This window comes from Paenibacillus sp. IHBB 10380 (genome assembly GCF_000949425.1).
GTDB lineage: Bacteria > Bacillota > Bacilli > Paenibacillales > Paenibacillaceae > Paenibacillus_AQ.
Map to the genome: position 1 here is coordinate 4,900,274 of NZ_CP010976.1, position 230,686 is coordinate 5,130,959.

202 protein-coding genes, 12 tRNA genes, 6 rRNA genes, 2 other RNA genes, 6 pseudogenes and 4 riboswitches (2 of these 232 cut by a window edge) are annotated in these 230,686 nt (G+C 42.7%); of the genes and pseudogenes, 190 read left to right on the forward strand and 38 right to left on the reverse strand.

The window, feature by feature from the left end; all coding sequences use genetic code 11:
• The 4 genes from UB51_RS22210 to rsmI form a co-directional block, all read left to right on the forward strand.
• A protein-coding gene (locus UB51_RS22210) for a PSP1 domain-containing protein (protein ID WP_044879176.1) crosses the window boundary here: on the forward strand, positions 1–407 show its 3' portion. 394 nt of this gene lie to the left of the window's left edge; 407 of the gene's 801 nt are visible here — the last part of the coding sequence; its start codon lies beyond the left edge, outside the window; the stop codon is at positions 405–407.
• A gap of 29 nt (positions 408–436) precedes the next feature.
• Complete coding sequence (locus tag UB51_RS22215; protein ID WP_044879177.1) at positions 437–805, forward strand: initiation-control protein YabA; 369 nt, start codon at positions 437–439, stop codon at positions 803–805.
• A gap of 146 nt (positions 806–951) precedes the next feature.
• Positions 952–1,713, forward strand: coding sequence for a tRNA1(Val) (adenine(37)-N6)-methyltransferase (locus tag UB51_RS22220; RefSeq protein WP_044879178.1), 762 nt, complete (start codon positions 952–954; stop codon positions 1,711–1,713).
• Positions 1,710–2,597 carry a 16S rRNA (cytidine(1402)-2'-O)-methyltransferase gene (gene rsmI / locus UB51_RS22225; RefSeq protein ID WP_044879179.1) on the forward strand — a complete coding sequence of 296 codons (888 nt, stop codon included), beginning with the start codon at positions 1,710–1,712 and terminating at the stop codon, positions 2,595–2,597. Before UB51_RS22220 ends, rsmI begins: the two co-directional genes overlap by 4 nt.
• Positions 2,598–2,831: 234 nt before the next feature.
• Here the strand turns inward: rsmI and UB51_RS22230 are convergent, their stop codons facing one another.
• Positions 2,832–3,086, reverse strand: a complete 255-nt coding sequence (locus UB51_RS22230) for an AbrB/MazE/SpoVT family DNA-binding domain-containing protein (RefSeq protein WP_044879180.1) — start codon at positions 3,084–3,086, stop codon at positions 2,832–2,834.
• 294 nt (positions 3,087–3,380) lie between these two features.
• Between UB51_RS22230 and UB51_RS22235 the strand changes: the two genes are divergently transcribed.
• The 13 genes from UB51_RS22235 to UB51_RS22295 all read left to right on the forward strand — a co-directional run bounded on the left by UB51_RS22235 (position 3,381) and on the right by UB51_RS22295 (position 15,789).
• A complete protein-coding gene (locus tag UB51_RS22235; protein ID WP_044879181.1) occupies positions 3,381–4,664 on the forward strand; it encodes an HD domain-containing protein in 1,284 nt (427 codons plus the stop codon).
• 50 nt (positions 4,665–4,714) lie between these two features.
• Complete coding sequence (locus tag UB51_RS22240) at positions 4,715–5,485, forward strand: TatD family hydrolase (RefSeq protein ID WP_199924960.1); 771 nt, start codon at positions 4,715–4,717, stop codon at positions 5,483–5,485.
• Between the two features lie 199 nt (positions 5,486–5,684).
• Positions 5,685–5,897, forward strand: a riboswitch (cyclic di-AMP (ydaO/yuaA leader).
• 271 nt (positions 5,898–6,168) lie between these two features.
• Entirely contained in the window at positions 6,169–7,320 is a 1,152-nt protein-coding gene (locus UB51_RS22245; RefSeq protein ID WP_044879182.1) for a resuscitation-promoting factor, read from the forward strand.
• 122 nt (positions 7,321–7,442) lie between these two features.
• Positions 7,443–7,985 carry a ribonuclease M5 gene (rnmV, locus tag UB51_RS22250; protein WP_044879183.1) on the forward strand — a complete coding sequence of 181 codons (543 nt, stop codon included), beginning with the start codon at positions 7,443–7,445 and terminating at the stop codon, positions 7,983–7,985.
• Positions 7,986–7,990: 5 nt separating this feature from the next.
• Positions 7,991–8,875, forward strand: coding sequence for a 16S rRNA (adenine(1518)-N(6)/adenine(1519)-N(6))-dimethyltransferase RsmA (rsmA, locus tag UB51_RS22255; RefSeq protein WP_044879184.1), 885 nt, complete (start codon positions 7,991–7,993; stop codon positions 8,873–8,875).
• 66 nt (positions 8,876–8,941) lie between these two features.
• Positions 8,942–9,838, forward strand: a complete 897-nt coding sequence (gene yabG / locus UB51_RS22260) for a sporulation peptidase YabG (protein ID WP_044879185.1) — start codon at positions 8,942–8,944, stop codon at positions 9,836–9,838.
• Positions 9,839–10,097: 259 nt separating this feature from the next.
• Positions 10,098–10,373 (forward strand): biofilm formation stimulator Veg, encoded by a 276-nt coding sequence (veg, locus tag UB51_RS22265; RefSeq protein WP_044879186.1) that lies wholly within the window; start codon positions 10,098–10,100, stop codon positions 10,371–10,373.
• Between the two features lie 150 nt (positions 10,374–10,523).
• A complete protein-coding gene (locus UB51_RS22270; protein ID WP_044879187.1) occupies positions 10,524–10,706 on the forward strand; it encodes a small, acid-soluble spore protein, alpha/beta type in 183 nt (60 codons plus the stop codon).
• 272 nt (positions 10,707–10,978) lie between these two features.
• Entirely contained in the window at positions 10,979–11,833 is an 855-nt protein-coding gene (ispE, locus tag UB51_RS22275) for a 4-(cytidine 5'-diphospho)-2-C-methyl-D-erythritol kinase (protein WP_044879188.1), read from the forward strand.
• Between the two features lie 78 nt (positions 11,834–11,911).
• Entirely contained in the window at positions 11,912–12,739 is an 828-nt protein-coding gene (gene purR / locus UB51_RS22280; RefSeq protein ID WP_044879189.1) for a pur operon repressor, read from the forward strand.
• Between the two features lie 207 nt (positions 12,740–12,946).
• A complete protein-coding gene (gene spoVG, locus UB51_RS22285) occupies positions 12,947–13,231 on the forward strand; it encodes a septation regulator SpoVG (protein ID WP_044879190.1) in 285 nt (94 codons plus the stop codon).
• 121 nt (positions 13,232–13,352) lie between these two features.
• A complete protein-coding gene (glmU, locus tag UB51_RS22290) occupies positions 13,353–14,738 on the forward strand; it encodes a bifunctional UDP-N-acetylglucosamine diphosphorylase/glucosamine-1-phosphate N-acetyltransferase GlmU (RefSeq protein WP_199925051.1) in 1,386 nt (461 codons plus the stop codon).
• Between the two features lie 97 nt (positions 14,739–14,835).
• Entirely contained in the window at positions 14,836–15,789 is a 954-nt protein-coding gene (locus UB51_RS22295; protein ID WP_044879192.1) for a ribose-phosphate diphosphokinase, read from the forward strand.
• 71 nt (positions 15,790–15,860) lie between these two features.
• Here the strand turns inward: UB51_RS22295 and UB51_RS22300 are convergent, their stop codons facing one another.
• Positions 15,861–16,061 carry a hypothetical protein gene (locus UB51_RS22300; protein WP_044879193.1) on the reverse strand — a complete coding sequence of 67 codons (201 nt, stop codon included), beginning with the start codon at positions 16,059–16,061 and terminating at the stop codon, positions 15,861–15,863.
• 93 nt (positions 16,062–16,154) lie between these two features.
• On the opposite strand from UB51_RS22300, the gene pth reads away from it, so the two are divergent.
• From pth to UB51_RS22535, 48 genes are all read left to right on the forward strand, one after another.
• Positions 16,155–16,715: an aminoacyl-tRNA hydrolase gene (gene pth / locus UB51_RS22305; RefSeq protein ID WP_044879194.1), complete on the forward strand. Its 561-nt coding sequence runs from the start codon at positions 16,155–16,157 to the stop codon at positions 16,713–16,715.
• 83 nt (positions 16,716–16,798) lie between these two features.
• Positions 16,799–17,029, forward strand: a complete 231-nt coding sequence (locus tag UB51_RS22310) for an anti-sigma-F factor Fin family protein (protein WP_044879195.1) — start codon at positions 16,799–16,801, stop codon at positions 17,027–17,029.
• Positions 17,030–17,212: 183 nt separating this feature from the next.
• Positions 17,213–20,737 carry a transcription-repair coupling factor gene (mfd, locus tag UB51_RS22315; RefSeq protein ID WP_044879196.1) on the forward strand — a complete coding sequence of 1,175 codons (3,525 nt, stop codon included), beginning with the start codon at positions 17,213–17,215 and terminating at the stop codon, positions 20,735–20,737.
• A complete protein-coding gene (locus UB51_RS22320) occupies positions 20,724–21,797 on the forward strand; it encodes a peptidylprolyl isomerase (RefSeq protein WP_044879197.1) in 1,074 nt (357 codons plus the stop codon). The genes mfd and UB51_RS22320 overlap by 14 nt, the downstream gene beginning before the upstream one ends.
• Before the next feature lie 217 nt (positions 21,798–22,014).
• Positions 22,015–22,557 carry a stage V sporulation protein T gene (gene spoVT, locus UB51_RS22325; protein WP_044880366.1) on the forward strand — a complete coding sequence of 181 codons (543 nt, stop codon included), beginning with the start codon at positions 22,015–22,017 and terminating at the stop codon, positions 22,555–22,557.
• A 148-nt stretch (positions 22,558–22,705) separates the two neighbouring features.
• Complete coding sequence (locus UB51_RS22330; RefSeq protein ID WP_044879198.1) at positions 22,706–24,346, forward strand: putative polysaccharide biosynthesis protein; 1,641 nt, start codon at positions 22,706–22,708, stop codon at positions 24,344–24,346.
• Positions 24,347–24,510: 164 nt separating this feature from the next.
• Positions 24,511–26,028, forward strand: coding sequence for a bifunctional methyltransferase/pyrophosphohydrolase YabN (gene mazG / locus UB51_RS22335; RefSeq protein ID WP_044879199.1), 1,518 nt, complete (start codon positions 24,511–24,513; stop codon positions 26,026–26,028).
• Positions 26,029–26,179: 151 nt separating this feature from the next.
• Positions 26,180–26,452 (forward strand): HU family DNA-binding protein, encoded by a 273-nt coding sequence (locus tag UB51_RS22340; RefSeq protein WP_044879200.1) that lies wholly within the window; start codon positions 26,180–26,182, stop codon positions 26,450–26,452.
• Position 26,453: 1 nt separating this feature from the next.
• Entirely contained in the window at positions 26,454–26,732 is a 279-nt protein-coding gene (locus tag UB51_RS22345) for an RNA-binding S4 domain-containing protein (RefSeq protein ID WP_044879201.1), read from the forward strand.
• 310 nt (positions 26,733–27,042) lie between these two features.
• The gene (gene yabP / locus UB51_RS22350) at positions 27,043–27,324 is read left to right on the forward strand and encodes a sporulation protein YabP (protein WP_044879202.1); all 282 of its coding nucleotides are present in this window, start codon (positions 27,043–27,045) and stop codon (positions 27,322–27,324) included.
• A complete protein-coding gene (yabQ, locus tag UB51_RS22355; RefSeq protein WP_044879203.1) occupies positions 27,321–27,890 on the forward strand; it encodes a spore cortex biosynthesis protein YabQ in 570 nt (189 codons plus the stop codon). Before yabP ends, yabQ begins: the two co-directional genes overlap by 4 nt.
• Positions 27,891–27,902: 12 nt before the next feature.
• On the forward strand, positions 27,903–28,238 hold the full coding sequence (locus UB51_RS22360; protein WP_044879204.1) for an FtsB family cell division protein: 336 nt from the start codon (positions 27,903–27,905) through the stop codon (positions 28,236–28,238).
• Positions 28,239–28,361: 123 nt separating this feature from the next.
• On the forward strand, positions 28,362–28,880 hold the full coding sequence (locus UB51_RS22365) for a S1 domain-containing RNA-binding protein (RefSeq protein ID WP_044879205.1): 519 nt from the start codon (positions 28,362–28,364) through the stop codon (positions 28,878–28,880).
• Between the two features lie 336 nt (positions 28,881–29,216).
• Positions 29,217–31,727: a stage II sporulation protein E gene (gene spoIIE, locus UB51_RS22370; protein ID WP_445322387.1), complete on the forward strand. Its 2,511-nt coding sequence runs from the start codon at positions 29,217–29,219 to the stop codon at positions 31,725–31,727.
• A 157-nt stretch (positions 31,728–31,884) separates the two neighbouring features.
• A complete protein-coding gene (locus UB51_RS22375; RefSeq protein ID WP_044879206.1) occupies positions 31,885–32,625 on the forward strand; it encodes a vWA domain-containing protein in 741 nt (246 codons plus the stop codon).
• A complete protein-coding gene (locus UB51_RS22380) occupies positions 32,609–33,556 on the forward strand; it encodes a serine/threonine protein kinase (RefSeq protein WP_044880368.1) in 948 nt (315 codons plus the stop codon). Before UB51_RS22375 ends, UB51_RS22380 begins: the two co-directional genes overlap by 17 nt.
• 11 nt (positions 33,557–33,567) lie before the next feature.
• Positions 33,568–35,007 carry a tRNA lysidine(34) synthetase TilS gene (gene tilS, locus UB51_RS22385; RefSeq protein ID WP_044879207.1) on the forward strand — a complete coding sequence of 480 codons (1,440 nt, stop codon included), beginning with the start codon at positions 33,568–33,570 and terminating at the stop codon, positions 35,005–35,007.
• A gap of 44 nt (positions 35,008–35,051) precedes the next feature.
• Entirely contained in the window at positions 35,052–35,591 is a 540-nt protein-coding gene (hpt, locus tag UB51_RS22390) for a hypoxanthine phosphoribosyltransferase (protein ID WP_044879208.1), read from the forward strand.
• 110 nt (positions 35,592–35,701) lie between these two features.
• Positions 35,702–37,756 (forward strand): ATP-dependent zinc metalloprotease FtsH, encoded by a 2,055-nt coding sequence (ftsH, locus tag UB51_RS22395; protein WP_044879209.1) that lies wholly within the window; start codon positions 35,702–35,704, stop codon positions 37,754–37,756.
• A gap of 446 nt (positions 37,757–38,202) precedes the next feature.
• Positions 38,203–39,141 (forward strand): quinolinate synthase NadA, encoded by a 939-nt coding sequence (gene nadA, locus UB51_RS22400; RefSeq protein WP_044880369.1) that lies wholly within the window; start codon positions 38,203–38,205, stop codon positions 39,139–39,141.
• A gap of 40 nt (positions 39,142–39,181) precedes the next feature.
• Positions 39,182–40,798 carry an L-aspartate oxidase gene (gene nadB, locus UB51_RS22405; RefSeq protein ID WP_044879210.1) on the forward strand — a complete coding sequence of 539 codons (1,617 nt, stop codon included), beginning with the start codon at positions 39,182–39,184 and terminating at the stop codon, positions 40,796–40,798.
• The gene (gene nadC / locus UB51_RS22410) at positions 40,788–41,663 is read left to right on the forward strand and encodes a carboxylating nicotinate-nucleotide diphosphorylase (RefSeq protein WP_044879211.1); all 876 of its coding nucleotides are present in this window, start codon (positions 40,788–40,790) and stop codon (positions 41,661–41,663) included. The genes nadB and nadC overlap by 11 nt, the downstream gene beginning before the upstream one ends.
• Positions 41,660–42,430, forward strand: a complete 771-nt coding sequence (locus UB51_RS22415) for a type III pantothenate kinase (RefSeq protein WP_044879212.1) — start codon at positions 41,660–41,662, stop codon at positions 42,428–42,430. Before nadC ends, UB51_RS22415 begins: the two co-directional genes overlap by 4 nt.
• Positions 42,431–42,464: 34 nt before the next feature.
• Positions 42,465–43,349, forward strand: coding sequence for an Hsp33 family molecular chaperone HslO (gene hslO / locus UB51_RS22420; RefSeq protein WP_044879213.1), 885 nt, complete (start codon positions 42,465–42,467; stop codon positions 43,347–43,349).
• 10 nt (positions 43,350–43,359) lie between these two features.
• Positions 43,360–44,304, forward strand: coding sequence for a peptidylprolyl isomerase (locus tag UB51_RS22425; RefSeq protein ID WP_082063228.1), 945 nt, complete (start codon positions 43,360–43,362; stop codon positions 44,302–44,304).
• Positions 44,305–44,599: 295 nt separating this feature from the next.
• Complete coding sequence (gene cysK, locus UB51_RS22430; RefSeq protein WP_044879215.1) at positions 44,600–45,538, forward strand: cysteine synthase A; 939 nt, start codon at positions 44,600–44,602, stop codon at positions 45,536–45,538.
• Positions 45,539–45,700: 162 nt separating this feature from the next.
• The gene (locus tag UB51_RS22435) at positions 45,701–47,269 is read left to right on the forward strand and encodes an anthranilate synthase component I family protein (RefSeq protein ID WP_044879216.1); all 1,569 of its coding nucleotides are present in this window, start codon (positions 45,701–45,703) and stop codon (positions 47,267–47,269) included.
• Positions 47,266–47,847 (forward strand): aminodeoxychorismate/anthranilate synthase component II, encoded by a 582-nt coding sequence (gene pabA, locus UB51_RS22440; protein WP_044879217.1) that lies wholly within the window; start codon positions 47,266–47,268, stop codon positions 47,845–47,847. The genes UB51_RS22435 and pabA overlap by 4 nt, the downstream gene beginning before the upstream one ends.
• Complete coding sequence (locus tag UB51_RS22445; RefSeq protein WP_044879218.1) at positions 47,844–48,731, forward strand: aminotransferase class IV; 888 nt, start codon at positions 47,844–47,846, stop codon at positions 48,729–48,731. The genes pabA and UB51_RS22445 overlap by 4 nt, the downstream gene beginning before the upstream one ends.
• Entirely contained in the window at positions 48,728–49,579 is an 852-nt protein-coding gene (gene folP, locus UB51_RS22450) for a dihydropteroate synthase (protein ID WP_044879219.1), read from the forward strand. The genes UB51_RS22445 and folP overlap by 4 nt, the downstream gene beginning before the upstream one ends.
• 32 nt (positions 49,580–49,611) lie before the next feature.
• Entirely contained in the window at positions 49,612–49,974 is a 363-nt protein-coding gene (folB, locus tag UB51_RS22455; protein WP_044879220.1) for a dihydroneopterin aldolase, read from the forward strand.
• A 9-nt stretch (positions 49,975–49,983) separates the two neighbouring features.
• Entirely contained in the window at positions 49,984–50,532 is a 549-nt protein-coding gene (gene folK, locus UB51_RS22460; protein WP_044879221.1) for a 2-amino-4-hydroxy-6-hydroxymethyldihydropteridine diphosphokinase, read from the forward strand.
• The gene (locus UB51_RS27405) at positions 50,484–50,684 is read left to right on the forward strand and encodes a helix-turn-helix domain-containing protein (protein WP_082063229.1); all 201 of its coding nucleotides are present in this window, start codon (positions 50,484–50,486) and stop codon (positions 50,682–50,684) included. The genes folK and UB51_RS27405 overlap by 49 nt, the downstream gene beginning before the upstream one ends.
• Positions 50,685–50,694: 10 nt before the next feature.
• Positions 50,695–51,717 carry a tRNA dihydrouridine synthase DusB gene (gene dusB / locus UB51_RS22465; protein WP_044879222.1) on the forward strand — a complete coding sequence of 341 codons (1,023 nt, stop codon included), beginning with the start codon at positions 50,695–50,697 and terminating at the stop codon, positions 51,715–51,717.
• A gap of 204 nt (positions 51,718–51,921) precedes the next feature.
• A complete protein-coding gene (gene greA, locus UB51_RS22470; RefSeq protein ID WP_044879223.1) occupies positions 51,922–52,401 on the forward strand; it encodes a transcription elongation factor GreA in 480 nt (159 codons plus the stop codon).
• Positions 52,402–52,536: 135 nt separating this feature from the next.
• On the forward strand, positions 52,537–54,051 hold the full coding sequence (lysS, locus tag UB51_RS22475; RefSeq protein ID WP_044879224.1) for a lysine--tRNA ligase: 1,515 nt from the start codon (positions 52,537–52,539) through the stop codon (positions 54,049–54,051).
• Between the two features lie 604 nt (positions 54,052–54,655).
• Positions 54,656–56,211 (forward strand): 16S ribosomal RNA (locus UB51_RS22480).
• A 358-nt stretch (positions 56,212–56,569) separates the two neighbouring features.
• Positions 56,570–59,499 (forward strand): 23S ribosomal RNA (locus UB51_RS22485).
• A 100-nt stretch (positions 59,500–59,599) separates the two neighbouring features.
• Positions 59,600–59,716, forward strand: a 5S ribosomal RNA gene (rrf, locus tag UB51_RS22490).
• Together the 16S, 23S and 5S rRNA genes form the textbook arrangement of a ribosomal RNA operon.
• 259 nt (positions 59,717–59,975) lie before the next feature.
• On the forward strand, positions 59,976–61,433 hold the full coding sequence (guaB, locus tag UB51_RS22495; RefSeq protein WP_044879225.1) for an IMP dehydrogenase: 1,458 nt from the start codon (positions 59,976–59,978) through the stop codon (positions 61,431–61,433).
• 233 nt (positions 61,434–61,666) lie between these two features.
• On the forward strand, positions 61,667–63,055 hold the full coding sequence (locus UB51_RS22500; protein WP_445322343.1) for a D-alanyl-D-alanine carboxypeptidase family protein: 1,389 nt from the start codon (positions 61,667–61,669) through the stop codon (positions 63,053–63,055).
• A 105-nt stretch (positions 63,056–63,160) separates the two neighbouring features.
• Entirely contained in the window at positions 63,161–64,039 is an 879-nt protein-coding gene (pdxS, locus tag UB51_RS22505; RefSeq protein WP_044879226.1) for a pyridoxal 5'-phosphate synthase lyase subunit PdxS, read from the forward strand.
• A 22-nt stretch (positions 64,040–64,061) separates the two neighbouring features.
• Entirely contained in the window at positions 64,062–64,637 is a 576-nt protein-coding gene (gene pdxT, locus UB51_RS22510; RefSeq protein ID WP_044879227.1) for a pyridoxal 5'-phosphate synthase glutaminase subunit PdxT, read from the forward strand.
• A 188-nt stretch (positions 64,638–64,825) separates the two neighbouring features.
• The gene (gene serS / locus UB51_RS22515) at positions 64,826–66,109 is read left to right on the forward strand and encodes a serine--tRNA ligase (RefSeq protein ID WP_044879228.1); all 1,284 of its coding nucleotides are present in this window, start codon (positions 64,826–64,828) and stop codon (positions 66,107–66,109) included.
• A gap of 87 nt (positions 66,110–66,196) precedes the next feature.
• Positions 66,197–66,285, forward strand: a tRNA-Ser gene (locus UB51_RS22520).
• 217 nt (positions 66,286–66,502) lie between these two features.
• Complete coding sequence (locus tag UB51_RS22525; RefSeq protein WP_044879229.1) at positions 66,503–66,847, forward strand: hypothetical protein; 345 nt, start codon at positions 66,503–66,505, stop codon at positions 66,845–66,847.
• A 63-nt stretch (positions 66,848–66,910) separates the two neighbouring features.
• A complete protein-coding gene (locus UB51_RS22530; protein ID WP_044880371.1) occupies positions 66,911–67,066 on the forward strand; it encodes a small acid-soluble spore protein P in 156 nt (51 codons plus the stop codon).
• 237 nt (positions 67,067–67,303) lie between these two features.
• Positions 67,304–68,386 carry a hypothetical protein gene (locus tag UB51_RS22535; protein WP_044880372.1) on the forward strand — a complete coding sequence of 361 codons (1,083 nt, stop codon included), beginning with the start codon at positions 67,304–67,306 and terminating at the stop codon, positions 68,384–68,386.
• Positions 68,387–68,419: 33 nt separating this feature from the next.
• Here the strand turns inward: UB51_RS22535 and UB51_RS22540 are convergent, their stop codons facing one another.
• Together UB51_RS22540 and tadA are read right to left on the reverse strand one after the other, a co-directional pair.
• Entirely contained in the window at positions 68,420–69,010 is a 591-nt protein-coding gene (locus UB51_RS22540; protein WP_044879230.1) for a GNAT family N-acetyltransferase, read from the reverse strand.
• A gap of 33 nt (positions 69,011–69,043) precedes the next feature.
• A complete protein-coding gene (gene tadA / locus UB51_RS22545; RefSeq protein WP_044879231.1) occupies positions 69,044–69,529 on the reverse strand; it encodes a tRNA adenosine(34) deaminase TadA in 486 nt (161 codons plus the stop codon).
• A 327-nt stretch (positions 69,530–69,856) separates the two neighbouring features.
• Between tadA and UB51_RS22550 the strand changes: the two genes are divergently transcribed.
• Complete coding sequence (locus UB51_RS22550) at positions 69,857–72,148, forward strand: ATP-binding protein (RefSeq protein ID WP_044879232.1); 2,292 nt, start codon at positions 69,857–69,859, stop codon at positions 72,146–72,148.
• A gap of 26 nt (positions 72,149–72,174) precedes the next feature.
• The gene (locus tag UB51_RS22555) at positions 72,175–72,876 is read left to right on the forward strand and encodes a pseudouridine synthase (RefSeq protein WP_044879233.1); all 702 of its coding nucleotides are present in this window, start codon (positions 72,175–72,177) and stop codon (positions 72,874–72,876) included.
• Positions 72,877–72,981: 105 nt separating this feature from the next.
• Here UB51_RS22555 and UB51_RS22560 read toward each other — a convergent pair whose 3' ends face one another.
• Together UB51_RS22560 and motA are read right to left on the reverse strand one after the other, a co-directional pair.
• Positions 72,982–73,809, reverse strand: a complete 828-nt coding sequence (locus UB51_RS22560) for a flagellar motor protein MotB (protein ID WP_234405489.1) — start codon at positions 73,807–73,809, stop codon at positions 72,982–72,984.
• Positions 73,799–74,599 carry a flagellar motor stator protein MotA gene (motA, locus tag UB51_RS22565; RefSeq protein WP_044879235.1) on the reverse strand — a complete coding sequence of 267 codons (801 nt, stop codon included), beginning with the start codon at positions 74,597–74,599 and terminating at the stop codon, positions 73,799–73,801. Before motA ends, UB51_RS22560 begins: the two co-directional genes overlap by 11 nt.
• Before the next feature lie 193 nt (positions 74,600–74,792).
• Here motA and UB51_RS22570 point away from each other — a divergent pair, with 193 nt between their 5' ends.
• Together UB51_RS22570 and UB51_RS22575 are read left to right on the forward strand one after the other, a co-directional pair.
• On the forward strand, positions 74,793–75,086 hold the full coding sequence (locus UB51_RS22570; RefSeq protein WP_044879236.1) for a hypothetical protein: 294 nt from the start codon (positions 74,793–74,795) through the stop codon (positions 75,084–75,086).
• A 147-nt stretch (positions 75,087–75,233) separates the two neighbouring features.
• Positions 75,234–75,566: a 4a-hydroxytetrahydrobiopterin dehydratase gene (locus tag UB51_RS22575; RefSeq protein WP_044879237.1), complete on the forward strand. Its 333-nt coding sequence runs from the start codon at positions 75,234–75,236 to the stop codon at positions 75,564–75,566.
• Between the two features lie 66 nt (positions 75,567–75,632).
• Here the strand turns inward: UB51_RS22575 and UB51_RS22580 are convergent, their stop codons facing one another.
• From UB51_RS22580 to UB51_RS22610, 6 genes are all read right to left on the reverse strand, one after another.
• A complete protein-coding gene (locus tag UB51_RS22580; protein ID WP_044879238.1) occupies positions 75,633–75,989 on the reverse strand; it encodes a c-type cytochrome in 357 nt (118 codons plus the stop codon).
• A 143-nt stretch (positions 75,990–76,132) separates the two neighbouring features.
• The gene (locus UB51_RS22585) at positions 76,133–76,627 is read right to left on the reverse strand and encodes a GNAT family N-acetyltransferase (RefSeq protein ID WP_044879239.1); all 495 of its coding nucleotides are present in this window, start codon (positions 76,625–76,627) and stop codon (positions 76,133–76,135) included.
• 235 nt (positions 76,628–76,862) lie between these two features.
• Positions 76,863–77,330, reverse strand: coding sequence for a C40 family peptidase (locus UB51_RS22590; protein WP_044880373.1), 468 nt, complete (start codon positions 77,328–77,330; stop codon positions 76,863–76,865).
• A 3-nt stretch (positions 77,331–77,333) separates the two neighbouring features.
• A riboswitch (cyclic di-AMP (ydaO/yuaA leader) is annotated at positions 77,334–77,472 on the reverse strand.
• 275 nt (positions 77,473–77,747) lie between these two features.
• Positions 77,748–78,215: a C40 family peptidase gene (locus UB51_RS22595; RefSeq protein ID WP_044879240.1), complete on the reverse strand. Its 468-nt coding sequence runs from the start codon at positions 78,213–78,215 to the stop codon at positions 77,748–77,750.
• 3 nt (positions 78,216–78,218) lie between these two features.
• Positions 78,219–78,357: riboswitch (cyclic di-AMP (ydaO/yuaA leader) on the reverse strand.
• A 213-nt stretch (positions 78,358–78,570) separates the two neighbouring features.
• Entirely contained in the window at positions 78,571–79,398 is an 828-nt protein-coding gene (locus UB51_RS22605) for a hypothetical protein (RefSeq protein ID WP_044879242.1), read from the reverse strand.
• Positions 79,399–79,409: 11 nt separating this feature from the next.
• A complete protein-coding gene (locus UB51_RS22610; RefSeq protein ID WP_044879243.1) occupies positions 79,410–81,395 on the reverse strand; it encodes a M1 family metallopeptidase in 1,986 nt (661 codons plus the stop codon).
• A 148-nt stretch (positions 81,396–81,543) separates the two neighbouring features.
• On the opposite strand from UB51_RS22610, the gene UB51_RS22615 reads away from it, so the two are divergent.
• Complete coding sequence (locus UB51_RS22615; RefSeq protein WP_044879244.1) at positions 81,544–82,050, forward strand: YwhD family protein; 507 nt, start codon at positions 81,544–81,546, stop codon at positions 82,048–82,050.
• A 98-nt stretch (positions 82,051–82,148) separates the two neighbouring features.
• Here UB51_RS22615 and UB51_RS22620 read toward each other — a convergent pair whose 3' ends face one another.
• From UB51_RS22620 to UB51_RS22630, 3 genes are all read right to left on the reverse strand, one after another.
• Positions 82,149–84,362, reverse strand: a complete 2,214-nt coding sequence (locus UB51_RS22620) for a heavy metal translocating P-type ATPase (protein ID WP_044879245.1) — start codon at positions 84,360–84,362, stop codon at positions 82,149–82,151.
• Positions 84,349–84,753, reverse strand: coding sequence for an ArsR/SmtB family transcription factor (locus UB51_RS22625; protein ID WP_044879246.1), 405 nt, complete (start codon positions 84,751–84,753; stop codon positions 84,349–84,351). Before UB51_RS22625 ends, UB51_RS22620 begins: the two co-directional genes overlap by 14 nt.
• 210 nt (positions 84,754–84,963) lie before the next feature.
• Positions 84,964–87,012, reverse strand: a complete 2,049-nt coding sequence (locus tag UB51_RS22630) for a transglycosylase domain-containing protein (protein WP_044879247.1) — start codon at positions 87,010–87,012, stop codon at positions 84,964–84,966.
• Between the two features lie 214 nt (positions 87,013–87,226).
• Between UB51_RS22630 and speE the strand changes: the two genes are divergently transcribed.
• From speE to argS, 5 genes are all read left to right on the forward strand, one after another.
• Positions 87,227–88,054 (forward strand): polyamine aminopropyltransferase, encoded by an 828-nt coding sequence (gene speE, locus UB51_RS22635; RefSeq protein WP_044879248.1) that lies wholly within the window; start codon positions 87,227–87,229, stop codon positions 88,052–88,054.
• Positions 88,055–88,071: 17 nt separating this feature from the next.
• The gene (gene speB, locus UB51_RS22640) at positions 88,072–88,941 is read left to right on the forward strand and encodes an agmatinase (RefSeq protein WP_044879249.1); all 870 of its coding nucleotides are present in this window, start codon (positions 88,072–88,074) and stop codon (positions 88,939–88,941) included.
• A gap of 159 nt (positions 88,942–89,100) precedes the next feature.
• Positions 89,101–90,273: a WD40/YVTN/BNR-like repeat-containing protein gene (locus UB51_RS22645; RefSeq protein WP_052676037.1), complete on the forward strand. Its 1,173-nt coding sequence runs from the start codon at positions 89,101–89,103 to the stop codon at positions 90,271–90,273.
• Positions 90,274–90,485: 212 nt separating this feature from the next.
• A complete protein-coding gene (locus UB51_RS22650) occupies positions 90,486–90,911 on the forward strand; it encodes a YwiB family protein (RefSeq protein ID WP_044879250.1) in 426 nt (141 codons plus the stop codon).
• Complete coding sequence (gene argS, locus UB51_RS22655) at positions 90,908–92,587, forward strand: arginine--tRNA ligase (RefSeq protein ID WP_044879251.1); 1,680 nt, start codon at positions 90,908–90,910, stop codon at positions 92,585–92,587. The genes UB51_RS22650 and argS overlap by 4 nt, the downstream gene beginning before the upstream one ends.
• A gap of 50 nt (positions 92,588–92,637) precedes the next feature.
• Here argS and UB51_RS22660 read toward each other — a convergent pair whose 3' ends face one another.
• Positions 92,638–93,843: a S8 family peptidase gene (locus UB51_RS22660; RefSeq protein ID WP_082063230.1), complete on the reverse strand. Its 1,206-nt coding sequence runs from the start codon at positions 93,841–93,843 to the stop codon at positions 92,638–92,640.
• A gap of 464 nt (positions 93,844–94,307) precedes the next feature.
• Here UB51_RS22660 and rpoE point away from each other — a divergent pair, with 464 nt between their 5' ends.
• From rpoE to trxB, 45 genes are all read left to right on the forward strand, one after another.
• Positions 94,308–94,862, forward strand: coding sequence for a DNA-directed RNA polymerase subunit delta (gene rpoE, locus UB51_RS22665; protein WP_044879252.1), 555 nt, complete (start codon positions 94,308–94,310; stop codon positions 94,860–94,862).
• Positions 94,863–95,175: 313 nt separating this feature from the next.
• Positions 95,176–96,783, forward strand: coding sequence for a CTP synthase (locus tag UB51_RS22670; protein ID WP_044879253.1), 1,608 nt, complete (start codon positions 95,176–95,178; stop codon positions 96,781–96,783).
• A gap of 173 nt (positions 96,784–96,956) precedes the next feature.
• Positions 96,957–97,331 carry a response regulator gene (locus tag UB51_RS22675; RefSeq protein WP_044879254.1) on the forward strand — a complete coding sequence of 125 codons (375 nt, stop codon included), beginning with the start codon at positions 96,957–96,959 and terminating at the stop codon, positions 97,329–97,331.
• A gap of 286 nt (positions 97,332–97,617) precedes the next feature.
• On the forward strand, positions 97,618–98,472 hold the full coding sequence (gene fba, locus UB51_RS22680; protein WP_044879255.1) for a class II fructose-1,6-bisphosphate aldolase: 855 nt from the start codon (positions 97,618–97,620) through the stop codon (positions 98,470–98,472).
• A 202-nt stretch (positions 98,473–98,674) separates the two neighbouring features.
• Entirely contained in the window at positions 98,675–99,928 is a 1,254-nt protein-coding gene (locus UB51_RS22685; protein WP_044879256.1) for a UDP-N-acetylglucosamine 1-carboxyvinyltransferase, read from the forward strand.
• A gap of 161 nt (positions 99,929–100,089) precedes the next feature.
• On the forward strand, positions 100,090–101,427 hold the full coding sequence (rho, locus tag UB51_RS22690; RefSeq protein ID WP_044879257.1) for a transcription termination factor Rho: 1,338 nt from the start codon (positions 100,090–100,092) through the stop codon (positions 101,425–101,427).
• A 62-nt stretch (positions 101,428–101,489) separates the two neighbouring features.
• Positions 101,490–102,764, forward strand: a complete 1,275-nt coding sequence (locus tag UB51_RS22695; RefSeq protein ID WP_044879258.1) for a radical SAM family protein — start codon at positions 101,490–101,492, stop codon at positions 102,762–102,764.
• A gap of 108 nt (positions 102,765–102,872) precedes the next feature.
• Entirely contained in the window at positions 102,873–103,070 is a 198-nt protein-coding gene (rpmE, locus tag UB51_RS22700) for a 50S ribosomal protein L31 (RefSeq protein WP_044879259.1), read from the forward strand.
• Between the two features lie 239 nt (positions 103,071–103,309).
• Positions 103,310–103,577: signal recognition particle sRNA large type (gene ffs / locus UB51_RS27410), an RNA gene on the forward strand.
• Between the two features lie 229 nt (positions 103,578–103,806).
• A complete protein-coding gene (gene dnaX / locus UB51_RS22705; protein WP_044879260.1) occupies positions 103,807–105,579 on the forward strand; it encodes a DNA polymerase III subunit gamma/tau in 1,773 nt (590 codons plus the stop codon).
• 38 nt (positions 105,580–105,617) lie between these two features.
• The gene (locus tag UB51_RS22710) at positions 105,618–105,929 is read left to right on the forward strand and encodes a YbaB/EbfC family nucleoid-associated protein (protein WP_044879261.1); all 312 of its coding nucleotides are present in this window, start codon (positions 105,618–105,620) and stop codon (positions 105,927–105,929) included.
• 27 nt (positions 105,930–105,956) lie between these two features.
• Positions 105,957–106,556 (forward strand): recombination mediator RecR, encoded by a 600-nt coding sequence (recR, locus tag UB51_RS22715; RefSeq protein WP_044879262.1) that lies wholly within the window; start codon positions 105,957–105,959, stop codon positions 106,554–106,556.
• Positions 106,557–106,884: 328 nt separating this feature from the next.
• Positions 106,885–107,163 carry a DUF2508 family protein gene (locus tag UB51_RS22720; protein ID WP_052676038.1) on the forward strand — a complete coding sequence of 93 codons (279 nt, stop codon included), beginning with the start codon at positions 106,885–106,887 and terminating at the stop codon, positions 107,161–107,163.
• Between the two features lie 14 nt (positions 107,164–107,177).
• Complete coding sequence (locus UB51_RS22725; RefSeq protein WP_044879263.1) at positions 107,178–107,438, forward strand: pro-sigmaK processing inhibitor BofA family protein; 261 nt, start codon at positions 107,178–107,180, stop codon at positions 107,436–107,438.
• Between the two features lie 344 nt (positions 107,439–107,782).
• Positions 107,783–109,338, forward strand: a 16S ribosomal RNA gene (locus UB51_RS22730).
• A 129-nt stretch (positions 109,339–109,467) separates the two neighbouring features.
• Positions 109,468–109,584: ribosomal RNA gene (gene rrf / locus UB51_RS22735) — 5S ribosomal RNA — on the forward strand.
• 43 nt (positions 109,585–109,627) lie between these two features.
• Positions 109,628–109,704: transfer RNA gene (locus tag UB51_RS22740), tRNA-Ile, on the forward strand.
• A gap of 21 nt (positions 109,705–109,725) precedes the next feature.
• Positions 109,726–109,801: transfer RNA gene (locus UB51_RS22745), tRNA-Ala, on the forward strand.
• A gap of 233 nt (positions 109,802–110,034) precedes the next feature.
• Positions 110,035–112,964 (forward strand): 23S ribosomal RNA (locus UB51_RS22750).
• Between the two features lie 105 nt (positions 112,965–113,069).
• Positions 113,070–113,161, forward strand: a tRNA-Ser gene (locus tag UB51_RS22755).
• A gap of 35 nt (positions 113,162–113,196) precedes the next feature.
• A tRNA-Met gene (locus tag UB51_RS22760) sits at positions 113,197–113,273 on the forward strand.
• 10 nt (positions 113,274–113,283) lie between these two features.
• Positions 113,284–113,359 (forward strand) — tRNA-Val (locus UB51_RS22765).
• Between the two features lie 6 nt (positions 113,360–113,365).
• Positions 113,366–113,441, forward strand: a tRNA-Thr gene (locus tag UB51_RS22770).
• A 17-nt stretch (positions 113,442–113,458) separates the two neighbouring features.
• Positions 113,459–113,535 (forward strand) — tRNA-Asp (locus UB51_RS22775).
• A 60-nt stretch (positions 113,536–113,595) separates the two neighbouring features.
• Positions 113,596–113,668, forward strand: a tRNA-Phe gene (locus tag UB51_RS22780).
• 12 nt (positions 113,669–113,680) lie between these two features.
• Positions 113,681–113,765, forward strand: a tRNA-Tyr gene (locus UB51_RS22785).
• A gap of 7 nt (positions 113,766–113,772) precedes the next feature.
• Positions 113,773–113,845: transfer RNA gene (locus UB51_RS22790), tRNA-Lys, on the forward strand.
• A gap of 120 nt (positions 113,846–113,965) precedes the next feature.
• Positions 113,966–115,072, forward strand: a complete 1,107-nt coding sequence (locus UB51_RS22795) for a PucR family transcriptional regulator (protein ID WP_044879264.1) — start codon at positions 113,966–113,968, stop codon at positions 115,070–115,072.
• A gap of 102 nt (positions 115,073–115,174) precedes the next feature.
• The gene (locus UB51_RS22800) at positions 115,175–116,299 is read left to right on the forward strand and encodes an ABC transporter ATP-binding protein (RefSeq protein ID WP_044879265.1); all 1,125 of its coding nucleotides are present in this window, start codon (positions 115,175–115,177) and stop codon (positions 116,297–116,299) included.
• Positions 116,300–116,497: 198 nt separating this feature from the next.
• Entirely contained in the window at positions 116,498–117,436 is a 939-nt protein-coding gene (hprK, locus tag UB51_RS22805; RefSeq protein WP_044879266.1) for an HPr(Ser) kinase/phosphatase, read from the forward strand.
• Positions 117,437–117,451: 15 nt separating this feature from the next.
• Positions 117,452–118,489 carry a prolipoprotein diacylglyceryl transferase gene (gene lgt / locus UB51_RS22810; protein ID WP_044879267.1) on the forward strand — a complete coding sequence of 346 codons (1,038 nt, stop codon included), beginning with the start codon at positions 117,452–117,454 and terminating at the stop codon, positions 118,487–118,489.
• A 4-nt stretch (positions 118,490–118,493) separates the two neighbouring features.
• Entirely contained in the window at positions 118,494–119,147 is a 654-nt protein-coding gene (ppaX, locus tag UB51_RS22815; RefSeq protein ID WP_044879268.1) for a pyrophosphatase PpaX, read from the forward strand.
• A complete protein-coding gene (locus tag UB51_RS22820; RefSeq protein WP_044879269.1) occupies positions 119,144–119,647 on the forward strand; it encodes an acyltransferase in 504 nt (167 codons plus the stop codon). The genes ppaX and UB51_RS22820 overlap by 4 nt, the downstream gene beginning before the upstream one ends.
• A 251-nt stretch (positions 119,648–119,898) precedes the next feature.
• Positions 119,899–121,167 (forward strand): ATP phosphoribosyltransferase regulatory subunit, encoded by a 1,269-nt coding sequence (locus UB51_RS22825; RefSeq protein WP_082063231.1) that lies wholly within the window; start codon positions 119,899–119,901, stop codon positions 121,165–121,167.
• A gap of 55 nt (positions 121,168–121,222) precedes the next feature.
• The gene (hisG, locus tag UB51_RS22830) at positions 121,223–121,867 is read left to right on the forward strand and encodes an ATP phosphoribosyltransferase (protein WP_044879270.1); all 645 of its coding nucleotides are present in this window, start codon (positions 121,223–121,225) and stop codon (positions 121,865–121,867) included.
• 61 nt (positions 121,868–121,928) lie between these two features.
• On the forward strand, positions 121,929–123,236 hold the full coding sequence (gene hisD / locus UB51_RS22835; RefSeq protein ID WP_044880378.1) for a histidinol dehydrogenase: 1,308 nt from the start codon (positions 121,929–121,931) through the stop codon (positions 123,234–123,236).
• Entirely contained in the window at positions 123,226–123,834 is a 609-nt protein-coding gene (gene hisB, locus UB51_RS22840) for an imidazoleglycerol-phosphate dehydratase HisB (RefSeq protein WP_044879271.1), read from the forward strand. The genes hisD and hisB overlap by 11 nt, the downstream gene beginning before the upstream one ends.
• A 2-nt stretch (positions 123,835–123,836) precedes the next feature.
• On the forward strand, positions 123,837–124,460 hold the full coding sequence (gene hisH, locus UB51_RS22845) for an imidazole glycerol phosphate synthase subunit HisH (RefSeq protein ID WP_044879272.1): 624 nt from the start codon (positions 123,837–123,839) through the stop codon (positions 124,458–124,460).
• Positions 124,461–124,512: 52 nt separating this feature from the next.
• On the forward strand, positions 124,513–125,256 hold the full coding sequence (gene hisA, locus UB51_RS22850; protein ID WP_044879273.1) for a 1-(5-phosphoribosyl)-5-[(5-phosphoribosylamino)methylideneamino]imidazole-4-carboxamide isomerase: 744 nt from the start codon (positions 124,513–124,515) through the stop codon (positions 125,254–125,256).
• Positions 125,257–125,361: 105 nt separating this feature from the next.
• Positions 125,362–126,120 carry an imidazole glycerol phosphate synthase subunit HisF gene (gene hisF, locus UB51_RS22855; protein WP_044879274.1) on the forward strand — a complete coding sequence of 253 codons (759 nt, stop codon included), beginning with the start codon at positions 125,362–125,364 and terminating at the stop codon, positions 126,118–126,120.
• Complete coding sequence (gene hisIE, locus UB51_RS22860; RefSeq protein ID WP_044879275.1) at positions 126,117–126,842, forward strand: bifunctional phosphoribosyl-AMP cyclohydrolase/phosphoribosyl-ATP diphosphatase HisIE; 726 nt, start codon at positions 126,117–126,119, stop codon at positions 126,840–126,842. Before hisF ends, hisIE begins: the two co-directional genes overlap by 4 nt.
• A 14-nt stretch (positions 126,843–126,856) precedes the next feature.
• Positions 126,857–127,681: a histidinol-phosphatase HisJ gene (gene hisJ, locus UB51_RS22865; RefSeq protein ID WP_044879276.1), complete on the forward strand. Its 825-nt coding sequence runs from the start codon at positions 126,857–126,859 to the stop codon at positions 127,679–127,681.
• Between the two features lie 54 nt (positions 127,682–127,735).
• On the forward strand, positions 127,736–128,683 hold the full coding sequence (locus UB51_RS22870; RefSeq protein WP_044879277.1) for a ribose-phosphate diphosphokinase: 948 nt from the start codon (positions 127,736–127,738) through the stop codon (positions 128,681–128,683).
• A gap of 139 nt (positions 128,684–128,822) precedes the next feature.
• Positions 128,823–130,535 carry a tetratricopeptide repeat protein gene (locus tag UB51_RS22875; RefSeq protein ID WP_044879278.1) on the forward strand — a complete coding sequence of 571 codons (1,713 nt, stop codon included), beginning with the start codon at positions 128,823–128,825 and terminating at the stop codon, positions 130,533–130,535.
• Between the two features lie 69 nt (positions 130,536–130,604).
• Positions 130,605–131,558 (forward strand): thioredoxin-disulfide reductase, encoded by a 954-nt coding sequence (trxB, locus tag UB51_RS22880; RefSeq protein WP_044879279.1) that lies wholly within the window; start codon positions 130,605–130,607, stop codon positions 131,556–131,558.
• A 148-nt stretch (positions 131,559–131,706) separates the two neighbouring features.
• Here trxB and UB51_RS22885 read toward each other — a convergent pair whose 3' ends face one another.
• The 4 genes from UB51_RS22885 to UB51_RS22900 are packed head-to-tail and all read right to left on the reverse strand — an operon-like array spanning position 131,707 to position 135,090.
• Positions 131,707–132,309: a response regulator transcription factor gene (locus UB51_RS22885; protein WP_044879280.1), complete on the reverse strand. Its 603-nt coding sequence runs from the start codon at positions 132,307–132,309 to the stop codon at positions 131,707–131,709.
• Positions 132,306–133,436, reverse strand: coding sequence for a sensor histidine kinase (locus UB51_RS22890; RefSeq protein ID WP_044879281.1), 1,131 nt, complete (start codon positions 133,434–133,436; stop codon positions 132,306–132,308). The genes UB51_RS22885 and UB51_RS22890 overlap by 4 nt, the downstream gene beginning before the upstream one ends.
• Positions 133,437–133,444: 8 nt before the next feature.
• Positions 133,445–134,182, reverse strand: coding sequence for an ABC transporter permease (locus UB51_RS22895; RefSeq protein ID WP_044879282.1), 738 nt, complete (start codon positions 134,180–134,182; stop codon positions 133,445–133,447).
• A 2-nt stretch (positions 134,183–134,184) separates the two neighbouring features.
• A complete protein-coding gene (locus UB51_RS22900; protein WP_044879283.1) occupies positions 134,185–135,090 on the reverse strand; it encodes an ABC transporter ATP-binding protein in 906 nt (301 codons plus the stop codon).
• A 386-nt stretch (positions 135,091–135,476) separates the two neighbouring features.
• Here UB51_RS22900 and UB51_RS22905 point away from each other — a divergent pair, with 386 nt between their 5' ends.
• The 13 genes from UB51_RS22905 to UB51_RS22965 all read left to right on the forward strand — a co-directional run bounded on the left by UB51_RS22905 (position 135,477) and on the right by UB51_RS22965 (position 147,491).
• Positions 135,477–136,427: an ROK family glucokinase gene (locus UB51_RS22905; RefSeq protein ID WP_044879284.1), complete on the forward strand. Its 951-nt coding sequence runs from the start codon at positions 135,477–135,479 to the stop codon at positions 136,425–136,427.
• 67 nt (positions 136,428–136,494) lie between these two features.
• Complete coding sequence (gene rapZ / locus UB51_RS22910) at positions 136,495–137,394, forward strand: RNase adapter RapZ (RefSeq protein ID WP_044879285.1); 900 nt, start codon at positions 136,495–136,497, stop codon at positions 137,392–137,394.
• A 12-nt stretch (positions 137,395–137,406) separates the two neighbouring features.
• On the forward strand, positions 137,407–138,393 hold the full coding sequence (locus tag UB51_RS22915) for a gluconeogenesis factor YvcK family protein (RefSeq protein WP_044879286.1): 987 nt from the start codon (positions 137,407–137,409) through the stop codon (positions 138,391–138,393).
• 5 nt (positions 138,394–138,398) lie between these two features.
• Positions 138,399–139,328: a DNA-binding protein WhiA gene (whiA, locus tag UB51_RS22920; RefSeq protein WP_044879287.1), complete on the forward strand. Its 930-nt coding sequence runs from the start codon at positions 138,399–138,401 to the stop codon at positions 139,326–139,328.
• 98 nt (positions 139,329–139,426) lie between these two features.
• Positions 139,427–139,696, forward strand: a complete 270-nt coding sequence (locus UB51_RS22925) for an HPr family phosphocarrier protein (protein ID WP_044879288.1) — start codon at positions 139,427–139,429, stop codon at positions 139,694–139,696.
• A 377-nt stretch (positions 139,697–140,073) separates the two neighbouring features.
• Positions 140,074–140,832, forward strand: a complete 759-nt coding sequence (locus UB51_RS22930; RefSeq protein WP_044879289.1) for an SIMPL domain-containing protein — start codon at positions 140,074–140,076, stop codon at positions 140,830–140,832.
• 252 nt (positions 140,833–141,084) lie between these two features.
• Positions 141,085–142,074: an ABC transporter ATP-binding protein gene (locus tag UB51_RS22935; protein WP_044879290.1), complete on the forward strand. Its 990-nt coding sequence runs from the start codon at positions 141,085–141,087 to the stop codon at positions 142,072–142,074.
• Positions 142,071–142,922: an ABC transporter permease gene (locus UB51_RS22940; protein ID WP_044879291.1), complete on the forward strand. Its 852-nt coding sequence runs from the start codon at positions 142,071–142,073 to the stop codon at positions 142,920–142,922. Before UB51_RS22935 ends, UB51_RS22940 begins: the two co-directional genes overlap by 4 nt.
• Positions 142,919–143,725, forward strand: a complete 807-nt coding sequence (locus UB51_RS22945) for an ABC transporter permease (protein WP_044879292.1) — start codon at positions 142,919–142,921, stop codon at positions 143,723–143,725. The genes UB51_RS22940 and UB51_RS22945 overlap by 4 nt, the downstream gene beginning before the upstream one ends.
• A gap of 119 nt (positions 143,726–143,844) precedes the next feature.
• Positions 143,845–144,888, forward strand: coding sequence for an ABC transporter substrate-binding protein (locus UB51_RS22950; protein ID WP_044879293.1), 1,044 nt, complete (start codon positions 143,845–143,847; stop codon positions 144,886–144,888).
• 188 nt (positions 144,889–145,076) lie between these two features.
• On the forward strand, positions 145,077–145,841 hold the full coding sequence (locus UB51_RS22955) for a DUF2087 domain-containing protein (RefSeq protein ID WP_044879294.1): 765 nt from the start codon (positions 145,077–145,079) through the stop codon (positions 145,839–145,841).
• The gene (locus tag UB51_RS22960) at positions 145,813–146,301 is read left to right on the forward strand and encodes a GIY-YIG nuclease family protein (protein ID WP_052676039.1); all 489 of its coding nucleotides are present in this window, start codon (positions 145,813–145,815) and stop codon (positions 146,299–146,301) included. The genes UB51_RS22955 and UB51_RS22960 overlap by 29 nt, the downstream gene beginning before the upstream one ends.
• A 98-nt stretch (positions 146,302–146,399) precedes the next feature.
• Positions 146,400–147,491 (forward strand): PdaC/SigV domain-containing protein, encoded by a 1,092-nt coding sequence (locus UB51_RS22965; RefSeq protein WP_044879295.1) that lies wholly within the window; start codon positions 146,400–146,402, stop codon positions 147,489–147,491.
• A 77-nt stretch (positions 147,492–147,568) separates the two neighbouring features.
• On the opposite strand, the gene clpP is transcribed toward UB51_RS22965, so the two are convergent.
• Together clpP and UB51_RS22975 are read right to left on the reverse strand one after the other, a co-directional pair.
• Positions 147,569–148,165: an ATP-dependent Clp endopeptidase proteolytic subunit ClpP gene (gene clpP / locus UB51_RS22970; protein WP_044879296.1), complete on the reverse strand. Its 597-nt coding sequence runs from the start codon at positions 148,163–148,165 to the stop codon at positions 147,569–147,571.
• A 196-nt stretch (positions 148,166–148,361) separates the two neighbouring features.
• Positions 148,362–148,436: transfer RNA gene (locus tag UB51_RS22975), tRNA-Arg, on the reverse strand.
• A gap of 246 nt (positions 148,437–148,682) precedes the next feature.
• On the opposite strand from UB51_RS22975, the gene UB51_RS22980 reads away from it, so the two are divergent.
• The 10 genes from UB51_RS22980 to ssrA all read left to right on the forward strand — a co-directional run bounded on the left by UB51_RS22980 (position 148,683) and on the right by ssrA (position 160,724).
• The gene (locus tag UB51_RS22980; RefSeq protein WP_044879297.1) at positions 148,683–149,741 is read left to right on the forward strand and encodes a sugar-binding transcriptional regulator; all 1,059 of its coding nucleotides are present in this window, start codon (positions 148,683–148,685) and stop codon (positions 149,739–149,741) included.
• Between the two features lie 92 nt (positions 149,742–149,833).
• The gene (gene gap / locus UB51_RS22985; protein ID WP_044879298.1) at positions 149,834–150,844 is read left to right on the forward strand and encodes a type I glyceraldehyde-3-phosphate dehydrogenase; all 1,011 of its coding nucleotides are present in this window, start codon (positions 149,834–149,836) and stop codon (positions 150,842–150,844) included.
• A gap of 125 nt (positions 150,845–150,969) precedes the next feature.
• Positions 150,970–152,151, forward strand: a complete 1,182-nt coding sequence (locus UB51_RS22990; RefSeq protein ID WP_044879299.1) for a phosphoglycerate kinase — start codon at positions 150,970–150,972, stop codon at positions 152,149–152,151.
• A gap of 48 nt (positions 152,152–152,199) precedes the next feature.
• Positions 152,200–152,952 (forward strand): triose-phosphate isomerase, encoded by a 753-nt coding sequence (gene tpiA / locus UB51_RS22995; RefSeq protein WP_044879300.1) that lies wholly within the window; start codon positions 152,200–152,202, stop codon positions 152,950–152,952.
• Between the two features lies 1 nt (position 152,953).
• Positions 152,954–154,498: a 2,3-bisphosphoglycerate-independent phosphoglycerate mutase gene (gene gpmI, locus UB51_RS23000; protein ID WP_044879301.1), complete on the forward strand. Its 1,545-nt coding sequence runs from the start codon at positions 152,954–152,956 to the stop codon at positions 154,496–154,498.
• Between the two features lie 56 nt (positions 154,499–154,554).
• Positions 154,555–155,841, forward strand: a complete 1,287-nt coding sequence (eno, locus tag UB51_RS23005) for a phosphopyruvate hydratase (protein ID WP_044879302.1) — start codon at positions 154,555–154,557, stop codon at positions 155,839–155,841.
• A gap of 202 nt (positions 155,842–156,043) precedes the next feature.
• Positions 156,044–156,277, forward strand: a complete 234-nt coding sequence (gene secG, locus UB51_RS23010; RefSeq protein WP_044879303.1) for a preprotein translocase subunit SecG — start codon at positions 156,044–156,046, stop codon at positions 156,275–156,277.
• A 357-nt stretch (positions 156,278–156,634) separates the two neighbouring features.
• Positions 156,635–159,484: a ribonuclease R gene (gene rnr, locus UB51_RS23015; protein WP_082063232.1), complete on the forward strand. Its 2,850-nt coding sequence runs from the start codon at positions 156,635–156,637 to the stop codon at positions 159,482–159,484.
• Between the two features lie 161 nt (positions 159,485–159,645).
• Entirely contained in the window at positions 159,646–160,122 is a 477-nt protein-coding gene (gene smpB, locus UB51_RS23020) for an SsrA-binding protein SmpB (protein WP_044879304.1), read from the forward strand.
• A 237-nt stretch (positions 160,123–160,359) separates the two neighbouring features.
• Positions 160,360–160,724, forward strand: a transfer-messenger RNA (tmRNA) gene (ssrA, locus tag UB51_RS27415).
• Between the two features lie 363 nt (positions 160,725–161,087).
• Here the strand turns inward: ssrA and UB51_RS28590 are convergent.
• On the reverse strand, positions 161,088–161,264 hold the full coding sequence (locus UB51_RS28590; RefSeq protein WP_199924961.1) for a hypothetical protein: 177 nt from the start codon (positions 161,262–161,264) through the stop codon (positions 161,088–161,090).
• 152 nt (positions 161,265–161,416) lie between these two features.
• On the opposite strand from UB51_RS28590, the gene UB51_RS29160 reads away from it, so the two are divergent.
• Positions 161,417–161,908: an NAD(P)/FAD-dependent oxidoreductase gene (locus UB51_RS29160; RefSeq protein ID WP_267884771.1), complete on the forward strand. Its 492-nt coding sequence runs from the start codon at positions 161,417–161,419 to the stop codon at positions 161,906–161,908.
• A gap of 29 nt (positions 161,909–161,937) precedes the next feature.
• Entirely contained in the window at positions 161,938–162,561 is a 624-nt protein-coding gene (locus UB51_RS29165; RefSeq protein ID WP_052676041.1) for an NAD(P)/FAD-dependent oxidoreductase, read from the forward strand.
• 201 nt (positions 162,562–162,762) lie between these two features.
• Here UB51_RS29165 and UB51_RS27425 read toward each other — a convergent pair.
• Both UB51_RS27425 and UB51_RS23030 read right to left on the reverse strand, forming a co-directional pair.
• Positions 162,763–162,959 (reverse strand): annotated as a pseudogene (locus UB51_RS27425) (IS5/IS1182 family transposase); the annotation flags it as partial.
• A 226-nt stretch (positions 162,960–163,185) separates the two neighbouring features.
• Positions 163,186–164,808 carry an amidase family protein gene (locus tag UB51_RS23030; RefSeq protein ID WP_052676042.1) on the reverse strand — a complete coding sequence of 541 codons (1,623 nt, stop codon included), beginning with the start codon at positions 164,806–164,808 and terminating at the stop codon, positions 163,186–163,188.
• A gap of 220 nt (positions 164,809–165,028) precedes the next feature.
• On the opposite strand from UB51_RS23030, the gene UB51_RS23035 reads away from it, so the two are divergent.
• Entirely contained in the window at positions 165,029–167,113 is a 2,085-nt protein-coding gene (locus UB51_RS23035) for a methyl-accepting chemotaxis protein (RefSeq protein WP_044879305.1), read from the forward strand.
• 62 nt (positions 167,114–167,175) lie between these two features.
• Here the strand turns inward: UB51_RS23035 and UB51_RS29845 are convergent.
• Positions 167,176–167,319 (reverse strand): annotated as a pseudogene (locus UB51_RS29845) (PLP-dependent aminotransferase family protein); the annotation flags it as partial.
• A 40-nt stretch (positions 167,320–167,359) separates the two neighbouring features.
• Between UB51_RS29845 and UB51_RS28040 the strand changes: the two are divergent.
• The 15 genes and pseudogenes from UB51_RS28040 (at position 167,360) to UB51_RS23085 (ending at position 185,177) form a co-directional block, all read left to right on the forward strand.
• A complete protein-coding gene (locus UB51_RS28040) occupies positions 167,360–167,539 on the forward strand; it encodes a hypothetical protein (RefSeq protein ID WP_144407056.1) in 180 nt (59 codons plus the stop codon).
• Between the two features lie 280 nt (positions 167,540–167,819).
• Positions 167,820–168,611, forward strand: a complete 792-nt coding sequence (locus UB51_RS23040; protein ID WP_044879306.1) for a sensor domain-containing protein — start codon at positions 167,820–167,822, stop codon at positions 168,609–168,611.
• Positions 168,612–169,022: 411 nt separating this feature from the next.
• Positions 169,023–170,075, forward strand: a complete 1,053-nt coding sequence (locus UB51_RS26620; RefSeq protein ID WP_052676043.1) for a copper amine oxidase N-terminal domain-containing protein — start codon at positions 169,023–169,025, stop codon at positions 170,073–170,075.
• A 554-nt stretch (positions 170,076–170,629) separates the two neighbouring features.
• Entirely contained in the window at positions 170,630–170,764 is a 135-nt protein-coding gene (locus UB51_RS29345) for a hypothetical protein (protein ID WP_267884717.1), read from the forward strand.
• Between the two features lie 425 nt (positions 170,765–171,189).
• Positions 171,190–173,982, forward strand: a complete 2,793-nt coding sequence (locus UB51_RS26625) for an S-layer homology domain-containing protein (RefSeq protein WP_052676044.1) — start codon at positions 171,190–171,192, stop codon at positions 173,980–173,982.
• Positions 173,983–174,183: 201 nt separating this feature from the next.
• A pseudogene (locus tag UB51_RS29850) lies at positions 174,184–174,258 on the forward strand (IS3 family transposase); the annotation flags it as partial.
• Positions 174,259–174,482: 224 nt separating this feature from the next.
• The gene (locus tag UB51_RS23055; RefSeq protein ID WP_044879307.1) at positions 174,483–175,118 is read left to right on the forward strand and encodes a 2OG-Fe(II) oxygenase; all 636 of its coding nucleotides are present in this window, start codon (positions 174,483–174,485) and stop codon (positions 175,116–175,118) included.
• A 276-nt stretch (positions 175,119–175,394) separates the two neighbouring features.
• A pseudogene (locus tag UB51_RS29170) lies at positions 175,395–175,508 on the forward strand (DNA-binding transcriptional regulator); the annotation flags it as partial.
• Between the two features lie 113 nt (positions 175,509–175,621).
• Positions 175,622–176,248: a type 1 glutamine amidotransferase family protein gene (locus UB51_RS23060; protein ID WP_044879308.1), complete on the forward strand. Its 627-nt coding sequence runs from the start codon at positions 175,622–175,624 to the stop codon at positions 176,246–176,248.
• 42 nt (positions 176,249–176,290) lie between these two features.
• Positions 176,291–176,515, forward strand: a pseudogene (locus UB51_RS29175) (hypothetical protein); the annotation flags it as partial.
• 306 nt (positions 176,516–176,821) lie between these two features.
• On the forward strand, positions 176,822–177,505 hold the full coding sequence (locus tag UB51_RS23065; protein WP_044879309.1) for a response regulator transcription factor: 684 nt from the start codon (positions 176,822–176,824) through the stop codon (positions 177,503–177,505).
• Entirely contained in the window at positions 177,502–178,761 is a 1,260-nt protein-coding gene (locus UB51_RS23070; RefSeq protein WP_044879310.1) for a HAMP domain-containing sensor histidine kinase, read from the forward strand. The genes UB51_RS23065 and UB51_RS23070 overlap by 4 nt, the downstream gene beginning before the upstream one ends.
• Positions 178,762–178,906: 145 nt before the next feature.
• Complete coding sequence (locus tag UB51_RS23075) at positions 178,907–179,668, forward strand: ABC transporter ATP-binding protein (protein ID WP_044879311.1); 762 nt, start codon at positions 178,907–178,909, stop codon at positions 179,666–179,668.
• A gap of 1 nt (position 179,669) precedes the next feature.
• Positions 179,670–182,015: an ABC transporter permease gene (locus UB51_RS23080; RefSeq protein ID WP_044879312.1), complete on the forward strand. Its 2,346-nt coding sequence runs from the start codon at positions 179,670–179,672 to the stop codon at positions 182,013–182,015.
• 375 nt (positions 182,016–182,390) lie between these two features.
• Positions 182,391–185,177, forward strand: a complete 2,787-nt coding sequence (locus UB51_RS23085) for a glycoside hydrolase family 3 C-terminal domain-containing protein (RefSeq protein ID WP_044879313.1) — start codon at positions 182,391–182,393, stop codon at positions 185,175–185,177.
• 381 nt (positions 185,178–185,558) lie between these two features.
• On the opposite strand, the gene UB51_RS23090 is transcribed toward UB51_RS23085, so the two are convergent.
• The 4 genes from UB51_RS23090 to UB51_RS23105 all read right to left on the reverse strand — a co-directional run bounded on the left by UB51_RS23090 (position 185,559) and on the right by UB51_RS23105 (position 189,148).
• Positions 185,559–185,852 (reverse strand): hypothetical protein, encoded by a 294-nt coding sequence (locus UB51_RS23090; protein ID WP_044879314.1) that lies wholly within the window; start codon positions 185,850–185,852, stop codon positions 185,559–185,561.
• A gap of 15 nt (positions 185,853–185,867) precedes the next feature.
• Positions 185,868–187,460 carry an oleate hydratase gene (locus UB51_RS23095; protein ID WP_082063234.1) on the reverse strand — a complete coding sequence of 531 codons (1,593 nt, stop codon included), beginning with the start codon at positions 187,458–187,460 and terminating at the stop codon, positions 185,868–185,870.
• A gap of 154 nt (positions 187,461–187,614) precedes the next feature.
• The gene (locus tag UB51_RS23100) at positions 187,615–188,175 is read right to left on the reverse strand and encodes a TetR/AcrR family transcriptional regulator (protein ID WP_044879316.1); all 561 of its coding nucleotides are present in this window, start codon (positions 188,173–188,175) and stop codon (positions 187,615–187,617) included.
• 223 nt (positions 188,176–188,398) lie between these two features.
• Positions 188,399–189,148: a C40 family peptidase gene (locus UB51_RS23105; RefSeq protein ID WP_044879317.1), complete on the reverse strand. Its 750-nt coding sequence runs from the start codon at positions 189,146–189,148 to the stop codon at positions 188,399–188,401.
• A gap of 184 nt (positions 189,149–189,332) precedes the next feature.
• On the opposite strand from UB51_RS23105, the gene UB51_RS23110 reads away from it, so the two are divergent.
• The 5 genes from UB51_RS23110 (at position 189,333) to UB51_RS23130 (ending at position 193,954) form a co-directional block, all read left to right on the forward strand.
• Entirely contained in the window at positions 189,333–190,370 is a 1,038-nt protein-coding gene (locus tag UB51_RS23110) for an ROK family transcriptional regulator (RefSeq protein WP_199924962.1), read from the forward strand.
• 21 nt (positions 190,371–190,391) lie between these two features.
• Positions 190,392–191,612 carry an MFS transporter gene (locus UB51_RS23115; RefSeq protein WP_044879318.1) on the forward strand — a complete coding sequence of 407 codons (1,221 nt, stop codon included), beginning with the start codon at positions 190,392–190,394 and terminating at the stop codon, positions 191,610–191,612.
• Positions 191,613–192,105: 493 nt separating this feature from the next.
• On the forward strand, positions 192,106–192,591 hold the full coding sequence (locus UB51_RS23120; protein ID WP_044879319.1) for a DUF2975 domain-containing protein: 486 nt from the start codon (positions 192,106–192,108) through the stop codon (positions 192,589–192,591).
• Between the two features lie 10 nt (positions 192,592–192,601).
• Entirely contained in the window at positions 192,602–192,820 is a 219-nt protein-coding gene (locus tag UB51_RS23125) for a helix-turn-helix domain-containing protein (RefSeq protein ID WP_044879320.1), read from the forward strand.
• A gap of 432 nt (positions 192,821–193,252) precedes the next feature.
• Entirely contained in the window at positions 193,253–193,954 is a 702-nt protein-coding gene (locus tag UB51_RS23130) for a beta-lactamase family protein (protein ID WP_144407057.1), read from the forward strand.
• Between the two features lie 245 nt (positions 193,955–194,199).
• Here the strand turns inward: UB51_RS23130 and UB51_RS23135 are convergent, their stop codons facing one another.
• Positions 194,200–195,777: a carbohydrate-binding protein gene (locus UB51_RS23135; protein ID WP_052676045.1), complete on the reverse strand. Its 1,578-nt coding sequence runs from the start codon at positions 195,775–195,777 to the stop codon at positions 194,200–194,202.
• Positions 195,768–196,049: a hypothetical protein gene (locus UB51_RS26630; protein ID WP_052676046.1), complete on the reverse strand. Its 282-nt coding sequence runs from the start codon at positions 196,047–196,049 to the stop codon at positions 195,768–195,770. Before UB51_RS26630 ends, UB51_RS23135 begins: the two co-directional genes overlap by 10 nt.
• Positions 196,050–196,129: 80 nt before the next feature.
• Positions 196,130–196,214: riboswitch (cyclic di-GMP riboswitch) on the reverse strand.
• 378 nt (positions 196,215–196,592) lie between these two features.
• On the opposite strand from UB51_RS26630, the gene UB51_RS23140 reads away from it, so the two are divergent.
• The 3 genes from UB51_RS23140 to UB51_RS23150 all read left to right on the forward strand — a co-directional run bounded on the left by UB51_RS23140 (position 196,593) and on the right by UB51_RS23150 (position 199,174).
• Complete coding sequence (locus UB51_RS23140) at positions 196,593–197,480, forward strand: Cof-type HAD-IIB family hydrolase (RefSeq protein ID WP_044879322.1); 888 nt, start codon at positions 196,593–196,595, stop codon at positions 197,478–197,480.
• Positions 197,477–198,124: a YczE/YyaS/YitT family protein gene (locus UB51_RS23145; RefSeq protein WP_044879323.1), complete on the forward strand. Its 648-nt coding sequence runs from the start codon at positions 197,477–197,479 to the stop codon at positions 198,122–198,124. Before UB51_RS23140 ends, UB51_RS23145 begins: the two co-directional genes overlap by 4 nt.
• Before the next feature lie 75 nt (positions 198,125–198,199).
• Entirely contained in the window at positions 198,200–199,174 is a 975-nt protein-coding gene (locus UB51_RS23150) for a LacI family DNA-binding transcriptional regulator (protein ID WP_044879324.1), read from the forward strand.
• 36 nt (positions 199,175–199,210) lie between these two features.
• Here UB51_RS23150 and UB51_RS23155 read toward each other — a convergent pair whose 3' ends face one another.
• Together UB51_RS23155 and UB51_RS28595 are read right to left on the reverse strand one after the other, a co-directional pair.
• Complete coding sequence (locus UB51_RS23155) at positions 199,211–200,518, reverse strand: amidohydrolase family protein (protein ID WP_044879325.1); 1,308 nt, start codon at positions 200,516–200,518, stop codon at positions 199,211–199,213.
• Positions 200,519–200,622: 104 nt separating this feature from the next.
• On the reverse strand, positions 200,623–200,796 hold the full coding sequence (locus tag UB51_RS28595; RefSeq protein ID WP_199924963.1) for a hypothetical protein: 174 nt from the start codon (positions 200,794–200,796) through the stop codon (positions 200,623–200,625).
• Positions 200,797–201,373: 577 nt separating this feature from the next.
• On the opposite strand from UB51_RS28595, the pseudogene UB51_RS23160 reads away from it, so the two are divergent.
• The 6 genes and pseudogenes from UB51_RS23160 to UB51_RS23185 all read left to right on the forward strand — a co-directional run.
• Positions 201,374–201,658: pseudogene (locus UB51_RS23160) on the forward strand (beta-glucosidase); the annotation flags it as partial.
• 406 nt (positions 201,659–202,064) lie between these two features.
• On the forward strand, positions 202,065–203,123 hold the full coding sequence (locus UB51_RS23165; protein ID WP_044879327.1) for a Fic family protein: 1,059 nt from the start codon (positions 202,065–202,067) through the stop codon (positions 203,121–203,123).
• A gap of 194 nt (positions 203,124–203,317) precedes the next feature.
• Entirely contained in the window at positions 203,318–204,082 is a 765-nt protein-coding gene (locus UB51_RS23170) for a sugar phosphate isomerase/epimerase family protein (protein ID WP_044879328.1), read from the forward strand.
• Between the two features lie 92 nt (positions 204,083–204,174).
• Positions 204,175–205,374, forward strand: coding sequence for a GNAT family N-acetyltransferase (locus UB51_RS23175; RefSeq protein ID WP_044879329.1), 1,200 nt, complete (start codon positions 204,175–204,177; stop codon positions 205,372–205,374).
• Positions 205,375–205,765: 391 nt separating this feature from the next.
• The gene (locus UB51_RS23180; RefSeq protein WP_044879330.1) at positions 205,766–208,114 is read left to right on the forward strand and encodes a transglutaminase domain-containing protein; all 2,349 of its coding nucleotides are present in this window, start codon (positions 205,766–205,768) and stop codon (positions 208,112–208,114) included.
• A 169-nt stretch (positions 208,115–208,283) separates the two neighbouring features.
• A complete protein-coding gene (locus UB51_RS23185) occupies positions 208,284–209,369 on the forward strand; it encodes a polysaccharide deacetylase family protein (RefSeq protein WP_044879331.1) in 1,086 nt (361 codons plus the stop codon).
• A gap of 119 nt (positions 209,370–209,488) precedes the next feature.
• Here UB51_RS23185 and UB51_RS23190 read toward each other — a convergent pair whose 3' ends face one another.
• Both UB51_RS23190 and UB51_RS23195 read right to left on the reverse strand, forming a co-directional pair.
• A complete protein-coding gene (locus UB51_RS23190; protein WP_044879332.1) occupies positions 209,489–210,844 on the reverse strand; it encodes a sensor histidine kinase in 1,356 nt (451 codons plus the stop codon).
• Positions 210,822–211,562, reverse strand: a complete 741-nt coding sequence (locus UB51_RS23195; RefSeq protein ID WP_044879333.1) for a response regulator transcription factor — start codon at positions 211,560–211,562, stop codon at positions 210,822–210,824. The genes UB51_RS23190 and UB51_RS23195 overlap by 23 nt, the downstream gene beginning before the upstream one ends.
• A gap of 160 nt (positions 211,563–211,722) precedes the next feature.
• Between UB51_RS23195 and UB51_RS23200 the strand changes: the two genes are divergently transcribed.
• The gene (locus UB51_RS23200) at positions 211,723–212,328 is read left to right on the forward strand and encodes a hypothetical protein (protein WP_044879334.1); all 606 of its coding nucleotides are present in this window, start codon (positions 211,723–211,725) and stop codon (positions 212,326–212,328) included.
• Between the two features lie 359 nt (positions 212,329–212,687).
• Positions 212,688–213,911 (forward strand): macrolide family glycosyltransferase, encoded by a 1,224-nt coding sequence (locus UB51_RS23205; RefSeq protein ID WP_044879335.1) that lies wholly within the window; start codon positions 212,688–212,690, stop codon positions 213,909–213,911.
• A gap of 385 nt (positions 213,912–214,296) precedes the next feature.
• Here UB51_RS23205 and UB51_RS23210 read toward each other — a convergent pair whose 3' ends face one another.
• A complete protein-coding gene (locus UB51_RS23210; RefSeq protein ID WP_044879336.1) occupies positions 214,297–215,277 on the reverse strand; it encodes a zinc-binding dehydrogenase in 981 nt (326 codons plus the stop codon).
• A gap of 129 nt (positions 215,278–215,406) precedes the next feature.
• On the opposite strand from UB51_RS23210, the gene UB51_RS23215 reads away from it, so the two are divergent.
• The 13 genes from UB51_RS23215 (at position 215,407) to UB51_RS23275 (ending at position 230,156) form a co-directional block, all read left to right on the forward strand.
• Positions 215,407–216,273: a LysR family transcriptional regulator gene (locus UB51_RS23215; RefSeq protein WP_044879337.1), complete on the forward strand. Its 867-nt coding sequence runs from the start codon at positions 215,407–215,409 to the stop codon at positions 216,271–216,273.
• Between the two features lie 241 nt (positions 216,274–216,514).
• On the forward strand, positions 216,515–218,284 hold the full coding sequence (locus UB51_RS23220) for a sensor histidine kinase (RefSeq protein WP_044879338.1): 1,770 nt from the start codon (positions 216,515–216,517) through the stop codon (positions 218,282–218,284).
• Between the two features lie 30 nt (positions 218,285–218,314).
• Complete coding sequence (locus UB51_RS23225) at positions 218,315–219,868, forward strand: response regulator transcription factor (protein ID WP_234405490.1); 1,554 nt, start codon at positions 218,315–218,317, stop codon at positions 219,866–219,868.
• Between the two features lie 137 nt (positions 219,869–220,005).
• Positions 220,006–221,328 (forward strand): extracellular solute-binding protein, encoded by a 1,323-nt coding sequence (locus tag UB51_RS23230; protein ID WP_044879340.1) that lies wholly within the window; start codon positions 220,006–220,008, stop codon positions 221,326–221,328.
• A 39-nt stretch (positions 221,329–221,367) separates the two neighbouring features.
• Positions 221,368–222,243 carry a carbohydrate ABC transporter permease gene (locus UB51_RS23235; RefSeq protein WP_044879341.1) on the forward strand — a complete coding sequence of 292 codons (876 nt, stop codon included), beginning with the start codon at positions 221,368–221,370 and terminating at the stop codon, positions 222,241–222,243.
• 42 nt (positions 222,244–222,285) lie between these two features.
• Positions 222,286–223,143 carry a carbohydrate ABC transporter permease gene (locus UB51_RS23240; RefSeq protein WP_044880385.1) on the forward strand — a complete coding sequence of 286 codons (858 nt, stop codon included), beginning with the start codon at positions 222,286–222,288 and terminating at the stop codon, positions 223,141–223,143.
• A 276-nt stretch (positions 223,144–223,419) separates the two neighbouring features.
• Positions 223,420–224,400: an ABC transporter ATP-binding protein gene (locus UB51_RS23245; protein WP_044879342.1), complete on the forward strand. Its 981-nt coding sequence runs from the start codon at positions 223,420–223,422 to the stop codon at positions 224,398–224,400.
• Entirely contained in the window at positions 224,397–225,203 is an 807-nt protein-coding gene (locus UB51_RS23250; RefSeq protein WP_044879343.1) for an ABC transporter permease, read from the forward strand. The genes UB51_RS23245 and UB51_RS23250 overlap by 4 nt, the downstream gene beginning before the upstream one ends.
• A 3-nt stretch (positions 225,204–225,206) precedes the next feature.
• A complete protein-coding gene (locus UB51_RS23255; RefSeq protein WP_044879344.1) occupies positions 225,207–226,016 on the forward strand; it encodes an ABC transporter permease in 810 nt (269 codons plus the stop codon).
• Between the two features lie 48 nt (positions 226,017–226,064).
• Entirely contained in the window at positions 226,065–227,345 is a 1,281-nt protein-coding gene (locus UB51_RS23260; RefSeq protein ID WP_044879345.1) for an ATP-grasp domain-containing protein, read from the forward strand.
• Positions 227,346–227,498: 153 nt separating this feature from the next.
• Positions 227,499–228,605 (forward strand): hypothetical protein, encoded by a 1,107-nt coding sequence (locus UB51_RS23265; RefSeq protein WP_052676047.1) that lies wholly within the window; start codon positions 227,499–227,501, stop codon positions 228,603–228,605.
• 69 nt (positions 228,606–228,674) lie between these two features.
• Positions 228,675–228,980, forward strand: a complete 306-nt coding sequence (locus UB51_RS23270; protein ID WP_044879347.1) for an acyl carrier protein — start codon at positions 228,675–228,677, stop codon at positions 228,978–228,980.
• A gap of 3 nt (positions 228,981–228,983) precedes the next feature.
• On the forward strand, positions 228,984–230,156 hold the full coding sequence (locus tag UB51_RS23275; protein ID WP_044879348.1) for a radical SAM protein: 1,173 nt from the start codon (positions 228,984–228,986) through the stop codon (positions 230,154–230,156).
• A gap of 151 nt (positions 230,157–230,307) precedes the next feature.
• On the opposite strand, the gene UB51_RS23280 is transcribed toward UB51_RS23275, so the two are convergent.
• Positions 230,308–230,686 carry the 3' end of a hypothetical protein gene (locus UB51_RS23280; protein WP_044879349.1) on the reverse strand. The gene runs 611 nt beyond the window's last position, so the window shows 379 of its 990 coding nt (coding positions 612–990); its start codon lies off the right edge, out of view; the stop codon is at positions 230,308–230,310.

The following is a 230,686-nucleotide window of genomic DNA, read 5'->3' on the forward strand; positions in this document are numbered from 1 at the left end:
ATCTCGCCAGTATTTTCCGAACAAGAATTGAACTGAGACAGATTGGTGTAAGGGATGAAGCCAAAATGTTGGGCGGGATTGGCCCATGTGGACGAATTCTGTGCTGCTCTTCTTGGCTTGGTGATTTCGAACCGGTGTCTATCAAGATGGCAAAGGATCAGCGTTTATCGCTGAACCCAACTAAAATTTCTGGTTTGTGTGGAAGACTCATGTGTTGCCTCAAGTTTGAGCATGATAATTACGAAAGTGTGAGAGAGGAACTGCCAGCAGTTGGAAAGTTTGTTGTTACCTCTTTGGGTGATGGTAAAGTTGTTGGCATTAATGCTGCTAGCCGTATTGTTCATGTGCAGATATTCGAACTTGGCAAAGTCAAAGAACTTCCAATGGATGATGTTGTCATAAAGTAGACCATAGAGGTTACTTTCGAGGTGGAAACTTGGAGAAGAAAAATGTATTTCAACGCATGCAGGAAATGGAAGCGCAAATGGGACAAATGCAAAGTAATCTAGGTGAACTGAAGTTGGTCATCAAGGAGCTATTGGAGGATAATAACCGACTACTTCTTGAGAATGAACAGCTTCGCAAAATTTTAAAAAGGGAGGTACAGCCTGCCGAAAATGGAGTCATTACTTCTTTGCCTCTCCACGCCTCAGAAGATATTATTCTTCCAGAGGATATCGTGGGTGAGGGATATGATAACCTTGCTAGGCTGTATCATGAAGGCTTCCATATTTGTAATGTCTATTATGGACACTTACGAACGGAAGGCGACTGTCTGTTCTGTCTTTCCTTTTTGAATAAATAACAAGCCGTAGGGAAATTTGCCTACGGTTTTTTTCAATATTAGAAGGATTGAACTTTTTAATATTTCATCGGTAACCGAATGTCGTCCTTTGGCGACGACGAAGTCGTTTATCTTTGCTAAATAATCTGAAGGTAAGGATTGAGTGTATGAATATAGAGAATATTAATTTACAAGATTCGGAACGTGTGGATGATTTACTTACACATGATCTCCATATTATCCAAAGTGATGAAGTGTTTAGTTTCTCCATGGATGCTGTTTTGTTAGCCCGATTTGCTAGTGTTCCACCTAAAGGTCGCATCCTTGACTTATGTACGGGGAATGGTGTTATTCCGTTATTACTAACGTCTCGAACAAAAGCAAATATAGAGGGTATTGAAATTCAACCCAGATTAGCTGATATGGCAAGAAGAAGTGTAGAACTAAATGATCTTCAAGAGTCTATCCTTATCCGAGAAGGGGATTTACGGGAGCTCCATTTAGAAATGGGTCATGGCGTATATGATGCGATTACTGTTAACCCTCCTTATATGCCGCTGAATGGAAGTGATATGAAACTTAATTCACATCATGCGCTAGCTCGTCATGAAATTAATTGTACATTAGAAGAAGTATTACAAGCTTGTTCACGTCTTGTTCGTCCGGGTGGAAAAGTCAATATGGTACATAAGCCACAACGCTTAGGTGAGTTAATGACTTTAATGCGAACTTATAGACTTGAGCCGAAGCGAATTCGCTTCGTTCATCCTCGCGCTCACCTAGAGGCCAATATGGTCCTTATTGAAGCGCTTCGTGATGGTAAACCAGAGGTTCGAATTCAACCACCACTTATTGTATATAATGAACAGAATGAATATTGCCAAGAGATGTTAGATATTTACTACGGATCAAAGGAGGGAGAACTATGAGTCTAATTAGGCAAAGCAGCTTTCAGGAAATAGAGGTGGGTAGTGGGTCATTGTATCTTGTAGCCACACCGATTGGTAATTTAGAAGATATGACTTTTCGTGCTGTACGGGTATTACAAGAATGTGACATTATTGCAGCAGAGGATACAAGACAGACGCGTAAACTGTTAACTCATTTTGATATTTCACCTTCTATGTTGTTCAGTTACCATGAGCATAATAAGGCTGCAAGTGGACCTGAATTAATTAGGTATATTATAGAAGGAAAAAATTTAGCATTGGTCAGCGACGCTGGTCTACCGGCGATTTCGGATCCTGGGTCAGATCTTGTTAAATTAGCTCTAGCAGCAGGAATTCGAGTCATTCCCATCCCAGGTGCAAACGCTGCTCTTACGGCACTTATTGCCTCAGGAATCTCAACCGAACGGTTCACCTTTGTGGGGTTCTTACCTCGTGAGCGTAAAGATATTAAGTCTTTGCTATCATCGCTGCAATCTTCACAAGGCACATTGTTGTTCTATGAATCACCACATCGGGTAATAAAGACCTTAGGCTTCTTACTGGAGTCGCTTGGGAATCGACGTGTTGTTCTTGCTCGTGAATTAACGAAGAGGTATGAGGAATGGGTACGCGGTACGGTAGAAGAATGTTTGACATGGCTAGAGGGACATCCGCCGATTGGGGAGTATGTGCTTGTTGTAGATGGCGCGAGTCAAGAAGAGGAACAAAAGCTTAGAGACGCTTGGTGGCAAGAATTACCCTTAGAAGAACACGTCGATCGTTATGAGAAGGATGGTATGACACGAAAAGATGCAATGAAGAAGGTGGCTTCAGATCGTGGGGTAACGAAGCGGGATATCTACAATGCCTTACTACAAGAATAAAAGACATCGTCGTCCTAGAGGGACGGCATTCGTTTACTGGTGAAATATTAGAAAGGTAACTTTCTAATATTTTAAGTGAAACGGTAATATGACGCCACAATGATAAGGATCTACAGTATTTTGACAAAAAAGAATGTCTCCCTCCGGCTCTGAGTTAAGCCGCGGAAGACATTAAGGAGATATTAAAAAGGTTAGAATTAACAATTTGATTATTGCTAGTATACACTATTTTGTTTAGTTTGTCACAGGTACTGGAATTTCGGAGATACATTCGCTGCAAACGATTTTACCTTTGAAGTATATAACGTTTTCAGCATTGCCGCAGAAGATGCAAGCTGGCTCGTATTTTTTCAGCATAATGCGTTCACCATCTACGTAAATTTCAAGAGCATCTTTCTCTCCAATACCTAGTGTACGACGCAATTCGATTGGGATAACAACCCGTCCAAGCTCGTCTACCTTTCTTACAATCCCAGTTGACTTCATCATACTAATCATTGCTCCTCTCGCGATTCTTCACAATGTCATAATTCGACATACTTCTCGCTTTTATGATATTTATAATACCAACGATTCCCAAAACAGTCAACCTATTAAATCAATTTTTTTTATTTATTTTATTGAGTGACGCGTTGCAGGGCTTAGGAGCATGAAAGATAAGGTTGAAAATGTGGATGCGATTCATGTCGATTTGGAAATTTAAGATCCGCCTAAGTTTGACAAGTTTCGACATACGATGTCGAAACTGAGCAGATATTTGTTGAAAAAGGGAGTTGAAGGAGTATGTTAGGTCGTCTAAATGAGGAAAAAGTATTCAAAGATCCAGTCCATAATTATGTCCATGTTCAGGATGCGACAATTTGGCGTTTGATTAACACTTCAGAATTTCAACGATTGCGTAGAATACGTCAATTGGGGACTTCCTATATGACTTTTCATGGAGCAGAACATAGTCGATTCTCACATTCGCTCGGGGTCTATGAAATTACACGTAAAATTATTTCTTTATTTGAACAGAATCACTATACGGATTGGCCGAAGGAAGAGAAGCTGTTGACTCTTTGTGCTGCACTCTTGCATGATTTGGGACATGGGCCTTTCTCTCATTCTATAGAAGAAGCTTTTCATATGAATCATGAGGATTGGACTTGCCGGATTATTATGGGGAATACTGAAGTACATGATATTCTACGTGAGGTAGATCCTGAATTGCCAGCGAAGGTGGCGTCAGTCATTGCCAAAACATATGATAAGCCCATTGTTGTTAATCTGGTATCCAGTCCACTAGATGCGGATCGTATGGACTACTTGCTGCGTGACGCTTATTATACAGGTGTAAATTATGGTACGATCGATGTTGACCGAATTATAAGGCTGTTAAGGCCTTACCAAGATCGGATTGTTGTAAAAGAGTCAGGTATGCATGCAGTGGAGGATTATCTCATGTCACGCTATCAAATGTACTGGCAAGTATACTTTCATCCGGTGACTCGCAGTTCGGAAATTTTACTTCGTCAAATTTTTCGTCGGGCGAAAGAACTATATAGGGGCCAATTCCAATTTAAATTTATGCTAAAACCACTACAAGGGTTGTTTGAGGATAATGTGACTGTGGAGTTATACCTTCAAATGGATGAATCACTCCTTCAGACTGCATTTATGCAGTGGATCGGGGAGGAAGATGACATACTGAGTCAGCTTTGTAGTCGCTTTATAAACCGCAGGCTTTATAAATATGTGGAATTGGAAACTTTGGATAAGGATATGATGAGTGAAATTAAGCTGGAATTTCAAAAAGCAGGTTTAAATCCCGATTATGATCTCGAAAGTGATTTCCCCACGGATCTCCCTTATGATGTTTTTCATCCGGGCGACGAGGCTAGTCAGAAACAAATTTTGCTATTGGATCGACAAGAACGGTTACTGGAAATTTCTGAAGTGTCGGATATTGTACGTTCTATAAGTGGACTGCATCGGGGGAACAAACACCTCTATTATCCAGAAGAGAAGCTTAAAGCGGCATTACCCATGTTCTCACCTGCGGTTGCTCGTATATTCAAGTCATAATATTATATTTATTAATCATCAAGTGATCGACAAGAAGGGAGTTTTTTAGAATGATGTTATTTGATACACACACGCATCTCGATGCACCGCAATTCGACGAAGACCGCGAAGAGGTCATAGCGAGTGCGTTAGAAGCGGGAGTAAGCAAAATGATTAACGTAGGGTTTAATCGAGAAACCATTCCTACGACAATGAAATTGGCTGAGCAATATGATTTCATTTATGCGGCAGTGGGCTGGCATCCTCAAGATGCCATTACCATGAAGGAAGAAGACATGGCGTGGATTGCATCCTTATGCAAACACGATAAAGTGGTGGCCATCGGCGAAATTGGTCTTGATTATTATTGGGATACCTCTCCCAAGGATGTTCAGCACCGTGTATTTCGTCAGCAAATCGGACTAGCTCGGGAGCTTAATATGCCGATTGTCATTCATAATCGGGATGCTCACGAAGATGTCGTCAGAATTTTGCGTGAGGAGAAGGCAAGTGAAGTTGGTGGTGTTATGCATTCTTATTCAGGTAGCTGGGAAACTGCTAAAAGTTGCTTGGATATGGGATTTCATTTATCCTTCGGCGGACCGATTACGTTCAAGAATGCGAAGCAGCCAAAAGAGGTCTTACAACAGGTGCCTATGGATCGATTATTGATCGAAACGGACTCCCCGTATTTGACGCCGCATCCATTTCGTGGAAAGAGAAATGAATCTGCGCATGTAAGATTAGTTGCAGAGGCTGCAGCCCAAATTAAAGGGGTTGACATCGAAGAGTTGGCCCAAATAACTACCCGAAACGCACTGGAACGATTTGGAATTTTGTAAGAAATGGAGAAAAACAGGTGTAAAAACGAGTAAAAGCGAATGATTAAGGTTTTTTAACCATATTAAGCGAGAATATTACATTATTTTAACCATTTATTCAGATTTACGTGGTTGATTACTCCTTTACAACATGCATGTAAACAGGATATCATCTTTTCAGTGGTATGAGCTGCTCTGTATTAGAACAGCAATATTTCCTGAACCAGTCTCGCTGAATCTCTTTGTATAAGAGAACGGGGAAACCAATATGACCAGATACTTCACAAAATTGTGTTGATGGCATATATGATTTCTTTACTAGGGTCTAGGGGTGAATTTGAGGGCGTGCGCCATGAGCGGATGACCTAAGATAGGGCGGCTCTCTTTCGTCCAAACCCGACAGCTAACCTCGTAAGCGTTATGAAGAGAGGCAACCTCGTGCATACATTTCCCATTGTTCTAACAATTGCGGAAGCCACGAAAGAGTTCCTCTAACTCTTTCTTTTGGCTTCTTTTGTTTTAGAATAAAGGTAATGATGTCATCATACTGTTGTTTAACAGGGGGTGACAAACATGTCGGGCAGACGGGTACATGATGCAGGACAGTATTTTATGTTAAGAGTCCTGTAAAAATTTAAATATAGTCACGTCAATTACAATCATGCGTTATCTTAGACGGCGAGGCTATGAAGGAGGATCGGAAAGTGGGCGGTTTTCAACAAGAAGAAACCCATGATTCACCATCATCCAGCATGACTTACGCATTGCGATGGAGGCATGAGTATTTAAGTAAGATCTCACTTGCAGCTATTATTTCAATCGCGATCACTCTTATGATTTTGCTGCTTGTTAGTTTTCAAGCGCGCAAACAAGTGTATCTGGTGGTAGATGGTCAAGTTAAAGCGGTGGAAACAAGTCGGACAATACTTCAGGAAATGCTGGATGAAGAGGCTATAGTACTGAAGCCAGAAGATCAAGTTTCCATGCCTTTGAACGGTTCACTTGTAGACGGGGATAAAATAGTAATTTCCCGTGCAGTTAAGATTCAAGTGACAGCAGATGGTCGAACGAAGACTAGATTTACAACTAAGAGCACAGTGAACGGTGCTATGAATGAATTAGGACTTTCACTAGAGAGCGATGATAAAATATTTCCTTCTCTGACCTCATCGGTCACAGATAATATGAACATTAAGATCGTTCGGATCAACAAACAGACTGTACAACGCACAGAGAAAGTACCTTTTCGGACTATTAAAACAGCAGATGCAACGGTCTTGAAGGGCAATATCAAAGTGGTACAGAAGGGGCAAACCGGAACGATCATTCAAAATATCGAGAAAATATACCAAGACGGCAAACTGGTGTCTATGCGTATGATAGGCAAAGAAGTACAGGCCAAGACACAGCATAAAGTGATTGCGGTAGGAACGAAGGTAGAAGCTCCTAAAGCAGTTGTGGCTCAAGCTAAGGTTAATTCTAAGAGTTCAATAACCAAAGTTAGCTCCAACAATCAGGTAAGTAAGGCTGGTGTAGATTTTACTTACAAGAAAGTACTAAATAATGTATCTATGACTGCCTATTCATCACAGGAGCCTGGGATTGGTACACGTACTGCTTCGGGCACTCGTGTAACGGAAGGACGTACAATTGCTGTTGATCCTAATGTGATTCCATTAGGTTGGTGGGTTTACATTGAAGGTATGGGCTTCCGCCGTGCAGAAGATACGGGCGGTGCCATCAATGGAAATAAGATCGATATGTACTTTGATTCTCTACAGAATGCACGTAACTTCGGTCGTAAATCAGGAAGAACAGTATATGTGATCGGACCTGTAAAGCCAGAGCTTAACTAATCTGCTTTAGGTTTTACAACAGCTTTCTAATGCTATAATATTAAGGTCATTGTTATGTCATGCTAAGAAGAGGTGTATTCCTCTTCTTTTTGTTGTTGTCTTGTCCAGGGAGGAATATTCGAATGATTAAAGAAATTATCGTTGTGGAAGGTCGCGATGATACAACAGCTATTAAAAGAGCGGTAGATGCAGATACTATTGAGACGGGTGGTTCAGCTATAAATGCCCGTATTCTACAACGAATTGCTCTAGCGCAAGAGCGTAGGGGCGTTATTGTATTAACAGATCCGGATCACGCGGGAGAGCGTATTCGCAAAATTATTACGGCGAAGGTGCCTGGATGCAAGCATGCATTCATTCCTGAAGCTGAGGCGACAAAAAAAGGTGATATTGGGGTTGAGAATGCCTCACCTGCAGCCATACAGCATGCATTAGCTCGAGTACATACCTCATATGAGGGCGCAGAGAGCTTAATTGATATGGAGGATCTAGTACAAGCAGGTCTACTTGTTCATCCCGAAGCATCCGCACGCAGGATGGCTATGGGCAACATTCTCGGGATTGGGTATTGTAACGGCAAGCAATTTCTTAAGCGCTTAGCTATGTTTCAGATTACGCGCGATGAATTTGTGTGTGCCCTCGCCCAAATAGAAGAGGGAGGTTAAATCATATGAATGGTATAGATGATATCGCTACACCACGGCGAACAAAAGAGATCATTCGGCGGCATGGGTTTTCTTTTAAGAAAAGCTTGGGTCAGAATTTCCTGATTGATCAAAATATATTAACTAAAATTGTAAATGCGGCAGAACTAGACTCCACTAAAGGGGCTTTAGAGATTGGTCCTGGTATTGGAGCACTTACGGAAAAGCTGGCACAGGTAGCAGGCACGGTTACTGCAGTGGAAATTGATCGCCGTCTTATTCCCATCTTGCAGGAAGTGCTGGAACCCTATCCGCATGTTCAGGTACAGCAGGCCGATGTACTGGAAGTGGACTTACAGGAATTGTTCCAGACTCAATTCAGCGAGGTGTCCAAGGTGAGCGTAGTTGCTAACTTACCTTACTATGTTACTACCCCGATCTTGATGAAACTACTCGAGGGAAAGTTGCCTCTAGAGCATATCGTTGTCATGATTCAGAAGGAAGTTGCTGAGCGAATGGCTGCTTCTCCAGGGAGTAAGGAGTATGGCAGTCTTAGTATTGCGGTTCAATATTACAGTGAGCCTGAGCTCATCTGCATCGTTCCCAACACGGTGTTCATTCCTCAACCTAATGTGGATTCGGCGGTTATCCGTCTTACAGTGCGGGAGCATCCACCTGTAGATGTGAAGGATGAGAGACATTATTTCGATGTGGTGCACTCTTCCTTCGCACAGCGGCGCAAGACCATTTCTAATAATCTAAAGAGTCGCTTTACACCCGAAGAAGGTCGTGAACGGATTGATGCTCTACTGGAGCAGGCCGGAATTACCCCTTCACGACGCGGGGAAACGCTTAGTTTACAAGAGTTTGCTACACTTAGTAATGTCTTGTTAGAAGCAGGTATTCACTAAATACCTCAAATTTAGATGAACCAATAAGAGCATTCGCCCATACCATGGGGTAGGGGTGATGTTCTGATGAATTTAGGAGACTTAGTCGTACGGAAATCGTATGGTGGAGATATTGCATTCCGTATCGAGGATTTACGGCAGAACTTCGCTGTACTTAAGGGGACGGAATTTAGGCTACTTGCGGATTCGCCGCTGGAGGACCTGGTAGCAGTTCCATATCCACCCGCTAATGAGAAAACACAGAGGGCACAAGTGAAGGCTACTGAGTCAATGTCGTTTCTTCAGCTTGATCAGGAGAGACAGACAGTGCGAAACCAAGCTCAAATGAATGGAGAATGGGATAAATCTATAGAGCCGTCTTATTTCGAAGTGCCAGGTAAGGTGTTGCATTTGGATGGTGATCCTAATTATCTCAAAAAAAGTCTGCATGTGTATGAACAGCTTCGTGTGCCAGCAGAGGGTCACTATGTGAGGGAAGCGGGAATGGCTGAGGCTCTATATAGGCTATTGCCTAAGGTACAGCCTAACGTTGTCGTTATTACGGGGCATGACGGTGTGTTAAGGCACCCACAACCAAGGGACCTCTATAGCTTAAACAGTTATAAAAATTCTCAAAATTTCGTTGCAGCTATTCAAATCGCTCGTCAATATGAACGGCACTTAGACGCATTGACGATTATTGCGGGAGCATGTCAATCACATTTCGAAGCCCTACTTCAGGCAGGAGCGAATTTTGCTAGCTCACCTGGACGAATTCTCATTCATGCGCTTGATCCGGTGTATGTGGCAGCTAAGGCGTCCTTCACCTCTGTGAGAGACACCATTAACATGAATGATATCCTTAACAATACAATCAGTGGCAGCCAAGGTGTGGGCGGCATTGAGACAAGGGGAAGCTATCGAATAGGTCAACCACGTCTTCTTGATTTATCTACGCTTAAGGTTACACCAGCGGCCATTTAGAGGGCCGGCGCTTGTGAATATGGAAGTGAATTGAAATTTCGTAAGCTGGGATATATTCTGGAAGAAATATAATAAAACCGCTAAATCAAACCATTGATTTAGCGGTTTTATTGTTGAAATAGGCTGTATTTTCCCCGTAAATATAGGCGCTAAAAAAAATCGTTGACAATTTATTTTTACTGCTGATATAATTAATGTTTTATTTGACAACCTTTGATAAGTTCGTTATAATGGACAAGGAAAGAGGTGGTCGTTAGAAATGGCTAATAATTCGCTGTTAGAAATTAAACACAGTTTAGATGCTCATGTAGGCCAGAAAATTATGCTACGGGCAAACGGCGGTCGCAGAAAGACTGTCGAGAGAACTGGTGTTTTGGAAGAAACGTACCCTTCTGTTTTTATTGTAAAGCTTGATCAGGAACAGCAGACTTTTAAACGTGTATCTTATAGTTATGCAGATATCCTTACCGCTTCGGTGGAAGTGACAATCTGTGGGAATAACGCTGAGATCGTTATTGAGCATATCAAAGTATAATATAACTAAAATAAAGACAGAACGGTCCTCTCTATGAAGAGGGCTGTTTTTTTGTCCTAAATATGGCGAAAACAAGAAAGTATGAGAAGCAGTGTAAGGCATCATAATAAGAGGGATCATCCGTGCAATCATCCCAGAGGAGGACTGCTTATGAGTCGCAAGAGACGTAGTGTCATGTCAGAGGAACTTAAGAATGAGCTTGCGAAGGACCTTGGATTCTATGATACCGTTCAGCAAGAGGGCTGGGGTGGGATTAGGGCTAAGGATGCAGGGAATATGGTGAAGAGAGCTATAGAGCTTGCAGAGAAAGCAGCAGCACGCAATCCTGATTAAGTCAGACCTTGATTCGGAGACCCGCCCATTAGGGAGGGTCTCCGTTTTTTAGAAAAATAAGCAGCAGAGTATAGTGTAAACTTATACTTCGCTGCTTATTTTTCTAAGGAGAACGATTACCGCACTTTAAGAACGGCAATGTTGTTTCTTCTTAAATAAGCAAATAAGAGTGTATTCTGGTGCGGTGTTATATTCGGAATGACTTGACAGACACAGTTTGGTATAATGTTTGAAGTTATCATGAGGGAAAAGTTGAGGGTGGGTGAAACGCCTTGAAAATTTATGAAAAAGCACCGGCCAAAATTAATTTGATGTTAGATGTATTACATAAACGTCCCGATGGTTATCACGAGGTAGAAATGGTGATGACAATGGTCGATTTATCAGATCGTTTAGAAATGGTGGAATTGCCGAGGGATACGATTATTATATCGAGTCAGGCTGGGTATATTCCACTCGATGAGAAGAATTTAGCTTTTCAGGCGGCTAGACTTATTAAAGATCGCTATGATGTCAAGGATGGTGTACATATCCATCTAGATAAAAAAATTCCTGTTGCGGCCGGATTAGCCGGGGGAAGCAGCGATGCTGCCGCAACGTTACGTGGCCTGAATCGACTCTGGGGCCTTGGAATACCGATGCATGAATTACAACTGCTCGGAGCAGAGCTTGGCTCTGATGTGCCTTTCTGTGTCACTGGAGGGACTGCCTTAGCTACAGGAAGGGGAGAGAAACTAACTCCAATTCCTAATCCACCGCAGATGTGGGTGATTCTGGCCAAACCACCTATCAATGTATCTACGGCAGAAATATATACACGGTTCAAGAGCAATCAAATTACGAAGCATCCATCAGCAGCAGCGATGATTGAGGCTATCCATTCAGGAAATTTCTACGATGTGTGCGGACAATTGGGTAATGTTCTGGAGGATGTTACACTTAAGCTACATCCACAGGTGCAACAATTGAAAGAAGCTATGATGAATCTAGGTGCGGAGGGCATATTGATGTCCGGGAGTGGACCAACGGTGTTCGGGCTTGTCTCTAAGGAATCGAAGGTCCCTCGAATTTATAATGGTCTACGTGGTTTCTGCCGTGAAGTTTATGCGGTACGTTCATTGACTTAAAGGTTTCTGCTCTTGTACAAACACGTATGAAAATGATATATTTATTATATAATATTCGGATTTAGCGAGGGGTATTTCGTGAAAAAGATAAAACGAAGCGCACGATTGGTGGAAATGACCCAATATTTGTTGTCCAGACCGCATACATTAATCCCGCTTACAACGTTTGCTGATCGCTATGGCGCAGCTAAATCTTCAATCAGTGAAGATATTGCTATTATCAAAGAAGTATTCGAGGACGAAGGCATGGGCCTGCTTCAGACGTTTGCCGGAGCTGTGGGTGGAGTACGGTTTATACCGAAGATCCCTAAAAAGCAGGCTCTGGCCTTTGCGATGGATTTATGCAGACGATTAGAACAGAAGGATCGTATTTTACCCGGAGGATATTTATATATGTCTGATTTACTGGGCGAGCCGGCACTTATGAATGAAGCGGGTAAAATTTTTGCGACGGCTTTTTCTGGAAAAGAGATTGACGTTGTGATGACGGTCGAAACCAAAGGAATTCCTTTGGCTTATGCTACAGGCGCACAGCTCAACTTGCCCGTTGTATTGGTACGTCGAGATCATCAGGTTACAGAAGGATCTGCTGTAAGTATCAATTATGTCTCGGGTTCACACAAAAGCATTCATACGATGTCACTATCTCGCCGTGCCCTAAAGGAAAAATCCAAAGTGTTAATTGTGGATGATTTCATGAAAGCCGGAGGAACGATTCAAGGTATGGTGGATCTGTTAGCGGAGTTTGATGCAGAAGTGGCAGGTGTGGGTGTATTAGTGGAATCAGGAGCGGTTGAGACTGAGGAACGTTTGTTGCATGATTATGTATCGTTGGCTACATTGACGGCGGTAGATTCTAAAAGCAAAGAAATTTCGATGAGTCCAGGTAATTATTTTAAAGATTAGACCTAATGACTAGAAAAAAATATTTGTCGATTTAGTGGCAATTTATAGGGGAAAAACTTCGAATAAACAAGAAGTCTGTCGAAACTTATTTTTCTAAAAAAAATTCCTGATTTTAGGATATTTTATTGTTAGAAAAAAAAGGATTTGGGTTTGCTGTGTGGAATTATACACCAAGTCTCTGAATGGAAAAAGGTGGTGAACACACACATGCAAATTACGGATGTCAGACTCCGCCGTGTTAATTCTGAGGGGAGAATGAAAGCAATCGCATCCATTACCATTGATAACGAATTTGTTGTTCATGACATTCGGGTTATTGATGGAAACAACGGAATGTTTGTTGCAATGCCTAGTAAGCGTACTCCTGATGGAGAATTCCGCGACATTGCCCACCCAATCTCTTCCGGTACTCGGGAGAAGATTCAATCTGCTGTCTTGGCAGAATACGAAAATGCGGCTAATGAAGAAGAAGTCATCGAAGAAGGCGCTTAAGATTTACTATTGGGGTACAAAGAAAAGGGGGCCATAAACATGGGCTCTCTTTTCTTTTTTCGTAGAATAAGATATATTCAGTAGTGAGTTCGAGACTAGGAGGTCAAGACCCTTGAAAAGAATGGCTATAGTTCTGGCCGCAGGTCAAGGCAAACGGATGAAATCCAAATTATATAAAGTGCTTCATCCTGTCTGCGGGAAACCAATGGTGGGACATGTGCTTAACACTGTCAAACAAGTCAATAGCGAGCGAATTGTCGTGGTCGTTGGACATGGGGCAGAAGCTGTACAATCTTATTTGGGAAATTCCGCTGAATATGTGTTACAGGAGCAACAACTGGGAACAGGACATGCTGTTAAAGAGGTTAAATCTTTATTAGGTGATGAGACTGGATCTACTATTGTAATCTGTGGAGACACACCGCTAGTCACGCCAGAGACGCTTGAAGGGCTCGTGCAGTTGCATGAGACTAACAAGGCGGCAGCAACGGTGCTAGTTGCCCAAATGGACAATCCTAAGGGCTATGGACGTGTTATTCGTGGTCAAGATGGTAGGGTTCTTCGGATTGTGGAACAGAAAGACTGTACCCCTGAAGAAGATGCTATTCTAGAGATCAACACAGGCACTTATTGTTTCGATAATGCTAAATTGTTCGCGGCCCTAGAGAGAGTGAATAACAACAATGTTCAGCAAGAATACTATTTGACGGATGTTATTGGTATTTTGGTGGAGGAATTAGAAACGGTTCTTGGTTACAATACGGATGATTTGGCTGAATCTATCGGCGTTAACGATCGCTTAGCACTCTCTGAGGCCGAGCAATTTATGCGCAAACGAATTGCCAAAAAGCACTTGCTAAATGGGGTAACCCTTATTGATCCAGCATCTACTGTCATCGGCGCAGACGTTATTATTGGCTCAGACACCATCGTATACCCAGGAACAATTCTCAAAGGGAATACCGTAATCGGCGAAGACTGCATTATAGGGCCCAACAGCGATATTGATTCTTCTACCATTGCTAATGGTGCAATTGTGAAGCATTCTGTATTGGATCAAGCTGAAGTAGGCTCCGGTACATCGGTTGGACCTTTTGCATATCTTCGTCCGAAGACAAAGCTCGGAGACGACGTCAAGATTGGTGACTTTGTGGAAATTAAGAATACTACGATTGATAATGGATCTAAAGTGTCTCATTTAAGCTATATCGGAGATGCTTTCGTAGGGAAAAATGTAAATGTCGGTTGTGGGGCAATAACAGTTAACTACGATGGGTATAATAAATATATCACTAAGATTGAAGACGATGCGTTCATCGGAAGTAATGTTAATCTTGTCGCTCCAGTGACTATAGGTAAAGGTGCTTTTATCGTTGCGGGTTCTACGATTACACATTCCGTAGGCGAGAACGATATGGGTATTGCCAGACAACGGCAAGAGAATAAGCCTGGATATGCGGACAAAATTCGTGCTCAGGCGCAGGCTAAGAAGAACAACAAGGGCTAATGCGCTTACAGGTTATCAAAAATTAGTTTAATTCATAGATCAGGTGGTAATAAGTAGGTATGAATTCCAATGAATCGGCACGGAGGGTTCTTATTTTATGACTTATTGTGATTCCAAACTCAAGATATTTACATGCAACTCAAATCCGAAGCTTGCTAATCAAATAGCAGATTATATCGGTATCCCTATGGGTGATTCCCATACGACAAGCTTTAGTGATGGTGAAATTCAGGTTAAGTTGTCCGAGAGTGTAAGAGGTTGCCACGTGTATATTGTGCAGTCTACTTGTGGTCCCGTGAATGACAACTTGATGGAGCTACTCGTTATGGTTGATGCGCTCAAACGCGCTTCTGCGAAGAGCATTAATGTTGTCATTCCATATTACGGATATGCTCGTCAAGATCGTAAGGCTCGTTCGCGTGACCCTATTACTGCTAAGTTAGTAGCCAATCTAATTGAAAAGGCTGGAGCACATCGTGTCATTACGATGGACCTGCATGCGATGCAGATTCAAGGGTTTTTCGATATTCCTGTGGATCATATGTTGGGGGTTCCTATTATTGCCCAATACTTCCGCTCGAAGCAGCTTGAGAATCCTGTTGTGGTCTCCCCAGACCATGGCGGCGTTGTCCGTGCAAGAAAACTGGCTGATTTCCTGAATGCTCCGCTTGCTATTATTGATAAGCGTCGTCCAGAGCCAAATGTAAGTGAGGTCATGAATATTATCGGTCATATCGAAGGAAAGACTGCGATTCTAATCGATGATATTATTGATACAGCGGGTACTATTGTTCTGGGTGCGAATGCATTAATGGAAGGTGGAGCAAAGGAAGTTTACGCTTGCTGTACACATCCAGTGTTATCAGGCCCTGCGATGGAGCGCCTTGAGAACTCACCACTTAAAGAAGTCATCGTGACAGATACAATTCCGATTACACATCCAAATCCAAGTAACAAGATTAAGGTGTTGTCGGTTGCACCTCTTATGGGTGAAGCGATCATTCGTGTCCATGAAGAGCTGTCCATAAGTAAACTATTCGAGATCGAATAAGGTTATGAATAATAAACAAGGGTTATGTCTCCTCGCCGTTTGAGGAAATATAACCCTTATAGTGCATTCTGTTAGTATCCTGCTCTTGAGATGAACGTGTATAACTGTTTGTTGTATAGTGTGCCATCGATTTCAATGAAATTTTCATCTAGAGCGGCAATATGGCCAATGTCTACATGGACACCGCGTTGTAGCACTTGAACAGGGATAAGATGGTCATAATGCTGTTTGAAATGACTTTGAAGACTAAGTGTCTGGCCGAATTCAATCAAGAAAGGGTCACCTGCTTTTGGAATTATGAATGCGAGCGGTACGAGCTTATTGCCATTGTATCAAATATAGTTTGATGGAGGATATTTATACTCATGAAATGGATTGTAGGACTGGGGAATCCAGGTTCTTCTTATGATAAAACACGCCATAACATAGGTTTTATGGCACTTGACACATTCGCGGCACGTCACAATATTTCGTTTGGACCTAGTAAGTGTAAGGCGCTGATAGGTGAAGGTAACATCGGGGGCACGAAGGTTGTATTAATTAAGCCGATGACCTATATGAACCTATCAGGTGAATCCGTTCGTGCTTATATGGACTACTATAAGGTCTCTCTAGAAGATCTGATTGTTGTCTATGACGATCTAGACACACTTGTGGGTAAGATTCGTCTGCGCTATCAAGGGAGTGCCGGGGGACATAACGGAATAAAGTCCATTATTCAGCATACAGGTACGCAAACATTTAACAGAATTCGTATGGGGATCTCTAGACCGGAGCCTGGATTTGCTGTCGTAGACTATGTACTTTCTTCTTTTGCAAAAAAAGAGAAGCAGTATGTACAAGAGATGATAGAGCATAGCTGTGACGCGATAGAGCATAGCTTGGATCATACCTTTGAACAGACGATGGCGAAATTTAACGGATAGAGGTAGGCAAGGGGAACAAAAGGGCTTAAATGGGTCAGGCTTGGGCATACTGAGGGGTATAAATTACTTTCAGGAGGCATAAGATGGCTATAAATTACATTTGTCGGCATTGTCATACCGTATTAGGGAGAATTGAATCTGCTGATGTTACTGAGATGCAGCTTGGTTTCCACTCCTTGACCCCCGCAGAACGTAGAGATATAATAGCGTATGATTTAAGCGGGGAAGTGACGGTTAGAGTGACTTGCGATTACTGTAATGAAGCAATAAAGAGTAATCCGGAGCTCAGCCTACTATCTAGCCCACTTCAATAAATGGAAGTGAAGATGAAGACAAGCGTCTTCTGGGTAGATGATCGCCATTCAGAGCCTTGGCAGTTTGCTGAGGCTTCTTTTGAATTATAAGAAGATTGTTTTTTGTGTTTTTGCTGTGTGTAATCCACGTAGTGATACTGTTATTCTAATAGTTTAAAGTAAGTATAAGAGAGGTGCCAACTTTTGTTACAAGCACTTATAGAAGCTTTTTCGAAGGATCCAGATTTGAAATCGATTGCGTCGGGAATTTCGGTAGGAATGAAGGAACAGCTTGTCTCTGGACTATCTGGTTCAGCTAGGCAGATCATGATGGCCACTTTGTATGAAGAAGTCAAACGTCCGATGTTAATCGTGACCCATAATATGTTCTCTGCTCAAAAAATAGCGGAAGATTTACAGGAAGCGCTATCACCTGAGCAAGTGCTGCTCTATTCTGCGAATGAATTAGTAGCTGCTGAATCAGCGATCTCAAGTCCTGAGACACTTGCACAGCGCATTGATGTGCTAATGAAATGTGCACAAGGATTCACAGGTATTGTTGTGGCTCCCTTCTCGGGGGTACGTAGACTATTACCTGCTCCTGAAGTAATGGCAAATGCACAAATTACAATCCAGTATGGAGGCGCGTTACAACTGGATTCTTTTCTCATGGGTATGATTGAGATGGGTTATGAACGTGTAGAGCGGGTGGAAGGCAAAGGAGAAATGAGTATTCGTGGTGGGATTATCGATTTCTATCCCATGACTTCACTCCTTGCTTATCGGGTGGAATTGTTCGATGACGAGGTCGATTCCATTCGTACATTTGATCCGATAGACCAGCGTTCGATTGATAAAGTTAATAAAGTTGTGATAACACCATGTAAGGAAGTTATTGCTGATCATCGCCGTTTAGAGCAGGCTGCGGATGCAGTTGAAGGTTTGCTTGCACAGCAATTGGATAAAATGACGGATCGTCAGGCCAAGCTGCGATTGAAGGAAGAAATACAACGGGAAATAGAGATGCTACGTGAACATGTATACTTCCCAGAAATTTATAAATACATCTCTTTGCTTTACCCAGAACGATGTCATTTGTTTGATTACCTTCCGGACGATACAATTCTAATTCTTGATGAGCCTACTAGGTTGCTTGAGACAGGTAAGCAACTGGAGCGGGATGAATCTGAATGGAATATGCATTTGCTTCAGAACGGTAAGATGCTTCCGGAAATGCCATTGTCCGTTGATAACGATGACATTATGTATGAACGACGTTTTCAGACGCTACTTATTTCGATTTTTCTGCGTCAGGTTCCTCATACTCAGCCTCAAAATATATTAAATATTACGAGTCGGGGAATGCAAGATTTCCATGGTCAAATGAATGTGCTTAAATCAGAGATGGATCGTTGGCATAAATCGGGCACGAAAGTGATGATGTTAGCTAGTGGCGAAGAACGTATGGAGCGGATGCGCCGTGTTCTTCAAGATTATGGTATTGATGAGCCCATCATGTTACAAGGAAATTTACAGACCGGATTTGAATTACCATCTATTCAACTAGCTGTCATCACAGAGGGTGAGATGTTTTCTCAGAAACAGCGTAAGGTTCGTAAACTAAGCAAAAATATTGATAATGCTGAGCGTATTAAAAGTTATACGGAGCTTAAAGTTGGCGATTATGTCGTTCATCAGAATCACGGAATTGGTAAGTATGTAGGTATTGGCACGCTCGATATTAATGGCATTCACAAGGATTATTTGCATATTCTTTATGCCGGAGGAGACAAACTATCTGTTCCTATTGAGCAGATTGACCTGATCCAGAAATATGTCGGCTCAGAAGATAAAGAGCCGAAAATCTATAAGCTAGGTGGAAATGACTGGATACGTGTTAAGAATAAAGTCCGTTCAACGGTACAAGACATTGCCGATGACCTTATTAAGCTATATGCCGAACGTCAATCAACGACAGGCTTTGGATTTGAGAAGGATACGCCTGAACAGCAAGAATTTGAAGAGATGTTCCCTTATGATGAAACTCGTGATCAGTTGAGAGCGATAGAAGAGATCAAGAAGGACATGGAGCAGAATCGCCCGATGGATCGCTTATTATGTGGAGACGTGGGCTACGGTAAAACGGAAGTTGCGATTCGAGCTGCATTCAAGTCGGCCATGGAGGGTAAACAGGTAGCTGTCTTAGTTCCTACGACGATTTTGGCTCAGCAGCATTATGAGACATTCCGAGAGCGCTTTGCCGGATATCCTATCAACATTCAAGTGTTAAGTAGATTCCGCTCACGTAAAGAGCAGAATGAGGCGATCAAGGGAATCAAGTCGGGTACTGTAGATGTTATTATCGGAACCCATCGGTTGTTATCTCAGGATTTGATCTTTAAGGACCTTGGATTATTAATTGTGGATGAGGAACAACGCTTCGGGGTTACCCATAAGGAAAAGCTTAAGAAGCTGAAGACGAATGTAGACGTACTTACTTTAACGGCAACGCCAATCCCGCGTACATTGCATATGTCGATGTTGGGTGTTCGTGATCTGTCCGTTATTGAGACCCCGCCTGAGAATCGTTTTCCTGTGCAGACTTACGTGGTAGAGCATAATTATAACCTCGTACGTGAAGCTGTGGAACGCGAGATGGCACGAGGTGGGCAAGTATACTATCTATACAATCGAGTTCAGGGGATTCAAGAAATGGCTAGTCAGATTTCAGAACTTGTACCCGATGCAAGAGTGGGTGTAGGACATGGACAAATGAATGAGTCTGAGCTTGAGAAGACAATTCTGGATTTCTTAGATGGTGAATATGACGTGTTAGTAAGTACGAGTATTATTGAGACGGGTGTAGACATTCCTAACGTAAATACACTAATCGTGCATGATGCTGACAAAATGGGTCTTTCCCAGCTTTATCAGCTACGTGGTCGCGTAGGTCGGTCCAATCGGATTGCGTATGCTTATTTCACGTATCAGCGTGATAAGGTGTTGACTGAAGTCGCTGAGAAACGTCTACAGTCTATCAAAGAGTTTACAGAGCTTGGATCAGGATTCAAAATTGCTATGCGCGACCTCTCCATTCGGGGCGCGGGTAATTTACTTGGAGCAGAGCAACATGGATTTATTGCTTCTGTGGGATTCGATCTGTATTCACAAATGCTAGCTGAGGAAATTCAGAAGCGTAAAGTGACGGTGTTAGGAGAATCGGATAAGCCTCAGACCGTATGGAATACGTTGATTGATACGGGTATTGATGCTTATTTGCCTGCTGATTATATCTATGACAGTATTCAAAAGATTGAAATTTATAAAAAAGTAGCTGCGACTTCGTCTTTCGAGGATATTTCGGAACTAGAAGATGAGCTAATGGACCGTTTCGGTGAGTTGCCAGAGGCTGTCTTGAATTTACTTGCTGTAGCTAGGCAGAAGGTTTACGGTAGAATGTATGGTATCGAATCAATTGTAAAGCGTGGAGATGATATTATATTGAAGTTCCACGAAGGTCAGGAAAAGGTCGTGGATAATGCCAAACTTGCCCAGATTGGAAATTCTTTTGAAAGACGTGTACAATTTGAGCAAGAGGCAACAATGACCATACGGATTAAAGGTAAGGGACTTGTTGAAAAGCAGCTAATGGATCTTCTAGAACAATTTCTTGAAGCCATCCGAGAGCCGTTCAAACCGAAGGGAGAACTTCAAGATGTTAGCAAATAAGAAATCATGGAAAGTAATGCTCATCACACTAGTGGCAGTATTGACGATATCTGTCCTATCCGCATGTGGTGATAAGAAGGATGTTGTAGCGACTTACAAGGGGGGAGAAATTACACTAGAGGAATACAATGCAGAGAAGAATATTCTCACATTCCTATCCCCTCAAATGGGACAGCTCGCAGAAATGGAAGAATTCAAAACGTATCTTGTGAATCAACAAATAGCTTTTGCGTATTTGAGTAGCAAAGCATCTGAGGAAGCCAAAACAGCAGGCAAGAAGCTAGCGACAGAACAGTTGGCGGAGATGAAGAAACAGGTTGGCGATGATGCGTTCAAAAAGATGCTTGACGAGAAAAAATTGACTGAAGCTGAAGTCAATGGATTTTTGGATAAAGCCATGATCTCAATGCAAGATATGAATCTTAAGGTAACGGATGCAGATATCAAAGCAGATTATGATGCAAATAAGCAAGATTATACATTAGCTTCACTGCGTCATATCTTAATCTCACTAACCGATGCTGAGGGGAAAGAACGGACGAAGGAAGAGGCTCTAAAGATCGCGAAGGATGTTAAATCCCAGTTAGATAAAGGCGCAGACTTCGCAACCCTGGCTAAGAAGTATTCCGAAGATCCGGGTTCTAAAGAAGCGGGCGGATTGTATAAGGATACACCTGCAGGTACATGGGTAGAAGCCTTCAAAGAAAACGCGTTAACGTTGCCACTGAACAAAGTTAGTGACCCGATTGAGACGGAATTTGGATATCATATTATGAAAGTGGAATCTCGTGTTGAGACAACCTTCGATAAGATTACAGAAAAGCAAAAGGACACCATTAAGAATAAACTGGGTTCGGAAAAAATTGATGAGTTCATGGCTAAAGATTTACCAGGGATTATCACAAAGGTAACCCTTCCAGAAAGTCCTAAGGCGGCAACAGAGGAACCAACCACGCCAAAAGATGGACAAGACTCTACAGGGACAAAAACGGAAGGTAAGGACGCCCCAACAACCGATGGAACGTCCACAGATACGCCTGCTGATAACACAGGAAAGTAAGATGTAATCATATAAATAGCGCGAAATTGCGCTATTTTTTATTTATTGAGGATAAGTTTGGGACTATACCACAACTAATATATAGAAAAGCATGTATAAGGAATTGGGAAAGGTTGAATACTAGGGTCAGACATAACACCTATATTCATGGGAAACTCATCCCCTTTTGGAAACAGTAGTTGAAAAATCTTCTTATGAAAGCGGGGCAACATGTGAAATGAAAGCTACTGGAATTGTTCGACGTATAGATGACTTGGGTAGAGTGGTTATTCCTAAAGAGATTAGACGTACTTTGCGAATTCGTGAAGGAGATCCACTTGAAATTTTTGTTGACCGTGATGGTGAAGTTATATTGAAAAAGTACTCACCCATCGGAGAGCTTGGAGATTTCGCTAAAGAATATGCGGAATCGTTGTACGAAGGGACTGGACATATTACGATTATTTCTGACCGCGACACATTTATTACTGTCGCTGGAGGATCTAAGAAAGAATATCTGGAGAAACAAATCGGAATGATTGTTGAGAATTGTATGGATAATCGTAAAACCGTACAAGAGATCACTAGCGGAAGCTATGAAATCAGCAAAGATCATGCGGAGACCCTTTCATCTTTCGTCATTGCACCGATCATTTCGGGTGGAGATCCTATCGGATCTGTCATTCTGATGAATAAGGATGAATCTGTGAAGATGGGCGTTATGGAATCCAAAATGGCTGAGACAGCCGCCTCTTTTCTAGGTAAGCAAATGGAGCAGTAAAACCGATAATTATAATCAACTCCCGTTGTTCTTATGTTCCTTTACTTGGAACTTAAGTAGCGGGAGTTTTTTTATGCTTATATTCGTGGTTATAATAGATTGAATTTCATTTCATTTGAATATCGCAGGTAAAGTGGGGAAGCTTGTTATGAAGGAAACAAATGCAGCCACCAGAATTTTGCATGGGGCGTTTATTCTAAGCACAGCCGCAATCCTTTCCAAGCTTATTGGAACACTACAGAAGATACCGTTACAAAACATGGGCGGAGATGAGGTATTTGGAATCTATAATACGGTCTATCCTTTCTATTCACTTATCATTACGCTTGCCATTGCTGGTTTTCCTGTGGCTATTTCTAAGTTTGTTGCAGAGGATATGGCTAATGGAAATGAGAGTGGGGGCAGACGGATTATTTCGTTATCCTCATTTGTGCTCAGTATATTGGGTATTATTCTTGGCGTTAGCACATATGTTGGGGCACCCTTAATCGGTCTGTGGATTGACAATTCGCAAGTGGTACCTGCCATTAGGTATGTATCTTGGGCGCTCTTATTCGTCCCCATCATGTCTGCGCTGAGAGGTTATTTTCAAGGGCTTCAGAATATGATTCCTACGGCCGTGTCGCAAATTGTGGAGCAGAGTGTTCGCGTAGCTGTCATGATTCTATTCCTGCTGTATTTAACTTCAAGGCAGGCTAGTTCAGAGCAGATCGCTGCAGGAGCATTATTCGGTTCCGTTGCTGGAGGAGCGGCAGGGTTGCTGGTAATGTTGCTGTACTGGCGAAACCACCGCAGAGACAAGATAGTCGAGGGTATATCTGGAAAGGGAGCTTCCTCCGCAAGCTTAGAAAGTACGTGGAGCCTATTAAAGCGATTATTAGTATACGCCATCCCTGTTTGTCTAGGTTCGCTTGCTGTTCCGCTGATTAGTCTGGTGGATACCTTTACGGTACCACGCTTGCTTAAAGCTAGTGGAGTCGGAGAAGCGGGCGCGATGATCCAGTTCGGGATTTATAACCGCGGCATTCCACTGGTACAGCTTGCATCCATGATGGCCACCTCATTGGCGGTGTTATTCATTCCTGCTCTGGCAGAAGCTCGTATTCGGGGCGACCAGAGATTGGTACAGAGCCAATGCCGATTATCCTTGCGTTGGTTCTGGATGCTCGGCCTAGCTGCATCCGTCGGACTTGCAGTATTGGCCGAGCCGATTAATGTGATGTTGTATCAAGATGCGGCAGGCACAGATACGATGCGATGGATTGCCTTTACTGCAGCTGGCAGCACAGTGAGTCTGATCTCTGCGGCGTTGCTGCAAGGAATCGGAAGCGTCAAGGAGCCAGCGGTACACCTGCTTGCAGCTGCAGTGGCGAAGATGCTACTTAACCTGCTGCTTGTGCCACATTTCGGCATTACGGGCGCAGCGATGGCTGGCGTCGCTGCGCACTTCCTGGCTGCAGCGCTTAATGTAGCACTGCTAGCTCACAGAACTGGCTTACGCCCTAGCGCAGGTACCACCGTATTTAAGCCGGTGGTGATCATTGCTGGCTTAGCTCTTGCCGCAGGCAGCGCTCAGTGGGCCACAGGAGCTGCACTTCTAACGTTAGGGCTTCAAGGTGCGAGGATGGTCGCCACGGTAGGTAGCTTCACTGGTGTAGTGGCAGGTGCAACTGCGTTCCTCATCTTGGCTGTGCTCACCAAGCTACTTAGTGAAGAGGAGCTTCGGATGCTACCTAAGATTGGCAATGCACTAGCTTTACTACTCAAGAAACTGCGTGTGCTTCAGTAGTCCTAAGTTCTGCTTGAGTTATTAGATGGGGTTTGGAAAATGATAATGGTACCGTCCCTTTAGGGACGGCGAAGCCGTTTCTTCTTGAATATTGATGTCCGTGGTATAGTATATACAGGATTCAACTCGCACTACAGAGGCGGATAAAGAGCGGAGGAAAACGTATGGGCTCAGCAATAATAGTCGTTGGTCTGGGATCAGGAAACCCTGACAGACTGACAGTGGGTATAGTTAGAACGTTGCAGCAAGCATCGCAAGTATTCGTAAGAACAAAAGAACATCCCGTGATGTCTGTACTGGAAGAATGGAATCTAGCGTATGAGTCCTTTGACTCTATATATGAATCTCATGATTCTTTTCCCGAAGTTTACGATACGATTGCTAACACCTTGATGGAACATGCAAGAACGGGGGAGAGTCACTCCGAAATCGTATATGCCGTTCCTGGACATCCTATGGTGGCTGAATCTACGGTACAACTGCTAAGAGAGCGTTGTCCAAAGGAAGGCATTACCTTACACGTTATGGGTGGTGAAAGTTTCCTTGATGAAGCATTTACACGGCTTGGTTTTGACCCGATAGAGGGCTTTCAGTTGCTTGACGCTGCGGGGCTCAGTAGTACATTAGTACAGCCACAGCTACATACAGTTATTGGACAAGTGTACGATGTATTCACCGCGTCTGATGTGAAGCTTTGTCTTATGGAGCTATATCCTGATGATTATCCCGTCATTGTAGGTCATGCGCTGGGGGTAGAGGGGTTAGAATCTATTCTACGTGTGCCATTGTATGAACTAGATCGTGTGGAGGGTTATGGCAATCTGTCACTTATCTATGTACCGCGAAGCGATGAGGATCACTTGCGTCAGCGTACATTTGCTCGTCTACACGAAATTGTTAGCATTCTTCGTAGCCCAGATGGATGTCCATGGGATCGTGAGCAAACGCATGATTCACTGCGCAAAAATCTGATCGAAGAAAGCTATGAAGTGCTAGAAACGATCGATGAGGATGACCCAGAGCATATGCAAGAAGAGCTAGGCGACTTGCTGTTACAGGTCATGCTCCACGCTCAGATCGAGGAAGAGATGGGAACCTTTAATGTGATGGATGTTATCCAAGGTCTGAATAACAAGTTGATCTTTCGCCACCCCCATGTATTCGGAGAGAACACGGCTAAGGATTCTGAAGCTGCATTACAGCATTGGGAGCAAATGAAGGCAGAGGAGAAACGGATCAAGGGAATTGATGTGCAGAGCGTATCTGTACTAGATGGCATTCCCCGTGACTTACCTGCGTTAATGAAAGCTTACAAGCTACAGAAGAAAGCGGCTAAAGTGGGATTTGACTGGGACAATATCGAGGGCGTATTTGCCAAGGTTGAGGAGGAACTAGCTGAGTTACGAGAGGCGGTTGAGCAAGGACTTGATCCAGCGGACCAGATTCTTGAGCTGGGAGATTTATTATTTGCAGTCTCCAATGCAGCTCGTTTCATTGGTACGGATCCAGAAGTAGCGCTCTCTAAGACCAACCATAAATTTATGACGCGATTCCACTTTATCGAAGAACAATTACGGAACCAAGGACGGACAGTGTTAGACAGCAATGTAGAAGAAATGGAGCAGATTTGGCAGCTTTCCAAAACAAAATCTGTCGAAAATCTGCATGATTTAAATGAATAATATAAAAGATGACGAGTAATGCAGGAATTTGGGGATGGATCCAGAATATCTCCTTTAGATGCAATAAACGTTATGGGATTAATCTTAAATAAGATGAGTTCTATACCATATTTCATCTACTTTTCTGTAAATATTAGGAGGAAAATAATTTATGAACAAGACAGACTTAGTCAACAATATTTCAAGCAAAAGCGGGTTGACCAAAAAAGATGTTGAGTCCGTATTGAATGGTTTTCTTGGAGAAATTACGGATGCTTTAGTAGCCGGTGATAAAGTACAATTGATCGGTTTTGGTACTTTCGAGACTCGTAAACGTGCGGCACGTGCAGGTCGCAATCCACAAACAGGAAACACCATTGAAATTCCTGAATCCAATGTGCCAGCCTTTAAGGCAGGTAACAAGCTTAAAGAAGCCGTAAAATAACATGCGTATCGATAAATTTCTTAAAGTATCAAGATTAATTAAGCGGCGCACAGTGGCAAAGGATATTTCAGATCAAGGTCGGGTCCTAATCAATGGTCGGGAGTCGAAGCCTAGTAGCGCGGTTAAGGTGGGCGATGAAATAACAGTCCAGTTTGGCCAGAAGCTAGTAACGGTTCGTGTAGAGCGTCTTGCTGAGAGCACACGCAAAGAAGAGGCTACAAGCCTTTATAGCTTAGTTAAAGAAGAACCGATTGCGAAGGAAACGGGTCTTGATTGGTAGTCACAAAGTGTAAGAAAAGGCAGTCATGGAGTCTTATGTAGACTTCAGGCTGTCTTTTTTTGAATTTAAGCAAAGTATAAGTCTTAACTATACTTTTCTTAAATTTCTACGAGAAACGGTTACTGTCCTTTAAGGACGGCGAAGCCGTATCTTCTTGTATAGAATTATAAACGTTCATCCTTATTACATCGGTAACTGTGAGTATCTTTTGGGGAAGGCATTCAATTTCCTTGTAGACAAGAATAGTGTGTTAAAGTTCTAAACCTCCGCACCACCCCATAAGCTATTGGTAGAAGGAGGGGTACATGCTATGATCGAGCAAGGAAAAAGTAAGGTACATGATCTTCATATGCAGAACCGTAGACAACTTCATATGACTGGAGTCCAGAATGTAGAGAGTTTCGACAGCGAGGAGTTTCTACTACAGACAGAGCTAGGCCATTTAACGATTAAAGGTCAGAATTTACATATTAAAAATCTCAGTTTAGAGGAGGGTGTTCTGTCTATTGAGGGACTCGTTCACTCCCTTGTGTATTTAGACCCCGGAACACATGGTAAGAATAAGGGAATGTTCGGCAAGCTATTCAAATGAATCCCTATGTACAGTGGGTAACGCTGTTCTGGATGTTATTCTCGGGGGCAGCAATGGGACTAGCCTATGATAGCTACCGGGTGTTGTCAGGGCAGTTTCATTTTCCTAAATGGTGTCTTCATATCTTAGATTTGCTTTATTGGTGTGGGACCGCGGTATTTGTATTTAGAATGCTCTACATTAGTAATCAGGGTGAATTACGTTTTTATGCATTTGTAGGATTATTTTTAGGTGTATGGTTATATTTTTTAATCTTAAGTGTTACAACTCAACGTTTTGTGGTAATGTTAATAAAGATAGTTCAGTATGTGTTATATTTGCTGAAGCGTTTATTTATGATTTTTATATGGATACCGCTCAGAACGATGTACCGTATACTTATTAGGCTACTGAGTGCTGCAGGAGCATTGTTGATGTTGATTGCGGGTATCATACTACGATGTTTGTTACCTTTCTGGAAGCTATTGAAGTGGATGCTCATGCCAATAACATCAAGGATTAAGATGCCTCAATGGCCACAGAAACTAGTGAACTCATGTATTGAATTATGGAAACGCCGGTTGTAAGGAGGCTTCATCATGGCAAAATACGCAGTACAAGCGCAAACGAAGCAACAATCAACTAAATATGCAGGTGCGCGTAGACGGCTGATTATATGGATGACCTTTATGGTGTTTTTTATGGGCTGGGCGGGTTATACACTGCTGGATCAAAGCTCACAAATCGCTGACAAGAGCGACCAATTAAGTGAGAAACAAGCAAAGAGTGCAGAAGTAGAGAAGTCTCTCGCTGATCTGCAATATGAAGTTAATCGTTTACAGGATCCTGAATATATCGGGCAACTGGCACGTAAGGAGTTTGGTTTATATAAACCGGAAGAAACCCCGATTCGGCCGGATATTTCAAGCCCGTAATATAGGTGCGAAAAACCGGTGGTTACTCAGTTGACCTTGGTTTGCGCATTATGTATAATCAAATCACCACAGCCAAGATTTTAAATTTTGCTGTATATTTTTAAGGGAGGATCATTTTATTCTATGGCAATCGAAGTAGGCACCAAGTTAGAAGGAAAAGTGACAGGCATAACGCATTTTGGAGCATTTGTGGATCTGTCAGGAGGTGTCACGGGTCTCGTTCACATCTCAGAAATCGCTGATAATTACGTCAAGGATGTCAACGATCACCTGAAGATCAATGATGTTGTGACCGTTAAGGTCATCAATGTTGACAAGGACGGTAAGATCGGACTTTCCATCAAACAAACTGTTGATAAACCCGCAACAGAATCCCGGCCTCCAAGAACTTCAAGACCGGAACGTAGTAGCGGTGGCGGAGGAGAACGGTTTAGTGGCGGCGGAGGCAGCAGTAGTAGTGGTGGCGGTGCCGGCGGCAGTTATAATCGTGAACGGGGTGGGCGTTCGTTTAAGCCTGCTGTCAACAAGGCAACATTCGAGGATAAAGTGTCACGTTTCCTAAAAGATAGTGAAGAGCGGATATCATCGATTAAGAAAAATACGGAATCCAAACGCGGAGGCCGTGGCGCAAAGCGCATGTAATTATGAATGTACTAAGATAACCGTAGCAGGCATTTGCCTCTACGGTTTTTTTGTCGCCTGTAAAAAATTACCGACATCTTCCAACTAGTTTCCAGCTATCTCATGTCCAAACGCTAAATGAAAAGGTCGTTATTTAGAAAGACTATAATCAGGGAAGAAGACTTGAGTGTGTTCACAATCGTTATAAGTAGGGGAGTTGAAGCCGTTCCGCAACCTTTCGCAGGAGAGGCTTTTTTGTCGGAAATTTCTTTAACGCTTGTCTGACGTTCTGACAAACTTTCATGAGGGACTGGCTCTATAATGAACCCATAAACTTTAATGATTGGTGGTGCCAAAATCATGGACAAAAAGAATGTAGTGCAATTTCCTGGCGTAAATATGGCAGAAAGACGAGGAGTAGCTACGGACATTAGCTTCATCTCAAGAATGACGCAAGGGCGCGTTATTCAACGAACAATTCATTTTTTTGAAGCTAAGAAATGGATGCTATTGTTAGTCTTCATGGGATTCTTACTTGGAAAAGCGATGATTTTGGACGAGCTATCCCCCTTTGCGTTAGCATTTTTTGCAGTCATTACTTTCATGCGTCGGGATTATCTTCCGGTCGTCTTTGTTGCCATTATTGCGGGTAGTTTATTTGCGCCCTTTCCGGTATCACTCATCGTTGCTGCAGAACTTCTTATTTTCTACTTTATTCATAAAGGGTTAGAGTCCTTCGAACATGCTGAAATTTCGTATGCGCCTCTAATGGTGTTTGTCTCCACATTCTGTGTTAACTTGTTTCATGTCATGATTGGCCCTTCTTTCACTTGGTATGCATTTCTTATGTTGACGCTAGATGCGGTTCTGAGTTTTGTCCTCACACTAGTCTTTATACAAGCCGTTCCTATATTTACATATCGAAAGAAGAATTATCAGCTTAAAAATGAAGAAATCCTATGCTTAATTATTCTACTTGCATCTGTCATGACGGGGTTAGTGGGTTGGAGTATTTACTCTCTATCCATCGAGCATGTACTATCACGTTATCTCATTCTCGTATTCGCCTTGGTGGGAGGTGCATCACTAGGGGCATCGGTCGGTGTAGTTACGGGTCTGATCCTAAGCCTTGCTGACATTTCTGCCATATATCAAATGAGTCTTCTTGCTTTCTCTGGCATGCTGGCAGGTATGCTACGTGAGGGGCGCCGAGCTACGGTAGCTATAGGAATGCTACTGGGGTCGTCTGTCCTCTCCATCTATTTCCTTGGTCCGGGTGATGTCATGACCTCGACATGGGAAACTTGTGCTGCCATTATCCTTTTTATACTAACTCCTAAGACGATTATTGCTATGATTTCTAAATATGTACCTGGTACACAGGATCATACGAAGTCACAACATGAATATGCGAAACGGGTGCGCGATCTAACAGCAGAGCGGGTCACCCAATTCTCACAAGTATTCAAACAGCTATCTCATAGCTTTGGACAAGTATCGGGTACAGCTGAGGTGAGTACACGCACTGAGGAGAAGGATCATTTCATGAATGCTGTCACAGAAGGGGCTTGCTCTAAATGCTTCAAACAGCAACATTGCTGGGATGCAAAGTTCTACCAGACGTATAAATACATGTCTGAGATGATGGGTGCAGTAGAAGATAATCCAGATATCGCGGCTAACAAGCTACCCTCTGAGTGGAATAAGGTATGTCATAAGGCGGGTGATGTATTGGAGGTCATGAAGAAACAATACCATCTCTTTCAACATGATATGCAGTGGAAACGCCAAATATACGATAGTCGGCATTTGGTAGCAGATCAATTATCCGGAGTGTCACAAGTCATGGAGGATCTAGCGCGAGAAATTAAGCGAGAGGGACAAGCGATGTACCAGCAGGAGGAACAGATCAGGGAAGCTTTGGAGAAAATGGGCTTGTCCATCCAGGCGATTGATATTATCAGTCTTGACTCTGGAAAGGTAGAGATCGAGATTGTTCATGCATATACACGAGGATATGACGAATGCCGCAAGATTATTGCGCCACTTCTCTCAGACATTCTAGGTGAGCACATTGCAGTGTCGCAAGAAATACCCGGTAACACACGTGATGGGCTAGTGACAGTAGTATTTGGTTCTGCCAAAACATTCGAGATTACGACCGGTGTTGCAGGCGCAGCCAAAGGAGGGGATATATTCTCAGGGGATAGCTTTAGCACAGTGGAGTTAGGGAATGGAACGTTTGCAGTTGCTTTAAGTGATGGCATGGGCAATGGTGAACGAGCGCGACAGGAGAGTAGTACGGCCTTAGATATATTGGAGCAGTTACTTCAATCGGGTATGGATGAGAAATTAGCGATTAAATCAGTGAATTCTATTCTTTTATTACGTTCACCTGATGAAATTTATGCGACTATAGATGTGGCTTTGATTGATCAGTATACAGCGGAGACCACATTTATGAAGATTGGATCAACACCTAGTTTTATAAAAAGGGGTAATGAGGTTATTGTTGTCTCTGCGAGTAATCTTCCTGTCGGCATTATTCAAGATATAGAAGTTGATCTAGTTACGCTCCAGCTACAAGCTAGCGATATCGTCATCATGATGACGGATGGTTTATATGATGCGCCTGGTTATGCGGTTAATAAGGAATTGTGGATGAAACGAATTATTCAGGAAATTGAGAGTGATGATCCTCAGTTTATTGCAGATTGCTTGCTTGAAAAAGTGATACGGTATCAGCAGAATCAAATACAAGATGATATGACTGTCGTTGTAGGAAAGGTGGAACGATTCCATCCAGCTTGGGCTACGCTGCACGTTCCGGGTCTTGAGCGAATGGAGCGCCCTCGTACAGTTAGCTAGTATTGTAGCTAGGCTATCATTGTAACTTAGGCTCGCATTGCCCGGGAAATGCTAGGTTTAATCAGGTTTATGTGTAATGATCTGCTCTATGTGGTTTGGATTCTCTCATTCTTGGAAATGATAGAGATAGGATGCAACCACAGGGGGATGATCAATTATGAAACAGATATTACTGATTACCGACGGATGTTCTAATATAGGAATGAGTCCTATTCTTGCTGCGGCACATGCACTGCAAGAAGGGATTACTGTGAATGTAGCGGGTGTAGTAGACTATGGAACAATTGGAGAGATTGGTAGTTTGGAAATTGCTGAGATAGCCAAGTCGGGAGGCGGTATTAGCCGCATTGTTGGAACTAGGAAACTAGCACAGACCATGCAAATGATGACTCGCAAAACCGTGGTCCAAACGATACAGCAAGCAGTTAGTAAAGAGTTGAAACATATTTTGGGAGAGGGTTCCTTGGAAGATTTGTCACCTCAGCGCCGTGCTCAGGTCGTCGAAGTGGTAGATGAGCTTACCGAGACAACCCCATTACAAGTAGCACTGCTCATTGATGCAAGTGGTAGTATGAAGCCGAAGTTGTCAGCTGTAGAGGAAGCCATTCGAGATCTGATGCTTAGCCTACAAGCAAGGGAGGGTCAGAGCGAGTTAGCTGTATTTCATTACCCGGGACGTCATGGAAGTGAAGATACGGTGATGAATGTAGGTTGGACTTCAGATATAGGTAGTTTGAAATCTCTGTTCGGGCGAATCCAAATGAAAGGGGCGACACCCACTGGACCCGCGATCATGAAGGTGATTGATTTCTTTCATTATGGTACACTAGAAGCACATCAAGCATGGCGGGGGAATTCCGATGAAGGAGAAGAAAAACTCGGTGAATACGTCGTCTAATCGTGAATGCTTGCCTGGAACGGTGATCACGGGGAAATGGCGGAGTAGCCGCTTTATCATCAAGCGTATATTAGGTAGCGGGGCTAACGGCACCGTCTATTTGGTCCATAAGGTAGGTCATCGAGAACTTTATGCCCTGAAGATGGGGTATGACACACTTGATTTGCAGTCTGAGATTAATGTGCTTACTTCTGTGCAGTCCCAACGTAAACAGCAGGATGAGCAGGAGGGGAGAATTCATCGCCCCTATTTGCTAGAAGTAGACGATTATTCAGTACCGAGTGGCGAAATCCCTTTCTATGTCATGCGTTATGTGAAGGGAAGTCCACTTCATCGATTTATTAAGCATCGGGGAAGAGAATGGCTAGGGCTAGTAGGTCTCAGACTACTAGAGAAGCTTCGTGATCTTCACCGTTCAGGATTTATATTTGGAGATTTGAAGCCAGAGAATGTGATGGTAACGGATTATGGAGAAGTCGAGCTTATTGACTACGGAGGCGTAAGCTCGGTTGGCCGTAGTGTGAAGCAGTTCACAGAGTGGTATGACCGCGGATATTGGAATGCGGGAAGTCGAATCAGTGACGAAGGCTATGATTTGTTTTCCTTTGCGGTACTTTGTATTCATATTCTTCATGCCAATGGTCTGAATGGAGTCAATGCATCCCATCTCCCTCAGACTCGGAACGCTTCCGACCTGCTGGCGTTAGTGAGTCGAAGCAAGGAATTGAAGCCTTATGCAAGTTGGTTAACCAAAGCTATTCGTGGTGAGTTTACAGGATCACACCAAGCATTTAGATTGTGGAAGGAACAGGTCTATAAACCCGTTAATCTTCACAAGAATCATAGTAAGACAACACGCCAGCTTAAGAATGCCTTTGCCATATCTTTTTTGATTTTGTGTGGGGCTATCTTTTTGGCATTTCGATTGTGAGGATATTGAACATGAGAATGAACCTCTTGGTGGAGCATGTGCTCCGCACTGCGCAAGAAAAAGACCTATGGTCTGCTCACGATACGATTATAGTCGCAGTGTCCGGAGGGCCGGATTCTGTGGCTCTTTTGCATGTTATGCATGAAGTGTCTCAACATCATACCCCGTTAAATCTAGTGTGCGCGCATGTTCATCACGGATTTCGAGCTGAATCTGATGAGGAATCAGAACTGGTGCGTGCGGCAGCGAAGGAGCTTAATATTCCTTTTGAAATGGAATCGTTGGATATACCAGCTTATATGAAGCAAAGTGGTAAAGGGCCGGAGGAAGCAGCACGGGACAAACGGTATGAATTTCTATTCAAAAAAGCCGAAGCTTATGGTGCGAAGTCGATCGCTGTGGGACATCATGCAGACGATCAGGCAGAGACAGTGCTGCTTCATTTATTAAGAGGAAGTGGTCCTTCCGGACTTTCAGGTATGAAGTTTAAAAGAAGCTTAAAAAATGTGGAACTTATACGACCGCTATTACGTATATACAAAACGGACTTGGTAGAAGTCTGTAAAAACGGTGGATATGCATATGCTATTGATAACAGTAATTTGCAAACCGAATATAGAAGAAATGCAATTCGTCTGAATGTACTGCCTTATTTGGGGCAATATAATGGACAGATTACACAATCCTTAAATCAATTATCCAGTATAGTGGCTGGGGAAGATGATTATGTAGAGCTTGCTGCTGAGGAAGCATACCGTGAATTGGTTCAGCAGAAAGATGGAAGGTTCACCGTTGCGGTGCCTTCCTTTTTGGGCTTACATGTCGCTTTACAACGGAGGTTGATTAAACTAATATTAAACTACATGTCAGTAAACTCTGAGATTACTGACTTTAGCAAGGTCGAGTCCATTCGCCAAGGGTTTGTTCAGATCCATGCTACAACATGGAGCCGTGATTTAGGGGGGGGCATAACCTGTATACGCGAATATGATGTCGTGACATTTATGCCTCAGCCACTTGAGAAGAGGTTGAGCTATACATATCGCCTTGACACTGTGGTTCAGGAACTAAGAGTGAACGAAATTGGGAAGGTCCTTAGAATGATTTCCCGTCCTAGGGGTGATAGTGCTATCCTTAAGGAAGAAATACAAGGACACGAAGCACTATTCGATGCAGATCAATTGGTATTTCCTTTGACATTGCGTTCAAGACAGGATGGAGATACCATGAAAGTTATGGGTCTCGGTGGAAGTAAGAAGGTAAAAGACCTTCTTATCGATGAGAAGATCCCGCCTTCTATGCGCCAATGTATCCCTATGATTGTGGATGGTTGCAACAACATGCTATGGATTCCGGGAATACGGCGTTCTATTCATGCAGCAATCGGATCACAGACTACTTCCGTTCTTCATATGTCTTTAGAAGAAATAGTTGTAGAGCAGTCACCCTAGTTTTTTCAGAAGATTTCATAGCTTACCTTAGGAGGTTCAATCAGTTGCAGAATGATATTCAAGAAGTACTCATCAGTGAAGAAGAAATTCGTAAGAGAGTCCAAGAACTCGGAGCTATTTTAAGTACTGAGTACGAAGGGCGCAACCCTTTGGTCATTTGTGTTTTGAAGGGCGCGTTTATATTCATGTCAGATTTGGTTAAAAGTATGACAGTACCTATGGAGCTTGATTTCATGGCGGTATCTAGTTATGGTGCATCCACTAAATCTTCAGGTGTTGTCAAAATCATTAAAGATCTGGATGTTTCTGTAGAGGGTCGAGATGTATTAATTGTTGAAGATATTATTGATAGTGGACTTACACTTAGCTACTTAATTGAGCTATTACAGAATCGTAAGGCTAAATCTACATGCGTCGTTACCTTATTCGATAAACCATCAGGTCGCACCGTAGATTTGGAAGCTGATTTCACAGGGTTCGTACTTCCTGATGCTTTCGTTGTTGGTTATGGTCTTGATTATGCAGAGCATTATCGAAATCTACCCTACATTGGGATTTTGAAGCCAGAAATATACAGCAACTAATGTTAGCAATCCTAACCCATAGCTTTTTATATCAACACATTAGGGTCTCTATTGAGATAGCCTAATAGGCTATGGTAAAATAACTTAAGTGTTTCGAGAGGAGGTAGGGGATGAATCGGTTCATCCGGAATTCTGGTTTTTATTTGATACTTTTTTTAGTCGTGGTGGGCATTGTACAATTCATCGGTGGTAGCGGTGAAACTGCTGATACTCCTAGATATGACCAACTACGTCAACAGCTTAAGGCTAATAACATTGAGACATTAGAGGCTCAATTTGACGGGTATGCCTATCTTGTGACTGGTAAATACAGGGCTGAACCAACTGACGCGAAATCGAAGGATTTCTCGACTTATATTCCTGCCACTGATATTGCCTTGGATGAAATTGTACAGTCGAGTGAGGCGAACAAGTTTAATTTAGATATTGTACCGATGAAAGGACAGAGTATTTGGGTAACATTGCTGTCTTCTTTCATTCCCTTGATCCTCATGTTCGTTCTTTTCTTCTTCTTATTTAATCAATCTCAGGGTGGCGGCGGCAAAGTCATGAACTTTGGCAAGAGTCGTGCCCGGGTATATAGCGAAGAGAAGAAGAAGGTTACTTTTGAGGATGTAGCAGGAGCAGATGAAGAGAAACAGGAACTTGTAGAAATTGTTGAGTTCTTGAAAGATCCTCGCAAATTTGCAGCTGTGGGTGCACGTATTCCAAAAGGGGTGCTTCTTGTAGGGCCTCCAGGAACAGGTAAAACGCTATTGGCTAAAGCTGTTGCGGGAGAAGCAGGAGTACCTTTCTTCAGCATTTCCGGTTCTGACTTCGTGGAAATGTTTGTTGGTGTCGGTGCTTCACGTGTACGTGATTTGTTTGAGAATGCTAAGAAGAGTGCACCATGTATCATTTTCATTGATGAAATTGATGCAGTAGGACGTCAACGTGGCGCCGGCCTTGGTGGCGGACATGATGAACGTGAACAAACACTCAATCAGCTACTCGTTGAAATGGATGGATTTGGTGGTAACGAGGGAATTATTATCGTTGCTGCAACCAACCGTGCAGATATTTTGGACCCTGCATTATTACGTCCAGGTCGCTTTGACCGTCAAATTACAGTGGATCGCCCAGATGTTAAGGGCCGCGAAGCCGTATTGAAGGTACATGCGCGTAACAAACCATTAACCAAAGATGTAAGATTGGATGTTATTGCGAAGCGTACGATTGGATTTACAGGTGCAGATCTTGAGAATTTATTGAATGAAGCTGCATTGATCGCTGCACGTCGTAATCGTCGTGATATTTCCATGAGTGAAGTGGATGAAGCGATTGATCGGGTTATTGTAGGTACTGAGAAACGTAGCCGTGTTATTAGTGATCGTGAGAAACGCATTGTGGCTTATCATGAAGCGGGCCATACGATTGCAGGTTACTTCTTGGAACATGCAGATGTCGTTCATAAGGTTACTATTGTTCCTCGTGGTCGTGCCGGTGGCTATGTGATTATGCTTCCGAAGGAAGATCGCATGTTAGTGACTAAGAATGAACTGTTTGATAAAGTAACCGGTCTACTTGGCGGACGTGTAGCTGAGGAAGTATTTATCGGTGAAATTGGTACGGGTGCATATAGTGACTTCCAACAGGCAACAGGGATTGTACGTAGCATGATCATGGAGTATGGTATGAGCGATAAGCTTGGACCTATGCAATTCGGATCTACCCAAGGTCAAGTATTCTTGGGCCGTGATATCGGACATGAACAGAATTACAGTGATTCCATAGCTTATGAGATTGATCAAGAAATGCAAAACTTCACTAACTATTGTTATGAACGTTGTAAAGATTTGCTGATCAAACATTCTAAGGAAATGCATCTTATTGCAAATACTCTCTTAGAGGTAGAGACACTGGAAATGGATCAGATCAAACAGCTGATTGAACAGGGTTATCTTGATGAAACTGGTCAATCAGAGGGTTCAACGGATGGTAATGCTGAGGAGAATGGTACACCGATCATCGATACGATTGGTGATGTGACTGTACGTATTCAATCTCAGAATGATGGAACAGAACCTACTCCAGTAGGTGACATTCCGAATACTATTCCAGGGACATCTGATGATGATAACAGTAACTCAGGCAATGAAGGCGGAAATCCTCCAGAATCTAAATAAGATGATGGGGTAAGTAGCCTAATAAAAAATCCGGAAAGCACAGATTGATGTGCTTTCCGGATTTTTTTATTAGGTCATTTAGAAGATATAAACTTTATTCTTATTTCATCGGCAAACAAAAGCCATCCTTTTGGGACGATCAAATCGCTTATTTTATGATGGAAAAGGTTGATGTTGTATAGTGCTTATCGGTTTAAAGGGTTTATAAGAGGATCCAGCATTATATTCTCATGGTCTATATTTGTAATAACAATGAGGGAGTGTTCTTTTTTGGCTCACTTGTCAGTGGATTGACAGACTGGTGAACGTTGTGTAAATTAATTGATAAACGACATGGAATACTTAGTGCAATTTATTGCATAGTACAGAAAGTATGGATAACTGAATCATGATGGGCCGTGATTATCAAATTTACGGATATAAATAAATAAAGGGGTTGAATGCTAGTGGAAGCTCTCGCACTAGAGCGAAAGGCAGAACAGAATAGGGAACTCCGTGAACGTCTTATGCAATTAAAGAAGGAACGAAACGCTATTATTCTCGCTCATTATTATCAACGTGATGAGATCCAAGAGGTGGCTGATTTCAGAGGAGATTCATTCTTGTTAGCACAGAAAGCAGCGCAGACGGATGCTGAAGTTATTGTATTCTGTGGCGTTCATTTCATGGGCGAGAGTGCTAAGATACTAGCACCTAATAAGACCGTTCTTATACCCGATGAACGTGCAGGCTGTCCCATGGCAGATATGGTCAATGTAGATGGTCTTCGTAAGCTTAAAGCAGAACATCCGAATGCGAAAGTCGTGACTTATATTAACTCATCTGCAGAGATTAAGGCAGAGACGGATATTTGTTGTACCTCAGCGAATGCTGTAAGGGTGATTCAATCTGTTGATTCTGACGAGATTATATGGGTTCCTGATAAGAATCTAGGACATTATGTACAGCAACATACAGACAAGAAGATGATTATTTGGGAAGGGTATTGTAATACTCACGATATGTTGACTGTAAAAGATGTATATGAAATGAAAGCTAAATATCCGAATGCACCATTCGTAGTTCATCCAGAATGCCGTCCAGAAGTGGTTGAATTAGGTGATTTCGTAGGAAGTACAACGGCGATTCTCGAGTATTGTAAGAAATCAGATGCCAAGGAATTTATCGTAGGCACGGAAGATGGTACAGGATTTCAGCTTCGACTAGATAGCCCAGATACGACGTTCCATTTCGCCACTAAGTTTCTAGTGTGTCCTAATATGAAGGTGAATAACCTTAAAAAACTGGTAAAGTGCTTGGAGACGATGAAGCCACAAATCTACGTCCCTCCTGCTGTTGCCGATAAAGCTAGAATTTCCCTAGAGCGCATGTTACAAGTCCAGTAACATGCGCTACTCCTTCTTATAAGACAGGTGAAGAATGGTCATGATTCCACAGTATTTAGTAGATTTTGATCTTGCGTCTCTGCCAAAAGTGAAGACTGATGTGATCGTAGTTGGATCCGGTATCGCAGGATTGTTTACAGCGATCAAGGCAGGTAAAGACAGGAATGTCATTATGATCACGAAGAAATCTCTAACGGAGAGTAATACTCGCTATGCGCAAGGGGGAATTGCCGCTGTCACCTCTGAGGATGATTCACCGGTCTACCATCGGCAGGATACACTGCTGGCGGGGGCCGGTCTTTGTTCTTCTGCCTCAGTTGACGTACTTGTCAATGAAGGGCCTCATGGTGTAAGAGAATTGATTCGATTAGGAACTGCATTTGATGAGGAGAACGGGGAACTCGCGCTTACCCAAGAGGGAGCTCATAGTCATAGACGTATATTGCATGCAAACGGAGATGCAACCGGTTTTGAGATCGTACGGGCATTGTCTGAGAAGGTTATAGCACAAGACAACATCGAGGTCTGGGGTAATCATTTTGTTATAGATGTGATTACAGACCAAGGAGTATGTGTTGGAGTGCTTGTACAGGGACCAGAGGGTCAACGGATTTTCGTGGAAGGAAATGCCACCATTATATGTTCCGGTGGGGCTGGACAATTATATCGTTATACCACGAATCCTGAGGTGGCAACCGCAGATGGCGTGGCTATTGGTTACCGGGCAGGGGCTCATATTCGTGATATGGAGTTTATTCAATTCCATCCAACGGCGTTATGTTACCCCGGTGCTCCACGGTTCCTAATATCCGAAGCTATGCGTGGGGAAGGTGCTATATTACGTAATATTAAAGGTGAGCGATTCATGGAGAAATATCACGAACTATTAGAACTTGCTCCTAGGGATATTGTGGCTCGAGCGATAGTGAGCGAGATGGAAGCAACGAAGTCTACATTCGTATACTTGGATATAACGCATGAACCTACAGATATGATTAAACATCGGTTCCCGAATATCTATGAGACATGTATGATCTATGGTCTGGATATAACGTCGGATTGGATTCCAGTGGCTCCGGCCGCACATTATATGATGGGTGGGATTCAGACCGACCTAAATGGTGAAAGCAGTATATCCCGTTTATTCGCATGTGGAGAGGTATCTTCTACAGGAGTACATGGGGCTAATCGTTTGGCGAGTAATTCTTTATCTGAAGCTATTGTGTTTGGCCGTCGAATAGTGAAAAGAATTCAGGAGTTGCCTCCACTTGATTGGTCAACGAGCGCACTCGTGGTAGACTATAAACGTAGTGATATTCCTACGCAAGCCATCGTTGAGCGGAGATTGAAACTACAGAAGATCATGGTTCGTTATGCTGGACTCCGCCGAGATCATATCCACTTAACAAAAGGATTGGAAGAACTTAATCGACAACTACCTATTTTTCAATCCGCATTGTTCAGAAAAGAAGAGTTCGAATTTGCGAACATGCTGACTTGTTCATTACTTATCACAAGTGCAGCTTTAGCACGTAAGGAAAGCCGTGGTGCACATTACCGAGAAGATTACCCTATGCGTGATGATATCGCTTGGCGCAAGCATCTATTACAGTTGCGCGGGCATGAAATAGTGGAGGAAGTCAGTGATGATGTTTAATGGATACAATGAAAATTTAGTGAAATCAATACAATATTGGCTGAAGGAAGATGTGGGTTCAGGGGATGTAACCACTCTCTCTACCATACCTGAAGGTCATCAATCCAAAGGAATTATTCATGCCAAAGAGGCTGGTATTGTGGCTGGTATACCTGTAGCGAAACGGGTATTTGAAGTGGTTGACCCTTCTCTGACTTTTATTGCTTATGTGGAAGAAGGACAAGTGGTTCAGAAAGGAACAGTGTTAGCTGAGGTAGAAGGCAGCACGCATCAGATTCTGACGGGTGAAAGATTAGCACTTAATTTGCTACAACGTATGTCGGGAATAGCTACGAAGACACGTAGTTTCGTTGATGTTTTGCAGGGTCTTCCAGTTCGTCTTGTAGATACTCGTAAGACAACACCAGGGCACCGTATGCTTGAGAAGTATGCTGTACGCGTAGGTGGTGGCGCCAATCATCGTTTTGGATTATATGATGCGGTCATGATTAAGGATAATCATATTAAGGGTGCTGGCGGTATTTCTCAGGCGGTTAGCCGTGCTCGTGCTCATATCCCACATACGATGACCATTGAAGTGGAGACAGAGAACTTAGAACAGGTGAATGAAGCCTTAAGAGCAGGAGCCGATATTATTATGCTCGATAACATGAGTTATAGCATGATGGCACAGGCGGTAGAACTTATTAAGACCGAAGCGCCACATGTTAAAGTGGAGGCATCTGGTAATGTATCATTAGATACAGTACATGCTATTGCTAAGACGGGCGTGGATATTATTTCGGTAGGTAGGTTAACTTATTCATTTGACAGTCTAGATATTAGCTTAGACCTCAACGCTAAGAAGGAGGCCCATCTTTCATGATTCTTGTAGTTGATATAGGGAATACAAACATTGTGCTAGGTATCTACAGAAATCGCGAACTTATTCATCATTTTAGACTCAGTACTGCACGTCAGTCTACGTTAGATGAGTTCGGGGTGATGTTCTCTAATTTATTTCGGATGTCAGACATTGCCATCAGTGAGATTAAAGGCGTCATTATATCGTCCGTTGTGCCACCTCTCGTGAATGTCTTTGAAGAGATGTGTCATAAATATATTGGCAAGGTGCCACTAGTGGTAGGACCTGGAATCAAGACCGGACTAAATCTGCGCTACGAGAACCCACGTGAGGTTGGCGCGGATCGGATCGTCAATGCGGTAGCTGCGGTAGATCAATATAAAGGCCCACTAGTGGTCGTTGATTTCGGGACGGCGACTACATTTGACTGTATTGATGAGCAAAGTAATTACCTGGGTGGTGCTATCGTACCGGGTATCGGCATTGCAACAGAAGCCCTTTACCAAAGAGCGTCGAAGCTACCTCGGATCGAATTAGAGAAACCTAAGAAGGTCATTGGACGAAATACAGTACATGCCATGCAAGCGGGTATTATTTTTGGATATGCTGGGCAAGTCGAGGGCATCGTAGAGCGCATTAAGGTTGAAATGGAAGCCCCTTTCCTTAAGGTAATTGCTACAGGGGGATTAGCAGAATTGATTGCAAGTGAAACCAAGTGTATTCAGGAAGTGAATCCATTGCTCACCCTTGAAGGGTTGCGCATCATTTATGAACGAAATCAATATTAAGTCACATCAGGAAGAGGAGGCATTAACGTAAGCTATGAACAATAAAAAAGATCGATTAATAAGAGGGACAGCTATGAATGGCCATGTTCGTGCCTTTGTGATACGGACAACAGCCTTGGTAGAAGAGCTTCGTCAGAGACATGATACGTGGCCTACAGCTACAGCAGCTATGGGACGTACCTTGACAGCGGCAGCTATGATGGGTGCGATGCTTAAGGGAAAAGAAAAGATGAACATTCAAGTCAAGGGTGACGGACCCATTGGACAAATCGTAGCGGATGCCAACGCGCTAGGTGAAGTAAGGGGATATGTTACTAATCCGCACGTTCATTTACCAAGTAATAGTTTAGGGAAGCTGGATGTAGCTGGCGCGGTAGGGACAACAGGATTTATCCATGTTGTTAAGGATTTAGGGATGAAAGAACCTTATACGGGAAGCACTCCTATTATTTCAGGTGAATTGGGCGAGGATTTCACATATTATTTTGCGATATCGGAGCAGACTCCATCTGCCGTTGGCGTGGGCGTATTAGTAGGTCCTGATAATACTGTGATGGAAGCTGGAGGATTCATAGTTCAATTAATGCCAGGACTGAGTGATGATGAAATTACAGCCATTGAGAAGTCCGTGGGCTCACTTCCTCCCATCACTTCGTTAATGGATCAGGGAATGGAACTAGAAGAAATGCTCAAATGGTTGCTACCTGATGCAGAGGTACTTGATGAGATGGATATTCGCTTCCAATGTCAGTGTTCACATGAACGTGTTGAGCAGACGCTCATTAGCTTAGGACAAAGTGAGATTGAAGAATTAATTGCAGAAGATGAGAAGGCTGAGGTTATCTGTCATTTCTGTAATGAAGCGTATAACTTTGGTAAGGAAGAGCTGCAGCAAATATTAGAACAAGTCAAGAATTAATAGGTAGGTAATGATGAAGAGTATACGAGAAGGGAAGGCACTGTGGGCGGTCAATGTTGTCTTGGTATTAATTGTCTTGTTTATGGGAAGCCTCATCCTACTCCGTGGTCTTGGACCTGCATATCAGACCTCTTCTAAGGAGAAGGAGAGTAAGCCTGTTGCATCTGTAAATGGAGAGTTTATTACTGAGGAGGAATGGTCTCAGGAGCTCAAGCAGCGCTATGGACAGGATTTGCTGCTCCATATGTTGAACCGTAAGGTTGTGTTTGAGGAAGCTAAACTACGTCATATCAGTATAACAACTGAAGATATTGCACAGGAACTAAATAGGAACATTCAGGGATATGACTCAGAAGAAGCTTATTATCAACAGATGAAGAATGAGCTGGGGCTAACGCGTCAAGACATTGAATTAGAGACAGCCTACAGATTAGTGCTGGAGAAAATAGCGACATTAGGCATTGATATCAGCGATCAAGATATTGATCAATACCTTGAGGAGAATGGTGATCACTATGCAGCTACGAAACAAATGAAGCTTTCTCTAATCAAAGTCAACAATTCACAAGAAGCAGAGAACGTTATGGGTGAACTTGAGAAGGGAGCTGACTTCTCACAGATGGCGAGAGAGCGTTCACTAGATATGAATAGTCGAAGCCAGGGTGGGAAGTTGGGCGTAGTTGAGGAGGGTGATCCATTCTTACCCAAAGAGTTGATGGATACAGCGTCAACGTTAGAAATAGGTGATATTGCAGGGCCTTTTCAATGGGAAGATGGGTATGCCGTGATTCAATTAACAGATATTGTGATGGAAGAGAAAGAGGAACCCCAATACGTACGCGAGTCCATTCGTAAACAGCTTGCTCTTAATGAGGCCGCACCGCTTTCTCAATTAGAAGAGGAACTTCGGCATAAATACCAAGCGCAGATTCTAAACGTTATTCCTTCATCATAATTTTATAATCGATAGATACTTTGCTATATGATGGTACATAAATTTTAGCGAAGTATCTTTTTTAATGGACGGATATTGACAATGAGTGTGAATATTTGTTAATATGAAGGTATTAAAAACCAACTGAATTACTCGGATATAGAGAGAACAAATGGTCAGCGCGGTTTCCTATTAGAAATCAGGTGACCTGTCCATTATCCTTGGGATGTTCTCCTCAACATACAACTAGATTTACTGAAGTATAGCTACACATGGGACACTATCTATAACCAATATCTAAGGGAGGGCCTTACTCATGGCAAAAGTCGTGAACAATATTACCGAATTGATCGGAGGAACACCACTAGTACGTTTAAACCGTCTAGTGTCCGAAGACAGTGCAGAAATTTTTCTTAAATTAGAATATCAGAACCCAGGTTCTAGTGTGAAAGATCGGATCGCGATCAGTATCGTAGAAGAAGCAGAGAAGGATGGTACGCTGAAGCCTGGAGGCACTATTGTTGAAGCCACAAGTGGTAACACAGGAATTGGCCTAGCTATGGTAGCTGCCGCTAAAGGATATAAAGCTATTATCGTAATGCCTGAAACGATGAGTGTGGAGCGTCGTAACTTGCTTCGTGCTTATGGAGCAGAGCTTGTTCTTACGCCAGGGTCCGAAGGTATGAATGGCGCTGTTACTAAAGCAGAAGCTATCGTTAGTGAGAACCCTAGCTATTTCATGGCTGAGCAGTTCAAGAATCAAGCGAACGTAAAAATTCACCGTGAAACAACAGGTCCTGAGATCGTTGAAGCGATTGATTCTATCGGTGGTACTTTGGATGCTTTTATTGTTGGAATTGGTACAGGGGGTACGATCTCCGGAGCGGGTGAAGTGCTTAAGGAGAAATATCCGAATATTAGGATTGTTGCTGTTGAGCCTGCTGCATCGCCAATCTTGGCTGGTGGTAAACCGGGACCTCACAAAATTCAAGGACTAGGGGCTAACTTTATCCCTGAAATTTTAAATCGTGATATCTATGATGAAATCATTCATATCGAGAATGATGAAGCATTTGAAACTGCACGTCGTGTTGCTACAGAAGAAGGAATTCTTTCCGGTATTTCTTCAGGCGCCGCTGTATTTGCCGCACTTAAAGTGGCTAAAGAGTTAGGCAAAGGCAAACGTATTGTGGTTATTATTCCGAGTAATGGTGAGCGTTACCTCAGTACACCACTTTATAATTTCGAAGCTTAAATGGCTATATACTCGTTGAACCCCTATTGCGCGCTTATCGGCAAGAGGGTTTTTTTTGTAGGAAATCAGAAGCGAATAGATCAGATTTAGTAAAAGGACTTTTCAAAAGGGTACCTGCTAAAGTATACTGACAACCAAGTTTATGCTTTAGGAGGAGATAAGGTGACAGATGAAGTGTTAACTTCACTTGATAAGTGGAAAAGCTGGGCTACTGAAGGGTGGAGTGTGCTGCCTTATCTTATAAGGATGAAGGTGAGTGACGGTCTTCCGGCTTCATGGTCAGGGGTATGGGAATCCATCGCTTCGCCTTATGCTGTGGTGCTTGAGAGCGCCAAGGGTGGTCGGTATACCTATCTGGGTGTCGATCCTGTATCTATTCTTTCGGGAAAAGATAACGTTGCTACACTTACCGATCTAAGGTCTGGAAGAACCGAAGCGTTGAAGGGTAAGCCATTAGAAGTATTAGAGAACTGGATGGCTCCTTATCGTTCGCCGAAACTAGGTATTGACGGCATACCCCCTTTCATAGGTGGCTGTGTTGGGTTTATAGGATATGATATTGTTCGCTCTTTAGAGCGGATTCCTTCCATTGCACAAGACGATCCAGGATTTCCTGATTACTTGTGGATGAGGATGGAAGAAATTTGGATATATGATAACGTAGATCAAGCTATGTATTGTGCAATACATTGTCCTTTGTGTGAAGGTGCAGATGAGATAGATAAAGTTTATGCAGAAACAGAGAAACGCGCAATTGAGATGATGGAACTGTGGAATTCGTATACCAAGTCGGGTTCTATTAAGAATGATAATCTACAAGGTGAGCGAACTCGCCGTATGGAGAAGCTCTCACAGGTGAATGAGCTAGAGCTTGCACCGCTGGCAAATGCTAGCACTCAGGATGCTTTTGAGAAGGCTGTACTGCGGATCCAAGAATATATCCGTCAAGGCGATGTATTCCAGGTTAATTTATCACTTCGTCAGGAGCTAGAGCTTCAGTCTTCGCCAGAACAAATCTATGAATGGCTTCGTCTGTTGAATCCATCTCCGTATATGGGATTACTTAGATCCCCTACGTTCTCACTCGTAAGTGGTTCACCTGAACTGTTAGTGAAGTTGGATGGAGACAAGGTTAGTGCACGCCCCATCGCGGGAACGAGACGCAGAGGAACGACAGAGATAGAGGATGGGTTGATGGCGGACGAGCTACTCATGAATGAAAAAGAACGTGCTGAGCACATTATGTTAGTTGATCTTGAACGTAACGATATTGGACGAATCGCTGCGTATGGTTCGGTACGTGTGCCTGAGCTGATGACAATTGAATACTATTCACACGTTATGCATCTCGTCTCTCAAGTGGAAGGACAGCTAGCAGAAGGGAAACGGTCGTATGATGTTATAGCGGCTCTCTTTCCAGGAGGTACGATTACAGGTGCCCCGAAGATTCGTACAATGGAAATCATTGAAGAGCTGGAGCCTGTTCGTCGCGGTCCTTATACCGGTTCTATGGGCTGGATTGACTATAATGGTAATATGGAATTAAATATTATTATACGAACATTGGCTGTTATGAATGGCAAGGGATATATTCAAGCAGGAGCTGGCATTGTTATGGATTCTAATCCGTACAGGGAGTATCGGGAATGTCACAATAAAGCTAAGGCGATGGTAAAAGCCGTTCTATGTAGTGAAGAAGAAAGTAACGAAGCGAGGGAGATGTTTCTATGATTTTAGTAATCGATAACTATGACTCTTTTACGTACAATCTTGTTCAGTATTTAGGCGAATTAGGCGAAGAGGTAAAGGTATATCGTAATGATGAGATTGATATTGCAGGGATAACTGCCCTAGCGCCAGATCATATTCTTATCTCACCAGGTCCTTGTACACCGAACGAAGCAGGTATTAGTCTAGAGACGATTCAACATTTCAAAGGCATGATTCCTATATTTGGTGTCTGTTTAGGTCATCAGGCTATCGGACAAGCTTTTGGAGGGAATGTGATTCGTGCAGAACGTCTAATGCATGGCAAAACTTCTCCAATTCATCATCAAGGCACCTCTGTGTTCGAAGGGCTTCAATCGCCCTTTACAGCGACAAGATATCATTCGTTATTAGTGGAGCGCGCGAGCTTGCCAGACTGTCTTGAGATCACAGCGGAGACAGAGGAAGGCGAAATTATGGGTTTACGCCACAAAGAATATCAAATTGAAGGCGTACAATTCCATCCTGAGTCCATTATTACCGATCACGGGCATAAGATGCTTAGTAACTTTTTGAAGCAGTCTATTGGAAATAAGGCATGACATTTGTAGGGAAGAACCACAGTATCGTAGAGGCTAAAGATGCTGTGGTATCCGTAATGGATCATGGATTTTTATATGGGATGGGTCTATTTGAGACGTTTCGTACCTATCAAGGGAACCCTTTTTTACTGGATAGGCATTTAACAAGACTCTCTGAGGGCTGTAGGTTACTAGGTATCCCGTATAAAGTGGATATAGAACGTACCTTAACATGGATTAGGGCAGTTATGCAGGCTAATGGTCTACAAGAGGCCTATATCCGTTATACGGTTAGCGCAGGCGAAGATGTGCTTGGACTACCTACAGGAGATTATAATAACCCGAATCATTTCCTCACCGTTAAAGAACTGCCAGTTCCGTCTGCTGATCTTTATCGTAGCGGTAAGGGACTACAACAGCTCTCTACGCCCCGTAATACACCAGAGACTTCAGAGCGGCTTAAATCATTACATTATATGAATAATATATTAGCTAAGCGTGAGTTGTCTTCATATCCTGAGGCAACTAAGGTTCAGGCGGAGGGCCTAATGTTGACAGATAAGGGATATGTGGCAGAGGGTATCGTTAGTAATGTTGTGATGGTTCGGGGAGGCACGATATATACGCCAGCGCTTTCTACAGGGATACTTCCAGGGATTACGAGAGCCGTTGTGATGGAGCTTGCAGTAGAGGAAGGTATTCGCTGCGAGGAGGGGTTGTATACATGGGACGATTTGCTCGGCGCTGAGGAAATATGGATGACGAGCTCCATTCAAGAGCTGGTTCCCATTACATCACTTCTAGGGCTGAATGGTTCCTGTCATAGAGTGGGCAATGGTACAGCAGGACCGATTACGATGAAGCTATTGCATTTATATCGACAGAAGGCAGGGATTTACGAATGAAGACGACCCTTTATGAACGAATCTTTTCTTGTGGGGAGACAGAGTTAAAGCTTGGACAAGCTACCCTTATTATGGGGGTATTGAATGTTACGCCAGACTCTTTCTCTGATGGTGGACGCTATATTGATTCGGATCGAGCCGTTCAACATGCATTACAAATGATCGAGGATGGTGCTGATCTAATTGATATTGGTGGTGAATCCACTCGACCTGGGTTTCAGCAGATATCGACAGAGGAGGAGCTTCAACGTGTTCTTCCTGTTATTGAGGCTATTCACCGCGCCGCGCCGCATATTCCTCTTTCTATAGATACGTATAAAGCAGAAGTAGCTCGTCAGTCTATACAGGCAGGAGCACATATTATCAATGATATCTGGCGAGGTATTGGGGATCCGTTAATGCTGTCGACCGCGGCTGAGCTTTCTTGTCCTATTATTCTAATGCATAATCGTCATCAGCAGAGGTATACTCATCTTATTCCTGATATGGTCGATGACTTGAAGGAAAGTATTGAGTTAGCCATACGAGCGGGTGTAGCACAGCATAATATTATTCTTGACCCTGGTGTGGGATTTGCTAAAGATTATGATGATAATATGCACGTCATGATGAACCTTGACGTATTAGTTCAACTTGGTTATCCGGTATTGCTCGCTACATCGCGTAAGAAATTTATCAGAACGGCATTAGATTTACCAGTAGATGATGTAATTGAAGGAACAGCGGCAACGGTGGCTTTTGGAATTGCCCAAGGCTGTCAAATTGTACGTGTACATGATGTCAAGGCAATCAAACGTACGGTTCGTATGTGTGACGCAATGCTATATGCTTCACATGATATGAACTAAATAAGAACTTGAATAGAAAGTTGGTATTTATCTTGGATAAAATGGTTATGAGAAGAATGGAATATTACGGATATCACGGTGTTTTTGCAGAGGAACGGAAGCTAGGTCAACGCTACTACATTGACTTAGAACTCGAAATGGACTTACGAGAAGCTGGAGAAAATGATGATCTAAGTAAAACGGTTAATTATGCTGAAGTTCATGTGCTTGTGAAAGAAATTGTAGAGAATAAATCTTTCCAATTGATAGAAGCCTTAGGAGAATATATTGCATCCTCGGTATTAGACACTTATACTAGTATCAATGCATTAACGGTCAAAGTGACCAAGCCGCATCCCCCGTTCGACATTCATTTCGAAGGTGTTACGGTGGAGCTGTTCAGGACAAGAAAGTGAGAATCCATCATGAAGTTACATTCTACCTCTGAGTTATCAGAGGCTTATATTGCATTAGGGGCAAATTTGGGTGATCGTGAGAAAACCTTAATGGATGCCATTGATCGACTCCATGCACACCCTCAGATTACAGTTCTTCGCTGTTCCAGTTTGTATGAGACAGAGCCCGTAGGCTATGCAGATCAGCCTTTTTTTCTCAACATGGCACTTGCTATTAAGACTGATCTAAGCCCACACGTTTTACTCTCAGTTATGCAAACAATAGAGCAAGTTCTAGGTCGAGTAAGGCATATTCTAAATGGACCACGAACGTTAGATTTAGATCTCCTATGGATGGAAGGTCGGGAGGAGAATACCCCAGATCTCATTCTTCCGCATCCGCGGATGGAAGAACGCGCCTTCGTACTCGTTCCCTTAAATGATATTGTAGGTCAGGGTGAGACTTCTGGCTTGCATCGTGTAGTTAAGACAGCAATTGAGAGACTGGATGGAAAGGAAGGAATACGGCTTTGGACAACATGCAACTGGCAAACCGCATCCGAGCATTCCGAAAGCTAAAAGGATTTACACAACAGGAGCTAGCAACTAAGACAGGAATTTCTCTCTCTGTACTCGGCACTATTGAACGTGGTAATCGTCAAGCTGAAGATCAAATTTTAAATAAGATTGTAGAGGTTCTGGGTATTTCCATCAGCGACCTAAAGGAGTGACAGACACAACATGTTAAAGATTGGCGATATCGAAATGAAGAACCAGGTCGTACTTGCTCCAATGGCAGGCGTGTGCAACCCAGCTTTTCGGCTAATCGCAAAAGAGTTCGGTACGGGGTTGGTATGTGCGGAGATGGTTAGCGGTAAGGCCATCGTACATGGCAACAAAAGAACGCAAGAAATGCTGTTTGTTGACGAGCGTGAGAAGCCACTTAGTTTGCAGATTTTCGGAGGAGACCGTGAATCGCTTGTTGAGGCAGCTAAAATCGTGGATCGGGAAACTAATGCCGATATTATTGATATTAATATGGGTTGTCCGGCACCTAAGGTGACTAAAATCGACGCAGGAGCACGCTGGCTTCTAGATCCAAATAAAATTTATGAGATGGTATCAGCTGTAGTAGATGCCGTAGATAAACCGGTTACTGTCAAAATGCGTATTGGCTGGGATAGCGAACATGTATTTGCTGTACAGAACGCTCAGGCCATTGAGCGCGCCGGTGGTCAAGCCGTTAGTATACATGGTAGAACGCGTGAGCAACAATACACGGGTCATGCGAACTGGGATATTATTAGAGATGTGAAACAAGCTGTATCCATCCCGGTCATCGGTAATGGAGATGTGGTTACACCGGAAGATGCACGCCGTATGTTGGATACGACAGGTTGCGATGGTGTTATGATTGGGCGTGGAGCATTAGGTAATCCTTGGATGCTTTATCGGACGATTCAATATTTACAATCGGGTGAACTTGTAGCCGATCCATCTGCAGAAGAAAAGATTAGAATTGCTATACTTCACATGGATCGCTTGATTGCGATGAGAGGCGAGTCTATCGCTGTACGTGAAATGCGTAAACACTTAGCTTGGTACTTAAAAGGATTACGTGGTTCTGCAAGAATTAAAGATGAGATCATGGAAGAAACCAAGCGCGACGAAATGGTACGAATTCTGGAGGATTTTGTATCCGGTCTAGCTGAACAGGATCAGATAGATGAGGAATCAGCAGCGACAGCGACAGTCTCCCAATAAGATCTTTACCAGTGGCAGATGATGGAACCAAGTAACAGTCATTGACATTTTGAAATGGTTACCATATACTTTTGCAGTATAAATTCGACTCATTGGTTAAACTCCGCAGCAGAGGAAGTTCTGATTCCTCAAGTTTTGCATATAGTGTTGTGCGTAGTAAGGGTAATCTATTTCAAATTATTCACATGACAGGAGAATTGTTGAATGGGCGATAAAGAAGTCATTCTTACACTGGAAGGTCTCAAGAAGTTAGAGAGCGAGCTGGAGCATATCAAGTCTGTGAAACGGCGTGAGATTGCTGAACGGATCAAAGTAGCTATTGGTTATGGCGATATCAGTGAAAACTCGGAATATGAAGATGCAAAGAATGAGCAAGCTTTTATAGAAGGACGCGTTATTACACTTGAAAAATTGCTTCGTAACGCTCGTATCATTAACAATGATGATGTTAATACGGATACAGTAGGCGTGGGCGTTAAGGTAATCGTGGAAGACTTGGAATTCAAAGATACGGTAGAGTACCTCATTGTAGGTACAGCTGAATCCGATCCACTTAACAACAAAATATCTAATGAAAGTCCTGTTGGTAAAGCCATTATTGGTAAGCAAAAGGGTGCTGTTGTTGATGTTGTCGTTCCTGCAGGCGTTATTCAATATAAAATTATTGATATCAAGAAGGCATAGTGTTTGAGGATTGTTTTAAAAGGCTTCCTATGGGAAGCTTTTTTTTCGATATAATGGATAGTAACGTATATGTAAAAGCTACATGACTTGAAAAAACCACATCAAAGTAAGTGATCATGAAGGAGATGAAGTACCATGTCTGAAGAAGAAGTGATTAATCCGGAGAATGAGCTTAGCGAATTGTTACAAATCCGTCGCGGTAAATTGGACGAGCTACGTGAAATGGGGATAGATCCTTTTGGATCAAAATATAACAGAACTCATAATGCAGGGGAGTTACTAGCCAAGTATGATACGTCCACGCATGATGAGTTGGAAGAAAACCCAATTGAAGTTAGTGTTGCTGGTCGAATTATGGCTAAGCGTGGTATGGGAAAAGCTATTTTTGCTCATATTCAAGACTTAAGTGGGAAAATTCAGATTTATATACGTCAGGATTCTGTGCCTGAAGTGAAGTTTAATGCCTTCCGCCTACTTGATCTTGGAGACATTATTGGGGTAACAGGTGTCGTGTTCAGAACAAAAACAGGTGAGACTTCGATTAAAGTAAGTGATGTTGAGGTACTTTCGAAATCACTATATCCATTACCCGATAAATATCACGGTTTGAAGGATGTAGAACTGCGCTATCGTCAGCGTTATGTGGATCTGATCATTAACCCTGAAGTACAGCAGACTTTTATCTATCGTTCGCGGATTATTCAATCCATGCGTCGCTATTTAGACTCATTGGGATATTTAGAGGTCGAAACGCCTACCCTGCACACCATTGCTGGTGGCGCTGCGGCGAAACCGTTTATTACACATCACAACGCTCTAGACATGGAGCTTTTCATGCGGATCGCTATTGAGCTTCACCTCAAACGACTTATTGTCGGCGGCCTAGAGAAAGTGTATGAAATTGGTCGTGTGTATCGTAATGAAGGAATGTCCACTCGTCATAATCCAGAGTTCACAATGATTGAATTGTATGAGGCATACGCTGATTATGAAGATATCATGCGTTTGACAGAAAACCTGGTAGCTCATATTGCCCAAGAAGTGCTGGGTAAGACTGTTATCGACTATCAAGGTCAAGAAGTGGATCTAACGCCAGCATGGCGTCGTGTGTCCATGGTTGATGCAATTAAAGAAATAACGGGCGTGGACTTCAATGTCCATATGACAGATGAAGAAGCTCGTAGCTTGGCAAAAGAACACAAGGTTCCAGTGGAGGCTCACAGCAAATTCGGTCATATTGTGAATGCTTTCTTTGAACAGTTTGTAGAAGAGACTTTAATCCAGCCGACATTCATTACAGGACATCCTGTAGAGATCTCACCACTGGCTAAGCAAAAGGTACAAGACCCACGCTTCACCGATAGATTCGAGTTGTTCATTGTAGGAAGAGAGCATGCAAATGCATTTACCGAGCTGAATGATCCAATCGATCAACGTCAACGGTTTGAGTCTCAGTTGAAGGAACGTGAGCTTGGTAATGATGAAGCACATGAGATGGATGATGATTTCATTCGTGCTCTAGAATATGGTATGCCGCCAACAGGTGGTCTTGGCATTGGTATAGACAGACTAGTCATGCTGCTGACTAATTCGCCATCTATCCGAGATGTGCTGTTATTCCCACATATGCGTACTATTAAAGACAATTAATTTAAGCAGAGGGTTCAAGCATCTTATGCCTAGAGATGTCTGAACTTCTATTTCACTCGGCTTCGCTCTCTGTTATTGGAGGACGGAGTCGTTTGTTTTATGGAGGAGATTGGGTCAAATATAAGAAAGTATAAAGTTTCAACTATACTTTGTTTATATTTATACGAGAAATGGTTATCCACTCTTTTAGGACTGCGAAGTTGTTTCTTCTTGTATATAAGGGATAACTCTCATTTATCATTCATTTCAACAGTGCAGCTGTGGTAAATTAATATAATTAAAAAAAGCTTGCACATCACTAAGAGACGTGATATATTATTTATCCGGCCATTAAACGTCGGTCAAAACGAACCAGAAAGCTTAACAATCACATGAAAATGACATTGAAAATAAAGCTTGCATTACTGAGTCGGACATGATAAGATATAGTAGTTGTCGCCGAGAACAACTGGTGATGACGAAAGAGAAATTGATCTTTGAAAACTGAACAACGAGTGAGTAAAGATTTCACGAAAGTGAAGTCAAAACAAATGAGAAATCATTTGGTAGAGAATGTAAATTCTCGCCAGTTTGTTTCAAAATGAGCATATCGCTCTTTTCAATTCTATTGGAGAGTTTGATCCTGGCTCAGGACGAACGCTGGCGGCGTGCCTAATACATGCAAGTCGAGCGGAGTTGATGGAGTGCTTGCACTCCTAATACTCAGCGGCGGACGGGTGAGTAACACGTAGGTAACCTGCCTGTGAGACTGGGATAACTACCGGAAACGGTAGCTAATACCGGATAATACATTTTCTCTCCTGAGGAGATGTTGAAAGGCGGAGCAATCTGTCACTTACAGATGGACCTGCGGCGCATTAGCTTGTTGGTGAGGTAACGGCTCACCAAGGCGACGATGCGTAGCCGACCTGAGAGGGTGAACGGCCACACTGGGACTGAGACACGGCCCAGACTCCTACGGGAGGCAGCAGTAGGGAATCTTCCGCAATGGACGAAAGTCTGACGGAGCAACGCCGCGTGAGTGATGAAGGTTTTCGGATCGTAAAGCTCTGTTGCCAGGGAAGAAGATTCAGGAGAGTAACTGCTCCTGGAGTGACGGTACCTGAGAAGAAAGCCCCGGCTAACTACGTGCCAGCAGCCGCGGTAATACGTAGGGGGCAAGCGTTGTCCGGAATTATTGGGCGTAAAGCGCGCGCAGGCGGTCATTTAAGTCTGGTGTTTAATCCCGGGGCTCAACCCCGGGTCGCACTGGAAACTGGGTGACTTGAGTACAGAAGAGGAGAGTGGAATTCCACGTGTAGCGGTGAAATGCGTAGATATGTGGAGGAACACCAGTGGCGAAGGCGACTCTCTGGGCTGTAACTGACGCTGAGGCGCGAAAGCGTGGGGAGCAAACAGGATTAGATACCCTGGTAGTCCACGCCGTAAACGATGAGTGCTAGGTGTTAGGGGTTTCGATACCCTTGGTGCCGAAGTTAACACATTAAGCACTCCGCCTGGGGAGTACGGTCGCAAGACTGAAACTCAAAGGAATTGACGGGGACCCGCACAAGCAGTGGAGTATGTGGTTTAATTCGAAGCAACGCGAAGAACCTTACCAGGTCTTGACATCCCTCTGAATCCACTAGAGATAGTGGCGGCCTTCGGGACAGAGGAGACAGGTGGTGCATGGTTGTCGTCAGCTCGTGTCGTGAGATGTTGGGTTAAGTCCCGCAACGAGCGCAACCCTTATGCTTAGTTGCCAGCACATTATGGTGGGCACTCTAAACAGACTGCCGGTGACAAACCGGAGGAAGGTGGGGATGACGTCAAATCATCATGCCCCTTATGACCTGGGCTACACACGTACTACAATGGCCGGTACAACGGGCTGCGAAATCGCGAGATGGAGCCAATCCCACCAAAGCCGGTCTCAGTTCGGATTGCAGGCTGCAACCCGCCTGCATGAAGTCGGAATTGCTAGTAATCGCGGATCAGCATGCCGCGGTGAATACGTTCCCGGGTCTTGTACACACCGCCCGTCACACCACGAGAGTTTACAACACCCGAAGTCGGTGGGGTAACCCGCAAGGGAGCCAGCCGCCGAAGGTGGGGTAGATGATTGGGGTGAAGTCGTAACAAGGTAGCCGTATCGGAAGGTGCGGCTGGATCACCTCCTTTCTATGGAGAATCGTTTCCTGCAACGGAAACATTCATATAAGAGTCAAGATAAGACTTATGGAACAATAGATTCCATGAACATTTCCTCACTCGTTGTCAGTTTTGAAAGAGCAATCTTTCAAACATGTTATTTCTCTTGTAGAAATGACTTTGATCCTTGAAAACTAGATAACGAAACGAATTTGCGATTTAGAACATCTTTATATCGCGCTTGTGTTACAACAAGCGTAGTGTAAAAGTAGCAGCGAATTTGATGTGATGATCGATCCTTTGGGAGTTCATTTCAACCTCTAATGGGTTTACTCAATAGATGAAATGAACGGACAAGAGAGCGGACAGCGCAACAAATGAGCGAAATGGTTAAGCTACTAAGAGCACACGGAGGATGCCTAGGCGCTAGGAGCCGATGAAGGACGTGGCGAACAACGAAACTGCCTCGGGGAGCTGTAAGCAAGCTTTGATCCGGGGGTGTCCGAATGGGGAAACCCAGCTGTGGTAATTCGCAGTTACTCATTCCTGAATACATAGGGAATGTAGAGGCAGACCAGGGGAACTGAAACATCTAAGTACCCTGAGGAAGAGAAAACAATAGTGATTCCGTCAGTAGCGGCGAGCGAACGCGGAACAGCCCAAACCAAGGAGCTTGCTCTTTGGGGTTGTGGGACGTCTCACATGGAGTTACAAAGGATTAGGTTAGGTGAAGAGGTCTGGAAAGGCCCGGCATAGAAGGTAAAAGCCCTGTAACCAAAAGTCTAATCCCTCCGAGACGGATCCCGAGTAGTGCGGGGCACGTGAAACCCCGTATGAATCTAGCAGGACCATCTGCTAAGGCTAAATACTACCTAGCGACCGATAGTGAAACAGTACCGTGAGGGAAAGGTGAAAAGCACCCCGGAAGGGGAGTGAAATAGAACCTGAAACCGTGTGCTTACAAAAAGTCAGAGCCCTATTTATGGGTGATGGCGTGCCTTTTGTAGAATGAACCGGCGAGTTACGTTCCCGTGCAAGGTTAAGGTGAGAAGCCGGAGCCGCAGCGAAAGCGAGTCTGAATAGGGCGAATTTTAGTACGTGGACGTAGACCCGAAACCGAGTGATCTACCCCTGTCCAGGGTGAAGGTGCGGTAACACGCACTGGAGGCCCGAACCCACGCATGTTGAAAAATGCGGGGATGAGGTGGGGGTAGCGGAGAAATTCCAATCGAACTCGGAGATAGCTGGTTCTCCCCGAAATAGCTTTAGGGCTAGCCTCGGAAATAAGTCGTGGAGGTAGAGCACTGATTGGGTGCGGGGCCCGCAAGGGTTACCAAACTCAGTCAAACTCCGAATGCCATAGACTCGAATTCCGGGAGTCAGACAGTGAGTGCTAAGATCCATTGTCGAAAGGGAAACAGCCCAGACCATCAGCTAAGGTCCCCAAGTGTGTGTTAAGTGGGAAAGGATGTGGAGTTGCACAGACAACCAGGATGTTGGCTTAGAAGCAGCCACCATTGAAAGAGTGCGTAATAGCTCACTGGTCGAGTGACTCTGCGCCGAAAATGTAACGGGGCTAAACACGCCACCGAAGCTATGGCTTGATGCTTTGCATCAGGGGTAGGGGAGCGTTGTATGCAGGTTGAAGGTGTACCGTAAGGAGCGCTGGACAGCATACAAGTGAGAATGCCGGTATAAGTAACGAAAAGATCAGTGAGAATCTGATCCGCCGAAAGCCCAAGGTTTCCTGAGGAAGGCTCGTCCTCTCAGGGTAAGTCGGGACCTAACGCGAGGCCGAAAGGCGTAGTGGATGGACAACAGGTTGAAATTCCTGTACCACCGTAATCCGTTATGAGTAATGGGGTGACGCAGCAGGGTAGTGACGCGGACTGATGGAAGTGTCCGTCTAAGCAGTGAGGCTGATGTGTAGGCAAATCCGCACATCATTAAGGCTAGGCTGTGATGGGGAGCGAAAATTATAGTAGCGAAGGTCATGATCTCACACTGCCAAGAAAAGCCTCTAACCAGGAGAAGGTGCCCGTACCGCAAACCGACACAGGTAGGCGAGAAGAGTATTCTAAGGCGCGCGGAAGAACTCTCGTTAAGGAACTCGGCAAAATGACCCCGTAACTTCGGGAGAAGGGGTGCCCCGGTAGTGTGAATAGCACGAGGGGGCCGCAGTGAAAAGGCCCAAGCGACTGTTTAGCAAAAACACAGGTCTGTGCGAAGCCGCAAGGCGAAGTATACGGGCTGACGCCTGCCCGGTGCTGGAAGGTTAAGGGGAGTGGTTAGGGGTAACCCGAAGCTATGAACCGAAGCCCCAGTAAACGGCGGCCGTAACTATAACGGTCCTAAGGTAGCGAAATTCCTTGTCAGGTAAATTCTGACCCGCACGAATGGCGTAACGACTTGGGCGCTGTCTCAACGAGAGATCCGGTGAAATTTTAATACCTGTGAAGATGCAGGTTACCCGCGACAAGACGGAAAGACCCCATGGAGCTTTACTGCAGCTTGATATTGGATTTGGGTACGATCTGTACAGGATAGGTGGGAGCCTGAGAAGTAGGAGCGCAAGCTTCTACGGAGGCGCCGTTGGGATACCACCCTGATCGTATCTAGGTTCTAACCTAGGACCGTAAACCGGTTCGGGGACAGTGTCAGGTGGGCAGTTTGACTGGGGCGGTCGCCTCCTAAAGAGTAACGGAGGCGCCCCAAGGTTCCCTCAGAATGGTTGGAAATCATTCGAAGAGTGCAAAGGCAGAAGGGAGCTTGACTGCGAGACCTACAAGTCGAGCAGGGACGAAAGTCGGGCTTAGTGATCCGGTGGTACCGCATGGAAGGGCCATCGCTCAACGGATAAAAGCTACCCTGGGGATAACAGGCTTATCTCCCCCAAGAGTCCACATCGACGGGGAGGTTTGGCACCTCGATGTCGGCTCATCGCATCCTGGGGCTGAAGTAGGTCCCAAGGGTTGGGCTGTTCGCCCATTAAAGCGGTACGCGAGCTGGGTTCAGAACGTCGTGAGACAGTTCGGTCCCTATCTGTCGTGGGCGCAGGAAATTTGAGAGGAGCTGTCCTTAGTACGAGAGGACCGGGATGGACGCACCTCTGGTGTACCAGTTGTTCCGCCAGGAGCATAGCTGGGTAGCTACGTGCGGACGGGATAAACGCTGAAAGCATCTAAGCGTGAAGCCCCCCTCAAGATGAGATTTCCCAATTAGTAAGACCCCTTGAAGACGACGAGGTAGATAGGTTGGAGGTGGAAGTGCAGTAATGCATGGAGCTGACCAATACTAATCGGTCGAGGGCTTATCCTAAAAGTTTCATGAAGTGAAACTACTTCGGAAGCATATGCTGTTTTAACATTGCAAATTCGTTTCGTATCTAGTTTTCAAGGATTAAACCTTGAATATACCGTTTGGTGGCGATAGCGGAGGGGTTCCACACGTACCCATCCCGAACACGACCGTTAAGCCCTCCAGCGCCGATGGTACTTGGACCGCAGGGTCCTGGGAGAGTAGGACGTCGCCAAGCAAAAACCACTGTTGAAGTTATCGACAGTGGTTTTTTATGTTTTCAATGGACTTTTTAATTAAATAGGTGTCCATTCAGGGAGGACACTGTCTCTTATGCATTAAATAAATACGTTGTGATATATTACTATGGTGAACTTCTTGACAGCCCTAACCCCCTTTGCTAAGATGGCAATAATATATTTTCAGAAAATGAGTTTTCAACCTTGATTTATAAGGTTTTTATCCGTTTTAATAAGAACAAGAGGAGGTTCATCTAGGTGCGGAAAGACAAGTTTGGTAAAGAAGGTTTTACTTTTGATGATGTATTGTTGGTGCCTCGTAAGTCTGAGGTACTCCCTAAGGAAGTGGATGTGTCCACAAGACTCAGTAAGCATGTTAAGCTGAACATTCCACTGATCAGTGCGGGTATGGACACTGTGACTGAGGCTGCACTAGCCATCGCTATCGCAAGAGAGGGCGGTATTGGTATTATTCACAAGAATATGTCTGTAGAACAGCAGGCAGAGGAAGTAGACCGTGTTAAACGATCTGAGAGCGGAGTTATTACGAATCCTTTCTCATTGTCAGCGGAACACTTAGTGTCAGATGCCGAACAATTAATGGGCAAATTCCGGATTTCTGGTGTGCCGATTGTGGACGAGCATAATAAACTTGTGGGAATTCTAACGAACCGTGATCTTCGCTTCATACATGATTACAGTATCAAAATTAGCGATGTCATGACACATGATAATCTAGTTACAGCTCCAGTAGGGACAACTTTGCAGGAAGCTGAGGTTCTTTTACAACAGCATAAGATTGAGAAGCTACCTCTAGTGGATTCTAATAATATTCTTAAAGGACTTATCACCATTAAGGATATTGAGAAGGCGATACAGTTCCCGAACGCCGCTAAAGACGCTCAAGGGCGTTTGTTAGTTGGTGCAGCTATTGGTATAGCTAAAGATACTGTAGAACGGACTGATGCTCTAGTTCAAGCGGGTGTAGATGTCATTACAGTTGACTCCGCTCATGGTCATCATATTAACATCATTGATGCGGTTCGTGAGTTACGTGGTCGCTATCCTGAATTGACAATTATTGCAGGTAATGTGGCTACGGGCGAAGCCACTCGTGAGTTGATTGAGGCTGGTGCATCTGTAGTGAAGGTCGGTATTGGACCAGGTTCAATTTGTACTACACGCGTTATTGCAGGTATCGGTGTACCTCAAATTACAGCGATTTATGACTGTGCTAGAGTAGCCGCTGAATATGGTATTCCAGTTATTGCAGATGGGGGCATTAAATATTCAGGGGAGATTACGAAGGCTATAGCAGCTGGTGCTCATGCTGTCATGTTAGGTAGCTTGTTTGCCGGTACAGAGGAGAGCCCAGGGGAATCTGAAATATATCAAGGTCGTCGCTTTAAGGTATACCGGGGTATGGGATCTATAAGTGCCATGAAGCAGGGCAGTAAAGATCGATATTTCCAAGATGATGACAAGAAATTAGTTCCTGAAGGTATAGAAGGGCGCGTAGCTTATATAGGTCCTCTCTCTGATACGATTCATCAACTGATTGGTGGTCTACGTTCAGGTATGGGGTATTGTGGAACAAATGGTTTGGAAGAGCTTCGTAATGATACGCAGTTTATTCACATTACGGGTGCTGGCCTTCGTGAGAGTCATCCCCATGATGTTCAGATTACCAAGGAAGCTCCTAACTATTCTTTATAATATGATGAAGATTAATTTATGGAAAATAAGCCAAGTGGATGGGTCCATCCCCATGCTTTATTGGGGATCCTAACTTCGGATTATTAGTTTTATTCCCGATAATATCTAAAATTATGATAATCTTCTTAGACAGACAGGACGAAATTCGTTCTGTCTGTCTTTTTTTGCTGAATGCCCTGTGTTAGAATAGAACAAGTAATGACTAATTAGGATAGAGGGGAGTTTACAATTCTTTGAAAGCTATGAAAGCAACAAAAAAAAGTAGACGTCAAATGGTTAATAAGAGTATAGCTTCGGTTATGCTATTAAATATGCTTTGTTTATCGGCAATACCCATTACTGCTGTATTGGCGGAGGGTGGAGCAACGACCACCGAGGCTGCTAAAGCTCCGGTTACTGCTAAGGCTGCTAAGATTCCAGAGGTCTCATCTTTAGGGTTAGAAGTAGCATCTGCGGTATTAATTGAGCCAATCACGGGTAAAGTTCTATTGTCTGTGAATGCTGATGAAGCTCTTCCACCTGCAAGTATGACCAAGATGATGACAGAGTATATTGTGGCAGATCAGGTTAAGCAGGGTGTTTTTAAATGGGATGACATCGTAACCGTTAAAGAAAATGCAGCCAAAACAGTGGGCTCTCGTATTTTTTTAGCAGTAGGTGATCAACATACTGTGGAGGAATTGTACATAGCTATGGCTGTGGGTTCGGCGAATGATGCTTCAGTAGCGCTAGCAGAATACGTAGCAGGCTCTGAGCAGGAGTTCGTTAAAATGATGAATGATACGGCAAAGAAAATGGGCATGAAGACAGCCCACTTCATTAATTCAACAGGGCTGGATCGTGCTGATATGCCAGATAAGTTCAAACCTGAGGAAGATGGGGAGGATTTAATGTCTGCTATGGATGCTGCTTTACTCGCTAAATTCATAGTTCAGGATCATCCTGATTTCGCTAGATTTACATCTTTACAATCGTTTAAGTTCCGTGAACGTGATAAGAATCCGATTATTAACTATAACTGGATGCTTGAGGCGAACAAGGATATTACGAACTTCAAAGCTTATGCCTATCCAGGATTAGATGGGATGAAGACAGGACACACAGCTAGTGCAGGTAACTGTTTCACAGGTACAGCTGTAAGAGACGGTATGCGATTGATCAGTGTCGTTATGGGAACCTCTTCAGAGCCAGCTCGTTTCAAAGAGACGAAAAAGGTGCTGGACTACGGATTTAATAATTTTGAGATCAAACAAGTGATTGCTCCGAAGACGATCGTTGAAGGTACAGAAACCGTACCTGTCAAAAAAGGCGTTGAAACGAGTGTATCGGTTGTAACAGATCAAGATGTTAGTTTCATGGTCCCTAAGGGAGCGGATACGACGAAGGTTACCTCTAAAGTAAGCATTATAGATGAATCTAAGCTTGTAGCTCCACTGAAGCAAGGCTCTAAGGTGGGTACCGTCACCTATACTTACAAAGCAGAAGGTATTAGTGACCAGAAGAAAACAGTGAATCTGGTAACAGCTGAAGAAGTAGAAAAGGGTGGATGGTTCCGCTTATTATTCCGTGCTATCAAAGATTTGTTCGTCGACTTGTTTGACGGAATCAAAAATCTTTTTTAATATCATGATAGTAGATTTACAGCTTGGTTCATTGTGTTACCACCCCGATCTTTACAAATATGTACTGGAGGGGATGGATTGAAGATACATTCAGGGGGCGTAAACATGGAAACCGGAACATCGCGTGTAAAAAGAGGTATGGCAGAAATGCAAAAGGGTGGCGTCATTATGGACGTCATGAATGCGGAACAAGCTAAAATCGCAGAAGCAGCAGGCGCGACAGCTGTTATGGCTTTAGAAAGAGTACCTTCTGATATTCGTGCCGCCGGTGGAGTTGCACGGATGGCTGACCCAACAATTGTAGAACAAGTTATGAAAGTGGTTAGCATTCCTGTTATGGCGAAATCCCGTATCGGTCATTTTGTAGAAGCTAAAGTGTTGGAATCTCTTGGTGTAGATTACCTTGATGAGAGTGAAGTACTGACACCAGCCGATGAAGTATTCCATATTGATAAATGGGATTTCACTGTTCCTTTTGTGTGTGGAGCGAAAGACTTAGGTGAAGCATTGCGTCGTATCGGCGAAGGAGCTTCCATGATTCGTACGAAGGGTGAACCAGGAACAGGTAATATCGTTGAAGCTGTTCGTCATATGCGTCATATTAAGGGTCAAATTCGCAAAGTGCAAAGTATGTCGAAGGACGAGCTATATGCAGAAGCTAAGAACCTAGGCGTAGCACATGATTTATTAGTTGATGTACACATGAGTGGGAAACTGCCTGTCGTTAACTTTGCAGCAGGTGGAGTAGCCACTCCTTCCGACGCAGCACTAATGATGCATCTTGGTGCAGATGGTGTATTTGTAGGATCTGGTATTTTTAAATCTGAAAATCCAGAAAAATTTGCTCGCGCGATTGTAGCAGCTACTACCCATTATCAAGATTATAAATTAATTGCAGAAGTATCTAAGAACCTAGGTGCCGCAATGAAGGGTATCGAGATTTCATCTTTGTCTCCTTCTGAACGGATGCAGGATCGCGGCTGATAAGAGAGAAGGTTATAGGCATATGAAGATTGGCGTACTGGCACTTCAAGGTGCCGTAACAGAACATATCCGGAGTGTTACCCTTGCAGGGGCCGAAGGCGTTGCAATTAAACGGATAGAAGAACTGAATGAAATTGAAGGACTTATTATTCCTGGTGGAGAGAGTACGACGATTGGTAAGCTCATGCGAAAGTATGACTTTATTGAAGCTATTCGAGAGTTCTCAGCTGCGGGTAAGCCTATTTTCGGTACCTGTGCAGGACTTATTGTACTTGCCACAACGATTGAAGGTCAGGAAGAGGCTCATCTAGAGTTGATGGATATTACCGTGGCTAGAAATGCCTTCGGTCGTCAGCGTGAGAGCTTCGAGACGGACTTGAAGATTGAAGGAATTGATGAGCAAGTTCGAGCTGTATTTATTCGAGCTCCTCTTATTCGAGAAGTAGGCAACCAGGTGGAAGTTCTTTCTACCTATCATGATGAGATTGTTACTGCAAGACAGGGAAACCTATTAGTCTCTTCATTTCACCCCGAGTTAACTGATGATTATCGTCTACATCAGTACTTTGTAGAAATGGTAAAAGAGTCAATTTCTTAAATTAAAATTATAAATTTGTAAATGGAAACACCTTGACCTTTTGTGGATATTAGCAGTTGTTTCATTAGGGAATACTGCTAATCCCAGAGAATTCTGTTCTGGAAAGCAGATCACTTTACAAGTGGATACATTCCTGGGGCAGTTTCTCAAACAAAGGGTCGAGGTTGTTTTGTGAGGAGGACATGCGTATGTTAGATGTAAAGATATTACGAAACGACTATGAAAGAGTGGAAGAAGCCCTGAAGAATCGAGGTAAATCACTTGATCTTATAGCGGGTTTTCCTAAGCTTGATACAAATCGTAGAGAGCTATTGCAAGAGAGTGAAGGACTTAAAAGTCGGAGAAACACGGTATCAGCTGAAGTAGCTAAACGTAAAAAAAACGGTGAGGATGCGGAAGCGTTAATTATTGAAATGCGCGAAGTATCAGATCGTATTAAGGGATTAGATGAGGAAGTTCGAGTGCTTGAAGCTTCCATTTCTGATTTAACGATGTCGATTCCTAACATTCCACATGCATCTGTGCCTTTAGGTAAATCCGAGGCTGATAATGTTGAAATTCGTCGTTGGTCTGAGCCGAATACGTTTGCTTTCACGCCGAAGGCACACTGGGATATTGCACAGGAGTTGGGTATCCTTGATTTTGAATCAGCAGCTAAAGTTACAGGTTCACGTTTTACGTTCTATAAAGGGTTAGGAGCACGACTAGAACGGGCTCTGATTAACTTTATGATGGATCTGCACAGCAGTGAGCATGGTTTTGAAGAGATGCTTCCTCCTTATATTGTTAATGGAGACAGTTTGCGTGGAACAGGTCAGCTTCCTAAGTTCGAAGAGGATTTGTTTAAGCTACGGGACACCGATTATTATCTTATTCCCACTGCTGAAGTGCCAGTAACTAACTATTACCGTGATGAGATTCTAAATGTTGAGGATCTTCCGAAACATTTCGTAGCTTACAGCTCATGCTTCCGTTCAGAAGCTGGATCAGCTGGTCGTGATACACGAGGGCTTATTCGTCAACATCAATTTAACAAGGTTGAACTAGTAAAGTTGGTACATCCTGAATCTTCTTATGAAGAGTTAGAGAAAATGACAGCTCATGCTGAGCGGGTTCTACAACTACTGAAGCTTCCTTACCGGGTACTTGCACTTAGTACGGGCGATATGGGCTTCTCCGCTGCCAAAACGTATGATCTTGAAGTATGGCTACCAGAAAGTGAAGCATACCGTGAGATATCGTCTTGTTCGAATACAGAGGATTTCCAAGCGCGTCGTGCGAATATAAGGTTCCGTCCTGAAGCGAAGGCGAAGCCAGAATTCGTGCACACCCTGAATGGTTCTGCTCTAGCCGTGGGACGTACATTCGCTGCGATCCTAGAGAATTATCAACAAGAAGATGGAAGTGTGATCATCCCAGATGTTCTTCAACCTTATATGGGTAACGTAAAAATAATTTCTTCAAAAAAATAAGTTGCATATGGATTTTATATATGGTAAGATAATTTATGTTATCGCGTCAACGATATTCAATGAGTGGTAATAATAGATATACTACCTGGAGAGGTACCGAAGCGGTCATAACGGGGCGGTCTTGAAAACCGTTAGAGTGCAAGCTCACGTGGGTTCGAATCCCACCCTCTCCGCCATAATAACTTAAATAACTAGCCATTCTCATTTACTGAGAATGGCTTTTTTGTTTTTGAAATATTAGAAGTATAAACTTTCCAATATTCATCGTTAAACGAATAAAGCCCTTTTGGAAATACGTAATCGTTTATCCTTGAATGCCATGAATTGAATAATTAAGGGTTGTATAAAATGGTTCTCACTTTTGCAAAATATAGTTAAGGGGAGGTGTTCCTTGTGAACCCAATTTTTGAAATTAACCAACATGATTTAGTTAATGCTTGGCAAGCTAAACTTCCACTTATGTTAGACCCATCCGACAAGGCTGAAGTAAGAGCCGATGAGGCCAACGAAAACAGCATCAGAATCCATATTGATACCGCCGGAAGACAAATGTACTCTTTTGACTTCGAATGCGCTTATATGGACGCTAGAGAGGTTCGTGTGGATCTAGTCGATGTTGAGCGGGATGGACGTGCAGTGCAAGAGTATACAGAGGTCATTCAAGATTTAGCAGGCGGATACAAACGTCATTTACACGAGTGTGCACAATCGTTACATGAAGTGACCAATCCTACTTAGGATGCTCGAATCTTTGCAGTTCGTTCAACGTATTCAAATATACAAATGAGGTAGGTGATCATGGTGAGTAAACCGAAGACAATTCCTGCACCTGGAGCACAAGAAACAGAGCGTCATCATCGAAAGGAAGATGATTCTCAGGCCATTCAAGAACCACTCTCAGGATCTAAGAAAGTTAAGCAACGTAATCATGTGGGGCATTTAAACAAACAGGGTTAAAACTTTATTAATTAATGGCCGTGAAAGAGAGGACACCTTAGTGAAATTAAGGTGTTTCTTTTTTATTTGGAACATTTTATAACATACATACGTATAGGGAGAAATGAATGAATTCAACATTATCAATGGGAAATATCCCAAGAAGTGTTTCACGTTAATCAAATTTAGGGTATGATTAGAAGGTATGTTGAATTTTAATTAATTAATATGGGGAACGATTTGGGAGGAGAGAACAAGTTGAACAAGAAATATTCAGCGTTACTATTATCACTACTTTTAACGTTAACAGTGATACTATCTGCTTGTAGCAGTAAGCAGGATCCAAAAGAGGCGATGCAAAGCGCTGCAGCGAATGCAGTGAAAATGACGTCTTACCAAATGAAGAGTAAGATTGCTATCGAAAATTTCAAGATCAGCGCTCCAGATTTAGTGGATGAGTCCAGTGCCGGAGCCGCAATGAGCATGCTAAAGAATGCTGAAATAACGATAGATGGGGTCTACCAAAGCGATCCTATGCAGACTGAGCTGACCTTAGGGCTTAATCTAAAAGGTGACATGGCTATGACTTTCACCATTCCAATGGTTATGACTAAAGAAAAAATTTATATTAAGGTTCCAAGTATTCCGATGTTTCCAATACCTGAGAATGTGGTAGGTAAGTATATCGAGATGGATCTTAAGGAATTGGCTGAGCAAGGCGGTTCAGAGTTTAATCTTGATTCCATGGATGCAGAGAAAGCCAAGAAATTATCTAATGAAATTTCAAGCGTACTATTTGCTGAATATGATCAAGCTAAATATTTCAAAGATATTGCAGTTAAAGATGCTAATCTGCCAGAAGGCGTGGACGCTAAACAAGTAGCTCAATTCTATATTACAAATGATAATATTAAAGAAGCTATTACAATCTTTGTGAATAAAGCAATGCCTAATATTCTCGATATTATGAGCAAAGAGGAATACCGTAATATGCTAGGTGTGAAAGCTGAGGATATTCAAAAAGCTAAGGATGAATTGAAGGCCGGTAATCAAGCTGAGCTTAATAAAGGCTTGGAAGAGTTGAAGGATTACTTGAAAATTAACAGTTTCACTGTAAATACGGCGATCAACAAGAAAGACTTCCCTACTTATCAAGGGTTGGATATGAATATTGAAGTTAACGATCCAGATACAAAACAGAATATCTCGTTAGCATTGAAAGCTAGCAATCAATATAGCGAGATCAATGAGAAGCAAACATTTAAAATTGGTATTCCTAGTGGTGCAGATGTGTTGACCATGGAACAATTCCAAAAAGAAATGAATGGAGCGACATACTAATAGTAATTGCTCACAACAAAAAGACTCGCCTAGTCAAATACTAGGTGGGTCTTTTTGTTGTGAATAAAGATCTAGATACTCTTCTTCAAGAATGGCAAAGGTTTCATGATCTTGCCATTGATCATTTATTCGTAAGAAACGTCGCGCGACACCTTCACGTTGAAACCCTGACTTCTCTAATACACGTCGTGAAGGTTGGTTGATCGGAAGAATGACAGCTTGTACTCGATGAAGTCTAAGTGCCTCAAAAGCATACTGGAGAGCTAGTCCTAGTGCGGCTGTCATGTATCCTTTACCCTGATGGATCAGGTCTATCAAATAACCGACATCGGCATACTGGCCAACACCACGTACCACATTCGATATCGTTACTTGTCCAATCAGTTCTGCATCAGATGTGAATATTCCAAACATATAGGCTCGGTCAAGCAGCCTGTCCTCTTCGCGGCTTAGAATGAGTTGTCTTTGCTCATGGAGGGTGTAGAATGCTTCGGCTCGTTTAGGTTCAAAGGGTTCGTAAGCTTTACGAGTATTCAAGCGTATAGCCAATAAGGCTTCAACATCTGACACCTGTAATGGACGGATAAATATATTATGGGCTGTATCATATAGAGTATAAGTCATGTAGGACCTCCATAACGGTTATTGAATTTAGTGTTATCTTCTTCTTAATCCACGGAAAAATTCAGTTAGTAACATGGAGCACTCTTCTTGTAGGATGCCCGTAATTAATTCAGTCCTATGATTAAAGCGGGGTTCTTGCAAAAGATTCATGAGTGTTCCTGCACAACCTGCTTTAGGGTCTGTGGTTCCATAGATGACCTGTGGAATACGTGACTGAACAATAGCACCAGCACACATGGGGCATGGCTCTAGCGTGACATACAATTTGCAGTCAAGCAGTCTCCAGGAATTTAGTTGCTGACTAGCTTCTCGAATGGCGACCATCTCAGCATGAGCGGTTGCATCCATGGTCGTTTCACGTAAATTATATCCTCTTCCTATGACTTCATCCCCACGGACAATAATGGCCCCTATAGGTACTTCTCCCAATTGTTCTGCCTGTTTAGCTTGGGCGATAGCTTCTCGCATCCAATATTCATGTTGATCAATCACGATTAGTAGAACCTCCTTGGATAACATAGTATTTATTCAACGAACAAATATTCGGTTGTTAACATGATGTGCATAACTTTGTGTATAACTTTAAATTTATTAACAATGTTATGCACAAATTAACAGGCCATTTTGTTATTATGTGCATAACTTAAAGGTAGTTGTACACATTAATATATTGTAATAAATGAAAGTTGAGTAATCAATCGTTCTCTTGAGAGTGGAAAATGCATCAAACACCATTGAAACGCCTTTTCAAATGAAAGGGTTAGAGTTATGATATATAGATGTAGGAATATATTCCATTGATACCAAGACCCCTTGTTGCCAATGCCCAAGAGGTGAGCTGCTAATTTGTCTATCAAAACTAAATTAACCCTCATCATGTCCAGTTCAGTGCTGGTTATTTTGTTGTTGAATCTTACACTTAATTTCTATACTACACAAGAAAATTTAAGGCATGATACAGAGACAAAAATGATGATGACTTCAGAGCAGATTGCTGTTACAGTCAAACAAAGCCAGTATAGTTCTAATTATATTGAGCAAAAAATTGAAGAAGTCCTATATATGGCGTCACTTATGGCCTCTTATGAATTAGACCCAGATATAAATAACGTAACAAATGAGGAACTAGTCAGGCTTAGTCAGAAATTAGGTGTATCCCATATCTCTTTGTTGGTCAGGGATGGAAATGACATTATTATTTCCAAATCGTCAGATGCCCCGGAGATTGGACAATCAACTAAGGATTCGGGATACTGGCAGAAGGCATTATTTCAGCTGCTAAATCAACAGCAAGTAAGCATTCCTGAAGGTCATAAGCGAGATCATTTTTGGACCGCACCGTTTGAATATTCTTCATCTAGTAAAGAATTAATTGATAAGTGGGGGTATTTCTATGATGGTAAGCGTAACTATATCATAGACCCGTATATTAGAAGTATAGAGATTAATGATTATACTAAAGTTATAAGCCCAGATGAAGTCTTGAAGGAAATATTACATGTTAATCCACAAATTTTAGAGATTACTGGCATCAATCCTGTGACGTTCGGCAACGAGAATATGCTCCTTGACGGATATGATCGTTTTAATGTGAAGCTATATAACCGACCGATTCGTTTTGGTACATACACGTACAGCAATTTGGAACAGGATAAGCAGGCGATTGCTGAGGTTATTCGAACTAAGGAAAAAGTTATATTTGAGAAAGATATTAATGGTGTAAAAGTTCTCAAAAGTTTCGTACCTATTACAACAAATCAGGATCTTTATGTCATCAGTATAGTTATGGATTATGCTGCTATTTCCTCTGTTATGAAAGAACAATTAATGATGAATATTTGGATATCGTTCATGCTATTGTGTGTCGTCTTCTTGGGTAGTGCTATATTAGCGGGCATTATTACTAGTCCAATCCAAGACATGTTGAAGAAAGTGAATGAAGTAAGTGATGGACAATTTAATACTTACTTAACAGTAAGGGGTAACGACGAGTTAGGATTATTAGCGAAACGTATTAATGCAATGACTCATAATATTAAATATAGTACCGGAAAACTAAAGCAAATGGTCGAAGAGAACCGTTCGGTAAAGGAACATTTAGAATCAGTTATCAATCAGACTGCGGATGCCATTCATATGCTAGATCTTGGCGAGAACGTTATACAGGTAAATAAGGCCTTTGAAGAGCTATATGGGTGGGAAAAGGATGAAGTTATCGGGATTGCTTTGTGTTTTGTTCCTGATTTTTTGGAGGAAGAAGAAGAAGAGAGACAGAAGCAGATCCTTAATGGTGTACAGCTACCAGCAATAGAAACGATCCGTTTAAAGAAGGATGGTTCTAGAGTTGAGGTTAGCATTAGTACTTCGCCTGTACGAAATGAAGAGGGAGACATTGTTTCCCTGATTAGTGTGTCTAGGGATATGACGGAGCGTAATCGTATGGAGGAGCTTCTGAGACGTTCTGAGAAGCTGACAACCGTAGGCCAATTAGCTGCGGGTGTAGCTCATGAGATTAGAAATCCACTTACAACCTTGCGAGGATTCATGCAGCTTCAGCAAGAGAGTATGCAGCTTAATCCACAACATATTGATATTATGTTATCTGAACTAGATCGAATTAATCTCATCGTAAGTGAATTTTTAATTTTAGCTAAACCGCAGGCGGTCCAATTTCAAGAAAAAGATGTTCGGTACATCCTAGGAGATGTGGTATCCTTATTGGATAGCCAAGCTCATTTGTTCGGTATTGAATTCAAATATGAATTTACCGATAAATTGACTATGGTGCATTGTGAAGTTAACCAACTGAAACAAGTTTTTATTAATGTATTAAAGAATGCGATAGAGGCTATGCCACAAGGGGGTACGATTACCCTATATTTATTCTTGTCAGGAGTTCAGCATATAGGGATTACAATCGAGGATGAAGGAGTAGGCATTTCAGAGGATATGATGCCGATGCTCGGGGAGCCCTTCTTCTCTAATAAGGAAAGTGGAACAGGACTTGGCCTTATGGTAAGCCAGCGCATTATTCAAGCGCATAAGGGAATGATGGAAGTGAAGAGTGAACTAGATAAAGGAACTCAAATTACGATACTACTTCCCTCAAGCTATATGTACTCAAGTCATTCTAAATAAACTCAATGTAGAGGTGGACAAAATTCGTGCGGATAAATAAATTTATTAGTGAGACGGGATTTTGCTCGCGTCGCGAAGCAGATAAGCTCGTAGATGCAGGAAAAGTAACAATCAATGGTGAGTTAGCTCTATTAGGCAGTCAAGCGGAGTTGGGTGATGACGTTCGTATTAGCGGACAACCTTTGGAGGCTAAGAAAGAACATATTTATATTGCTCTTAATAAACCTCTAGGTATTACTTGTACTACGGAGCGGCATATACAAGGAAATATTATCGATTTTGTCGATCATCCGGAGCGGATTTTTCCGATAGGCCGTTTAGATAAAGATTCAGAGGGTCTAATACTGCTAACGAATGATGGAGACATTGTGAACCAGATCTTACGGTCAGAGGGTAAGCATGAGAAAGAATATATTGTAACGGTAGACAGTGTGATTACTCCCTCCTTTGTAAGGGGAATGTCTACAGGTGTGAAGATACTAGGGGATCTGACGCTACCTTGTGAAGTAACACAATTATCAGAGTTCGTATTCCGTATCATTCTTACTGAAGGGAAGAACAGACAGATCAGAAGGATGTGCAGTGCTTTCGGATACGAGGTAAGAGCATTAGAGCGTGTGCGGATTATGAATATACGTATTGGAGAACACCCTGTGGGTACTTGGTGGGAGTTGACGCCTGAGGATAAGCAGGAGCTGGGTATTCTACTTGATTACGATCTGCAATAGATAAGCAAAACGAGCCTTAGAAGTAATTCTAAAGGCTCGTTTTTTTATTGATTATTTTCTTGAGTTAAGTAGGTTGCAACCATCTCTCAAGATGAGTTCCGCTGATTAATCTTTAGCTTCTGTAATATTTAGAAGCTTATTATTATCTTGGTACTTACGAATAAGAGATACTTCAACACGTCTGTTCATGGCGCGGTTAATCGGTGTTCTATTATCTACAATCGGATGGTATTCTCCATAACCAACAGGCGTAAACTTCTTAGGATCGAGGTTCGTATTCAACAGTAATACTTTCATGAATTGCAAAGCCCGATCAGAGCTAAGATCCCAGTTGGATTCATAAAAACTATTATAGATCGGAATGTTATCGGTATGACCCGAGACGATGATATCATAGTCAGGGAACTCTTGTAGCATATTAGATATTACCTTACCTAGTTGTCTGGATTCAGGCTTAACCGTAGCGCTTCCTGAAGCAAAGAGTGCTGTATCGCTAATCGTAATCATTAATTGAGATTGATTAAGCTTCGTATTGAGCTGGTTACTTAAGCCATTGCCCTGTATATATTGATCAATCTGCTTCTTTAGCTTCTCTAAGTCTAGCTGCTCCTGCTGTTTAAGGGCAGCTGCTTGTTGTTCGCTTTTAGAATTAGAACGATTCTTAGGCATTGTATCGATTGATGATGAGGGTGTATCCTCCGCAGGACTATCGCTTGGTGTTGGTGATTTGTAATCTAGCACACCAGATCCACCGGTCAAGGCAACGTTGAATGCTTTACTCATCTCCTCGAACTTCTTGGCATCTGTCATACTCATTCCATAAAGAGCAATAAAGAGAGCTAGAAGTAGAGTGAGAAGGTCAGCATATGGAAGTAGCCATGATTCATCTGCATGCTCCTCATGCTCCTGTCTTCTACCCTTTTTACTTCTCACCTGAACCACCCGCCTTATCATCAGTATTCAATTCCAACCGTTCGGTAGGTGTTAAGAAGACAGATAGTTTTTGACTGATAGCAATAGTGGAGACACCTGATTGAATAGACAGTAGTCCTTCAACCATCATGAGTCTGAGGTCCACCTCATTCTTAGATAGACGTTTAAGCTTGTTAGAGATTGGGTGGCATATGATATATCCTACTGAAATCCCGAGTACTGTAGCGATAAATGCAGACCCAATAGCATGAGCTAACTCATCCATATTGTCCATGTGAGACAAAGCTGAGATTAGACCAATTACAGCTCCGAGTACCCCGAGAGAAGGAGCGTACATACCCGCTTGTGAAAAGATAAGCGCACCGACCTTGTGACGATCTTCTGTTGCGTTGATATCTTCCATCAGTACATCACGCACAAATTCTTGATCGTTACCATCGATGATCATACGCATACCATTACGTAAGAAATTATCATCAATTTCTTCTACTTTAGATTCTAGTGCAAGCAATCCCTCGCGACGTGTAATGGAAGCCCATTCCATAAATAGAGTAATCATTTCTTTTCTATCCATTAATTGTGGTTTTACAAAAATCATTTTTAACAATTTAGGGATTCTTTTGAGTTCAGACATAGGAAACCCAATAAACAGCGTGGCTGCTGTACCGCCCAATATAATGATATATGCAGCTGGAACAAGTAAACTCATAAGGGATGATCCTTTAAGGACCATACCTACTAGAATTGAAGCGAGACCAAGAACTAAACCAATAATTGTTGAAATTTCCATTATACACCTCATCCATGAGAAATAGAATTGAATCCTTTCATGCAGTCAATTGAAAATAAAGAAGATGGACTGTCCCGCAAGAGACGCATTATATTATTTATCGTCAGAAGTGACTTTTTTTTTTAGGGATATTTTCCGGTATAATGAAATGAGTGACTAATGTACTATTACAATAGAGAGTGGAGGCGTGAATATGGGAGTAAAACATGGACGAAATTATGATGATATTTTAAGAGAATTCACGACAGCAGTAGGCCAAATTACAGATTGTTATGAGTTTTTTGAAATGGAGCAAGGTGAATGGGAGCAGCTTCCAGAGGAAGGGAAAAAAGAGGTTCTTGAGGCACTGGCCGAAGATTTATTTTACGGACTGGGCACAGATTCTATGATTAAGGTTGGAAGTGGTGTAGTGATCTATGATCGTGATATCCACAGAATTAATGTTTTGATAGGTGAAGAGGAAATTACTTTTGTTTCTTTGATTTAATTCCTAGTAGTTGATTCTATATCGATGCTAAGAAGGCATGTATGAATGAATGAATCGTTAAGAGAATATACTGTCAGAAGGTTATTTCAGTAATCGTCGAACGAACTTAAGTTAGATTGAAGTTAGTCGGAAGAGGAGGAAATAAACATGGCATATATGAAGGAAGACATTGAAGTATATCTAAGTAAATTAGATGGATGGGAGTTGGAGGAGGAGCGGTGGCTTGTACGCAAATACGTTTTCTCGAGTTTTATGAAGGGAATCGCATTTGTGGACGAAGTTGCGACCATATCCGAAGCGTTTGATCATCATCCATTAATTCATATTGACTATACCACAGTCATGTTACGTCTCACCTCTTGGAGTGAAGGGGCGCTGACTGCTCTCGATTTCAAAGCTGCGCAACAATATAATGAATCTTTTGAGAAAATGTGTGGTAGTGAAAGAGTGAGAGAAGAAGGCAAGCAGAGGAAAAGATAGTTAAATATCAGAAACGGGCATCATTCCTATTGGAGTGATGCCCGTTTCTGATATGCTGTCAACGATTTACTTTTTCTCAGATAACCAAAGGGCGACGTTAGCAATTTCTTCATCTTTTAATTGACCTTTAAAAGCCGGCATAATTCCGCTACCTTTGGAAACGATGTTATAAATCTGTTCCGCCGACATTGTAGCCCCAATGTTCTGTAAGTTCGGTCCTACTGCACCCTCTAGTTGATCGCCATGACAGCTGATACAGTTGGCTTTAACCAGTGTTTCAGCAGCTCCAGCATCTAAGGTAACTGCGGGCATACTTGGTTTTTCTTCTTCCGCTACTTCTTCTTTACCTGGCAATGTAAACATAAGTACCAGGGCTATTGTACACGCTGCGAAAAACAAACCGCTCATGATCCATTTTTGCATAATTATTCGTCCCTTTCTATTTAAGCTAATGTACTTATTATAACGGAACAAACTCTTAGAGCATAGCATTTGTGACAAAAAATAAACAAATATATTGTTAATTTTATCAAAAAACTCACAGAGTAGTGCTATTTATCATATGATTAGGTGTTATCTTGCTGATAGACCATACAGTAGAAGTCTTTATTACCATCAGGAGTAAGTCGTTCGTAACAATCAGTAATGATGAAGTTGGATTTGGCATAGGCTTGAATAGCGCGTTTATTCCAAGTAAGTACTTCTAGATCTATTTCATTCTGGGGCTCTCGTAACAATGCCGTATGAACAATGGATTGCACAAAAGATTTACCCCTTCCTTGGCCACACAAATCAGGGTGCATACAGATGCCTAAACGCGTTACTCCCTCTAATGGAAAGAACTGTGCAAATCCACATAACTCCCCAGACTTGTTCATAACGGATACATATTGAGCTGTTCTGAGAAGAGGGTCCCCGAACTCAATACCAAGCTTCTCCATTTGTTCCCAAGGCATCCAACCATATATGTTGTAAGGTGGGGCGAACTTCCAATCACAAATAGCTTGGGCATGGCTTATCTCCATAGGAAGAACAATGAAATCTTCATCTTTATTGCTCATGTTAGGCTCTCCTTTGCTCTCAGATAAATTTGGTTATCATCGTTGAAACACATGTGATATGTATTTACGGGAAGTAGGTGCTTAGTTCTCAAATAGCAGGATAATAAAGAGTAAGCTCAATCAAAGTATGCAATGATAAGCATTAAAAGATGCACATATGAGAAGACACAAAAAACCCGAGAGTTGAGATTCGGTAAAAATCTCAACTCTCGGGCGGTAAGGTCAAATGAATGATTTAATCAATCGCAACGGCTTCATATGTATCAGTACTCATAATTCTCTTGGCACCGATGTAGCGGGAAACGTAGTAGCTTTCGCTAAGTGAGTTAATAATTACACCATTAGAAGAAGAGGCATGTGCGAATTTACCATCACCAACATAAATTCCAACGTGTGAAACGCCTTTTCCACTCGTGTTAAAGAATACTAGATCGCCTTCACGTAAATCACTACGATCTACAGCAGTACCCATACCGAATTGTGAACCAGATTGATGTGGCAAATTGATACCTAGTTTCTCAAAAATATACATTGTAAATCCGGAGCAATCGAAGCCGCTTGTGCTGACCCCGCCGTTTTTATAACTGGTTCCAAGTGTTGGAGCAATCGCTGTATCCATTTTAGAGTCTGCGAAAGCGCTTCCTGTTCCAATAGTAAATAATAAGGCCAAACCCATAAATGAAGATACTAATTTCTTATTCAACAATATGATTCCTCCTGGTGCCTGCGAGGTTAGCTTAAGGATTCGGTTGAAGGTCCCCTATGATCCCTTTGATGCAAGATCAATTCACCCACTACTGGTTCCCCCGCTTCCCGACTTTACGGGAATTCGGCTGATTGGTTAACGCTATATTGATAGAACGTATACATCAATAATAAGTTGTTACAACACTTATTACAAAGTTGTTACTAAAAACTAACTGGGACTATTGTAACAAAGGATTAATAGTTTGGCAATTGTTTCTATCAATAATATTAAAAAAAATTATGGATTAGTTAAAAAAAATGAAACCTTTTTGTGATTTATTACGTCTATAGTATGAAATAAAAGAAAAACCCACTCATAAGATTTCGGCAAAAATCTTATGAGCAGGCTATGAGCAGGCTTAGTTATAAAGATTTAGTTATACGCGGTAGCTTGATACTTAGCTGTACTCATCACACGTTTAGCGCCAACGTAGCGTTTGGAGTAATAGCTTTCATTGAGAGAGCTAACGATCACCCCACGTGAAGTAGATGCATGTGCGAATTTACCATTACCAACAAATATCCCAACATGGGATACACCATTTCCAAAGGTATTAAAGAAGACAAGGTCTCCAGGTCTCATCGCATTACGTGACACAGAATCACCTATCTGATACTGTGATGAGGACTGACGAGGAAGAGTGACACCTAGTTTTTGAAATACGTATTTGGTAAATCCAGAGCAGTCAAATCCATTGGTGGATGTTCCAGCGGTCTTGTAACTAACCCCGATAGTAGGATGAATAACTGAGTCCAGTTTCGAGTCTGCAAATACGCTTCCAGTTCCAATGGTTAGTGCAAGTGCCACGCTCAGTGCTACGGCGGATAATTTCTTCTTCAATACATATTCCCCTTCCAATGCCTGCGAGGTTAGCTTAAGGATTCGGTTGAAGGTCCCCTATGATCCCTCTAATGCGAGATCAATTCACCCATATCATGGTTCCCCCGCTCCCTGGTGCCAAGGAATTTGGCTTTTATCGTGCACCTGAAAGTGACAGTCGTATACAATAATAATGTCGTAAAGATTACAAAGTTGTTACTAAAAACTAACTGGGATTATTTTAACAGAGGATGTATGGTTTTGCAAACGTTTAAAGCAAAGTATACAGGAAAAACCCCGCCCTTTTTCTCAAAAATGGGTGGGGTTTTTCCTGTATCAAGGCATTACAGTGATGACAAAAATTTAATAATTTATTTTATGAAGATTTGAACCTCTTGGTATACCATAAGTCAAACTGTGCTGTGATCCCCCATAATTTAAACAGACAGGATATGAAATGATAAGCTTGTTGAACAATAAGGCCAAGTAATCCAGTCCACCAAAGGGACACACCCGTGAATAGGCTGAACAGTAACAAGCAACTAAGCCCTAGAATGAGTGAAATACCCATAACAGACATCACATAACGAAGACATATCATCATGGAGGAGAGGATCCCTGCGAGGCCTGTTGCGCCAAATTGCATGTAGAGAATCAATTGATGGATGATATAACGGTATACATACCAAGCGAGAACATATGGCACAGTTTGTAGCCATATAGAAGGAGATATAACTGCTGTGAGTGCCATATTATATAATTTTGGAATGAGCCAATAAGCTGGAGCTAATACAAGTCCGATCTCTATCCAATATAGCAGCGTCATTGGTTTCCAGAGTTTACGTATACCCTCAAAAAAGAAAAGTCCTCGTTCTCCTAATCTTTCTTGATGAAGACCATAAATAATTCCTGCATGAATAAGTGGGGTAACAATCATGCGTAATAGTAGCACAGCTAACAACATCCATAGAAAGGAGTGGACGGTCTGACTGTTTGTTAAACTTAATTGTCCTTCTACATAGAAGAGAATCTGACTTAACTCATTCGGAGGTGGGTCAGGATAGCGTAGGAATAAAGGGACAACGGCTGATTTAACCAAACGGTATAGAAAGTACCCACTGAGTAACTGGTATAGAAATAGAATGATAACAACGTAGAATTGGTCTTTGACACTTTTCCAGCCATTTGAAATATTGATCCTCACCGGCACTCACCTCACCATGACAGACTTCCAAGCCATGTTTCCAATAGCTTGGTTATGCTTATATTTAAGCGGGATACAATCTTGTGATCGTTATCTACCTTCATATAATTGTTGATATGGTTATTCTCAAGTACAAGAGTGTATTCAGGATCTATCATCGCCCATGCCAGAGGAGATTTGTACTGTAGCTTGAACTGAATCCGATCGCCATTCCCTTTCCATACTTTATGGATAGAGTGACCATCAGCAAAGCGAAAAAGGATGGGTATATTGGGGTACAGTCCATCTTGTCGATCTACGGTGACGACGGATTCATAGAGGGGCCCCTGGGCGCTCTTTTTCTGTTGTACAGTAATCTGGTTTATGGCGAAATCGGTCATTTGGCTGCCATATACGTATTGATTGAAATAGGATTGCCATGAAGTATGAGTAACCTGCTCCACGACTTTTTGGAAGTCCAGCGTTGTAGGATGAGCGAAACGGTATTTTATACTGTATGTCTTCATAATTTTGCCCATTGTTTGAGTCCCTACTTGCTGCTCAATTCCTTTCAATATAAGCTTACCGCGGTAATAGGCATTCTGGGCATAGTGCTCCTGAGATCCATATTTCCATGCCTCTTGGTTGAGTGGAGCGGGAGAAGAGATAACGGCTGCTTGAATGGCAAGGTTAGGAATGACCCCATACTCCTGTTCCATGAGTTTATCTTCCACATAAGATGTGAATCCTTCATCTAGCCAAGCTTCTTCGAACTCGTTGTTTGCAATCATTCCATAGAAATATTGATGACCAATTTCGTGGATGACTGTTCGCTCCAATTCATAACCAGGAGAGTCATTCTTGGCCCCGAAGGCCGTAACTAGTGTTGGATATTCCATGCCTCCTGCTCCGTTACCGGCTTCAGGTGGGACTACAATGGATAAGGTTGAATATGGATAAGACCCATACCATTTACTGAAATATTTCAGAGCAGCCTCAGCCGCATAGAAGTACCTCTCCTTCATATCCTCATGGGCAGGATCTAAGTATAATTTAATACGCACACCTGCAACCTCTGGAGAGGAGAAAGGTTTCTCAGCAACAATGAAATTAGGCGAAGCTGACCAAGCGAAATCATGTACATCATCAGCATAGAATTGATAAACTTTCATGTTATCTTTGAGTTTAGCTGTTTGGGTTGGAAATCCAGTAGCGGCGACGATGTAATTTTTGGGTACATGGATTTTTACATTGTAGATACCAAAATCTGCGTAGAACTCAGAGTTACCGTGGTATTGATGAAGATTCCAACCTTCCGTAACCCGTCCACGCGTACCTTGAGGTTCATATACGCTGATCTTAGGGAACCATTGTCCTGCCATAACGAAGTCATCCGCTATTCCCATACGCGCGAATATTTTAGGCAGCTTTACTTCGAAATTTAAATTGAGCGTGATGCTCTCGCCACCCTTGACGGGTCTTGGCAGACGAACTCTGATGAGACTATAGTCTTTGCTATTGCCATCGTCCGGTTGTACATACTGAATACGATGCATAAGCGACAGACCATCTACCGTTTTAATATCTGTGAGATTCATAGCTCCGAATCCGTCTGCTGGCATCGTATCTCCTCTAAGCCTGCCACCAGATTCTTTCATAAAGGTAGTTTCTTTAGAAGAGAAGGCATTAGGATACAGGTGAAAGTAAAGCTCAGTTACAATGTTTTTACCAGGGTGAGTCCAAGTGAGTGTCTCAGTACCTTTCAATAGCTTCTCCTCAGGATTAAGGGAAACATTGATATGGTACTCCACAAGACGTTTGCTAAGAACTTGTGCAGTAGGTTGCTGTACACTTTCTTTTTGGGGTGGCGTAGCTACATTTGTAGGCTTGCCCTTATTGGGCGCATACGCGGACTCTAGTTGTGGCGAGTTGACGAGAAGGGTCCACCACCAGGTGCCACTAAGGAGAAATAGGGAAACAATAATAACTACAATTATTTTGGTGCGGGCTGGAGCCATACATGAATACCTCCCGTTGACAAGCATCTACAGCATGTATATGTTTGCAATTCGCCGATTATTAGTTAAAATAAAATGAATAACCGTTACGAATAGTAGGAGGCAGAAATGCACTGTCAAATTTCTGTTTTGTGGGAGGTCAAAGAGAATGGATAATAACGAACAAACTGGCAAGAAACAAATTGCCCTTAATATTGTAAGCAGTAAAAGTAAGCACACTGGTTTTGGAGCAGGTTCTATTGATTTGAATAATGTATCGCCTGTTATTATTGATCAAGGAGAAGCTAAGGTTGATGTAGGAGCCATGCATGCCAAGAGTAAGGTAGAGAAGGGCATTAAATTCTCAGCCAATCGGGAAGATGTACCTAACGGTCGTCAGGTATGGGTAGTATGGATCGCGGTCGATCGTACGCTAGAAGCTCAATTCTATGCAGGAGCTATGGCATGTGAGATGTGGATTGATACGGAGGCGCGTCGCGGTTGGAAAATTCTTGCGGAGCATGTTAACAAATTAGACTCTGCCCTTAAGCGCAAAATCTCGCTAGATGAGTTAAGCGCACAGGATAAGACGGCTCTGAAAGATTTGTTAATCTCACGTAATGAGGAATGGTGGAACGCTTCACCTGACGAATTGAAGAAGGCGCTAGAAGTATAATTATTTAATTGAACTCGTTTATCCTTGTGAAAAAATGCAGAAAGCCTCAGTATCCACTTACAGCGTGGATACTGAGGCTTTCTGTTTGTGATCTGGATTTATTTATCTTTTCCTAGTAGGATCGACATCCCGAGCAGGGTGACAATAATGGTAGCACCCATATCGGATAATACGGCAATCCAAAGGGTAAGCAAGCCTGGAATGGTGAGGAGAAGGGCGATTGCTTTTAGCGTTAGTGAAATACCAATATTCCACCCAATCACTCGGTTGACCCGTCTAGCCATATGAATGGCATTTGGAAGCTTACCTAGGTGATCCTGCATAAGCACAATATCGGCAGTCTCAATAGCGCTATCTGTTCCTTTACCCATGGCAATCCCTAACTGGGCTGTGGCAAGCGCGGGAGCATCATTAATGCCATCACCCACCATAGCCACTCTATAGCGAGTGGAAAGCTCTTTGATCTGATCTACTTTTTGTTCAGGAAGTAGACCCGCATAATATTCCGTAACACCGGCTTGAGATGCAATGTTCCGAGCAGACTGTTCATGATCTCCTGTGAGCATAACAGTATGAGAGATACCCGCTTGGTGAAGTCGCTTAATGACATCGTTGGTCTCGGAACGAATTTCGTCGGCTAATCCGAAAACTCCGAGTACATGGGTCTCATCTGCAGCAATCACTAAGGTATATCCTTGTTCCTTCAATCTGACGATATCACGACGAACTTGATCGAGAATTTGTGGATCTAAGGGTGAGATATGTGTCAGGATGTCTTCGCTACCCATCCAGGATGTGATTCCATTGACCTCTCCTTGAATTCCTGAACCTGGTAAAGTAGTAAGATTACCTGCTTCAGGGAAATGGCTAGTTTCATGACGCTGGCTGACGATATGATCTACGACTGCTTTAGCAAGCGGATGGAGGGAGGATTGCTCCAATGAACCTGCCACGTCGTAGAAACGTTCTTTGTCATAGATGACTTCTTCTATGACAGAGGGTGTGCCCTGTGTAAGTGTGCCAGTCTTGTCGAAGGCGATGGCTTCCAACTTACCCAATTGCTCTAGGTGGACCCCGCCTTTGATCAGAATGCCATTACGTGCACTGCGTGTCATTCCGCTTACCAAAGCTATTGGAGAGGATAACACTAACGCACAGGGACATCCGACGATAAGAATAGCTAGTCCTTGGTATACCCATTTCATCCAAGGCTCTCCCATGAACAGCGGAGGTACAACGATAACGAAGAGGGCGATGAGCATGATAGCCGGAGTATAGTATTTAGCAAATTTATCAATGAACAGCTCTGTGGGTGTTTTGCTATCTTGGGCTTCTTGTACTAAGTGCATAATTTTAGCTAAAGAAGAATCTTGATAAGCCTTCTCAATTTCAATGGTTAGTAAACCCTCTGCGTTCACACTACCCCCATACACAGGGTCGCCCTTCTTTTTACTAACGGGAATGGACTCTCCAGTAATAGCTGCTTCATTAACGGCACTATTTCCCTCATGAATGAACCCATCTGATGGGATTTTTTCACCAGCACGGACTTGAACTATGTCGCCAGCACGCAAACTTGAGATGGGCACTGTAACCGTTTCTCCATTCCGTATCAGGGTCGCTTCTTTGGGGGCTGAGGCGAGAAGTGCCTCCATCGATTTGCGAGCACGTCCCATGCCGTAACCTTCCAGCATTTCATTTAAGCCAAACAAGATAGCCACAAGTGTAGCTTCTTGCCATTCACCGATGACAACGGCACCGGTTAGAGCCACTGTCATCAGTGTATCCATATTGAATTTAAAACGAATAAGGTTGTTAAGTCCACGCCAGAATGTAGAGTACCCGCTGAATACGATCGCTATGATATAAGAGGCAATAAGTACCGGCTGTGGTATGATCCCACTCAGAATGAAAGTTGAAAGATAGAGTACTGCCGCAATTCCAAGTAACCATTTCATAAGGCGATTTCCTTCATGACTATGATCGTGTCCGTGATCATGCCCGTCATCGTGAGTGTGACCATGCGCTGATCCATCTGTGTGAACATGATCATGACCAGCGTGGTTACCTGTTTTTTTGATAAGGCGTGCTCCATCACTTTTCAAAATGTGCTCAACACGGGACATATCGACTTCAGGGTGAAGGGTTAGTTTACTGTTGGCATAGCTTAAGCGGGCATCCTCACCGTTCTCAAGCTTGTTAATTTCCTCTTGCATCTCACGCGTACAGTTAGCACAGGACAACCCTTGTACAGGATATTCCACATAAGATAATGTATCGCTAGCGCCTCTACCTTTACTATTTGTGCTCATCGTCCATCTTCTCCCTCTGATGCTCTAAAGTCATCTGAATTAGAATTCTAATATGATCATCCTTTAATGAATAATAAACATTCTTTCCTTCTTTACGTGACATGGTAATGTCTAAGTTCTTCAATGTACGTAAATGATGGGAGGTGGCTGCCATACTACTTCCTAACACAGCTGCAACATCACATACACACAGTTCCTGCGCTTGATCTAGCATATAGGCAATTTTCATACGTGTTGGATCAGATAAGGCCTTGAACATATCCACCATACCTAGAATTTCTTCTTCATTGATGGTTTTCTGAAGCTGGACTGTCTTGTGAGTATCTACAGATGTTACCTCACAGACTTCTTCGTCTATAATCTGATCTTCGATTGTGTTTATGTCTGACATATTATCGTGACCCCTTCGCTAATTGTAATGGTTACTATATTCAAACGTTGATTTGATTGTTAATACCAATATAACCTAAAAAAAACCAACAATCAAGTGTTGGTTTGAATATTGGGCAGTCATGTGCCAAGAAAGGTAGGGAGAACGAAAGAGAAAGAGCAGTCGGAACCACTGATTTAGTTCTAGGCTGCTCTAGAGTATAGTTGACCATTAATCCATCCACCACTGTTTAAGATTGGACCACCATGTGCGATCTACGGGAATGGCTTCCTCCTTGGCAGGTTGTTGTTTACTACCATGGAGTGTGCAGTACGCTGTTGGTTCCGTGCCGGGGACAAATACTTCCAATGTTTTCTCAGGACAGTCTGCTGTAGCAAGTAGCCCTGACTCCGGATTGATATAGGCACTAACCACTTGACTTGGAATGGGAAAAATTTTGGGCGGGACGTTCTCTAGTGCCTTTTCCGTAAATTGAGCAAAAATAGGTGCAGCTCGGCGCCCATCGCTATTCTCAATATTTCGGCCTTTATCGTATCCCACCCATACAGCTGTAGCGAGTTCTGGTGTGAATCCTACAAGCCAAGCATCTGTGTCGGTCGTACCTGTTTTGCCTGCTACAGGGCGCTTTATGAGGGATGATACACGGTTACCTGTTCCGCCATTCTCAAACACACTTTCCATTAGATGCGTCAGAACATAAGTAGCAGCGGGATCCACCACAGCTTCACCTGGCGTTGTCTCTGCCTCATATATTATTTCTCCTGTGGAATCCGTCACCTTGAGCACAGCTATAGGGGCCATACGAACACCACCATTACTAATCACGCCAAAAGCAGACGCCATCTCAAGTGGACTGACTGGTGAAGTTCCTAATGCCAGTGAGGGCACCGCTTGAAGAGGACTATTAATGCCCATTTTTTGTGCTGTATCTATGACCTTGTCTGGTCCTACTGTCATCATCGTATTGACAGCATATATATTGTCCGAAGTGGCGATAGCCTGCTGCATATTAATCTCACCCAGATACTTTTCACCGAAGTTACTTGGCTGGTACGTCTTGCGATTATTATCGTAGTGAAACAGCGTTGGCTCACTTTTGAACGTGCTGAGTACGGACATTTTCTTGGAAGTTAGGGCCGTTAGGTACATGATGGGTTTGAAGGTTGACCCCGGCTGGCGTGTTGTAGCTAGTGTATGGTTATAAGGGTTAGTCTGATAATTTGTCCCACCCACCATGGCCTTTATATACCCTGTTCGAGGATCTATAGAGATCAGAGCGGTCTCCAATTCACTGCCCTTGTCCATGCCACTAGCTACGGCCTCTTCTGCCGCCTCTTGGGTATGAGAATCTAGCGTTGAATAGATGTTCAATCCACCATGATCAAGTTGTTCTTCACTGATTCCTAGCTCACTAATCGCTAAATTCCGTACATAATCGCGAAAATAAGGTGCCGTCACAATAGTCTTCTGCTCTCCTTGAGGCTTGATGATTAACTTTTCGCGTGCTGCTTGATTGGACTCTTGCTTCGTAATGCTCTTTGTCTCCACCATGGTGGAAAGGACAATTCGCTGTCTTTTGATGGCGCTATCCAAATGATTATAGGGAGAATAATAGGTGGGCCCTTTAGGGATTCCAGCTAGTAGAGTGCTTTCTGCAAGGTTCAAGTCCTTAGCAGACTTTCCAAAATACATACGGGAAGCAGCTTCGATGCCGTAGGCACCATGACCGTAATAAATTTCGTTAAGATACATTTGTAGAATTTCCTGTTTACTGTATTTCATCTCTAGCTGTGTCGTATACATCGCTTCTTTTACTTTACGTGACCATGTTTTCTCATGACTTAGATATAGATTTCGGGCTAACTGTTGTGTGAGTGTACTCGCTCCCTGTGAACGATTCATTTTCTTGAGGTTGACTAGTATGGCCCGGCCCATTCCTTTGATATCAAATCCTAAATGGTCATAGAACTTACGATCTTCTACGGCAAGAGTAGCTTCGATTAGAAAAGGAGATATTTCATCTAAAGTGACGGGTTCATAACTGCGCCCACTCGCCGAGAAGGTGGCCATAATGTTGCCTTGGCTATCAAGTATTCGAGAGTTCCGATCCGTATCAGCAACGGGTAGGTTTGAATGATATAAATATCCAAGGGCGATCGCACTAACTAGAAGAACAAGGACAGTCATACCGAACAATAACTTAATCATCATCAGAAATTTTCTTTTCCGCTTAAGTTGCTTTGTAGATTGTTGCGACATGACATGTATGCTCCCTTTCATTTCCTTTTCTTTTCATTATGGGATGGGAAGGGCATAGATATTCACTTTACATGCGATATGATTTCTTATGGGCAAATATATGTCGAAAATGGTTGCATTTTCACCTTAATTTAATATAATCAATTTTGTTTGGTACAATAGACAGAAATGTGAAGGCTAAACATTAAATATAAAATGAGAGTAGGTATATACGATGGAATTATGGTTCACAGAGAAACAAACGCCCGTATTCGGAATTACTGCGAAGATTAAAAAAACTTACGTGACAGAGAAAACAGATTTTCAAGATCTAGCGATGGTGGAGACAGAAGAATTCGGTAACATGCTTGTTCTAGATGGCATGGTTATGACAACAGAAAAAGATGAATTCGTATATCATGAAATGGTAGCTCACCCAGCACTGAATACACATCCTAATCCTAAGCATGTACTAGTAGTCGGCGGTGGAGATGGTGGCGTGATTCGTGAAGTTATCAAACACCCAGGAGTTGAGAAAGCTGTATTAGTCGAAATCGACGGTAAAGTCATTGAATATTCCAAGAAATATTTACCTTCTATTGCTGGTAAATTGGAAGATCCTCGTGTTGAGGTATTGGTAAATGACGGATACATGCATATTCTCAATCATAAGAATGAATATGACGTTATTATGGTGGATTCGACAGAACCTGTAGGTCCTGCTGCACCGTTGTTCGAACGCGGATTTTATCAGGGAATTTATGAAGCGTTGAAAGAGGATGGAATTTTCGTTGCTCAAACGGACAACCCTTGGTTCAAAGCAGATCTTATCCAACAAGTAAATCGTGACGTGAAAGAAATCTTCCCGATCGTTCGTGTATATGCTGCGAATATTCCAACTTACCCAAGTGGTCTCTGGACCTTTACAATGGGAAGTAAAGTTCATGATCCACTTGAATTAGACGAAGCAACTATCCCTGAGCTAGATACAAAGTATTACACGTCACGTCTGCACAAAGCCGCTTTTGTGTTGCCGAAATTCGTGGAAGATCTAACGAAATAGGAGGCTATGAACAGACGATGAAATTGGATCAAGCATACTCAGGTAACGTATTTATTTGTAGCTCAGAAGATTATGAAGGTTCTAAGGCTGTTATATATGGCATGCCTATGGACTATACCGTTAGCTTTCGCCCGGGCTCTCGTTTTGGCCCGTCACATATTCGTCAAGCCTCAGTAGGTCTAGAGGAGTACAGCCCTTATCTTGATAAAAGTATTGAGGATATCACTTACTTCGATGCTGGAGACTTGCTACTGCCATTCGGTAATGCTGGACGTAGTTTGGAGGTCATCAGTGAATATGTTGGCAAGTTAATGGCTGATGATAAATTTCCAATCGGTCTCGGTGGAGAACATCTCGTGACATGGCCTGTTATTCAGCAGGTATACGCGAAGTATCCTGATCTGATTTTGATTCATATCGATGCACATGCTGACCTTAGAGAAAACTACGAGGGTGAACCTCTCTCCCACTCTACGCCTGTACGTAAAGCAGCGGCGCTTATGGGTGGAAGTAACATTTACCAGTTCGGTATTCGCTCTGGTTCGCGCGAGGAATTTCAATTTGGTCATCAGAATATCAACTTCCACCCCTTTGAGGTAGCAGCTCCGCTTAGGGAAGCTTTGCCGAAGATGGGGAGTCGTCCTGTCTATGTTACAATTGACATTGACGTACTTGATCCTTCTGCAGCTCCTGGTACAGGTACGGCAGAAGCAGGTGGAATTACTTCTAAGGAATTGTTAGAGGCTGTGCATCTTATTGCAAATTCTGGAGTAAATGTTGTGGGCTGTGATTTGGTAGAAGTAGCACCTATCTATGACCACACAGAACAGACACAAATTGTAGCAGCGAAGTTGATTCGTGAAATGTTGCTAGGTTTTGTGAAATAGATTTTTCATAGCAAAGCACCTTCAAAAACGATAATTTAGGAAGCCACTAGGTTCCGTTGTTGTTTCTGTAAGGTGTTTTTTTAAACGTACATACCTAGACTTCATAATGTCTTATTAAACCCAAATAAGGGTAATGTAATAATAGAAGGAGTGACTTCTATGTTGATTACTAAATTTATCAAACGATCTGCTCTATTATGGATGGCATTAGCGCTACTGCTTTCAGGGGGTTATTTCATTTCCTCTTCCAAGGTTGTAGCAGCAACAGTAGCACCTTGTGGAAGTGGAGATCATGGCCTGCTGGGTAAGTTGCAGAAGCAACATTCCAATGAAGGTAAAGACCCACTTCAGTTCGCGGATATTCAATTTTTAAATGAGGACATGGGAAGAGCTGCAGGGAATGGATTTATGATCGGCACTTCGGATGCAGGTTGCCATTGGCAGGAAATTTATACAGGACGGTGGGAGTTTACACAAATCGATTTCCCTAATAACAAGGATGGATGGGCGCTCGCATCTGTTCCTTCTAAACAGAAAAAGTATTTAATACAAACTTCGGATGGGGGATCTCATTGGAGTAAGGTTTCTACAGGCAGTGTAAGCTTTGAACGTATGGATCGTGTCAGTGAGGCTGTAGGCTTTGGGTACGTACGAATGGCAGCTTACAAGACTGTCGATGGGGGGAGTCATTGGGATAAGATTGCTACTCCGGTCAATAGTCGATTTACATCTTTTAATGATGTGAAACATGGATGGACGATCGTAGTGATTCCTAGCGGCGGCTATAAGGTTATGAAGACCGTAGACGGGGGAAAGAATTGGTCTACGAAGCTAAATGTAGCTGCTACAAGTAACACCGGAGGAGAAATTTATAGTAACGGCAAGCAAGTGTGGGCCTTGTTGTACGGTGAATCAGGGATGTCACAAGTATCCTATTCGCTATACAGCAGTACGGATGGTGGAGGACATTGGAATCGCGTGATCGGTCAGTCTACAGCTGGCGGAGGTCCAGCACCGGGTGATGGGAAGGCTGTTGTAGACAAAGGCCCAGCGCAGGCTGGAGGACATCCTAGTAATCTACAGTTAATTGATGGAGATACAGCAATCTTAGGTGCCGGTTCACCAGCGGGAGAAGTCGTATCCGTAGGACGCACTTATGATGGAGGTAAGACATGGAAGAACATCACGCCATCCGTTAGTGGAGTTGATGCTCGTATTTCCTTTACAGATGGTAAGCGGGGGTGGATGGCAGTAACAGGTATTAGCAAGTCATCTATATATATGACCCGTGATGGTGGATTAAGTTGGAACCGTAAATTTTCGATACAATAAGTGGTACTCCTCCTCTTAAAGCAGCGTTAGGTAGTATGAAGTATATCGTTTACTTGAGTAGGCATAACCCAGACACGGATACTTTTTCGAAGTTGAATAGGTATCCGTTTATTTTACATAACGATGAATCTATCCATTATTTTATTTGAATTGAATCAGGGAACTGGATATAGTAGTACAATAGAATGTATAGATTGGAGATTGTTTCACGTATGCCAGATATGATGAAGGCTGTAATACAGCTACGGAGTCACCATGAAGGAGAAGAAGTGGTGCAGGATATGTTGGCTGAAGTGTTTGCCAAAGGCTCGGTACTGTATGTAAGGTACGAGGAACCCGAGGCAGGTCCGAAGGGTGGCTCCACAAGAACGACAATTAAGATTACTCCCGAATTAGTGAAAATCATTCGACATGGTGAAGTAGAGTCAGAGCAGTCTTATCAACTAGATACGACGTTGCCTGGCTTTTATCGCTCTCCTTATACTACCTTCAATCTTTCGACGTACACGCATGAGATGAAGATGGATATCCAAGGGGGGCTAGGGCGCGTGAGTTGGTCATATGACTTATATGTCTATGACGATTTATCTGGACGCTTTGCAATTAGTTTATATATACAGGAGGAACCCAAATCATGATACAGAACCCACTAGAGCAGATTAACCAATTAGTATCAGAAGTTATTGTTGATGCTATCATCCAAGCTGGCATAGTTACCAAAGAAGATATTCCTACGATCACCCTTGAAGTACCTAAGGATAAGGTACATGGAGATTTAGCTAGTAACGTAGCCATGCAATTGACAAAAATAGCGAAGAAGAATCCACGCCAGATCGCAGAAGAAATCATCAGCCATTTGGATCTTAATAAAGCTTTTATCGAGAAGGCAGAAATTGCGGGGCCAGGATTTATTAACTTTACTCTGATGAAGAAATACTTGTATCCTGTCATACAGCAGGTTCAGGAACTAGGCAACGATTATGGACGGATTAATGTTGGTCAAGGTAAGAGAGTTCAAGTGGAGTTCGTAAGCGCTAACCCTACAGGAAGCCTTCACCTTGGGCATGCTCGTGGTGCAGCAGTAGGAGATGCACTTTGTAACTTGCTTGATATGGCGGGATACCAAGTCACTCGTGAATATTATATTAATGATGCAGGTAACCAGGTTGTTAATTTGTGCAAGTCGATAGAAGTTCGTTATATGCAGGAACTGGGACAGACGGTTGAGATGCCTGAGGACGGCTATCATGGAGAAGACATTAAGGGATTCGCTAAAGATTTAGTGGAACAAAAAGGGGATTCTCTACTCTCGATGGAGCCAGCGGAGCGGACCGCATTCTTCCGTGTGTACGGCCTTGAGAAGGAATTAGATAAAATAAAGCGAGACCTTTCTCGATTCAGAGTACATTTTGACGAATGGTTTAGCGAAACGTCCCTGTATGAGAACGGGCAGGTTGTAGCATCCCTTGCTGAATTGAAGACAAGAGGTGAAGTCTACGATCAAGACGAAGCTACGTGGCTACGCACATCTCAATATGGAGATGACAAAGACCGCGTATTGGTGAAAAATGACGGAACCTATACTTATTTGATGCCGGATATCGCTTATCATCGTAACAAATATAGCCGTGGTTTCGATCAAATGATTAATATATTGGGTGCCGACCATCATGGCTACATTCCTCGCTTGAAAGCAGCTATGGAAGCGCTCGGTAATGATCCTGATAAATTAACCGTATTGATCGCACAGATGGTTAGCTTATTTCAAGATGGCCAAAAAGTAAAAATGTCTAAGCGTACAGGAAAAGCTGTTACGATGGTAGATCTGATGGATGAAGTAGGCATTGACGCGATTCGTTACTTCTTTACGATGCGGAGTATGGACTCGCATCTCGATTTCGACATGGATCTAGCGATTTCAACATCTAACGAGAATCCTGTATTCTATGTGCAATACGCACATGCGCGGATTTGCAGTATTTTCCGTCAGGCGGAAGAGCAGAACATTACACTATTGCCACTCACAGAAATTGATTTGAATAAGTTAACAACTGAACGTGAATACGACCTTATTCGCAAGGTTGGGGAGTTGCCAGAGGAAATTGCAACAGCGGTACATCACTATGCGCCACACCGGATGGTGCGTTATGTATATGAGCTTTCTTCTATGTTCCACAGCTACTATAAGGCAGAACGTGTAATTACAGAAGATCCCGCACAGACACAAGCTCGCTTGGCGTTGCTAAACGCAGTGCGCACGGTCATCAGCAATGTATTACGATTGATCGGTGTGACTTCACCGGAGAAAATGTAATTCAACCAGCTTGTAATTATATTGTCATGATAAAACCGCCCTTTCCTACGTTAGGAAGGACGGTTTTTTTGTGGTTTTATGCTAGCGGTTAGCGGTTCAGAGGTGGCTGCATTAGCTTTCATGCCTTCTTTTAACAAGCGAAGTGCATTTACTTCACCGCAGTCTCGATCTAATCGTTGCCCTTTTCGAACACGTAGGGGAGTGGCAGTGCGGCGCAATAATGCCTTAAGTTCGCTAGGGTTTAAATTTCGATTCTGTGACAGTAATAGTGCGATAGCTCCGCTGACATGTGAGGTTGCCATAGAAGTGCCACTCATTTCATGATATTTGCCTCGAGTCCAAGAAGATATAATTTTGTCACCAGGTGCATAGATATCAATATATTGTCCTCGATTACTGAATCCGGCGATTCGACGATTATGATCCGTAGCTCCAACGGAAATGGTCTGTGAATAACGAGCAGGGTAATCAATACTTCGTCGTTTTCCGTCATTTCCTGATGAAGCAATAATTGAAATGCCTGCATTATACGCTTTGTTAACAATTTCTTGTAAGGCTCGGCTACGGGTCTTCATTCCAAAACTCATATTAATGATATCGACATGATTCCTTACACACCAATCGATACCGAGAATAATGTCGGATACGTAAGCAGAGCCGTTGTGATCAAAAGCTTTGACGGGATATATAGTAGCTCGTGGAGCTACACCAATCATTCCTACCGTACTGTTAGCTGCGGCGATAGTACCTGCAATATGAGTTCCGTGACCATTGTCATCTAAGGGCATCATATTTCGATTGAGTAGATTGATGCCTCTGGCAAGCGAATGGCGTAGATCTGGATGATAATAATCAGCACCTGTGTCAATGACACCAATTTTGATATGGTGGCCTGTGGATGTTGACCATGCCTTGGGTGCTTGGATTTGTTTGACTCCATAAGGAATGCCAGGACTATTCTCAATAGTGCTTGGAAGAGCATGAACCTTTAGCTGAACATCGTCTTCAATGTGCAGTGTATCTTTATATTTGTTAATCAACTTGCTTCGACACGGTAGAGGAGCAATGATAGCTTTAATTAAATTAGCTGACTGCACGTTCGGAATGGTAATACCGCTTGATTTAAGTGCATGCAATTCCCGCTGGTATGCGTTGAAGCCTTGGGGATTATGAAAGGTAATGATACGTCTTTCTAGTGCCGAGGCGGGACGTTCAGACTCTTCAAGTAGCATTTGAATAAAACCGGTGTAGTCCATATTGGGCAGTCCCCCTCTTGATGAACCATGCTAATGCTGAGTTATTGTATGAAGCTGTAGCACGGTATGAGTGGGAACTTGCCTTTTTTTTAGTAAATAGGCGCTGGGTTGTTGTCAAAGTGAAGCCGCGTACATAATATAACAAGAGACCGGATGGCTCTTACTACAACTCCATAAGGAAGTCTTCCTTGCGGGGGATGGATACAGTCAGAAGACAGGGGATTTTACCCTGTCTTTTTTTAAAATGTTAGAAAGTATAAACTTCCGTCCTTATTTCATCGGTAAACGAATGCCATCCTTTTGGGATGACGAAGTCGTGTATCCTTGATTATTTTATAAAATATTAGTTTTAGGATTAAAACTTGCATTTTAATCCCAAATAGGTTTTACTTATCTGAGTTAAGGGATATATTGATCTAAAATGCGTGTTAAATTGAACATTGCATGAGAGGAAGTGTTCGCAAGTGAGTACCCCAATCCAACTAAAAATTGATCCAGAAAGAATTAAGGAAATGCCGATGGTTGACTTGGCGTTTGCCATCCTAAAGACGGTTAATACGCCCTATTATTACCTTGATTTGATGTCAGAGGTAGCCAAGCAGCGTGGTCTAACAGAGAAACAAATGAATGATACCATTGCACAGTTATATACGGAGATTAATATCGACGGACGGTTCGCCTGCGTTGGAACTAATCTCTGGGGTCTGAAACGTTGGTATCCTGCTGATCGTTCTGAAGATCCGATTGCTAATGCCAAGCGTCCACGAATCATCAATGATGATGACGATGACTTGGAAGATGACGACTTCACGGATGAAGAAACTTATAGTGGTGATGACGGTGAAGATTTCGACAGAATTGATGAAGACCATGACGACATTTATAGTGATGATGACAGCGAGGAAGAAGCTGAAGAAGAAGTTATCCTAGAGGATGCCGATTTAGATGAAGATGATGACGATTCGTCAGATGAAGATGAAGATGAAGAATCCGATGATTCAGGTAATAGTAGGGACTAGAATACTCTACAAAGTTATAAGCTATTTATCCTGAGATCTGTTTCCCTGTTCCTGACTTGACAGAGTACAAGGCACGGAGTAAACTATTGCATGGGCTTATGATTGAAGAAGAATATTTATTGAAATGATAAAAAGTGCCCCCGTACTACGGGTGTCACTTTTTTGTTTTTTTAGATAAAGATTGAGTGCCATGCCAGTTCAGTTGGAATGGTATATTGTTATGTAATGATTACTGTTAATATGTGGTTGCTGTGGCTAAGGAAACATCATAGATTTCATGAATATCGGGACTTTAATTAGGAGGGTTTTTACAGTGACAAAGTATATTTTTGTGACCGGTGGGGTTGTATCTTCTCTCGGTAAAGGGATTACTGCCGCTTCACTTGGCAGGTTGCTCAAGAATAGAGGATTAAAGGTAACGATTCAGAAATTTGACCCATATTTAAATGTGGATCCTGGAACCATGAGTCCATATCAGCACGGTGAAGTTTTTGTGACGGACGATGGAGCTGAGACGGATCTTGATTTGGGGCATTATGAACGATTTATTGACATTAATCTTTCCAAGAACAGCAACGTAACAACGGGTAAAGTATATTCTTCCGTTATTAGCAAAGAACGTCGCGGTGATTATTTAGGAGGTACCGTTCAGGTTATTCCACATATCACGAATGAAATTAAAGAACGTGTATACCGTGCGGGTCGTGAAGCGGGCTCTGACGTTGTTATTACAGAGATCGGTGGTACAGTAGGGGATATCGAGAGCTTGCCATTCCTAGAAGCTATCCGCCAAATCAAGAGTGAAATTGGCCGTGAGAACGTAATGTATATTCATGTGACACTTATCCCTTACATCAAAGCTGCTGGTGAAGTGAAAACAAAGCCTACTCAGCACAGCGTTAAGGAACTACGTAGTATTGGTATTCAACCAAACGTTATCGTTTGCCGTACAGAATATGAGCTTTCCTTAGATATGAAGGCTAAAATTGCCCTTTTCTGTGATATTGATCAGGATGCAGTTGTAGAATGCCGCGATGCCGCTACACTTTATGAAGTTCCACTTAATCTTCGTGATGAAGGATTGGACGAAATTGTAGTGAACCATTTGAAGCTAACTACACCTAAACCAGACATGACAGAGTGGGAAGGACTTGTAGATCGAATCAAAAAGCTTGAGAAAACAGTGGAAATTGCCATTGTTGGTAAATACGTTGCTCTTCATGATGCTTATCTTAGTGTTGTAGAATCCCTTTCCCATGCAGGCTTTGATTCAAATGCAGAAGTAAAGATTCGTTGGGTTAATGCAGAAGAGATTACTAGCGACAACGTAAAGGACATGCTTCATGGTGTAGGTGGTATCCTCGTACCAGGTGGTTTTGGAGATCGTGGTATTGAAGGTAAAATTACAGCCATTCGTTATGCGCGTGAGAGCAATATTCCTTTCTTCGGTATTTGTCTTGGTATGCAAGTATCCGTTATTGAATATGCCCGTGCCCTTGTAGGGCTTAAAGGAGCTAATAGCTCGGAGATTAACCCTGCAACTGAGTACCCTGTGATTGATCTATTACCAGAACAAAAGGATATCGAAGACTTGGGTGGAACGATGCGTCTTGGATTATATCCTTGTAAATTGCAACCAGGATCTTTAGCTATGTCTTGTTATAACGATGAGTTGGTATACGAAAGACACCGTCATCGTTATGAATTTAATAATGAGTACCGTGAAGTAATCGAACAAGCAGGCTTGAAAATTTCCGGAACTTCTCCAGACGGTCGTCTAGTTGAGATTGTAGAACTTCCAGGACATCCATGGTTCCTATCGGTACAATTCCATCCGGAATTCACCTCCCGTCCGAACCGTCCACAGCCTTTGTTCCGTGAATTTGTAAAAGCATCTGTGAAGTATCAAGATAATATTTAATAAAAGTTAAAGTGGGGCCTCTTAATAGGAGGCCTCTTTTTGTTAAACAAATTTGGAATATAGCAGGAATTCGATATTATAGAAGCGAATAACATTAATTGGATAACTTGCAGAAATGATGGAATGTTGTTGAATAACATTAACGGTGGTCGATTCTTGGGGGGTTGAAACGATTGGATAAGAAGAAAGTATTAATCGTTGATGATCAGAATGGCATTCGCATTCTGTTAATGGAAGTTTTTAGTAGTGAGGGTTACGAAATGTTCCAGGCGGCAAATGGAAGATTGGCTTTAGAAATAGTTAGGAATGATGCCCCGGATTTAGTGCTACTCGATATGAAGATTCCAGGTATGGATGGACTTGAAATTCTTAAACATATTAAAGAAATCAATACGGAGATCAAAGTCATAATGATGACTGCATATGGTGAGCTAGACATGATTAAAGAGGCGACCGAACTAGGTGCACTTATGCACTTTACTAAACCGTTTGATATTGATGAGATGAGGGTAGCGGTAAACACACAATTAAGGAATAACAAAGTATAAAAACGGTTAACAAAGATTGTAATAAAAAGAACTTAATAAAGCTGTGTTATCTGACACAGCCTTTCTCCTATAAAATAGAATATATTATTAAGTGGCATCTAACTTTAAATTATGGCCATAAGAAACGCAGGACTGAGACTTATCCTAGATGGACAAGCTGCAGTTCTAGTTTTACGTAGATGCATGTTTAGTTTTTTGGACATGATGTGGTATAATGAAAGTTGTCTGAGATGTCGGATTTAGTTTATAGAAAATAATAACAACATTTCTTAGGAGGATTGAAACCATGCCATTAGTATCTATGAAAGACATGTTAAACAAAGCACTTGAAGGTAAATATGCAGTTGGTCAATATAACATTAATAACTTGGAGTGGACTCAAGCGATTCTGGGTGCCGCAGAAGAAGAGAAATCACCAGTAATCCTTGGAGTATCTGAGGGAGCAGCGCGTCATATGGGCGGGTTCTATACTGTTGTGAAGATGGTTGAAGGTCTTTTACATGACATGAAAATTACAGTTCCTGTTGCGATTCATCTTGACCATGGTTCAAGCTTTGATAAATGTAAAGAAGCGATCGATGCAGGATTTACATCCGTTATGATCGATGACTCACATAGCCCAATCGACAAAAACATCGAAACAACTAAAAAAGTTGTCGAATATGCACATTCCAAAGGCGTTTCTGTAGAAGCTGAAGTTGGAACTGTTGGCGGTCAAGAAGATGACGTTGTCGGTGATGTGATGTATGCAAAACTTGACGATTGTGTACGTATCGTAAACGAGACTGGCATTGATACACTAGCTCCAGCACTTGGTTCTGTTCACGGACCATACAAAGGCGAACCAAACCTTGGTTTCGTTCAAATGGAAGAAATTTGTAATGCAATCAGCCTTCCACTTGTTCTTCATGGTGGTACAGGTATCCCAACACATGATATCAAAAAAGCAATCTCGTTGGGTACTTCTAAAATTAACGTAAACACGGAGAATCAAATCGTATTTGCGAAAGCAGTTCGTGAAGTGCTTGCTGCGAAAACAGATGCATATGATCCACGTACATTCATCGTTCCAGGCCGCGAAGCAATTAAACAAACAGTTATCGGTAAAATGCGTGAGTTCGGTTCTAACAACCAAGCGTAATAGTTTTAGTAATGCGCATATTGCACAAGATACTGAAATCTTATTCTAAGTGAGTCAGAGTAGATCACTTAGGGCTGACAAGTTGAATAATTTGTGATGGAGAGCGCACCGCTTAGCCGGTGTCTTTCCATTTTTCACTATAAAAATCCCAACAGCACGTATTATTATCGGCTGCAAAATATTTAGGGGGACCCTTGAGCTTATGGAAAAATTGATGATCACTGGCGGAAGGCCGCTACATGGCACGGTATCCATCAGCGGTGCTAAGAACAGCGCTATTGCCTTGATTCCGGCTGCTATTCTGGCGGAATCGGAAGTTATTCTGGATAATTTACCGCTATTGAGTGATGTAGCTGTGTACGCCGAAATACTTGAGGAGCTTGGTGCGAGCGTTTCGTGGGAAGGCAGCCAGATGAAAATTGATCCTTCATCCATCAAATCAATTCCCATGCCGGATGGTTCTGTAAAGAAGCTTAGAGCTTCTTATTACATGATGGGTGCCATGCTTGGTAGATTTAATGAAGCAGTGATTGGCTTACCGGGAGGCTGTAATTTCGAGCCCCGACCTATCGATCAGCATATTAAAGGATTTGAAGCGCTAGGCGCTACAGTAACGAATGAACATGGTTCTATACACTTGCACGCTAAAGAATTACGGGGAGCTAAAATATATTTAGATGTATCTAGCGTAGGAGCAACCATTAACATTATGCTAGCTGCAGCCCGTGCCATAGGTTCCACTACCATCGAAAATGCGGCTAAAGAGCCTGAGATCATAGATGTAGCAACACTCCTTAATTCCATGGGAGCCGTAATCAAGGGCGCCGGTACGGAAACCATTCGTATTGAAGGTGTCTCTGAACTCCACGGCTGCCGTCACTCCATTATTCCCGATCGTATTCAAGCAGGAACGTATATGATTGCAGCTGCCGCTACGCGTGGTGATGTGATTATTGACAATGTTATCCCCAAACACATGGAAGCTATGACAGCTAAATTGCTCGAAATGGGCGTTCAAATAGAAGAGCTTGATGAAAGTATTCGTGTTGTTGGACGCAGTAAATATGAGCATGTAGATGTGAAGGCGTTAATTTACCCAGGATTCCCTACCGATTTACAATCTCCAATGACGAGTCTACTGACACAGGCTGAGGGTGTTAGTGTGCTTAGCGATTTTGTATATAGTAATCGATTTAAGCATGTCCCCGAATTGATACGCATGGGGGCTAAGATCCGTGTCGAAGGACGTTCAGCCATTATTGAGAAAAGCAAACTCAATGCAGCTAAAGTAAAAGCAACGGATTTACGTGCAGGGGCGGCGCTTGTCATTGCTGCGCTTACAGTAGACGAAGGTATTACAGAAGTTACTGGCGTAGAATATATTGATCGTGGGTATGACCATTTGGTTACTAATCTTCGTCATTTAGGAGCAGATGTGTGGCGTGAGACTGACTAAATTTATAGCCTTATGTTGGAGAAAATACAATTTTTCAGTCATTATTTTGGCTGAATTTGCATATTTTCTTCAGAATGGGGCAAAGCTGTCCTAATAAGGAATTTTCATAGACTAATAGATTGTGATATATGGACTTATAAAATTGAATAGGTGGTTATTACATGGATCTACAAATTACCGATTTGGAAGAAATGAAGCTGACCGATCTGTATAAGCTAGCAAAGCAATACCAGATTCCGTATTATGGTCAACTGAAGAAGAGAGAATTAATTTTTGCTATTCTGCGAGCACAAGCAGAGCAGAGTGGATTGATGTTTATGGAAGGTGTACTAGAAATACTTTCCGAAGGGTATGGTTTTCTAAGACCGATTAACTACTTACCGAGTACACAAGATATTTATATCTCTGCCTCACAAATTCGTAAATTTGATTTAAGGACTGGAGATCTAGTATCCGGAAAATGTAGAACTCCGAAAGAGAATGAACGGTACTTTGGATTGCTTCAGGTTAATGCCGTGAACGGAGAAAGTCCTCAGACTGCAGCGGAACGACTACATTTTCCAGCGCTAACTCCTCTATATCCACAAAAGAAACTTATACTTGAGACATCCCCTAACCATTTGTCCGCACGTATTATGGATTTACTCGCACCTGTAGGACTTGGACAACGTGGATTAATCGTAGCACCTCCAAAAGCAGGGAAAACGCTCCTCCTAAAAGAAATTGCCAATAGTATCTCTACTAACAATCCTGAAATCTCATTGTTTGTACTTCTCATTGATGAACGGCCTGAGGAAGTAACGGATATGCAGCGTTCTGTAAAAGGTGAAGTTATTGCTTCTACATTTGATGAATTGCCAGAGAATCATATTAAAGTGGCAGAGCTTGTACTGGAACGGGCATTAAGATTAGTTGAACATAAGAAAGATGTAGTTATCTTAATGGATAGCATCACCCGCCTCGCTCGTGCATACAACCTTGTTATTCCTCCTTCTGGACGTACGCTTAGTGGAGGTATTGATCCAGCAGCATTTCATCGTCCTAAACGGTTCTTCGGTGCAGCACGTAATGTGGAAGAAGGCGGTAGCTTAACCATACTCGCAACAGCTTTGGTAGATACAGGATCGCGTATGGATGATATCATTTATGAAGAATTTAAAGGTACAGGTAATATGGAACTGCATCTGGATCGCAAGTTGGCAGAACGCCGTATTTTTCCTGCGATTGATATTCGTCGCTCAGGTACCCGTCGTGAAGAAGTGTTGTTGACGAAAGAAGAGCTTGATACGATCTGGGCTATACGTAAAAACATGAATGATTCTGCTGAATTTGTAGATGGATTCCTAAAAAAATTACGTAATAGCAAGACTAATGAGGAATTTATTGCCTCTTTTGACGTACCTGCCAAACCAAGTAATAGTGGCAGTAATGGAAACAGTAATCAAAGTACAACCCGCAGAACGTCCCGCCCATCGACTGCTTCTGCCACGTTATCCTAAAAAGAGAAGATTACACGGCCAATTGGGCACAAATATAGCTTTTTGATAAAGAGGAGAACATCATGTATCTGGTATATGCAGATGAACAAGGAAATGTATTTGATCATCCCTCGCTTTACGGACTTGCCCGTAGTGGGGATATGATTGTTGAAATGTTAGAGGATGAGCTCATTCCATTGCCGGATGGTGCTACATTGGTAGGTCTACCAAGTACACGCGCTATTGGTATGGACCCAGACACTGGGGAAATGATGTCATTGCCAGATAACGCCCAGGCTGTTGGCGCGCTTTTGCCACAAGGTTATACAAGATTGGGTCTACCCGGCTATGTGAAGACCGACAAGGCCTATAAATTGCCTTTGTTTGGCTATTCGGCTGTAGTATGGAAAGAGGGTCAGTTCTATGTAGCGGCTGAACTAACAGATGATCCCGAGAAGTGGAATCCTATCAACTGTGATCCGGAAGAACTGGACCATGGTGTGCAACGGTTGACAGAGAAATATCCTGACAATAGGCTGTACACGCATTTATCCAATTGTGCATTAGGATATGAATGTCTTACTTCCTCCAATACATTTCTGAATAGGTGGGAGGGAGCCGTCCCTGTATCGCATTCTTGTAATGCAGGTTGCTTCGGTTGTATTTCCGAGCAGCCAGATGACAGTGGCTTTGTATCACCTCAGACTCGTATGAACTTCCGTCCAAGGGTGGATGAACTGGTTGAGGTCATGTTAGAGCATCTCAAAACACCCGAATCCATCATTAGCTTCGGGCAAGGCTGTGAAGGAGAACCTTCTACGCAAGCCAAGATTATTATAGATGCTATTCGTGAAGTGAGATCGGTCACGGATATGGGATATATTAATATTAATACGAATGCTGGATTAAGTGATCATATCCGTGGGATTGTGGATGCGGGCTTAGATCTTATGCGTGTTAGTACTATTAGTGCGCTAGATGGACATTATGATGCGTACTATAAGCCAAGAGGATATAATCTTGTGAACGTAGAGAAATCTTTGCGTTACGCTACGGATCAGGGTGTATATACTTCGATCAACTATTTGATTTTCCCGGGTGTAACTGACCGTGAGGAAGAGATTGAAGCCATGGTCGAATTCTGTAGACGAACGGGTCTTAAGTTAATTCAAATGCGGAATCTTAATATTGACCCTGAGAGCTATCTGGAACTTATTCCACCAGCTCAAGGCGAAATTTTAGGCATGAAGCAGATGCTTGAAATATTCCGTGCAGAACTGCCGGACGTGGTTATTGGTTCTTTTACACATGTGCCCCCAGCGGATATGGTGCGTAAGAAGAAGATTATTACCATATAAACAATAATGGATTATGATTGCTTATTGAGAATCATCCTGCTATAATCGTGTTATATGTCCAATTACTCTGTGTACACATGAGACACAGGGCGGAAAGAGGTGAAAGTCATGCAAGAATCAATCCAACCGAAATACCACGTGACTACTGTAAGCTGTGCTTGTGGCAATACATTTGAAACAGGTTCTGTTAAAGAAAATCTACGTGTAGAAGTTTGCTCCAACTGTCATCCGTTCTATACAGGGAAACAAAAATTCCTGGATGCTGGTGGTCGTGTTGATAAATTTAAGAAAAAATACGGAGTTTAATCTAATGATAAGCCGCTTTGCGGCTTGATGATTAAATCGTCGTGCAACCCCCTACTCTTTCGAGAAATAGGGGCTTTTTTGTTTGTTCATCGTATGTAGGAACGCTGGATGTACATGATCGTTGTCGTGTTATCCTTCAGATCATTAATTCTATACCCAATAGTAATATGCATGTAACAGAGTGCGTGGTGAACAATGGTAGTTGATTTTTGTTCTGCCTTGCGATATACTTATCCTCGCCGTGCTAGACGGGGAGGTAGCGGTGCCCTGTAGCTCGCAATCCGCTGTAGCGAGGTTGAATTCCTGTTAGAGGTATTGTCGATGTGAGGTCTTGGTCCCTGTGTGCTATGTTGACGGTTGGGTCCTTCGCAATGAGTGCTTGTGAACCTGGTCAGGTCCGGAAGGAAGCAGCCATAAGCAAAACACTCTTGTGCCGAAGGGAAGCCTAGCCCGAGTAGTTTCACAGGATTGCCGCTCGGATTGCAATCATCAATAACAGGTGCACGGTACCTATCTATAACTAAGAATGTTCTATTTGCATCTTTGTCCTTGTGGCGAAGGTGCTTTTGCTTTTTAAGAGATAAGAAGATACGTACGGCAGACAAGACGTAGGTGTACGTTGTTATAATAATATTTATGATATAGGGGATTTGAAGTTTTGCTGAACAGTGGAATATAGTATAATGATGAAGCGATAACACGTCATGAAGTGGAAGTTGAAAGAGGGTAAAGCAAAGTGGAACATATAGCGCTGTACCGTGCATGGCGGCCGCAGTCTTTTCAAGACGTAGTGGGACAACAGCATATCATTCAAACGCTGCAGAACGCGATACGTGAACAGCGGGTTTCTCATGCCTACCTGTTCAGCGGTCCACGAGGAACCGGGAAGACAAGTGCTGCGAAGATTCTAGCAAAAGCCGTGAACTGTGAGCGGGGACCTGCTACGGAACCTTGTAATGAATGTGAGTCTTGCCGCCGTATAACGGCAGGATCTGTCATGGATGTGCAAGAAATTGATGCTGCATCTAATCGTGGTGTAGAAGAAATTCGTGATTTACGTGAGAAAGTTAAATATGCACCAACGGAAGTCAGACAGAAGGTTTATATTATCGATGAAGTGCATATGCTGACCACAGAAGCATTCAATGCCTTATTGAAGACGCTAGAGGAACCCCCGCCTCATGTTATGTTTATTCTTGCAACGACTGAACCTCATAAACTGCCAGCTACGATTATATCTCGATGTCAGCGTTTTGATTTTCGCAGAGTGTCGTTGGATGAACAGACCGAGCGACTACGTCGTATTTGTCAAGAAGAAGGCATTAAAGCTGATGACGATGCTCTTCAATATATCGCAAGGCTTTCCGATGGTGGAATGCGGGATGCGCTCAGCGTTTTGGATCAAATCTCATCCTTTACGGGAGATGATGTAACCTACCAACAAGTACTGAATATGACCGGGGGAATTGCTTCCGAACAGTTCGGAAGATTGGCTCAAGGTCTGCTTGATGGAGATATAGGTTTAGTGCTACAGATGGTGGAGGATTTCATGCAGGAAGGTAAGAGTGCAGATAAATGCATGGAGAACCTACTGTATTATTTCCGGGACCTACTATTGATCAAAATGGTACCCCGCGCGGACAAGCTGACGGACAGGGTATTGAATCCAGAAGAGTACAAGGAAATGGCGAGCGCGTTCTCACGTGAACGGCTATTTCAAATGATTGATATTCTGAATCACTACCAAAGTGAGATGAAATATGCTTCACAGCCGCAGACATTATTTGAGGTAGCTCTGCTTAAGCTTTGTAATATACCGCAAGGTGGCGTTCAGCAGGAACAGTCGCATCAGATTAGCCCTGCGCGTGTTCCATCTCAAACTGCTGCGCCTGTTGATTCAGGAGAGATCCATATTTTGAAACAACAAGTCGTAGCTCTGGAGCAGAAGCTTGAGAAGTTTATGAAGACGGGTGGAGCGGGAGTTAGTAATGCTCGTGATTCGGGAGGAAGCTCTAGATCATCTGGAGGTGGGATGCCAGCACCACGTGCATCTTCTGCTGCTAAACTGCCTTCACAGTTGAATGAATACTTACTCCAGAGAAATAGTGAATCGTTCACAACGATCCAAAAACAATGGGGTTCTGTTCTTCAAGGGGTTAAGGAGGAGAAGGTTACTGTCCATGCTTGGTTTATGGATGGAGAGCCTGCCTCTGTACTAGATGATTCTATTCTGGTAGCCTTTAAGAATAATATTCACCGTGAGACTACCGAGAAGCCTGCTAATAAACAGGTTATAGAGCATGTTCTGGAGGAAAAGCTTGGTAAATCTTATCATTTGGTGACGATTATGCAGCGAGATTGGATGACTGCTCTTGAGGGGTCAACACAACAGGTCAAGGAAGAATTGAAGCTGGAACACGAACATGAGGACGGTAAGTCCAAATCAGAGCCGTGGATTGACGAGGCACTTCAACTTTTTGGCGAAGATCTCGTAGTTATAAAAGAATAGAACTCACTATAGGTGCATCTACAAAGGAGAGATAACGAATGAATAATATGAACCAGATGATGAAACAAGTGAAAAAAATGCAAGAGCAGATGATGAAGGCACAAGAAGAGCTAGTGACTAAGAAAGTAGAAGGAAGCTCTGGTGGTGGCGTTGTGACTGCAGAAGTGAACGGACACAAGAAACTGCTATCCATTACAATTAAACCAGAGGCCGTAGATCCGGATGATGTAGAAATGCTGCAGGATCTGGTAATGACAGCGGTGAATGATGCCCTGACTAAAGCAGATGAGCTTGCCAACGATGATATGGGTAAATTCACGGGCGGAATGAAAATACCAGGCCTGTTCTAATTTCACAGCAGAAGGAGTTCTTTAGTTTTGTATTATCCCGAACCGATTGCAAGGCTGATTGAATCATTTACCCGACTACCGGGTATTGGTCCGAAGACAGCGAGTCGTCTAGCCTTTCACGTTCTTACGATGAAAGAAGACGATGTCATTGACTTTGCCAAGGCACTCGTTAGTGTCAAACGGAATCTGCACTACTGTTCTATCTGTTGCAATATTACCGATACTGATCCTTGTCGGATATGTCAGGATAAGACGCGAGATCCGTCTGTGATCTGTGTTGTTCAAGATCCCAAAGATCTTGTGGCCATGGAGCGTACCAAAGAATTTAATGGATATTACCATGTGCTTCAGGGAGCAATCTCCCCGATGGAGGGCATTGGACCCGACGACATACGGTTAAAGGAATTGTTGAACAGACTTAGTGATGAGCGTGTTCAGGAACTAATTCTGGCGACCAATGCAAATATCGAAGGGGAAGCAACAGCAATGTATGTTTCTAGATTGATTCGTCCTTTTGATATTATAGTGACCCGTATTGCCCATGGGCTGCCTGTAGGTGGCGATTTGGAGTATGCGGATGAGGTTACCTTATCCAAGGCATTAGAAGGAAGACGCGAGCTACGCTGATGCTAACAGCTGAATATGCTATTTATAGTGAAGAGCCCTTAGGGCTCTTTTTTTTAAATATAAGAAAGGTGAGTTTTCACTATACTTTGCTTATATTTGTACGAGAAAAGGCTTCGCCGTCCTTAAAAGGAGGGAGAAGTCTTTTCTTCTTGTTTGCATATTAGAGAGTCTAATGGGTGACGAATACGGTGCTTTGAGTACGATAAAGTTTTTTGTTTTGTCTGGCATAAAGGTATCTATCGTCGTATTTATTCTATATGGTTGTTCTAAGTTTGTCCTTTTCTCGATATGTATAAAAGTGGGAACGCGAGATAAGGAGGAATGATAGATGAGTTGGATGAAAAAAACATGGAACAGTTGGTTTAAGAAAGAGCTTGAAGAGGAGCGAGCTGAAAAGAGGAGCTTATACACAGAGGTTCTTCGTGCGCGAGCAAGATGGGAAGAAGCGGTTATGTATTTTGAGGAGGCATCTGGTGTAGAAGAGATTGATTATGCCATCCATATGCTTGAGGCTGCAGAAATCAAATATCAGATGTATCTGAAACAGGCGAAGAAAATAGGCTTGGATCGCTCGCAAATTTATGATGTCGAAGAGTCGGCAGTCTAAAGGGGGAACTTAAGGTGAAAATGATTATGATGGGTGTGCTCGTTGTATCCATGTTGCTCTTGCTTTATATTGTGATCAAGAAGAGATTGGGATTTAAATGGCTAAGCGTGCTAGGGATACACATGGTGCTCGCAGCATTAGGGATATACGCAGTGAATTTTTCGGGTTTTATTCCGAATATATATATCCCATTAAATCCTGTAACAGTGGGTACAGTAATGTTTCTGGGGTTACCTGGGGTGGCGCTTCTGGTTGGATTAAAGATCACACTATAAGATATATTAAAAAAATTGAAAATTGTTGTTGACGATACTTATATTGATGTGTTACATTATTAATCGCCCCTTGAAAAGGCGTCCAAGCTTACCGAAAGGTAATCAGAAACAAAAAAATGTTTTTGAAAAAAAGGCTTGACGAATGAAAGGGTAACATGATAAGATATAGTAGTTGTCGCCGAGAACAACTGGTGATGACGAAAGAGAAATTGATCTTTGAAAACTGAACAACGAGTGAGTAAAGATTTCACGAAAGTGAAGTCAAAACAAATGAGAAATCATTTGGTAGAGAATGTAAATTCTCGCCAGTTTGTTTCAAAATGAGCATATCGCTCTTTTCAATTCTATTGGAGAGTTTGATCCTGGCTCAGGACGAACGCTGGCGGCGTGCCTAATACATGCAAGTCGAGCGGAGTTGATGGAGTGCTTGCACTCCTAATACTCAGCGGCGGACGGGTGAGTAACACGTAGGTAACCTGCCTGTGAGACTGGGATAACTACCGGAAACGGTAGCTAATACCGGATAATACATTTTCTCTCCTGAGGAGATGTTGAAAGGCGGAGCAATCTGTCACTTACAGATGGACCTGCGGCGCATTAGCTTGTTGGTGAGGTAACGGCTCACCAAGGCGACGATGCGTAGCCGACCTGAGAGGGTGAACGGCCACACTGGGACTGAGACACGGCCCAGACTCCTACGGGAGGCAGCAGTAGGGAATCTTCCGCAATGGACGAAAGTCTGACGGAGCAACGCCGCGTGAGTGATGAAGGTTTTCGGATCGTAAAGCTCTGTTGCCAGGGAAGAAGATTCAGGAGAGTAACTGCTCCTGGAGTGACGGTACCTGAGAAGAAAGCCCCGGCTAACTACGTGCCAGCAGCCGCGGTAATACGTAGGGGGCAAGCGTTGTCCGGAATTATTGGGCGTAAAGCGCGCGCAGGCGGTCATTTAAGTCTGGTGTTTAATCCCGGGGCTCAACCCCGGGTCGCACTGGAAACTGGGTGACTTGAGTACAGAAGAGGAGAGTGGAATTCCACGTGTAGCGGTGAAATGCGTAGATATGTGGAGGAACACCAGTGGCGAAGGCGACTCTCTGGGCTGTAACTGACGCTGAGGCGCGAAAGCGTGGGGAGCAAACAGGATTAGATACCCTGGTAGTCCACGCCGTAAACGATGAGTGCTAGGTGTTAGGGGTTTCGATACCCTTGGTGCCGAAGTTAACACATTAAGCACTCCGCCTGGGGAGTACGGTCGCAAGACTGAAACTCAAAGGAATTGACGGGGACCCGCACAAGCAGTGGAGTATGTGGTTTAATTCGAAGCAACGCGAAGAACCTTACCAGGTCTTGACATCCCTCTGAATCCACTAGAGATAGTGGCGGCCTTCGGGACAGAGGAGACAGGTGGTGCATGGTTGTCGTCAGCTCGTGTCGTGAGATGTTGGGTTAAGTCCCGCAACGAGCGCAACCCTTATGCTTAGTTGCCAGCACATTATGGTGGGCACTCTAAACAGACTGCCGGTGACAAACCGGAGGAAGGTGGGGATGACGTCAAATCATCATGCCCCTTATGACCTGGGCTACACACGTACTACAATGGCCGGTACAACGGGCTGCGAAATCGCGAGATGGAGCCAATCCCACCAAAGCCGGTCTCAGTTCGGATTGCAGGCTGCAACCCGCCTGCATGAAGTCGGAATTGCTAGTAATCGCGGATCAGCATGCCGCGGTGAATACGTTCCCGGGTCTTGTACACACCGCCCGTCACACCACGAGAGTTTACAACACCCGAAGTCGGTGGGGTAACCCGCAAGGGAGCCAGCCGCCGAAGGTGGGGTAGATGATTGGGGTGAAGTCGTAACAAGGTAGCCGTATCGGAAGGTGCGGCTGGATCACCTCCTTTCTATGGAGAATCGTTTCCTGCAACGGAAACATTCATATAAGAGTCAAGATAAGACTTATGGAACAATAGATTCCATGAATATTTCCTCACTCGTTGTCAGTTTTGAAAGAGCAATCTTTCTGTAATGCGTTTGGTAGCGATAGCGGAAGGGTCCCACGCGTACCCATCCCGAACACGACCGTTAAGCCTTCCAGCGCCGATGGTACTTGGACCGCAGGGTCCTGGGAGAGTAGGACGCTGCCAAGCGCAACCCTTATGGGTTTTACCCATGAGAGTTTTTTATTCTTATGGGCCCTTAGCTCAGCTGGTTAGAGCGCACCCCTGATAAGGGTGAGGTCGGTGGTTCGAGTCCACTAGGGCCCACCATTCAATTTAATAATATCCCATGGGGCCATAGCTCAGCTGGGAGAGCGCCTGCCTTGCAAGCAGGAGGTCAGCGGTTCGATCCCGCTTGGCTCCACCAAAAATTTGATTTAATTTGATCCTTGAAAACTAGATAACGAAACGAATTTGCGATTTAGAACATTCTTTTATATTTAACATTCAACTCATTATGAATTGAATGAAGTGTAAAGGTAGCTAGCGAATTTGATGTGATGATCGATCCTTTGGGAGTTCATTTCAACCTCTAATGGGTTTACTCAATAGATGAAATAAACGGACAAGAGAGCGGACAGCGCAACAAATGAGCGAAATGGTTAAGCTACTAAGAGCACACGGAGGATGCCTAGGCGCTAGGAGCCGATGAAGGACGTGGCGAACAACGAAACTGCCTCGGGGAGCTGTAAGCAAGCTTTGATCCGGGGGTGTCCGAATGGGGAAACCCAGCTGTGGTAATTCGCAGTTACTCATTCCTGAATACATAGGGGATGTAGAGGCAGACCAGGGGAACTGAAACATCTAAGTACCCTGAGGAAGAGAAAACAATAGTGATTCCGTCAGTAGCGGCGAGCGAACGCGGAACAGCCCAAACCAAGGAGCTTGCTCTTTGGGGTTGTGGGACGTCTCACATGGAGTTACAAAGGATTAGGTTAGGTGAAGAGGTCTGGAAAGGCCCGGCATAGAAGGTAAAAGCCCTGTAACCAAAAGTCTAATCCCTCCGAGACGGATCCCGAGTAGTGCGGGGCACGTGAAACCCCGTATGAATCTAGCAGGACCATCTGCTAAGGCTAAATACTACCTAGCGACCGATAGTGAAACAGTACCGTGAGGGAAAGGTGAAAAGCACCCCGGAAGGGGAGTGAAATAGAACCTGAAACCGTGTGCTTACAAAAAGTCAGAGCCCTATTTATGGGTGATGGCGTGCCTTTTGTAGAATGAACCGGCGAGTTACGTTCCCGTGCAAGGTTAAGGTGAGAAGCCGGAGCCGCAGCGAAAGCGAGTCTGAATAGGGCGAATTTTAGTACGTGGACGTAGACCCGAAACCGAGTGATCTACCCCTGTCCAGGGTGAAGGTGCGGTAACACGCACTGGAGGCCCGAACCCACGCATGTTGAAAAATGCGGGGATGAGGTGGGGGTAGCGGAGAAATTCCAATCGAACTCGGAGATAGCTGGTTCTCCCCGAAATAGCTTTAGGGCTAGCCTCGGAAATAAGTCGTGGAGGTAGAGCACTGATTGGGTGCGGGGCCCGCAAGGGTTACCAAACTCAGTCAAACTCCGAATGCCATAGACTCGAATTCCGGGAGTCAGACAGTGAGTGCTAAGATCCATTGTCGAAAGGGAAACAGCCCAGACCATCAGCTAAGGTCCCCAAGTGTGTGTTAAGTGGGAAAGGATGTGGAGTTGCACAGACAACCAGGATGTTGGCTTAGAAGCAGCCACCATTGAAAGAGTGCGTAATAGCTCACTGGTCGAGTGACTCTGCGCCGAAAATGTAACGGGGCTAAACACGCCACCGAAGCTATGGCTTGATGCTTTGCATCAGGGGTAGGGGAGCGTTGTATGCAGGTTGAAGGTGTACCGTAAGGAGCGCTGGACAGCATACAAGTGAGAATGCCGGTATAAGTAACGAAAAGATCAGTGAGAATCTGATCCGCCGAAAGCCCAAGGTTTCCTGAGGAAGGCTCGTCCTCTCAGGGTAAGTCGGGACCTAACGCGAGGCCGAAAGGCGTAGTGGATGGACAACAGGTTGAAATTCCTGTACCACCGTAATCCGTTATGAGTAATGGGGTGACGCAGCAGGGTAGTGACGCGGACTGATGGAAGTGTCCGTCTAAGCAGTGAGGCTGATGTGTAGGCAAATCCGCACATCAATAAGGCTGGGCTGTAATGGGGAGCGAAAATTATAGTAGCGAAGGTCATGATCTCACACTGCCAAGAAAAGCCTCTAACCAGGAGAAGGTGCCCGTACCGCAAACCGACACAGGTAGGCGAGAAGAGTATTCTAAGGCGCGCGGAAGAACTCTCGTTAAGGAACTCGGCAAAATGACCCCGTAACTTCGGGAGAAGGGGTGCCCCGGTAGTGTGAATAGCACGAGGGGGCCGCAGTGAAAAGGCCCAAGCGACTGTTTAGCAAAAACACAGGTCTGTGCGAAGCCGCAAGGCGAAGTATACGGGCTGACGCCTGCCCGGTGCTGGAAGGTTAAGGGGAGTGGTTAGGGGTAACCCGAAGCTATGAACCGAAGCCCCAGTAAACGGCGGCCGTAACTATAACGGTCCTAAGGTAGCGAAATTCCTTGTCAGGTAAATTCTGACCCGCACGAATGGCGTAACGACTTGGGCGCTGTCTCAACGAGAGATCCGGTGAAATTTTAATACCTGTGAAGATGCAGGTTACCCGCGACAAGACGGAAAGACCCCATGGAGCTTTACTGCAGCTTGATATTGGATTTGGGTACGATCTGTACAGGATAGGTGGGAGCCTGAGAAGTAGGAGCGCAAGCTTCTATGGAGGCGCCGTTGGGATACCACCCTGATCGTATCTAGGTTCTAACCTAGGACCGTAAACCGGTTCGGGGACAGTGTCAGGTGGGCAGTTTGACTGGGGCGGTCGCCTCCTAAAGAGTAACGGAGGCGCCCCAAGGTTCCCTCAGAATGGTTGGAAATCATTCGAAGAGTGCAAAGGCAGAAGGGAGCTTGACTGCGAGACCTACAAGTCGAGCAGGGACGAAAGTCGGGCTTAGTGATCCGGTGGTACCGCATGGAAGGGCCATCGCTCAACGGATAAAAGCTACCCTGGGGATAACAGGCTTATCTCCCCCAAGAGTCCACATCGACGGGGAGGTTTGGCACCTCGATGTCGGCTCATCGCATCCTGGGGCTGAAGTAGGTCCCAAGGGTTGGGCTGTTCGCCCATTAAAGCGGTACGCGAGCTGGGTTCAGAACGTCGTGAGACAGTTCGGTCCCTATCTGTCGTGGGCGCAGGAAATTTGAGAGGAGCTGTCCTTAGTACGAGAGGACCGGGATGGACGCACCTCTGGTGTACCAGTTGTTCCGCCAGGAGCATAGCTGGGTAGCTACGTGCGGACGGGATAAACGCTGAAAGCATCTAAGCGTGAAGCCCCCCTCAAGATGAGATTTCCCAATTAGTAAGACCCCTTGAAGACGACGAGGTAGATAGGTTGGAGGTGGAAGTGCAGTAATGCATGGAGCTGACCAATACTAATCGGTCGAGGGCTTATCCTAAAAGTTTCATGAAGTGAAACTACTTCGGAAGCATATGCTGTTTTAAACTTGCAAATTCATTTCGTATCTAGTTTTCAAGGATTAAACCTTGAATATGATCTATCTGGAGAGATACCCAAGTGGCTATAAGGGGACCCTCTGCTAAGGGGTTAGACTGCGTAAGCGGTGCGTGGGTTCGAATCCCACTCTCTCCGCCATTGATATTTCATTAAAGTTGTACAATTATTAGTGTGGCGGTGTAGCTCAGCTGGCTAGAGCGTACGGTTCATACCCGTGAGGTCGGGGGTTCGATCCCCTTCGCCGCTACCATACATACCCAGGAGGCTTAGCTCAGCTGGGAGAGCATCTGCCTTACAAGCAGAGGGTCGGGGGTTCGATCCCCTCAGCCTCCACCATCATACGCCGTTGTAGCTCAACTGGTAGAGCAACTGACTTGTAATCAGTAGGTTGGGGGTTCAAGTCCTCTCGACGGCACCATCTTTATTTAATAGTGCGGAACCGTGGTGTAGTTGGTTAACATGCCTGCCTGTCACGCAGGAGATCGCGGGTTCGAGTCCCGTCGGTTCCGCCATTTTATTAAGATGTATGGATGGATATGTACAATAGTTTTATTTTTGTGAACATTATATATGGCTCGGTAGCTCAGTCGGTAGAGCATTGGACTGAAAATCCAAGTGTCGGCGGTTCGAATCCGTCCCGAGCCACCTTTATATTGCGGAGGATTAGTGAAGTGGCTAAACACGGCAGACTGTAAATCTGCTCTCTACGAGTTCGGTGGTTCGAATCCATCATCCTCCACCAGTTTTATGAGCCATTAGCTCAGTTGGTAGAGCACCTGACTTTTAATCAGGGTGTCGAAGGTTCGAATCCTTCATGGCTCATCTTAAGTAATAAAGGAAATCATTGACCTATACGGTTAGTGATTTTTTTTGTTTTATTCTATTTTTGAGAAGAGATATGATAAAATATGAAGAAAAAGGTAAAGTGGTAGGTGAATTTCGATGGTGGAGATGGAGACATTACGTCAGAAATTGCAGCAAATAGTAGGAATTCCTCTCATAATCAAAGAATTGAATAAGCAGGAATCAGGCTCTTTTTTTAATTATAATAATAAAACGGTAATGGATTCTGTGGTGAATGAAGGGGAAGTGTGGTTCCCCTTGTATAGTAACAATGGGCAGATGTCCGTACTAGCTGGAGAGCTAAATGCTTTAAGTTTAGAGGAAGTACAATTTATGGAGTTACTAATAGCTAATATGCGTGATCATTCAGAGGTATCATTATCTTTGCAGAATGTAGAAGAGCGTGAGGTAGAACAATTCAGTGAATGGCTTCAGTCTCAAATTGAGCTAGGAGAGTTGGATAGTGATGTTCCAGATAAGCTTATACTTAAGAATCGTTTAAAACCTGATATGGTTCCGTTTCTATTGGCTTATGAGGGTATACATACACCAGTAATTTCATATATCGAATTAAAGAAGCTGTTAGTTAGTTATTTTGATGGGGAGGTACTATTGATTCCCTTAGCAGCACATGAGTGGCTTATTATGGCTTGTAAGGAATTAATCATAGGAAGTACGGACGAGAAGGATGATGGTCTGGAGGAATCGGATAAAGATATAATCTCCGCATTCTGTGATGGACTATATGAGTTGATTGCAAGTGAATGGGTAGGTGGGTTTCATCTATCCGTAACGGAGGCCATTCATCCGCTGCATTCGCTCCCAGCAACAGTTAATTTATTAAGAGAATCGATAGATCTGGGCAAAGCATTTCGTATAACGGAGCATATACACTTGCCTTGGGAGTTAGTATTAGAAAGATTAGTGTCTAGCATTCCTGATTATCAACGTAATGGCTTTCTAGAGCAAGTCGGTAACCACTCCATTCTATTTACGGATGCTGAGACACTTTCAACGCTAGAGACTTTTTTTGAAATCGATTGTAATGTTAGTGAGACGGCAAAGCGAATGTATATCCATCGGAATACGCTTATCTATCGTCTTGATAAGATCAAACAGGAAACTGGACTGGATGTCCGTAACTTCGAAGATGCTGTATTGGTTAAGTTGACGATGCTATTGTATAAAGTGACGAAAAGGAAATAGGTTTTTTGTGCAGTTTGTGGATAGCCAGTCTTGTAGATGTTGGGTATGATAAGAGTACAAAATGAATTCGATTACAAAACAACCACTTAGGGGGCAAATATAATGGCTGGAGTACGCTTAGAACATCTTTATAAGAAATACCCAGGTGCTGACAAAGCAACGGTTATTGATATCAATCTTGATGTTAAAGATAAGGAATTTTTGGTTCTAGTTGGACCATCTGGTTGCGGTAAATCTACAACACTTCGGATGATTGCTGGTTTGGAAGAAATTTCAGAGGGGAACCTCTACATTGGCGACCGTGTTGTCAACGATGTAGCTCCAAAAGACCGCGATATCGCGATGGTATTCCAATCCTACGCCCTGTACCCACATATGAGCGTATATCAAAACATGGCATTCGGTTTGAAACTTCGTAAAGTGAAGAAAGATGAGATCGACAAAAAAGTACGTGATGCAGCAGCAATTCTAGATATCGTACATTTACTTGACCGCAAACCAAAAGCTCTTTCTGGTGGTCAACGTCAACGTGTCGCTTTGGGACGCGCTATCGTACGGGATCCACAAGTATTCTTGATGGATGAGCCTCTTTCTAACTTGGATGCAAAACTACGTGGTCAAATGCGTGCAGAAATCACGAAGCTTGTAAAACGTCTTGAGACTACTTGTATCTATGTAACGCATGACCAAACAGAAGCTATGACAATGGGTGACCGTATCGTAGTTATGTATGATGGTATCATTCAACAAGCAGCTTCTCCAGAAGAGCTATACAATAACCCAACTAATCTTTTCGTAGCAGGTTTTATTGGATCTCCTACAATGAACTTTATAAACGGTACACTTAGCGAGTCAAACGGAGCTGTTAGATTCCGTGCAAATGGATTGGATGTAGAAGTTCCTGGTGGCAAAGCTCAAGTCTTGAAGAGTAAAGGCTTGGTTGGTAAAGAAGTTATCATGGGCATTCGTCCTGAAGATATTCATGAAGAGCCAGTATTCTTAGAAGCATCTCCAAATACGATCTTTACATCTAATGTAGACGTTACTGAGAACCTTGGACATGAAATGCAGATATACTTGAGTGGATTAGGTAATGATACAGTAATCGCTCGTGTAGATGGACGTTCTACAATTCGTGATGGTAGCTCAGTTCGCTTAGCAATTGATATGAACAAAATTCATATCTTCGATAAGGAATCCGAACTTAACGTTCTAATTGCAGACTAATATCATTTATTAATTACTATAATACCAAGACCGCCAATTTGGCGGTTTTTTGGTATTTATATCTGCTCATCTTATGTAAGCTGAGATTGCATTCGATAGCGATTTCATTTACGATGGTTACAATGGAAAAGTCTTGAATAGGTCCATAAGTCTCGGCCTCGGTATACATAGGGAAGTTGGACGAAAGGGAGAATTGAAATGGCTAAAAAGGTAAAGGTATCTGAACTAGTTCAACAATTTCAGTTGGAAGTCATTTCGGGTGAGGAAGGTCTCAAGCGTGTGATTACGGTTGATGATTTGAATCGACCTGGATTGGAAATGGCAGGCTACTTCGAATATCATCCTCAAGAGCGAGTGCAATTATTCGGTAAGACGGAGTTGGCTTTTTTTGCAATGCTACCTGCTGAAGATAGAAGAGAACGAATGGTGAAACTCTGTACGGATGTAACGCCATGTATTGTTGTCACTCGATCATTGGAAGTTCCTCAGGAGTTAATAGATGTTAGTATTCAGAATAATATAGCTGTCCTTCGTAGTAATATGGCAACAACCACACTTTCCAGCCGAATTACGGGCTTCCTAGAGAAGAAGTTGGCACCGACGGCAACCATACATGGTGTATTGTGTGATGTTAATGGTGTGGGTATGCTAATAACGGGTTCAAGTGGCATAGGTAAGAGTGAGACAGCGCTAGAATTGGTCAAAAGAGGACATAGGCTTATTGCCGATGATGCAGTGGAAATTCGGCAGACCTCAGATAATCAACTTCATGGTACAGCGCCTGAATTGATTCGTCATCTTCTTGAAATTCGTGGGGTTGGTATTATTAATGTAATGACCCTATTTGGTGCAGGTGCCATCCGTAACAATAAACGGATTACGCTAGTCGTAAGATTAGAAGCTTGGCAACAAGATAAGCAATATGATCGTCTGGGTCTTGATGAAGAGACAACAAGAATTATTGATACCGATGTTCCATTGGTGACGATACCTGTTCGGCCAGGACGTAACCTTGCAGTTATTATTGAAGTGGCAGCTATGAACTATCGCTTGAAACAAATGGGGTTCAATGCGGCACTGCAGTTCACGAATAAATTAACGGCGACGATTGCAGAAGATAACGACGATTTAGATTAGGGGTGAGGAATAGAGATGGCGACATTGTTATTGAATCCTATCGCAATTTCGATTGGATCACTAGATGTTCACTGGTATGGTCTAATTTTGGGATTAGGTGCTTTGATAGGCCTTATGTTTGCCATTAGAGAAGGTCGTAGATTTGGAATTCCGTCTGAAGTATTTATGGATCTTCTATTGTTTGGAGTTCCTTCATCGATTATCTGTGCACGTATTTATTTCGTAGCGTTCAAATGGGATGATTACAAAGATAATTTCTGGGATGTCTTCAAAATATGGAACGGTGGTATTGCGATTTATGGCGCATTAATTGGAGCGATGATATGCGGATATGTATATAGCCGTTATAAAGGATATAAATTTTGGAGAATTCTTGATATTTGTGCTCCAGGACTGATTGTGGGTCAAATCATTGGACGCTGGGGTAACTTCGTAAACCAAGAGGCTTATGGTGGACCGGTCGAGGAATCCTTTTTACGTAATAGTCTGCATTTACCTGATTTCATTGTGAATCAAATGAGTGTTCAAGGAGTGTTTCATCACCCGGCATTTTTATATGAATCTTTGTGGAACCTTGTAGGACTTGGTTTGCTACTTGTGTTGAGACGTCAAAAGTTTCTGCGTGCTGGTGAAATGATTATTGCATATTTCGTATGGTATTCTATTGGGCGCTTCTTTATCGAAGGACTACGTACAGATAGTCTAGCTTACCAAGGTCAACAATGGATTGTTTCTCTAGTTAATGGCTTATGGAGTCCAATGCAAAGTCTAGGATTTGAGGTTGGGCATTTAGATCCGTCTTATGGCAATGTGAGGATTTCTCAATTGTTATCTCTACTTATAATTGTGTTTGCGATCATACTGATTGTTGTACGCCGTGTAACTGGGCGAGCAGAAGTTCGTTATCTCGATCCTGTTGTGTCTACGAAAGTAACGCCAGATACAATGCCAGAAGCGCCTCTTACAGCGCCAAAGAAGGTTAAGAACGAAGAAGTTTCTACCCAACCACGAGTGCATGAGGTGGGACATCCAGCGGAGAACAAGAAGGAGTAAAGGCATGATTGATACGATACTATTTGATCTTGATGGCACGATTATCGATACGAATGAATTAATAATTTCATCTTTTATGAATGTACTGGAAGTTCAAGGACTGTCTCCACTCACAAGAGAACAAATCATACCTAAGATGGGATTGACGTTGGAGCGACAGCTCCAAATCTTCTCGGGTCAAGATGATGTTATGCCTTTAATCCAGTCATATCGGACATATAACGATATCTATCATGATGAGATGGTACATCCTTTTCCCCAAGTGATTGAAGTCATTCAATCACTTCATGGACGAGGAATTCATATGGGTGTGGTCACTACGAAGAATAGACCAGGTACATTGAAAGTACTTGAAATGTTTGGCTTGTTGGAATATATGGATTCAGTTGTAACGGTGATTGATGTTAAGAACCCTAAGCCTCATCCAGAACCTGTACTCAAGGCAGTGAAGGAGCTTGGGGCAGATCCACTTAAAACCTTGATGGTTGGGGATAGCCCTGTAGATATTCAGGCAGCAAAGGCAGCTGGAGTGTTATCGGCAGGTGTAGCATGGTCACTAAAGGGTGAAGATGAGCTTAAGAAGTATGAACCAGACCACATGTTGCATGCGATGAGCGATTTATATTCTCTTGTGGAACAGGAGTCGGGTTTAGAGTGAGAAAGATTACTCGTCATCCAGTGGAAGGTCCGAATGCGCTTTGGCAAATTTATCGAACCGTTAGTCCTTGGAAGGGGATTAAAAATTTCGTATGTATTCAGATAGCTCGCTACTGTCCTATTCTTCAAGTGAAGAACTGGATCTATCGTCACATGTTAGGTATGAAGGTGGGAAAGCATACGGCATTCGGGCTAATGGTCATGGTCGATGTATTTTTTCCTGAAAAAATATCAGTGGGAGAAAATTCAGTTATTGGCTATAATACGACCATTCTGGCTCATGAGTACTTAATTCATGAATATCGGTTGGGCGAGGTGATCATTGGGGAAAATGTAATGATTGGAGCCAATTCAACGATACTTCCCGGAGTGACCATTGGTGATGGGGCTATTGTGGCGGCGGGGTCAGTAGTTCACAAGGATGTAGCGCCAGGTACCTTCGTAGGTGGAAATCCATTGCGTGAATTGAGACCAGCAGCCACAAGAGATGATTCAGAATAAGCCTCATGACATGGGGAATTCGAAATCGTTAACACCTCAGTTTGAGACTGAGGTGTTATTTGTCGTAAGCTTCGTTGTAAGCGATAGATGTTGATTGACGTCACATCATAATCATGTTAAGATAGCGAATATTCTTTACTTTGGTAGCATGGTAGATCGTTACCGCACTAAAGTAATTTAAATTAAATAAAGCCTATCTTCTCTTGATATATAATCTTTTAATAAAGTTGTCTAAGTCGAGGTGAACTGAAGTGTCTAAGCCAAAAGGGTTTGAAAAACCGGTAGGTGTTCGTGATTATCTGCCGTATGCAGTGAAGAAACTACGTTCCATTGAACGTAATGTGTTGGATTGCATGGAAGCATGGGGATATCGTCAGATTATGACGCCAACGATGGAATACTATGATACGGTTGGTGTGGCAAGTTCTACGTCAGATCGTAAGTTATTTAAATTGCTTAATAATCGGGGAACTACGCTGGTGCTACGTTCAGATATGACGGCTCCTATTGCACGTGTGGTATCTTCGTTATTGAAAGAGGAGCCTCTCCCATTAAGACTGTCTTATCATGCGAACGTATTTCGTACAATTGAAGAAGAAGCAGGTAGAGAAGCGGAGTTTTTCCAGACAGGTGTGGAGCTGGTGGGTGATGATTCCCCAGAGGCCGATGCGGAGATTGTCGCGCTTGCCATTGAGTCGTTGAAGGCTGCGGGAGTGACCTCTTTTAAAATTGCTATGGGTCATGTGGGATTCTTGCATGGATTGTTCCAAGAGGTTGTTCCAGATCAGGATGATGCTCAGGAAGCTCTTAAAGAAGGATTATTGCGCCGTGATTATGTGGGGTTCCGTAATACGATTCTTGAATTGGATTTACCGAATGCACAAAAAAATATATTGGATGGAATTGTACGGCTACGTGGAGGGAAGGAAATCTGTGATCAGGCCTTCCAACTTAGTGGAAATACGCTAGCTCAGAGTTCAATCGTCCACTTATGTAAAGTGTGGGAAGTGTTAGAAGCCTATGGTGTCTCAGAACATGTGTTGATTGATCTCACGATGATTGGGGATTTCTCTTATTACACAGGTATGACCTTTGAAGGGTATGCTTCAGAACTGGGTTTCCCAGTATGTAGCGGCGGACGTTATGATAATCTTTTACAACAATTTGGACGGTCCATTCCTGCGACAGGGTTCGCACTAAAGACCAATCGCATTCTAGATGGTGTGCAGGGTAAGCATGAACTTGAGGTGTTACCTGTTCTTGTGCAATATGATGCATTACAACGCGCAGAGGGACTTGCTGAAGCTACTAGATTACGGGCATCGGGGTATACGGTGGTGACACGTCTAATTTCAGATCAGGATTCGTTAAATTCGAGTAAACAGGTTGAGCAAAAAGCAGAACAAGATGTAGAACAAGAAATAGATTCGGATTCAGAAAATGTGAAATCAGGAGTTCAAGTAGGGCATCCTGTGAAGAAGTTGTATAGCGAGATCATTACTTATGTTACACATGAATAATTAGGCTCCAACGGGGAGCAAGACTGATAATAGATGGATAAGGAGGTTAGAAAGAATGGTTGAGACGTTAAAAGTAGCCATGCCCAAGGGGCGTATATATACGAAGGCAGCAGCCTTATTCCGCAAAGCTGGACTAGATATTCCACTGGAAGTAGATGAATCACGAAAGCTAGTCGTTCCTTTGCCTGAGATGGGTATGGAGTTCATTCTCGCGAAGCCGGTAGATGTACCTACTTATGTTGAGTATGGCGTAGCTGATATTGGAATTGTAGGGAAGGATGTGCTTCTCGAAGAGAATAAGGACGTGTATGAGCTATTGGATCTAGGTATTGCGCGTTGTCGGATGTCTGTTATTGGTCTGCCGAATTGGCAGCCGGGAATTCAACAACGAGTAGCTACGAAGTATCCGAATGTGGCTTCACAGTATTTTCGAGAGCAAGGACAACAGGTTGAAGTTATTAAGCTGAACGGGTCTATTGAGCTAGCACCCCTGATTGGGTTGGCAGATCGAATTGTGGATATGGTGGAGACGGGGCAAACATTGAAGGATAATGGCTTGGTAGAGATGATAAGTATTTTTGAAATTACAAGCCGCCTTATTGCTAATCGTGTTAGTTATCGTATGAAGAATGGGCAAATACAAGAGTTATGTGATTTGCTCCAAAAGGTGCTTCCAGTACCTCAAATTGAATCGAAATGAGTAGATAAGGAAAAACAGTGAATCATTGTAGAGTAAGCTTGGCGGAGGTGGAGTTCACATGATGAAAATTGTACCGGTTGAAAAGTTTAATTTGCAGAGGGAAGTGGATTACGGTACGCCTGAGCAGAATGAAGCTGTTAAGACTATCGTAAAGGATGTCAAGGTTGAAGGAGATGCAGCACTTCTTCGTTATACAGAGCAGCATGATCGGACCAAGTTGACTGCTGCCACACTACGGGTAACTGCGGAAGAGTTACAAGAGGCTTATAAGCATGTTGAGCCATCTTTCGTGAGGGCTATTTCAGCAGCAGCAACCAACATTAGAGCCTTCCATATGCGTGAGAAAAGAAACTCTTGGATGGATTTGCAGCCGGATGGCAGTATTCTAGGTCAAATTATCCGTCCACTTAAACGTGTGGGCGTATATGTACCCGGAGGTAAGGCAGCTTATCCTTCTTCTGTTCTGATGAACGTTATTCCAGCTCAAGTAGCTGGCGTACCGGAGATTGTCATGATGACTCCACCAGGGACGAATGGTCAAGAGGGCATTGATCCTCATATTCTTGTAGCCGCAGCAGAAGCAGGTGTGCACGAGATTTATCGTGTGGGTGGAGCACAAGCGATTGCTGCATTAGCTTATGGTACGAAGACGATTGCACCGGTAGATAAGATATGTGGTCCAGGTAACATATATGTTGCATTGGCTAAGCGAGAAGTGTATGGGGCCGTAGACATTGATAGCATTGCCGGACCAAGCGAAATCGTGGTATTAGCAGACGAGAAGGCGAGTCCAGTCTATGTTGCAGCTGATTTGTTATCTCAGGCAGAGCATGATGAGATGGCTTCAGCGATTCTTGTGACACCTTCACGGGCGTTTGCCGAAGTCGTTTCGTTAGAGGTAACACGTCAGTTGGCATTATTGCCACGTCAAGAGATTGCAGCTTCCTCAATCGTGAACTATGGCGCTATTATTGTTGTAGAATCAATCGAAGAGGGTATCTCAGTGGTGAATCGGCTAGCACCAGAGCATCTAGAAATTATGGTGGAAGACCCGATGTCTTATGTCAGTAAGATTGAGAATGCGGGTGCTATTTTCTTAGGACCTTACAGCTCGGAGCCTGTAGGAGATTATTTCGCTGGACCGAATCATATTATTCCGACTAATGGGACAGCTAGATTCTCATCGCCTGTAGATGTGGATGATTTCATTAAGAAATCTAGCATGATTTATTATAGTAAGGAAGCATTGCTAGAGAATGGTGCGACGATCATGGAACTAGCTCGGCACGAAGGACTAGAGGGTCATGCACGGGCCATTGAGGTCCGGTTACAGAAGGAAGGAAAGGTGGATATTAATAATGGACAATAATGTGAATGAGAGTTTGCGCACAGCAAGTGTAAGTCGTGCAACGAATGAGACGAATATTTCACTTTCTTTTGGTGTAGATGGTACGGGTGTATCGGAGCTGGAGACGGATGTTCCATTCCTGAATCATATGTTGGATCTGTTCACTAAGCACGGACATTTCGATCTTTCTGTAAAGGCGCAGGGAGATATTGAAATTGATGATCATCATACGGTGGAGGATATCGGGATCTGTCTAGGACAGACGCTTAGAGAAGCGCTAGGCGACAAGAAGGGAATTAAGCGTTATGCTAGCGTATTTGTACCGATGGATGAGGCTTTAGCGCAAGTAATTATTGATATTAGCAATCGGCCGCATTTTGAATATCGGGCAGAATATCCTTCACAGCAGGTAGGAAGTTTCACGACGGAACTGGTACATGAATTTCTGTGGAAATTCGCATTGGAAGCACGTATTACGCTACATGTGATCGTTCACTACGGACAGAACACGCATCACATGATTGAAGCTGTATTTAAGGCGCTAGGTCGTGCGCTTGATGAAGCAACTAGCATTGATCCGCGTGTGACAGGTGTGCCCTCCACGAAGGGAGTGCTATAATCGTGGCTATTGCGATTGTGGATTATGGCATGGGCAACTTGCACAGTGTGAGTAAAGCTGTAGAGCGTCTTGGATATGAGGTGCTTATTACGAGTGTAGAGAGCGAAATCCTCGCCGCAGAAGGTGTAATCTTGCCTGGTGTTGGTGCTTTCGGTGATGCTATGACGCAATTACAGGAGAGTTCGCTCGATGCTGTAGTGCGGAAGGTCGCAGCAGGCGATCAGCCTCTACTAGGCATCTGCCTAGGTATGCAGTTGTTGTTCAGTACTAGTGAGGAGCACGGTAGCCACAAGGGACTAGATATACTACCTGGTGCAGTTGTTCGATTCGCTGGCGGGGATTATAAAGTGCCGCACATGGGATGGAATAAGTTAGATTACATTGAACAGGGGAGTCCGCTGTTTACGGGACTTGCGGAAGGATATGTATACTTCGTACATTCTTATCATGTTCTTCCGGAAGTAAAGACAGATCTTCTAGCAACAACAGATTATGGACAGCCCGTGACTGCGATCGTGGGTCGAGACTCAGTATTCGGCATGCAGTTCCACCCAGAGAAGAGTGGAGAGCTCGGTATGAGTTTACTGCACAATTTCCTTAAGCTTACGGGTAATCCAGTGAAATAAAGGCTGTAATTATAAATCGTATTCAATTTCGAGGAAAAGTGGGGATCACAATATGTCTTCTTTTATCATATATCCAGCTATTGATATTCGTGATGGTAAATGTGTACGACTGATTCAAGGCGATTACAATCAGGAAACGGTGTATAATGATAGCCCGTTACAAGTCGCTAAGTCATGGGAACAACAAGGTGGATCATTTATTCATCTAGTGGATCTAGATGGTGCCAAAGCAGGACATCCCGTAAATGATGCGATCATTGGAGCTATTGCTAAGGAAGTCAGCGTCCCTGTGCAAGTTGGGGGTGGAATTCGTACCCTTGCTGATGTGAAGCGGCTACTAGATCTTGGCGTAAGTAGATTGATTATCGGTACAGCAGCGATTGAGGATCGTGCCTTTACAGAAGCTGTTCTGGGTAGATATGGAGATAAGGTAGCGATAGGTATTGATGCGCGTAACGGCTACGTTGCCACCCGTGGTTGGTTGGATACCTCTGAGGTTAAAGCGGAAGAGCTCGCTAAGGAGCTTGCAGCCAAGGGGGCTGAGACATTTATTTTTACGGATATTTCACGTGATGGCATGATGCAAGGACCGAATGTAGAGGCTATTTTATCCCTTGCAGCTAGTAGTGGTCGTACGGTGATCGCATCCGGAGGTGTTACAGTGTTGGATGATCTACTTAGCTTAAGTTCACACGCTCATGAAGGCGTTGGAGGAGCGATTGTAGGCAAAGCGCTGTATACAGGGAATATTGATCTAGCAGAGGCAGTGAAGACCGTTAAAGGGCAGCAGAATTAGAGTGAGCGATAGAAGCTAAAGCGTATTATTCCGGAAATTAGATATGGATTGTGGATTGGGATTTGTGCAGGTTATTTATTAATGAGTGTAGAGGGGAAGAGAGACATGCTGGCTAAACGAATCATTCCGTGTCTAGATGTGAAGGACGGTCGGGTTGTGAAGGGCGTTAACTTTGTTAATCTGCGTGATGCGGGTGATCCGGTAGAACTGGCAGCCCTTTATGACCAAGAGGGTGCAGATGAACTTGTATTTCTAGATATTTCAGCTTCGGTAGAAGGTCGGGCAACGATGGTGGAGGTTGTACGTCAGACTGCAGGTGAGATTGCGATACCGTTCACGGTAGGTGGAGGCATATCTCATGTTGATGATATGAGAAGGATTCTACGCGCAGGTGCAGATAAAATTGGTATTAATACAGCAGCTGTAAATAATCCACAATTGATTGCGGAAGGTGCGAGGAAATTCGGATCCCAGTGTATCGTTGTAGCGGTAGATGCGAAGTACAATGAGGCATGGGGCGAGTGGGAAGTATACACACATGGTGGGCGTACGCCGTCTGGCATTCGAGCTTTATCGTGGGTTAAGGAAGCTGAATCGTTAGGGGCAGGCGAAATATTACTGACGAGTATGGATGCCGATGGCACGAAAGACGGCTTCGATCTAGCGCTTACTTCTGCTGTATCAGGTCTGATTGGTATTCCAGTCATTGCATCAGGTGGAGCGGGAACAAAGGACCATTTCTACGACGTATTTACAGGTGGCAAAGCGGATGCGGGATTAGCAGCTACTATTTTTCATTATAAAGAAATGACAATACCTGATTTGAAGCAGGACCTAAAGCAAAAAGGAGTGGAGATTCGATGAGCAACAAAATAGATCAGGTAGGGTCTTTGGAACAAATACAAGGACAGATCAAATTTGATGAATCTGGGCTAGTGCCTGCTATTATACAAGATGCAGTTACTAAAGACGTATTAATGATGGCGTATATGAACCGTGAATCACTGAAACTATCGGTGGAAAGTGGAGAAACGTGGTTTTGGAGTCGTTCGCGGCAAGAGTTGTGGCATAAGGGGGCTACCTCTAGTCATACGCAACAGATTGTTTCACTACGCTATGATTGTGATGGAGATACTTTGCTACTTCAAGTTAAGCCTAAGGGACCTGCATGTCATACAGGAAATGATACTTGTTTCTTCAATGAAGTGATCTTATCTGCTGACCCAAGCTCTGATTCCGAAGCTCTGAATGATTCGAAGCCTGAAGCTAGTAGTTACAATAATGATGACCGATTCGCGGTCTTGGCTGAGCTGGAGCAGATTATTGCAGAACGTGAGAAAGAGCGGCCTGAGGGTGCTTATACAACGTATTTATTTGAAAAAGGTATCGATAAAATTCTTAAAAAGGTCGGAGAAGAAACGGCAGAGGCGATTATCGCTGCTAAAAATAAAGATAATGCGGAGCTACGTCTAGAAGTAAGCGACCTGATCTATCATTTACTTGTATTACTAGAGGAGCGTAAACTACCCCTTGATGAGATTCTAGAGGAACTAGGTCTACGGCACGAACGTCCACGTCGCGATTAAGGGAGGAATGAACGATGCAAATAGACTATCACACCCACCATGTCCGCTGTGGTCACGCTATTGGAGAGCTAGAGGAATATGTTCAGCGTGGGATAGAGATGGGATTATCTCAGATCGGTCTATCGGACCATATGCCACTGATTCATGTAGATCCAGCCACTTATTATCCTGAAATGGCGATGCCAATGGAGGAGCTTCCTCATTATGTGGAGGAATGCCTCTCTCTTAAGGATCGTTACAAAGGTCAGATCGATGTGAAGGTGGGACTGGAAGGCGACTATATTGAAGGGTATGAAGCCGAGATAGAAGCAATCACAACGGCATACCCTTGGGATTATGTCATTGGATCAGTTCATTTTCTGGGGACATGGGATATTAGTGACTATCGTCAGACACATTATTGGGATGGACAGGATATTTTGGCTGTATATAAGCGGTACTATGATGCTGTTCAGAAAGCCGCGGCAACGGGATTGTACGATATTATGGGCCATGTTGATGTGATTAAGCGGTTCGGTTATAAGCCTGCACCGGAGGCTTATACAGAAGTCACAGATATGGAAGATGCTACGCTGAGAGCGATACGGAAGAGTGGAGTAGCTATGGAACTGAATGCTTCGGGATTATCTAAAGCGTGCGAGGAGATGTTCCCTAGCAGCAGAATAGTAAGTGAAGCATTTCGTCTAGGTATTCCGGTTACGATTGGTTCTGATGCACATGATCCGCGGAAGCTTGGAGAATACCTGGATCATGCGCGCGCTGCCCTTTGGGATGTCGGTTACCGGGAACTATCGGTATTCGATCGGCGAGTTAGAACTCAGGTGTCTTTTGAAATCTGACATTTACCTGTATACTATAATTAAATATAGATTTATGAATTACAGGAGGATGTCATGCAACACAAGATGCGCATTTTTTCCGGGTCATCAAATCCAAAGCTAGCGCAGAGTATATGTGCGAAGCTTGGCGTGGAACTGGGCAGTATTAAGCTCTCTCGTTTTCAAAGTGGGGAGATCTATGTCCATTATGAGGAAAGCATCCGTAACTGTGATGTGTTTCTAGTGCAGTCCCTCTCACATCCTATTAATGAAATGTTTGTAGAACTGCTGGTGATGATTGATGCAGCTAAGAGGGCTTCTGCACATACGGTTAATATTATTGTTCCTTATTATGGTTATGCTCGTCAAGAACGCAAATCTGCACCACGTGAGCCCATATCAGCCAAGATGGTCGCGGATGTACTCACAACAGTTGGGGCTAATCGCGTCATTACGATAGATCTACATGCTTCGGCTATTCAAGGATTTTTTAATATTCCTGTCGATCACTTAACTGCACTTGACTTGATCAGTGAGTATTTGCGATCTAAGAATATAAGCAATCCTGTCATTGTCTCTCCAGATGCTGGGCGCGCATCGATGGCAGAGAAGCTAGCAAATCACTTGGATTCTCCGTTCGCAATTATGATTAAGAAGCGCCCTGCGCACAATGAATCAGTCATTACGCATGTCATTGGGGATGTGGAAGGACGAACACCGATCATTATTGAAGATTTGATTGATACGGGCACGACGATTGTTAAAGTAGTAGAAGGATTGAAGGAACGTGGAGCACAAGATGCGTATGTATGTGCTACCCATGGGCTCTTTTCTGGATCTGCTCTTGAACGCTTGGATCATCCTAACATTAAAGAAGTGGTTGTGACGGATTCGATTGCCCTTCAGGAGCATCACTCTGATAGATTCAAAGTATTATCAGTAGCGCCGATGCTGGCACAGGCTACTCGGATTATTATAGAAGGCGGATCTATCGCTACCTTATTTAAAGACTCCGGCATCTAAATGGATGCGGTGTCTTTTCTATGTTTCTAGTACTCCATTGCTGGAAATGAGAGGGTGAATCTACCTATCTTAGAAGGACTCTAGAACTTGTGTTATACTATTGTAGGTCATGGGTTTAAAAGAGGAGGTGCCTTGCTCAATGAATGAGGATAAACTACGGGCTGAAGACCTATACAATAAAATTATACCTGTCCATATGGATGCGAATTTCTTTTTTGAAAGAGCTGTACGCTCGCTAGATCGCAATCATTATGACAAGGCATTGAAATATTTCGGTAAAGCAGTAGAGTATGAACCAGAGAATCCTGTGAATCATTGCAACATGGCAGGAATCATGTCTGAAATGGGTGACTACTCGGGATCTAATTCCGTACTTGCTCAAGTTCTAAAGGATGTTGATCCGGCTATGACGGAATGCTATTACTATATGGCGAACAACTTTGCGAATATGGAACAATTTGAAGAAGCAGAGAAGGCGCTTGTGACTTATTTGGAAGAAGACTCTGAGGGGCAATTCTTGGAGGAAGCGGAAGAAATGATGGATTTACTCCATTATGAACTGAACCGTCCAGCTAAATTACACCGAATTAAGAGTAGGGAAGGCATGGTAGAGCATGAGAATGCACGTGCGCTTCTTGAAGAGGGGAAATTTGCTCAAGCAGTAGAACTTTTAGAAGAAATTGTGAAGAACCACCCTGATTTTCTATCGGCTCGTAATAATCTGGCATTAGCTTATTATTATGTTGGATTATTTGATAGAGCTAAGGAAACAATAGGTGAAGTACTGGAACAAGAGCCTGGTAATCTGCATGGCTTATGCAATTTGGCAATATTTTATCAGCATGAGCATGATATTGCGGAATTAGCATCTTTGCTTCGCACACTGGCGGTTACGATTCCTTTTCATCAGGAGCATGTGTTTAAATTAGCCACGACGATGGGAATATTAGGTCAGCATGAGGTAGCGTATAGACATTTCCGTAGATTATTAAAAGACGAAGATATAAATGGCGATCCGAGTTTATATCATTATACGGCTGCTGCTGCCTTTAATTGTGAGCGTTATGTAGATGCGGAAAGATGCTGGAAATATGCTCAGAGGCTCGATCCAGAATCCGATATTCCTAAGTTTTATCTATCTCAACTACATCAGTATCAAGAGGGAACTTCGGTTCAACCCAAGATTAGTTATCACTATCATCTTCCGTTTGAGGAGCAGCTTAAACTGTGGGAATTGAACGGCGATCAAATGACTGAGGAGATTAAACATAATCCTCTCATTCGCTCATCCTTCTTCTGGGCGCTTCGACATGGAGATGTAGGTACTAAACTTCAAGTCATTCAGGCATTTGCATGGATTGCTGATGATGAGGTTAAGCAGGCCCTGCAAGCTTTTCTTCAGGAACCCGGTGAAGATATGGAGCTGAAAGAGGCAGCTGCGCTTGTTCTGAAAGGAATGGGTATAGAGGGTGATATCCTCTCGTTAGATGAGGTAGGGGAGTCTTCTGTGGAACATGTGAAGGATAACCTGCTTAAGAAGGATGGCAATTGGCAGCTAGTCATTGATAAAACACTAGAAATGATGGGGCGTTCAAGTTCCAATCAGCAACAAGATGTCCAGAGTTTATGGATGGAGTTCCTAAGTAAAAGTTATCCTGATACGCCACAACTTCAACATATGGAGGCTTGGTCAGCGGCGCTTGAGTACTGGTGTGCCAAGATTGATGGAGACTCTATTACGTACCAAGAAGTTGCTACGCGATATGGCCTTTCTGTATCTACTGTCAGTCGGTATGCAAGACGTATGGATAGCGTGTGCCACATGAAGGGTAGAAAGAGATCATATTTATGATAATATATAGGTAAAGTTTGCTAAATGAATTTTGAGTGAGGTTTACTCGATATTGAGGAGGTTAATGATATGTATAAATCGATTATTATCGGAACAGGTCCTGCAGGTCTAACGGCAGCTATTTATCTCGCACGTGCGAACATGAACCCTTTAGTTATTGAGGGTATGCAGCCAGGGGGTCAATTGACGACAACGACCGAAATTGAGAATTTCCCTGGTTTCCCAGATGGAATTATGGGTCCAGAATTGATGGATAATATGCGTAAGCAAGCTGAGCGCTTCGGAGCTGAGTTCAAATCAGGTTGGGTAGAGAATGTTGACTTCTCCAAACGTCCTTTTAAGGTACAAGTTCAAGGGATGGGCGAGTTGGAGGCAGAAACTGTTATTATCTCGACGGGTGCTTCCGCTAGATACCTTGGAATTCCGGGTGAGCAAGAGAACATCGGTCGTGGGGTCAGCACATGTGCAACATGTGATGGGTTCTTCTTCCGTGGCAAAAAAATCGTCGTGATCGGTGGCGGTGACTCAGCGATGGAGGAAGCTAGCTTCTTGACCCGTTTCGGGTCTAGTGTAACGCTAGTGCATCGTCGTGAAGAGCTTCGCGCTTCCAAGATCATGCAAGACCGCGCTCGTGACAATGAGAAGGTGCTGTGGGCGCTTAATCGTACACCACTTGAGGTTGTTGCTGAAGGCATGGGCGTTAAAGGGGTGAGAGTCCTTAATAACGAAACCAACCAAGAGGAAATTATTGAAGCGGACGGTGTATTTGTGGCGATTGGACATACGCCGAACACTAGCTTCCTAGGCAATCAAATTACGACAGATGATGTCGGTTATATTGTGGTGAAGCCAGGTACGACAGAGACGAATATTCCAGGCGTATTCGCTTGTGGTGATGTACAGGATAACAAATATCGTCAGGCCATTTCTGCTGCGGGTACAGGTTGTATGGCCGCTATGGATGCTGAGAAGTTCATAGAAGGTTCCATGGTACATGACTGGAGCCAAACACTAGACAAGTAAATCGTAATGGATTGTACAAGGATAAATGATGGACAAGAAAGGGTGAGTATCTAAAAGATACCCACCCTTTTTTGGTTACTATAACATCTGATATAGAGACGTTTCTCACACTGCGAGAAATACCTGTACTATTTCACTAGGGCGAGCGCTATAGCCATCCTTTTTCCTCCGCGATTCGAATGCCTTCTAGACGGTTTTTGGCATCCAGCTTATTCAGAGCTTCGGAGATATAATTGCGTACCGTTCCATAGGATAGATGAAGCAGTAATGAGATTTCATTAGCTGATTTGCCCTCAGCAGATAGGGAAAGGATTTCCCGTTCACGTACACTAAGTGGATTCTCTTGTTTCATAGCCCCGAATATAAGTTCAGGTGATATTTCACGATGTCCCTTCATCACCCGTCGGATCGATTCAGCCAGATTCTCAATAGGCTCGTCTTTTAATAAATATCCCTGAACGTCTGCCTTGACTGCGCGCTCGAAATATCCAGGACGGGCAAAGGTAGTTAGAATGATGACTCTGCAAGCTGAATTTTGCTGCTTCAAATGCTCTGCAACGTCAAGTCCCGTCTTGATGGGCATCTCTATATCTAATAAGCATACATCAGGCTCAAGGGAGGAAATCATGGTTAGAGCCTCTTGTCCATCGCCAGCTTGTCCAACGACTTCAATATCGTCTTCTAACTCTAATAGAGCAGCTAAGGCACCACGTAGCATCCGTTGATCCTCGGTAATCACGATTCTTATCATGCTATCTCCTCTTCTTCCTCTTTAATCACAATAGGTGAGGTGATGGTCAAGGTGGTGCCTTTATTGGATGACAACACCACGGATCCCTCGATAAGGGATAATCGCTCACGCATCCCCTTCAAACCATTGCCTTGCAGGGAGTGATTGTCGACATCACAGCCTATTCCGTTATCCTGAACGGTTAGGATTACTTTAGCTTCTAACTGTTCGATATGAATCGTACAATTTGTTGCTTGGCTATGCTTTACGATATTCGTTATAGCTTCCCTTAGGCACATACTGAGAATATTCTGAGTGAGGTCCGGTATGCCAGCAAGCTTGATATCCCCTTCAACAGCAAGGCCTATACGAGCACTTTGTAGGATAACTTTTACTTCAATAAGCTCTTCGGTTAAAGTAACGGCACGCATATCCGATACTAGCTCACGGACTTGTTTGAGAGCTGCTCTAGAGGTACGTTCGATTTCTTTCACTTCCAACCGTGCACGTGTGGGATTTTTGTCGACTAATTTCTCCACTAATTGGCTCTTTAAAGTAATAAGGGAAAGCGTATGGCCGAGGGTATCATGAAGATCCCTTGAAATCCGCATACGCTCTTCTCTTTTGATAAGCTGCTTGATGTGTTCATTGGCTTGGTCTAGCTGCTGCTCAAGATATTGGTACTTTTTCATGGAACGTGCCCCGAATGGTGTTACGATCATGATGATAATAAAAGGAATAAGAAATAAGTATTCCATAGGTGAGATGTAACTCATGTTAATAATAATAGGCAGCGTCTCCATGATAATTAGTGCGATCATTGAGATTTTAAATTTAAATTTATCGGTATGCCAACCAATAAAATTTGAGGTGAAGAACCCCATAAACAAATTATAAGGATTATAGAATAAGGTTAGTACCAGAATAATCAGCATTTGTAGAGCCAGTAAATAAGAGAAGCTAGGTCGCCCTTCAGCGAAATAAAGCTGTCGATAAGTGAAGATGAATACACCGATCATGATATAGCCACATACTGCCTTAAGACCTTGCTCTTGCGTCATATAGATAATAGGCATGGAGATATAAAGGAGCCAAAGGTAAGGGAAGTAGCCTAACTTTCTGGGGAAAACCTCAAACTTACCGAACATAATGATCGTTACACCGCTTCCTGTTTTTTTCGAATATATGTGGATAATACCATAAAGACCACAAGATATCCTATCAGAATAATTATATTCTCCCATTGAGGTGCATTTCCGTTTACAATCTCCCATGCCCCGTTTCCAAAGCTGTAGGAAGGAAGCCATTGACCAATCGTTCTTAGCATCGTAGGGAAGGTCTCAAGGGGAAACCACATACCGCCAAGGATAGCCAAGATCATGTACACCGCATTACTAACACCACTAGCTGTATCTACTCTTTTCATCGTACCCACGAGGGTGCCAATGGCTAGGAAAGGGATTGAGGCCATCAATATCCATAGACCACTACCAATCCATTGTGTAGCAGATAACGAAACACCATTAATCAGATACCCAGCAATAAAGATAATGATGATAGAAAATAAATGCATCACGAGCTGGCCGAACATTTTGGAGAAGAAATAAATACTTTCAGGCAGTGGGGTGATTCTCATAAAAGTGGACCAGCCGTGTACTCGCTCTTGAACGATTCGAATGCCCAGCGTCATAATGGATGAACCCATCACACTAAAAGTAGTCATTGACATCAAATAGTGAGCCGCCCACGTAGGATTATCAATGGAATTAGAAATTACAAGTTTAGTGAAAATGAAATAAAACATTATAGGCATTGCCAAAGACCAGAATACGAAATAAGGATTGCGGATAATTCGGAGCATTTCTGCTTTACACTGTATGATTAATACATTCATAGTTAAATAGCCTCCTCTTCATGATGTAGTGTTAATTGTTCAAATGCATCGTCCAGACGACCTTGTTCGACTAGAATATCCTTCACGGCGAGGTTATGTTCAAAGATGAATCTCAAAACGCCATCGGTATCTTTAGTAATCGCATGCATTCTACCCATTTTCTCATAACAATCATTGACGATTGGTAATGGACGTATCTTATTAAGTAGAAGTGGGTCCTCGGATATGAAAGAAACCGAGCGTGTGGTGAGTCTAGATTTAATGTCGTTAGGACTTCCATCGGCTACGATAGTCCCCTGATCAAAGAGCATGATTCGATCTGCACAATCTTCAGCTTCTTGGAGATAGTGAGTGCTGAATAGAATAGTCTTTCCTTGATTAGCAAGTTCCCTTACTTGCTCCCAGAACACTCGGCGAGCGTTAATGTCTAAGCCAACCGTAGGCTCATCGAAAAATATCAAATCTGGATCTCCTGCGAGAGCGAGTGCAAAACCAAGCCTGCGCTTCTGACCCCCTGAAAGTTTAGTGGCAAATCGGTTCAAGTCTTCCTTTTTCAGGCCTGTTAATGTAATGAGTTGCTCTATATCAAGTGGACTTGGGTAGTAACTACGTATCAATGTAATGAGTTCATGCACCTTCAAGCCGTCCATAACACTGACCTCTTGCAGCATAGCTCCAATTTTTGTTCGAACTTCCCTATCCTTCGGATGGTGATCTAGTACACGAACGCTTCCATGGCTAGGTTCGATTAGACCTAACATCATGGAGAGTGCCGTTGTTTTCCCCGCTCCATTCGGTCCTAGAATAGCCACTACTGACCCTTTCTCTATCGTAAATGAAACATTATCTACAGCTTTTTTATTTCCAAAGGTCTTAGTTACATTCTTCATTTCCACAATAGCTGTCATTTCATATATGCCTCCCATTTCAAAAATATTAGAAACTATAAATTTCCATCCTTATCTCATCGGTAACGGATGCCGTTCTTGATTTCATCATAAGAAATTACGCATGCTCTTGTTAGTAAGAACTGTCATGAATTCAGGGTGACAATTGTCATCAATTCGTTGAAATTTGTGATTACAATGATACGTGAAGAGGCTTAATAGCCTTCTTACGGCACCAAGCCCTACACATAGCCTATTCTATGTATTTAGCTTCTACTAAAAGGGATAATCTATGGCTCTAGCACTAAATGCGTGACACCTACATCTCTTGACCAGAAAGAGGGCTTGAATTATAGTGGGTACGTAAGCTTAATACTATTTTAGATAGAAAAAAGGTGGCTTGTAGCATGTCTGAAATGATCTATGTTGGAGTAGACTTAGGTGGTACGGCAATTAAGGTTGGGATTTGTGATCGAGAAGGGCGGCTTCTTCATACGTATGGAGGACCTACGGAAAGCGATAAAGGTGTTCATGTCGTCATTGATAATATTGAGAAGTATGTGCGCCATATTGTAGAACAGTCTCCATATAGCTGGGACCAGGTTGCGGGAGTAGGAGCGGGTGTTGCTGGTTTTACCAATGTCCGTGAAGGTATCATAGTTCTTGCGCCCAACATAGGTTTTCAAGATGTGCCGATTCGTGAACTCCTTGAGAGCCGTTTCGCTAAGCCTGTCAAAATAGATAATGACGCTAACGTGGCTGCTCTGGGAGAAGCTTGGAGTGGTGCGGGTCGTGGGATAGAAAATTGTGTCTGTTATACACTCGGTACGGGAGTGGGCGGAGGTATCATTATAAACGGTAAGATCTATCAAGGTTTCTCTGGTATGGCTGGAGAATTTGGACATATGGCTGTTGTACCTGATTTGGAAGCGATCCAATGTGGCTGTGGTAAGATGGGCTGCGTTGAGACAGTGTCTTCCGCGACGGGTATTATTCGTATGGCTAAAGATGCTGTAGAACGTGGAGATCGTACAACGCTTTCAACGGTTGATAACATTGCGGCAAAAGAAGTGTTTGATGCAGCAAAAGCGGGTGATGAGGTAGCCGCTCGAATTGTAAATCGTGCAGCATTTTATTTGGCTAAATCCATGGCAGCCGTTGGGGCAGTGTTGAATCCCGAGGTGTTTATTGTCGGTGGTGGTGTTTCCAATGCAGGTGACATTCTCTTTAATGAAGTTCGCGAAGTATATGCGAAATATACTCCGGAACCACTTCAACGTGGAGTATCAATTCTACCAGCTCAACTTGGTAACGATGCTGGAATTGTCGGAGCTGCCGGATTACTTCTTCGTTCATAGGAGTTGTCCTGTTTGATATAACGAGTTAATGGCTTGCTAAACTCAATACCCAAGGGAGGGAAAGCTGATGCCTGAAGGCGACAATAATGCGTCGGCCATGGCCACCTTGATTATTATTACAGGTATGTCTGGAGCAGGTAAGACACTGGCTGTACAGAGCCTAGAGGATCTTGGTTTTTTTTGTGTAGATAATTTACCACCAGTACTCATCCCTAAGTTTGCGGAACTCATTGAACAATCTAATGGTAAAATCGCTAAAGTAGCACTAGTGATTGACTTGAGAGGCCGCGAATTCTTCACTGCGTTATCCGAATCGCTGCAATATGTCAGAGAGCGGTTCACAATGGGATGTGAAATTCTGTTTCTAGATGCTACGGATTCTGTTCTTGTACAGCGTTATAAGGAAAGCCGTAGACGTCATCCACTTGCACCTGAGGGCATGCCGTTAGATGGTATTCGATTAGAGCGTCAAATGTTAGAGGAGCTTAAGAATTCAGCGACACAATTAATCGATACTAGTAATATGAAGCCGGGTCAATTGAAGGAAAAGATTGTTTCTCGGTTTTCTCATCTAGAGAGAAATACATTATCTGTTAATATTACTTCGTTTGGTTTCAAATACGGTATTCCCATTGATGCTGATTTAGTATTCGATGTTCGCTTTTTGCCTAATCCACATTATGTTGATCATCTAAGACCACGCACAGGTCAAGACAATGATGTGTATGATTATGTTATGAAGTGGCCAGAAACACAATCCTTTCTGACGAAGCTATTAGATATGCTGTATTTCTTGTTACCCCAGTACCATAAAGAAGGCAAGAGTCAGGTCATTATCGGTATTGGTTGTACGGGAGGAAAACACCGTTCGGTAGCCATATCGGAATATCTGGGTAAGATGCTTGGAGCCAGTGAAACAGAATCGGTCTCGGTCAGTCACCGTGATTCCGATCGTGATCGGCATTAATGAGGTGAAATGATGAAAGTGGTTGAACAAATAGGAAAGCGTCCACGGATTGTTGTCATGGGCGGAGGCACAGGATTGTCTGTCATGCTACGTGGTCTGAAGGAGAAGCCGCTTGATATTACGGCTATTGTCACAGTAGCAGATGATGGGGGAAGCTCAGGCATTTTGCGTAGTGAGCTACAGATGCCGCCTCCAGGGGACATTCGTAATGTCATTACTGCGCTTGCTGATGTTGAACCTCTGTTGTCGGAAATGTTGAGTTATCGTTTCAGTAGTGGCTCAGGGCTCGCAGGGCATAGTCTAGGTAATCTTATCTTAGCTGGTATGACGGATATCACAGGTGACTTCGTGACTGCGGTGAGAGAGCTAAGCAAGGTGCTAGCTGTCCGCGGTCAGGTATTACCTGCGGCTGATGTAGCTGTCACACTTCATGCGGAGATGGAAGATGGAAGCATTGTTAGTGGTGAGTCCAAGATTCCAGAAGCCGGCAAAAGAATTAAACGCGTTTTTCTAGATCCAGCTAGCGTAGAGCCGTTGCCAGAAGCTGTTGAAGCCATCTCTCAAGCAGATGCAATCTTAATCGGGCCGGGAAGCCTCTATACGAGTATTCTGCCTAATTTACTAGTACCTAAGCTAGCAGAAGCCGTCTGTGCCTCTGAAGCGATCAAAATTTTTATCTGTAATGTGATGACTCAGCCGGGTGAGACGGATAATTATACGGTAAGTGATCACCTAAAGGCAGTTTATGATCATATTGGTACGCAGCTATTTGATTATGTTATTGTTAATAACGGTGAAATCCCGATACAGGTACAAGATAAATATGCCGAAAAGGGAGCTAAGCCCGTCCAATTAGACTGGGATGAAGTGACTGGACACGGCTACAAGGTGATTGCAGATACGCTAGTCCTATTCCGGACCTATTTGCGACATGATGCCGATAAACTGAGCCAGCACATTTATCAACTTGTGCAAAATTGGATTTTACGAGAGAGGTGAGTCCTTTGTCATTTGCAGCACAGACAAAGAAAGAATTGACGATGATTGAAGGACAGCCATGCTGTGAGAAAGCCGAATTGTCGGCATTGATCCGTATGAATGGTGCGGTTCAGCTCTCAAATAAAAAGGTTATTCTAGATATTTCTACAGAGAATGCGGCCATTGCAAGACGAATTTATAGCTTGATTAAGAAGTATTTCCAAGCGCCGACTGAATTACTCGTACGCAAAAAAATGAGATTGAAAAAAAATAACGTCTATATTGTACGTATACCAGGCGGAGTTCAGGAAATGCTGAAAGAGCTAAGTATCGTCTCGGAAGGCTTTAATTTCACACCCGACATTAACCCCGAACTCATCCGTAAAAATTGTTGTAAGAGGGCTTACCTTCGCGGGGCATTTATGGCCGGCGGTTCTGTTAATAATCCAGAGGGATCTTCCTACCACTTGGAGATTTCTTCTATGTATGAGGATCACTGTAGGGCTCTTGTAAATTTAGCCAACGAGTTTAGACTTAACGCCCGTTTCATTGAGCGTAAGAAAGGTTTCGTTCTTTATATCAAGGAAGGCGAGAAGATTATTGAATTTCTTAGCTTGATCGGTGCACATCAATCATTATTCAAGTTCGAGGATGTGCGGATTATGCGTGATATGAGGAACTCTGTCAATCGTATCGTGAACTGTGAGACTGCGAATCTTAACAAAACCATTGGTGCTGCTGTCCGGCAGATCGATAACATCAGGCTACTACAGAGAGAAATAGGTCTGGACAACTTGCCAGAGAGGCTACGTGAGGTTGCTGAGGTTAGGCTAGCACATCCAGATCTGAACTTGAAGGAAGTTGGCGAGATGCTTAAAGGTACAGTGAGTAAATCAGGCGTAAATCATCGACTTCGTAAGATTGATGAGATGGCTGAGAAAATTCGTAACGGGTGAGTTTTTTTTTATAGTGTCCTTCATGCTATAATGGTATAATGTTCTTAATATAAAATGTTTTCAAGTGGTTAGATTCATAATATAGGGGGTAAGTTTCCATGACAAAGCACCCGGTAGTTGTCCGTTTAAAGACGGGTCTCCATGCCAGACCGGCAGCATTGTTCGTCCAAGAAGCGAATAAGTACTCGTCTGAAATTTTCGTGGAAAAAGATGATAAAAAAGTGAACGCTAAAAGTATCATGGGAATCATGAGCCTAGCGATCAGTTCGGGTACAGAAGTTAATATTAGTGCTGAAGGTGCAGACGCTGAACAGGCTGTAACCGCTTTAGTAAATTTGGTAAGTAAGGAAGAATTAGAGAATCAATAAAGCTCCAATATTTAACAACAAATAGCAGCTAATCCCTATGAGGAGTGGCTGCTATTTGTTGTTGTGAGATTTGATATTTCTTATTAATGACTGCGATTCATCTTATCGGAGATAAAATATCTACGCGAATAACTATGATTTGAATCTATTAAGATTTCTGCGGATAAATTGTTGAGTATTACAGAAGAATACCGAGGAATAATGACAAAAGTAACCTAATCTGTTAATTCTGAGAACAGACTGCAGGGAGTCAAGGATGCTGAAGAATACCTGATAAATATGATTAATTAACTAAAAAAATTTCTTTCGGACAATGGGTGCAACATTTTCCAATTTGCTTCGTCTATAGGGTACATAACAATGAGGAGGAGATTTTTATGCAAGGTTTAGTAAAGAAGGTAAGTTCTGTATTGGTTGTAGGTGCATTATTAGTAGGGGCTACGGGATTGAATGGTTCATTCGGTTTAGCATCTAAGGCATATGCTGCGGAGGTGGGTGTTCAGCGCAACGTTGTTAATGTAGTAGGAAAAGGTGAAATCTCGGTTACTCCAGATATTGCTTATTTATCAATAGGTGTCAATATAGAAGCAGATACAGCTCAAGCTGCCCAGAAAGCGAATGCAGCAATCATGCTCAAGCTGAACAAACTTCTAAAGGATAGTTGGGCAATTGCGGATAAAGATATAAAAACGTCACAATTCTATGTGCAGCCTAACTATACCTACTCGGACAAAGAAGGCCAGAAGATTAAAGGATACACCGCTAATCATGTTCTTACCGTGAGTTATCGTGATCTTTCCAAATTAGGCCAGTTACTTGATGCGGCTTCAAACGCTGGTGCTAACAACATAAATAACGTACAGTTCTCGGTTGAGAATCGTGACCAATATGAGACACAAGTCATTGAGAAAGCCATGGCTAATGCGGAAATAAAGGCGGGTTCCATAGCGAAAGCGGCTAAACGCCAGTTAGGTACGGTTCTAGTCGTAAGTCAAGGAGACGCCAGCAATCCAGTTGTGTACCATGAACAGCTCTCAGCGTATAAGGCGATGGATACGGCAAGTGGTGCTACAGAAGTTGAGGCAGGTGAAATAAAAGTTTCAACACAGTTAAGCGTTCAATACGAATTGAAATAGTTGGAAGTTATTCTCTCATCATAGCGCATAAACGTTGAGAACTGTTTTCTCTGGACATGCTTAGTCCAGAGAAAACAGTTTTTCTTGTGTTTGTCAATGATCACATTTTTGTAATATGAGCACTGTTGTTTATAGTTCCTTGTCGAAACATGTTGTGTCATCGGGGAAAAAACGATATAGTGAATATGCGAAAATTTGTATATGTTCATGGGGTGAAGTGAGCATACTATGAATGATAGGGGGATGGTGCATATGATTGAACTTGTCCGTATAGAGAAGAAGTTTGAAGGGCAAGATGTGGTGCATCCACTGACACTAGCTATTAAAGAAGGGGAATTCCTAACTTTATTAGGTCCAAGTGGCTGTGGTAAAACTACAATTCTCCGCATGATCGCGGGATTTGAACAACCAACCCAAGGTGAGATTATTCTAGCAGGTAAGAATGTAACCCAACTTTCGCCTAATCAGCGGGATCTAAATTTGGTGTTTCAGCATTACGCCCTGTTTCCACATATGACGGTTGAAGACAATATTGCTTTTGGACTTAAAATGAAAAAATTACCAAAGGAACAACAAAAGGAGCGGATCGCAGAGGCAGTTGCAATGACGCAACTAACGGCTCTGACGAACCGATATCCTCATCAACTCTCGGGAGGCCAGCAGCAACGTGTAGCGATTGCTAGGGCTATAGTGAATAAACCAAAGGTGCTACTGTTGGATGAGCCACTTGGAGCACTGGATCTACAACTGCGTAAAAATTTACAATCCGAGCTTAAGCATTTACAACGAACGCTGGGTATTACTTTTGTCTACGTAACACACGATCAAGAAGAAGCGATGATGATGTCTGATCGTATTGTAATCATGAATAATGGTCAAGTTGAACAGATTGGATCCCCTAGAGATATTTATGAGACGCCGCAAACTCTGTTTGCAGCAACCTTTGTAGGAGAGAATAATATTTTCGCTTCTGACGAAGGTCTTGTAGCTGTTCGCCCTGAGAAATTATTCGCGCAGAAGAGTGAACTGGGTGCGAAGAAGCTCGGTATGATAGAGGACGTTCTGTACATGGGAAATGTACATAAACTAATCGTTCGGCTGGATAGTGAGATGAATGAACCACAACAACAATCAATGACGGTGACTATTGTCCTGAATATAGCTGATGAACAGCAATGGCAAGTGGGTGAACGAATTGGGGTGAGCTGGCACGCCAAAGATGAGGTGGTGATCAAGTCATGAAAAAAGTGAAATGGTTGATCTCACCCGTCGTATTATGGCTTGGCCTCTTCTTAATCGTTCCTATGCTGATTGTGTTGGTCATGTCTTTTATGCAGCGCGATACACTAGGCAATGTTGTTTATTCATTTAGCTTGGATGGATATATTACCTTTTGGGATTCATTGTACCTAGGAATTTATTGGGATACGATTGTCTTATCGGTCTTGACCACTCTCATTTGTCTGTTGGTCAGCTATCCACTAGCGTATTATATTGCGGGAGCAAGCCCTCGAATACAGAATTGGGGACTTATTCTTATTACCGTTCCGTTCTGGATTAACTTTCTCATACGGACATATGCATGGGTGCTCTTGCTGCGTACACAAGGGGTCGTCAATAGTCTACTTCTAAATTTTGGATGGATTGATGAACCGCTGCAAATGCTGTATACCAAGGGTGCGGTACTGCTGGGTATGGTATATAACTTCATTCCCTTCATGGTATTGCCGTTGTATGTGGCTATTGAGCAGATCGATAAGCGTCAACTTGAAGCTGCGAGTGATTTAGGAGCAAGTCGTTGGAAGGCGTTCTGGCATATTACATTACCCCAGAGTAAGTCGGGTATAATGACGGGATCAGTGCTTGTATTTGTATCTACAGCAGGGATGTTCGTCGTGACAGATATCCTTGGGGGCTCCAAATCTTCGATGATTAGTAACATCATACAATCCCAGTTTCTCGGAGCTCGTAACTGGCCGTTTGGGTCGGCGTTATCTGTTATATTTATACTGACTTCGCTTGTGCTCATAATGTTATTTAACCGGGCGATGCAGTCTCGTCATGAACGATTAAAGGAGGGGAACTCATGAATAAGAGAAGCCACCCTCTTCTAGGCCTTCATTCATTATTGATGATGATATTCATCTATGTACCCATAGTGTTAGTTATCGTCTATTCCTTCAATAATACGAGGTTAAGTGGAGATTGGAAGGGATTCACTTTAGATTGGTATTCCTCACTTCTGAAGGATCGCCATGTGATGGAAGCTTTGGTAAACAGTCTTATTGTTGCTGTGACTTCTACTGTAGTCGCGACTCTCTTGGGGACGATTGCAGCACTTACCTTGCGGGATTTAGGGAAACGATGGAAGAATCCTATGAATGGGGTTCTGTATATGCCTGTTATTATTCCAGACATTATTATGGGGTTATCGCTGTTGGTTTTGTTCAGTCAGCTTAACATTTCGTTAGGTAAGGCTACGGTGATCATCGCCCATATTACTTTTAGCATGTCTTATGTCTATGTGGTCGTGAACGCTCGATTGTCAGGAATGGGTAGACAGCTTGAAGAAGCTGCACAGGATCTTGGTGCTACAGGATGGCAAACGTTTCGCTATGTGACCTTTCCACAAATCTCGCCAGGAATTATTTCAGGAGCATTAATAGCTTTTACCCTTTCACTTGATGATTTCATGGTTAGTTTCTTCGTGGCAGGACCAAGTTCTACAACGCTTCCTATTTATATTTATGGACAAGTAAAGCGGGGCGTTTCTCCTGAAATCAATGCATTGTGTACGATACTTATATTAGTGAGTATTACATTAATACTGTTAGCGCAATATGTACTCAATCGTGGTAAAGGACAAAAGAAACATAAGATGCTACCTATCTAGATGGCTCTAATTTAACACTATACATTTTTCGAATACTTATATTGGTGTTGAGCTAGTTAGATTGAACTAAGATTTATTTTACAATAACTTGTATGATGAAAGAGAGGCGATACGTAACTGTGAGAAAGACAAGCTTTACGGGCCTGCTGATTGCAGGAGTTCTGGCATTATCCCTTCTAAGTGGCTGTTCTTCTAAGGAGACGCTGCATATTTATAGCTGGGCAGACAATTTTGATGAGACGGTTATAAAGGATTTTGAAGATAAATTCGATGTAGATATCACATATGATATTTATGCGAATAATGAGGACCTTCTGGCCAAAATTAAGGCAGGGGGTGGTGGGTATGACCTCATTCAGCCTTCAGACTATATGGTGGAGACAATGATTAAGAATAGCTTACTCGAACCGCTGGATAAGAGTAATATTCCTAATTTTGATAATATCGCTGAACCATTCAAAGATCCGAAGTATGATCCAGATAATAAGTATTCTGTTGTATATATGTCTGGTGTGACGGGGATTGCTTACAATAAGAAGTACGTGAAAGACTCTATTGATAGTTGGGAAGACTTATGGAACCCTGCTTATAAAGGGAAGGTACTCCTATTAGATGACAATCGCGAAGTGATTGGTATGGCTCTAAAGAAATTAGGGTACTCCAATGGTTCTACAGATGAGACTGAGATTAAATTGGCCGTTGATGATTTGAAGAAACTGCTGCCAAGTGTCCTGGCATTTGATACAGACACGATTAAGCAGAAGATGATTCAAGAAGAAGGCTGGATCAGTACAGTATGGTCTGGAGATGCAGCGTTTATCGTTAAGGATAATCCAGATATCGCCTATATCGTTCCGAAAGAGGGAGCTACTATTTTCTCGGATAACTATGCGATCCCTAAGGGTGCTAAGAACAAGGAATTAGCCGAGAAATTCATCAATTATATGCTAGAGCCTGAAGTTAGCGCTAAAAATTATGAATCTATAGGTTATAGTGACCCCAATGTTAAAGCTATGGAATTCCATAGTGAAGAGTATCGTAACAATCATATGATTAATCTTAGTGAAGAAGAGCTAAGTCGTACTGAATGGCTAAGTGATGTAGGAAGTGCGCTTCAAATCTATGATCGATATTGGACGGAACTTAAGAGTGGCCGGGAATAACTTACCTCCATGTTCTAAATAAAAGCATATCATAATGTGACAATGTACGGCCCCTACTCTAGATGAGTAGGGGTTTTTAGGTTATAGATATATCAATATTATGGAGGTTGAAGACGTAGTGGTTGATTTTAACCAAACAATATTATAAAATATCTATTATTAAGCAAACGAAAATAGGAGTTGTCTATATGAGTGTGTTAGCTGAACTATTCTGGAATGCTACTATCGCAGAAATTAAACAAGGATATGTATTTGATCAAGAGATGGAGGCATACATTTGTCTTGTGTGTGGTAAGAGGTATGAGAAGGGGGTTATTTATCAGGCTGAAGATGTATTCTACGAAGCGGAGAAGTATGTTCGTCGTCATGTGGCAAGTGATCATATCTCGATGTTGGACTTTTTGCTAGGACTAGATAAAAAGATATCAGGACTCACAGAGCTGCAACGAACGCTGTTAAATATGTTCCAGATGGGTCTGAACGATAATGAAATTGTTAGGGAATTGGATGGGGGAAGCACATCGACGATACGGAATCACAGATTTACTCTACGGGAGAAGATGAAGCAGGCTAAAGTCTTTCTCTCGATCATGGAGCTTGTAGAGGAGAAATCAATCAATCAAAGTCGATTTATTCAATTTCAACAATCGAATTCTTGGTTAGATGAACGTCATCAGATTACCGAGGAAGAGAATGAGGAGATCGTTCGGGCCTATTTCAAACAGGGACCCACAGGACCTTTGTCTGAATTCCCGAAGAAAGAAAAGCGTAAGGTTGTTATTCTGCGGCAACTTATTCAAAGTTTTGATAAACAGAAACAATATACAGAGAAAGAGGTCAATGAGATCTTAAAGGAACGATTCCACGATTATGTGACGCTAAGACGTTTTTTAATTGAATATGGATTTATGGATCGGTTTCCTGATGGAAGTTGTTATTGGGTTAAAGGGTAGCCTGAATCATACTAAAGCTGGAGAGAAGGGAAGTAGGCAAATGGACCATCAAAGAAGAAAAGAGTTAGTGGCTGAATACCAGCAACGTCCGCGGCGAATGGGGATTTATCAAATTTGCAACATGGAGAATAGTAAGATTTTTATTGGGAGTAGCTATAATTTGCATGGAGCGTTGAATAAAGAAACATTCCTGCTTAATACAGGACTACACAGTATAACCGGATTGCAAGAGGAATGGAATGCCTATGGCGAGAATGCGTTCAGACTAGATATACTTGATGAGATCAAGCTTGCAGAGGGGGAATCTCTTATGGGTATGGTCCCTGTTAATGTACCGGTGAATCATCCATCTGTTAAGAAATACAAGGATGAACTCCAACTTATGCAGCAAATGTGGCTCGATAAATTACAACCTTATGATGACAAAGGATACCACGATCGCCCAGTAAATGAGTCATAATTTGCTTCAATAATGTAACCGGGATTGTAACCTTATTTAAAATCTCCCTCGATATAATATAGAGAGTTATATAGATAATATTGGAAGGCGTGATCTATGTGAATAAGGTTATGAAGTGGAGTGCTGCGGCAATGGCAGCAGGCATTCTTATTGCAAGTTCTGGATTTACAGGAGAGGCATCCGTATTGGCAGCAGGAAATATCAAGAATACGGTTCAGCAAACCCCGGTGGCATTGAAATGGAAGGGAACTAAATTGTCTCAAAAAGGGTTAATGAGCGAAGGCAACACGTTGATTCCTTTAACCGTGTTAAGAGATCAATTAGGACTCCCTTTAAGTTATAACCCAGGAACAAGAACATACAGCATTGGCAGTGGATATACACAGCTTAATATGGAAGTATCACAGCATGGTGTGAACACGAACATTAACAATTATTACTTGTATGAGTATGAAGTCAAGAATATCAACGGCAGAATCTATGTTCCCTTCAAATTAATGAATGATTATTTAGGATATCAGGGTGCTTGGGACCCTTCTACGAAGACGCTGAATATAAGCAAACGTATACTCAATCCGATCACCATCAAGACGGAGACATTAGAGAAAGCAACGTCAGATGCAGTATACCTTCTCCATTATCCTAAAGTCAGTGGGCTTGTAAATTCTGATGCTGAGAATGTGATCAATAACGTACTGGAACAGCATATGAAGAAGTTCAACGAAGAGTCTATTAAAGAAGCTAATAATAGAGATGACTCGATAGAGCATGCTTATCAGTATATTCAGAACTACATGGTGACGTACAATCGAAATGGTGTACTGAGTCTTGTAGTTGATCAATATGGAAATACAGGTGGAGCACATGGTGGAACTATTCGTACAGGTTTCACGTTCTCATTAAAAGATGGAAAGTTACTAACAGCGAATGATTTGTTGAAGAAGAGTAATCCAACCTACAGAACCATGCTGAATAAAGACTTAGCTAAGAAACTAAAGGCCCATGAGGGTTACTTGGGTGGATTTAAAGCATTACGTGCTAATCCTGATTTCAACGTAAGTGAAAACGGAATGTTATTTTTCTTCCAACAGTATGAATATACAGACTATGCTGTAGGTATCCCTACGTTTGCGTATCCATTCGATCAGTTGTTACCTAAAGGTACAGACCCATTCAAAAGTTATAAATAAAATATACTGATTTATAAGACAACCCCCTTGCTTCTGAAATTTCAGAGCAAGGGGGTTGTCTTATGTCTATCTATTTATTAAATGCCTGTTGGTAAAGTCTTCTCAATCACTTTATCAATAATACCGTAGGTTGCTGCATCTGTAGCACTCATGAAGTAGTCACGATCTGTATCTTTCTCAATACGCTCTAGCGGTTGTCCTGTACGTTCGGATAATATACGGTTCAACTTATCGCGCATCTTGAGAATACGGCGAGCACGAATTTCGATATCGGATGCTTGACCTTGTGCACCACCCAAAGGTTGGTGAATCATGATCTCACTGTTTGGCAATGCGAAGCGTTTGCCAATCGCACCAGCGTTTAACAGGAATGCTCCCATAGAAGCAGCCATACCTACACAAATAGTGGATACATCCGGTTTGATATATTGCATTGTATCGAATATTGCCATACCCGCTGTAATCGATCCCCCGGGGCTATTAACATATAAGTGAATATCTTTGTCAGGCTCTTCGGCAGCCAAGAACAGCATTTGTGCAATAATGGAGTTAGCCACTACATCGTTGACTTCTGAACCCAAGAAAATAATGCGATCCTTCAGCAATCTGGAATAGATATCATATGCACGTTCTCCGCGACTGCTCTGTTCTACAACCATAGGTACATAACCCAAGTGAAAAACCTCCCTTAAATTGGTTCAAATATTGACTTTCTTACTTAAACAATTGCCTTAATTACCACATAATAAACAATTTAAAACAAAAAGTCAAAGAAAGTCAAACTTATAGGTAAAAAAAAGAGCCATGATTGGCTTTTGTTGGTTTGGTTATACATATAAGTAGAAGCTATGTATTAAAAAATGTAAAGAATGGTGCGCCCGCGAGGAATTGAACCTCGATCTCAGGCTTCGGAGGCCTACGTCATATCCATTTGACCACGGGCGCAAAATTGATAGCACAAATTATTATATGATATCTACAACAGAATAGCAAGAGTATTCAGTATTTTTTAGCTTAGGATAGCCTGAAGAATACTAAATGTATAAGAAGAACATCTCCTGTAAATTATACACAAAGACTACTTGCAAGAGACGCGAAATTTGGTTAGAATAATAGTGGGACTTAAAAAGTTTACCCGGGACATTTTAAGACCAATGAGAAAGTGAGAAGAAAGTTGCAGGGGTGGAAAGCATGCGAACGATATTAGAAATACAAAAGCAGCTTCTGCCTGACCTCATGGAAATTCTCAAGACAAGGTACACCATTCTTCAGCAGATCATGTTGTTTGATACGATCGGTCGTAGGACACTCGCAACTTCGCTTCATATGACAGAACGCGTGTTGCGTGCGGAGACAGATCTTCTGAAATCGCAAGGTCTCATTGAGATTGAGAGTATGGGAATGAGGATTAATGATTCAGGTAGGAAACTGCTAGAACTCATGGAGCCCATTGCTAAGAATCTTTTTGGACTAACAGATTTAGAGGATAAGATTCGTCAAACCTACGGATTGCGTAAAGTGGTCATTGTACCTGGTGATTGTGAGTCATCGTCGTTCGCCAAGCGAGAGCTAGGACGTGCGGGCGCGAAAGCTTTGCTGAGCGTCATGGGTAATGAAGATATTATTGCTGTTACAGGGGGTTCAACATTAGCCGAAATGGCAGAACAACTCACTTGTCCTTCTTCTGCACTTGTTAAAGGAACTTGGTTCGTACCCGCCCGCGGGGGGCTTGGAGAGAGTATGGAATTTCAAGCGAATACGATTGCCTCAACAATGGCGAAGAGAGTAGGAGCACAATACCGGTTGTTACATGTACCTGATCTGCTCAGCGATGATGCTTATCAATCGCTCGTCCAAGATCGCAACATTCAAGAGATTGTGCAGACAATCAGACAGTCACGGATCATCGTGCACGGCATAGGTGACGCCATGGAAATGACCCGCCGAAGAAATCTGGACCCTGTAACGATACAGACGATCCAAGCAGAAGGCGCGGTTGCAGAATCTTTCGGTTATTATTTTAACGAGAATGGCTCCATGGTTCATAGGATGCTAACATTGGGATTACGACTGGAAGATATTATGCAGACTGAAGTGGTGATCGGGATTGCAGGCGGGAAAAGTAAGGGTAGAGCTATTCATGCGGTTCTTCAGTTCGGTAAAGAGGATATCCTAGTTACAGATGAAGCCGCAGCGCTAGAAATTGAAAAAGAGATCGATAAACGATCCCTACTAATTAATTTGGAATAACTAAACTTTTATAATATTTAATCTATGTTGTCACGACAGACCTAATCGTCTGTTTTGAATAAATAAAAACGAACTCTAGGAGGACTAATTTAATGACAGTAAAAGTTGGTATTAATGGTTTTGGACGTATTGGACGCCTTGCTTTCCGCCGTATTCAAGCTGTGGAAGGTATCGAAGTAGTAGCAATTAATGACTTGACTGATGCTAAAATGTTAGCACATTTGTTGAAATATGATACGACTCAAGGACGTTTCGACGGTGACGTTGAAGTACATGACGGATTCTTCAAAGTAAATGGTAAAGAAGTTAAGGTTCTTGCTAACCGTAACCCTGAAGAATTGCCATGGGGAGATCTTGGTGTAGACATCGTTCTTGAATGTACTGGATTCTTCACTACTAAAGAAGCAGCTGAGAAGCATTTGAAAGGCGGCGCTAAAAAAGTCGTTATTTCCGCTCCAGCTACTGGCGACATGAAAACGATCGTTTACAATGTAAACCATGAAATTCTTGATGGTACTGAAACTGTTATCTCCGGTGCTTCTTGCACAACGAACTGCCTTGCTCCAATGGCAAAAGTATTGCAAGACAGCTACGGCATTGTTGAAGGCTTGATGACAACAATCCACGCTTACACTGGTGACCAAAACACATTGGATGCTCCACATGCGAAAGGTGACTTCCGTCGTGCTCGTGCAGCGGCTGAGAACATCATCCCTAACACTACGGGTGCTGCTAAAGCAATTGGCCTAGTTATTCCTGAACTTAAAGGTAAATTAGACGGTGCAGCTCAACGTGTTCCAGTAGCAACAGGTTCATTAACTGAATTGGTAACTGTTCTTGAGAAGAACGTTACTGTTGACGAAATCAATGCAGCAATGAAAGCTGCTTCTGATGTAGAAACTTATGGATACACAGAAGACGAAATCGTATCTTCTGATATCAAAGGTATCACATTCGGTTCTTTGTTTGATGCAACTCAAACTAAAGTATTGACTGTTGGCGACAAACAATTGGTTAAAACGGTTGCTTGGTACGATAACGAAATGTCATACACAGCACAACTTATTCGCACTTTGGAATACTTCGCTAAAATCGCTAAGTAGTACAAAAGGCGTCAACATTATAGAGCGGAAACAGAATTATTTGTTTCCGCTCTTTATAAATGTAAGTGTTATTCCTTAAATTCCTAATTATTAAAAATTAAATTATGGGTGTGGAGGAACGAGAGATGAATAAGAAGAGTGTACGCGACGTTGAGGTAACTGGAAAACGGGTATTTGTTCGTGTGGATTTCAATGTGCCCCTCGAAGATGGTAAAATTACAGATGACAAACGTATTCGCGAAACATTGCCAACGATTAATTACTTGGTAGAACGCGGAGCAAAAGTTATTCTTGCAAGTCATATGGGCCGTCCTAAGGGACAAGTGGTTGAGTCCTTGCGTTTAACAGCAGCAGCAGAACGTCTATCTGAACTTCTTGGCAAAAAAGTGATCAAAGCAGATGAGTCTGTAGGCGCAGCTGTGGAATCACAAATTGCTGAAATGAATGAAGGCGACGTGTTATTACTTGAGAATGTCCGTTTCCATGCTGGAGAAGAGAAGAACGATGTTGAATTGGCTAAGCAATTTGCTAAACTTGCTGATTTGTTTGTCAATGATGCTTTCGGTGCAGCTCACCGCGCGCACTCTTCGACTGAAGGAATCGCGCATCATTTGCCAGCTGTATCTGGTTTGTTGATGGAAAGAGAATTGTCTGTATTAGGCAAAGCAATTCTAGATCCTGAACGTCCATTTACTGCAATCATTGGTGGGTCCAAGGTTAAGGACAAAATCGATGTCATTGATAACCTGTTGAACATCGCAGATAACGTTCTAATCGGTGGCGGTCTGTCCTATACGTTCATGAAAGCTCAAGGATATGAAATCGGATTGTCTTTGTGTGATGATGATAAATTGGACGCAGCGCTTGGGTTTATACAAAAAGCGAAGGATCTTGGCAAGAACTTCTATCTTCCTGAAGATATCGTTATTGCAGATGATTTCAAAGCAGACGCTAACAAGGACACTGTGGATGTCGGCAATATCCCTGATGGTTGGGAAGGCGTGGACATTGGGCCTAAGACACGTGCCAAATATGCTGAAATCATTAAGAACTCTAAGCTAGTTGTATGGAACGGACCTATGGGCGTTTTTGAACTTGAGCCTTTCTCTCATGGTACACGTGAAGTAGCAGAAGCTTGCGCTACAACGGAAGGTTATACGATTATCGGTGGCGGTGACTCTGCAGCAGCGGCTGAGAAGTTCCATCTCGCTGATAAAATGGATCACATCTCTACAGGTGGCGGCGCTTCTCTTGAGTTCATGGAAGGTAAGGCACTTCCTGGTGTTGAGGCATTAAACGATAAATAAACTGTCTACATGATTGATATTGTAAGGCAATAAGAAGGAGTGAATCACGTGAGAACACCTATCATTGCTGGTAACTGGAAAATGTTCAAAACGGTTCCAGAAGCGAAAACATTCATTGAAGCCATTAAAGGCAAGGCAGAAGTTAGCGGAGTAGAAAGCGTTATTTGTGCTCCATTCACGAATCTACCTGCATTGGTGGAAGCTGTGAAAGGAACATCAATCAAAATTGGTGCTCAAAACCTACATTTTGAAGATAACGGCGCATTCACGGGTGAAATTAGCGGTGTAATGTTGAAAGAGTTAGGCGTTGACTATGTGATCGTGGGTCACTCAGAACGTCGTGCTTATTTCGCTGAAACGGATGAAGTTGTTAACAAAAAAGTTCATGCTGCATTCAAGCATGGCATTACTCCAATTGTATGTGTTGGTGAAAAGCTCGAAGAGCGTGAAGCTGATCAGACAAAAGAAGTATGTAAAGTACAAACAGAAGGCGCTTTGAAGGGATTAACGGCTGAGCAAGCAGCTCAAGTTGTTATCGCTTATGAGCCAATCTGGGCTATTGGAACAGGTAAATCATCTACAGCACAAGATGCTAATGAAGTGATTTCTTATATCCGTGACCTTGTAAAAGGTTTGTATGGAACAAGCGTGTCTGATGTAGTACGTATTCAATATGGCGGAAGTGTTAAGCCTGAGAATGTCGTTGAATATATGGGTCAAAGTGACATCGACGGCGCACTTGTCGGCGGAGCCAGCTTAGAGCCAACTTCTTACGTTCAGCTTGTTGAGGGGGCGAAGTAAGATGACAGCACCAAGACCGGTAGCATTAATTATTATGGACGGTTTCGGTCTGCGTAACACCGTGGAAGGTAACGCTGTAGCGCAAGCTAAGAAGCCCAATTATGATCGATTTATGAGTAAGTATCCTCATACGACACTTACAGCTTGTGGAGAAGCCGTAGGTCTGCCACCAGGGCAGATGGGTAACTCTGAAGTTGGGCATTTGAATATTGGTGCCGGTCGTGTGGTGTATCAGAATCTTACTCGCATATCCAAATCGATTCGTGAAGGTGAATTCTTCGAGAATCCAACATTGGTAGAAGCCGTTCGTTATGCAAAGACTAACAATAAGAAATTGCACCTATATGGTCTTCTCTCAGATGGTGGCGTACATAGTCATATTGATCATCTGTTGGCTATGTTGGATCTTGCTAAGAAAGAAGATTTGGATGAAGTTTACATCCATGCCTTTATGGATGGCCGTGACGTTGCTCCCGATTCAGGTATATTGTTCATTGAACAATTGAATGCGAAGATTGCCGAAGTCGGAATTGGTAAAATCGCGACTGTTCAAGGCCGCTATTATGCGATGGATCGAGATAAACGTTGGGAACGGGTTGAGAAATCATACCGTGCTATCGTTTATGGTGAAGGTCCTAAGTATACGGATGCGCTTCAAGCCGTAAAAGAATCTTATGAGAAGTCTCTATTTGATGAATTCGTAGAGCCTACAGTGATTGTAGATGCTTTGGGACAACCAGTTGGAACAGTTGAGAGTGGAGATTCTGTTATTTTCTTAAATTTCCGTCCAGACCGTGCTATTCAATTGTCTCAAGTGTTTACAAATAAAGATTTCCGTGGATTTGAGCTTGGTCCTAAGGCTCCTCGCGATTTGCATTTTGTATGTCTTACCATGTTCAGTGAAACGGTAGAAGGTTATGTTGCTTATGAACCTAAGAACTTAGATAATACGCTTGGAGAAGTTCTAGTTCAGAACAACAAGAAGCAACTACGTATTGCTGAGACCGAGAAATATCCCCATGTTACATTTTTCTTTAGTGGTGGACGCGATGTGGAACTTCCAGGTGAAACTCGTATCCTAATCAACTCTCCAAAAGTAGCTACATATGATCTGCAGCCCGAAATGAGTGCATATCAAGTGGCAGACGCTTGCGTGAAAGAGATTGAAGCTGAGAATTTCGATACGATTATTCTGAACTTTGCTAACCCTGATATGGTTGGACACTCCGGTATGCTGGAGCCGACGATTAAGGCTGTAGAAGTGACGGATGAGTGTATGGGTAGAGTGGTGGATGCTGTTCTTGCCAAAGGCGGAGTCGTATTGATCACAGCTGACCATGGTAATGCGGATATGGTATTTGATGAGGATGGGCGCCCATTCACAGCTCATACGACGAACCCTGTACCGTTTATCGTTACCGATGAGAATGTTACTTTACGCGAAGGCGGAGTATTGGCAGACATTGCCCCAACCATTCTTGATTTGATGCAGCTATCACAACCTGATGATATGACAGGAACAAGCGTCATTGCTAGTCGTAAATAAGACGATTATAATATAAAGATGCAACTAATAAGAATAACAAAGGAGATTTAAATCATATGACTATTATTTCAGATGTGTATGCTCGCGAAGTCCTTGACTCTCGTGGTAATCCTACTGTTGAGGTTGAAGTTTATACAGAATCCGGCGCTCTAGGCCGTGCAATTGTTCCTTCCGGTGCTTCTACAGGTGCCCATGAAGCGGTTGAGCTTCGTGATGGAGACAAATCTCGTTACCTTGGTAAAGGTGTACTAGAAGCTGTTAAGAACGTAAATGAAACGATTGCTCCTGAAGTTATCGGTATGGACGCGCTTGACCAACTAGGTATCGACAAAATGATGATCGCTCTAGACGGAACACACAACAAAGGTAAATTAGGTGCGAATGCTATTCTTGCTGTATCTATGGCTGTAGCTCGCGCTGCTGCTGATGCTTTGGATCTACCACTGTATGTTTACCTAGGTGGATTCAATGCTAAACAATTACCAGTACCTATGATGAATATCGTGAACGGTGGCGAACATGCCGACAACAACGTTGACGTACAAGAATTCATGGTATTGCCAGTAGGAGCTCCTTCTTTCAAAGAAGCACTTCGTACAGGTGCAGAAATCTTCCACAGCTTGAAAGCTGTTCTTCAAGCTAAAGGTCTTAATACAGCTGTTGGCGATGAAGGTGGATTTGCTCCTAACTTTACTTCCAATGAAGAAGCATTGTCTACAATCATGGAAGCTATTGAAAAAGCAGGTTACAAACCAGGTGTTGATGTATTCCTAGGTATGGACGTTGCTTCTACTGAATTCTACAAAGATGGTAAGTACCACTTGGAAGGTGAAGGTAAATCCTTTACATCAGCAGAATTCGTTGACCTACTTGTATCATGGGCTGACAAATATCCAATCATTACAATCGAAGATGGTTGTTCTGAAGATGACTGGGAAGGTTGGAAATTGCTTAGTGAGAAATTGGGCGACAGAATCCAACTTGTTGGTGATGACTTGTTCGTAACAAACACTGAGCGTCTTGGTAAAGGAATCGAAGAAGGTATCGGTAACTCTATCTTGATCAAAGTTAACCAAATTGGTACATTGACTGAAACATTTGATGCCATCGAAATGGCTAAACGTGCTGGTTATACAGCAGTTATCTCTCACCGCTCTGGTGAGTCCGAAGATAGCACAATCGCTGACATCGCTGTAGCAACAAATGCAGGTCAGATCAAAACAGGTGCTCCTTCCCGTACAGACCGTATTGCAAAATACAACCAATTACTTCGCATCGAAGATCAATTGGGTGAATTGGCTCAATACCACGGTATGAAATCTTTCTACAACTTGAAAAAATAATTAACTTAGAAAAAGCCAGCCTCTGCAGAGGTTGGCTTTTTTTGTGATATAATATGTTTGACATCACATGTTATCAAAGAAACAAATCTTGTTAAATAGATTAGCGTTGTGGTACAATAAAAGTGCTGTTTTACTGACATAATGCTTATAAATACGATTTGTAATATATGACGATGTTTAACACGTTTAGGAGGTGGAATGAATGGAAATGTTTTTACAAATACTGCTCGTGATTTTCTCCATTGGTTTGATCGCGGTTGTTCTGTTACAAAAAGGGAAAAGCGCAGGTCTTTCCGGCGCCATCTCCGGCGGTGCTGAACATCTTTTTGGTAAGACTAAAGCACGGGGTATGGACTTAGTGCTTCAACGCTTAACTGTTGGAATTGCAGCAGGGTTCTTTATTCTAGCTATAGTTGTAGCTGTAATTGTAAAATAATGCTCATGAACGAAAAACCTTCACTCTTTCAAAATTTATGGGAGCGAAGGTTTTTTTTGAGCAATTTAGTTTAGATTGACCTCCACCGTACCCTCTTGATCTCTTCATTCCGTTGGATTATCCTCTGTCCCATCTTTACACTTCATCTTTACACACAAAATGTCTTCATAATTATTTGAATAGGTCTTATTAGGGTAATGGATATGGAGCATACTACAGGATGTGAGTTAAAGGGATGTAAGAGATTAAAATCGTGTATACTAGGATATGGGTATAGTAAAGAATAACAATACAAAGCGAAGGATACATAAGAACTTGCAGCTCTATATAACTGCAAGTCATCTGAGGTGAATAAACATGATAACAAAAGAAGCAGTACTTAATTTTATGCGGGAGACCGCTTATAAACCGATGACTTACCAGGAACTTGAGCAGCATTTCGGTATCGATAACGCTCATGACTTCAAGGATTTCTTGAAGCTGTTAAATGCGATAGAGCAAGAAGGTGAAATTATCCTTACTCGTACTAATCGCTATGGCGTACCTGAGCGAATGGATCTTTTGCGTGGACGATTGCAGGCTCATGCCAAAGGATTCGCCTTCTTCATTCCTGAAGATCGCGAGCATCCAGACGTCTACATTAATGCAAATGACCTTAAGAGTGCGATGAATGGTGATATTGTTCTGATTCGAGTGACTTCTAAGAGTCAAGACGGAGGCAAGCTGGAAGGTGAAGTGATACGTGTTGTTAAGCGGGCAGTGACCCAAGTTGTGGGCGTGTTCCAGAACAATGAATCGTATGGTTTCGTGCTACCTGATGACAAGCGAATTAACCGCGATATTTTTATTCCCAAGAATGCATTTAATGGTGCTGTGAATGGGGAGAAGGTTGTCGTGAGAATCGTGAACTATCCAGAAGGCCGTTCGGCGGCTGAGGGTGAAGTAGCGGAGGTTCTTGGTCATAAGGATGATCCAGGCGTTGATATTATTTCTATCATTCGTAAGCATCAATTGCCAGAAGCGTTCCCTGAAGAAGTGTTGGCTGAGGCTGAGCAGGCCCCAGATTCCATTACAGATGCAGAGATTCTAGAACAAGGTCGGCGAGATCTACGTCATAAGACCATTGTGACCATTGATGGAGAAGATGCTAAGGATTTGGATGATGCGGTAAACGTCGAACTTCTTCCTAATGGAAATTATCGACTAGGCGTGCATATTGCGGACGTAGGTTATTATGTACGTGAGAATTCTGATCTGGATATAGAAGCTTATAACCGAGGTTGTAGTGTGTATTTGGTGGATCGGGTGATTCCGATGCTTCCACATCGTCTCTCGAATGGTATTTGTAGTCTTAATCCACAAGTGGACAGGCTGACATTATCTTGTGAGATGGAATTTAATGATCAAATGAAAGTGGTCAATCACGAGGTATTCACGAGTGTGATTAAGACCAAAGAACGTATGACCTATACGAATGTACGCAAGATTCTGGAGGATGAAGATCCTGAGCTTATGGTGCGTTACGCTGATTTAGTCGGAGATTTCCGTCTGATGAAGGAGCTCGCTATGAAGCTACGTGGAAATCGGATGAAGCGTGGGGCGGTTGATTTTGACTTCCAGGAATCTAAGGTCATTGTGGATGAGAAGGGTAAGGCAGTAGATATTGTCAAAAGAGAACGTTCTATTGCAGAGCAAATTATTGAGGAGTTTATGCTAGCGGCTAACGAAACAGTAGCTGAGCATTTCCATTGGTTAAAGGTTCCGTTCATCTATCGTATCCATGAAAATCCAGATCCAGAGAAATTGCAGAATTTCATGGCTTTTGCGGCTAATTTCGGGCATCAAGTTAAAGGCAGAGGGAACTCGATTCATCCTCGTGCTCTTCAATCCTTGCTTGAGGATATTCAAGGAACCAAGGAACAGACGGTCATTAGTACGATGATGCTACGTTCGATGAAGCAAGCGAAGTATGATGCGGAGACTTCGGGCCACTTCGGACTAGCTGCAGAATATTATTCTCACTTTACATCACCGATCCGTCGGTACCCAGATCTAGCGATTCACCGTGTAATTCGTGAAGTGATTGAAAGTAATGGTGTATTGTCCGAGAAACGTCAAGAATATTTAGCTGCTCGTATGCCAGATGTGGCACAGCAGTCCTCTGAACGGGAACGTGTTGCGGTAGAAGCAGAGCGGGATACGGACCAGCTTAAGAAAGCGGAGTATATGCTTGATAAAGTTGGCGAGGAATTCGACGGTATTATTAGCAGTGTGACAAGCTTTGGAATGTTCATTGAACTGGACAACACAGTAGAGGGTCTGATTCGTCTAAGTGCGTTAACAGATGACTATTACCATTTTGATGAACAAATCATGTCATTGATTGGTGAACGTACTTCGAAGGTATTCCGAATTGGCGATGAATTGAAGATTCGTGTAGCGAGAGTGAACATGGACGATCATACGATTGACTTTGAGTTGATTGATATGAAGCCGCGTGCCGAGGGTAGTCGTGGTGGACGTGGTAACGGTAGAAGTGGTGGCGGATTCGGTAGAGGTATAGGACGCGGTGGTAAGGGCACGGGTAGCAAAGGCACAGGTAGCTCTAGCGGAGGTCGTGGTGGTAAAGCATCAGGCGGCGTAAGTAAACCTATCGCAGGTAGTAATGCTAGTGGCGATAATAAGGCGTCCGGTAAGGCTAAAGTAGGAAAAGGCTCAGGTGGTAAAGGAGTCGGCAAGAAAACACAAAGAAATCATGGAGCTGGTAAAGGTATGGGGAGTATCGGAATTGGAAGTACACCAAGTGGCGCAAGCCCTGCTGTGGGGAACACTGTTGAAGGTAGCCAAACGGTCGACAAGGGCGCTAAGGTAGTCGATGGTAGTGGCGTGAACAAACGGAAACGTAGTAAAGGCACTGGCGGTGGCAAAAGTACAGGTGGCAAGCCTGCAACCTCATCGTACGGTCGTTATGATAATGGCAAAAAAACACCACCCCGTATTGGATTTAACTTCGGTTCGGGTAAGGGTGGTTATGGAGCTGCTACACCTAGCGTGGCTGAGCAGCCTACTAGAGCGACTTCAGATGAAGGTAGTCGTAAGTCTAAGCCATCAGGTAAAGGTGGCGTCTTTCTAGGCGGAACGGCTACACCAGGTAGTGGTGCTGAAGGAAATGAAGGGCGTAAGCGCAATGGTGGAGAAGAGAAGTAGTGTTTCTGTTTTTTACGCTAAAAGAAGAATACATGCGCTGGATAAGCAATGAAAGGGTTTAGATTTCCTTGATTTTGCCTGATTCACTTGATACAATGGATTTCTATGGAATGATTGATTCCAGAAATCCATTGTGTTTAATGATAGTGAGGAGTGAGAACATGGGTAAGAGTGACGGGAAAGTCTTGGCCCAGAACAAGAAAGCTTCCCATGATTATTTCATTGAGGAGACGTATGAAGCTGGCATGGTGTTGACGGGCACTGAGATTAAGTCACTTCGTAACGGCAGAGCGAATATCGGGGATGCTTTTGCAACGATCCGTAATGGCGAAATTCATATCCACAATATGCATATTAGTCCTTTCGAACAGGGTAACCGTAGTAACCCAACAGATCCAACAAGAACTCGAAAGCTACTTATGCACAAGCAACAAATTTCTAAGCTCATTGGGCTATCTAAGCAAGAGGGATATACCATTGTACCGCTTAAAATTTATATCCGAAACGGATATGCGAAGCTCCTACTGGGTCTTGGTAGAGGTAAGAAGCAGTATGATAAACGTGATACGGCTGCCAAACGCGATGCTCAACGTGATATTCAACGTGCGTTACGTGAGAAGCAGAAAATTGCAAGATAAGTAAGGAATGTTACGCCAAAGCGTCTCATATGATCCTTTATTGGCAATCATAACCTCGATTTCCTTGAAGTAAGTATCATAGAGATGTAGAAATGTGATATACTAAGTTATACGAGATCGACAGATCTTGTTCAATGATTACCTTCTAGTGGTCCTTTTTCATGGAGGAAAAGGATACTGAATAGAACATCATGTCTTGACTACTCAAGATTCTATCCTAGAAGCCCTTTATATTAAGGGGGCGTTTATGGATTCGACGGGGATAGTTTGAGCATGGGTAGCGGGTAGTGGGGACGCGTCCGCTTTATCAACGCTAAAGCCTATTAAATGGCAAAACACAAAACAACTACGCTTTCGCAGCCTAAGAAACTGTGAGCGTGCTCCTACCTAGCATCGTCCATGTGACTAGACTAGGGGCTAACCAATAGTGGAATACGCTGTCTCATCTCCGCCTGGGGTGAGCTGAAGAAGATAATCAGGCTGACCCAACGTATAGCCGGTTACGGGGCGATACTCGGGTGACATCAAAACTGTGACTACACCCGTAGAATCTTATGTGTCGATATTTTCGGACAGGGGTTCGACTCCCCTCGCCTCCATATGTAGTATCAGAAACGGACACCATGCGGTGTCCGTTTTTGCTCATTCGTACTCGACGGGGATGGTTGACCCGCGTGGTTACGGGGTTTCTGGCTTCTCTGACTCTGAATAAGAAACATTTCTGATGCTGTACGGGGCATACTCGGGTGACATCAAAACTGTGACTACACCTGTGGAAGCTGATGTGTCGATATTTTAGGACAGGGGTTCGACTTCCCTCCATTTATACCATTAAAAAAGCGACCGTAATAGGTCGCCTTTTTACGCTTTCTTATTTGGAAAAGGTAGTGAAATCGCTTGTTTATTGGCTCCACAGTGCTTCGTTCGATGAATAGCTAAGGGTAGCAGATGCGAAGGGCGTAGGCTTAATGATAGTTGCCAGATTCATTTTCCGTGTATTTGCCATTGCTGTCATGCAGCGCTTGTTTCCGGCGATCATTGTGCGCCTGCTGCTGTTGTTGGGCCTCCAGGCTGTTCACGGGTGTCGCATCCAGCTCTTTCACTGTGTTGATTAGGTTCTTGTCCGGTTGGTTTGTACTCAATTGAAAGGTCCTCCTTGTTTACTGGAATAGGTTTGTGTAGTCTATTATGTGCTGGCAGTTGCGTTGCTATTCGTACTGTGATTTCTACAGAAAACCTAGGGATACACCACAGATAGAATTTGGACAAAAAATACGTATTGTGAAGATGTAACATTACGAACAAATCTACTACGATGGAATTGGACGAGTTAGCTGCTTTATTACGCAAGTATCAAAGTAATCAGCCTGATTTTCCATTTCCAGTCCTGCAGCAATTTGGTGTCCGTCAAACCATCGACTTCTTTAACATGCTCGGACTTCCGCTGACAAGTTTGGAGGATGGCCGGATGTATCCGATGTCGCTACAGGCCAGCTCCGTGTTGGATATTTTCCGGCTTGCCCTGGAGGATCGGAATGTGCCAGTGTACTTTAATCATAAAGTGTTGGATATAACCGTGTCCAAAGATCATCCACGCTTTACAATTCTATGTCAAATGGAGACAGAGGAGACACAGGAACAGGTAGTTATAACCATCGATTATCTTTTTCTATGTACTGGAGGTCTTACCGCTCCGAAAACGGGGACGGACGGTTCCGGTTATACCCTTGCTCAGCGTTTGGGGCACACACTTATTGAGCCTTTGCCGGCGAATATCCGCATCTAAAGGCCTTGTCGGGTGTAAAGTTCGAAGGGATGGCTCATATCATCGCGGGCGGTCAAACGATCCGCAGCGAATATGGCGAAATTCTTTTCACCGACTATGGCATTTCCGGCCCAGCCATTCTCCAGCTTAGTCGAGTAGCCTCGTCTAAGTTAGCTCAAGATGAGTCTGTGGTCATATCGGTTGATTTAATGCCGGACCGTAGTAGGGAAGAGGTAATTGATTTTCTGGAAATGCACTGGGGGACCTTCGGGCATCGGACCGTTGCGGATTTCTTTATTGGCATCATCAATAAGAAGTTGATACCCATTCTTTTGAAGGAAGCAGGCATCAATGACCAGCCTAACCTCCTCTGTCAGGATTTAATGTGGAAAACGAAAAAGATATTCTATCGACTAATGAAACATTGGGAATTCGTAGTGACCGGCACAAACAACTTTACGTTTGCTCAAACGACGGTCGGAGGCATCGATACAACAGAAATTAACAAGGGAACGTTGGAATCCAAACTTGTTTCCGGACTCTATTTTGCTGGTGAGGCTATGGATGTGGATGGAGATTGCGGTGGATACAGGTGGATACAACCTGCAGTGGGCCTGGAGTTCCGGTTATGCCGCAGCGAAGGGGCTTACCGACCATATTGCCCGCGTCCCTGAATGATGATTTTAGACGATAGCTTCATGCTATTATGTAAGGTTTCGGCTGTCTTTATGTTAAATGGATGATCTTGATGCATGCAGGAGGCCACTGAAAAACTTGCGTTTTAATTTTGTGAAGTGAATTTAAATTGATAAAGGTGACTTTCCATTCAATTCTGAATGAAAAGTCACCTTTATTTATCTTCTTTTCCCTCTCTTTTACTTCATAAGTGTCAATATTTTTTTGAGATTGACAGCAAATATGACCATCACTCCTTGTATGTGCATGCCAACGAGACCTGAGGATGATGCGACATCATACCCGTGTCTATGTTTCGCTTCTATTTTTAGCGCTCTTTTGCCTTTTCTTTGAAGTATTCACTTTCCTGGAAGTTCTTCTGGTCGCTATGTGGCGTTCACAATTTGAAATCATCCGCGACACCACCTACCATTAATACATCTATTATACAAGAAAACAGAATACCCTTCCTCATAAATCAAGGTTAGGTATCCTGTTTAGATAATTCGGAATTTTTCAGTGGCCTCGCATGCAGCGGAGCGGTTTTATTCAATCGCAGCTGCAGCCTGCATGATGAAAGGGAGAGAAAGAGCATTTGCAGATGCTGTAATCCAGTTATACAGTTATGGTCTCATATTCGGTGTATGTACAGGAGCAGTTCTTGCTTTCGTAGCTTGCTCGAAGGAATAAGCTAGGTTAAGCAGCGTTTGCTCACTGTATGCTGATCCCAAGAATGAGATGCCCACCGGTACGCCTTCTTCTACCGTTCCCGCAGGTACGGTTACTTCAGGGAAGCCTGTAGCAGATGCCACGTAGCTCGCTGCATAAGTATCATACGCATTGCAGACATAGGTAGGGTCTTCTTTGTCAAAGCGGTTGGAAGCAGGGCAGGCCATCGTAGGGAAAACGATAGCGTCCAGGTTGTTCTTCTTCATAATCTTTTCAATTTCTTTACGGGTCTGCGGTATTTCTTTCTTAACGATATTCTTGTACTCTTTGGAATATAGAGTATCTGCTTTAGCCAATGCTGTCTTCAAGCCTTCCAAACGAGCAGGGTTAACAGGTGTTGCCGAGTTCAATACTTCAGGAGATTCACTAATATCGATTACCTCTTGCAGCGTTTTAGGTCCGCCGGCAGGAAGCGAGCGCAAATATTTTTCAAACTGTCTTTTGAATTCCGCATCCCCGACCGGTCCAAGAACTGGAGTCCAGAGGTACTTGGTTTGTTTGGAGAATGTGACAGGCACTACTTCCGTTCCCATGCTTTTCATTTTAGCAATCGCTTGATTCGTAATAGCATCTACTTCATCATTGCCGCCGAAGAAGTCAGTCGCCACGCCGATACGCGCATGCTTCAGCGAAGAAGCGTTCAGTGCTTTGGCGTAGTCTTGAACATGGCGGTTCGCAGATTTTGTCGCATAATCTGCTTTGTCTGTTCCAGCCATCGCAGTAAGCACTAAGCTAGCGTCTTCGACACTACGTGCCAAAGGACCAGTTACGTCCAAAGAAAGGGAAAAAGGGACGACGCCGCTGCGACTAGTCAATCCCATAGTCGGTCTGATACCTACTAGCCCGGTAACATTGGCTGGACCTCTGACGGAACCGGAAGTATCCGTTCCAAGTCCGAATACGGCAAAGTTAGCCGCTACAGCTGCTGCACTACCGCTGCTGGAACCGGAAGCATCACGGTTCAGATTGTAAGGATTAATTGTCAAACCGCCCATGGAGCTATAGCCCAGTCTGCCATAGGAAGCGGCGAGCTCGGACATGTTTGTTTTGGCGATTACAATGGCTCCGGCATCGATAAGCTTCTGAACGGTGAATGAATTCTTAGTAGGATGTTCATTCTTCAGAGCTACAGCCCCAGATGTGGTCGGCATGCCAACCACATCAAAGTTATCCTTTACGACAAAAGGAATGCCGTGAAGCTTGCTTCTTGGTCCTTTCGATTTGCGCTCGGCATCGAGTGCCTTTGCTGTTTCAAGAGCTTGGTTGTTAACCGCAATAATAGAATTTATAACAGGGCCTTGTTTATCAAAGGCTTCAATACGTTTCAGATAGTATTCCACCAGCTCTTCCGATGTAATTTGCTTTGTGTCCAGAGCTTTTGTGACTTCATCGATGCTTTTCTCAAACGGATCAAACGTACTTTTTGCTATTTCGGCATTTGCATGATTCCATGGCAAAATCGAGAAAACTAGCAAAATAGCTAGTAAAGCTTTGAAGTTTATATATTTTTTTCTCAAGTGTCCTGCCTCCTGATGTCTTTTTTTAAGTAGTTCTTAATGCTCATTTTCCCTCCCTGTAACAGTTATCGTCATTTCCTCTGGAAAAATGAATATAATTCGACAAATGTTCGCTTAATTCATTAGTTAATTCGACAATATATAACAAAAACCATTCTTTTACCGATAGTATGTATAAACACACTTACATGTTTACACAACAAGATGGAGGAGAAACAACTTGAGAAAGAAACTACAGTGGAATCTAAAGCTTCAACTATTGGTTACGATGGTCGTCCTGGTATTGCTGTCGACATTATCGATGGGCCTCGGGATCAACCAGCAAGTTAAGGGGGAAATGACGGAGGATTTCTACGATGCAACTCGGAAGGAAATCGAACAAGTTAGCGGTGCTATAGACTTGTACTTTACTACCGTGAATGAGTCGGTTGAATACTTTGCCAAGAGCCCGCTCATCAAGAAGATCGACAGTTCCATCACCTCTTACGTGGATGCGGTAGGAGCAGATGGAACTCTTCAGATGACTCCAGCTAAAAATGGAGGTATAGAAGCTAAGATTTATAACTTTTTCTTGGAATATTCTAAGACGCATCCAAATGTGCCTTATATCTATTTGGGAACAAAGGATGGCGGATACATACAATGGCCGGATGGTACTTCCACCGATAAATTTGACCCGAGACCAAGAGCGTGGTACACCCAGGCGGTTGAGAATCCCGACAAAATCGTGCGCTCGGGTGCTTACGCTGCCTTTACCACAGGTGCTCCGATCGTCAGCTCTTCGGTTACCATTAAGGATGACGCAGGTAACATCGTTGGTGTTCAAGGTGTAGACGTAAGCTTGGACTTTCTGACCGATACCATCAATAACATGAAGATCGGTAAAACCGGCTATGTCATCTTGGCAGATCAAACCGGTACGATCCTCGCAAATCCTAAGAACCCGGAAACCAACTTTAAAAATCTAATGGATCTGGGTATAGCCGAGTTTGCTGACATTGACAAACTGGCAGGCAAAAATTTGGACATCACCTTGAATAAGCAGAACTACACGGCTAGTGTCTACGTATCACCAGAGAATGGTTGGAAATATATTGCAGTTATGGATGAGGGTGAAGTAGCGGAATCAGTCAATGCGATCCAGGACATTATTTTCCTCATCATGGTTGTTATCGCTGTTATCGCCATCGGAGTAGCTTTGTATTTAGCTGGCGCGATTACGAAGCCGATAAATGCGGCTGTTCAGTATTTGCAGCAAATCGGCAGTGGTGACTTGGCGATCGATATTCCGCAATCTATGCTGAACAAGCGAAGTGAAGTAGGCACCATGGTACGGGCTATTGATGCGATGAAACAGGATATGCAGAACATGATCGGTGGCATTTCTACTTCGGGCCAAATTGTCTCTCAATCGGCGGATAAACTTACAGACAGCATGGATCAGACACAAAAGGCTTCCTCACTCATTACCGAGTCCATCGTTCAACTTGCTACCGCTTCTAATGATGAAGCTAACAACGTTATGGAGGGCTCTGAAAAAGTTGAGCAGCTCGGCGGAGCGATTGATCAAGTTACGGCATCCGCTCAGGAAATACTGGATCTTGCTCGTCGTACAGCCGAATTGAATCAACGCGGTATCGTAATTGTGCAGGAGCTAGTAGGGAAATTTAACAGCACACAACGGGCTTCTGAGGAAACAGCACAAGCTATTAATCATGTGAGTGGCAGCACTGGTGAAATCAGAGGCATACTCGGTACGATTCTTGAAATCTCCGGTCAGACGAATTTGCTGGCTCTAAATGCGTCCATTGAGGCTTCAAGAGCAGGTGAACATGGGCGAGGATTCTCCGTGGTAGCTGCCGAGATCCGCAAGCTCGCGGAGCAATCAGCTTCCGCTGCGAATAATATCAGTCACATTATTTCAACTGTAAACAACCAGGTGGGATCGGCTGTTCAGGCCATCGGCAAATCCCGCGAACTGTTTATAGACCAGGAAACGGCGGTTCGAGAAACCGAAACCATCTTTAACGATATTATGGTGTCCGTGAACAGCCAAATGGACATGACGAATCAGGTTGACGGCCAAATCCAGCTGATGGTTGAAAAACGCTATGAACTCACAGACGTCTTCACCAATATCTCAGCGATTACGGAAGAGAATGCTGCCATTACCCAAGACGTGTCCGCGGCAGCAGAGGAACAACTGGCTACGATTGATGATATAGCAGGTTATCTGACTCAGCTGCAGGGACTTTCCAAGGATCTTGAGGACAATATTAAGAAATTCAACATCCATAACCAGTGATGTACTCCCCGCATGGGAGAGAAACTCTTTAGAACAAAACAAACCAGCCAAGGGAAGCTAGACTTCCCCTGGCTGGTTTTCGTATAGGATGTTCCCAAAGGACTATGAAAACGAGGAATCATATAAAAGAATTTAATCTGATTTTCATAAAATATTCTCTCTAGCTCCTCAAGATCTATGCCCTCAGGAGAACGTTTAATACCCAGAGTTGAAAAAATCCAAGTAAAGGTCAACGAAACTTGCCGCATGCCACAGCATTATTATTATATGTTTCAAAAAGGAAGCATGCCTAGTGCGTGGACTGAAGAGCCGCCGTCCTTCGCTGAGGTTATAGATAGATTGAGGAGGCAAGTGAATGATATTATTACTGCAGCGGATGGGAAGTTAAATGATGTGATTGCTCAGAGGCTGTTAAAGGCGGATTAAAAACGATGCGTAATTGGCAAAATGAGATCATCAATTACCATCGTTGTCGATGGACGAATGCAACCGTAATCGGCTTAACTAATTAATCAAGCACTGATTTCGAGGTTGAGCCAGAAAAGGAACTAAGAAAGTGTTACATAAATCAGAGGAAATGGTTCTAATCCTAGTCTAAAGTCTAGGTTCAGACACTCCCTAAGACGGTTACGTCAGGCAAATAAGGCGGATATAATGGATTTATAACTCAGAGCGTGACTTATGAAGCCAAAGGAGTGTTTGAAATATGAAGACAATAGAAGCGACTGCAAAGGCGCCATCAGGTAAGGTGAATTGGGTGCTTTTTAATCCAAAAACCTATGCAACGATCCTCTATTTATTGTTATCTCTCCCGTTAGGGATTATCTATTTTACAGTAGCGATAACGGGAATTGCACTATCAATCGGTTTAACTCCATTATTTATTGGAATACCGCTGTTTTTTGGAGTAGCTAAGCTGTTGAATGGGATTGTGAATTTTGAACAAAGCATGATCAGACAAATTTTGGGTTTGCCTACTCCTCCTGTTTCATATACCTACAATCAACAGTCTGAAGCTGGGCATAACTGGCTGATGCGAATGGTGAGAGGTTTTGACGGAGGGCTATTCATTCGAGATCTGCTGCTCGTATTACTAAGATTTGTAACAGGCATTGTATTCTTTGTTATTATGGTAACGGTGATTTCACTAGGACTAGGATTTATTGCTCTTCCAGTCGTGCATATCATTTTAATGAATGAGATGAAGCTTGATATTTTAGAAAATACCTTGTTTAGTTATTTTCATATCGATTGGACCTATAATCAGCAATATATGCTGTACGTAGGCGTTGGCCTTGTGCTTTTTTGGATCGCGCTTCGCGTCGTGAATGGGCTCATGCAAATTCAGCGCAGAATCATGTATGTGGACGAGCCATATCAGCAGCCGTCAGTGCCAGTGGAGTCACAAATACATGCGCCGGTTCAGTCGCAATATTATGAGTACCAAGAGGAGCAGCCCACTCAAGGGATGATGCAGCCATCCTATAGAGAGCCTTAGAAGCTCTCTTTTTTTATGCGTATCGTCAAAGTGCTAATCCCTCTATGAATGAGGTACAATTAAAAAAACTCAGGGATTCTAGTTTCACAATGAATCCCTGAGTTTTATTTTTTTCACATGAAAACCTTGAGCTGATTATGCAGCAGTTACATAGATTACTGTGATATTGCTTGTAATTATACTCCAATCATTGAGATAAATAGAATCAAACGGACCATGAGCTTGATTCACAGTATCCGCCGCCCATGAAGAGCTTTAAGTCGGTTTATACGCACCGTTTCATAGAAGAATTGGTCAATAATAATTTTATGGAGCAACGCATGCAATCGGATCATTTTTTTTATGATCATAGGAAGGAAACATGCTATGATGTATAATATTTGGGAGAATTCCTAAAATTAGGGGGCGGATATGAAGAGAATCGTCGTAGTTTTATTTTTTGTACTCATGATTTTAACGTTTCATCAGCCGGTACACGCCGACTCCAATCAATATTGGATCATGCTGGATGGCAAATATTTGAATACGAAATTGACTCCGATCAATAATAACGGAAGTATCTATGTTCCGATGCGCTTAATCTTCGAGTCGCTGCACGCCGAAGTGACTTATGTTCCCGAAGAAGGAAAGGTCATCGGCGAAAAAGGTGACATTATGATCGAGCTTCAGCTCGGCAAAACGATGGCTTATAAAAATAGTCAACCGATTCTTTTGTCCGGACCTCCAATGATCGTAAACAACAGCTTCTATGTACCGATCCGTTTTGTCAGCGAATCCCTAGGGGCATCGGTATTTTGGAAATCGGACATCCATGCCGTGGTGATCGAAACACCGCAATTGACGGCCATTACCGAGCTTCCGGTGCTCAATGATCGCGGCAACCCAGCTGTTCTAGAGCGCAGTGGAAATATGAAATTGAAGTGGTCGTTTCAAGATGAAAGTCCATATGAAATGTACAGAGGGTATAAGGGGCCGACGGATACTCTGATTTTTTCAAATTTCGATACGATCAAAGTGATGGACCGTGATGGAAATCTTCAGAATGAATGGCCGTTCAAGCATAAGGACATCCCGGCGAAGATCAATGCGATAATCAATAAGGGGTTAGCGGAATCGGGATCGGAACCGACACAATCGTTTCATGTCACCAAAGATAATAAAACTTTGGAAAAAATAGACCCGAAAACCGGAAAAGCGCTGTGGACTTATCGTTTACCGGTCTCTGAGGAAAAGATGGGATTTAGTTTCCTTGATTACACCGTGTTTCTGGACCCATACGGAACTGTCTACATATCAACTCAAGGCGGCACACTGCATGCCCTGAATTCCGCTGACGGAAGTTTGAAATTCAAGCTGGTATTCAACCACCGCACTATTTCTTCGACGGAAGTGCTCCCGCTGTCCGCAACCGAGCTAGTGGTGCTGAATGACAATGCCATTATGTTTTTTGAAATTAAAGAGTAAAACGTCTTAGTTAACGAAACTGCGCAATCTTATTTGGGCGAAATCAGGCGTTTGATTTTTAGGATATGAAAAATAAGCCAGTTGTTTTGTAAGGAGAGACGAGCCTCAAAGATGAGGACCCGAGACTAGAAGAAATCCAGACATTATACAAAACTAATATTTCGAATGGTACGAAGACTCAGATAGTGAGAAAGTAGAATACTATGGAAGTAGTACAACACGTATTTAGAGTATGAGAGTATTAGGAGCATACAGTAAAAGGAAATGGTACTGACGGTAAGTTATTTACTACCTTTAATTTACTTTATCAAGGGGATATCATGGATATTAAGGTTCAATAACTTTTCTAGGCTAGAATCGGGTGCTTACTTATAAAGGGAACAGCACCCGATTATTTAGGGAGATCTATTTAAGCACTGTATGGACACATTTGATCGTAATACTGTTATTTTCGATTTTTAATGTAGGAATAACTAAAATACATCTTGTTCATCAAGAGAAGAAAGAAATTGTTCCCGGACATGAAAATGAGCAAAGGGAATTAATGCTTAGCGATGGATGCCAGTGAATCAGATTGGGATATGGATATTAAACGGAGTATTTTTGGTAACATGACTGCTGATGGATATATGGCCATGCTTGATGAAGCGGATCATTTCGGTACAGCTTTGGTCAAAGCGCTGGGCTAATTCAATATTTAATCAAAAATAACATTTTGAGAAAAAGTCATCTGGAATATGCATCGGATGGACTATTACAGACGAAATCATTACCTTCATGGCTCCGTTTTCAGATAGTTATCTAACGATTAAAAAGGGACGATATGGAACATTCGGCGGCGAATTGTGGTTTTGCACAGCCACGGTTCGCCTCCACCATGAAAGCCCGACCTCACGCGGTCGGGCTTTTGATTTGCTCGGAATTGTAGACAATTTGTAAAATATAGAAGTCTATTTTTTGATTATCCTGTAGACGAAAAGTCTACAAGTTATAGATGGTTGTGCTCCCAAGCGATATTTTTTACAAATTACTTCAACTCTTTAACATGTGAATTTACAGTTCATCTATATACTTAAATCAATATCATAATGCATTCGAAGGGGATTACAACAACATGAACAGCAAGCTGAAGTCTTTAATTTGTACCTCATTCGCCTTTTTCATGCTCGCACAGAGTATGGCGACGGTGTCTGCAACAGAGAACACACCTTCCACCAGTTCAACAGGAAGATGGATGTCTGGTGAGTACCATACCCACACCATACAATCGGCAGATGCATCCGAATCTTTTATGAAATTGGAAAATGTACTCGATGCTGCGTTTCGAGAGGATCTTGACAATAAGCCTGTAGAAACAGTCACATCACTGACGTACGGCAATCCCTTTGATTTCATCGTGCTATCTGATCATCTGCGCGATTCGCCGCGAGACCCAGATGGCAACAATAAGGGCACTGCACGTTGGGAAGCGATTAAAGAACAGCAGGACAAGCTTGCAGCGCTCCAAGCTGCTGGAAAATACACAGATAAATTCATTTATTCTGGTTTTGAATGGGACATGATGGGCTTGGATCATGGTTCTGTCGGCATTATTGATTCCAAAAGTAATGAAGTGCCCATCGATGCTATTCATCAATTCGAGTGGTTGTACAGCTACGATACAGCTCCAGATATGTTTCATTCAGATGAGACTACTCTTTGGGGAGCAAGGCCTGATAAGAATACGTTGAAACCTGATAAAAATAAAACCTTTGAAGCCATTGAGTGGCTGAAAACGAATTACCCGGAGAGCTATGTATTGCTTAACCATCCATCTAGACATAATGGTGATAGCAGTGGTGTTGTCACTATCGAAGATATTCGCAAGATGAATGATATTGCTCCTGAGATTGTATTCGGTATGGAAGGGCTACCGGGTAACCAAATGGCAGGCGGTGGGAATAGAGCGGAATTAAAAGACGTATACGGCGGAGCTGACGTCATGGTCGCAAAGGTCGGCGGAATGTGGGATGCCATGCTTGGTGAAGGTCGTCACTTCTGGAACTTCACAAATTCCGACTTTCATTTTAAGTTGAGCAGCAATCGGAGTTACTCAAGTGGTTACTGGCCTAGCGAGTACTCGCGAAACAATACTTGGGTCGAGGGTAATACCTTCAAAGATATTGTAGAGGGTATGCGTTCAGGTAAATCTTATGCCGTTTATGGCGATCTTATCAATGCGCTTGACTTCAAAGCCACTGGAAATGGCGCTCAAGCTGAAATGGGCGAGAACCTACAGGTAACCGAAGGGGATCTTACAACAATCAGCATTCGCTTCAAGAACCCAGAGCACAACAACTATGCACCAATTAGCCCGCATGAAACCTCAGTCACTAATGATACCAAAGTCGATCATGTCGATCTGATCTCAGGAGAAGTAACTGGCAAGCTCGATGTAAGTCAATATGCCAGCAATACAACCAATGCCACGACGAAAGTTATTAAACGTTTTACGAAAGAAGATTGGGGACAACCAGATGTCGAAGGCTATTATACTGTTTCCTATAAGGTACCTGCGGATACAAACCGTTATTATCGTTTGCGCGGTACGAACCTTGGTACAGACGTAGCAGGCTTCACAAAGAACGGCGAGCCTTTACAAGATCAATCATTTGATAGGGGTAGTGACACGCCGGAGCTGAACGAGGAACGCTTCAATAATATTAATGACCGTAACTATACAGGCTTGTGGTTTTATTCCAATCCGATCTTTGTTAATGTCGCCGGGCTCAGTGACGAGCAGGCAGTTACCGATACGATTACTAGTGTAACTTCAACACTTGGTGATACGAGTGCGATTACCACTAACATTCCCCTCCCTTCTGAAGGGTTGCATGGTACCCGGATTGAATGGAAGAGCAGTAATGCGTATATCATTCGCATCGACAACAACACTGCGATTGTTACACGTCCATCCTCTGGCATGGGGGATATGCGTATCACACTGACTGCAACGATATCTCGCGGCGATCAAAGCATAGATAAACCCTATACCTTTATCGTTAAAGCCTACCCTTCTAACAACTTGCCAGACAACAACTCGTCAGGCAACAGTTCGTCAGGCAACAGCTCGCCAGGCAACAACTCTAGCAAGCCGAATGCGTCTGTCTCAGGTGGTGGTGGAACAGTTACTGCTGCTTCAAATGGCAATATTACAATAACACCTGACAAAGGCTACCAGGTTAAAGATGTTACGATCAATGGGATATCTAAGGGAGCACTCACTCAATTGACGGGTCTGAAATCTTCTGATCAAGTTGTTGTGACCTTCGAGAAGCTTCCGGAGCAACCTCAGAAGCCAACTGAGCCTGCTAAGCCTGTTGTTACTTTTAGTGATGTTTCGAATCACTGGGCGGCTTCATCCATTAACTATGTTGTGGAACATGCATTGTTCACGGGTACCGCGGCAAATACGTTTAGCCCGAGCAAAACCATGACTCGTGGTATGCTGGTCACGGTTATGCACCGCTTAGCGGATAAACCTGAAGTAGAGTCAAATCACTTCAAAGATGTTAATACGAATGCCTATTACAGTGATGCGGTAGCTTGGGCAAGCCAGAATAACATCGTCACTGGGGTTGATAGTACTCACTTTGCTCCAGATCAATCTATTACTCGTGAACAACTTGCACAGATATTCTTTAATTATGCAAAAGCAAACAAATTGAATATTAATGCTAGGCAGTCATTAGTCGCTTTCACAGATGCGAACAAAATCTCATCTTGGGCAGTTGATGCGATGAAGTGGTCCGTAAGCAATCATTTACTTTCTGGTACGGGTAATGGCATGCTTGATCCAACGGGTGCCGTATCACGTGCTGAAGTCGCAGCAATTATTAATCGTTTTATGACTACCTTTAACATGTAATAATAAATACTATTTTCAAATGGACAAAAGTGCACCTTTTAGAATAATCATTTGGTAAAGCCCAACTGGGTTAACCGATGAATTCTAGGGGGTGCACTTATTTCTTTATAAAAAACACCATCCTTTTAAGGATGATGTTTTTTATTTTCATGAAGATATTAACGAATCTCTATCATGCGAACTGTGACCCTCTGAACACAATTCGATGACTATATCACCTACTATAACTCTGAACGACATCAATGGTCACTCAGAACTCATCTGATCACTGCCTAAGAATGGTCGTCTTTTTCAAACTGTCCACTAATACGGTCACATTCTTGTCAGGATAAAGAGTCCTTTTTTCTATTTTAAAAATTGTCTTAAAAATAGGTATTGATATATATTCATATATTTGAATTGTTTTTGTGGTATATTAGTAATTAATGGAAATATTGTGCACTTAATTTAAAGGTTCAAGTTTTTGTCATCATAAATTATAGAGGAGATTGATTAATAATATGATATCTGAAGTTTCTATCTTACCAATTCAATCTGTCTATTCTATTGACAATCACATCATTACTGCCACAGTTTTAAATGAAGAACCTTTAATAATGAAATTTGATCATGTACTCAGCGATGAAGAATGCCAAGCACTTATCGAGTCTGCTGCATCTCGTCTTGAACAATCGAAATTAGTGAATAAAGAAGTTAGTCAGATTCGTACTAGCAAAGGTATGTTTTTTGATAAAAACGAAAGCCTATTAATTAATATAATTGAGAACCGCATATCAAGCTTAATGCAGGTACCCATTGCACATGCTGAAGGACTACAAGTTTTACATTATGAACCTGGACAAGAGTATAAAGAACATTATGATTTTTTTGGGCCCAATAACCCTTCAAGTCATAATAATCGAATAAGTACATTAGTCATATACTTAAATGATGTAGAAGAAGGAGGAGAAACAACACTTCCAAACTTAGGTATTACTGTGAAACCAGTTAAAGGATCTGCTGTTTACTTCGAATATTTTTATAATAATCAAACATTAAACGAACTAACGCTGCATAGTGGTGAACCTGTTATCCGCGGTGAAAAATGGGTAGCTACTCAATGGATGCGTAAACAACGAATTCGAGAAGGGGACTAAAGTTTAGGTGTACAGAGCGATCAATCTAATGTGATGAAGGAGACAATCATGCTGGGTCTAGCGAAAGTTGTTTATGGGGCGGGCGAGTATCGCTTACGATGCTAGTCATTGCTTGCAATGACTTTCAGGTGCAATCAAACCGTGACTACACCGGAATGCCAAGCGCAGTTTATGGGTCGATATTTTCTGACAGGGATTCAAATCCCCTCGCCTTCATACTGAAAGCCCCGCCCGCACTAGGACGGGGCTTTCTCATACCTATAGTGTAGCCAAAATGTCCCTTATTTTCTCCTATCCTACGGGAAATCGCTTCAAGTAATCGAACCACAGAGTTTGAAGGAAAAACTTGTTGTTGTTGCGTCGGAGTTAATGGAATATTATCAACTTTGATAATTTCACTGACAGCAGATGTCAGTGAAGTTATTTTATAATGATGATAATCATTGATTACCGATGGATGGTTGGTATCACTTGATGAATTGTAAAATAAGGAGAACTTGCAAATGAATAATACGGTATATCTTTATGTGTTTGACACAATGGCAGACTGGGAAATAGGTTACTTAACTGCCGAACTGAACTCGGGAAGATATTATAAAAAGGGGCTGGCCCCATCAAAAATAGTTACCGTGGGAATTGAAAAGACTCCTGTAACTACAATGGGCGGACTTACAATACTGCCTGACATCAAACTGGATGAGTGCAGCATTGAAAGCACAGATACATTGATTTTACCCGGTGGAGATACATGGACAGAAACAATTCACGAACCCATCTTAAAAATCGCCCAGAGGTGTTTAAAGGAAGGTATATTGGTTGCAGCGATTTGTGGTGCCACAATGGGACTTGCCCAGACAGGATTGCTGAATTCACGCCTGCATACAAGCAATGATCTGGAATACCTTAAAATGATCTGTCCCACTTACACGGGCGAAAAGTATTATAAAATGGAGTCTGTTGTAACTGATGGAAAACTGATCACTGCATCTGGAATAGCTCCGTTGGAATTTTCTGTACACGTCTTGAAAGCTTTGGGTGTGTTTTCTTCAAAAACATTAGATGCCTGGTATAGTCTTAATAAGACTCATGAATCCAAATATTTCTATGAGTTGATGAATTCAATCCAATGAAGGTATAAGCATAAAATATACGGCTTTACATCTATTACCCCAGCAAAAGTAAGGGAACCGGTTGCAAGCTTTGTTTCAGATGATCGATTCGGAAGTATATTGGATTCTTTTGGAGTAAGATGGTCTATTATGACTAGGATTGGGGATTTGTCAGAAGAAGAAAGTAGTCGGAGGGTTGCTGAATGGGCCAAAAGCTTTAGTGGCTCGTTCTATCCCCTCGCCTCTATTAGAAGAACCGGCTCAATGAGCGGGTTTTTTCTTGTTTAGGGACTAAATTGTAGACCGATTGTAGACGTCATTTATGAATTAAGTAACAGAGGTCGAGAGTTTTGATATTCTTATTTGGAAGGGTATCGCTCATTTTACAGAAGCAATCAGAGGTTGAGGACAATGAGGCTGATGTCTTATGGGATGTCGGCTGTTTGGGTGATGTCAATATTTATTAATACGCTGAACCATTTAATCCGTTATTTGTATTAGATTTTCAATTAAAGATGTCGGAAGTCTCAACTATCATGGTATATTGTGGAGGTTAATTATAATTCTTATTCTATCGTCTAATGGAGAATGCTTATGAACTATGATTGTTTAATTGTGGATGACGAGACTGTCCTTGCGGAGACAACGAGCGAGTACTTTAATATGTTCGAAGTCAAATCCGCTTATGTGACTAGTGCAGATGGGTGTGAACAGTTTCTACGAGACAATGAAACATCGCTGATCCTTCTGGACATCAATCTCGGCGACACGTCTGGATTCGATTTATGCAAAAGGCTACGGAAAACGACGCAGATCCCGATTCTGTTTATTAGTGCACGTTCTAGCGATGATGATATTCTCATTGCACTCAACATAGGTGGAGACGATTACATACAAAAGCCATATACGCTTAGTATATTACTTGCCAAAGTAAAGGCTGTGCTCAAAAGATATGGGAATAACAGCCTCACTGAAACCCTAGAGTTTGGCCAGGTTAAGATCGATTGTATGCTTTGCCGTGTCCGTGTGAACGGTGCGGATATCAAGCTCAAAACGTTAGAATATAAACTGCTCTGTTATTTGGCGAAAAATAAAAACAGGGTAGTCACAAAAGAAGAGCTGTTCCACAATGTGTGGGGTGATTCTTTTACAGGGGATGGAACGCTAAATGTACATATCCGCCATTTGCGCGAAAAAATTGAGGTCAATCCCAACGAGCCGAGATATATCACAACCGTATGGGGAACGGGATACGTCTTAGAGGATGGCAGGATATGAGGGCAAAATGGTTATTCTTAATAATCATTGCTGTTTTTATTTCTGGCGTTGTTCTTGCTATTCTAGTGATCGAGACTAAGGTAGATCCCGACGTGGATATTGTCGCTGTGAATAAGGTGCTAAAGACGATTGAAAGCCATTGGGGTCATATCGAACAAGGAGACTACAGCACCATAGAGCAGCAATTTTCCGTTCTAGATAACAGTGGAAATATACTCTACCAAACGGCGGGGGGACTTTCCACGACAATAAATGATGCCATCAGAAACAGAAATACGATCATAGACGTGATGCCAAATGATAGTCTCGTAGGCAAGCTCATTATTCATAATGACAGTAAAGAAATTGTGCAGCATATGAAGGGACAGCTTGTGATCGTCATATTTCTGACATTTAGTACGTTAATGGTGCTGTGCATACTCTATATCCTATTTTTAAATCAGACCGTATTTAAACCGTTCAAAAAGCTGCAGTACTTTGCTGTAAATGTGGCGAGAGGGAATCTGGACATTCCTTTAACAATTGACAAGAACAACCCGTTTGGTGCTTTTACCGAAAGCTTTGACATCATGCGCGAGGAATTGGCTTCCGCGCGTCAGAGTGAATATGCTGCAAATCGCAGCAAGAAGGAGCTCGTTGCGAGCTTAAGTCATGACATCAAAACACCGGTTGCCTCTATTAAAGCAGTAAGCGAATTGATGCTGATGCGGGCTACCGACGACAAAGTGAACAAGCAGTTAAACACGATCTATTCGAAAGCAGAGCAAATCAACCTATTAGTGACCGATATGTTCCATGCGACTTTAGAAGAACTGCAAGAGTTAAAGGTAACGATTACTGAGGAAATAAGCGGTGTTCTTAATGGTATGATTGCGAACGTAAATTACGATGATCAAATTAGTTGCGATCCGATTCCGGATTGTATCATCTTAACGGATGTAACACGTCTACAACAAGTATTTGATAATATTCTGAGCAATTCCTATAAGTATGCGGGTACCTCTGTCACGATTGCTTCTCTTGTCACCCATACGCATTTGGAACTTTGTATTATGGATTATGGACGTGGCATCAATAGGGATGAATTACCTCTGGTATTCAACAAATTTTATCGAGGGAATAACGTAGCGGGACAAAGTGGATCGGGGCTTGGTTTGTATATATCCAAATATTTTATGCAGAACATGCAGGGCGATATTGAATGTCACAACAGAGATGACGGTTTTACCGTTACCCTGAGAATCAAGCTCGCCTAAACGATTTAAGAAACAGTTAAGGATTGAACAAAGCTTAAATAAGAATTGCTCTTGTATGCTAAGACTGTAATCTATTCTACAGTCTTATTTGTCTAGGAATAGATAGTGGCACTTATAAATACATAAATAAAGGGAGAGTTAATCCATGCAAAACAGGCTATTAAGAACGGAAAAATTATGCAAAACCTTTTCCAGTGGTGGTAATCAGCAGCATGTGCTAAAAAATCTGGATATCAGCCTGATGGAGGGGGATTTCACGGTAATAATGGGCAGCTCGGGTTCGGGGAAATCCACCCTGCTCTATGCCCTTAGCGGTATGGATAAACCGACATTAGGCGAGATACACTTTGAGGAGAAGAATATCTCCAAGCTGAATAACGATCAGCTTGCGATTTTTAGAAGAAATAATTGCGGGTTTGTGTTCCAACAGGTCTATCTACTAGACAATATGAGCGTATTGGATAATGCGCTGGCGAGCGGTCTGCTGGTGAGCAAAAACAAGCGGGCTATTGTTGAAAAAGCCAAGCAGTTGCTCATCCAAGTGGGATTAAATGAAACTGCATGGGGGAAATTCCCCTCACAGCTTTCCGGTGGTGAAGCACAACGGGCAGGTATCGTACGTGCATTGATCAACAGTCCGAGAATCGTGTTCGCAGACGAGCCAACGGGTGCGCTCAACTCTGCTGCAAGCGATAGTGTGCTGGATGTTATGACCGCTGTCAACCAAAGTGGACAGAGCATTGTGATGGTCACCCATGATATTAAGACGGCTTTGCGGGGGAACAGAGTGCTTTACCTGCGTGATGGCGTGATTTGTGGAGATTTAAAGTTCGATGCTTTCGATGTGGAGCATAACCCTGTACGGCATGAGAAGCTAAAAGCATTTCTCGCTGAAATGGGGTGGTAAGATGAAAATCGTTAATCTTGCCCTGGCCAACATCAAAAAAGGAAAAAGTGCCGCAATCTCTCTGTTTGTCTTGATTTTTATTGCGGGGCTACTGCTCAATGTAGGAATGACGGTTATTACCAAAATAAATACCTTCTATGATGATAAGGTTGAAGAACTGCACGATGCGCATGTGAGCATTATTATGAACAGTGCAGATTATAAACAACCTTATGAAGATTTCCTCAAGACTTATTCTGGAGTGAAAGAGGCAGAAACGGAAACGATTATTTTGATGGGTGCATCCAAGTTCCGTTTTGGGGATAGCGACTTGAATATTGGCGCTGCACTGCTCAATGCGGATGCCAAACGGAAATTTTCGCCGCTGAAACTGATTGAAAAGATGGATACTATTAGCAACGATGGTATATATGTGTCTTACAGCTTTAAAGCAAGCGGTGGCTATAAACTGAGTGACACCTTCACGATTACCTATCAGGACATGGACTACAGTTACCGTATCGCGGGATTTTTTGAGGCAACCACGATGGGTACGAACAATAATGGCATGATGAAATTCCTTTTACCGGACGCTGCCTATCATCAATTGTCCGATAAGCTGGGAGATACCGCGGGCGGCACCCTTATGTCTTCTATCCTTACGGACAGTACACAATCGACTGAGCTGCTTAACGACTACAACAAGCAATTTACGCATCCGGATATAGGGAAAACTCCCCAATACTTCTGGGGAACTGACATCGAGATGATGAAAAGCGTCAGTACGATGACGATCAATATCATCGCTATGATTCTGGTTGCATTTGCGGCGGTTATAGTGATTGTGTCCTTGATTGTCATCAAGTTCCGTGTGACAAATAGTATCGACGATGGCATGGTTAATATCGGCGTCCTCAAAGCCGTAGGTTATACTAGCAGGCAGATCCTTGCATCCATTACTTTGCAGTTTATGCTAATTGCACTTTCTGCGGGTGTCGTCGGAGTCGGGATTTCTTATGCAGCAATGCCTGTATTCGGTGGAATTATCTCTTCTTTATCAGGACTGCTGTGGACCCAGAGCTTTGACGTGTCGATTAATATTGCCTGTATTCTAATAGTTGCCCTATTGGTGCTAACGGTGACACTGCTTTCCTCCATACGCATCCGGAAACTTCACCCAGTTGCAGCGTTACGGGGAGGGATCATGACCCACAGCTTTAAAAATAATTTTTTCCCGTTGGAGAAAGCCAAGGGTGGACTCCATTTTATGCTCGCTTGCAAAACGATGATTACCAATAGTAAGCAGAACATCATGATTGCCTTAATCATGGTTGCGATTACCTTTGCATCCGTCTTCTCCATTGTGCTGTATTACAATGTTGCGGTAAATAAAACTGCGTTTATTAATCTCGTTGGTTCGGAGAAGTCTAGTGTAGTGGTTCAGTCTAAGCCCGACATAGATAACAAAAAGTTACTCGTAGATATTGAACAAATGGATGGTGTGGAAAAGATTGCTATACTAGACGTCATTACAACGACGATTGACGAACAAAGCTTTTATACGAATATATCGGATGATTACGCTAAGCTGGAAAACAATACGGTCTATAAAGGTAGATATCCGCAATACGACAACGAAATTGCCGTTTCTGGGGCGGTGGCAAAGCTGCTTCATAAAAGCATCGGGGATACAGTTAAGGTGGAAGTGGGCGATATATCCTATCCGTTTTTGATTACCGGGCTGAGCCAATCTATAAACTATATGGGGCAGATTACATCTTTAACTATACCTGGTGTACAGCATCTAATCCCCGATTATACAGGCAAGACAATAAATGTTTATCTGAAAGAGGTGGATAATGCCAGCTTTATTCGAGACTTCAAAGTACAGTACGGAGATTTGATAGATGATATAATGGATGTAGATGAGATGTTGGGTAGCCAAAGCAGTATTTATATCTCAGCCGTGTTTGCTGTCATGGTTATGATTCTTGCGATAACCACGCTGGTAGTTACTCTGATTCTCTATCTTGTCATCAAAACAATGATTCTTAGGCGTAAGAGGGAATTTGGAATTTTGAAAGCGACCGGATACACCACTCTCCAGCTTATGACTCAGATTGCGCTGAGCTTTGTTCCCATTGTTATTGTAGGGGTACTTATCGGTGGGGTGCTGGGATGTCTGTATACGAATTCTATGCTCACTTTGCTACTCTCTAGCGCTGGGATTTACAACGTGCAATTCATCGTGAATATTCCTCTGATCATCGTGCTTTGTACCGGTATTATTGTGCTGGCCTATCTCGTATCGATGCTAGTAGCACGGAGGATCAAGCGGATATCAGCTTATGGGTTGATTACAGAATAAATGATTACATTCGTATCTTGATTGCTGCTTCACCCCAATCATCAAACGGCGGCGATTTGTGGCTTGAACTGCCACACCTCCATTATTGTATGAATTAAAAAAGACCTACTCTGTAACATTAAAAAGGGATCTAGTGAAGAAAATAAAATTTTGCAGGAAGTTTTATTTTCTTCTATAGAATCTGTTAATATGAGATTGGGCACAAGTGAACATAATCTAGAAAATAGTGTAGGTGTCTACACGTATATCTTTGTGCTTTAATTGGTATTAAACATTGCAAGTTGCATCAATGAAAGATTACTTGTTAGAATTAGATCATCTACTACCTTCTACATTATCAATATGTATGAAGATGACAACCAGGAGGGAATAAAATTGAGCACACAGAAATTCGGAGTTCCATTAGAAGGTTTTGCTGAATTCAGCAGAAAAGTAGCCGCAGAAGGTGCCGTGCTGTTGAAAAATGAAGGACATGTTCTTCCCATTCAAAAAAATCAAAACGTTTCGATTTTTGGCAGAACTCAAGTTAATTATTATCGCAGCGGAACAGGTTCGGGCGGCAGTGTCCATGTGTCACATACAACCAATTTGTTGGACGGTCTTCGGAATAAAAAGAACATCGCAATCAACGAAGAATTAGCAACTGTATATGAAAATTGGATTGAGCAAAATCCATTTGATAATGGCGGAGGCGGCTGGGCTGCAGAGCCTTGGCACCAAGAGGAAATGCCTTTAACCGATGAGTTGGTGTCAGAGGCAAGACAAAAGTCTGACAAGGCGATCGTTGTGATTGGACGTACAGCAGGAGAAGATCAGGATAACGCCGACGAGTCAGGAAGCTACCAGTTAACGGCGGAAGAAAAAACGATGCTGAAGATGGTGACGACCCATTTTGAACAAACAGCCGTTGTACTGAATGTATCGAATATTATCGATATGAGCTGGATGTACGATGAAGGTTATGTACATCCGATTCCATGTGTCATTTACGCTTGGCAAGGCGGCATGGAAGGTGGCAATGCAATTGCCGACGTGTTGGTCGGAGAGGTGACACCTAGCGGTAAACTAACCGACACCATTGCTTTTTCAATCGAGGATTATCCATCAACTCAAAATTACGGCAATGAACTTAACAATGTTTATCAGGAAGATATTTATGTGGGATACCGTTATTTCGAAACGTTTCGACGGGATAAAGTCCAGTTTGAATTCGGTTACGGGTTGTCTTATACCCAGTTCGAAATCGAGTGCGAAGAAGCCAAACTGACCCTCAAAGAGGGAGAACAATCCGTTGAAATAGGCTTAACCGTAAAAAATATCGGTACAACCTATGCAGGAAAAGAGGTCGTGCAGGTTTATTACGAAGCACCGCAAGGAAAGCTGGGGCAGCCGGCTAAAGTTCTGGCTGCATTCGGGAAGACAAAAGCCCTTCAACCGGGTGAATCGCAGCGTCTTACTGTGTGCTTCTCCGTTCATTCTATGGCTTCCTATGATGATGCCGGTGTGACAGGGCATCCTTCCGCTTATGTGCTGGAAGAAGGGACATACCGCTTTTATGTGGGAACCAGTGTTAAAAATGTGAATGAAATTGGAATTGAAGGCCAAAGAGGTTACGTTGTAGAAACTCTTCAAGTCGTGGAACAACTGCAAGAAGCAATGGCGCCATCTGAAAACTTTACGAGAATGAAGCCGGGCACCCGCAAAGAAGACGGTTCGTATGAACTGACCTTTGCAGAAGTACCGAAACGTAAGATTTCTATTGCAGAACGGATTGAAAAATATCTGCCGAAAACCTTAGAGCAAACTGGTAATCAGGGCTACAAATTAAGGGATGTGTATGATGGAAAAGTCAGCATGAAAGCCTTTATTGCCCAGCTTAGCGATCAGGATCTGGCGGTGATTGTCAGAGGAGAAGGCATGAGCAGTCCGCTTGTTACACCGGGTACGGCTTCGGCTTTCGGCGGAGTAAGCGACAGCTTGTTAGACTACGGAATTCCGGTTGCTTGTACGGCGGACGGTCCGTCCGGGATTCGGATGGACAGCGGGCAGAAAGCGACACAGGTTGCGATCGGAACCTTGCTTGCGGCTACCTGGAATACGGAACTGGTCGAAGAACTTTATGTCATGGAGGGTCGGGAATTATTAAGCTATAACATTGATGCCTTACTTGGACCTGGTTTGAATATTCGCCGAAGTCCGCTCAACGGACGCAACTTTGAGTATTTTTCGGAAGATCCGTTAATCTCTGGGGTGTTTGCCGCAGCTTGTACGCGCGGGATTATGAAAGGCGGTTCCAACGCCACGCTGAAGCATTTCGCCTGCAACAACCAAGAAAAGAATCGCAGCAAAGTCGATGCTGTCGTGTCCGAGCGCGCCCTTCGGGAAATTTATCTGAAAGGTTTTGAAATCGCGGTGAAGCAGGGCGGAGCGAATTCGATTATGACCTCCTACAATCCGATCAACGGACACTGGGCGGCTTCCAACTATGATTTGAACACCACTATTCTTCGTAAGGAGTGGGGATTTAAAGGCATCGTGATGACGGACTGGTGGGCTATTATGAACGACGTGGTTAATGGAGGCCCTGCAGATCGGAAATATACGAACTGGATGGTCCGTGCGCAAAACGATCTTTATATGGTGGTCATGAATTACGGCGCGGAAATCAATGCGTGGGAAGACAATACCCTAGATTCCCTGGAAAACGGCACCCTGACCCGAGGAGAACTGCAACGCAGCGCTATCAATATTTGCGAGTTCCTGATGCACGCGCCGGTATTCTCCAGAAAACAGGTGATTGAAGAAGCAGTAGATACTTTCAAAGCCAATCCGTCTCTTTCGTCGGAACAAGCGCAAACTTTATCCGAAAATGCACAGGTGAAACCTGCCGCAGCTGGATCGACTTTTGTGAAAGTGGATCTGGCCGGGGAGTATCGGATTATTGTGCACATCATGTCTCCGGAATCCGAACTGGCGCAAAGTGCTTGTAACGTGACGCTGAACGATCAACCGATGACGACCATTCAAACGAATGGTACAGACGGCAGATGGATCAGACAGAAGCTTGTAAAAATCGAATTGGAAGCAGGTCTTTATGAATTGAAGTTGGATTTCGTCAAACCAGGCTTGCAGATTGACTGGATCGAATTTAAACGAGTTTAAATGTAGAAACGCAAATGAGGTTTTTAAGCTATCAAGTCGTCTCGTTAGCGACTGAGTCAACACGCAGCGATGAATTGTGGATTTACTTCTCCACGATTCGCCTCCATTAGAAGAACCCGCTCAGTGAGCGGGTTCTTTCTCATTCAGGGACTAGATTGTGGTCCAAATGACTACATAAGCAAATTGTTGATCATTCCCGACTAAGTGACGTTCCTCTCTCTAGCCCTATTGCTGTATGAAAAACCACCGTGGCAGTCGAATGATAAGCTTCATCTATGATAATCAAAACAAGAAAAGGACAATCGCTAGTCTCAGCGATTGCCCTTAGGTTATGGTTATATGAATGAATGATACTTATTTTAATAAACCTCATTAATGTTCTTATGAGGCCCGATTCCCCTCGATTGCAAGCTTGCCGTATTTCGTATCGGCTACAGCCGTCAAGTGATCGCCTTCAATAGTACCTTTTGCCGTATAAGGAATCTTGGTAATTAACTTCTTGATCTCCCCTGAGAATACAAACGCATTGCCCTCGACCTTCCCGTCCGAAAAGGCGTTACTGCCTCTTAAAATGTTCAATGATCCGCTAAGCGAGTCACCATCCTGCGTAAAGGTAATTGTTCCTTTTTCCATACCCATTGGGGTTTGCATCGTAATGTTATATGTTTCGTTCATCGCTCGCTTCCTCCCTTATCTGTATGAGGTATTCAGTGCTTTCAACAAGGTGCGAACATCATACATGTGAGGTGTTACCGGGCACACCTTCTTATTCAATCCCATCAAGGTATAAACGGCAATTCTGGCTGCGCGAATCGAATATTCTTCAGTGAACACCATGTCCTCTGGAATCTCAACGAACTGACTAATCATTGCCAGGTTGGTGGAGCCATCTGGCACCACTTTTGGACGATCGCTCATCGCACGTGGTTGGAACTGGGCATCAATGTATGGCATCATGCATGGAATAACATTCACGACGCTATCCATGATTTCATCCATATCCTCTTCCATATGCAGATGGTGCAGCAGTTCAAGCAGCATCTCTTTGCCTGTGCAATCTCGCATTGGCTTCTTGACATAGTCGCCTTCTCTATCGGTGTACAGTCCATATCCCCAGAATATCGTAGTGTCTGCTGGCTGATTTTTGAAATGAGGCTGTGCGGCAACGACAATCGACATCAACCAATTGGAATCTTTGAATGTCATTAGAGCACCGTTACCCGGTTTGTTGCGGGAATATTTCTCGATCATCTTCAACAGCTTGTCGCCTGTGCAAGTAACCGTGAAGGATGCCCAGTTCGTTTCTTCTGCATTGCCGAAGAATGGAGCTGGATTGCCAAGTCCCTCTTTCTTGGCTGCGATCTTCGCCCACAGGTTGCCTGACATCGGATTCTCGGGAACCATTTTAGCAGGTGTGTTCAGATCACCTAAGGTTGCATTATCGGTCATACAGCCATTGGTCATGATGCACAAATCGCCATTATGAAGTTGAATCATACCCGATTTGCCATCTTGCTCATAATGGATCGCTGTTACCGTGATACCGTCGCCTTCTTCGAAATCGAGATCTGTCACTGTATATTTCAAGCTGAAATCAACGCCGAAACCATCAAGATACGTCTTGATCGGCAAAATAATCGAATCATATTGGTTATAAGGAGTGCGTGTAACTCCTTCAAGAGTTTGAATACGAGGAAATTCAAACATCATACGGTTCATATAGCGTCTGAATTCGAACAAGCTGGACCATTTTTGGAAGGCGAATGTCGTCTGCCACATATACCAGAAGTTCGTTTCGAAGAAATGTGGCGTTTCCGCAAACCAATCGCAGATCCGCAAATTGTCCAATTTCTCCTCAGGCGTGATCATTAACCTTCCAAGCGCTAATCGATCGGCCGTATTAAAGCCCATGGACATGACATCTAGAACCTCGCCGTCTTTGTTAATCAAGCGAGCATTCGCATGTGTGGGATGCGCATGGTCAAAAGCTAGAATCTCATCGCATACGGATACACCTTCTTGTTCGATTGAAGGAATGGAGGATAGCAGCTCCCATGTATTTTCATAGGTTTCTTCATTTAACATACGACCGCCGCGGCATACGAAGCCATTGGTTGTATCACCCGCACCGTCATTGCTTCCTCCGAGAATGTGCATACCTTCTAAAATATGAATGTTTTCACCTGGAAAATTACAATCTCGTACAAGATAGGATGCACCTGCGAGTGAACCTAGACCGCCGCCAATAAAGTAAACTTGTCTGTTTCCGTATTCTTTTTCCATCGATGTAACCTCCATATGTTAATTTATATTTCTCTGTGGAATCAATATACTGCACCTATGGATCGTTTACCTTAGACACCAAGAGGGCAGTGTATGAAATCCATACACTGCCCTCACATTGTCTAGTTATATAGGGTAAAGTGGAGTCCCCTTGTTAGCATCTCTTTACGTACTTGTTGATTGCTTTTTCCATATCGCCTTCAATTAGAATGCTTAATCGATCAATAATAATCCATGGATCTTCAGTCATGTCGTTTCGGATCCACTCCAGCATAATACCGATAAACGCATAGGTGTAAAAATTCGCGATGAAGTTCTTATCTTCCACCCGCACCTGCATATCTGCGCTGACTTCTTCGATGACGGTCAACAGCAACTCGAATACCGTCTGGTGGAGAAACAGATCCAGATGATCTCGACCCATCGATCGGAACGTGCTCATACAGAATTTCTTGTTATCCAGTACATAATGAAATATCTTCAGAAATCCCTGTTGCCAAGTGTCGTATGTACGATAATTAGAGATACTATCCAGTGCTTCTCTCTTATAGATCCAATCCAATAGATCATATATATCTTGAAAATGATAATAAAACGTCTGTCGATTCACACCGCAGTCAGCAACAAGATCTTTAACTGTAATTTTATCTAGCGATGATCGTTCCATCATTGCTTTAAGAGATGCGGCCAAAGCTTTTTTAGTCATCCCGGACATATCGCACAGCTCCTTTCAAGCTATAAAGAGTTATAAACACGATAGTAAACTCTCGTTTATTATAACTGCGCCGTGCCAAGCGGTACAAGAACCTTAATGTCCGTATCCTTAAGTACTAGTTCCCTTGGGTTACTTAGCATCGTCAGTTATATACACTAGCGAGCGAGCAGGTGATCAAATTCGGGCAAGTCAAAAATAAACCGAGACGAGCACAGGTTAAAAGTTAGTCAAGAATATTTCCTCCAAAGATGAAGCGGTTATTCAACTGCCTCCACGTCAATTCGCCAATATGAACCCCGCCGCTGTTTTTAGAAGGAGAATGAATGATCTTTCCATTCCCCATATAAATACCTACATGGGTAATTGTCTTTTCGGAAGGCTTTAAATTTTCATAGTCAGATGCGTTGTTTCCTCTATAGCTAGAAAAGAATAACAAATCACCGCGTTGCGCTTCTTTCAGTGAAGTATAGTTTTTCTTGGAAAAGGCATTAACATATGCAGCTTGACTCCTCGAATCCCACGGCAAATCCATGCCCAATGAAGTCATGAACACCCACCGAGTATAATCGGAACAGTCGAACGTAGAAGGCTCAGTTCGGTCAGAACCATACAAGTAAGGGGTTCCTATATAAGATTCAGCGGTTTTTATGAGGTTCTCCACATAATTCTTATGGCTCGGCTCAATGGAAGGGTTAGGGTGTTGTTCGATGAGTGGAAATCCATTTGGATCTAGTAACACCTTTTGGTTCGGATCTGCAGTCAAACTTCGTATGTGGTGGGAATTAGATTGTTGTTCAACACCTAAATCTCCGAAGTACAGATCGGGGTCATTCGTTTGTTCTTCTGAAACAATTTTAGTCTTGTGGTTATTAACGGAACGTGGGCGTATTTCATTTTTTGACGAGCATGCAGATATCAGGATAAAGCTGCAGCTTAATCCTAATGTGAGCACCTGAACCGATAGCTTTCTCACGAAATCACGTACCTCTCTAAGGTAATATGATTTTAGAATGTCTATATTTGTTTTCTTTGATTCAAGATGGGGGGAATAAGTGCTACATTCACATATCATCTTGTCAGTAAGACGTATTCCTGCTATTATCATAGTCACTTATTAAATTCATTTAATAAGTGACTATGATAATAAGGTGGGGAGTATGGTGAGTGATATACGACTTACTTCGCAACATACAAAATCGGAAATGATACGTTGCATTCGATCTGCACTATTAGAGCAAGGAAGTGCAACGAAGGTTGAATTGAGTCATAATTTACAAATTAGTTTTCCAACGATCAGTAAGTTTCTGAAGCAAATGGAGGATAGAGGGGAAGTAACAACCGTTGGTCTTGATGAATCAAGCGGGGGAAGAAGGGCGATAAGATATACATATCGTCCAGATTATATGCTGGGCCTAGCTATTTTTTTAGAGAAAAGTGAGACGAACTATACTGTTTTTAATTGCTTGGGCGAAGTTATTGAGCAAGGTAATACTCATAGTATGCTAGAGCAAGATGTGTTACAGCTAACCACATTTATTGAGAATAAAAGGAATACTTATCCTAACATGAATGCTGTGGCCATTGGTGTTCCAGGTGCAGTTAATAACGGTAAAATCTTTCTTATACCAGGGTATGAGAACTATCATAATCTTGATCTTAAGAAGCATATAGAGGAGCAACTCTCTATCCCGACTGTTGTAGAGAATGACATGAATGCGGCTGTAATCGGCTATATGGCTCAAAGGAAAATAGGGAACAACATTTCTTTGTTTTATTTGTATTTGGGGCAAAACGGTCCTGGTGCAGGGATTGTTATCAACGGTGAAATTGTGCGGGGGAAAACGTTTTTTTCAGGAGAAGTCTCATTTGTTCCACAGTATGACGATAGAAATTTCCTACAAGCTTTATCAAGCGGAAATGGTGGAGAGACGAGTATTGAACAAATGGAGAAAAAAATAGATGCGATCAGCCGATTAGTGGCCTCCATTACCTCTATCTTAAATCCTCATTATATTATTTTTGGTGACGATGAAATAGAAACGATGATGCTTCATCAAATTGCTGAGCGAAGTGCCACATATGTTCCGAAAGAACATCTCCCAGAGTTAGCCGCGAGTGACTTGAAGCATGATTATCTAAATGGATTACAACGTCTTGGATTGAGTTTATTGATTTCACAACAAATAGATGACTAACACTAAGGAGTACAGATATCGATGGCAACTTTCTTTTTAATTATTATTTATTTAGCGTTTATTAGTCTAGGTTTGCCCGATTCATTGCTTGGATCAGCATGGCCTGTGATGAGTTTGGATCTGAATGTTTCATTAGGAACTGCCGGAATTATTTCAATGGTTATTGCAGGCAATACGATTGTGTCAAGCTTGTTAAGCGGTACAGTGCTACAACGTTTTGGTACTGGGAAAGTGACACTTGTGAGTTGTATCTTGACAGCAGGAGCTTTATTTGGTTTTGCATGGTCTCCTTCACTAATCTGGTTAGTTATTTTTGCGATTCCACTAGGTATAGGTGCGGGGTCTGTAGATGCAGGATTAAATAATTATGTTGCTATTCACTACAAAGCACATCATATGAGTTGGCTACACTGTTTTTGGGGAGTAGGCGCTACGCTGGGTCCATTTATTATGGCTGCGTCTATTTCTGGTGATAATCTTTGGAGACAAGGCTATCTCGTTGTTGCGGGTATTCAAGTGATCCTAGTCATCATTCTATTCGTTACGCTTCCTTTGTGGGATAGAGTTGCTAAACGTAATCATGACATAAATATTGAGGCTGAAGATGAGTTGATTAATCAAGAGTTAGAGCAACTTTCTGAGAATACAAAGCCATGGAGAATAAAAGGGGTCAAACTAGCGATGGTAACCTTCTTATTTTACAGTGGAATTGAAGCTAGCATGGGATTATGGGGAAGTAGCTTTCTTGTAAATATAAAGAATTTACCTGCAGCAACAGCGGCACAATGGGTTTCTTGGTTTTTCATAGGAATTACAGTTGGCCGAATGATTACTGGATTTATCACGTTTAAAGTGAGTAGTCGAATGCTGATTAGGTACGGCCAGCTTATCGCTTTATTCGGTACGGTATTGCTTGTGTTACCATTCCCACCGATCCTCTCACTTGTTGGATTTACGATTGTAGGATTGGGGTTAGCACCCATATTTCCGTGTATGCTACATGAGACGCCTGTGCGATTTGGGAAAAAGAAGGCTCAGTCCATCATGGGCTTTCAAATGGCAGCTGCTTATACGGGGAGTACGCTAATACCTCCTTTTCTTGGATTACTTGCAACTAATACAACCATTAGTATCTTTCCGTGGTTTATTATTATGTTTGCCATTGTGATGCTCTTGTGTACAGAAAAGCTAAATCATTTCTTGAAGAAATTACATGTGGGAATAAGAGAAAGTATTCGTTAAAGAGTATTAAGGATGTTTAGTGAGAAAACTATATCGTATCGAGGGAGTTGAATAAAACAGCGGTAGTCCATAAAGCTACCGAGTAAATCGATAAGCTGTTGGAAACGTAGTTTCGATGTCAATGGATCTGAGATGAACGACGTAGAATCGCGAAGCGATAAGATTTATAATCTTGAATATTACGGATATGGAGCTAGTATGTACTTTTAAAGGATGATGACATCATATGATTATTAAAAAAGGGCTACTTTTTGGACTAGTTGGTGGGGTTATCTCGATACTTTTGAAATTTTTTTTTGGAGCTTTTAGGATTTGATTCAGACCAGACATTTTTAAGCAAAAGCATTTCTTTTGTAATGAGAAATGCTTTTTATTTTTGTCAAAATTAAAAGGATATTTCAATAACAATAATAAAAAACAATATAAATTTATTGTGAAACGATAAATCATATGCTAAGATCATGTTGTCATTAAATAAATGAGGTGTTTTTAAATGAATGTTAAACGAGGTTCAACCACTTTTTTAAAGGTAATTATTTTTCTGGCTGGGATTGCAGTGCTTGCTTTGTGTATATTTTTAGTGCCCCATATGGCGAATTTTGCAGCAAAATTGTATCCAAATATTGCCCCAATGAAATATCTCGTTTTTATCGTGATGTATGGAGCGGCTGTGCCTTTTTACTTTGCTCTCTATCAGGCTTTAAATCTTTTACGGTATATTGACGAGAACACAGCGTTCTCGGAATTATCTGTAAAGGCGTTAAAGAACATAAAGTGCTGTGCGATTACAATCAGTGGTTTGTATGTATTAGGTTTGCCACTCTTTCGTTTTATAGCAAAGAAAGTAGACCCTCCTATTGGATTAATGGGACTTATCATCATTTTTGCTTCGTTGATTATCGCCGTTTTTGCTGCTATCCTACAACGGCTTCTACAAGAAGCGATTAACATAAAATCAGAAAATGGTTTGACGGTCTGAGGTGGAGGATATGACAATTATCATTAATATTGATGTGATGTTAGCAAAACGAAAAATGAGCGTAACGGAGCTTTCGGAGAGAGTTGGAATTACTATGGCGAATCTCTCCAATCTGAAAAATGGGAAAGCAAAAGCGGTTCGTTTTTCAACATTAGAAGCGATATGTAAGACTTTGGATTGTCAGCCAGGTGATATTTTGGAGTACAAAAGCGACGAAGACACTCAATAAAAACAGATAACTAATTTGTTTAACTAACGGGACAAGATAGTTGATCAAAGTTAAGCTATGGCTAGGTGAAGACCAACAGACCGGATGGATCATGCCACCTCCCCAAATATCCTTAACATCACAACTCGGGGAATTGTGGTTTTGCATAGCCACGGTTCGCCTCCATAGGAATAAATAAAGGAGCTCACTATTACTTACATAGCAGCTCCTTTATTGTAAAATCATAAGGAAAGCACTTCGAAATAGAAGGTGAAGGGAAATGAATCCTCCTCTATATACTCCTGTGCAAGCACATTCTCCAACCCTGAGCCTGCCAGGTAGGTATTGTGAATGGAAGGGGCTGTCCCATAAGTAGATTAATCTTCTGACGAGACACTCACTTTTCTAAAAAAGAGACTGATGTCCAAAAAAAGCAGGTCAAGGTAGTTATCCTTGACTTGCTTTTTGGTATTTCTGTTCCATTGCGGCTTTCTGTACTCCAATGCAGATGACTTGTTGAGATGGGTAAAAGCATTGGCTGACCGTACGATAATTAACAAGGAATCGTATCAAAAGATGATAACCCCCAACGACTTTTTGTGGTACATAGGGGCGTCGGTAGGTTATGGCTGTTTCGTAAATAACGATCCGGTGAATGAGGTGTTTGTAGATGGAAACATCTATGGTTACACCTGTAGCGTTCACAGCTACGTGAATGGTGAGTTTACTGTTATCGTACTAAGCAATAATGATGCAGTACCGACAGGCAGAATTGTAAAGGGGATTAAAAGCATACTGTTATCTCAGGAACCAGAAGTCATGGTGAAACCGGATATACAAGAGAATATGGATTATGAAAAATACAAATCATTTACCGGAGATTATTGCTTCCCACCGACAGGTTGGAGGTTTACAATCAGCTTCGAAGGTGGAGGTTTAAATGTAGATCGGCTCTTCATTCAGGAATCAAAACGGAGGAAATATCTATTAAAACTAGTATCTGAAAGTGCTGACCTCGTTGTTTTTGCATGCGAGGTTTGCGATAGCACCTTTACATTCCATATAGATTCCATGGGAAAAATACAAAAAGTAATTTATGCTTGGGATAAATTAGAACTACCCTATAAGCGGAGACTCGATGCATTACCGATGTAGTGGAATAAGGGCCCAACTTTAGTGGATTAAAATCAGCAAAATGAGGAGCTAAATTCTGATTTTTCAGGAGTTTGTAATATCATTTCCTTGATCGCTAGTTGCCTTCACATAATGCATAGGGTCAAAATCCTGATTAAGCTTTAATGTAATATGATCCTCGACAGACAATTTTATGGTGTACAAAAAGTAAAAGCATGATGAACCCAGTTGGGAACATCATGCTTTTTTCTTATTCTAATCGTTAATTATTTTAGCAACCACAAAGCAGGAACGATAGGTGGTTCCCAGCCAGTTAGTGTGGTGTGAGCTTGACTACATGTATAGATGGAACCGTTGTAGGTAACTAGCGCTCCAACCGCGTAATATGTGTTTGGTTTCCATTCGGAAACTGCCGGCACGAAAGTCTCCACTGGATTCAACGTTTTTAGCTTTTTATCATACGCAACGACTTGGTACGTATAATTCGTATTTATCTCGACACCTTGGTCCACAAATTGATTTGTACTCGTAAAGCCAACTAGTTCACCGTTTCTGTAGATTTCATAGCCTAAGAGGTCATTCTGATAGGCTTGATCGATATTCAAGCTTAATGTGTTGGAGTTAGTCGTTATATTCGTTATACCTACTTCTAATGTCGCATTCTTATCTGCTATTCCTGTGCCTGTATAATTGACCACCGTATGATTCAGATACCATAGCTTGTCGGAAGCCGGATATTTAACTAATTTCTCCCTTGTTTCAGGGTTTACGTTGAATCCGTGTCTAGCAAAAAAGCTGCTTAAATCTAAGCCTAGCACCTCGGAAGAGAATTCGACTAAATATTGCTGTTTCGAGTTATCATCATCAATTGTAAGCGTGACTTTCCTTTCTCTATATAGGCTGTTTAACTTGTTCCAGTATCCTGGATAAGCCATCTCCAACTGCCAAAACGGTCCTAATCTAGCATCAAATCCCAGTTTGGCCATCTCCACTTTATTTTCTGCAATGACATATTTATAGAGTTCAGCTTCATAGTTGATCCTGATCGGATTATCCAGTTCCAGAACATGATAGTCTACTGACATCATCATGGATATCATGTTATTCGTAATCTCACCGTACTCTCGTTCTTCAACAGCCATGCGATGCCCAATCTCGTGATTCAAGCCCCAGCCTGGATACGACTTGCTGAAATCACTCAAAGGAAGATCTGCCTGTTCGCGTTGGATCCCTACATGGTCACCTGCTGCATACATATAACCCCACGGCTGCATCAATCTTATATTTTCCCTGATCAGCTTAGGATCGTGGATCTCACTACGGCCATCCAGACCATAGAAGCCAAAGCTCTTTTGCATCCAGAAGTCATAGCCCGTTAATGTATCCATTGGGTTATGGCCCTGCGTAATATATTGATTGTACGCATCGGTAGCCGTTCCGGTAAATACGATTCGATCGCTAACCATCTCAACTACGTCTATTAGTTTACGATCTTTAACATTTGGATGTGCAACTTTGTCTTGGTCTAGACTCTGTTTATATGCTGTTAAGAAAGATTTAAATTGTTCCACATTCGTAGCCTTCGTCATTACAGGGAATCTCTCTAACCCTTCAAATCTGATGAGAGGCGCCTTCCCCTGCTCTGCAGGAGTGAATGGATTTACGATGTACACTGGGCCGCCTTTGGTGACATCAATTGAATATAAACTATCCGTGAGGATCTCCGGTACGGTTATCGTATTGTTACCTGGACGTAGTTCCACTTCTTTGAGATAACTGGACCATGAACCCTCTTGTTGGAAAAAGACTAACGAAGGCACTTTATCGATTGAATCTACATCCACATAAACATTTGCTTGCCAGGCATAGCGACGAACCCCGTTGGCTGTCTATTCGTACCTAAACCCATTCTTAAATTTTGCCGGGCATGCTTCTCCATATCTCCATGCTGTTCTGCGGTTATGGTCGTTTCTGCGAAGTTCACTGTACTTTCCATCACATTGCTCACTACATTCACACTTGGTAATTGTTCCGCCATAACAAGATCTGGGCTAACTGAAACGTTAAATAGTATTGCTGCGGATGCAGATACCACGATTGCTAACATTTTTTTCACGTTGACTTCCTCCTATTTTTTAATGACTGCCTACCTGAACACGTGAAAAATCTACCCCAAAGGAGTAGCATAATATACTCTTTGGCAACAGGCTGACATAGTTATATAACCTTAGTCCCTGTAGTTTTGTGTCCCTATATTTCTATAGATTTTCCACATTTTTCTATTTGCTTCTATCAAACAGTAACACGCTAATATACCAATTTTATAAACAGTTGGTAGTATATTCAAAGTAGGCATTGGTACTACTTGACCTTTTTTGGATACTTTAGAACTAGATGATCAAAGATGATTCGAATTATCAATAGGGCAAAATGATCCACAGCAAGCACCCGTCCCGTTATCTGCGAGTCGAAACTGCAGTAATTAGTCATCATCGGCTTTGATGGCCTGACAGAACCTATGTAACTCACAAAACTCGTGACTTTCTGAACAATATAATGGAATTTTCATCTTGAAAGGAAAAAATATATTTGCTCTGAAATGCGTACCATACGTTATACTGGCTATAAATTTTTTAATTCAAGAAATGAGGGAAGCAACATGAAGATAATCGCAATTGACTTAGATGGTACTCTGTTATCTGACAACCTAACTATCCAAGAAAGAGACGTAATCGCCTTAAAGAAAGGACAAAAGCAAAATCATATTGTAACAATTGCAACAGGAAGGGCTTTATTTGATGCAAAACACATTATGAATAAATATAATTTGAATTGTCCAATCATTGCATCGAACGGAGCTCAAATCTATGTAGATAACAAAAAAATATCCGAACATTTTATAGGTCCAGATGTAACTCAAGCTATCATACAATGGCTAAACAAAGAAAATATCTATTTTCAAGTGTATTTATCTGACAAGATTGTTGTATCAAATCAGGGAATTCATCAACTAGAAAAGCAGCTAAATGATATAGTAAGTCAAGATCCCCATTTTAACAAAGATGTGTTTTGTGAATCTATTAAAGCTCAAATCTATCAATACGGTTTAGAAGAAGTTTCTGGTATAATTAACTCTATTGATTTTGTCATCAAATTTATGATCGTTTCTCCAAGCAGAAGTAAGTTAAAGCAAGCTAAAGAATATTTTAGTCAAATGGACGGGTGTGTTGTAGCTAGCTCTGGATCATTCAACCTAGAAATTATGAGTGCAGGAGTAAATAAAGGATTAGCACTACATAAACTTTGTGAATATTACAAAAAAACTGTAGCAAATGCAATAGTGATTGGTGACAATCTAAATGATATGCCTATGTTTAAAGTAGCAGGAATAGGGATAGCCATGGGAAATGCAGATGAAAGGCTTAGTGAGGTGGCTACTTTCAGAACTTTATCGAATAATAATTGTGGTGTGGCTTATGCTTTCGAGCATTATATCCAAACGTCTGAGAAGGAAAACGACAACTTGGTTAGGAAAGCGAAATCATGAACTATTTCTTTCAAAGATGTCTGATTTATATTATTGGATTATTTGTTTTATCTCTAGGTATTGTTTGTATGATTAAATCCAATGTAGGAATTGCTCCATGGGATGCCTTGAATGTTGCATTATCAAAACGAATCGGACTTTCAATTGGATCATGGGTTTTCATTGTTGGTGGAATCCTTATTTTTGTAAATAGCCTGATAAAAATGAAGCCTCCTAATATAGCTGGTTTTATTCCTATCTTCATTATTGGAGCTTTTTTTGACCTTTTAAACTTAAAGATTCTATCTTTTATAAAAGTAGATATTTTACTTTTTCAATGGAGTTTATTTTTTGTAGGACTATGTATACTGGCCTTGGGAATTGCTATTTACTTGCGGGCATCTTTTCCCTCCGTACCAAATGATGAGTTGATGTTAGCTATCACTGCACGAACAGGTTGGGGTATTAATGTTACAAAAACTATTGGGGAAACTATAGGTTTTGTACTTGCAATTGTACTCCAAGGTCCGGTTGGATTAGGAACCATTATTGTACTTCTATGTCTTGGGGTATTCGTAGGTCTGTTTGATCAACTATTACACAAGGTGGGAATGCCACGTTCTATTTACAGTAAGGCGTACAGTCAGGAGAATGTCGATTTATAATTTGAAGAATTTACACAGAAAGAAACATTAATATACAAGGGTTCTTTTACTTAACGTTGTAAGGAGTAATGGTGGATGACTAATATTACAGAGATAGCCAGGAAAGCAAACGTTTCTCGAACAACGGTATCTAGGGTTCTCAATAATCATCCTTATGTCAAACCTGAAAAACGAAATGCTGTTTTACAAGCCATGAAGGAATTAAATTACGTCCCGAATTTCAATGCTGTAAACCTATCCAAAGGAAAGACGAATGTAATTGGAGTAATTGTACCTAGAATTAGCCATCCGTTTTTTAGCAACTTAATTGAAGGAATAAGTAAAGAGTGTAATAAACATAATTATAGTTTACTCGTGCACCAGACTAATAACGACCCTGAACAAGAACTAGAGTTTTTTAACAAATTAAAATACAAGCTTGTTGATGGTCTTATTTTGGGATCATGTATAAGTCCTTGCCACATACTCGATGAATTATCTTATTTTGGAAAAGTCGTTTCCTGCGAAGCTTCTGGAAGTAAACAAATTGCAAATGTATTTATTAATCATAAGTCCGGAATGCAAATGGCTATTAATCACTTAAGAGATCAAGGCCATCAAGCCATTGGTCTATGTATAGGAAATCCTAAAAGTGGTGTGGGAATGAGCAGAAAGAAATCATTTTTTCACTATCAAAAGGAATACGGCTTAAAATGGAGAGATAATTGGTACTTTGATGAACAGTATACAATTGAGGATGGAATTGAAGTAGCAAAAACACTTTTAGAGCAGCCGTTCCGTCCTATGGCTATGGTTGTAGGAAGTGATTATGTAGCTGCCGGAATCATCTACGAAGCTAAGAATCAGGGAATACGGATACCTGAAGATTTGGCAGTTATAGGATTTGATAATCAGACAATATCGAAAGTGGTGGATCTTACAACGATACATCAACCCATTAAAGAGTTGGGTGAGACAGCAGCAAATTTATTATATAATTTAATTAATAATAAAGATGTTCCAACCATTAATACATTGGAACTAGAGCTTATTAAAAGAAAGTCAACATAAGAAAAGACCACATTCAAAATGAGGTCTTTTCTTTACTTAAGCTAGAACCAGTTCTGGCACAGGAGCTTTAAAATGTGTTCTTTTTTTAGTTTCATCTATAAAACTGAATGGTTTCATGGATAGATTCTCAAGTGTATGTAGGTAATTACAAGCTTGTAATGGAACAAATGAGGTCATATTCCATACATCCTTTTCATTAAAACCGATAGCGCGAATATTATGCATGAGTCGATCAATTGTATAAGAGCCCGCCGCTACATATCCTTTTCCTTGATACCATAAATTATTCCCTTCAATCTTTTGTAATGACTGACCACACATAGAATCTGTGTCAATACGGTCTGTCATTGCAATAATACCCTTAGAGCCAACGATCTCCACAACTCTCCGCGCAACTTCTAAATCTACATGCTCACCATCAAAATTCATACAGATTGTTAACAAACCTTCTTTAGCAGCTCTCATTAAAGTACCAGGAACTTCTCCAACTACTGAGTTTATATCATCTAGTTTCCATTGGTCCAATCGAGCATTTTTTAATCCTTCTAATCTATGCACTCTTTCTTGAGATGTTCTCCAAGTGTGTTTAAAATTATTAGGCATATCATTAAATAAGTGGTCTGTTATTACAGCATCTGATCCAGTATAATTACTACGTTTTTGCGCCGTATCTATAACCTTCATAATAAGCTTTGAAGTTTCTTCTGGATATGCCTTTTGGAAATGACCTAACGCAGGCTTAATCCCAGCTTCTACCAGCGTATCCACAATCCAGTCTAAGCTTGGATGCTCCTCAGTTATATACTTCTTTAGATAGGAGTTTTCAGTCATAGCATCTGGAGAAAGTACAGTATAAATGAGACCATATTCACCACAAGATGCAATTTTTTCCCATTCTTCTTTCTTTGGTGCCCAGTTTCCTTTTTCTGGTGTACCTGCAAAACTAGCCAATAATGGTCCTTCTAATGATATACCTAAAATATTACGATAGAACCCCTTTTTCTTTTGCTTATGAAAATCTTTCATAAAAGTTACAAATTGATCTAATTGGTTATGTGGAAGAAAGATGGAAGGTACACAGAAAATTCCTTCATATTCGGCTAGTGTATTGACTTTTTCAATATTTAATTCATCTAAATTACTAAAATCATAATCACCAATTCCATGGCAGTGAAATTCTATTGGGAGGGATGGAACTAAATAAGCACCAGATTTCTTGGAAAACCCTTCTTCGCCTATTTCAAAATGAATCCATTCATTGTTATTATAGGAAATATTAGCAAGGCTCATAACCCCGCTTGTTTCAAGATAGGCTGGACTAGTAAATGATGTATTAAACTGCATAGATGATTCCTCCTGGAAAATATATTATCTTATTTTTAACATAAGACATATTATCATCCTAAAATATGGAACCGGTACCATGTCAAATTTTAGGTAATATTTAGTTAACTACCTATAACATATTTACGCAGAATTATTATTTGCCTTTCTTTTTCCATTAATTCTTTATCAAACTCTATAAGTAGTGTATTGGCTTGGAAAAGTTCCAATATTTTTAATTTCAAAGCAAAAGGAGCATTATGTTTTTTCAACCATTCGAATATTTGTAGTTCACTCATATCCCAAATAACCCCTTTAAACTATTTATTAGCTAAAAAATACTAGTAGTAACGCCACTATGCCTATAAAATCTTCATTCGTTCGTGTTACGCCTACTAGTAGTCTTCTTGAGTATATTTTGTGGGAGTGGTTTCATGTCAATAGTAATAAAAATTTTTTTTCATAATCAAGGATATCCCCCTCAACACTTTTTTCTGCCGGTACCTCTTTCCGTAACAATCAAGTTTTGGAAAGAAGCAACTCGTACAACGAAACGGTAGATTATCAGTTAAGCTGCTAGCTGGATAGGCAACGTTTTAGGAGGGTTGTAGGCTTCGCCGCGGCGAGCCATCCCAACGCATGGAGTAGATTTGAATGATTTCTTGGGCACTCTTATTATTCTCTTATAACCATAGGCCTGCTGTCTGTTCCTAATTGGAGAGTTAAGTGACTCCTAACTAATTTCGGTCGATGGTAACCTGCGTCGCTTTCTGCCCGCTGTCCATCCGAATCCCGGACGGGCCGTCCGCCGTACAAGCAACTGGAATTCCGTAGTCTAACAAGCTGTCGCTTACTCCGCCGAAAGCCGAAGCCGTGGTGAAACCTGCCGCAGCCGGATCGACTTTTGTGAAAGTGGATCTGGCTGGCGAGTATCGGATTATTGTGCACATCATGTCTCCGGAATCCGAACTGGCGCAAAGTGCTTGCAACGTGACGCTGAACGATCAACAGATGACGACCATTCAAACGAATGGTACAGACGGTAGATGGATCAGACAGAAGCTTGTAAAAATCGAATTAGAAGCAGGTCTTTATGAATTGAAGTTGAATTTCGTCAAACCAGGCTTGCAGATTGACTGGATCGAATTTAAACAAGTTTAAATGTAGAAACGTTAATTTTACGGAAAAAGAATCAAACGGTGAGCATGTCAACAATGCCCCACACGTTTGATTCTTTTTTTATAATTATTTTTCTAAACATAGATTGCCATCCAGCGACAATGGATGTCGTACGCAAGTGGACAGGTCAGGTACAAAACTAGGGACAAATACTTTTACAGATTTCCATTTTCTTTCCAGAAATGATTGGCCATTATTTAAAATGATTTTTTTCTCCTGTTTTGTTTTGGAACCGTGTTTAATGATGCGTTTATCAAGGGTTTTCAAGAATATAGTGTGGATAGAATTCCGTAGTTCAATTCGATCACTGGCACATAAACTTATATTTTCGTTAATAGAATATGAGTTTATGGGTTATAATATAAGTTATAGTATTGGAGGTGTATGGATGTCTAGCTATAAAAATAACTATATGCAACGGAATTTTTCATCTATTTTAACGCATGAGGTGTTCGAGCTCGTAGCGGCGATTTCTGAGTACAAAGGAAAAGAAGGGCTGTATTCGTACCAATCTCCAGAGATCCTAAAGAGACTTCAGGGAGTCGCAACCATACAAAGCACGGAATCTTCGAACCGAATTGAAGGTATTGTGGTAAACGGTAAACGACTAAAAAAGCTAATGGCTGAAAGCACTACGCCTCAAAATCGATCCGAGAATGAACTTGCTGCGTATCGTATGGTACTCTCGCAGATTCATGCTTCTGCGCAAGAGATCCCGATAACCCCTAATTTAATCAAACAGCTTCACGGGATGTTATACAAATTCTCTCCCGGTGAAGGTGGACATTTCAAAATAAACGACAATGCGATTACGGAGAGACAACTAGACGGTAAGGAAATCTTACGGTTCTCACCGACGCCTGCGTTTCAAACTAATGAGGCAATGTCTGATCTGTGTACCTCATTCTCAACAGCTATGGAGAAGAAATATCCGCATCCCTTGATCGCGATTGGAGCATTCGTTCTTGATTTTCTTTGCATCCATCCATTTAGGGATGGTAATGGAAGAATGGCTCGTCTGCTTACTCTTCTTAGTTTATATCATGCAGGTTATGAAGTCGGAAGATTTATTTCGTTGGAGAAAATTATTGAAGATACAAAAGATCGATATTACGCGACCTTGCATCGATCATCGCAAGGGTGGCATGAAGATGGGCATCAATTAGTTCCTTGGCTAGAGTATTTTCTTGGGGTCATATTGGCCGCATATAAAGAGTTTGAAAATCGCGCAGGTTTGATTACAGATGGTAGAGGGCAAAAATCATCTCGAATTAGAGAAATGGTTAAAGGGATGCTAGGTTCCTTCACTGCAGCAGATATTGAAGAACGATGCCCCGATATTGCGCGTCCGACAATTAATGCCGCACTTAAGAAAATGAGTGAGGAAGGCATTGTCCTACGGGATGGGATGGGACGTAGTGCAAAGTGGAGAGTGAAATCTCACTAGACCAGAAAAGTGAGGGTGTCAGGTAATGGACGGAATTTTTCAAAAGTAAATCGCCGGCTTGTGGAAATGAGGTTAAAATGAAGATGATTCGTACTAACTCATTTCCAACCTTATATATAGAAAGAAGTAAGTGAGTTTATACCGTTCGGAGTTCCGAGCGAACACTAGTAAATAACAGGGATGGTGGGATAGTAATGAGTAAACCACAAGTAGGAATTCAATTATATTCCGTTCGAGATCGTAGCGAGAAGGATTTTCTGGGGACGATTCGGGAAATTGGAGAAATTGGCTATAAGAATGTACAGTTAGCCGGATACTACGGTCACTCGGCTAAGGAAGTCCGTCAAGCACTAGTGGATTCCGGTTTGAATGCAACTTCTGCGCATGTCGGTCTTACTGTTAATGAAGCATCCGTCTGGGAAAACCTGAAGATATCTGTGGAGTATACTGTTGAGCTTGGTGTGAGGCGTTTTATCGTGCCTTCTTATCCACTTGAAGACAATCCAACACTAGATGATGTGTACAAAATGGCGGATACCCTCGCAGAAGCAGCTAAGATCGTTAAAGCTGCTGGACTTGAATTCGGATACCATAACCATGCGTTCGAATTCATGCCGGTTGAGGGTAAGCCAGTTATTGATCACATTCTGGAGAGAGTTCCAGCAGATCAGCTGTTCGCGGAGTTCGACTTAGGATGGGTTAAGGCAGCAGGTCAAGATCCAGCAGCATACGTGAACAAATATGCAGGGCGTCTTCCCGTCGTTCATGCGAAGGATTTTAAAGCAGATGGCAAGGATACGGAAATCGGTAAAGGCACTGTCGACTGGGATTCTACATTAGCGGCTTGCGAAGCGGCTGGTGTGGAGTATGTCATCATTGAGCAAGAGCAATATGATGTATCCTCGCTAGAAAGTGCGAGGCTCAACTATGCTTGGTTCAAAGAACGTGGTTGGATTTAAATATAGCCCACAAGAAGAGGCCCGGACGATGATGTTCTGGTCCCTTATACATAGTAGCGATATCCAATAATATATGAAGCGAGTGATAATAAATGGAAATTAGACAACTAACGGTAGATGAATTCGAGGAAAGGATGGCCTTATCGCAATTCGCTTTCCAAAATCGACTATCACCGGACGATATGGAAAACCAGAGGCTAGAATTCCGTCCGGATCAGGAGTGGGGTGTGTTTGACGAGCAGGGTAAGCTACTGTCCTCGTTATTGCTTTTCCCCCTAGAAGTTTGGATTCAAGAACGGAAGTTTGCCATGGGTGGAATTGGGGGAGTAGCGACATGGCCGGAAACGAGAAGGCAAGGTTGCGTAAGTAAGCTTCTTGAGCATTCGCTTGAAACGATGCGTAAGAATGGACAGACGGTCAGTATGTTGCACCCATTCTCCATTCCCTTTTATCGTAAATTCGGTTGGGAAATGACAGTTGAGGTGAAGAAGTACACGATTAAAACTGGCCAACTTCCTCATCGGGTAGATGTATCGGGACGTGTTGAGCGGATGCCTAAGCCAGACATAGACATCCTTGATTTGGTGTATACACAATATGCTTCACGCTATACAGGAACGCTTATTAGGACGGCGGACTGGTGGGAGCAAAAGATTCTGTATAAGCCGGGGATTGTAGCGGTTTATACGACTGACACGGGTAAGGTAGAAGGTTACGTGTTCTATGAGGTAGCAAATGGCAAGCTGACGATTCATGAGTTAGTAAGTATTAATGAGACGGCTCGGCTGGCTCTGTGGACCTATATAGGTAATCATGACTCCATGATCGATGAAGTTATCCTGATGGCTCCTATGGATGACTCGCTACCATTCTTACTTCCTGATCCTAGAATTAAGCAGGAGGTTTTTTCATACTTCATGTCGCGGATCGTAGATGTGGAAGCTTTCGTGAGCCAATATGCATGGCTACCAAGGGAGCGGGAGGAAGAAGTGATAATTACGCTAACTGATGACCATGCACCTTGGAATAATGGCGTATTTAAGCTGGTGTGGAGTAAAGAAGGTGTGGCTCGGCTTGATCGAGTTGAAATGGCGAAAGTGGATAAGGAAAGTGGCGAAATGGAAGTATGCGGGATAACCTGTGATATTCAAGCGCTAACTGTGATGTTACTTGGAACTCGCAAGCCTTCTTGGTTATGTGAAGTGGGACGAATGAGTGGATCTAAAGAGAGTGTAGCGCTGTTAGAACAGAGGATTCCGATTCGTATGACACACTTGATGGATTTCTTTTAGGTGAAATGGAGGTACGGAGAAAACCGGGACCGCTATGGATGAATACCTTGATGTCAGCTTCCTGAGGTTCTCGTCGGACTAACGAAGAAAAAGCTTGTCACTGAAACGAGGTGGCGAGCTCTTTCTTCGTTTTTGTGTTACACGGCATTGATGACGGGGAGATTATCTCAAATTTTACGCGGAGTTAAAGCTTGTCTTGCCCCTAATCGTTAGTAGGTATCGAAGGAGAAACTTGTGGAAGTTAATGTGAGTATATAGTATTCTAAATGAATAGGTAAATATAACCATGTCTATTTTCCTTGTTTTATCCTGTATTTACTTGGATCTAGTTCTTTAGTTCGTTAAGAGAATAACTATTTTGTCGAAAGAGGTGTACGTAGTGAGGCGTTTAATGGTAGTTTTATCTGCAATAATGCTAGTTTTAACAGGGTGTTCTGGGAGTTCGGGGTCTGAATCTGGGCAAACAGACGTTGCTTTATCTGAAAATGGACCTAAGCTGTCCGAAACAAGTAGTGTAACAGTACTAGATATTAAGAAGAAGTACGGCACTGAAGCGGACAAGTCCTTAATGCCGATGTACAATGTAGCAAGAGACGAGGTTTTTACTTTCAAATTCAAGAGTGAGTTTGTCAGTGTTATCGCTGATGATATTATTTCAGTACATACCGATGTAAAAGCCCTTAAACAGAGTAAGCTATTTACTTTCACAGACTTTATAAGTTTTTCCAATTCAAATACGATTCAGATAAAGCCGATTGATAGTGTTTTAACCTCCTCTGATACCAAGGAAGGTGGATGGGGTAATGCTCCGATCTACTATATTAGAATCAACTATGATCTTGACGCACCTGAACCTACAAAACTTGAAAGGCCTATTATCGTTCCTTTCACGATCAAATCAGATTTGCCTAATCCAACATTAAGATACGAGATCAATAATAGTGGAGAATTCAAGTTGGTTTGGGATAAAGTAGAAGGAGCGACATCGTACAGAGTTTATAATAGAAAAATAATGGGACGTATTGGAGAGGCAGAAAACCTACCTTTAAACGGACCTGAAGAGGGTTATGGTGGACTGTTTCAGTCTCCACATCTTGAAAGGGAAGTGAAAGAAACTGAGTTGTCTTATTTCCTTTCTAGCTTTGATCCAGAAGAACCAGATCCAGATGATTATTACAAAACCCATCAAAACTTAGGGGTTAATGGAGAATATTATGTAACCGCGGTAAATGAGGATAAGGAGTCTAACTTCAGTAATGTGGTAAGCACGACCAGCTTATCCACACGAATTCCTGAAAACTTTGAGGGAGATATCGGCTTTAATAGTTATAATACTTTCTCCCAATTACCTAAGAGGGCTAGTGTGGAATTTGTCAATGGTTCCTTGTCTTCACGAAATATTATTTACGATACAGACAATATTAAGATTCAAGAATCCAATAAAACCCCAGTTTATTATACGGTAGAAGGAACAACTTTCAAGGGGCTTGTCAACGTAAAGGACATCACTGAAGCTGATATCCAACAATTAAAAGATAGTCAAATGTCAGAAACGAGCACGGGGTATATAGAACCTAAGAATACTACAGATTATGTCCCTTCTCCAGATGTGCCTACTGTCATCCAACAAGAGGAAGTTTCTGAAACTCAAGAAGGACCCTCTAACAATGTAACAGATACTCAGAAACAGAATACCGAGAAGAAGGTAGAAGAGGGTAACAAGGAAACGGTATCTGCACCTGAATTAATTAAAGATGTAGAAGTAAATGCTGATTCTGCTCTTGAAGAGTATTTGGCTTTGAAAATGATGAATGCTGAGCAGGAGATTTCCTTAAGGGCTTTCCCTGAGGCTCAGAATTTTGAGACATTATCGGATGTATTGCAAAAATCCATGTATCAAAACCCGCTTGTTCTTGGGGTAAAGGGATTTGGTTACGATTACGATTCCTTGAATCTGACAATTAAGTATGATGACACAGCTGAATCCATTAAGAAGAAACAAGAAGAGATCATTGCCGAGGCTAAAAAAATTGTTTCTTCCACGATCAAATCAGATATGTCGGTAGAGCAGAAGCATAAAGCTATTTATGATTATCTGAACGAAAACACGAAGTATGACGGTGAAGCTTTAGCAAGTGCGGAAGCGAGCGGATTCCAAGAAGTAGACCCTAAGTTCAATGATTCTTTCAATACTTACGGGATTATGGTCAAGAAAGTCGGGGTATGTGCCTCTTATGCTTCCGTTTATAAGATTTTGAGCGACCTAGCGGGTTTAGAAAGTGTAGTCGTTACGGGAGATATGAGTGGCGTTCCACATGCTTGGAATAAGGTGAAACTGGATAACGGTTGGGTGAATGTGGACTCTACGAATAATGCTACCAATAGCGGCATTCCTTATCTCTTGTTTAACTCTAGTGATGAAACAGCTAAATCTCTTAATTTCACAGTGAGTAAAGAGTTTTGGATAGATAGTCAGATCTCACAATTTGATGCGAAAGATGGCTCTAAGGATTATTACAAAGCAAATGATTTGGAAGCCACATCTTCTAGTGAATTAGGGGCAAAATTATTAGAAAAGGTAAAAGAGGGAAATACTTTCATCGTGGTTCGTCTTGCAGGTCGAATTGATGAAGCAGTCTTAATAGAGGAAGCGCAAAAAGCCTTGAGTGTCCTACCTGAGGATAAGTTAAAGAATGCTCAAATGGGTAGTTTAAGCAGTTATATTATGGTTAAATATTAGGCTTATAATGATAAGACTCTTTCGACTTCGGTCGAGAGAGTTTTTTATTTTGACAACAGAAAGAGTTGGGAGAAATCGATTATGCTGTGAGTGGAGAGAACAATATTGAAACAGCTATTAACCCTCGACTATGATACATTGTATAAAACGTTAGAAAAGAGGCGGAAACATGTCAGTTATAGATGTTTGGCAAGGTGATGTTAACCAAGCAATCTGCGCATTTACGTTTGATGACGGACCCTCCCAACTTCCACTTGAGTTGTGGCTTGATGTTCTGGAGCAGGAAGGAGTCGTGGGTACCTTTTTCTTCACAGGAGAGTGGATGGATAGATACCCGGACAAAGCGAGAGAAATACTTTCCCAGGGTCATGTCCTTGCCCCTCATACATATCATCATCGCCGGATGGAAGAAGTACCAAAGTCCGTATTTTTGGAGCAGCTAAAGCTGACTGAGTTGGCTTATCAGGAGGCGACGGGCCTTCCTTGCCCAAGCTTTATGCGTTTTCCTTATTGTTCGTACCGGGAGGAAAATCTAGATTGGTTGGCCGAGTGGGGGTATCTGGATATCGAAGGGATCGATTCCGGAGATTGGGCAGGCAGATCTGCGGAGGATATTGTTGCTAAGGTCGAGCCTATTCTTGATAAAGGTGCGATTGTGGTCATGCATAGCAATGATATTGCGAAAGGCTCTCCTGATGCTTTAAGATCGCTTATCCGGATAGCCAAACAAAGAGGGCTGAGAGGCGTAGGTATACCCGAAATACTAGAGTCCGTTGGATTAGAAGTGGGTTACAGGCCTTGGAAAATTACGGTCGAGGTTCCTACTAAGCTGGAAAATTCCACAGAAGGTTGGGTTCCCTTGAATAACAGCCAGGAACTTGCAGCCCAGTCGATAGAATGGAGCATTCCACAATATACACTGCAATTCACTTCCGAGAGCGAATGGCTTGAGCATCTAGAGAATCCTCTTCGTGAGTTTGGCGTTACGGAGAATCGACAGCTGTTTTCCGTCAAGGAGTTTAGTGGCTCCTATTGGGGTTATGTACGCGTCGGCGTCACGAAAGATACGCTTGTATTATTGGATTATGCTGTAAAGGAAGCACATGCGGATACATTGGTGTACCTACTTCGTTGGGCTGCAGAAACTGCGTCTGGACTAGGACTAACCCGAATTGAGGCAAGACGGGATATTCGCAAGCTGAACGAGATGTGCAGACAGCTAGGCTGGCAATCGGAGATTAAGGAAGATCAATAATGAGTAAATAAAGGGGTTGCCGGTTTAATGGCAGCCCCTGACCCGTCTGGAGCGGGGAAAACGACTTTAATGAAAATTTGGTTAATGCGGTTATACCCGATTCGATTACTGTTGAACGGCTACGTGGGCGATGCCGCAGGAAATCCAATCGAGATCACCGCACCGCCTTCCTTACGGTTGCCCGCCGTGATAAGACCTCCGCAGCGCTCGATGATCGCACGGGATATGGCCAGCCCGAGTCCGGACTCACCGTCTTTTCCTTTTACAAACCGGTGGAACAGATAAGGAAGCAGGTCTTCTGATATTCCGGCACCATCATCGCTAACTGATATTTCAATGCGGCCATTCTTGATCGTAGCATCAATATGGATCTGTTGATTTGCATACCGGGTTGCATTAGAGACCACATTAAGTAGTGCCTGTAACAGCTTATCCCTGTCGGCACGGATCGTAAGTGGTTCATGCTCGTCGTATGACGTATGCAGGGTCAGCCCTCTCTTCATCAAAAGAGGGTTCATACGTTCAATGGTTTCTATCAGCAGGTCCTTCAGACAAACCTCCGTGGTTTTGAATATATCTTCCTCACTGTCCAGCTTCGCAAGCAGCGTCATCTCCGTAACGAGTTTCTTCAACCGGCCGCTCTCACTCATAATAATATCGAGGCCCTTCGGGACATTTTCACCTTCGAAAATGCCGTCTCTGATCCCTTCGGCGTAACCTGAGATGGACATTAAGGGTGTCTTTAATTCATGGGAAGCATTTTGAAAAAATTGCTTCTGCACATGGTTAAACCGTCTCAATTCACCAGCCATCTCATATACCGATTGCGCGACGGACCCAATTTCCCCTCCGGCCTTGATCAACTTAACGTCTGAAAAGTGTCGATCCTTCACCTTTTTAAGCTCATCCCGCAGCCTCATCAAAGGTTGAATTAGCTTTTTCGTGATAAATAGACTCAACAGGAACATAAGCACCCCTGCCACACAGAAAACGATGAGTAGTCTTCTAAGCAGCGCTTGTTCGATGGCTTCAACCTTGCTCATAGGAGTAAGGAGAGTCAACGTTCCTAGAGGCGTTGCATTAACTTCAGTAATAAACCGTTTATCCGTCCCGTTCCAAATGTTTTGTAGATTCGAGGCTTCGCTTGCCGTAGTGCCCATGACTATTTCGATGCGATCCATAGGCACAGATGTGGACACAACGTTTCCTGTCTCATCGGTAAGAATGGCCTCAACACCTGCAGTTGCAGGAGATATGATTGCGGGTAACATGGTGAATGGATCCCCGATGACCATATTTTCCGCGCTTTCCTGACTTAACGAGGCTGTCATTGCAACACTCATTGTTTTCAAATCTTCCTTCTGTACTCCGATAAAATGATCTAACAGCACATGATGGATCACGACAGCCGTGACGGAAAGCACTAACACCAGCGCTATGCCAAAGGCTAAATTAATCTGATGTACCAGCTTCATCCGTCTGCTCATCCCCCTCTGTTCTCATGCGATAGCCATGTCCCCATACCGCTTCAATCGGTACATGTTCTAACTTTTTACGCATCCTCTTAATCAAATGATCGACGGCGCGGTCGCTTCCAAAATAATCGTCTCCCCAGACGAATGTCAGCAACTCGTCTCTCGTAAAGGCGCGGTTCGGTGAATCGGCGAATACCCTCAGCATTGTGAATTCTTTGCTGGTCAGGTCTACTTCTTCTTCACACCAGAACACGCGTCTTTCCTCCAGCAACAGCTGAAGCCGGCCGATTTCAATGCGGGCGGGCGTAGTTGGGATGCTTACCCCTTCTACTACCGGGTTGCTCATTTTATACCACCGTTGGAGCTGCCGTTTAATGCGGGCTACTAGCTCTCGGGGGCTAAACGGCTTGACCAGATAATCATCGCTTCCAAGTTCCAGACCTAATATTTTATCAACTTCATTATCCCTTGCAGAAATCATAATGATCGGCACCTCTGCCTCATTCCGGATTCGCCTGCAAAATTCGTACCCGTCCATGCCGGGAAGCATGATGTCGAGCACCCACATGTCCGGTGGGCTTGTCTGCCACAAAGTCCATGCTTCCTCTGCACTACTAAGTCCGATGGTTCGGTAATTTTCCTTTTGCAAGTAAGCTTCCACAAGATTGCGTATATGCTGATCATCGTCCACTACGGCAATGAGATAGTTATTATTCATTTATGTTACCTCCAGATTATTTCTCTCATAAGTATACCAAGCCGCAGAGGAGTATAGAGAGCTGCCATCATTTTTCCACAAATCAACCAATATTTTGCCACACCTTTTTTGTAAGCTTGGACTTGTAAGATCATTTGAAACAACGAGGAGTGTTGTATTCATGAATCATCAGTTGATATTTAAAAAGTTAGCTCTATCCGCCCTGCTAGTGTCCGCAATTGCCGCACCAACTGTAACGAACGCAGCTAGTGAGCCTAAGACAGTGAGCCCAGAAGCATTGTCCAAAGTCGTCACTACTCCAGCAGCCAATGTATTAACTACTACTTTTATTATGAGTAGCTGGGCTAACCCTCTGGAACTGGTTACAACCTATTCACCCAATAGCCTGGAAGACTGGCAGAAGACACTAGAGCAATACAAGAAGGTAGCTGAAGAAACCAACAATATGCCATTTTTCATCGAAATGGATAAGGCTAACATTGAGCTTGATCAGGCCTTTGAGATAAATATCGACGATGCGATGGATGTAGAAAGTACGATTGCCACGTCGATCATAGCGGTAGAAGGAGATGTGATTATTTCCGGTATTGCGAGTGAAACCGGTGTATTGGGACATTTCAGCGAAGCTGATCAAGCCTTTTTTAAAGCCCAAATCGCTCTAAATGACGCATCTAAATCCAAAGATGCGATTGCGATCAAGGAAGCTTTAGCTGAGCTACTGGTACAGTACAAGCAGCAAATCGCGGATTTCGAAACAGCAAAGTAATGAAATAGATAGAGATAAGAGTTTGCAAGAACAACATTCAAGGAGATATTAAAAATAAGACAATCCCTGCTTCAGCCGTCCGGCTGGGAAGGGATTGTTTTATTTTCGTATGGTGTTTAAATCCACGGATGAAACAATGGGACACCGTTGGCACTTGAAGTTCCCTGTGGACGAATGCGAAAGTGACATACTATTTACATAATTGGTATTAATGTATAAAATATCCATAACAACAAAGTTTACTAACTGAAAGTGAGAGAACTGTCCTGTTGTAAGGCGGGACATCGTGCATGTCTCTTTTTCAGTAAATAGTTGCTATGCATATTATGGTTAAAATAATGACTTTGGAGGTGGAGTACTTGGCGCGTGTATTAGTTGTTATGACACCTGCAGAGGGACATGTTAATCCGTCGTTGGGGTTAATCAAGCAGCTGGTAGAGAACGGCGAGGAAATAGTCTATGTGTGCACAGAAGAATATCGTACGAAAATTGAACAGACAGGAGCACAATTAAGAACCTATACCTTCTTTAAAGATCCTGATTTAAAGCCGATAGAATTTAACCATCCTTATCAATTTGCGCATAGGATGGTTAGCAGTATTATTCAGCGGATTATCCCGGAGGTTCTGAGAGTTATCGAGAATGAATCATATGATTATTTGATTTTTGACTCTTTAATGGGATGGGGAGGCCAAATCATTGCTGGAAGGCTGGGCATACCAGCGGTATGCTCTATCAGTTCCTTTGTTTTTGTGGAGCCTCTGGGATCAGGCTATGAATTAGAGGTGAGCAATGAAGAGGTTAGGGAGCTCTATGAGACTACAATGAAATTGACGCAGCAATTAGCTGCTCGTTTCGATGTGGAAGCTCCTGCTATGGAGGACATTACTGGGCATCCAGGGCAATTAAAGCTCGTATATACAAGCCGTTATTTTCAACCATTAGCGGAAAGGCTGGACGATAGCTTTATTTTTTCTGGCCCTTCTATTGTGCCTCGCAATGATGCGCCAACTTTCTCATATGAACGGCTTCATACTTCGTATAAACAGACAGTTTACATTTCAATGGGAACCATTTTAAATAGAGACATTGATTTTTATAAGCTTTGCTTTACAGCATTTCATGATTTGCCTGTACAATTTATATTGTCTTCAGGGAAACAAACAAATATAGAGCCATTGGTTGATTATATCCCTGACAATTTTATAGTAAGGCCATATCTTCCGCAACTGGAAGTGCTGCAACATGTAGATGCATTTCTTACACATGCTGGCATGAACAGTACAAGTGAAGCCTTGTATTACAATGTGCCGCTGGTGATGCTTCCATTGACCTCGGATCAGCCTCTTGTGGCAAGGCGGGTGCAGGAGCTTGGTGCGGGTGTTATCGTTGATAAAGACAACCTCACTCCCGAGGCGTTGAGAACTGCTTTATTAGAGGTATTGAACAATGCATCCTATAAGCAGCAAGCTTGCGTGATTGGCGAAACTTTACGTCAGGCTGGTGGCTACAAGCAGGCTGCTGCTGCCATCATGAACTTTTTTGCCGATTGTAGATTGTCAGCAATCCCTTCACTAGACTGATAGACTGAAAGTGTTTATGAGCCTGGGCGTTATATGTAAATATTCCCTTATGGTAGACAAAGAAATCTGTGAAGAAGGACTTGCTTTGTTTACCTGAAGGGATTTTGTAGATCATTATCACAAAAGATTTAACAGACTCGAACATTACTCTCTTTTACTAGCTACGATTATGATTAACGATCCCGATCAATACATGCTACCGGTGGAAATGCGGTGACCTCTAATTTATTTAGAAGTCATCTTTTCTTTTTTTTACATTTCTCAAGCTTGGCGGGACTAGAGCATCCAAATAAAGGCTCACCACTTGAGCCTTTATTTGGATACGTATAGAAACAACTATGAATCGAGGTCACTAGCGGAGGCTTACAGTGGCTTGGTCTTTAGCTCAATCTATTCTGACCCCTATATTACCGAATTGCTCTCCCTGTTGCAGTCGTTGAAAGGCTTGAATCGTATCTTGTAAAGGATACACTCTGTCAATGATAGGGCGGAGCGAGTGGCGTTCCATAAATTGAAGCATAGCAGTAAACTCTTCACTGCTTCCCATTGAGGTGCCGATGATACTGATTTGGGGGAAAAATATGGATCGTATCGGGATCTCCATTCGATCTCCCGAGCTTGCTCCAAACGTAACGATACGGCCATTCGGCTTAATGATCTCAAAGTAGTGTTGAAACGTTGCAGGCCCGATACTGTCAAGGATGAGGTCCACGGTGTCACCGTTCATACTGTTCTTCCAATCGCTATGACTGTCAAATGCATAGTCAGCACCATGTGCGAGTGCAGCTTGTCTCTTCGTTTCACTGCGCGATGTGACGCTGACTCGTGCACCCGCCGCTGAAGCCATAAGCATGGCATAAGTCGCTACACCGCCACCAATACCAGGAATAAGGACATGTTCACCTCGCTGTAAGCAGCCTCTCGTGAACAGAGCCCGATAGGCTGTCAAGGCGGACAAGGGCAGCACGCCCGCTTCTTCCCAAGATAGGTAAGCTGGCTTGCTGACGGCATTTTGCGCAGGTACGATGATAGACTCGGCGAATGTACCATCTGAAGGACCGCCTACAATGGCTGGAACGTATGGAACATTGTCGGCGGATTCCCATCCGATACACGGATTAATGATGACATCTGAACCTACTGTAAGGTTGGATACGCCTTCACCTATTGCTTCAATCCTGCCCGCGCCATCCGAACCGAGAATCAAAGGGGCATCCTGTTCTGTTCTATCTGCCATGAGGAACAAGTCTCGATGGTTCAACCCTGCAGCTTTCAGCCTCACTTTTACTTCGCCGTAGCTCGGCTGTTTGTCAATAACGTGTTCATATGTCAGGCCCTTCAAGCCGGCATGTACGATTGCTTTCATCCTAATTCCTCCCGTAATTCGTATTTCGATGAATCTATATTGAATTGTACATAGTGGGGATCTTCCAGTAAAATGAACAAAACCGAATGTGAGTATCATAAATGATCATACCAAGCAGGTGATTTAGAAATGGAAAGCGGAGATTTGAGAATATTTCAAGCCGTAGCGCGCGAGGGTAGCATAACGAAGGCCGCGCAAATGTTGAATTATGTACAGTCTAATGTGACTACCCGAATTCAGTATCTTGAGACTCAGTTGAAGATACCCCTTTTTCGGCGATCCAATCGGGGGATGACGCTAACTCCGGCTGGCGTGAACCTGCTGGAATATGCGGATAAAATACTGACTTTGATGGACGAGGCTGTGAAATCTACACAATACTCGGACCATCCTGCAGGTCCTCTCCGGATAGGTTCCATCGAGACGACAGCGGTCATTCATTTGACCCCTCTATTGACCGAGTATCACTCACGATATCCCGATGTTAATTTATCCCTCATTACGGGTGTGACACATGGTCTCTTACAAAAGGTGTTGGATTACGAACTAGATGGAGCCTTTGTCTATGGACCCATTGACTATCCAGATATAGAATACGTTGCGGCTTTCGAAGAGGAGTTGGTGCTGATCTCGGAACCGGGGAAGAGCGATATACGCGAATTGCTTACGAAACCGATGTTGTTTTTCGACGTTGGATGCACACATCGCAGAAGAGCTGAGAGCTTCTTAAGCGAAAGCGGGCTGACCTCCTATAAAATTATGGAATTTGGAACACTAGAAGTGATTCTAGGTGGGGTTTCCGCTGGGCTCGGCGTGTCTATGCTACCACGATCTTCGATTGCCAAGGCGGAAGAAGCAGGAATAATCACTTCCCACCGTCTGCCTGAAAAGTACCGGGATTTGCAGGTATGGTTTGTACATCGGCGGGACTCGATTTACTCTAGTGCGTTATTAAGATTACTCCAATGGATTGAACAGGAGGGTACGGTGTTTTGAAGTCGTACGTTTCTCAAGCTTTCCCCTGATCGCAGTTATCGCAGAGAGACTTTTGTGATGGCTGCTTTTTCTGTTGTGTTCTGGACTTCCAGCGGGAGTCATGCGGATGTATACCCTGTGCGATGAATATGTTACCATATAATCCTAAGTGGAATATATACATATTAAGGTTTATAATTGAAAGCGTTTACTTTGGTGAATATCCAGATTCCGCTATGTGTAACTAGAGCGAGGTGTGAGCATGAAAAAATGGCTAGGGAGATCCCTTAAGCACAAATTATCGCTGTTAATCATTATCACCACACTTGTTCCTTTGCTGTTTCTGGGATTCTTCTCTTATAACATAGCGGCAGGTCTGACAGAAGAGAAGGCAAAAATTTCAGGGATGAACACGCTACGCCAGCTTGAGGCCTATTTGGCTACGATGGTCAAAGATGTGGAGAACATGTCTTTATTCCTAATCGGACATCATGGCGTACAGAATTATCTGAAATCACCTGAAGGTGATTTCGTCCAGCAAACATCTATTATTAGCTTCTTAACAAATCTGGCCTTTTCCAAAGATTATATTGCGAATATCATTATTGAACCGTTAGGTGCCAAACCGCCCATTTCTCATAAATCATTAGTGGGGTCTGATTTCATTGATATAACGCAGTCCATCCCCAATTATTATGAAAAAGAATCTAAATGGTGGTCCAGCGTCCATCAGCAATGGACTTTCGAAGGAGTGCGTAAGGTCATTACGTTCGCCAGACCGATTCGCAGCACAGATAAATACAGACTTATCGGGAGAGAGCAGATCAATCTTGATCAATCCGTGATCTCGGAACAAATCAGGCAATCCGTTTTGGAGAAAAGTGGGTTTATTCTGCTCCTTGATGAGAAGAATCGGATTCTCGCGGGCCCTTCCAACTGGGAGACGAACCTTCCACTTTCAAATTATTATCCAGATATCGGTCCTTTTGAAGGCGTGAGCGGATCTATGGATTATGGGGAAGGTGCCGAAAAGAAAACCATTCTCTATAAAATCATGTCCAGCGGGAACTGGAAGTTGGTTGGTATCATTCCTTCCGAAGAGTATCGTTCGCAAAACCGTTACTTTCTTATTTTGACGGCGGTAGCTGTCTCCGTTGCGATTTTATTCGTTATTATTTTCGTTCTCTTTCTAATCCAGAAAATTACGAATCCGTTGTCTGCATTAACCAAATTCCTCAAGAATTGGAGTCCGGAAGAGCCTGTGCCTGCGATTCCTGTGAAGTCGATAGATGAAGTGGGTCAGCTTATTGTCAGTTATAACAAGCTAAGCTCCCGTATTGTCCAACTAACTGACGAAGTCAAATGGAATGAATCACTCAAAAAGGAAGCAGATATGCAGGCGCTACAAATTCAGATGAATCCGCATTTTCTGTACAATACCTTATCCTCCGTTCATTGGCTGGCACTTATGAATGGTGATGCTAAAATTGCTCAAATGGTGGGATCATTAAGCGACTTTTTGAGATTTAGTCTAAATAATGGTCAAGAATATTGTTCTATTGAGCAAGAGATTAGCCATGTCCAAAATTATGTAAGCATTCAATCCATTCGATATCCAGATAAATTTGTATTTCAGGTGAATGTGGATGCAGCTATACAGGAACAGTTGATGTTGAAGCTTCTACTACAGCCATTGGTTGAAAATGCGATGCTACACGGCATATTGAAACGTGATGGACACGGCTGTATTACAATCGATGCCAAGTGCGATGAACAAGGTATCCATTTTACCGTAGCAGACGATGGTATCGGGATTGTGCCTGAGCGATTGAATTGGCTTCACACAAAGTTGTCGGAGCATCCAGCTCATGAGAAGGAACGTCCCACTAAAGGGGGTTATGGGCTGCGTAACGTTCATAATCGACTGCTGCTTCATTATGGCAAGGAAGCAGGGCTTCGCGTTGAGGGGACTGAAGGAGAGGGAACCCGGGTCATGTTTACTATTCCCATCTTACGGGATACGGACAGCTAGCAGCATACAAGGAATGTGGCGAAGGAGACGATGAGAGTGAAAGTGCTAATTGTTGACGATGAAGTGATTATTCGCACCGGATTAAGTACAGTAATCAATTGGGAAGCTAGCGGATTCACTGTACTTGAGCCGGCCGGCTCGGCTGAAGAGGCCCTACTGCGTATTCCTACCGAACGTCCGGAAATTATCTTTACGGACATTCGGATGACCGGAAAAAGTGGCCTGGAGATGGCTCATGAAGTGAAAAAGGAATATCCCGACATAGAAATGATCGTTATCTCTGGTTTTGATGAGTTTGTATATGCGCAACAAGCATTACGGGAAGGGGTCAGCGATTATTTGCTCAAAACAAGTCGCCCCGATGAGATTATTCAAGCTGCTCTAAGAGCAAAGCAACGACTCGAACGGCGAAGACATGAGAATGAACAGGGTAAGGCGAAGGAAACCGTAGTGAACCGAAGCTTTCTAAGAGAATTGTTTACTTCTGCTTCCTGTCTAAAGGAAGAGACAGTAACGGAACTATGGAACAGGTACCCAGAGCTACGTCTGAACAAAGGTAAACAGTTACTACAGATCTGGATCATCTCAATAGAAGATGAGGACTTAGAAGAGGTCCGTAATCTTGATGTGCTGCATAGCGCACTTGGTGAAATGTTAACAGGACTTTTGCCGTGCGAGTGGCTACCATGGAATCAATCCTTATTGTTACTGGTTAAAATAAAAGCCGATAATAATGGCTGGGACCCGGTAGAGTGGGCGATTCGAAAAGCGGAGCAAGTACTCCAATGCCAGCTATTTGCAGCTTGCGGTCGGAGTATAGAAGATGTATATCAGCTACGGCAAGCTATGGACACCGCTGTAGAGGCCAGCTCCTATGCTTGGCTGCTAGATCATGAGCGGAGTGTTCGCTATGAAGAAATTGGAGACCGCAAAGGGCTCCGAAGGGTCTGTACGATAGAAGAAGAGACTGCAATTACCTCTTTATTGCGAGCGGGTAGTAAGGAAGAATTACGGAAACGGATTGGGAATATATTAGAGCGAAGCAAGCAGGATGATCAGGCGACGCCTGGTTCGGTTCAGGCTTACTTGAACTCTTTGCTTATTGCTGGCTACCGATGGTTGGAACGCGCCGCGACTTCAATCGGGTGTTCAAATTTGCTACCTCATGGAGAGGAAGTCGATAAGTTAGAATTGGCACAAAGGCCAGAGCAGACACTTATTTATCATTTTGAATTGATGATGAATCAGTACGGTCTTATGGCTTCAGCTACAAGTCCGGTCCAGCGTGCTCTTGCCTATATTCACGATCACTTAGATCAAAGCCTATCCCTGAGTCAAGTAGCCAAACATGTACATATGAACACGAACTATTTCAGCGAAGTATTCAAACGGGAAACCGGGCAGAATTATATTGAATTTGTTACACAGGCCAAGCTACGTAAAGCGATGTCCATGTTAAGTGAGACACCCGCTAAAATCAGCGAAGTAGCCAATCAAATCGGATATGAGGATATCAAGCACTTTAATCGTTTATTCAAAAAATTCACAGGTCAGACCCCTTCGGAGTATCGGGGTAAGAGCTGAGAATTATCCCCCTATCAACTGAATTATATCCCCTATGTATCCGCTTTCATTATCTTTATAATTAGGGTATTCATCGTTATAGGATGAACTAAGGTTAGTTAATTGGTTCGCTCTATATGACTTAAGGGGGATTGACTATGAGATCAATACGGAAAATGAGTCTTATGCTATTGATTATGGCGTTTATCCTTGCAGCTTGTGGGGACAGCGGCAACAACAAAGCTGCAGAAGTCACCAAAAAGGATGAGAAAGTAAAGCTGACCATATGGCATAACTTTGCCGGAGATGACTTGCGTGCCAAAGCGGTGAGAGGACTTATTGAGAAGTATGCTTTGGACAATCCGCAGGTTGAACTCGATGCACAAGCAATTCCGCCAGATGGCTATCGTCAACGCTTAAGCACGGTTGCGGCTGGTAATGAACTGCCTGATATATTTTTCGTTTATGCGGGAAGTCAGTCGGCTGAATTACATAAAGCCGGATTATTGCAACCGATTACAGAAGTTATTGAAAAGAATCCGGAGTGGAAGGACAATTTCATGCCGGGCGCGTTTGATGCCTTCACATTTGAGCAAGACAAGATTTACTCAGCTCCTATAAGTATGTCAGCAACATCAATTCTCTACTATAACACGTCCATATTTGAGAAATATAAGGTTAAGGTCCCAACAACATGGGATGAAATGTTGACAGCCATTAAGGTTTTTAACGAAAATAAAATCACTCCGATTGCACTAGGCAATAAAGCACCATGGGTGGCGCAATCGACAATAATCGGTTCGCTTGCAGATCGTGTAACCGGGACAGAATGGTTTAAGAATGCATCTGCTCAAAAGGGTGCGAAATTCACAGATCCTGAATTCATTCAATCACTAGGTTACTTTAAGCAGCTTGTCGATAATAAGGCGTTCCAAGAGGGTGCCAACAGTATAGACAATACGCAAGCAGAGCAATATTTCATTCAAGGGGAGGCGGCTATGATGATTAGCGGCGCCTGGACGCTAACCAACTTAGCAGCATCAGCAAGTGAAGAACAGATGAAGGTCATTGATGTCACTGTACTTCCATCTATTCCAGGAGGTAAAGGAGATTCGAACACCATTTCCGGTGGAGCCGGCGGCGGTATGGCATTGAGCAAACGTACAGAAGGTGCAGCTAAAGATGCAGCTCTCGATCTCATTTATGCTATGAGTGGTCCGGAAGCTCAGAAGGCCATTGCAGAGAGTAATTCCATGGTAATGTACGATATGGAGATTGATCAATCCAAGGTAAGCTCGCTTTATTATAAAGCGTTCAATTTGGTCAAGAAGACAAATATCACACCGGTCTACGATGCATATCTGTCTGCGGAAGCAGCAGAAGTGATCAATAACGGACTCCAAGAAATTATGACAGGTGGCACTCCAGAAAGTGTTGCGAAGAAACTTCAGGACGCACAGGCAAGATCCGTTACCCCATAATAAGGCTATCCTGAGTCGACATAAGGAGGGAGACTTACCATGCCTACGGCTATAAAAAGTAAAGGATTTATTGCACTAGCCCTGCTTCCGGCACTGCTACTGTTTGTGGTCTTTGTCATCATTCCAATTTTCTGGTCCGCTTACTATGGAATGTTTGAGTGGAAAGGAATCGGAGCAGCTAAATTTATTGGTTTCGGTAACTACGTTGAGATTGTGCAGGATGAAATTTTCTGGAGAGCACTTAAGAATAACATGATTCTGGTCGTATCAGCGATTATAGGACAGATTCCAGTTGCGCTCATCTTAGCGTTGCTTCTAATTAAGAACTCTTTCTTCAGTCGGTTTATTCGTTCTGCGGTATTCATGCCTATGGTGCTCTCAACCGTTGTTGTGGGACTTATCTGGGGGTACATCTACCATCCGCAATTCGGACTGGTCAATACCATCTTGGAGGCAGTTGGGCTTGGATCTTGGACCCGAGCTTGGCTCTCCGATATCAATGTGAATATGTTCGCTATCACGATTCCGATTAACTGGAGTAATATCGGCCCATATATGATCATCTTTATCGCAGCATTGCAGAATATATCGCCAGAAATTGATGATGCCGCTAATATCGATGGAGCACAGAGAGGCAAGAAGTTGTTTTACGTAACGCTGCCCATGATCTGGAGCACCGTGGTTGTCACCCTTGTACTTTGTATTTCGGGAAGCTTGAAGGCGTTTGATCATGTCATGGTGATGACGCATGGAGGACCGGCGCAATCGACAGAGCTACTCGCCACTTACATGTACAACAATACGTTCCGTGTTTATCGTTATGGGTACGGTTCTGCCGTGTCCACCATCATCATGATCATTAGCGCGTTACTGATCGGGATTAATTATATCCTGACCAGAAGAAAAGCGGAATAACGAGAAGGAGGAAGGGGTGTGGAATTAAAAACAATTAGTACGATGAAGACTAACGTAGATTCCCCTAGTAAAAAACTTGTAGGAAAAGGATTATCGGTACTCGGAAAGCTGATTTTACTCGGATATGCCGTTTTTACGCTGTATCCTCTATATTGGTTGTTTATTAGTGCATTTAAGACGAACGAGGATTTCTTCCAACGCCCTTATGCCTTACCACACGAATGGATGAAAGAAAATATTATTCGTGCGTGGGATCTTGGGAATATGGGTAGAGCGATGTATAATTCTACGTTAGTGACGTTAAGTTCAGTCATACTCACGCTTATCCTTGGTCTTCTCGCAGGTTACGTGCTTTCACGATTCAACTTTCGGTTTAAGAAGGTGGTCGTGACCTTATTCCTGGCGGGTCTGCTTATTCCGATTCATAGTACGCTTGTGCCGTTATTTCTTATGATGAAAGAGATCGGATTGTTGGATACGTACGGGGCACTGATTTTACCGTATACGGCGTTTGAACTTCCAATCGCGATTTTCTTGGCCATGGGTTACATGGCCTCGATTCCGAGGGAGATTGAGGAAGCAGCCATGATCGATGGCAACGGTTGGTGGGGGATTTTTGGCCGGATTATCTTCCCGCTATGCACTCCAATCATCGCAACCATTTCCATTTTAGCGTTTCTGCGTTTCTGGAATGATTTTTCTTTTGCTCTTGTATTCATTAACTCGCAAGCGCTAAAGACGTTGCCACTTAGTCTGGCATTATTCTCAGACGGATTTGGGACCGATTACAGCTTGACGATGGGGGCGATGGCTATTGCTGTCATACCGACAATTCTCGTATATCTGATTCTTCAAGATCAAATTATGAAGGGTATGGTGGCAGGCTCGATTAAAGGCTAGATAGGAGCAGTCTGCTTCTTGAGCTGTGGAGAATTACCAAGCCACGGCTCGTTCCCCTCCTTCATGCGGTTAACGAAAAAGGGGCCTTTCAAGGTACCCTTTTTCGTGTTGTATCCGTGAAATGAGAAGAAATTGCTGTGGAATTCGGATAGGGATAGTCTATGTAAAATATGATAAGTAGTATAGACAAATGAAATACAGTTTATTACAATGAAAGAAAGTTTATGGTCATATGTAAGGTGCTGTCAAGTCTACTCTCGGGGAGAGGGAATGTTTATGGGGAATGCCATTGAAGTCCGTCATTTGGTGAAAAATTTTGAGTATTACAAGAAAGAAATTGGAATGAGGCAATCTCTCAAAAACCTATTTTTCCGCAAAAAATTAGTGAAAGAAGCGGTTAATGATGTGTCGTTTTCCATTGCAGAAGGCGAAATGGTTGGTTTTCTCGGCCCAAATGGAGCGGGGAAGAGCACTACTCTGAAAATGTTATCTGGCATCCTACACCCAACTTCAGGAAGTGCAAGCGTTTTTGGATATACTCCATGGGAGCGTAAGAAACAATTTAAACAGCTATTTTCAATTGTTATGGGGCAGAAAAGCCAGCTTTGGCCTGATTTGCCGGCGGGAGAGTCTATTTTCTTGAATAAGTGTATTTACCAAGTATCTGACGAGGATTATCATCGAACACTTGATGAGTTATCCGGACTGTTGGATGTAAAGGAATTACTGGGTGTGCAAGTACGTAGACTCTCCTTTGGAGAACGGATGAAGATGGAATTGATTGCGTCCTTGATTCACAGGCCCAAGCTGATGTTCCTAGATGAGCCGACTATTGGATTAGATATTATCTCCCAACGAGCCGTCCGTAATTTTCTGAAATATTATAATGAACAATATCATGCTACGGTCATATTAACGAGTCACTATATGAAGGATATTGAGGATCTTTGTCCGAGGGCCATCCTGATTAACGCAGGTACCATTGTATACGATGGTGAACTCAAAAAGATTAATGCATATCATGATGAGAGAAAATTGATCAAGCTTCACTTTTCGGAACAGATTTCATTGGAACCACTGAAAGCATTCGGAGAAGTGAAAGAGTTTGACGGTTACTATGCTGTAATCGAGGTGGGAAAAGAAGAAGTCCGAATATGCTTGCAGCAATTTTTGTACAGGTTTCCTGTTGTGGATTTCACGATTGAAGATCTGACGATTGAAGATGGAATTGCCGAACTCTATAGAGGTAGCGCATGACTAGGAATAAATATGTTGTTGCTTTTCGTATTGGCTTTCAAAGCTCACTGGAGTATCGATTTAATTTCTTTCTCTCACTGCTAAGTGCTGTCTTTCCGATGATTGTGCAATATTATATGTGGACAGCGGTATATGCAAGTGCTGGGGAGAATGCCGTATTCGGATATTCTTATCGTGAAATGATTATGTACACCATTCTAGCTGCTGTTGTTTCCAAGCTCGTCATTACGAATATTGAACACTCTATTGCTGAAGATATTAAGAGCGGAGGGTTGAACAAATATATTATCCAGCCGATCTATTACTTTGGTTTTCGAATCAGCTCGTATATTGGACAACGTCTCATTTATTTCACCATCTCTCTGTTCATCATCCTTGCTTTAACCTACGCATTAAATACTTTCTATAACCTTCACACTGAAGAAGAACGAGTGATCATCTTTTGCCTTTCCTTAATCCTGTCTATTGTTCTTAGCTTTTTGATTTCATACGCAATTTGTGCCTGTGCTTTCTGGTTATCCGAGATATCCTACTTCTTCGTAGTTACTAGCTTACTGGTTAATATTATGAGTGGCGGAATATTTCCATTGGAAATTTTCGGAGAGGGGCTGCAACGGTTATTTCGGTTAATGCCCTTTCATTATATGATTTACTTTCCTGTGAATATATTGAATGGCAAAATATCCGGGGAGTTGATCTGGCAGGGAATTATCGGACAGGGTGTGTGGATTGCTCTGCTGCTGCTACTCTGTCATTTTGTCTGGAAGTGGGGGATGAAAAGGTATTTAGGGCTAGGAGGCTGACCATTGAACTTTGTCATCGAACTGCGAAGACATTTGTATATCCTTGCATTATTCGCGAAAAACTCTATCATTTCGCAGATGGAATACCGGGTTAATTTTATTACAGGAATATTCGTGGAAGCGGCTTTCCTTATGGCTAAGCTGCTGTATGTGATGGTCGTGTACAAAACCAATGTACATATTGATGGTTTGACGCCAGATACGATCCTGATGTTTATGGGGACTCATATTCTGCTCACAGGCATTTATATGGGATTGTTCTACAACAATTTTCAACGATTAACCGAATATGTTCGCAACGGAATGCTCGATTTAATGATAGTCAAGCCCATCTCGTTGCAATTTCTGGTCTCAGTAAGGCACATCGAGGTGGGCATGCCGATCCCGAATATCATTGCAGGGTCGGTCATGGTCGCAATAGGCTGGAGTGCTTCTGATATTCCGTTTACCTTTCTCAATGTGGCTTTATTTATTACCTTTATGTTCATAGCTACGATCATGACGTACTGTATCATGATTATCCCTTCTCTGCTGTCGTTTTGGTTCCTAAATACATCGGCAGCCAGCGAGATTTCTTATTCGGTATGGGACGCCAACAATATGCCGCATTTGATCTACAACAAATGGATTCAGCGTATTGGGACATTTATTATTCCGGTGTTTATCATTACAAACTTCGCACCTCTAGTTGTCCTCCATAAACTAACCAAGATTGAAATCGTTTGGGGTATTCTGGCACCCATTGTATTTTTCTTGCTGATTCGGGTTTTGTGGAAGCGGGCATTGAAGGTGTATAGTAGTTCAAATCTGTAATCTGTCATGACATATGTATTAACTAGAATGAGATGAGGAGATAAGTATATGGAAGACAGCGGTATTCACTTGGAACCATTTCGCAGGGCGAGATCTGGACGCGTTCTATGGCATGCGAACATCAATGAAGATCAACACTGGAATGAGACTGCACTATTCCCTTCATTTGCGAATCCGCAGCAGCTAACGTTAATTGAACAGCAGGAACAGCAACTACTTTGGATTGCCGAGCCGCAGGATATAGTTTGGCTTCGGCATCCGCCCGACCCACAATTTTTGGAATATATAAAGAGTTACCGGGATAAGTTACCGCAAATCTGTGTTACATCAGATGCCGGTCAGGCGGCTGTATGTACGGCGGGGTTATCGCCTGAGACATTTACCTTCATGCCTTTTATGTTGACCTCAGACAATGTCGCACTAGCTGAACAATATGAATGGGGTTTGATCGATTCCAATGCGGAATTAGTGAAGCACATGAACAGCAAATATGTCACAAGAAGACTGGCCGAAGAAAACGGATTTCGCGTGACACAGGGCAGATTTTGCAGTAATCCGCAAGAGCTGATTGAAGCGTACAGTGAAATACGGGCTACTGGATTTACCAAGGCTGTACTCAAGCAGGCATACGGATCTTCCGGCAGGGGTCTGACGATGATCGAGAATGAGGATAAATTCAGGCAATTGTCTTCATATATTCGTAAGCGGACAACCTGCTTTGAATTGTTACTGGAAGCTTGGCACCCAATCAAGCACTCTTTAAACGCACAGCTATGGATTGAGCCCGATTCCGTTCATCTGCTTGCGGTTACCGAACAGAGAATAAATAATTACGGAGTATACATTGGCACGAATTATACACCGCATTATGACGCCGCTGTAATGGAAGAATATCGTGCGGAAATGCTGCGGTTGGGAGCTGTACTTAGGCAACGTGGTTATGCAGGAATTGCTGGGATAGACTCTATCGTTGATGATAAAAATAATCTATATCCGGTTATTGAAATTAACGGAAGATTTACACAGGTTACCTACTTGCTACCCTTTATTGAAACGTTACTTCCATCCTATAAATATGTAGAAAGCCGCTATATTCATATGGAGACAAGTGATAAGTTCTCCTTTGACGAGATCAAATCCAGATTTGAAGCTGAGCTTCAACCTGATCTGGAACATCAATTTACCATCTACACATTCGCCTTCTATAATCAACCACACACGAACCTATATCGCATCTTTATTCTATTTTACGGAAACGAAGCCGCCAAACTGAACGATATGCTGTATAAGTTTGAGCGTTTCACCATGATGCAAACTTCCTCTTTGTAAGTTAATGAAACTTATGCCCCTCACACTCACTTTTCAAGTCATCCTAGAATAGTTCCTTATAGCTACATAGATTGTACTAAAATTTGCGCTCCCAAGGGTTCGTCTTTAGTTCAATCTATATCCAACCCCAATTTAATAAGGAGGGAAATGCTCTTGACGGAGACCGTAACACTTCTCAGCGCAGGAAATTCACTAGGGGTATATATACCGGCAAAGATTTTACAATTACAGCTCCGTGATCAAGGCGTACCCGCTGACATCTGTATGTTGGAGCATTTGTACGATCGTCAGACACTGGAGAAAATCCCAAGTTACCGCAAGGCCTTCCATGACAGCTTCGCTGTTGCCAAGATGGGTTACAAATTGGCCAAAGACAGCCGTAACAGTTTCGACGAGAATAACGTAGCCTCGCTTCTACAGCAATGGAAGCAAGGTGGCAGAAGGAGGTTTCTTGCTCTTACGGGGTTCTGGATTCCGATTTTGGAACGCTATCGGGAAATGATGGATTCAGTCAACTTAGACATCCGTCTAATTCGTCTGGATGCAAGCGATACGCCTTCATTCGCAGTATATGGGGAGGCATGTGACCAGTTCAACAACGTATGGTTATATTCGGCCGGTGAGAATCGGATACTCCAAACCATTATGGTTAGCGAGGAGGAGCCAGTTCCATTTCAGGAAAGGGAGAGCCGCTATCTGATTCACGGTGGCGGCTGGGGAATCGGTACATATAAGGACAAAATTACTGAACTGACGGCCAGCGGTATTGCACTTAATATCATCGCTTATTACAACGAGGATATTAAACCTGAGACTTATGATTCTCATAAGTCTGCGTCTCACCGATATTTTATGCTGGATCCGTCATGGAGCCCTTGGCAGCGTAATGCTGTCAACGAATTTGATTTTCCACCGTTTGCAGAAGTTAGTCAGGGGGAGGAATGCATATTTGAAAGCGGCGGCAGTTATCCAAAGGCGTTCGAGGTAATGCGGCATAGTTTAGGTATTATAAGCAAGCCAGGGGGCGCGACATTGCTAGATTCACTGGCCTCTGCAACGCCTTTAATATTTCTGGAACCCTTCGGAGATCACGAACGGTCGAATGCGCAGCTGTGGGAATCGCTTGGATTAGGTATAAGTTATGATGCTTGGAAAGAACAAGATTACGCAGTGAACGTACTAGAGGACATCCATCGCAACCTTCTGAACGCAAAGCATAAGACCTGCAATTTGATTAGTACGATCACGAGGGGGAGGTGATAGATACTGGCGTACAACCTCAAAGTAAAAGCGCTTTAACATGCAGTGCAAATAAAAGGAGGAATTTAAATGATTCAATCCATTATGAATATTTTATGTGATATTAAGGAATCCCCAGAGATGATGTCAACGTTAAATCCGCAGACGAATATTATTCAGGATGTTGGTTTGGATTCATTGCAAATGATCAATTTTGTGTTGGCGATTGAAGACTTCTTTGATCTGGAGATAGATTATGAGACTTTCGACTACGAGCATATGAGCACGATAGAGACTTTCGTCTCTTTTTTAGAGAAAGAGAAAGCACCGTCAGCTAACGGAGCAAGTAGAGAAGTCATGAATGAATCATCCAATTTATCAAAGATAGGAGGATAGCCCATGCAACCAAAAACGGAAATTAAATTTGACCGAAGTACGTTTCAAAATGTGAAGCGGACGATTCAGAACATGTCTATGACGAGCAGAGAACAAAGGCACGATCCGACGTTCGCATTGGATATTCCTGATGATGTCGGCATCAAGCTGAACAATGGCTGTAATCTGCGCTGCAAGCATTGCTTTGAATGGGCGAATGATGGCTTTCATCACGATATGGCTAAAGATATTAAAAATCAAGAGATTGAGTTGTCCTTACTTGAAAGTATCCTTGAACAAACTCGTGAGCGAAAATCAAGGTTGTTTATATGGGGCGGTGAACCGCTATTTTACAGTAAATTTGATGAATTTGCTGACTTGCTAGCCAAGGATCCACGCAATACGACAATCTGCACCAATGCGCTACTTATCGAGCAAAAGCTGGATTCCATTCTGAAAATTTCAGAGGATATGACACTGCTGATCAGCCTCGATGGGTTCGAGGTGGAGAATGACGCCATTCGCGGAAAAGGTACTTTCAAGAAGGTTATTTACATGGTGAACATGTTGCTGGAATTGCAGCGGACAGGTGAATATAAGGGCAGAATTTCTATCGGTCTGACCATTAGTGATTCAATGGTAACGAGGCTGTACGAGTTTATGGAGTATTTCGAGAATCTTGGTGTGGATAGCGTATATTTCGTATTCCCTTGGTATATTACTGACGATGTTGCCGTAAAGATGGACGGTTACTATGAAGAACGCTTTTCTTGGCTTGAAGCGGCTCAGCAGCAACAGCGTTATAGCTGGCATTCCTTTTCATTCCGTGTTTCCGAAGAGAATATAGAGCCGCTAATTGCTGAAATTGACCGGATCAATAAGCGGGTATGGCAGAACAGAATCCGTTTTCAACCTGCATTGGAATTAGATGAGGTAAGAGATTTTGTTCTAGGCGCAGAAAAACCGGCGATGAAGCGCGGTCAATGTTTGTCCATTGCGAACCGGCTGGATGTTATGCCCGATGGACAAGTAAATCCATGCAAGTTCTTCCCTGAGTTTACATTAGGTGATCTGAACGATACCGATCTGAAGGAAGTTTTCCATAGTGAAAATTTCCGAAAGCATAGGGAAGTGCTGGGAGAAGGATTAACGCCAATCTGTTCAAGATGTGTGCTGTTATATAACTATGGCCGTTAACGAATACAAAAGATACAACGTTTGAAGTAACCGAACTGTGATCCTGATTGTAGACGGTTTGAATAGTTAAGCCGCAAAAAAAGATGACTTCTGAAATTTATCAGGAGTCATCTTTTTTTAATGTCCACGGGTACACCAACATGAAGATTGCTTATTTCAGGACTAATCTACCGGATGTGAGCGAAGGGATAGATAAGCTAGGATCAAAGGCGTCACTCGTTAATATTTGAAAGCACTCGATTTCCTTATGCTTAAGCTCATCACATAGTTTGGACAGTTTTTTTCGATTGATCTTGCCTCTAAAAGTAGCTTTGGTAAAAGCATTCTTCATCCGTTCTGCGATTTGACTGCATTCATCCAAGCGGCGCACCATTTCCTCAGAGGCATTAACAAATTCCAAAAACCGGCTGAAAAGATATCGGGAACCAGATATCAGGCTTAAAGTGTGTTCCAGTTTTTTATAGAAGGCGCGTGGATCTGCCGGTTCTTGATAAATCATATGGTGAATGTGGTCGTATATCCGAAAGTCG

Coding starts and splice junctions, on each gene's coding strand:
- UB51_RS22615 (WP_044879244.1), top strand. CDS start 81,544: ATGGATAATAACGAACAAACTGGCAAGAAACAAATTGCCCTTAATATT.
- UB51_RS23065 (WP_044879309.1), top strand. CDS start 176,822: ATGAACTATGATTGTTTAATTGTGGATGACGAGACTGTCCTTGCGGAG.
- nadB (WP_044879210.1), top strand. CDS start 39,182: ATGATTCCACAGTATTTAGTAGATTTTGATCTTGCGTCTCTGCCAAAA.
- UB51_RS23100 (WP_044879316.1), bottom strand. CDS start 188,175: ATGTCCGGGATGACTAAAAAAGCTTTGGCCGCATCTCTTAAAGCAATG.
- gpmI (WP_044879301.1), top strand. CDS start 152,954: ATGACAGCACCAAGACCGGTAGCATTAATTATTATGGACGGTTTCGGT.
- UB51_RS22610 (WP_044879243.1), bottom strand. CDS start 81,395: ATGGCTCCAGCCCGCACCAAAATAATTGTAGTTATTATTGTTTCCCTA.
- tadA (WP_044879231.1), bottom strand. CDS start 69,529: ATGTTATCCAAGGAGGTTCTACTAATCGTGATTGATCAACATGAATAT.
- UB51_RS22980 (WP_044879297.1), top strand. CDS start 148,683: ATGCGAACGATATTAGAAATACAAAAGCAGCTTCTGCCTGACCTCATG.
- pth (WP_044879194.1), top strand. CDS start 16,155: ATGAAATGGATTGTAGGACTGGGGAATCCAGGTTCTTCTTATGATAAA.
- UB51_RS22270 (WP_044879187.1), top strand. CDS start 10,524: ATGAGTCGCAAGAGACGTAGTGTCATGTCAGAGGAACTTAAGAATGAG.
- speB (WP_044879249.1), top strand. CDS start 88,072: ATGAAATTGGATCAAGCATACTCAGGTAACGTATTTATTTGTAGCTCA.
- UB51_RS22660 (WP_082063230.1), bottom strand. CDS start 93,843: ATGGACTACACCGGTTTTATTCAAATGCTACTTGAAGAGTCTGAACGT.
- UB51_RS22320 (WP_044879197.1), top strand. CDS start 20,724: ATGTTAGCAAATAAGAAATCATGGAAAGTAATGCTCATCACACTAGTG.
- speE (WP_044879248.1), top strand. CDS start 87,227: ATGGAATTATGGTTCACAGAGAAACAAACGCCCGTATTCGGAATTACT.
- UB51_RS22800 (WP_044879265.1), top strand. CDS start 115,175: ATGGCTGGAGTACGCTTAGAACATCTTTATAAGAAATACCCAGGTGCT.
- spoVG (WP_044879190.1), top strand. CDS start 12,947: ATGCAAATTACGGATGTCAGACTCCGCCGTGTTAATTCTGAGGGGAGA.
- serS (WP_044879228.1), top strand. CDS start 64,826: ATGTTAGATGTAAAGATATTACGAAACGACTATGAAAGAGTGGAAGAA.
- UB51_RS22365 (WP_044879205.1), top strand. CDS start 28,362: ATGGCAATCGAAGTAGGCACCAAGTTAGAAGGAAAAGTGACAGGCATA.
- UB51_RS22310 (WP_044879195.1), top strand. CDS start 16,799: ATGGCTATAAATTACATTTGTCGGCATTGTCATACCGTATTAGGGAGA.
- UB51_RS23060 (WP_044879308.1), top strand. CDS start 175,622: ATGAATAATACGGTATATCTTTATGTGTTTGACACAATGGCAGACTGG.
- yabG (WP_044879185.1), top strand. CDS start 8,942: ATGAATTTAGGAGACTTAGTCGTACGGAAATCGTATGGTGGAGATATT.
- tilS (WP_044879207.1), top strand. CDS start 33,568: ATGAGAATGAACCTCTTGGTGGAGCATGTGCTCCGCACTGCGCAAGAA.
- UB51_RS22240 (WP_199924960.1), top strand. CDS start 4,715: ATGATGTTATTTGATACACACACGCATCTCGATGCACCGCAATTCGAC.
- yabP (WP_044879202.1), top strand. CDS start 27,043: ATGATCGAGCAAGGAAAAAGTAAGGTACATGATCTTCATATGCAGAAC.
- UB51_RS23220 (WP_044879338.1), top strand. CDS start 216,515: ATGAAAAAATGGCTAGGGAGATCCCTTAAGCACAAATTATCGCTGTTA.
- ftsH (WP_044879209.1), top strand. CDS start 35,702: ATGAATCGGTTCATCCGGAATTCTGGTTTTTATTTGATACTTTTTTTA.
- smpB (WP_044879304.1), top strand. CDS start 159,646: ATGGGTAAGAGTGACGGGAAAGTCTTGGCCCAGAACAAGAAAGCTTCC.
- UB51_RS23165 (WP_044879327.1), top strand. CDS start 202,065: ATGTCTAGCTATAAAAATAACTATATGCAACGGAATTTTTCATCTATT.
- UB51_RS23195 (WP_044879333.1), bottom strand. CDS start 211,562: ATGAATAATAACTATCTCATTGCCGTAGTGGACGATGATCAGCATATA.
- UB51_RS22620 (WP_044879245.1), bottom strand. CDS start 84,362: ATGAGCACAAATAGTAAAGGTAGAGGCGCTAGCGATACATTATCTTAT.
- UB51_RS22625 (WP_044879246.1), bottom strand. CDS start 84,753: ATGTCAGACATAAACACAATCGAAGATCAGATTATAGACGAAGAAGTC.
- UB51_RS23175 (WP_044879329.1), top strand. CDS start 204,175: ATGGAAATTAGACAACTAACGGTAGATGAATTCGAGGAAAGGATGGCC.
- UB51_RS22235 (WP_044879181.1), top strand. CDS start 3,381: ATGTTAGGTCGTCTAAATGAGGAAAAAGTATTCAAAGATCCAGTCCAT.
- motA (WP_044879235.1), bottom strand. CDS start 74,599: ATGGAAATTTCAACAATTATTGGTTTAGTTCTTGGTCTCGCTTCAATT.
- UB51_RS22895 (WP_044879282.1), bottom strand. CDS start 134,182: ATGAATGTATTAATCATACAGTGTAAAGCAGAAATGCTCCGAATTATC.
- UB51_RS22425 (WP_082063228.1), top strand. CDS start 43,360: ATGATGAAGAGTATACGAGAAGGGAAGGCACTGTGGGCGGTCAATGTT.
- UB51_RS23275 (WP_044879348.1), top strand. CDS start 228,984: ATGCAACCAAAAACGGAAATTAAATTTGACCGAAGTACGTTTCAAAAT.
- UB51_RS23150 (WP_044879324.1), top strand. CDS start 198,200: ATGACTAATATTACAGAGATAGCCAGGAAAGCAAACGTTTCTCGAACA.
- rsmI (WP_044879179.1), top strand. CDS start 1,710: ATGAGTCTAATTAGGCAAAGCAGCTTTCAGGAAATAGAGGTGGGTAGT.
- UB51_RS22990 (WP_044879299.1), top strand. CDS start 150,970: ATGAATAAGAAGAGTGTACGCGACGTTGAGGTAACTGGAAAACGGGTA.
- UB51_RS22575 (WP_044879237.1), top strand. CDS start 75,234: ATGGCATATATGAAGGAAGACATTGAAGTATATCTAAGTAAATTAGAT.
- UB51_RS23270 (WP_044879347.1), top strand. CDS start 228,675: ATGATTCAATCCATTATGAATATTTTATGTGATATTAAGGAATCCCCA.
- folK (WP_044879221.1), top strand. CDS start 49,984: ATGAAGTTACATTCTACCTCTGAGTTATCAGAGGCTTATATTGCATTA.
- UB51_RS22960 (WP_052676039.1), top strand. CDS start 145,813: ATGGAAGTTGTTATTGGGTTAAAGGGTAGCCTGAATCATACTAAAGCT.
- gap (WP_044879298.1), top strand. CDS start 149,834: ATGACAGTAAAAGTTGGTATTAATGGTTTTGGACGTATTGGACGCCTT.
- pdxS (WP_044879226.1), top strand. CDS start 63,161: ATGGAAACCGGAACATCGCGTGTAAAAAGAGGTATGGCAGAAATGCAA.
- UB51_RS23095 (WP_082063234.1), bottom strand. CDS start 187,460: ATGGAAAAAGAATACGGAAACAGACAAGTTTACTTTATTGGCGGCGGT.
- UB51_RS22890 (WP_044879281.1), bottom strand. CDS start 133,436: ATGTTCGGTAAGTTTGAGGTTTTCCCCAGAAAGTTAGGCTACTTCCCT.
- UB51_RS22415 (WP_044879212.1), top strand. CDS start 41,660: ATGATTCTTGTAGTTGATATAGGGAATACAAACATTGTGCTAGGTATC.
- UB51_RS23250 (WP_044879343.1), top strand. CDS start 224,397: ATGACTAGGAATAAATATGTTGTTGCTTTTCGTATTGGCTTTCAAAGC.
- UB51_RS26625 (WP_052676044.1), top strand. CDS start 171,190: ATGAACAGCAAGCTGAAGTCTTTAATTTGTACCTCATTCGCCTTTTTC.
- UB51_RS23200 (WP_044879334.1), top strand. CDS start 211,723: ATGAATCATCAGTTGATATTTAAAAAGTTAGCTCTATCCGCCCTGCTA.
- rnr (WP_082063232.1), top strand. CDS start 156,635: ATGATAACAAAAGAAGCAGTACTTAATTTTATGCGGGAGACCGCTTAT.
- UB51_RS22900 (WP_044879283.1), bottom strand. CDS start 135,090: ATGACAGCTATTGTGGAAATGAAGAATGTAACTAAGACCTTTGGAAAT.
- UB51_RS29165 (WP_052676041.1), top strand. CDS start 161,938: ATGGCTCATATCATCGCGGGCGGTCAAACGATCCGCAGCGAATATGGC.
- UB51_RS22360 (WP_044879204.1), top strand. CDS start 27,903: ATGGCAAAATACGCAGTACAAGCGCAAACGAAGCAACAATCAACTAAA.
- UB51_RS22340 (WP_044879200.1), top strand. CDS start 26,180: ATGAACAAGACAGACTTAGTCAACAATATTTCAAGCAAAAGCGGGTTG.
- UB51_RS23190 (WP_044879332.1), bottom strand. CDS start 210,844: ATGAAGCTGGTACATCAGATTAATTTAGCCTTTGGCATAGCGCTGGTG.
- mazG (WP_044879199.1), top strand. CDS start 24,511: ATGGGCTCAGCAATAATAGTCGTTGGTCTGGGATCAGGAAACCCTGAC.
- UB51_RS22930 (WP_044879289.1), top strand. CDS start 140,074: ATGCAAGGTTTAGTAAAGAAGGTAAGTTCTGTATTGGTTGTAGGTGCA.
- UB51_RS22875 (WP_044879278.1), top strand. CDS start 128,823: ATGAATGAGGATAAACTACGGGCTGAAGACCTATACAATAAAATTATA.
- UB51_RS23120 (WP_044879319.1), top strand. CDS start 192,106: ATGAATGTTAAACGAGGTTCAACCACTTTTTTAAAGGTAATTATTTTT.
- UB51_RS22295 (WP_044879192.1), top strand. CDS start 14,836: ATGACTTATTGTGATTCCAAACTCAAGATATTTACATGCAACTCAAAT.
- dusB (WP_044879222.1), top strand. CDS start 50,695: ATGTTAAAGATTGGCGATATCGAAATGAAGAACCAGGTCGTACTTGCT.
- UB51_RS23040 (WP_044879306.1), top strand. CDS start 167,820: ATGAAGACAATAGAAGCGACTGCAAAGGCGCCATCAGGTAAGGTGAAT.
- UB51_RS22905 (WP_044879284.1), top strand. CDS start 135,477: ATGTCTGAAATGATCTATGTTGGAGTAGACTTAGGTGGTACGGCAATT.
- UB51_RS23140 (WP_044879322.1), top strand. CDS start 196,593: ATGAAGATAATCGCAATTGACTTAGATGGTACTCTGTTATCTGACAAC.
- UB51_RS22570 (WP_044879236.1), top strand. CDS start 74,793: ATGGGAGTAAAACATGGACGAAATTATGATGATATTTTAAGAGAATTC.
- UB51_RS23115 (WP_044879318.1), top strand. CDS start 190,392: ATGGCAACTTTCTTTTTAATTATTATTTATTTAGCGTTTATTAGTCTA.
- UB51_RS22580 (WP_044879238.1), bottom strand. CDS start 75,989: ATGCAAAAATGGATCATGAGCGGTTTGTTTTTCGCAGCGTGTACAATA.
- UB51_RS22220 (WP_044879178.1), top strand. CDS start 952: ATGAATATAGAGAATATTAATTTACAAGATTCGGAACGTGTGGATGAT.
- UB51_RS23125 (WP_044879320.1), top strand. CDS start 192,602: ATGACAATTATCATTAATATTGATGTGATGTTAGCAAAACGAAAAATG.
- UB51_RS22935 (WP_044879290.1), top strand. CDS start 141,085: ATGATTGAACTTGTCCGTATAGAGAAGAAGTTTGAAGGGCAAGATGTG.
- UB51_RS22695 (WP_044879258.1), top strand. CDS start 101,490: ATGTATCTGGTATATGCAGATGAACAAGGAAATGTATTTGATCATCCC.
- UB51_RS23210 (WP_044879336.1), bottom strand. CDS start 215,277: ATGAAAGCAATCGTACATGCCGGCTTGAAGGGCCTGACATATGAACAC.
- hisF (WP_044879274.1), top strand. CDS start 125,362: ATGCTGGCTAAACGAATCATTCCGTGTCTAGATGTGAAGGACGGTCGG.
- hisJ (WP_044879276.1), top strand. CDS start 126,857: ATGCAAATAGACTATCACACCCACCATGTCCGCTGTGGTCACGCTATT.
- UB51_RS23185 (WP_044879331.1), top strand. CDS start 208,284: ATGTCAGTTATAGATGTTTGGCAAGGTGATGTTAACCAAGCAATCTGC.
- argS (WP_044879251.1), top strand. CDS start 90,908: ATGATACAGAACCCACTAGAGCAGATTAACCAATTAGTATCAGAAGTT.
- veg (WP_044879186.1), top strand. CDS start 10,098: ATGGCTAATAATTCGCTGTTAGAAATTAAACACAGTTTAGATGCTCAT.
- UB51_RS23080 (WP_044879312.1), top strand. CDS start 179,670: ATGAAAATCGTTAATCTTGCCCTGGCCAACATCAAAAAAGGAAAAAGT.
- UB51_RS29345 (WP_267884717.1), top strand. CDS start 170,630: ATGGATGCCAGTGAATCAGATTGGGATATGGATATTAAACGGAGTATT.
- UB51_RS22795 (WP_044879264.1), top strand. CDS start 113,966: ATGGTGGAGATGGAGACATTACGTCAGAAATTGCAGCAAATAGTAGGA.
- cysK (WP_044879215.1), top strand. CDS start 44,600: ATGGCAAAAGTCGTGAACAATATTACCGAATTGATCGGAGGAACACCA.
- pabA (WP_044879217.1), top strand. CDS start 47,266: ATGATTTTAGTAATCGATAACTATGACTCTTTTACGTACAATCTTGTT.
- hprK (WP_044879266.1), top strand. CDS start 116,498: ATGGCTAAAAAGGTAAAGGTATCTGAACTAGTTCAACAATTTCAGTTG.
- UB51_RS22445 (WP_044879218.1), top strand. CDS start 47,844: ATGACATTTGTAGGGAAGAACCACAGTATCGTAGAGGCTAAAGATGCT.
- UB51_RS28595 (WP_199924963.1), bottom strand. CDS start 200,796: ATGAGTGAACTACAAATATTCGAATGGTTGAAAAAACATAATGCTCCT.
- yabQ (WP_044879203.1), top strand. CDS start 27,321: ATGAATCCCTATGTACAGTGGGTAACGCTGTTCTGGATGTTATTCTCG.
- UB51_RS23170 (WP_044879328.1), top strand. CDS start 203,318: ATGAGTAAACCACAAGTAGGAATTCAATTATATTCCGTTCGAGATCGT.
- UB51_RS23230 (WP_044879340.1), top strand. CDS start 220,006: ATGAGATCAATACGGAAAATGAGTCTTATGCTATTGATTATGGCGTTT.
- UB51_RS22345 (WP_044879201.1), top strand. CDS start 26,454: ATGCGTATCGATAAATTTCTTAAAGTATCAAGATTAATTAAGCGGCGC.
- UB51_RS22540 (WP_044879230.1), bottom strand. CDS start 69,010: ATGACTTATACTCTATATGATACAGCCCATAATATATTTATCCGTCCA.
- hisB (WP_044879271.1), top strand. CDS start 123,226: ATGGACAATAATGTGAATGAGAGTTTGCGCACAGCAAGTGTAAGTCGT.
- hisD (WP_044880378.1), top strand. CDS start 121,929: ATGAAAATTGTACCGGTTGAAAAGTTTAATTTGCAGAGGGAAGTGGAT.
- UB51_RS22870 (WP_044879277.1), top strand. CDS start 127,736: ATGCAACACAAGATGCGCATTTTTTCCGGGTCATCAAATCCAAAGCTA.
- UB51_RS22945 (WP_044879292.1), top strand. CDS start 142,919: ATGAATAAGAGAAGCCACCCTCTTCTAGGCCTTCATTCATTATTGATG.
- trxB (WP_044879279.1), top strand. CDS start 130,605: ATGTATAAATCGATTATTATCGGAACAGGTCCTGCAGGTCTAACGGCA.
- fba (WP_044879255.1), top strand. CDS start 97,618: ATGCCATTAGTATCTATGAAAGACATGTTAAACAAAGCACTTGAAGGT.
- UB51_RS23240 (WP_044880385.1), top strand. CDS start 222,286: ATGAAGACTAACGTAGATTCCCCTAGTAAAAAACTTGTAGGAAAAGGA.
- UB51_RS23075 (WP_044879311.1), top strand. CDS start 178,907: ATGCAAAACAGGCTATTAAGAACGGAAAAATTATGCAAAACCTTTTCC.
- UB51_RS22720 (WP_052676038.1), top strand. CDS start 106,885: ATGAGTTGGATGAAAAAAACATGGAACAGTTGGTTTAAGAAAGAGCTT.
- UB51_RS23215 (WP_044879337.1), top strand. CDS start 215,407: ATGGAAAGCGGAGATTTGAGAATATTTCAAGCCGTAGCGCGCGAGGGT.
- UB51_RS22645 (WP_052676037.1), top strand. CDS start 89,101: ATGTTGATTACTAAATTTATCAAACGATCTGCTCTATTATGGATGGCA.
- UB51_RS28040 (WP_144407056.1), top strand. CDS start 167,360: ATGCCACAGCATTATTATTATATGTTTCAAAAAGGAAGCATGCCTAGT.
- UB51_RS22230 (WP_044879180.1), bottom strand. CDS start 3,086: ATGATGAAGTCAACTGGGATTGTAAGAAAGGTAGACGAGCTTGGACGG.
- UB51_RS23055 (WP_044879307.1), top strand. CDS start 174,483: ATGATATCTGAAGTTTCTATCTTACCAATTCAATCTGTCTATTCTATT.
- UB51_RS22330 (WP_044879198.1), top strand. CDS start 22,706: ATGAAGGAAACAAATGCAGCCACCAGAATTTTGCATGGGGCGTTTATT.
- hisA (WP_044879273.1), top strand. CDS start 124,513: ATGTCTTCTTTTATCATATATCCAGCTATTGATATTCGTGATGGTAAA.
- spoVT (WP_044880366.1), top strand. CDS start 22,015: ATGAAAGCTACTGGAATTGTTCGACGTATAGATGACTTGGGTAGAGTG.
- UB51_RS23225 (WP_234405490.1), top strand. CDS start 218,315: ATGAGAGTGAAAGTGCTAATTGTTGACGATGAAGTGATTATTCGCACC.
- UB51_RS22915 (WP_044879286.1), top strand. CDS start 137,407: ATGAAAGTGGTTGAACAAATAGGAAAGCGTCCACGGATTGTTGTCATG.
- lgt (WP_044879267.1), top strand. CDS start 117,452: ATGGCGACATTGTTATTGAATCCTATCGCAATTTCGATTGGATCACTA.
- hisG (WP_044879270.1), top strand. CDS start 121,223: ATGGTTGAGACGTTAAAAGTAGCCATGCCCAAGGGGCGTATATATACG.
- hslO (WP_044879213.1), top strand. CDS start 42,465: ATGAACAATAAAAAAGATCGATTAATAAGAGGGACAGCTATGAATGGC.
- UB51_RS22925 (WP_044879288.1), top strand. CDS start 139,427: ATGACAAAGCACCCGGTAGTTGTCCGTTTAAAGACGGGTCTCCATGCC.
- rsmA (WP_044879184.1), top strand. CDS start 7,991: ATGAATGGTATAGATGATATCGCTACACCACGGCGAACAAAAGAGATC.
- UB51_RS22585 (WP_044879239.1), bottom strand. CDS start 76,627: ATGAGCAATAAAGATGAAGATTTCATTGTTCTTCCTATGGAGATAAGC.
- greA (WP_044879223.1), top strand. CDS start 51,922: ATGGGCGATAAAGAAGTCATTCTTACACTGGAAGGTCTCAAGAAGTTA.
- UB51_RS23245 (WP_044879342.1), top strand. CDS start 223,420: ATGGGGAATGCCATTGAAGTCCGTCATTTGGTGAAAAATTTTGAGTAT.
- nadC (WP_044879211.1), top strand. CDS start 40,788: ATGATGTTTAATGGATACAATGAAAATTTAGTGAAATCAATACAATAT.
- rho (WP_044879257.1), top strand. CDS start 100,090: ATGGATCTACAAATTACCGATTTGGAAGAAATGAAGCTGACCGATCTG.
- secG (WP_044879303.1), top strand. CDS start 156,044: ATGGAAATGTTTTTACAAATACTGCTCGTGATTTTCTCCATTGGTTTG.
- pdxT (WP_044879227.1), top strand. CDS start 64,062: ATGAAGATTGGCGTACTGGCACTTCAAGGTGCCGTAACAGAACATATC.
- UB51_RS22885 (WP_044879280.1), bottom strand. CDS start 132,309: ATGATAAGAATCGTGATTACCGAGGATCAACGGATGCTACGTGGTGCC.
- UB51_RS22710 (WP_044879261.1), top strand. CDS start 105,618: ATGAATAATATGAACCAGATGATGAAACAAGTGAAAAAAATGCAAGAG.
- UB51_RS23070 (WP_044879310.1), top strand. CDS start 177,502: ATGAGGGCAAAATGGTTATTCTTAATAATCATTGCTGTTTTTATTTCT.
- lysS (WP_044879224.1), top strand. CDS start 52,537: ATGTCTGAAGAAGAAGTGATTAATCCGGAGAATGAGCTTAGCGAATTG.
- folP (WP_044879219.1), top strand. CDS start 48,728: ATGAAGACGACCCTTTATGAACGAATCTTTTCTTGTGGGGAGACAGAG.
- UB51_RS22650 (WP_044879250.1), top strand. CDS start 90,486: ATGCCAGATATGATGAAGGCTGTAATACAGCTACGGAGTCACCATGAA.
- UB51_RS22685 (WP_044879256.1), top strand. CDS start 98,675: ATGGAAAAATTGATGATCACTGGCGGAAGGCCGCTACATGGCACGGTA.
- rpmE (WP_044879259.1), top strand. CDS start 102,873: ATGCAAGAATCAATCCAACCGAAATACCACGTGACTACTGTAAGCTGT.
- UB51_RS23110 (WP_199924962.1), top strand. CDS start 189,333: ATGGTGAGTGATATACGACTTACTTCGCAACATACAAAATCGGAAATG.
- eno (WP_044879302.1), top strand. CDS start 154,555: ATGACTATTATTTCAGATGTGTATGCTCGCGAAGTCCTTGACTCTCGT.
- UB51_RS22955 (WP_044879294.1), top strand. CDS start 145,077: ATGAGTGTGTTAGCTGAACTATTCTGGAATGCTACTATCGCAGAAATT.
- glmU (WP_199925051.1), top strand. CDS start 13,353: ATGGCTATAGTTCTGGCCGCAGGTCAAGGCAAACGGATGAAATCCAAA.
- rapZ (WP_044879285.1), top strand. CDS start 136,495: ATGCCTGAAGGCGACAATAATGCGTCGGCCATGGCCACCTTGATTATT.
- UB51_RS23145 (WP_044879323.1), top strand. CDS start 197,477: ATGAACTATTTCTTTCAAAGATGTCTGATTTATATTATTGGATTATTT.
- rnmV (WP_044879183.1), top strand. CDS start 7,443: ATGATTAAAGAAATTATCGTTGTGGAAGGTCGCGATGATACAACAGCT.
- UB51_RS23090 (WP_044879314.1), bottom strand. CDS start 185,852: ATGAACGAAACATATAACATTACGATGCAAACCCCAATGGGTATGGAA.
- UB51_RS22940 (WP_044879291.1), top strand. CDS start 142,071: ATGAAAAAAGTGAAATGGTTGATCTCACCCGTCGTATTATGGCTTGGC.
- ppaX (WP_044879268.1), top strand. CDS start 118,494: ATGATTGATACGATACTATTTGATCTTGATGGCACGATTATCGATACG.
- UB51_RS23155 (WP_044879325.1), bottom strand. CDS start 200,518: ATGCAGTTTAATACATCATTTACTAGTCCAGCCTATCTTGAAACAAGC.
- UB51_RS26620 (WP_052676043.1), top strand. CDS start 169,023: ATGAAGAGAATCGTCGTAGTTTTATTTTTTGTACTCATGATTTTAACG.
- UB51_RS23260 (WP_044879345.1), top strand. CDS start 226,065: ATGGAAGACAGCGGTATTCACTTGGAACCATTTCGCAGGGCGAGATCT.
- UB51_RS23235 (WP_044879341.1), top strand. CDS start 221,368: ATGCCTACGGCTATAAAAAGTAAAGGATTTATTGCACTAGCCCTGCTT.
- hisIE (WP_044879275.1), top strand. CDS start 126,117: ATGAGCAACAAAATAGATCAGGTAGGGTCTTTGGAACAAATACAAGGA.
- UB51_RS22630 (WP_044879247.1), bottom strand. CDS start 87,012: ATGTCGCAACAATCTACAAAGCAACTTAAGCGGAAAAGAAAATTTCTG.
- UB51_RS22375 (WP_044879206.1), top strand. CDS start 31,885: ATGAAACAGATATTACTGATTACCGACGGATGTTCTAATATAGGAATG.
- UB51_RS23180 (WP_044879330.1), top strand. CDS start 205,766: ATGGTAGTTTTATCTGCAATAATGCTAGTTTTAACAGGGTGTTCTGGG.